Annotated in this window: 216 protein-coding genes, 3 tRNA genes and 6 pseudogenes (2 of these 225 cut by a window edge); 106 read left to right on the top strand and 119 right to left on the bottom strand. The window is 62.6% G+C overall.

Annotated features, from left to right (window positions below):
* Window positions 1–588, bottom strand: partial view of an SOS response-associated peptidase gene (locus SJ05684_RS03600; RefSeq protein WP_034854271.1) — the 5' portion only. 183 nt of this gene lie to the left of the window's left edge; only the first 588 of its 771 coding nucleotides appear in the window; it begins with the start codon at window positions 586–588; its stop codon lies off the left edge, out of view.
* A 58-nt stretch (window positions 589–646) separates the two neighbouring features.
* Between SJ05684_RS03600 and SJ05684_RS03595 the strand changes: the two genes are divergently transcribed.
* The 8 genes from SJ05684_RS03595 to SJ05684_RS03560 all read left to right on the top strand — a co-directional run bounded on the left by SJ05684_RS03595 (window position 647) and on the right by SJ05684_RS03560 (window position 5,845).
* Window positions 647–1,075 (top strand): NUDIX hydrolase, encoded by a 429-nt coding sequence (locus tag SJ05684_RS03595; RefSeq protein ID WP_050979976.1) that lies wholly within the window; start codon window positions 647–649, stop codon window positions 1,073–1,075.
* A gap of 119 nt (window positions 1,076–1,194) precedes the next feature.
* Entirely contained in the window at window positions 1,195–1,623 is a 429-nt protein-coding gene (locus SJ05684_RS03590) for a TIGR02301 family protein (RefSeq protein ID WP_034854273.1), read from the top strand.
* 159 nt (window positions 1,624–1,782) lie between these two features.
* Window positions 1,783–2,052, top strand: coding sequence for a hypothetical protein (locus SJ05684_RS03585; protein ID WP_085939040.1), 270 nt, complete (start codon window positions 1,783–1,785; stop codon window positions 2,050–2,052).
* A gap of 14 nt (window positions 2,053–2,066) precedes the next feature.
* Window positions 2,067–2,813, top strand: coding sequence for a hypothetical protein (locus tag SJ05684_RS03580; protein ID WP_034854274.1), 747 nt, complete (start codon window positions 2,067–2,069; stop codon window positions 2,811–2,813).
* 66 nt (window positions 2,814–2,879) lie between these two features.
* Window positions 2,880–3,728 carry a CAF17-like 4Fe-4S cluster assembly/insertion protein YgfZ gene (gene ygfZ / locus SJ05684_RS03575; RefSeq protein ID WP_034854275.1) on the top strand — a complete coding sequence of 283 codons (849 nt, stop codon included), beginning with the start codon at window positions 2,880–2,882 and terminating at the stop codon, window positions 3,726–3,728.
* Window positions 3,725–4,339, top strand: a complete 615-nt coding sequence (locus tag SJ05684_RS03570; protein WP_034854276.1) for an HD domain-containing protein — start codon at window positions 3,725–3,727, stop codon at window positions 4,337–4,339. Before ygfZ ends, SJ05684_RS03570 begins: the two co-directional genes overlap by 4 nt.
* Window positions 4,336–4,875 carry a tyrosine phosphatase family protein gene (locus SJ05684_RS03565; protein WP_034854277.1) on the top strand — a complete coding sequence of 180 codons (540 nt, stop codon included), beginning with the start codon at window positions 4,336–4,338 and terminating at the stop codon, window positions 4,873–4,875. The genes SJ05684_RS03570 and SJ05684_RS03565 overlap by 4 nt, the downstream gene beginning before the upstream one ends.
* Entirely contained in the window at window positions 4,823–5,845 is a 1,023-nt protein-coding gene (locus SJ05684_RS03560) for an NUDIX hydrolase (RefSeq protein WP_034854278.1), read from the top strand. Before SJ05684_RS03565 ends, SJ05684_RS03560 begins: the two co-directional genes overlap by 53 nt.
* Before the next feature lie 3 nt (window positions 5,846–5,848).
* On the opposite strand, the gene SJ05684_RS03555 is transcribed toward SJ05684_RS03560, so the two are convergent.
* From SJ05684_RS03555 to SJ05684_RS03525, 7 genes are all read right to left on the bottom strand, one after another.
* A complete protein-coding gene (locus tag SJ05684_RS03555; protein ID WP_034854279.1) occupies window positions 5,849–6,367 on the bottom strand; it encodes a superoxide dismutase family protein in 519 nt (172 codons plus the stop codon).
* 97 nt (window positions 6,368–6,464) lie between these two features.
* Window positions 6,465–7,367 (bottom strand): carboxylating nicotinate-nucleotide diphosphorylase, encoded by a 903-nt coding sequence (gene nadC / locus SJ05684_RS03550; RefSeq protein ID WP_034854280.1) that lies wholly within the window; start codon window positions 7,365–7,367, stop codon window positions 6,465–6,467.
* Window positions 7,368–7,507: 140 nt separating this feature from the next.
* Window positions 7,508–9,106, bottom strand: a complete 1,599-nt coding sequence (locus SJ05684_RS03545; protein ID WP_034854281.1) for an L-aspartate oxidase — start codon at window positions 9,104–9,106, stop codon at window positions 7,508–7,510.
* Window positions 9,107–9,158: 52 nt separating this feature from the next.
* Window positions 9,159–10,238 (bottom strand): quinolinate synthase NadA, encoded by a 1,080-nt coding sequence (gene nadA, locus SJ05684_RS03540; protein ID WP_034854282.1) that lies wholly within the window; start codon window positions 10,236–10,238, stop codon window positions 9,159–9,161.
* 173 nt (window positions 10,239–10,411) lie between these two features.
* The gene (locus SJ05684_RS03535; protein WP_034854283.1) at window positions 10,412–11,650 is read right to left on the bottom strand and encodes an MFS transporter; all 1,239 of its coding nucleotides are present in this window, start codon (window positions 11,648–11,650) and stop codon (window positions 10,412–10,414) included.
* Between the two features lie 113 nt (window positions 11,651–11,763).
* A complete protein-coding gene (locus SJ05684_RS03530; protein WP_034854284.1) occupies window positions 11,764–12,615 on the bottom strand; it encodes an MOSC domain-containing protein in 852 nt (283 codons plus the stop codon).
* Window positions 12,616–12,741: 126 nt separating this feature from the next.
* Window positions 12,742–13,818 (bottom strand): ABC transporter ATP-binding protein, encoded by a 1,077-nt coding sequence (locus SJ05684_RS03525; RefSeq protein ID WP_034854285.1) that lies wholly within the window; start codon window positions 13,816–13,818, stop codon window positions 12,742–12,744.
* Window positions 13,819–14,151: 333 nt separating this feature from the next.
* Here SJ05684_RS03525 and SJ05684_RS03520 point away from each other — a divergent pair, with 333 nt between their 5' ends.
* The 5 genes from SJ05684_RS03520 to rbsK all read left to right on the top strand — a co-directional run bounded on the left by SJ05684_RS03520 (window position 14,152) and on the right by rbsK (window position 19,892).
* Window positions 14,152–15,792 carry an extracellular solute-binding protein gene (locus SJ05684_RS03520; RefSeq protein ID WP_034854286.1) on the top strand — a complete coding sequence of 547 codons (1,641 nt, stop codon included), beginning with the start codon at window positions 14,152–14,154 and terminating at the stop codon, window positions 15,790–15,792.
* A 66-nt stretch (window positions 15,793–15,858) separates the two neighbouring features.
* The gene (locus tag SJ05684_RS03515) at window positions 15,859–16,977 is read left to right on the top strand and encodes a carbohydrate ABC transporter permease (protein WP_034854287.1); all 1,119 of its coding nucleotides are present in this window, start codon (window positions 15,859–15,861) and stop codon (window positions 16,975–16,977) included.
* Entirely contained in the window at window positions 16,977–17,888 is a 912-nt protein-coding gene (locus tag SJ05684_RS03510) for a carbohydrate ABC transporter permease (protein ID WP_034854288.1), read from the top strand. The genes SJ05684_RS03515 and SJ05684_RS03510 overlap by 1 nt, the downstream gene beginning before the upstream one ends.
* Before the next feature lie 15 nt (window positions 17,889–17,903).
* Complete coding sequence (locus tag SJ05684_RS03505; RefSeq protein WP_034854289.1) at window positions 17,904–18,914, top strand: LacI family DNA-binding transcriptional regulator; 1,011 nt, start codon at window positions 17,904–17,906, stop codon at window positions 18,912–18,914.
* Window positions 18,915–18,953: 39 nt separating this feature from the next.
* Window positions 18,954–19,892, top strand: coding sequence for a ribokinase (gene rbsK, locus SJ05684_RS03500; protein WP_034854290.1), 939 nt, complete (start codon window positions 18,954–18,956; stop codon window positions 19,890–19,892).
* Between the two features lie 79 nt (window positions 19,893–19,971).
* Here rbsK and SJ05684_RS03495 read toward each other — a convergent pair whose 3' ends face one another.
* The gene (locus SJ05684_RS03495; RefSeq protein WP_034854291.1) at window positions 19,972–20,628 is read right to left on the bottom strand and encodes an HD domain-containing protein; all 657 of its coding nucleotides are present in this window, start codon (window positions 20,626–20,628) and stop codon (window positions 19,972–19,974) included.
* Window positions 20,625–23,423 (bottom strand): DUF2339 domain-containing protein, encoded by a 2,799-nt coding sequence (locus SJ05684_RS03490; RefSeq protein WP_034854292.1) that lies wholly within the window; start codon window positions 23,421–23,423, stop codon window positions 20,625–20,627. Before SJ05684_RS03490 ends, SJ05684_RS03495 begins: the two co-directional genes overlap by 4 nt.
* A gap of 281 nt (window positions 23,424–23,704) precedes the next feature.
* Here SJ05684_RS03490 and SJ05684_RS03485 point away from each other — a divergent pair, with 281 nt between their 5' ends.
* Window positions 23,705–25,618, top strand: coding sequence for a PhoX family protein (locus SJ05684_RS03485; protein ID WP_034854293.1), 1,914 nt, complete (start codon window positions 23,705–23,707; stop codon window positions 25,616–25,618).
* Here the strand turns inward: SJ05684_RS03485 and recO are convergent.
* Window positions 25,615–26,382, bottom strand: a complete 768-nt coding sequence (recO, locus tag SJ05684_RS03480; protein WP_034854351.1) for a DNA repair protein RecO — start codon at window positions 26,380–26,382, stop codon at window positions 25,615–25,617. The genes SJ05684_RS03485 and recO overlap by 4 nt on opposite strands.
* 215 nt (window positions 26,383–26,597) lie before the next feature.
* Here recO and SJ05684_RS03475 point away from each other — a divergent pair, with 215 nt between their 5' ends.
* Window positions 26,598–27,335 carry a L,D-transpeptidase gene (locus tag SJ05684_RS03475; RefSeq protein ID WP_034854294.1) on the top strand — a complete coding sequence of 246 codons (738 nt, stop codon included), beginning with the start codon at window positions 26,598–26,600 and terminating at the stop codon, window positions 27,333–27,335.
* 5 nt (window positions 27,336–27,340) lie between these two features.
* Here the strand turns inward: SJ05684_RS03475 and SJ05684_RS03470 are convergent.
* Both SJ05684_RS03470 and SJ05684_RS03465 read right to left on the bottom strand, forming a co-directional pair.
* A pseudogene (locus tag SJ05684_RS03470) lies at window positions 27,341–27,703 on the bottom strand (VOC family protein).
* A 12-nt stretch (window positions 27,704–27,715) separates the two neighbouring features.
* A complete protein-coding gene (locus SJ05684_RS03465) occupies window positions 27,716–28,198 on the bottom strand; it encodes an SRPBCC domain-containing protein (RefSeq protein ID WP_034854295.1) in 483 nt (160 codons plus the stop codon).
* Window positions 28,199–28,249: 51 nt separating this feature from the next.
* Here SJ05684_RS03465 and SJ05684_RS03460 point away from each other — a divergent pair, with 51 nt between their 5' ends.
* From SJ05684_RS03460 to rkpK, 3 genes are all read left to right on the top strand, one after another.
* Window positions 28,250–28,582 carry an ArsR/SmtB family transcription factor gene (locus tag SJ05684_RS03460; protein WP_034854296.1) on the top strand — a complete coding sequence of 111 codons (333 nt, stop codon included), beginning with the start codon at window positions 28,250–28,252 and terminating at the stop codon, window positions 28,580–28,582.
* 64 nt (window positions 28,583–28,646) lie between these two features.
* Complete coding sequence (locus SJ05684_RS03455) at window positions 28,647–29,669, top strand: NAD-dependent epimerase (RefSeq protein WP_034854297.1); 1,023 nt, start codon at window positions 28,647–28,649, stop codon at window positions 29,667–29,669.
* Between the two features lie 144 nt (window positions 29,670–29,813).
* Entirely contained in the window at window positions 29,814–31,127 is a 1,314-nt protein-coding gene (gene rkpK, locus SJ05684_RS03450; RefSeq protein ID WP_034854298.1) for a UDP-glucose 6-dehydrogenase, read from the top strand.
* 152 nt (window positions 31,128–31,279) lie between these two features.
* Here rkpK and SJ05684_RS03445 read toward each other — a convergent pair whose 3' ends face one another.
* From SJ05684_RS03445 to rpoZ, 12 genes are all read right to left on the bottom strand, one after another.
* Window positions 31,280–31,591 carry a hypothetical protein gene (locus SJ05684_RS03445; RefSeq protein WP_034854299.1) on the bottom strand — a complete coding sequence of 104 codons (312 nt, stop codon included), beginning with the start codon at window positions 31,589–31,591 and terminating at the stop codon, window positions 31,280–31,282.
* 213 nt (window positions 31,592–31,804) lie between these two features.
* The gene (locus SJ05684_RS03440; protein ID WP_034854300.1) at window positions 31,805–34,111 is read right to left on the bottom strand and encodes a Tex family protein; all 2,307 of its coding nucleotides are present in this window, start codon (window positions 34,109–34,111) and stop codon (window positions 31,805–31,807) included.
* A gap of 190 nt (window positions 34,112–34,301) precedes the next feature.
* Window positions 34,302–35,558, bottom strand: a complete 1,257-nt coding sequence (locus SJ05684_RS03435; RefSeq protein ID WP_034854301.1) for a cyclopropane fatty acid synthase — start codon at window positions 35,556–35,558, stop codon at window positions 34,302–34,304.
* Window positions 35,559–36,045: 487 nt separating this feature from the next.
* Window positions 36,046–36,252, bottom strand: a complete 207-nt coding sequence (locus tag SJ05684_RS03430; protein ID WP_157211972.1) for a hypothetical protein — start codon at window positions 36,250–36,252, stop codon at window positions 36,046–36,048.
* A gap of 46 nt (window positions 36,253–36,298) precedes the next feature.
* Window positions 36,299–37,228: a GTPase Era gene (era, locus tag SJ05684_RS03425; RefSeq protein WP_034854303.1), complete on the bottom strand. Its 930-nt coding sequence runs from the start codon at window positions 37,226–37,228 to the stop codon at window positions 36,299–36,301.
* A gap of 8 nt (window positions 37,229–37,236) precedes the next feature.
* Window positions 37,237–37,953: a ribonuclease III gene (gene rnc / locus SJ05684_RS03420; RefSeq protein ID WP_085939051.1), complete on the bottom strand. Its 717-nt coding sequence runs from the start codon at window positions 37,951–37,953 to the stop codon at window positions 37,237–37,239.
* The gene (gene lepB, locus SJ05684_RS03415; RefSeq protein ID WP_034854305.1) at window positions 37,953–38,696 is read right to left on the bottom strand and encodes a signal peptidase I; all 744 of its coding nucleotides are present in this window, start codon (window positions 38,694–38,696) and stop codon (window positions 37,953–37,955) included. The genes rnc and lepB overlap by 1 nt, the downstream gene beginning before the upstream one ends.
* Window positions 38,697–38,902: 206 nt before the next feature.
* Window positions 38,903–39,322 (bottom strand): holo-ACP synthase, encoded by a 420-nt coding sequence (gene acpS / locus SJ05684_RS03410; protein WP_034854306.1) that lies wholly within the window; start codon window positions 39,320–39,322, stop codon window positions 38,903–38,905.
* Window positions 39,319–39,792 carry a DUF2062 domain-containing protein gene (locus tag SJ05684_RS03405; RefSeq protein WP_244426624.1) on the bottom strand — a complete coding sequence of 158 codons (474 nt, stop codon included), beginning with the start codon at window positions 39,790–39,792 and terminating at the stop codon, window positions 39,319–39,321. Before SJ05684_RS03405 ends, acpS begins: the two co-directional genes overlap by 4 nt.
* A gap of 286 nt (window positions 39,793–40,078) precedes the next feature.
* On the bottom strand, window positions 40,079–40,231 hold the full coding sequence (locus SJ05684_RS03400; RefSeq protein ID WP_083846113.1) for a DUF3563 family protein: 153 nt from the start codon (window positions 40,229–40,231) through the stop codon (window positions 40,079–40,081).
* Window positions 40,232–40,506: 275 nt separating this feature from the next.
* On the bottom strand, window positions 40,507–42,732 hold the full coding sequence (locus SJ05684_RS03390) for a RelA/SpoT family protein (RefSeq protein WP_034854308.1): 2,226 nt from the start codon (window positions 42,730–42,732) through the stop codon (window positions 40,507–40,509).
* 105 nt (window positions 42,733–42,837) lie between these two features.
* The gene (gene rpoZ / locus SJ05684_RS03385) at window positions 42,838–43,242 is read right to left on the bottom strand and encodes a DNA-directed RNA polymerase subunit omega (protein ID WP_034854309.1); all 405 of its coding nucleotides are present in this window, start codon (window positions 43,240–43,242) and stop codon (window positions 42,838–42,840) included.
* A 475-nt stretch (window positions 43,243–43,717) separates the two neighbouring features.
* Here rpoZ and SJ05684_RS03380 point away from each other — a divergent pair, with 475 nt between their 5' ends.
* A complete protein-coding gene (locus SJ05684_RS03380; protein WP_034854310.1) occupies window positions 43,718–44,296 on the top strand; it encodes a LabA-like NYN domain-containing protein in 579 nt (192 codons plus the stop codon).
* 279 nt (window positions 44,297–44,575) lie between these two features.
* On the opposite strand, the gene smpB is transcribed toward SJ05684_RS03380, so the two are convergent.
* Both smpB and dapA read right to left on the bottom strand, forming a co-directional pair.
* Window positions 44,576–45,055 (bottom strand): SsrA-binding protein SmpB, encoded by a 480-nt coding sequence (gene smpB, locus SJ05684_RS03370; RefSeq protein ID WP_034854311.1) that lies wholly within the window; start codon window positions 45,053–45,055, stop codon window positions 44,576–44,578.
* Complete coding sequence (gene dapA / locus SJ05684_RS03365) at window positions 45,055–45,939, bottom strand: 4-hydroxy-tetrahydrodipicolinate synthase (RefSeq protein ID WP_034854312.1); 885 nt, start codon at window positions 45,937–45,939, stop codon at window positions 45,055–45,057. Before dapA ends, smpB begins: the two co-directional genes overlap by 1 nt.
* Window positions 45,940–46,228: 289 nt before the next feature.
* Between dapA and SJ05684_RS03360 the strand changes: the two genes are divergently transcribed.
* The 4 genes from SJ05684_RS03360 to SJ05684_RS03345 all read left to right on the top strand — a co-directional run bounded on the left by SJ05684_RS03360 (window position 46,229) and on the right by SJ05684_RS03345 (window position 51,497).
* The gene (locus tag SJ05684_RS03360; RefSeq protein WP_034854313.1) at window positions 46,229–48,289 is read left to right on the top strand and encodes a lytic transglycosylase domain-containing protein; all 2,061 of its coding nucleotides are present in this window, start codon (window positions 46,229–46,231) and stop codon (window positions 48,287–48,289) included.
* Between the two features lie 84 nt (window positions 48,290–48,373).
* Entirely contained in the window at window positions 48,374–49,243 is an 870-nt protein-coding gene (locus tag SJ05684_RS03355; RefSeq protein ID WP_034854314.1) for an alpha/beta fold hydrolase, read from the top strand.
* 170 nt (window positions 49,244–49,413) lie between these two features.
* Window positions 49,414–50,397 carry a porin gene (locus tag SJ05684_RS03350; protein WP_095694199.1) on the top strand — a complete coding sequence of 328 codons (984 nt, stop codon included), beginning with the start codon at window positions 49,414–49,416 and terminating at the stop codon, window positions 50,395–50,397.
* Between the two features lie 164 nt (window positions 50,398–50,561).
* The gene (locus SJ05684_RS03345; RefSeq protein ID WP_034854316.1) at window positions 50,562–51,497 is read left to right on the top strand and encodes a tyrosine-type recombinase/integrase; all 936 of its coding nucleotides are present in this window, start codon (window positions 50,562–50,564) and stop codon (window positions 51,495–51,497) included.
* A gap of 344 nt (window positions 51,498–51,841) precedes the next feature.
* Here SJ05684_RS03345 and SJ05684_RS03340 read toward each other — a convergent pair whose 3' ends face one another.
* Window positions 51,842–52,870, bottom strand: a complete 1,029-nt coding sequence (locus SJ05684_RS03340; RefSeq protein WP_034854317.1) for a porin — start codon at window positions 52,868–52,870, stop codon at window positions 51,842–51,844.
* A gap of 911 nt (window positions 52,871–53,781) precedes the next feature.
* On the opposite strand from SJ05684_RS03340, the gene SJ05684_RS03335 reads away from it, so the two are divergent.
* The 4 genes from SJ05684_RS03335 to SJ05684_RS03320 all read left to right on the top strand — a co-directional run bounded on the left by SJ05684_RS03335 (window position 53,782) and on the right by SJ05684_RS03320 (window position 61,038).
* Complete coding sequence (locus tag SJ05684_RS03335; protein WP_034854318.1) at window positions 53,782–54,993, top strand: SAM-dependent methyltransferase; 1,212 nt, start codon at window positions 53,782–53,784, stop codon at window positions 54,991–54,993.
* A gap of 203 nt (window positions 54,994–55,196) precedes the next feature.
* Window positions 55,197–56,519 carry a DUF2254 domain-containing protein gene (locus tag SJ05684_RS03330; RefSeq protein WP_034854319.1) on the top strand — a complete coding sequence of 441 codons (1,323 nt, stop codon included), beginning with the start codon at window positions 55,197–55,199 and terminating at the stop codon, window positions 56,517–56,519.
* 601 nt (window positions 56,520–57,120) lie between these two features.
* Complete coding sequence (locus tag SJ05684_RS03325; RefSeq protein WP_095694198.1) at window positions 57,121–60,693, top strand: chemotaxis protein CheB; 3,573 nt, start codon at window positions 57,121–57,123, stop codon at window positions 60,691–60,693.
* A gap of 3 nt (window positions 60,694–60,696) precedes the next feature.
* Window positions 60,697–61,038: a response regulator gene (locus SJ05684_RS03320; RefSeq protein ID WP_050979978.1), complete on the top strand. Its 342-nt coding sequence runs from the start codon at window positions 60,697–60,699 to the stop codon at window positions 61,036–61,038.
* Window positions 61,039–61,138: 100 nt separating this feature from the next.
* Here the strand turns inward: SJ05684_RS03320 and SJ05684_RS03315 are convergent, their stop codons facing one another.
* The 3 genes from SJ05684_RS03315 to SJ05684_RS30190 all read right to left on the bottom strand — a co-directional run bounded on the left by SJ05684_RS03315 (window position 61,139) and on the right by SJ05684_RS30190 (window position 62,504).
* The gene (locus tag SJ05684_RS03315; RefSeq protein ID WP_034854320.1) at window positions 61,139–61,885 is read right to left on the bottom strand and encodes a flavodoxin family protein; all 747 of its coding nucleotides are present in this window, start codon (window positions 61,883–61,885) and stop codon (window positions 61,139–61,141) included.
* A 137-nt stretch (window positions 61,886–62,022) separates the two neighbouring features.
* Window positions 62,023–62,319 carry a hypothetical protein gene (locus tag SJ05684_RS30195; protein WP_202947459.1) on the bottom strand — a complete coding sequence of 99 codons (297 nt, stop codon included), beginning with the start codon at window positions 62,317–62,319 and terminating at the stop codon, window positions 62,023–62,025.
* Window positions 62,316–62,504 (bottom strand): hypothetical protein, encoded by a 189-nt coding sequence (locus tag SJ05684_RS30190; RefSeq protein WP_202947460.1) that lies wholly within the window; start codon window positions 62,502–62,504, stop codon window positions 62,316–62,318. Before SJ05684_RS30190 ends, SJ05684_RS30195 begins: the two co-directional genes overlap by 4 nt.
* A gap of 170 nt (window positions 62,505–62,674) precedes the next feature.
* Here SJ05684_RS30190 and SJ05684_RS03305 point away from each other — a divergent pair, with 170 nt between their 5' ends.
* On the top strand, window positions 62,675–63,331 hold the full coding sequence (locus tag SJ05684_RS03305) for a TetR/AcrR family transcriptional regulator (protein ID WP_050979979.1): 657 nt from the start codon (window positions 62,675–62,677) through the stop codon (window positions 63,329–63,331).
* Between the two features lie 391 nt (window positions 63,332–63,722).
* Here SJ05684_RS03305 and SJ05684_RS03300 read toward each other — a convergent pair.
* Window positions 63,723–63,812: transfer RNA gene (locus SJ05684_RS03300), tRNA-Ser, on the bottom strand.
* A gap of 244 nt (window positions 63,813–64,056) precedes the next feature.
* On the opposite strand from SJ05684_RS03300, the gene SJ05684_RS03295 reads away from it, so the two are divergent.
* From SJ05684_RS03295 to SJ05684_RS03285, 3 genes are all read left to right on the top strand, one after another.
* A complete protein-coding gene (locus SJ05684_RS03295; protein ID WP_034854321.1) occupies window positions 64,057–64,410 on the top strand; it encodes a hypothetical protein in 354 nt (117 codons plus the stop codon).
* 254 nt (window positions 64,411–64,664) lie between these two features.
* Window positions 64,665–65,102, top strand: a complete 438-nt coding sequence (locus tag SJ05684_RS03290; RefSeq protein ID WP_050979980.1) for a hypothetical protein — start codon at window positions 64,665–64,667, stop codon at window positions 65,100–65,102.
* Between the two features lie 90 nt (window positions 65,103–65,192).
* Complete coding sequence (locus SJ05684_RS03285; protein WP_034854322.1) at window positions 65,193–66,308, top strand: pyridoxal phosphate-dependent aminotransferase; 1,116 nt, start codon at window positions 65,193–65,195, stop codon at window positions 66,306–66,308.
* Between the two features lie 25 nt (window positions 66,309–66,333).
* Here the strand turns inward: SJ05684_RS03285 and SJ05684_RS03280 are convergent, their stop codons facing one another.
* On the bottom strand, window positions 66,334–66,600 hold the full coding sequence (locus tag SJ05684_RS03280) for an SEL1-like repeat protein (RefSeq protein WP_034854355.1): 267 nt from the start codon (window positions 66,598–66,600) through the stop codon (window positions 66,334–66,336).
* 503 nt (window positions 66,601–67,103) lie between these two features.
* Here SJ05684_RS03280 and SJ05684_RS03275 point away from each other — a divergent pair.
* On the top strand, window positions 67,104–67,445 hold the full coding sequence (locus SJ05684_RS03275) for a DUF2147 domain-containing protein (protein WP_034854323.1): 342 nt from the start codon (window positions 67,104–67,106) through the stop codon (window positions 67,443–67,445).
* Window positions 67,446–67,606: 161 nt separating this feature from the next.
* Here the strand turns inward: SJ05684_RS03275 and SJ05684_RS03270 are convergent, their stop codons facing one another.
* The gene (locus SJ05684_RS03270) at window positions 67,607–68,308 is read right to left on the bottom strand and encodes a glutathione S-transferase family protein (protein WP_034854324.1); all 702 of its coding nucleotides are present in this window, start codon (window positions 68,306–68,308) and stop codon (window positions 67,607–67,609) included.
* A 181-nt stretch (window positions 68,309–68,489) separates the two neighbouring features.
* Between SJ05684_RS03270 and SJ05684_RS03265 the strand changes: the two genes are divergently transcribed.
* The 4 genes from SJ05684_RS03265 (at window position 68,490) to SJ05684_RS03250 (ending at window position 71,076) form a co-directional block, all read left to right on the top strand.
* Window positions 68,490–68,663 (top strand): hypothetical protein, encoded by a 174-nt coding sequence (locus tag SJ05684_RS03265; protein WP_034854325.1) that lies wholly within the window; start codon window positions 68,490–68,492, stop codon window positions 68,661–68,663.
* Between the two features lie 64 nt (window positions 68,664–68,727).
* Window positions 68,728–68,901: a hypothetical protein gene (locus SJ05684_RS03260; protein ID WP_034854326.1), complete on the top strand. Its 174-nt coding sequence runs from the start codon at window positions 68,728–68,730 to the stop codon at window positions 68,899–68,901.
* A 92-nt stretch (window positions 68,902–68,993) separates the two neighbouring features.
* Window positions 68,994–69,314, top strand: coding sequence for a YnfA family protein (locus SJ05684_RS03255; protein ID WP_034854327.1), 321 nt, complete (start codon window positions 68,994–68,996; stop codon window positions 69,312–69,314).
* 259 nt (window positions 69,315–69,573) lie between these two features.
* On the top strand, window positions 69,574–71,076 hold the full coding sequence (locus SJ05684_RS03250) for an AMP nucleosidase (RefSeq protein ID WP_095694197.1): 1,503 nt from the start codon (window positions 69,574–69,576) through the stop codon (window positions 71,074–71,076).
* Window positions 71,077–71,131: 55 nt separating this feature from the next.
* Here SJ05684_RS03250 and SJ05684_RS03245 read toward each other — a convergent pair whose 3' ends face one another.
* Window positions 71,132–72,085, bottom strand: coding sequence for a lysylphosphatidylglycerol synthase domain-containing protein (locus tag SJ05684_RS03245; RefSeq protein WP_034854329.1), 954 nt, complete (start codon window positions 72,083–72,085; stop codon window positions 71,132–71,134).
* A 99-nt stretch (window positions 72,086–72,184) separates the two neighbouring features.
* Here SJ05684_RS03245 and SJ05684_RS03240 point away from each other — a divergent pair, with 99 nt between their 5' ends.
* On the top strand, window positions 72,185–73,204 hold the full coding sequence (locus tag SJ05684_RS03240; protein ID WP_244426625.1) for a glycosyltransferase family 2 protein: 1,020 nt from the start codon (window positions 72,185–72,187) through the stop codon (window positions 73,202–73,204).
* Window positions 73,197–74,684 carry an ArnT family glycosyltransferase gene (locus tag SJ05684_RS03235; RefSeq protein WP_034854330.1) on the top strand — a complete coding sequence of 496 codons (1,488 nt, stop codon included), beginning with the start codon at window positions 73,197–73,199 and terminating at the stop codon, window positions 74,682–74,684. The genes SJ05684_RS03240 and SJ05684_RS03235 overlap by 8 nt, the downstream gene beginning before the upstream one ends.
* Here the strand turns inward: SJ05684_RS03235 and SJ05684_RS03230 are convergent.
* Together SJ05684_RS03230 and SJ05684_RS03225 are read right to left on the bottom strand one after the other, a co-directional pair.
* Window positions 74,663–75,607 carry a diacylglycerol/lipid kinase family protein gene (locus SJ05684_RS03230; protein WP_050979981.1) on the bottom strand — a complete coding sequence of 315 codons (945 nt, stop codon included), beginning with the start codon at window positions 75,605–75,607 and terminating at the stop codon, window positions 74,663–74,665. The two genes, SJ05684_RS03235 and SJ05684_RS03230, sit on opposite strands and share 22 nt — an antisense overlap.
* 168 nt (window positions 75,608–75,775) lie before the next feature.
* Window positions 75,776–76,126 carry a winged helix-turn-helix transcriptional regulator gene (locus SJ05684_RS03225; protein ID WP_050979982.1) on the bottom strand — a complete coding sequence of 117 codons (351 nt, stop codon included), beginning with the start codon at window positions 76,124–76,126 and terminating at the stop codon, window positions 75,776–75,778.
* Between the two features lie 101 nt (window positions 76,127–76,227).
* Here SJ05684_RS03225 and SJ05684_RS03220 point away from each other — a divergent pair, with 101 nt between their 5' ends.
* The gene (locus tag SJ05684_RS03220) at window positions 76,228–77,241 is read left to right on the top strand and encodes a zinc-binding alcohol dehydrogenase family protein (RefSeq protein ID WP_034854331.1); all 1,014 of its coding nucleotides are present in this window, start codon (window positions 76,228–76,230) and stop codon (window positions 77,239–77,241) included.
* A 159-nt stretch (window positions 77,242–77,400) separates the two neighbouring features.
* On the opposite strand, the gene SJ05684_RS03215 is transcribed toward SJ05684_RS03220, so the two are convergent.
* Window positions 77,401–77,871 carry an Lrp/AsnC family transcriptional regulator gene (locus SJ05684_RS03215; protein ID WP_034854332.1) on the bottom strand — a complete coding sequence of 157 codons (471 nt, stop codon included), beginning with the start codon at window positions 77,869–77,871 and terminating at the stop codon, window positions 77,401–77,403.
* Between the two features lie 136 nt (window positions 77,872–78,007).
* Here SJ05684_RS03215 and SJ05684_RS03210 point away from each other — a divergent pair, with 136 nt between their 5' ends.
* The gene (locus SJ05684_RS03210) at window positions 78,008–78,916 is read left to right on the top strand and encodes a DMT family transporter (protein WP_034854333.1); all 909 of its coding nucleotides are present in this window, start codon (window positions 78,008–78,010) and stop codon (window positions 78,914–78,916) included.
* 58 nt (window positions 78,917–78,974) lie between these two features.
* On the opposite strand, the gene SJ05684_RS03205 is transcribed toward SJ05684_RS03210, so the two are convergent.
* The 3 genes from SJ05684_RS03205 to SJ05684_RS03195 all read right to left on the bottom strand — a co-directional run bounded on the left by SJ05684_RS03205 (window position 78,975) and on the right by SJ05684_RS03195 (window position 83,246).
* Window positions 78,975–79,862, bottom strand: coding sequence for an ABC transporter permease (locus SJ05684_RS03205; protein WP_095694196.1), 888 nt, complete (start codon window positions 79,860–79,862; stop codon window positions 78,975–78,977).
* A gap of 149 nt (window positions 79,863–80,011) precedes the next feature.
* Complete coding sequence (locus SJ05684_RS03200; protein ID WP_034852519.1) at window positions 80,012–81,010, bottom strand: ABC transporter substrate-binding protein; 999 nt, start codon at window positions 81,008–81,010, stop codon at window positions 80,012–80,014.
* A gap of 571 nt (window positions 81,011–81,581) precedes the next feature.
* Window positions 81,582–83,246, bottom strand: a complete 1,665-nt coding sequence (locus SJ05684_RS03195) for an electron transfer flavoprotein-ubiquinone oxidoreductase (RefSeq protein ID WP_034852518.1) — start codon at window positions 83,244–83,246, stop codon at window positions 81,582–81,584.
* A gap of 246 nt (window positions 83,247–83,492) precedes the next feature.
* Here SJ05684_RS03195 and SJ05684_RS03190 point away from each other — a divergent pair, with 246 nt between their 5' ends.
* The 4 genes from SJ05684_RS03190 to SJ05684_RS03175 all read left to right on the top strand — a co-directional run bounded on the left by SJ05684_RS03190 (window position 83,493) and on the right by SJ05684_RS03175 (window position 87,634).
* Window positions 83,493–84,782 carry an Hsp70 family protein gene (locus SJ05684_RS03190; protein ID WP_034852517.1) on the top strand — a complete coding sequence of 430 codons (1,290 nt, stop codon included), beginning with the start codon at window positions 83,493–83,495 and terminating at the stop codon, window positions 84,780–84,782.
* A 49-nt stretch (window positions 84,783–84,831) separates the two neighbouring features.
* Window positions 84,832–85,713, top strand: coding sequence for a uracil-DNA glycosylase (locus tag SJ05684_RS03185; protein WP_034852516.1), 882 nt, complete (start codon window positions 84,832–84,834; stop codon window positions 85,711–85,713).
* A 142-nt stretch (window positions 85,714–85,855) separates the two neighbouring features.
* Window positions 85,856–86,032 carry a hypothetical protein gene (locus SJ05684_RS03180; RefSeq protein WP_085939004.1) on the top strand — a complete coding sequence of 59 codons (177 nt, stop codon included), beginning with the start codon at window positions 85,856–85,858 and terminating at the stop codon, window positions 86,030–86,032.
* A gap of 312 nt (window positions 86,033–86,344) precedes the next feature.
* Window positions 86,345–87,634: an MFS transporter gene (locus tag SJ05684_RS03175; RefSeq protein WP_034852515.1), complete on the top strand. Its 1,290-nt coding sequence runs from the start codon at window positions 86,345–86,347 to the stop codon at window positions 87,632–87,634.
* Window positions 87,635–87,637: 3 nt separating this feature from the next.
* Here SJ05684_RS03175 and SJ05684_RS03170 read toward each other — a convergent pair whose 3' ends face one another.
* Window positions 87,638–88,576, bottom strand: a complete 939-nt coding sequence (locus SJ05684_RS03170; RefSeq protein WP_034852514.1) for a DMT family transporter — start codon at window positions 88,574–88,576, stop codon at window positions 87,638–87,640.
* Window positions 88,577–88,974: 398 nt separating this feature from the next.
* Here SJ05684_RS03170 and pepN point away from each other — a divergent pair, with 398 nt between their 5' ends.
* Window positions 88,975–91,629 (top strand): aminopeptidase N, encoded by a 2,655-nt coding sequence (gene pepN / locus SJ05684_RS03165; protein ID WP_034852512.1) that lies wholly within the window; start codon window positions 88,975–88,977, stop codon window positions 91,627–91,629.
* A 281-nt stretch (window positions 91,630–91,910) separates the two neighbouring features.
* Window positions 91,911–94,229, top strand: a complete 2,319-nt coding sequence (locus SJ05684_RS03160) for a PAS domain-containing sensor histidine kinase (protein ID WP_034852510.1) — start codon at window positions 91,911–91,913, stop codon at window positions 94,227–94,229.
* Between the two features lie 16 nt (window positions 94,230–94,245).
* On the opposite strand, the gene SJ05684_RS03155 is transcribed toward SJ05684_RS03160, so the two are convergent.
* The 12 genes from SJ05684_RS03155 to SJ05684_RS03100 form a co-directional block, all read right to left on the bottom strand.
* Window positions 94,246–97,197 (bottom strand): bifunctional [glutamine synthetase] adenylyltransferase/[glutamine synthetase]-adenylyl-L-tyrosine phosphorylase, encoded by a 2,952-nt coding sequence (locus SJ05684_RS03155; protein WP_034852508.1) that lies wholly within the window; start codon window positions 97,195–97,197, stop codon window positions 94,246–94,248.
* Window positions 97,198–97,225: 28 nt separating this feature from the next.
* Window positions 97,226–98,620 (bottom strand): sensor histidine kinase, encoded by a 1,395-nt coding sequence (locus tag SJ05684_RS03150; RefSeq protein WP_034852506.1) that lies wholly within the window; start codon window positions 98,618–98,620, stop codon window positions 97,226–97,228.
* A complete protein-coding gene (locus SJ05684_RS03145; protein ID WP_034852504.1) occupies window positions 98,617–99,318 on the bottom strand; it encodes a response regulator transcription factor in 702 nt (233 codons plus the stop codon). Before SJ05684_RS03145 ends, SJ05684_RS03150 begins: the two co-directional genes overlap by 4 nt.
* A 310-nt stretch (window positions 99,319–99,628) precedes the next feature.
* Window positions 99,629–101,188: a Do family serine endopeptidase gene (locus SJ05684_RS03140; protein WP_034852502.1), complete on the bottom strand. Its 1,560-nt coding sequence runs from the start codon at window positions 101,186–101,188 to the stop codon at window positions 99,629–99,631.
* Window positions 101,189–101,475: 287 nt separating this feature from the next.
* Window positions 101,476–101,931 (bottom strand): cytochrome c-type biogenesis protein, encoded by a 456-nt coding sequence (locus SJ05684_RS03135; RefSeq protein WP_034852500.1) that lies wholly within the window; start codon window positions 101,929–101,931, stop codon window positions 101,476–101,478.
* Window positions 101,928–103,916 (bottom strand): heme lyase CcmF/NrfE family subunit, encoded by a 1,989-nt coding sequence (locus tag SJ05684_RS03130; protein WP_034852498.1) that lies wholly within the window; start codon window positions 103,914–103,916, stop codon window positions 101,928–101,930. The genes SJ05684_RS03135 and SJ05684_RS03130 overlap by 4 nt, the downstream gene beginning before the upstream one ends.
* Window positions 103,913–104,365 (bottom strand): cytochrome c maturation protein CcmE, encoded by a 453-nt coding sequence (gene ccmE, locus SJ05684_RS03125; RefSeq protein ID WP_034852496.1) that lies wholly within the window; start codon window positions 104,363–104,365, stop codon window positions 103,913–103,915. The genes SJ05684_RS03130 and ccmE overlap by 4 nt, the downstream gene beginning before the upstream one ends.
* Window positions 104,362–105,507: a c-type cytochrome biogenesis protein CcmI gene (gene ccmI / locus SJ05684_RS03120; protein ID WP_034852493.1), complete on the bottom strand. Its 1,146-nt coding sequence runs from the start codon at window positions 105,505–105,507 to the stop codon at window positions 104,362–104,364. Before ccmI ends, ccmE begins: the two co-directional genes overlap by 4 nt.
* Window positions 105,508–105,655: 148 nt before the next feature.
* On the bottom strand, window positions 105,656–106,120 hold the full coding sequence (locus tag SJ05684_RS03115) for an RT0821/Lpp0805 family surface protein (RefSeq protein ID WP_095694195.1): 465 nt from the start codon (window positions 106,118–106,120) through the stop codon (window positions 105,656–105,658).
* Window positions 106,121–106,335: 215 nt separating this feature from the next.
* Window positions 106,336–107,721: a sensor histidine kinase gene (locus SJ05684_RS03110; protein WP_034852403.1), complete on the bottom strand. Its 1,386-nt coding sequence runs from the start codon at window positions 107,719–107,721 to the stop codon at window positions 106,336–106,338.
* Window positions 107,711–108,382, bottom strand: coding sequence for a two-component system response regulator FeuP (gene feuP, locus SJ05684_RS03105; protein ID WP_034852401.1), 672 nt, complete (start codon window positions 108,380–108,382; stop codon window positions 107,711–107,713). Before feuP ends, SJ05684_RS03110 begins: the two co-directional genes overlap by 11 nt.
* 43 nt (window positions 108,383–108,425) lie before the next feature.
* Window positions 108,426–108,677 carry a hypothetical protein gene (locus SJ05684_RS03100; protein ID WP_083846072.1) on the bottom strand — a complete coding sequence of 84 codons (252 nt, stop codon included), beginning with the start codon at window positions 108,675–108,677 and terminating at the stop codon, window positions 108,426–108,428.
* Between the two features lie 843 nt (window positions 108,678–109,520).
* Here SJ05684_RS03100 and SJ05684_RS03095 point away from each other — a divergent pair.
* A complete protein-coding gene (locus SJ05684_RS03095) occupies window positions 109,521–109,856 on the top strand; it encodes an MmcQ/YjbR family DNA-binding protein (RefSeq protein WP_034852399.1) in 336 nt (111 codons plus the stop codon).
* A gap of 105 nt (window positions 109,857–109,961) precedes the next feature.
* On the opposite strand, the gene SJ05684_RS03090 is transcribed toward SJ05684_RS03095, so the two are convergent.
* A complete protein-coding gene (locus SJ05684_RS03090) occupies window positions 109,962–110,429 on the bottom strand; it encodes a YcgN family cysteine cluster protein (protein WP_034852396.1) in 468 nt (155 codons plus the stop codon).
* Window positions 110,430–110,570: 141 nt separating this feature from the next.
* Here SJ05684_RS03090 and SJ05684_RS03085 point away from each other — a divergent pair, with 141 nt between their 5' ends.
* The 3 genes from SJ05684_RS03085 to SJ05684_RS03075 all read left to right on the top strand — a co-directional run bounded on the left by SJ05684_RS03085 (window position 110,571) and on the right by SJ05684_RS03075 (window position 114,036).
* Window positions 110,571–112,787, top strand: a complete 2,217-nt coding sequence (locus SJ05684_RS03085; RefSeq protein WP_050979933.1) for a transglycosylase domain-containing protein — start codon at window positions 110,571–110,573, stop codon at window positions 112,785–112,787.
* Between the two features lie 120 nt (window positions 112,788–112,907).
* Window positions 112,908–113,495, top strand: coding sequence for a DUF1214 domain-containing protein (locus SJ05684_RS03080; RefSeq protein WP_034852394.1), 588 nt, complete (start codon window positions 112,908–112,910; stop codon window positions 113,493–113,495).
* Window positions 113,488–114,036, top strand: a complete 549-nt coding sequence (locus SJ05684_RS03075; RefSeq protein WP_034852392.1) for a DUF1254 domain-containing protein — start codon at window positions 113,488–113,490, stop codon at window positions 114,034–114,036. Before SJ05684_RS03080 ends, SJ05684_RS03075 begins: the two co-directional genes overlap by 8 nt.
* A gap of 184 nt (window positions 114,037–114,220) precedes the next feature.
* Here the strand turns inward: SJ05684_RS03075 and SJ05684_RS03070 are convergent, their stop codons facing one another.
* The 3 genes from SJ05684_RS03070 to SJ05684_RS03060 all read right to left on the bottom strand — a co-directional run bounded on the left by SJ05684_RS03070 (window position 114,221) and on the right by SJ05684_RS03060 (window position 115,738).
* On the bottom strand, window positions 114,221–114,391 hold the full coding sequence (locus SJ05684_RS03070) for a hypothetical protein (protein WP_172901109.1): 171 nt from the start codon (window positions 114,389–114,391) through the stop codon (window positions 114,221–114,223).
* A 301-nt stretch (window positions 114,392–114,692) separates the two neighbouring features.
* Window positions 114,693–114,977 carry a hypothetical protein gene (locus SJ05684_RS03065; RefSeq protein WP_034852391.1) on the bottom strand — a complete coding sequence of 95 codons (285 nt, stop codon included), beginning with the start codon at window positions 114,975–114,977 and terminating at the stop codon, window positions 114,693–114,695.
* A gap of 128 nt (window positions 114,978–115,105) precedes the next feature.
* Window positions 115,106–115,738 (bottom strand): SH3 domain-containing protein, encoded by a 633-nt coding sequence (locus SJ05684_RS03060; protein WP_085938995.1) that lies wholly within the window; start codon window positions 115,736–115,738, stop codon window positions 115,106–115,108.
* Window positions 115,739–115,987: 249 nt separating this feature from the next.
* On the opposite strand from SJ05684_RS03060, the gene SJ05684_RS03055 reads away from it, so the two are divergent.
* Complete coding sequence (locus SJ05684_RS03055; protein WP_034852389.1) at window positions 115,988–117,070, top strand: DUF2336 domain-containing protein; 1,083 nt, start codon at window positions 115,988–115,990, stop codon at window positions 117,068–117,070.
* A gap of 153 nt (window positions 117,071–117,223) precedes the next feature.
* On the opposite strand, the gene SJ05684_RS03050 is transcribed toward SJ05684_RS03055, so the two are convergent.
* The 3 genes from SJ05684_RS03050 to SJ05684_RS03040 all read right to left on the bottom strand — a co-directional run bounded on the left by SJ05684_RS03050 (window position 117,224) and on the right by SJ05684_RS03040 (window position 120,195).
* Window positions 117,224–117,574 (bottom strand): DUF1491 family protein, encoded by a 351-nt coding sequence (locus SJ05684_RS03050; RefSeq protein WP_034852387.1) that lies wholly within the window; start codon window positions 117,572–117,574, stop codon window positions 117,224–117,226.
* 115 nt (window positions 117,575–117,689) lie between these two features.
* Window positions 117,690–118,652 carry a peptidoglycan-binding domain-containing protein gene (locus SJ05684_RS03045; RefSeq protein ID WP_034852386.1) on the bottom strand — a complete coding sequence of 321 codons (963 nt, stop codon included), beginning with the start codon at window positions 118,650–118,652 and terminating at the stop codon, window positions 117,690–117,692.
* Entirely contained in the window at window positions 118,624–120,195 is a 1,572-nt protein-coding gene (locus SJ05684_RS03040; protein WP_034852473.1) for a sensor histidine kinase, read from the bottom strand. Before SJ05684_RS03040 ends, SJ05684_RS03045 begins: the two co-directional genes overlap by 29 nt.
* 587 nt (window positions 120,196–120,782) lie before the next feature.
* Here SJ05684_RS03040 and SJ05684_RS03035 point away from each other — a divergent pair.
* Complete coding sequence (locus tag SJ05684_RS03035; RefSeq protein WP_034852384.1) at window positions 120,783–121,220, top strand: DUF5330 domain-containing protein; 438 nt, start codon at window positions 120,783–120,785, stop codon at window positions 121,218–121,220.
* Between the two features lie 201 nt (window positions 121,221–121,421).
* Complete coding sequence (locus SJ05684_RS03030; RefSeq protein ID WP_034852472.1) at window positions 121,422–121,844, top strand: SufE family protein; 423 nt, start codon at window positions 121,422–121,424, stop codon at window positions 121,842–121,844.
* A 317-nt stretch (window positions 121,845–122,161) separates the two neighbouring features.
* Here SJ05684_RS03030 and mucR read toward each other — a convergent pair whose 3' ends face one another.
* From mucR to SJ05684_RS02985, 8 genes are all read right to left on the bottom strand, one after another.
* Window positions 122,162–122,593, bottom strand: a complete 432-nt coding sequence (mucR, locus tag SJ05684_RS03025) for an exopolysaccharide biosynthesis transcriptional regulator MucR (protein ID WP_034852382.1) — start codon at window positions 122,591–122,593, stop codon at window positions 122,162–122,164.
* 403 nt (window positions 122,594–122,996) lie between these two features.
* On the bottom strand, window positions 122,997–123,356 hold the full coding sequence (gene mnhG / locus SJ05684_RS03015; RefSeq protein ID WP_034852380.1) for a monovalent cation/H(+) antiporter subunit G: 360 nt from the start codon (window positions 123,354–123,356) through the stop codon (window positions 122,997–122,999).
* Window positions 123,356–123,742 carry a cation:proton antiporter gene (locus SJ05684_RS03010; RefSeq protein WP_034852379.1) on the bottom strand — a complete coding sequence of 129 codons (387 nt, stop codon included), beginning with the start codon at window positions 123,740–123,742 and terminating at the stop codon, window positions 123,356–123,358. The genes mnhG and SJ05684_RS03010 overlap by 1 nt, the downstream gene beginning before the upstream one ends.
* Window positions 123,739–124,215: a Na+/H+ antiporter subunit E gene (locus SJ05684_RS03005; protein WP_034852377.1), complete on the bottom strand. Its 477-nt coding sequence runs from the start codon at window positions 124,213–124,215 to the stop codon at window positions 123,739–123,741. Before SJ05684_RS03005 ends, SJ05684_RS03010 begins: the two co-directional genes overlap by 4 nt.
* Window positions 124,212–125,771 (bottom strand): Na+/H+ antiporter subunit D, encoded by a 1,560-nt coding sequence (locus tag SJ05684_RS03000; RefSeq protein ID WP_034852376.1) that lies wholly within the window; start codon window positions 125,769–125,771, stop codon window positions 124,212–124,214. Before SJ05684_RS03000 ends, SJ05684_RS03005 begins: the two co-directional genes overlap by 4 nt.
* A gap of 7 nt (window positions 125,772–125,778) precedes the next feature.
* A complete protein-coding gene (locus SJ05684_RS02995) occupies window positions 125,779–126,156 on the bottom strand; it encodes a Na+/H+ antiporter subunit C (protein ID WP_034852373.1) in 378 nt (125 codons plus the stop codon).
* A complete protein-coding gene (locus SJ05684_RS02990; protein WP_034852371.1) occupies window positions 126,156–126,575 on the bottom strand; it encodes a Na+/H+ antiporter subunit B in 420 nt (139 codons plus the stop codon). The genes SJ05684_RS02995 and SJ05684_RS02990 overlap by 1 nt, the downstream gene beginning before the upstream one ends.
* A complete protein-coding gene (locus SJ05684_RS02985; RefSeq protein ID WP_034852368.1) occupies window positions 126,572–128,947 on the bottom strand; it encodes a putative monovalent cation/H+ antiporter subunit A in 2,376 nt (791 codons plus the stop codon). The genes SJ05684_RS02990 and SJ05684_RS02985 overlap by 4 nt, the downstream gene beginning before the upstream one ends.
* Before the next feature lie 257 nt (window positions 128,948–129,204).
* Here SJ05684_RS02985 and msrB point away from each other — a divergent pair.
* Window positions 129,205–129,613: pseudogene (gene msrB / locus SJ05684_RS02980) on the top strand (peptide-methionine (R)-S-oxide reductase MsrB).
* Between the two features lie 221 nt (window positions 129,614–129,834).
* Entirely contained in the window at window positions 129,835–130,329 is a 495-nt protein-coding gene (locus SJ05684_RS02975) for a hypothetical protein (RefSeq protein ID WP_034852367.1), read from the top strand.
* A 29-nt stretch (window positions 130,330–130,358) separates the two neighbouring features.
* Here SJ05684_RS02975 and trhA read toward each other — a convergent pair whose 3' ends face one another.
* The 3 genes from trhA to SJ05684_RS02960 all read right to left on the bottom strand — a co-directional run bounded on the left by trhA (window position 130,359) and on the right by SJ05684_RS02960 (window position 132,386).
* The gene (gene trhA / locus SJ05684_RS02970) at window positions 130,359–131,021 is read right to left on the bottom strand and encodes a PAQR family membrane homeostasis protein TrhA (protein WP_034852365.1); all 663 of its coding nucleotides are present in this window, start codon (window positions 131,019–131,021) and stop codon (window positions 130,359–130,361) included.
* Window positions 131,022–131,555: 534 nt separating this feature from the next.
* Window positions 131,556–131,900, bottom strand: coding sequence for a TraR/DksA family transcriptional regulator (locus SJ05684_RS02965; RefSeq protein ID WP_034852362.1), 345 nt, complete (start codon window positions 131,898–131,900; stop codon window positions 131,556–131,558).
* A gap of 63 nt (window positions 131,901–131,963) precedes the next feature.
* On the bottom strand, window positions 131,964–132,386 hold the full coding sequence (locus SJ05684_RS02960; RefSeq protein WP_034852360.1) for a universal stress protein: 423 nt from the start codon (window positions 132,384–132,386) through the stop codon (window positions 131,964–131,966).
* Window positions 132,387–132,735: 349 nt separating this feature from the next.
* Here SJ05684_RS02960 and SJ05684_RS02955 point away from each other — a divergent pair, with 349 nt between their 5' ends.
* The 4 genes from SJ05684_RS02955 to SJ05684_RS02940 all read left to right on the top strand — a co-directional run bounded on the left by SJ05684_RS02955 (window position 132,736) and on the right by SJ05684_RS02940 (window position 137,503).
* A complete protein-coding gene (locus SJ05684_RS02955; protein ID WP_034852470.1) occupies window positions 132,736–133,626 on the top strand; it encodes a VOC family protein in 891 nt (296 codons plus the stop codon).
* A 175-nt stretch (window positions 133,627–133,801) separates the two neighbouring features.
* The gene (locus SJ05684_RS02950) at window positions 133,802–134,641 is read left to right on the top strand and encodes an SDR family oxidoreductase (protein ID WP_034852358.1); all 840 of its coding nucleotides are present in this window, start codon (window positions 133,802–133,804) and stop codon (window positions 134,639–134,641) included.
* Window positions 134,642–134,755: 114 nt separating this feature from the next.
* On the top strand, window positions 134,756–136,864 hold the full coding sequence (locus SJ05684_RS02945) for a S9 family peptidase (RefSeq protein ID WP_034852356.1): 2,109 nt from the start codon (window positions 134,756–134,758) through the stop codon (window positions 136,862–136,864).
* A gap of 111 nt (window positions 136,865–136,975) precedes the next feature.
* Window positions 136,976–137,503 (top strand): DUF1697 domain-containing protein, encoded by a 528-nt coding sequence (locus tag SJ05684_RS02940; protein ID WP_034852355.1) that lies wholly within the window; start codon window positions 136,976–136,978, stop codon window positions 137,501–137,503.
* Between the two features lie 7 nt (window positions 137,504–137,510).
* Here the strand turns inward: SJ05684_RS02940 and SJ05684_RS02935 are convergent, their stop codons facing one another.
* A complete protein-coding gene (locus SJ05684_RS02935; protein WP_034852353.1) occupies window positions 137,511–137,759 on the bottom strand; it encodes a hypothetical protein in 249 nt (82 codons plus the stop codon).
* 187 nt (window positions 137,760–137,946) lie between these two features.
* On the opposite strand from SJ05684_RS02935, the gene SJ05684_RS02930 reads away from it, so the two are divergent.
* Entirely contained in the window at window positions 137,947–138,909 is a 963-nt protein-coding gene (locus SJ05684_RS02930) for a homocysteine S-methyltransferase family protein (RefSeq protein ID WP_034852352.1), read from the top strand.
* A 132-nt stretch (window positions 138,910–139,041) separates the two neighbouring features.
* On the top strand, window positions 139,042–140,544 hold the full coding sequence (locus SJ05684_RS02925; RefSeq protein ID WP_085939002.1) for a protein adenylyltransferase SelO: 1,503 nt from the start codon (window positions 139,042–139,044) through the stop codon (window positions 140,542–140,544).
* Here SJ05684_RS02925 and SJ05684_RS31005 read toward each other — a convergent pair.
* A complete protein-coding gene (locus tag SJ05684_RS31005; protein ID WP_034852350.1) occupies window positions 140,487–140,786 on the bottom strand; it encodes a serine hydrolase family protein in 300 nt (99 codons plus the stop codon). The genes SJ05684_RS02925 and SJ05684_RS31005 overlap by 58 nt on opposite strands.
* 104 nt (window positions 140,787–140,890) lie before the next feature.
* Between SJ05684_RS31005 and SJ05684_RS02915 the strand changes: the two genes are divergently transcribed.
* The 3 genes from SJ05684_RS02915 (at window position 140,891) to SJ05684_RS02905 (ending at window position 142,830) form a co-directional block, all read left to right on the top strand.
* Complete coding sequence (locus SJ05684_RS02915; protein WP_034852349.1) at window positions 140,891–141,304, top strand: MerR family transcriptional regulator; 414 nt, start codon at window positions 140,891–140,893, stop codon at window positions 141,302–141,304.
* Between the two features lie 439 nt (window positions 141,305–141,743).
* Entirely contained in the window at window positions 141,744–142,247 is a 504-nt protein-coding gene (locus SJ05684_RS02910) for a GNAT family N-acetyltransferase (protein WP_034852347.1), read from the top strand.
* Window positions 142,248–142,260: 13 nt separating this feature from the next.
* Entirely contained in the window at window positions 142,261–142,830 is a 570-nt protein-coding gene (locus SJ05684_RS02905; protein ID WP_034852346.1) for a DJ-1/PfpI family protein, read from the top strand.
* Window positions 142,831–142,885: 55 nt separating this feature from the next.
* Here the strand turns inward: SJ05684_RS02905 and SJ05684_RS02900 are convergent, their stop codons facing one another.
* The 3 genes from SJ05684_RS02900 to SJ05684_RS02890 form a co-directional block, all read right to left on the bottom strand.
* The gene (locus SJ05684_RS02900; protein WP_034852345.1) at window positions 142,886–143,800 is read right to left on the bottom strand and encodes a c-type cytochrome; all 915 of its coding nucleotides are present in this window, start codon (window positions 143,798–143,800) and stop codon (window positions 142,886–142,888) included.
* Between the two features lie 132 nt (window positions 143,801–143,932).
* Window positions 143,933–144,379, bottom strand: coding sequence for a c-type cytochrome (locus tag SJ05684_RS02895; RefSeq protein WP_034852343.1), 447 nt, complete (start codon window positions 144,377–144,379; stop codon window positions 143,933–143,935).
* Window positions 144,380–144,568: 189 nt separating this feature from the next.
* Window positions 144,569–145,204 carry a LysE family translocator gene (locus SJ05684_RS02890; protein WP_034852341.1) on the bottom strand — a complete coding sequence of 212 codons (636 nt, stop codon included), beginning with the start codon at window positions 145,202–145,204 and terminating at the stop codon, window positions 144,569–144,571.
* Window positions 145,205–145,334: 130 nt separating this feature from the next.
* Between SJ05684_RS02890 and SJ05684_RS02885 the strand changes: the two genes are divergently transcribed.
* Window positions 145,335–146,033: a helix-turn-helix transcriptional regulator gene (locus SJ05684_RS02885; protein ID WP_034852340.1), complete on the top strand. Its 699-nt coding sequence runs from the start codon at window positions 145,335–145,337 to the stop codon at window positions 146,031–146,033.
* A 137-nt stretch (window positions 146,034–146,170) separates the two neighbouring features.
* Here the strand turns inward: SJ05684_RS02885 and SJ05684_RS02880 are convergent, their stop codons facing one another.
* Window positions 146,171–146,773 (bottom strand): superoxide dismutase, encoded by a 603-nt coding sequence (locus SJ05684_RS02880; RefSeq protein ID WP_034852338.1) that lies wholly within the window; start codon window positions 146,771–146,773, stop codon window positions 146,171–146,173.
* A 234-nt stretch (window positions 146,774–147,007) separates the two neighbouring features.
* On the opposite strand from SJ05684_RS02880, the gene SJ05684_RS02875 reads away from it, so the two are divergent.
* Complete coding sequence (locus SJ05684_RS02875) at window positions 147,008–147,418, top strand: VOC family protein (RefSeq protein WP_034852337.1); 411 nt, start codon at window positions 147,008–147,010, stop codon at window positions 147,416–147,418.
* Window positions 147,419–147,538: 120 nt separating this feature from the next.
* On the opposite strand, the gene SJ05684_RS02870 is transcribed toward SJ05684_RS02875, so the two are convergent.
* Window positions 147,539–148,420, bottom strand: a complete 882-nt coding sequence (locus SJ05684_RS02870; RefSeq protein WP_034852335.1) for a branched-chain amino acid aminotransferase — start codon at window positions 148,418–148,420, stop codon at window positions 147,539–147,541.
* A gap of 157 nt (window positions 148,421–148,577) precedes the next feature.
* Between SJ05684_RS02870 and SJ05684_RS02865 the strand changes: the two are divergent.
* The 5 genes and pseudogenes from SJ05684_RS02865 to SJ05684_RS02845 all read left to right on the top strand — a co-directional run bounded on the left by SJ05684_RS02865 (window position 148,578) and on the right by SJ05684_RS02845 (window position 152,884).
* Window positions 148,578–149,616, top strand: a pseudogene (locus tag SJ05684_RS02865) (zinc-dependent alcohol dehydrogenase family protein).
* Between the two features lie 204 nt (window positions 149,617–149,820).
* Window positions 149,821–150,372 carry a phosphatase gene (locus tag SJ05684_RS02860; RefSeq protein ID WP_034852333.1) on the top strand — a complete coding sequence of 184 codons (552 nt, stop codon included), beginning with the start codon at window positions 149,821–149,823 and terminating at the stop codon, window positions 150,370–150,372.
* A 160-nt stretch (window positions 150,373–150,532) separates the two neighbouring features.
* Entirely contained in the window at window positions 150,533–151,195 is a 663-nt protein-coding gene (locus tag SJ05684_RS02855) for a haloacid dehalogenase type II (protein WP_034852331.1), read from the top strand.
* A 10-nt stretch (window positions 151,196–151,205) separates the two neighbouring features.
* Complete coding sequence (gene tam / locus SJ05684_RS02850) at window positions 151,206–151,979, top strand: trans-aconitate 2-methyltransferase (protein WP_034852329.1); 774 nt, start codon at window positions 151,206–151,208, stop codon at window positions 151,977–151,979.
* A gap of 77 nt (window positions 151,980–152,056) precedes the next feature.
* A complete protein-coding gene (locus tag SJ05684_RS02845) occupies window positions 152,057–152,884 on the top strand; it encodes an aldo/keto reductase (protein ID WP_034852327.1) in 828 nt (275 codons plus the stop codon).
* A gap of 126 nt (window positions 152,885–153,010) precedes the next feature.
* On the opposite strand, the gene SJ05684_RS02840 is transcribed toward SJ05684_RS02845, so the two are convergent.
* Window positions 153,011–153,400, bottom strand: coding sequence for a DUF2780 domain-containing protein (locus SJ05684_RS02840; RefSeq protein ID WP_034852468.1), 390 nt, complete (start codon window positions 153,398–153,400; stop codon window positions 153,011–153,013).
* Window positions 153,401–153,443: 43 nt separating this feature from the next.
* On the opposite strand from SJ05684_RS02840, the gene SJ05684_RS29455 reads away from it, so the two are divergent.
* Both SJ05684_RS29455 and SJ05684_RS02835 read left to right on the top strand, forming a co-directional pair.
* Window positions 153,444–153,647, top strand: a complete 204-nt coding sequence (locus SJ05684_RS29455; RefSeq protein ID WP_157211950.1) for a hypothetical protein — start codon at window positions 153,444–153,446, stop codon at window positions 153,645–153,647.
* 7 nt (window positions 153,648–153,654) lie between these two features.
* Window positions 153,655–155,208 carry a helicase HerA-like C-terminal domain-containing protein gene (locus SJ05684_RS02835; RefSeq protein ID WP_034852325.1) on the top strand — a complete coding sequence of 518 codons (1,554 nt, stop codon included), beginning with the start codon at window positions 153,655–153,657 and terminating at the stop codon, window positions 155,206–155,208.
* Between the two features lie 113 nt (window positions 155,209–155,321).
* Here the strand turns inward: SJ05684_RS02835 and SJ05684_RS02830 are convergent, their stop codons facing one another.
* A complete protein-coding gene (locus SJ05684_RS02830) occupies window positions 155,322–155,744 on the bottom strand; it encodes an organic hydroperoxide resistance protein (protein WP_034852323.1) in 423 nt (140 codons plus the stop codon).
* 115 nt (window positions 155,745–155,859) lie between these two features.
* Between SJ05684_RS02830 and SJ05684_RS02825 the strand changes: the two genes are divergently transcribed.
* Window positions 155,860–156,336: a MarR family winged helix-turn-helix transcriptional regulator gene (locus SJ05684_RS02825; protein ID WP_034852322.1), complete on the top strand. Its 477-nt coding sequence runs from the start codon at window positions 155,860–155,862 to the stop codon at window positions 156,334–156,336.
* A 19-nt stretch (window positions 156,337–156,355) separates the two neighbouring features.
* On the opposite strand, the gene SJ05684_RS02820 is transcribed toward SJ05684_RS02825, so the two are convergent.
* Window positions 156,356–157,126, bottom strand: coding sequence for a L,D-transpeptidase family protein (locus SJ05684_RS02820; protein WP_034852320.1), 771 nt, complete (start codon window positions 157,124–157,126; stop codon window positions 156,356–156,358).
* 336 nt (window positions 157,127–157,462) lie between these two features.
* Complete coding sequence (locus tag SJ05684_RS02815; protein WP_034852466.1) at window positions 157,463–159,790, bottom strand: sensor domain-containing protein; 2,328 nt, start codon at window positions 159,788–159,790, stop codon at window positions 157,463–157,465.
* Window positions 159,791–160,077: 287 nt separating this feature from the next.
* Between SJ05684_RS02815 and SJ05684_RS02810 the strand changes: the two genes are divergently transcribed.
* Window positions 160,078–160,737, top strand: a complete 660-nt coding sequence (locus tag SJ05684_RS02810) for a glutathione S-transferase family protein (RefSeq protein WP_034852318.1) — start codon at window positions 160,078–160,080, stop codon at window positions 160,735–160,737.
* Here SJ05684_RS02810 and SJ05684_RS02805 read toward each other — a convergent pair.
* The 3 genes from SJ05684_RS02805 to SJ05684_RS02790 form a co-directional block, all read right to left on the bottom strand.
* Window positions 160,697–161,632: a LysR substrate-binding domain-containing protein gene (locus SJ05684_RS02805; protein WP_034852316.1), complete on the bottom strand. Its 936-nt coding sequence runs from the start codon at window positions 161,630–161,632 to the stop codon at window positions 160,697–160,699. The two genes, SJ05684_RS02810 and SJ05684_RS02805, sit on opposite strands and share 41 nt — an antisense overlap.
* 426 nt (window positions 161,633–162,058) lie before the next feature.
* The gene (locus SJ05684_RS02795) at window positions 162,059–162,679 is read right to left on the bottom strand and encodes a glutathione S-transferase family protein (RefSeq protein ID WP_034852465.1); all 621 of its coding nucleotides are present in this window, start codon (window positions 162,677–162,679) and stop codon (window positions 162,059–162,061) included.
* 95 nt (window positions 162,680–162,774) lie between these two features.
* Window positions 162,775–163,146, bottom strand: a complete 372-nt coding sequence (locus SJ05684_RS02790; protein WP_034852463.1) for an NUDIX hydrolase — start codon at window positions 163,144–163,146, stop codon at window positions 162,775–162,777.
* Between the two features lie 88 nt (window positions 163,147–163,234).
* Here SJ05684_RS02790 and SJ05684_RS02785 point away from each other — a divergent pair, with 88 nt between their 5' ends.
* Window positions 163,235–163,984, top strand: a complete 750-nt coding sequence (locus SJ05684_RS02785) for a DeoR/GlpR family DNA-binding transcription regulator (RefSeq protein ID WP_034852311.1) — start codon at window positions 163,235–163,237, stop codon at window positions 163,982–163,984.
* 23 nt (window positions 163,985–164,007) lie between these two features.
* On the opposite strand, the gene SJ05684_RS02780 is transcribed toward SJ05684_RS02785, so the two are convergent.
* Window positions 164,008–165,015, bottom strand: a complete 1,008-nt coding sequence (locus SJ05684_RS02780; protein ID WP_034852309.1) for an asparaginase — start codon at window positions 165,013–165,015, stop codon at window positions 164,008–164,010.
* Window positions 165,016–165,082: 67 nt separating this feature from the next.
* On the opposite strand from SJ05684_RS02780, the gene SJ05684_RS02775 reads away from it, so the two are divergent.
* Window positions 165,083–165,820, top strand: coding sequence for a DUF3750 domain-containing protein (locus SJ05684_RS02775; protein WP_034852462.1), 738 nt, complete (start codon window positions 165,083–165,085; stop codon window positions 165,818–165,820).
* A 302-nt stretch (window positions 165,821–166,122) separates the two neighbouring features.
* Here SJ05684_RS02775 and SJ05684_RS02770 read toward each other — a convergent pair whose 3' ends face one another.
* Complete coding sequence (locus tag SJ05684_RS02770) at window positions 166,123–167,139, bottom strand: NAD(P)H-quinone oxidoreductase (protein ID WP_172901108.1); 1,017 nt, start codon at window positions 167,137–167,139, stop codon at window positions 166,123–166,125.
* Window positions 167,140–167,345: 206 nt separating this feature from the next.
* Complete coding sequence (locus SJ05684_RS02765; RefSeq protein ID WP_034852307.1) at window positions 167,346–167,897, bottom strand: HdeD family acid-resistance protein; 552 nt, start codon at window positions 167,895–167,897, stop codon at window positions 167,346–167,348.
* Window positions 167,898–168,044: 147 nt separating this feature from the next.
* Here SJ05684_RS02765 and betI point away from each other — a divergent pair, with 147 nt between their 5' ends.
* The 3 genes from betI to betA all read left to right on the top strand — a co-directional run bounded on the left by betI (window position 168,045) and on the right by betA (window position 172,039).
* Window positions 168,045–168,650 carry a transcriptional regulator BetI gene (betI, locus tag SJ05684_RS02760; RefSeq protein WP_034852305.1) on the top strand — a complete coding sequence of 202 codons (606 nt, stop codon included), beginning with the start codon at window positions 168,045–168,047 and terminating at the stop codon, window positions 168,648–168,650.
* A 131-nt stretch (window positions 168,651–168,781) separates the two neighbouring features.
* On the top strand, window positions 168,782–170,245 hold the full coding sequence (gene betB / locus SJ05684_RS02755; protein ID WP_034852303.1) for a betaine-aldehyde dehydrogenase: 1,464 nt from the start codon (window positions 168,782–168,784) through the stop codon (window positions 170,243–170,245).
* A gap of 144 nt (window positions 170,246–170,389) precedes the next feature.
* A complete protein-coding gene (betA, locus tag SJ05684_RS02750; RefSeq protein ID WP_034852302.1) occupies window positions 170,390–172,039 on the top strand; it encodes a choline dehydrogenase in 1,650 nt (549 codons plus the stop codon).
* A 2-nt stretch (window positions 172,040–172,041) separates the two neighbouring features.
* On the opposite strand, the gene SJ05684_RS02745 is transcribed toward betA, so the two are convergent.
* On the bottom strand, window positions 172,042–172,527 hold the full coding sequence (locus tag SJ05684_RS02745; protein WP_034852300.1) for a DUF6644 family protein: 486 nt from the start codon (window positions 172,525–172,527) through the stop codon (window positions 172,042–172,044).
* Window positions 172,527–172,904, bottom strand: a complete 378-nt coding sequence (locus SJ05684_RS02740; RefSeq protein ID WP_050979932.1) for a DUF6152 family protein — start codon at window positions 172,902–172,904, stop codon at window positions 172,527–172,529. The genes SJ05684_RS02745 and SJ05684_RS02740 overlap by 1 nt, the downstream gene beginning before the upstream one ends.
* A 206-nt stretch (window positions 172,905–173,110) precedes the next feature.
* Here SJ05684_RS02740 and SJ05684_RS02735 point away from each other — a divergent pair, with 206 nt between their 5' ends.
* The 7 genes from SJ05684_RS02735 to SJ05684_RS02700 all read left to right on the top strand — a co-directional run bounded on the left by SJ05684_RS02735 (window position 173,111) and on the right by SJ05684_RS02700 (window position 179,990).
* On the top strand, window positions 173,111–174,463 hold the full coding sequence (locus tag SJ05684_RS02735; protein ID WP_034852296.1) for a chloride channel protein: 1,353 nt from the start codon (window positions 173,111–173,113) through the stop codon (window positions 174,461–174,463).
* 154 nt (window positions 174,464–174,617) lie between these two features.
* Entirely contained in the window at window positions 174,618–175,373 is a 756-nt protein-coding gene (locus SJ05684_RS02730; protein WP_034852294.1) for a phosphoadenylyl-sulfate reductase, read from the top strand.
* Between the two features lie 48 nt (window positions 175,374–175,421).
* The gene (cysD, locus tag SJ05684_RS02725) at window positions 175,422–176,375 is read left to right on the top strand and encodes a sulfate adenylyltransferase subunit CysD (RefSeq protein WP_034852292.1); all 954 of its coding nucleotides are present in this window, start codon (window positions 175,422–175,424) and stop codon (window positions 176,373–176,375) included.
* Complete coding sequence (gene cysN, locus SJ05684_RS02720) at window positions 176,375–177,871, top strand: sulfate adenylyltransferase subunit CysN (protein ID WP_034852290.1); 1,497 nt, start codon at window positions 176,375–176,377, stop codon at window positions 177,869–177,871. The genes cysD and cysN overlap by 1 nt, the downstream gene beginning before the upstream one ends.
* A 450-nt stretch (window positions 177,872–178,321) precedes the next feature.
* Window positions 178,322–178,531, top strand: coding sequence for a cold-shock protein (locus SJ05684_RS02715; RefSeq protein ID WP_034852459.1), 210 nt, complete (start codon window positions 178,322–178,324; stop codon window positions 178,529–178,531).
* A gap of 516 nt (window positions 178,532–179,047) precedes the next feature.
* Window positions 179,048–179,284 (top strand): 30S ribosomal protein S21, encoded by a 237-nt coding sequence (gene rpsU, locus SJ05684_RS02705; RefSeq protein WP_034852456.1) that lies wholly within the window; start codon window positions 179,048–179,050, stop codon window positions 179,282–179,284.
* 490 nt (window positions 179,285–179,774) lie between these two features.
* Window positions 179,775–179,990, top strand: coding sequence for a hypothetical protein (locus SJ05684_RS02700; protein WP_034852288.1), 216 nt, complete (start codon window positions 179,775–179,777; stop codon window positions 179,988–179,990).
* Between the two features lie 74 nt (window positions 179,991–180,064).
* On the opposite strand, the gene SJ05684_RS02695 is transcribed toward SJ05684_RS02700, so the two are convergent.
* Window positions 180,065–180,141 (bottom strand) — tRNA-Pro (locus tag SJ05684_RS02695).
* 278 nt (window positions 180,142–180,419) lie between these two features.
* Here SJ05684_RS02695 and SJ05684_RS02690 point away from each other — a divergent pair.
* The gene (locus SJ05684_RS02690; protein ID WP_034852287.1) at window positions 180,420–180,833 is read left to right on the top strand and encodes a hypothetical protein; all 414 of its coding nucleotides are present in this window, start codon (window positions 180,420–180,422) and stop codon (window positions 180,831–180,833) included.
* A gap of 113 nt (window positions 180,834–180,946) precedes the next feature.
* On the opposite strand, the pseudogene SJ05684_RS30905 reads toward SJ05684_RS02690, so the two are convergent.
* Together SJ05684_RS30905 and SJ05684_RS02685 are read right to left on the bottom strand one after the other, a co-directional pair.
* Window positions 180,947–181,061, bottom strand: a pseudogene (locus SJ05684_RS30905) (DUF1508 domain-containing protein); the annotation flags it as partial.
* A 116-nt stretch (window positions 181,062–181,177) separates the two neighbouring features.
* A tRNA-Gln gene (locus tag SJ05684_RS02685) sits at window positions 181,178–181,252 on the bottom strand.
* Window positions 181,253–181,648: 396 nt separating this feature from the next.
* Here SJ05684_RS02685 and SJ05684_RS02680 point away from each other — a divergent pair.
* A complete protein-coding gene (locus tag SJ05684_RS02680; protein ID WP_034852285.1) occupies window positions 181,649–182,557 on the top strand; it encodes an MBL fold metallo-hydrolase in 909 nt (302 codons plus the stop codon).
* A gap of 75 nt (window positions 182,558–182,632) precedes the next feature.
* On the opposite strand, the gene SJ05684_RS02675 is transcribed toward SJ05684_RS02680, so the two are convergent.
* Window positions 182,633–183,544, bottom strand: coding sequence for a DUF1499 domain-containing protein (locus tag SJ05684_RS02675; RefSeq protein ID WP_034852282.1), 912 nt, complete (start codon window positions 183,542–183,544; stop codon window positions 182,633–182,635).
* Window positions 183,545–183,792: 248 nt separating this feature from the next.
* On the opposite strand from SJ05684_RS02675, the gene SJ05684_RS02670 reads away from it, so the two are divergent.
* On the top strand, window positions 183,793–184,182 hold the full coding sequence (locus SJ05684_RS02670; protein ID WP_034852280.1) for a hypothetical protein: 390 nt from the start codon (window positions 183,793–183,795) through the stop codon (window positions 184,180–184,182).
* 187 nt (window positions 184,183–184,369) lie between these two features.
* Window positions 184,370–184,645, top strand: a complete 276-nt coding sequence (locus SJ05684_RS02665) for a hypothetical protein (protein WP_050979930.1) — start codon at window positions 184,370–184,372, stop codon at window positions 184,643–184,645.
* Between the two features lie 11 nt (window positions 184,646–184,656).
* On the opposite strand, the gene ppdK is transcribed toward SJ05684_RS02665, so the two are convergent.
* The 4 genes from ppdK to SJ05684_RS02640 all read right to left on the bottom strand — a co-directional run bounded on the left by ppdK (window position 184,657) and on the right by SJ05684_RS02640 (window position 192,803).
* On the bottom strand, window positions 184,657–187,347 hold the full coding sequence (ppdK, locus tag SJ05684_RS02660; protein WP_034852279.1) for a pyruvate, phosphate dikinase: 2,691 nt from the start codon (window positions 187,345–187,347) through the stop codon (window positions 184,657–184,659).
* Between the two features lie 139 nt (window positions 187,348–187,486).
* Window positions 187,487–190,948: a chromosome segregation SMC family protein gene (locus tag SJ05684_RS02655; RefSeq protein ID WP_034852278.1), complete on the bottom strand. Its 3,462-nt coding sequence runs from the start codon at window positions 190,946–190,948 to the stop codon at window positions 187,487–187,489.
* A 325-nt stretch (window positions 190,949–191,273) separates the two neighbouring features.
* Complete coding sequence (locus SJ05684_RS02645) at window positions 191,274–192,077, bottom strand: DsbA family protein (RefSeq protein ID WP_034852275.1); 804 nt, start codon at window positions 192,075–192,077, stop codon at window positions 191,274–191,276.
* Between the two features lie 219 nt (window positions 192,078–192,296).
* Entirely contained in the window at window positions 192,297–192,803 is a 507-nt protein-coding gene (locus tag SJ05684_RS02640; RefSeq protein ID WP_034852453.1) for a DUF721 domain-containing protein, read from the bottom strand.
* 90 nt (window positions 192,804–192,893) lie between these two features.
* Here SJ05684_RS02640 and mutY point away from each other — a divergent pair, with 90 nt between their 5' ends.
* The 3 genes from mutY to SJ05684_RS02625 all read left to right on the top strand — a co-directional run bounded on the left by mutY (window position 192,894) and on the right by SJ05684_RS02625 (window position 195,880).
* Window positions 192,894–193,982 carry an A/G-specific adenine glycosylase gene (mutY, locus tag SJ05684_RS02635; RefSeq protein WP_034852274.1) on the top strand — a complete coding sequence of 363 codons (1,089 nt, stop codon included), beginning with the start codon at window positions 192,894–192,896 and terminating at the stop codon, window positions 193,980–193,982.
* Between the two features lie 78 nt (window positions 193,983–194,060).
* The gene (locus SJ05684_RS02630; protein ID WP_034852273.1) at window positions 194,061–194,747 is read left to right on the top strand and encodes an HAD family hydrolase; all 687 of its coding nucleotides are present in this window, start codon (window positions 194,061–194,063) and stop codon (window positions 194,745–194,747) included.
* 95 nt (window positions 194,748–194,842) lie between these two features.
* On the top strand, window positions 194,843–195,880 hold the full coding sequence (locus tag SJ05684_RS02625) for a calcium-binding protein (protein WP_034852271.1): 1,038 nt from the start codon (window positions 194,843–194,845) through the stop codon (window positions 195,878–195,880).
* Between the two features lie 135 nt (window positions 195,881–196,015).
* Here the strand turns inward: SJ05684_RS02625 and SJ05684_RS02620 are convergent, their stop codons facing one another.
* The 3 genes from SJ05684_RS02620 to SJ05684_RS02610 all read right to left on the bottom strand — a co-directional run bounded on the left by SJ05684_RS02620 (window position 196,016) and on the right by SJ05684_RS02610 (window position 197,990).
* A complete protein-coding gene (locus tag SJ05684_RS02620) occupies window positions 196,016–197,146 on the bottom strand; it encodes a site-specific DNA-methyltransferase (protein ID WP_034852270.1) in 1,131 nt (376 codons plus the stop codon).
* A 155-nt stretch (window positions 197,147–197,301) separates the two neighbouring features.
* Complete coding sequence (locus tag SJ05684_RS02615; protein ID WP_034852269.1) at window positions 197,302–197,667, bottom strand: antibiotic biosynthesis monooxygenase family protein; 366 nt, start codon at window positions 197,665–197,667, stop codon at window positions 197,302–197,304.
* Entirely contained in the window at window positions 197,664–197,990 is a 327-nt protein-coding gene (locus tag SJ05684_RS02610; protein WP_034852268.1) for an NIPSNAP family protein, read from the bottom strand. The genes SJ05684_RS02615 and SJ05684_RS02610 overlap by 4 nt, the downstream gene beginning before the upstream one ends.
* A gap of 124 nt (window positions 197,991–198,114) precedes the next feature.
* Between SJ05684_RS02610 and SJ05684_RS02605 the strand changes: the two genes are divergently transcribed.
* Window positions 198,115–198,795 carry an ArsR/SmtB family transcription factor gene (locus SJ05684_RS02605; protein ID WP_034852267.1) on the top strand — a complete coding sequence of 227 codons (681 nt, stop codon included), beginning with the start codon at window positions 198,115–198,117 and terminating at the stop codon, window positions 198,793–198,795.
* A gap of 118 nt (window positions 198,796–198,913) precedes the next feature.
* Here SJ05684_RS02605 and SJ05684_RS02600 read toward each other — a convergent pair whose 3' ends face one another.
* The gene (locus tag SJ05684_RS02600; RefSeq protein ID WP_034852266.1) at window positions 198,914–199,582 is read right to left on the bottom strand and encodes a GntR family transcriptional regulator; all 669 of its coding nucleotides are present in this window, start codon (window positions 199,580–199,582) and stop codon (window positions 198,914–198,916) included.
* A gap of 394 nt (window positions 199,583–199,976) precedes the next feature.
* Complete coding sequence (locus SJ05684_RS02595) at window positions 199,977–200,528, bottom strand: TetR/AcrR family transcriptional regulator (protein WP_034852451.1); 552 nt, start codon at window positions 200,526–200,528, stop codon at window positions 199,977–199,979.
* Window positions 200,529–200,638: 110 nt separating this feature from the next.
* Between SJ05684_RS02595 and SJ05684_RS02590 the strand changes: the two genes are divergently transcribed.
* From SJ05684_RS02590 to SJ05684_RS02570, 5 genes and pseudogenes are all read left to right on the top strand, one after another.
* Entirely contained in the window at window positions 200,639–201,427 is a 789-nt protein-coding gene (locus tag SJ05684_RS02590) for an SDR family NAD(P)-dependent oxidoreductase (protein ID WP_085938993.1), read from the top strand.
* Window positions 201,428–201,472: 45 nt separating this feature from the next.
* Complete coding sequence (locus SJ05684_RS02585; RefSeq protein ID WP_034852264.1) at window positions 201,473–202,474, top strand: NADP-dependent oxidoreductase; 1,002 nt, start codon at window positions 201,473–201,475, stop codon at window positions 202,472–202,474.
* 13 nt (window positions 202,475–202,487) lie between these two features.
* Window positions 202,488–203,353 (top strand): annotated as a pseudogene (locus SJ05684_RS02580) (alpha/beta fold hydrolase).
* Window positions 203,354–203,613: 260 nt separating this feature from the next.
* Window positions 203,614–204,309, top strand: coding sequence for an HAD family hydrolase (locus SJ05684_RS02575; protein WP_034852263.1), 696 nt, complete (start codon window positions 203,614–203,616; stop codon window positions 204,307–204,309).
* Between the two features lie 192 nt (window positions 204,310–204,501).
* Window positions 204,502–205,608 carry a branched-chain amino acid ABC transporter substrate-binding protein gene (locus tag SJ05684_RS02570; protein ID WP_034852262.1) on the top strand — a complete coding sequence of 369 codons (1,107 nt, stop codon included), beginning with the start codon at window positions 204,502–204,504 and terminating at the stop codon, window positions 205,606–205,608.
* A 236-nt stretch (window positions 205,609–205,844) separates the two neighbouring features.
* Here SJ05684_RS02570 and SJ05684_RS02565 read toward each other — a convergent pair whose 3' ends face one another.
* A complete protein-coding gene (locus tag SJ05684_RS02565) occupies window positions 205,845–206,390 on the bottom strand; it encodes a hypothetical protein (RefSeq protein WP_034852449.1) in 546 nt (181 codons plus the stop codon).
* Between the two features lie 463 nt (window positions 206,391–206,853).
* Between SJ05684_RS02565 and thrC the strand changes: the two genes are divergently transcribed.
* The 4 genes from thrC to SJ05684_RS02545 all read left to right on the top strand — a co-directional run bounded on the left by thrC (window position 206,854) and on the right by SJ05684_RS02545 (window position 213,269).
* Window positions 206,854–208,260: a threonine synthase gene (gene thrC, locus SJ05684_RS02560; RefSeq protein WP_034852447.1), complete on the top strand. Its 1,407-nt coding sequence runs from the start codon at window positions 206,854–206,856 to the stop codon at window positions 208,258–208,260.
* A gap of 14 nt (window positions 208,261–208,274) precedes the next feature.
* On the top strand, window positions 208,275–209,576 hold the full coding sequence (locus tag SJ05684_RS02555) for a M16 family metallopeptidase (protein WP_085938992.1): 1,302 nt from the start codon (window positions 208,275–208,277) through the stop codon (window positions 209,574–209,576).
* Between the two features lie 169 nt (window positions 209,577–209,745).
* Window positions 209,746–210,357: a GNAT family N-acetyltransferase gene (locus SJ05684_RS02550; protein WP_034852261.1), complete on the top strand. Its 612-nt coding sequence runs from the start codon at window positions 209,746–209,748 to the stop codon at window positions 210,355–210,357.
* Entirely contained in the window at window positions 210,357–213,269 is a 2,913-nt protein-coding gene (locus tag SJ05684_RS02545; RefSeq protein WP_034852259.1) for a sensor domain-containing phosphodiesterase, read from the top strand. Before SJ05684_RS02550 ends, SJ05684_RS02545 begins: the two co-directional genes overlap by 1 nt.
* A gap of 214 nt (window positions 213,270–213,483) precedes the next feature.
* On the opposite strand, the gene SJ05684_RS02540 is transcribed toward SJ05684_RS02545, so the two are convergent.
* Window positions 213,484–214,089 carry a YqgE/AlgH family protein gene (locus tag SJ05684_RS02540; RefSeq protein ID WP_034852257.1) on the bottom strand — a complete coding sequence of 202 codons (606 nt, stop codon included), beginning with the start codon at window positions 214,087–214,089 and terminating at the stop codon, window positions 213,484–213,486.
* Window positions 214,090–214,334: 245 nt separating this feature from the next.
* On the opposite strand from SJ05684_RS02540, the gene SJ05684_RS02535 reads away from it, so the two are divergent.
* Both SJ05684_RS02535 and SJ05684_RS02530 read left to right on the top strand, forming a co-directional pair.
* Entirely contained in the window at window positions 214,335–215,183 is an 849-nt protein-coding gene (locus SJ05684_RS02535; protein ID WP_034852443.1) for a protein-disulfide reductase DsbD domain-containing protein, read from the top strand.
* A 159-nt stretch (window positions 215,184–215,342) separates the two neighbouring features.
* Window positions 215,343–215,828: a peroxiredoxin gene (locus tag SJ05684_RS02530; protein WP_034852255.1), complete on the top strand. Its 486-nt coding sequence runs from the start codon at window positions 215,343–215,345 to the stop codon at window positions 215,826–215,828.
* Window positions 215,829–216,004: 176 nt separating this feature from the next.
* Here SJ05684_RS02530 and rnhA read toward each other — a convergent pair whose 3' ends face one another.
* The 13 genes and pseudogenes from rnhA to coxB all read right to left on the bottom strand — a co-directional run.
* Window positions 216,005–216,466, bottom strand: coding sequence for a ribonuclease HI (rnhA, locus tag SJ05684_RS02525; protein ID WP_034852253.1), 462 nt, complete (start codon window positions 216,464–216,466; stop codon window positions 216,005–216,007).
* The gene (locus SJ05684_RS02520; RefSeq protein ID WP_034852251.1) at window positions 216,463–217,443 is read right to left on the bottom strand and encodes a homoserine kinase; all 981 of its coding nucleotides are present in this window, start codon (window positions 217,441–217,443) and stop codon (window positions 216,463–216,465) included. The genes rnhA and SJ05684_RS02520 overlap by 4 nt, the downstream gene beginning before the upstream one ends.
* Window positions 217,444–217,492: 49 nt before the next feature.
* Window positions 217,493–218,503 carry a 4-hydroxy-3-methylbut-2-enyl diphosphate reductase gene (ispH, locus tag SJ05684_RS02515; protein ID WP_034852249.1) on the bottom strand — a complete coding sequence of 337 codons (1,011 nt, stop codon included), beginning with the start codon at window positions 218,501–218,503 and terminating at the stop codon, window positions 217,493–217,495.
* Window positions 218,504–218,506: 3 nt separating this feature from the next.
* Window positions 218,507–218,872, bottom strand: coding sequence for a DUF1304 domain-containing protein (locus SJ05684_RS02510; RefSeq protein ID WP_034852247.1), 366 nt, complete (start codon window positions 218,870–218,872; stop codon window positions 218,507–218,509).
* A gap of 12 nt (window positions 218,873–218,884) precedes the next feature.
* Window positions 218,885–219,670 (bottom strand): SURF1 family protein, encoded by a 786-nt coding sequence (locus SJ05684_RS02505; protein WP_034852245.1) that lies wholly within the window; start codon window positions 219,668–219,670, stop codon window positions 218,885–218,887.
* Entirely contained in the window at window positions 219,639–220,022 is a 384-nt protein-coding gene (locus tag SJ05684_RS02500) for a DUF983 domain-containing protein (protein WP_034852442.1), read from the bottom strand. Before SJ05684_RS02500 ends, SJ05684_RS02505 begins: the two co-directional genes overlap by 32 nt.
* A pseudogene (locus SJ05684_RS31000) lies at window positions 220,019–220,143 on the bottom strand (L,D-transpeptidase family protein); the annotation flags it as partial. The gene SJ05684_RS02500 and the pseudogene SJ05684_RS31000, both read right to left, overlap by 4 nt.
* A 224-nt stretch (window positions 220,144–220,367) precedes the next feature.
* Window positions 220,368–221,243 carry a cytochrome c oxidase subunit 3 gene (locus SJ05684_RS02490; RefSeq protein WP_034852242.1) on the bottom strand — a complete coding sequence of 292 codons (876 nt, stop codon included), beginning with the start codon at window positions 221,241–221,243 and terminating at the stop codon, window positions 220,368–220,370.
* Between the two features lie 62 nt (window positions 221,244–221,305).
* Complete coding sequence (locus SJ05684_RS02485; RefSeq protein WP_034852240.1) at window positions 221,306–221,911, bottom strand: cytochrome c oxidase assembly protein; 606 nt, start codon at window positions 221,909–221,911, stop codon at window positions 221,306–221,308.
* A gap of 10 nt (window positions 221,912–221,921) precedes the next feature.
* Window positions 221,922–222,062 carry a cytochrome c oxidase system small membrane protein gene (locus SJ05684_RS02480; protein ID WP_034852238.1) on the bottom strand — a complete coding sequence of 47 codons (141 nt, stop codon included), beginning with the start codon at window positions 222,060–222,062 and terminating at the stop codon, window positions 221,922–221,924.
* Complete coding sequence (locus tag SJ05684_RS02475) at window positions 222,062–223,018, bottom strand: heme o synthase (protein WP_034852441.1); 957 nt, start codon at window positions 223,016–223,018, stop codon at window positions 222,062–222,064. The genes SJ05684_RS02480 and SJ05684_RS02475 overlap by 1 nt, the downstream gene beginning before the upstream one ends.
* Before the next feature lie 98 nt (window positions 223,019–223,116).
* Window positions 223,117–224,805 carry a cytochrome c oxidase subunit I gene (gene ctaD, locus SJ05684_RS02470; protein WP_034852236.1) on the bottom strand — a complete coding sequence of 563 codons (1,689 nt, stop codon included), beginning with the start codon at window positions 224,803–224,805 and terminating at the stop codon, window positions 223,117–223,119.
* Window positions 224,806–224,825: 20 nt separating this feature from the next.
* Window positions 224,826–225,051: the final stretch of a cytochrome c oxidase subunit II gene (gene coxB, locus SJ05684_RS02465; protein WP_034852234.1), read on the bottom strand. It continues 659 nt past the right edge of the window; 226 of the gene's 885 nt are visible here — the last part of the coding sequence; its start codon lies beyond the right edge, outside the window — the gene reads right to left on this strand; the stop codon is at window positions 224,826–224,828.

Here is a 225,051-nt window from a genome sequence, read left to right as displayed (position 1 = left end):
ATCGCGTGGTTCCTGCGTCCGGCAATCCAGCCAACGGGTGAAAGCCTCGGGCTGAATGACAACCGGCATGCGGTCGTGGACGTGGCCAACCGCCTCGTTGGCTCTGGTCGTCAGGATGGCTGCGGTATCCACCTCCGATCCGTCGGCGGATGACCAGGTTTCCATAAGGCCGGCAAATGCGACGATGCCGCCTCTTTTCGGCCGCACCCAATAGGCCTGCGAGACGCCGCGGATACCCTTCGGCGGACGGTGCCACTCGTAGAAGCCGGATGCGGGCACCAGGACGCGGCGGTGCCGCATCGCAGCGCGGAAGGCGGCCTTGTCCGCCGCCGTTTCCGCGCGGGCATTGGTCAGCAATGGAAAGGAGCGTGGGTCCTTCACCCAGCCCGGCGTGAACCCCCAGCGTGCGAGGAGTGCCTTGCGCTCCGGCAGATTGCTGCCGGGCGCCGGCCGCTCCGAGGCGACAACGACAAGGATTGGCTGCGTCGGAGCGATATTGAAGCGTGCCGGAAAGTCCTCGACCTTCAGCAGTCCAAACAGTTCCAGCAATTCTTCCGGCGTGGCCGTCAACGCAAAACGTCCGCACATGACAGGGGTGTGGCATTTCGCTTAAGGTGGGTCAACAATCCCACGCACTTCGACCCGGATAATGCAGCGCCAACCCGAACTCGCTTCCTCCGCAATTCTCGAACGGGACGGGCGCTATCTCCTCGTCCGGCGGGCCAATCCGCCCGCGGCCCGGATGTATGCCTTTCCGGGTGGCCGCGCCGAGCCTGGCGAAACGCCGGCGGAAACCGCCCTTCGCGAACTGGCGGAGGAGACCGGCATAAGGGGTTGCAATCCCGTGCTGTTCGAGGTTTACGACATTCCTCCGAGACGGCCCGAGAACCGGCACTTCCAGCTTTTCGTCTTCAAGGTTGAGGCGGACTCCGCCTCCGTAGCGGTCGCCAGCGACGACGCCATGGGCGTCGGCTGGTTCACTCCGGAAGAAATCTTCGCCTTGCCCGTTCCGGAAAGCGTTCGCGACTGCGTGGAGAAGCTGATCTGCATCCGGCCGCCAGTCGGCCCGGGATAGGATGCGGACATCCCCGGTCGTCCGTCCGGATCCCGCTCTACGCCGACTCTCTCAAAAAATGCTCGCGGTCTCCTGCCGCACAGGCTTGAAACCGAAGCCGATTCGGCTTTGATGGAGCGATGAACGTTCAATCGCTTTCAATCCGGCTGTTCCTTACCGGTGCGACGCTTGCCTTGGCGGCAGCCTCTGCCGCACAGGACGCGCCGCCCCCCGAGAAAGCCCCGCCCGCTATCGAGGCGAAACCGCCGCCCTATGAGCAGCGCCTGATCCGGCTCGCTGAAATACTGGGTTCGGTCCACTACCTGCGCGACCTCTGCCTGGCCAAGCCCGAAGACACCTGGCGGCAATCGATGCAGGCATTGATCGACCGGGAGACCGTCGGCGAGCCGAAACGACGCGAGCACATGACCGCCGCCTTCAACCGCGGCTACCGGACATTTGCCTCCGTCTATACCGTCTGCACGGAATCGGCGACGCTCGCCGAGGCGCGGTACCGTGCCGAAGGCGCAACACTTGCTTCCGAAATCGTCGCGCGCTTCGGTAATTAACAGGATATTAACCTCTTTTTCCGCGAGCCCGTGTCGTTTCGGGAAAAGGCTGCTAAGTTGTTAAGACAGTGGTAAGGAGTGACCGGCCTGTCTGCCCCGTTCAGTTGCGGTTCAGCAGAGAGGCGCTAGCTTAAGCCAAGTGTACGTGATGGAACCCGCATGGAACGAATGATGGAACCAAGCCTGACCGACATTGACGACATGATCGTCCACGAAAAAATGCAGGCGGCCCTGGAACACCAGAATGAAGCCTGGGCGGACGGTATGGCGGACGGAATCGAGCCGGAAATCATCGCCGACGCGGCCATTGCGCTGGCAATGCGGGAAACCATCCGGCTCCATGGTGAAGAGGGTGCCGAAGCCATGCTGAATTCCCTTCGCGAGCGAATGCTCGCCGGAGAGTTTTCGCCACAGCGGACCATACAATAATCCCAGGACTGCCCATGAGCCGGACTTCAGCCTGCCGGGCGGCCCCGGTGCGTCTCGTCACGCTGCTGCTGGCGAGCGTCGTCCTGTCATCGACGGCGGCTGCCCCGGCATTCGCGCTCAGCGAGTTGCAGCCTGCCCCCGCTCCCGCTGCCAACGAGCAGAACGAAGCACCGGCGGAAGCACCTGAAGAGGCGCCGGCTGAAGCCGCTCCGCTCGAGATTCCAACGCCTGACCCGTTGGTGAACGAGCCGGCGGAAGAGACCGTCGAAGAGGCTGTGCCGGAGGTGGTCGAGCCCGTCGAAGTGCTGACTGACGTCTCGAAGCTTCCGGCACCCGTCGCCCGCATGCGCGAACTGATCGTCGAAGCCGCTGCCTCCGGAGACATTGAGAGGCTGCGCCCCCTGCTCGGCAAGGGTCCGACCCAGACGCAAGTGTCCGGCACCGCTGGCGAGGAGGATCCGATCGCGGTGCTGAAGGGCCTGTCCGGCGACCAGGAAGGCGTCGAAATTCTTGCGATCCTCCTCGACGTCCTTTCGACCGGTTTCGTCCTCGCAGACAAGGGCACGCCGGAGGAGGCCTATATCTGGCCCTACTTTGCCGAAAAGCCTCTGTCGTCCCTGACGCCGCCGGAGAAGGTCGATCTCTTCCGCCTCGTCACAGCCGGTGACTTCGCCGGCATGGAGGAACTCGGGAATTACAATTTCTATCGTGTGGGCATTGCGCCCGACGGCCGTTGGAAATTCCTCGTCGCCGGCGATTGACCGGCGCGCTTGCTCTTGCCGGCCGGAAATCCTACCTGTTCGACAAAGAGAACAGGAATCGAAGCCATGCCCAAGCTTTGCCTTGACGACCGTGCAATGATCAGCGTTTCCGGCAAGGACGCCGAAGCGCTTCTGCAAGGCCTGATCACCACCGACGTCGCCGCGCTGGTCGCGGGCGAAGCCAAGCCTGGCGCCCTCCTGACGCCGCAGGGGAAGATCTTTTTCGAGTTCCTGATCTCCCGCGACGGTGAGAGATTCCGGCTGGAAACGACGAGCGACCAGGCCGAAGCGCTGCTAAAGCGCCTGACCATGTACAAGCTCAGATCGGCAGTGGAGCTTTCGCTCGCCTTGCCCGCGCCGGTAACGGTCGCCTTCGGCGAAGAGCAACCGAGCGGCAGCTATCGCGACCATCGCTTCGAGAAGGCCGGTAAGCCGGTCTTCCGGCTCTATGCCGAGACGGCGGAGGCCGACGCAACCGTCGCCGATCTCGACGGTTTGAGAATCGCGGCCGGCATCGCCGTCGCCGGTCGGGACTATGCCCTGCAGGACGCCTTCCCGCACGATGTGCTGATGGATCTGAATGGCGGCCTGTCCTTCCGCAAGGGCTGCTATGTCGGCCAGGAGGTCGTTTCGCGCATGCAGCACCGCGGATCGGCCCGGCGTCGCGTGGTGATCGTCGCCGGCGAAATGGCGCTGCCGCCGACAGGCACGAGCATTTCCGCCGACGGACGACCGATCGGCGCGCTCGGCACGGTGCGCGACAAGGCGGGGCTCGCGATCGTGCGCATCGACAAGGCGGGGGACGCGATGACCAAGGGGGAAACGCTCCTTGCCGGCGACGTGCCCGTCATGCTGACGCTGCCCGGCTGGACCGGACTTGCCTTTCCGACCGATGCCGGTGAGGCGAGCGCATGACAAATGGGCGTGCCTGGCAGCGGATGCTTTCCGGTCGGCGGCTCGATCTTCTCGACCCCTCGCCGCTCGATGTCGAGCTGGCCGACATCGCCCACGGCCTCGCCCGGGTTGCACGCTGGAACGGCCAGACGACCGGCGATCATGCTTTTTCCGTCGCCCAGCACAGCCTTCTCGTCGAAGAGATTTTCCGGCGCACCAATCGCTGCAATGCCGACGAGTGCCTGATGGCGCTGCTCCACGATGCGCCGGAATATGTGATCGGCGACATGATCTCACCTTTCAAGGCCGTGGTCGGTGGCGGCTACAAAATGGTGGAAAACCGCCTGGAGAGCGCCGTTCACCTGCGTTTCGGGCTGCCGGCGCATACGCCCAGGGAACTGAAGGACCGGATCAAGAAGGCCGATCGCGTCGCCGCCTATTTCGAAGCGACGGAACTTGCCGGATTCTCGCCCGAAGAGGCCCGGAAGTTCTTCGGTCAGCCCCGCGGCGTCACTCGCGATACCCTGCTGATCGACCCGCTGCCGGCGACAGAGGCGCAACGCCTCTTCTCCGCCCGCTTCGAGGCACTCGAGGCTGAGCGCGCCAAGATGGGTCAGGAAGGCGTGATATGACAGGCGTCGTCGTCTCGCCGCTCGCGCGCATAGCGGAAATGGCCGTCCGTCACGGCTGCCGCGAAATGGTGAGCCTGCTTGCGAAGGGTCAGGATTTCCATCGCCCTGCCGTAATCGACGGCACGAAGCATCTGACGATCGGCGTCAACGACATCAGCTTCGCCGGGCCGGGTAACCTCGTGGCGCCGCAGGAGACCCATGTCGAGCAGATCGTCGAGTTTGCACGGCAATGGGATCGTGCGCGGCCGCTCCTCGTCCATTGCTGGATGGGCGTTTCGCGCTCGCCCGCTGCAGCGCTGATTGCGGCACTTGCCGTCGAGCCCGACCAGGACGACGAGGCGCTGGCAATGCGGCTGCGCGTGGCCTCGCCCTTCGCGACGCCGAACACCCGGCTGGTGGAGATCGGTGATCATGCGCTGTCGCGCAGGGGACGGCTGATCGCTGCAGTACGGGCCATCGGCCGCGGCGCGGATGCCGACGGAAATGCGCCCTTCCTCCTGCCGCTCCGCCCGGAGACGAACACGAATGGAGAGTGAGGCACAGCCGGCTACGGTCGAAATCGGCCTCAACGCAGTCATTGTCGCCGTCGTCAATCGCAGTCCACGCATTCTCGCCGTCGCCGAAGCCGATGGCGACGCGCGCGACGGCCTGCCCTTCGGCCCCTTCGATCCGGCACGCCACCGCACGTTCGAGGCGAGCCTTCGCGCCCGCGTTGAAAAGCGGACCGCGCTGAAGCTCGGCTATATAGAGCAACTCTATACCTTCGGCGATCGCGGTAGACAGCGTCTCCCGGGAGAAGAAGGCAAGCACATGGTCTCCGTCGGCTATCTTGCGCTGACGCGCACCGACGCCGAGAACAACGAGCGACTGGCGGCGGCGGGTGCCCATTGGCGGGACTGGTACGGCTATCTGCCGTGGGAAGACTGGCGGCAGGGGCGCCCGGCAATTCTCGACCAGGTGATCCTGCCCGCGCTCGCCCAATGGAAGCTAGGGCCAGCCGGCGAGGAGAAGTCCGCATCCAGCGCTCAGCGTCGGGCGCGCGTGCGCCTCGCTTTCGGTCTCGATGACTTTCCCTGGGACGAGGAGCGTGTGCTGGAGCGCTACGAGCTGCTCTACGAGGCGGGACTGGTACGCGAGGCCGTGATCGACGGCCATTGCCGCGGCCCCGGCGGCCCGGCGGTCGGGATCGCCATGCGGCACGACCACCGCCGCATCGTCGCCACCGCCGTCGCCCGGCTGCGCGGCAAGATCAAGTACAGGCCCGTAGTCTTCGAACTCATGCCGCCGGAATTCACGCTGACCCACCTGCAGGCGACCGTAGAAGCTATCTCCGGTCAACACCTGCACAAGCAGAACTTTCGTCGGCTGGTCGAGGGCGCCGAGCTCGTCGAAGCCACGGGGGGAACACTCGCGTCGACAGGCGGACGGCCGGCCGCGCTTTTCCGATTCCGGCGGCAGATCCTGGACGAACGCCCCGCACCGGGCCTCAAGGTCGGAGGGCGATAAGCGTCACCTGATGACCGCGCAGGCAAGGCGTGCGCCGCCACCGCCGTCCGGCTGACTGCGATTGTCGTCGGAATTTTGATGGACCACCAAAGCGCGGCCGCGGATCGCCGTCCCCGCTTCATCGAGCGATACGAAGCTGTTGAACACATGGGCACGCAGGACACCGTCAGCGCCAACATATTGGTTCGGCAGATCGCCGGCATGCGGGCCGTTTACCGCGAGGAACCCGTGTTCGGCGTTCTCGTCTTCACCGGCAAAGTGATTTCCCGCAGACTCAAAGCCCTCTGCTGGGTCGCAACTGCCCGTTTCGTGCACATGGAAGGCAACCCACGTCTCCGCGGGCAGTCCGCTGACCTCCACCTCCACGAGCACGCCTTCTGCCCCGGCCGTGAGGATAGCCCGCCCCGTCTCCCTGCCATCCTTGCCGATAAAGTCGGCGGTTGCGGTCAGCGACGTTTGCTGCGCGGCGGCTGCACCTGCCAGCCCAGCGGCGAAGAGAAACACGGCTATCGACCTGACCATTGCCAATCCTTCCTTGTTCGCGGTTCAAGACGGCAACGCATGGCTGCCGACCTCGTTCCCCTACCCGGAAGGATTTCGCGGAGGCATGCCTCTGGCCCTAGATCGAAATATCGAGGCCGATATCAAGCGTCGGCGCCGCCATCGTGATCTTCGAGGTTGAGATATAGTCGACGCCCGTTTCGGCGATGGCGCGGATCGTCTCGATCGTCACGTTGCCGGAGGCCTCGAGCCGGGTGCGGCGCGGATCGCCGACGTAATCGTCAGCGCCGAGCCTCCAATGGGCGGCATTGACCGCCACCGCTTCGCTGAGCAGCTCCGGACTCATATTGTCGAGCAGGATCACGTCCGGCGCGGCTCCCAGCGCCTCGCGCATCTGTGCGAGCCCATCGACTTCGATCTCGACCTTGACGAGATGACCACAATAGGCGCGCGCGGCGCGAATGGCGCCGGCGACACCTCCGGAAACGGCGATGTGATTGTCCTTGATCAGCACTGCATCATCGAGCCCATAGCGATGGTTCGAGCCGCCGCCGAGCCGCACGGCATATTTCTCGAGCGCCCTCAGGCCCGGGATTGTCTTGCGCGTGCAGCAGACCTTCGCCGCCGTATGGGCGATCTCGTCGGCGAACTTCGCCGTGTAGGTGGCGATGCCCGACAGATGCATGAGGAAATTGAGCGCCACACGCTCCGCCGACAGCAGGCCGCGGGCGCGGCCGGATATCCGGGCAATTGGCGTTCCCGGTGCGACGCGGTCGCCGTCCTCAACCAGAGCGTCAAAGCGGATCGACGGATCGATGAGGCGGAAGGCGGAGCGCGCCAGTTCCAGTCCGGCAATGACGCCCGCTTCGCGCACGCGCATTTCGGCCGTGGCCGACATATCCGGTCCGATAGTCGCGAGCGTGGTGATGTCACCGGCGCGGCCGAGGTCTTCCAAAAGGGCGCTTCTCACCTGCTCCTCGACCATGAGAGCGGGGAGTTCCGGAAGAAGGGCAACGGTCATGATGGAGTTCCCGGTTTTGCAAATCTAAAGCATGTCGCCCAAAAGTGTGCAGCGGTTTTGGGGCAACGACATGCACAAACAATCTAAAGCGCGACGCACGAGTTACGTTTGGTCGCGACGCGCTTTACGTCAGCGCTGGGTCATGCCGGCTCGGTTTCGGCGAACTCGGCCGCCAGCCGCTCCGCCTTCGCCAACGTCAGATAGGTGCGGCGGCGCCATTCTGGCCGTTCCTCGGGGCAGTCGGCGCGGAAATGGCCGCCCCGGCTCTCTGACCGCTGCAGGGCGGCAGCGGCGATGAGCTTGGCCGTGGTAATGATATTGGCGAAGCGCAGCCGCGTATTGGCGCGCTCCAGTTCGGCGATCTCGCGGATGGCACGCACAAGGCTCTCGCGCGTACGCACGACGCCGACGCACTCGCTCATCAGCCCGCGCAGGCGCTTGAATGGCGGGCTGTCCTCGACCGTCACCGGGTCATCATTCTCGCCGGCATTGTCGCCCCATTCGGTGAGCTTCGGCGCCGGCAGGGTGCCCTTGATGTTGTCGGCAATGCGCGCGGCAAAGACGACCGCTTCGAGCAGCGAATTGGAGGCAAGCCGATTGGCGCCGTGGACGCCGGTCGAGGTCACTTCACCCGCAGCCCAGAGGCCGTCGATCGAGGTCCTCCCCTCTCCGTCCGTGAGCACGCCGCCCATGTGGTAGTGCACCGCCGGCGCGACGGGAATCGGCTGTTCTACCGGGTCGATGCCGGCGACCATGCAGGAGGCATAGACGGTCGGAAACATCTCGGGGAAATGCTTGCCGACGGCCTTGGTGCAATCGAGGAAGGCGCCGCGCCCCGCCTGTACTTCGGCAAAGACGCCGCGCGAAACCACATCGCGGGGGGCAAGCTCACCGTCCGGATGGATGTCGAGCATGAAGCGATGACCCTTGGCGTTGATAAGGACCGCCCCGTCTCCGCGCAGCGCCTCGGTGGCGAGCGGCGCCGGATCCTTGCCGATATTGATCGCGGTCGGGTGGAACTGCACAAATTCGGGATCGGCGATGATGGCGCCGGCCCGCGCCGCCATGCCGACGCCCTGGCCGCAGGCCTCCCAGGGATTGGTGGTGACGGCGTAGAGGTGGCCGACACCGCCGGAGCAAAGCACGACGGCGCGCGCCGGAAACGACACGCGGGTCTTCGATTTACCGGCGTCCGGCCTGGCCACAACGCCGGAAATGAAGCGGCCCTCGCGCACCAGTTCCTCGACCACATAGCCCTCCAGCACGCGGATGGACGGGGTCCTGCGCACCGCCGCGATCAGCGCCTCCATGATCGCCTGGCCGGCCATGTCGCCCTTGACGCGGACGATGCGCCGCTCGGAATGCGCAGCCTCACGCGAAAGCAGGAGCTTGCCCTCGAGATCCCGGTCGAAGGGCACGCCATATTCGAGCAGATCGTGGATGCGCGCCGGCCCTTCGGCAACCATCATCCGCGTCATCTTCTCGTCGACGATGCCGGCTCCAGCGGCAACCGTGTCGGCCACGTGCTTCTCGAACGTGTCGCCCGCGCTCATCGCCGCGGCGATCCCCCCTTGGGCCCAGGCGGAGGAGGCACCGTGGCCGATCGGCGCGGCGGCCAGGATGGTGACGGGCCGCGGCGCGAGCTTCAGCGCGCAGAAGAGGCCGGCAAGGCCGCCGCCGACGATCACGATGTCATCGATCCCGTTGAAGGATTGCGGACGAAAATGGTCAGTCAGCATGGCTCGGTCACTCCTTCGACGGCCTGCATGGGCTGGCTCTGCAGCCGGCGTGTCACTGCTTGAGGTTCACCATACGCTCGACGGCCAGGCGCGCGCGGTCGGCGATCGCCGGATCAACCAGAACCTCTTCCGTCATGTTGAGCAGGCTGTCGAGGATCTTCGGCAGCGTGATGCGCTTCATGTGCGGACAGAGATTGCAGGGCTTGACGAAGTCTACGCCTTGCACCTCCGCCTGGATGTTCGACGCCATGGAGCATTCGGTGACGAGCAGCACGCGGTCGGGCCGCTTGTCCTTGACATAGTTGATCATCCCCGAGGTCGAGCCGGAAAAATCGCAGACGGCGATCACGTCCGGGTGGCATTCCGGATGGCCGATGATCTCAATGCCGGGATTGGCCTCCTTGTAGGCAAGAAGTTCGGCCGCGGTGAAGCGCTCATGAACCTCGCAATGCCCCTTCCAGGTGAGGATCTTCTTGTTGGTCTGACGGGCGACGTTCATCGCCAGATATTCGTCCGGGATGCAGAGCACCGTATCGGAGTCGAGGCTCTCGATCACCGAAAGCACGTTGGACGACGTGCAGCAGATATCGGTTTCTGCCTTCACCTCGGCGGAGGTGTTGACATAGGTGACGACCGGCACGCCGGGATAGCGCTCCTTCAAGAGCCGCACCTCGGCGCCGGTGATCGATTCGGAGAGCGAGCAGCCGGCCTTGGCGTCGGGGATCAGCACCGTCTTGTCCGGATTGAGCAGCTTCGAGGTCTCGGCCATGAAGTGCACGCCGCATTGGATGATGATCTCGGCATCCACCTTGGTGGCGTCGCGCGCGAGCTGCAGCGAATCGCCGACGATATCGGCAACGCAATGGAAGATGTCCGGCGTCTGGTAGTTGTGCGCCAGGATCACGGCGTTGCGTTCCTTCTTCAACCGGTTGATAGCGTGAACGTAGGGCGCATAGGCGGCCCATTCGATCGCCGGAATGAAATCCCTGACCTTTTCATGGAGATGCTCGGTCTCGCGGGCGACCGCCGGGGTGTAGGCGAGATCCGGTTTTTCGATGACGCCGAAGCGCGCCGCAGCGCTCACGAATGCTGGCGCAGACGTTACACCCGTGCGAAGGTCAAGTGTGCTCATCGAGCTCTCCTCTCTCGCCGTTCTCGGCCCGACCAATTATGCTCATATTGAGCATAATTGGTTCAAAACAAAAGCGGCTAAAGCCGCGGGACTCATTTAGAAAGTTTTGTGACAGATTTCAAGCGTCGCAAATGGACGATGCGTCCGGCGCCGCCGGACGCATCGTCTTGCTGTCAGGCCATTGCGGGGCGGGCAACGCCCCGCTCCTCTATCGGCCAATGGACGATAGCCGCGAAGATGCCGAGCGCGACGCCCAGCCACCAGACGGGATCGTAGGACCCGAAGCGGTCGTAGAGATATCCGCCCATCCAGACACCGAGGAAGGAACCGACCTGGTGAGAGAGGAAGACGATGCCACCGAGCAGGCCTAGATGGCGGGTCCCGAACATGATCGCCACCAGTGCGTTGGTCGGCGGCACGGTCGACAGCCAGAGAAGGCCCATGGCGATCGCGAAGACGATGACCGAGGTCGGCGTCTGCGGAATCAGGAGGAAGGCCGTAACCGCGACCGAGCGGCCGAGATAGATCCATGCCAGGAAATAGGGCTTCGAATAGCGCTGGCTGATAACGCCGGCGGACAGCGAACCGATGATGTTGAAGAAACCGATCAGGGCGAGCGCGATCACCGCATAGCGGGCATCGATGCCGATGTCGCCGAGATAGGCCGGGAAGTGTGCCGTGATGAAGGCCACCTGATAGCCGCAGACGAAAAAGCCGGAGACGAGAAGCAGATAGCTCCTGTGGCCGAGCGCTTCCTTCAAGGCCTCGCCGATGGTTTGCGTGGACAGCACTTCCGAGTGCCGGCCGGAACTGGCATTGCCGCGTAGCGGGATGGCAAAGAGCGGCACGAGCAGCATCAACAGACCGAGGTAGACGAGGCTGTCGGACCAGCCATAGGCCGATATCAGCGCCTGGCTTAGCGGCGCGAACAAGAACATGCCCGCTGAGCCCGCCGCCGTGCCGATGCCGAAGACGAACGCACGACGATCGGGCGCGACGTTGCGCGCGAAGGCCGAAAGCACGATGCCGAAGGAGCCTGACGCGACGCCGAGACCCACCAGCACGCCGCCGCCGACATGCAGCCAGATCGGCGCATTCGCAAAGGCCATGATGACGAGTCCGCTTGCGTAGAGCAGGCCCGAAAGCGCCAGCGTGCGCCAGGTGCCGAACCTGTCGGCGACCGCCCCGAAGAATGGCTGGCCAAGACCCCAACAGAGGTTCTGGATGGCCATGGCAAGGCCGAAGGTCGTCCGGTCCCATCCGGTGTCGGCGAGCATGGGCAGTTGGAAGAATCCCATGGCCGAGCGCGGACCGAAGGTCAGCATCGCAATCAGGGAACCGGCGGCGATGATCAGCCAAGGCAGACTGCCATGGTCGGCCGTGCGCACGGCGGCTGGAGTGGCTGCAGGCATGGGAGGCTCCGATTTGTTGAGGGGCCATCCTATGGCGGCGCTTCAATTGCGCAAAGCCAATTAAATTGACGATTGCATCACAGGAATTGATGCCAAGCCATACAACCCACGTTTCAGGCGCTACCGCGCAACTTCATCGGCCAACGCTCCTTCCGGCGGCGAATCACTGTCGCCTCGTCGCCCAGTTTTACCATCCCCTCGCCGCGCGGTACGGCATTCCAGCCGAAGAGGACGCCGGGAACACGGCGGTCGGCGGACATGCGCTTTTCCGAAAGGCCTTGGATCGGATTGCCGCCGATGCGCTCTCCGGTCGTTTGGTCCTGCGTGGTCATGATGCAGCGGGAACAGGGCTTGACGAGATCGAAAACGATGCCGCCGATCTCCAGTCTTTCCCAGAGATCCTCCGCCCAGGGCTCGTCGCAGTCGATCAGGATATTGGTACGGAAGCGCTCCATTCCGACCGGCTCCTGCCCCTTTTCGACGAGGGTACGATTGAGGTCGGCAAGCGAACCGGTGGTCGTGATGAGGATGGGAAAGCCGTCGGCAAAACCGACCGGTGCCGCCGATCCCGCCCATTCGGCGCCGACGAAGCGCTCAGCCTCTTCGTCCATATGGACGAGCTTGACGGGCCGTCCGAACCAAGCGGAGAGCGTTTCATTGGCCGCCTCATCGGCCACCGCGGCGTTCACGTCGCTCGACCAGACGCGGACATCAAGCCGCCGGTCCGGAGCGAAGCGGACGGAGAATTCGCTGCCGTTCATCTTCAGATGCACGCCGCCGTCGACAGGCACCGCTCCAACCTGCGCCAGCGCCTGCAATTCGCGCTGGGTGATGAAGCGGCCATCGGGCCCGACCAGCATGAAACGCCGGTCGCCCACGAGCCCGTCGAGATTGACCGTCACGAACGTTTGCGCAATGGCGCGCCCGCTTTTCAACGGGTGAATGTTGAGACCGGTCACCTTCATCGCGCTCGTCCGGGTTCAGAAACAGAGTCAAGTCATTCTTAGTCCGATTCACCGAGGCGCCGCAACCCGTTGAAATCGCTGTTCTTCAATGGTCTCCTAGCCGCCGGTGGTGCCCGCGACCTCGCGTCAGACCGCCATATTCGGCCGCAAGCTCTTTCCGGACACCGCATCGAAGACATGCAGTTTTCCGGCGCCGGCGGCGACGGCGATCTGCTGGCCCGGCTTGAAATCGTATCGATCGGAGAACAGAGAGACGATCTCGCCATTGCCGTAGCGCAGAAACACCATCGTCTCAGATCCCGTTGGCTCGGTCACGTTCACGGTCGCCTGAAGGCCATCATCGGCAAGCGACAGGTGCTCCGGCCGGACGCCGAGCAAGACCGCCTGCCCATCCCTCGCCTCCGGCTCGAAGCCAAGCGGGATCCCATCACCGGCCTCCGACACGAACAGGTTGCCATCCGCCGCGTATGTTCCCTTCATGAGGTTCATCGAAGGCGAACCGATGAAAGTCGCCACGAAGGTGTTGACCGGCCTGTCGTAAAGCTCGAGCGGCGTGCCGATCTGTTCGACCTTGCCGCTTTGCATGACCACGATCTTGTCGGCCATGGTCATCGCCTCGACCTGGTCATGGGTCACGTAAATCGTCGTCGTCTTCAGCCGCTGGTGTAGTTCCTTGATTTCCTTGCGCATCTGCACACGCAGCTTCGCATCGAGGTTCGACAGGGGCTCGTCGAACAGGAACACTTGAGGGTCGCGCACGATCGCCCGCCCCATGGCCACGCGCTGGCGCTGGCCGCCGGACAGTTGGCGCGGATAACGGTCGAGGTAAGGAACGAGGTCCAGCGTCTCTGCTGCGGTCTGCAGGCGCTGCTTGATGAAGTCGGCAGGCCGCTTCTGCAGGCGCAATGCGAATACCATGTTCTCCGCAACGGTCTTGTGCGGATAGAGAGCATAGCTCTGGAAGACCATGGCGATATCACGGTCCTTGGGCGGCAGATTGTTGACGACCTTTCCGCCGATCGCAATTGTCCCGCTCGTGATGCTTTCAAGCCCGGCGACCATGCGCAGGAGGGTCGACTTGCCGCAGCCGGAAGGGCCGACCAGCACGACAAACTCCCCGTCGGCTATATCAATGTCTACGCCGTGAAGCACATTCAGGGCGCCGTAAGCCTTCAGCACCCTGGAAATTCTGACTCCAGCCATCTCGCTCCCACTCGTTCTCCCCGGCCGGACCTCGCCACGGCCGCTCCCAGTGCCGCTGCGGATTTTTCACGGCGCCGGCCCGGCCGAAACCTGCCATCGCCTTTCTCCGAAATCCTATGCAGCCTCCTCCATGAAACGTTTCATTGTCCATGTTGACATTTTCTCTTTGCAGCCTGATCCTCAACAGCGAAACCGAGAGGAGCGGTTTCAAGCGCAGATATGAAACGTTTCATTTCTTGCTTACCAAATAGTTCCGCCCGTGGCCAGCGCTAATGGTCAGCCTGACAAAGATCGCGCCGGGCGGCAACGAGATGAAGGGTGGAGGAGCCTCTTATGAAAGTCGAAATTTATGAAGCCTTGATGCGCCGGCAGGCAAGCCGCCGCGACATCCTGCGGGGCACGGCAAGCGCTGCGGCGCTGCTCGGGATATCGAGCGCCGTCGGCGGCATTCCCACGATGGCCTTGGCCCAGGACGATCTGCGGGCGCAGATCCTGAAAATTCCCGGCGTTGGAAAGGGCGCGCCGACGGATGCCGATTGGCAGAAGGTCGGCGAGCTTTGTCTCGGGCCGACCAAGGCGAATGTGGCCGCGGGCGAGTTTGCTGGCGTCGAACTCACCTTTATGGGCCTCAACAACCAGAACCTTCATAACTTCCTGTTCCGTGGCTTCCTGAAACCCTGGGAAGCCTATACCGGTGCCAAGATCAACTGGATCGACCTTGCCCAAGCCGACTATAACGCGCGCCTGCAACAGTCGATCGCGACCGGCACCGTCGACTTCGACATCATCGAAATGGGCGCTCCGTTCGAGGGCGACACCGCCGGACGCGGGCTCTTGGACGAAATGCCTGACTGGGTCGCAGCGCAGATCGACGCCGACGACCTCGTGGACTATCTGAAACCTCCCGTCGGAACCTGGGAAGGTAAGACCTATCGCGTTACGATCGACGGAGACTGCCATACCTTTGCATACAGAAAAGACTATTTTGGCGAAGGCTCGATCAGCGGCCGCGCCGAACCGCCGAAGACCTGGCAGGAAGTCAACGAAGTCTCCAAGGCTCTTATCGGCAAGACGGATCCCCTGACCGGCCTGTCGGCCTATGGTTACCTCGACCCGCTGAAGGGCTGGGGCGGCTTCGGCTTCTACTTCCTCGAGAACCGCGCGACCGCCTATGCGAAGTATCCCGGCGATCCTGCCTGGCTGTTCGATCCGGACACCATGAAGCCGCTCGTCAACAACCCGGCCTGGGTCCAGGCCATCCAGGATGTGATGGATCTGATCGCCGCCAATGCCTATCCGTCCGACCAGATCAATGCGGACCCGGGTACGACGGCATTCTCGCAGTTCCTCGCAGGCACCGGCTCAATGCTGATGTGGTGGGGCGACGTAGGCTCAAGCGCCCGCACTTCCGATACCTCGGTCGTCGGCGATGTCGTCGGCTTCGGCATCAACCGCGGTTCCAGCCGCGTGTACAACCGCAAGAGCGGCCAGTGGGAAGAGACCTATAACGAAGCGCCGAACATGGCCTATCTGGGCTGGGGGATCTACGTCACCAAGCGCGTGTCCGGTGACGAGAAGAAGCGCAAGGCTGCCTGGTCGGCAGCGGCACATCTGGGTGGGAAGGATCTTTCGCTGTGGACATCGGCCTATCCGTCCGGCTTCCAGCCTTATCGACAGTCCCACTTCAACTATGACGAGTGGCAGGCAGCAGGCTATGATCGTGCCTATATCGAGGATTACCTCGGATCGAATGCCGACAGCTACAACCACACCAACGCCGCCATCGAGCCCCGCATCCCCGGCATCTTCCAATACTACTCCGTCGCGGAAGACGAATTGGCAAAGGGCTTTGCCGGGCAATACAAATCGGCCCAGGAGACCGCGGACGCGATTGCCGCCGCCTGGGAAAAGATAACCGACCAGATTGGCCGCGAAAGCCAGTTGAAGCTCTATCGGGCGAGCCTGGGACTTTAACGGAACAGCGCCACCGGCGGAGCGGAAAACCGACTCCGCCGGTGGCAATTATGTCCGGGGGATATCATGACGACGCTCGATCGCGACTTGCTGCACACAGTCGAAGCCGATTCGGTTTCTGCAGGCCGCCACTTCTGGGGCCGCGCAGCGCTCTGGCTGAGCGCCATCTGGCTTGTCACGTCCTTTGTGCTGCAAGCGGCCCACGAATCGGGATGGATCGCCTTTGGTTTCGAGAACTGGCGCCCGGTTCTCTATGCCTACATTCTCTGGGCGATCGTCCTGTGCGTGACGCGTGTCGTCCTTTATGGCGAGGCCGGGAAAAAGGCGCTGTTCGTCCTGCCGGCCGCACTCTTCGTCGTCTCGATGGTGGTCTTCCCGCTGTTGTTCGCCCTGTGGGTCGGCTTTTCCGATTGGAACCTGGCATCGCTGACCGGACGGCAGTTCAACGGGCTCGACAATCTGCGCCGCATGCTCAGCGATCCCTTCTATGCCAATGCTCTGCTCAACATGGTGCTCTACTGCCTGGCAATCGCGGTCGAGTACGCGATCGCTTTCGGGCTGGCATTGCTCCTGAGCCAGGACATCGCCGCCCGAAAGTTCTGGCGCGTCACATTCCTCGTGCCGCTGATGCTTTCGCCCGTCGCAGTCAGCTGGATGGTCGGCAAATCGATGCTGGAAATCCGCTTCGGCCCGATCGCCAGGCTTGCCCGCTGGCTTGGCTGGGAGAATCCGTCCTTCTTCGGTGATCCCCTGACCGCCAGGCTTTCCATCATGATCATGGACGCCTGGACCTTCATTCCATTCATGATGATCATGCTGCTGGCCGGTCTGCAGGCCCTGCCGCGGGAGGTGCTGGAGGCGGCCGAGGTCGACGGCGCCACCAAGTGGCAGCGCTTCTGGAAGGTCATCTTCCCGCTGATGTTGCCGGTATCGGTGACGGCGGTCATGATCCGCATCATCTTCAAGCTGAAGCTCGCCGACATCATCATAACCGTCACCGCCGGCGGCCCCGGTGGAGCCACCGACTCGGTCACAAGCTTCATCTATCGCGAATACCGCGACCGTTCGAACGTCGGATATGGCACGCTGCTTGCGATCGTCTACCTGGTGATAATCGTATTCGGCATGACCATGCTGTTGAAGGTATCGGACAGGATCGTTCGGCGCATGACAGGAAGACTATGATGGTTTCGATCGACTTCGAGAAATATGCCCGTGGCCAGCGCCTTCGCTGGTGGGCAATGCGCTTCGTCGTCTACGGGCTCCTCGCCGCCTGGGCCGTAATTTGCATTTTCCCGCTCTTCTGGACGGTCTCAACCTCCTTCAAGACGGCTGCGGACGTGATGAAGGGCAATCTGATCCCATGGCTCGACTTCACGCCCAACTGGCTCGGCTGGCGCTCGCTCGGGCTTTCGCCCGACACCATCTTCAATGTATCGACCGTTCGCGATGAATTCATGCGCAGGCTGTGGAACAGCATGGTCATGTCGATCACCGCCTCGGCATTGGCGGTCGTCCTGGGTTCGCTCGCCGCCTACGGCCTCAGTCGCTTTTCCTACAAGTTCGGCTATATGCGCAATTCCGACATCTCGTTCTTCTTCCTGTCCCAGCTCATCATGCCTCCCGTCGTGCTCGCGCTGCCTTTTCTCGTCCTCTACAAGGAGCTTGCGCTGCTGGATTCATATGTCGGCATGATCGCGGTCTATACGCTCATGGTCCTGCCGATCGTGATCTGGATCATGCGCGACCAGTTCGCGACCGTGCCGGTGGAGCTCGAGGAAGCGGCGCTCGTCGATGGCCTGTCGATATGGGGAGCGTTCCTGCGCATCATCGTGCCTCTGGTGCTTCCGGGCATGGTGGCCGCATTCATCCTTTCGCTGATCCTGTGCTGGAACGAGTATTTCTTCGCGGCGTTGCTGACCTCCACCAACACGAACACCCTGCCGGTGATGATCGCCAGCCAGACGGGCAGCCAGGGCATCAACTGGTGGTCCATGGCAGCACTTTCGACCGCCGGAATCCTTCCACTGGTCTTCGTGGGCATCCTGCTCGAGAAACATATCATTGCAGGCATGACCGCCGGAGCGGTGAAGTAGATCCGGGTATCGATCATGCGCAGGATGCCCACGGTCAAGGACGTCGCCGAGCAGGCAGGAGTCTCGGTCGGGACCGTCTCGCGCGTCCTCGCCGGGGAAGCAGCGGTAAAGCCCGCCCTGCGCGAGAAGGTGACCGGTGCGATCGCAGCACTCGGCTACCGGCCGAACGTCACTGCGAGGGCACTGCGCACAAGCAGGACCGATGTGATCGGCCTGATCGTTCCGGATATCACGAATCCCTTTTTCGCCCAGATGGCCGCGAGCATCGAAAGCGCCGCCATGGAACGCAAGCATACGGTAATGCTGGCAAGTTCGCACAACGATCCCGAGGCTGAACGCCACCACATATCGGCATTTCTGGATCGCTCCGTGTGCGGCATCATCGTGGCTGCTTCCAGCCAGGGCGCACATCGATCCGCGGACCTGCCGGTTCCGATCATCTCGCTGGACCGGCGTTTCGCCGGCTTTCCCCTGGTGTCGACCAACCACGCGCAGGCGGCGTCCTTGATGGCGGATCACCTTTACGGGCTCGGGCATCGCCGCATTGCCTATATTGCAGGGCCGCCGGACACGGAGGCCGGACGGCTGAGACAGGAGGGTTTCGTCGATCGGCTCCGCCAGCTCGGCGAAGCCGGCGAGGCTGTCGAACTGACGATCTCCCGGGGGAAGTTCGACTACGAATCCGGCGAGATGATCGCCCGCGAACTGCTGTCTCTGGCGCCCGGCAAACGTGTGACGGCCATTGCCGCGGCAAGCGATCAGCAGGCAATCGGTGCACTCCGAGCGGCAAGCGATCTGAAGATCGATGTTCCGCGCGAGCTGTCGCTTGCCGGCTTCGACGACATCTCGCTCGCCAAGCTCGTCGTGCCCCGGCTGACCACGGTGCGTCAGCCGGTGGAAAAGCTGGCAATGCGCGCCGTGGCGCTTCTTTTCGGCGGGTCCTTCGTGGCCAAGGACGAGATGATCGACGGGTCACTGATCGTACGTGGCTCCACGGGCCCGCGCGGTGCGATTGAAACCGGATAGGAACACGGCCGGTGACCGGCCGCCAACGGGGAGAACCAAATGAGCGGACGCAGCGGAATTGTCATTCTCGGGATCTTTGCCGCCGATACGGCCTATACCGCCAAGCGGCTGCCCCACATCGCCGAGACGCTGCTCGGCTCGGATTTCAAGCTCGGCCCGGGCGGCAAGGGATCCAACCAGGCGATTGCCGCTGCCAAGGCCGGCGGCAAGGTGACTTTCATTTCCCGCATCGGCAACGACCCTTTCGGCGAGATGGCGCTTTCGGCCTATGCGGCGGCTGGCGTCAAGGCCAATGTGATGAAGATGGAAGGCGTCTCGACCGGTGCCGCATTCATCTTCGTCAACGAGGACAATGGCGACAACGCGATCATCGTCGCTCCGGGCGCGGCCGGGCTGATCGGCGTCGAGGACGTCGATGCCAACAAGGCGGAGATCGAGAACGCCGCCATCTTCATGACCCAACTGGAACAACCGCTGGAGGCGGCAGTCCATGCGCTCTCCATTGCGAAACGCGCCGGCGTGACGACGATTTTCAATCCGGCCCCCGCCCAAACGATTCCCGACGAGATCTACACGCTGTGCGACTATGTCGTGCCCAATGAGGTGGAGGTCGCCCATATCGTCGGCCATGCCGTCGAAACCGACGAACAGGCACGCGCTGCGGCCGAGCTTCTGCTGCGCAAAGGAGCGGGCTGCGCCATCATCACGCTCGGTGCCCGTGGCGCACTCTATCACAGCGCCCAACAGAGCGCCTTCGTTCCGGCCTTTTCAGCGGGCACGGTCGTCGATACCACCGGCGCCGGCGACGCTTTTCTCGGAGGCTTCGCCGCGGCGCTGTCGGAAGGGCGCACTCCTGTCGAGGCGGTCCGATTTGGCTGCGCCACGGCCGCGATTGCAGTAACCCGCCCCGGTACGGCACCCGCAATGCCCCTGCGCGCCGAAATCGACGAGCTTCTGAATTCGGGCCGCACGCTTTAGAGCACGATGATTTCAGGTCGGATCGAACAAGAAGTTAGCGCGGGATGCGGGCGGAAGACCGCGCACTTCCCATCCCGCGCTAAATTTCGTCGAGCACCATCGTGAGCACGTCGCGCAGCCGCTGCTGGCGCTCCAGTGCCAGGCGTCGGCCGGCGGCCGTCTGGAAGCCGTCGGCGAGGCGAAACAGTTTTGTTTCGAAATGATCGATGGCGAAGGCCTTGTCATCGAGCGGCCGGTCCTCGGCCAGGGGATCGAGCGGATCGTAAAGACCGCTGCCCATACGTCCAGCGATGTAGAAGCAGCGCGCAGCGCCGACCATCCCGATGGCGTCGAGCCGGTCGGCGTCCTGGAGTATCTTCGCCTCGAGCGTTTCCGGGGGAATGTTGGCGGAAAAGCTGTGCGTCAGTATGGCGTGCGCGACGGACGAGATTTCCGCCCGATGCCAGCCGAGGCTGTCAAGGATCTGCCATGCCTTGTCCGCGGCAAGGCGTGAGGCCTCGGCGCGCTGCGGCGAATTCTTCTCGACGGCCACGCAATCATGCAGCAGCACGGCGGCTGCGAGCTGGCGCGCGTCGCCGCCCTCCTCCGCCCGGATGCGCGCGGCGTTCTTCCAGACCCGGATCAGATGTGCGGCATCGTGCGAGCCGTCCTCACCGGAAAAGGCATGCGGCAGAAGCTCATCGGCAAGCTCGTGAAAGGGCGCAAAGGCGGCAGCAAGCGTAGCAGGACGGGTCATGCGCGGTGCGCCCCCTCGCCGGGCGTGCTCACCGCAGCCTCGGAGGCATCATCCAGGCCGCGACTCGATAGTATCCGCTGATAGAAAAGTCCTATGCCGATCAGCACGCCGCCAAGGCCGATGAAGGAGAGTGCCCTGAGGACGCCCTCGAGGTTCGACATATCGATCAGGAAGACCTTCAGCACCGCAATGAAGACGAGCACGGCCGAGGCGATGCGGATGCTCTTTGCGTTGAAGCGCGAGCCGGCCACAAGCAGGAGAACCCCGAGCGCCAACCAGACGACCGAGTAGGTGTAGGTCTCGCCCTGAAGGAAGCCCTTCCAGTCGGCAACGCTCTGGCCCTGCCAGAAACGGCGCACGCTCAGGCTCGCCCAGGCGAAAGCAAGCACCGCGCCACTGATGGCGAGCGCCATCACATAGGGCAAGGGGCGCCTCTCACGCGCATACCAGGCAAGCACGGCATAGCCGAATGCCGGCAGCAGATAGCCGATTAACAAGAGATCGAAGAAGGGAATTCGCCCGAGCAGTTCACCGCTGAAATAGGGGTTCAGGCCCACGAGATGCGCGGCGAGGACCGACAGCATCGAGACAGTTCCAAGCGCCATGCCGCCGTAGCGGAAGACCATGCTCGGCGACCTGCCATCGAGGATCATCAGGATGCCGGAGGCGCCGATGGCGAGCAGCGTATAGATCGACTGCTCGCCCAGCGTCGGAGCGGAACTGTCGAGCACGCCGCCATTCATCGCATGGCGCACCAGGATCGCAAGCGTCAGGAGCACGAAGAGGGACGCCAGCGCCTGCAGGAGGTTCACCACGCGCCTGTCCCGCGCGTTCCGCAGGACATAGGCGCAGGCGACGAGCAGCAGGGCCGGCATGCCGTAACCCGGCAAAAGCGCGTTGAAGACGGGCGTGGTGCCAAGGCTGCCCGGGCCGACGATCGTCGGCTCCCAGGCAATCCGCGCAAGCACGACGACGGCGGAAGCCGCGGTCACCCAGGGCAGGATCGGCCAGGCGCGAAGGCGGGTCGCGAAGCTGTATCCCGCCCCGAGAAGCGCGATGGCAAGCGTCGTGACGAGACCGTCCGTCCAGGCATGGAGACCGATGACGAAAAGGCCGAAGGATCCGAGGACCAGGAGGGCGGCGGCGGTATCGACGCCGTCGCTCGCTTCGACGCGGCGACGATAGAGCCATTCGGCGAGTGCCAGGAGAGAAAGGCCGCCGGGGAAAGCGGCAAGCCCATGCGCCAAGTCGAAGGCAAATGTGCCCGTCATCAGGAAGGACATGCCGACAAGAGCATTCGGCACGCCTGCGGCAAGGCCGGCCCAGAGGATGGCGAACTGCCGCTCCACCAGGAGCCGCCCGGCAAGAACCGCGGCTGCAAGCAACGGGAACAACGCCGCCAGGATCATCGCCGTCAGCATCGCTACGCGGCCCGGGATGACGATCTCCGGTGAGGACGCCGGCGGGTCGAGATAGGCGAGAACGCCGCTGAACGCGGTCAGACTCCAGGTGCCGGCGACCGCGGCGAAGGCGGCAAGCAGCGCCGCGTAAACCGCCGTCCCCCGCAAGGCCCCGACTGCGGCAAGAACCGCCGTCACGATCACGAACTCGGCAACCGGGAAACGCGCGGCTTCGACCGCCGGGCTGACGAAGAGGAGCGCCAGAACCGCGGCGACGACGGCTGCCGAGACAGTGATCGCCGCACGGGGCGGCGCAAACAGCCGCTCCCAGGGGCCCGCGACGCCGACCGCCGGGTCCGTCGTATCGAAAGGCTCGCGGGGCAGGTTGCCGGGCCAGACGAGCCCGATGCCGGCGATCATCACCAGAAGGGCGAATGCGACCGGCGGAGCATCGAAGGGCGCTTCGAGCGTGGTATAGGCAAGCCCCCAAAGGCCAAGACCCGCATTGGCGAGCGTCGGCACGACCGTCCATTGCCTAAAGCGCGAGGCAAGGAGCGTCGCGAGCCACGCGATCGAGAGGAAGCCGAACAGGACCCAGGGCCGAGGCTCGCCGCTCGAGACGAACAGTGGCGTCAGGAGCGATGCGAGTAGCCCAAGCCCGGCAAGTGCCTGTCCATGCAGCAGCGACAGGCCGACCGTTGCAAGCGAGATCAACGCCAACAGCACGAAGGCCGTGGCCGTGCCGATGTATGCGTAGATGCCATGGGCCGCATAGGCGACGCCGAACAGCGTTACGGCACCGGCAGCCGTCAGTACGCCGGGGATCATGGCGTTGCGGAAGCGGTCGGCGATCGCCGGCACCGCCCGTCGCCGGATGACCTCGCCCGTGAAACCAAGCAGGAGGCCGAAGGCGGCGGCAAGCGTCAGGCGAACGGCCGGGCTCAGCAGTCCCGCCTCGATCGAATATTGCACGAGGAAGTAGCCGCCAAGCGCAAGTGCGAGCCCGCCGACCCAGACCGGCCATCGCCCGCCGATCCGGCTTTCGAAGCTCTCACGCGACGCTGCCGCAATCGGCGCGGCCGCAGCTGCAGTCGCATCACTGGTGGTACCGCCCGAGCTCCCGTCGTCCGCCGCGGCGTCGCTGAATATGCGCGCGCCCTCTCGCGCCTGCGACCACGGTCCGGCGGCGAGCGCTTCCTCCGGCTCGGAACCGGCAGGAGCGTCCGACGGATCCTCGGCGACGGACGGCAGACCCGGTGTTTCCTTTTTGGCGAGCCGGGCGATCTCCGCTTTCAGGCTCACGATTTCGGCGTCGAGCCGCTCCGCGGTTCTGCGACCTCCGAGGAAGGCGGCTAGTGCCAGGACAAAGGCTACAACGGAAAGGATTTCGAGCATGGGTTCCCCGACACCACCATGGTTCATGAACGATTGGCACAGGTCGGCGCCATATGCCAGAGGAGTTCATCACGCTTGAACAGTAATCTCTTCCGCAACTTTCGGTTGGCGGGCTGCGCCGCATGGATGACGCCGCAACGCTCGTCGTTTTTGATGATCATGGCCGTCTGAACCCGTGACGTTGCTCCGTCATGTGGTCGCTTCCGTCATATGAATGTAATTTAACGGCGATACGCCCCGTCCTTGGACCTGTTCCGAAAAGCAACGAATGGAGAAAAGCCATGACCGACATCGACAAGAGCAAGCTGTCCTGGGACGAATGGGACGAACTGCAGAATCCGCCTCCGGCTGAAACCGATTTCGACCGAATCGTCGAAGCGGCCGTTTCGCGCCGCGGCTTTCTTGGCGGTGTTCTCGCCTTCGGATCCGCCGCTGCCGCCATGGGCACGCTCGGCAATCTGCTGAACTCCACTTCCGCGCGGGCTCAGGAAGCAGCTTCCCGCTTCCCGTTCAAGCCGGTTCCGATCGCCACCGATAGTACGATTCACGTTCCGGAAGGCTATTCTTGGAGGCCGCTTGCGAAATGGGGCCAGCCGCTGTTTTCGAATGTTCCGGATATCGATCCGGCCAACGGCGTCAGTGTCGAGAACTCCGATAAGGTCTTCGGCGAAAACACCGATGGCATGGAGCTGTTCGCTATCGGTGGCAAGCAGGTCATTGCCGTCAACCACGAATACGTCAACAACAAAGCCAATCTTCCGAAAAATGATAAGGGCATGCCCAAGAGCGCCGACGACGTGAAGATTCTGCAGAACATGCAGGGAGTCACCGTCATGGAAGTCGTCGAAGGTGAGAACGGCTGGGAAATCGTGCTCGACAGCCCGTTCAACCGCCGGATTACCCATCTGACTCCGATGAAGATTTCTGGTCCGGCCGCCGGCTCCGACCTTCTCAAGACCGAAGCTGATCCGAACGGCACCGACTGTCTCGGGACCTTCAACAATTGCGGCGCGGGCAGGACCCCCTGGGGCACCTATCTCACCTGCGAGGAAAATTTCAACGGCTATTTCGGTTCCACCGACCCGACCTTCGCCATGCCCGACGACTACAAGCGCTACGGCATCTCAGCGGAAACCCGCTATGGCTATGAGGCCTTCGATCCCCGTTTCGACGTCTCCAAGAATCCGAACGAACCGCGCCGCGCCGGCTACATCGTCGAAATCGATCCATCGGACGCTTCGTCGACCCCGATCAAGCGCACCGCTCTCGGCCGTATCAAGCATGAAAACGCCGCTGTCGTCATCGCACGCGACGGTCGCGTGGTCGTCTACATGGGCGACGACGAACGTGGCGAATTCCTTTACAAATATGTCTCGAACGGCATCTACGTTCCGGGCGGCGACACCTCCAAGCTGCTCGACGAAGGCACGCTCTATGTCGCCAAGTTCTCCGACGACGGCAATGGCGAATGGCTGGCCCTCACCCTGGAAACTACGGGCATGAAGATGGACGAGATATACGTGTTCACCCGACAGGCCGCCTCAAAGGTCGGCGCCACCACCATGGATCGACCGGAATGGGTCGCCGTCAACCCGGTCGCGATCGAAGCCTATTGCGCGCTCACCAACAACAGCCGCCGCGGCGAAGTGAAAGATGGCAAGCTGCGCACCAATGCCGGCGGCGACGAAATGACGGTCGGTGGCCCGAATCCGCGCGAAAAGAACGAATATGGCCAGATCGTCCGCTGGTATCCGGACAACGAGGACCATGCCGGCGGCAATTTCAAATGGGACCTGTTCGTCATGGCCGGCAATCCGGACGTCCACAAGGGCGGCGCCTATGCCGGTTCGTCCAACATCAACTCCGGCAACATGTTCAACTCGCCGGACGGCATGATGTTCGACACCACCGGCCTCCTTTGGATCCAGACCGACGGTGAAGACTCCAACGAGGGCGAGTTCCTTGGCCAGGGCAACAACCAGATGCTAGCGGGCGATCCTGCCACCGGCCGCATCGAGCGCTTCCTCACCGGGCCGAAGGGTGCCGAAGTCACCGGCGTGACCTGGTCCGCCGACAAACGCACGATGTTCGTCGGCATCCAGCACCCGGACGCACCTTTCCCGGACGGCGAAGGCAAGCTGCCGCGCTCGACCGTGATCGCCATCAAACGCGACGACAACGCCCTGATCGGCTAACCGACCGGTGGAACAATCTGAGGCGCCGACTTCGGCGCCTCTCTGAACGCCTTCAGCGTCGCTTGGACGAAGCCGTCGCGCGCGGAAGATGCATCGATGCCGCGCGGTTCATAGACATGGCGGTTCAGGAAATGGGCGGTGAGACGGAACGCCGCCGCCAGGCCGTCATGATCGGCCGCGTTCCGGCTACCGGACAAAAAGGCCGGAAGGGCGAGCATGCGCTCGGCATAGGGGGCACCCGCGTCACTGCTGACCGCGCGACCCGATTTCGGCGACACATAGACGAGTTCGTCGCGCCTGCCCGTTGCCGCACATTCCGAAAGATCGAGCCCGAAGCCGAGATCGTTCAGGACCGCCAGTTCGAAGCGCACGAAGAGTTCGCCGGCGTCCGCCGGGTCCTGCAAGTGGTCGACGATGACGGCAAGCGCCTCGTAGAGATGCGGATGCGGATCGCGCTCGGGCAGGAGTCTTAGGAGGGCACCCAACGCCTGGATACCGTAGACCGAGATCGCCGCCTCCATCAGCCTTGCGGCGCGCAATTGCATGGGCTCGACACGGAATTCGCCGAGATGTTCGTCGAGACGCGCGCGCCAAGTGACCTCGACCGAATTGCCCGGCTGCAGTACCGGCTGCATTGAGCGCGATCGGCCCCCACGCACGAGGCCCAGATGCCGGCCGTGCCCGGACGTCATGACCTCCGCGATGACAGAGCTTTCGCCGTGCCTGCGGATGCCCAGAATGATGGCCTGATCGCTCCATTGCATCGAAATGGCATACACCCGCGGCGCAAAGCCGATCAAGCGGAGATGGATCGCGGAGCCACCCCCACATCGGCCAAAGCCGCAATTCCCCTTTCGGCCGTCCCCTCCTCAGACTACATTCAAAGATGGGTCGATTCGCAGCCGTGTTCTGCCCAGGACACAGACTGGGACGGCCGACCTCGCCGATCCCCATTGCCATTGTCAGGATCGTTTCGATTATGTGTGTGTTTCGCCCCGTACAGATTTTCATTCTTGTCATCGCCGCGGTTGCCCTTGCAGGATGCGCGAGCGGCAGCAAACCGCAAGCCACCCGGCCGGCCGGGCCGGACCCTTACTACACGGCGATGTACGGGCCGTTGCCGGAGGAGCGGTTCCCGCTGCCGGCAACGGACATCAGCACGGTGGACCCGAATTTTCTACGCCAGCAGGTGCCCTATTCCACCTACGAGCCGCCAGGCACGATCGTCATCGACACGCCCAGCCGGTACCTCTACCTGGTGCAGGACGGCGGGATGGCCCTGCGCTACGGGATCGGCGTCGGCAGGGAAGGCCTGGAATTCGCCGGCGAGGCCCGCATCGGCCGGAAGGCGGAATGGCCGCGCTGGGTCCCGACATCGGACATGGTGGCGCGCGAACCGGAACGCTACGGACCGCTCGCGGGCGGCGTGGAACCAGGTCTTACCAATCCGCTTGGCCCACGCGCCCTCTACCTTTACCAGAACGGCAAGGACACGCTGTTCCGTATTCATGGCACCCCGGAAGCCTGGTCGATCGGTAGAGCCGTTTCGAGCGGCTGCATTCGGATGCTCAATCAGGATGTCATCGATCTCTATAATCGCGTGCCGGAGGGAACTCGAGTCGTCGTGATCCAGGCAGAACCGCCGATGAGTGCGGCGCTGCCGCCGGTCGAAGCCCCGATGGGCACGACCGCCGACAACCCGCTTCTTTCCTTCTGAGCGCGCTACCAAGCGTCCGGTGCACGGACCAGGTGCACGATATTGGCCGGGTTCATGATCCAGCCGCCCCGGAACCCCTCGCCCAGCTCTTCCACTGCATCGCAGCGCACTGCCCCGTTTGCGGCGAGGTGGTCAAGTGCCATCTCATGATCGTCGGTGAAGAGCTCGAGCTAGACTTCCGCCTGGCTTAGATGAGGCATTTCATCGATCCACAGGCGGTTCGGGCCAAGAACGAAACCCTTGACAGGCTCTTTCTCGTCATATGGCGGCAAGCCGACGATATCGCGGTAGAAAGCGACCACAGCCTCGTATTGGTGGCTCGGGACCTTCATGGCTATGTTGATGCCGCCTCTAATCTGCGCAACCATGACACAACCTCCTCAGACCTGCGGCTCGAGCGCCGGCTTGCCGGAGAGCTCGCTGACATAATAGCCCTGGCGCAAATTGATGCCGTATTCGAGCCAAGCCTTCATGCAGGCCAGCATCTGCGACCAACCCTCGCAGTTGAGATAGGAGCTCTTCTGCCCCTGCTCGTTCTCCCGCCAGCCGCTTTCGGCAATGGTGACCATGGTGGCGCCATCCTCGAGCGGCTGAAAGCGCATCTCAACGTGCGTCCGGTAAGGCGTTTCCCCCTTCTCTACCATGGCATCCCAGCGGAAGACGATCCGTTCGTTGGGTTCGACGATTTCCACTTCCACCGGCGCCTCGCCCCACCAGGTTACCGTAGTGCCGGCGACCAGCGGACCGCTTACGCCGCCGAGGGTTACGAAATATTGGCTGAGCTTGTCCGGATTGACGACGGCGTCGAACACCTCCTCGACTGGCCGGGCGATCCGTCCGTTGACGCGAAATTCGAAAGGCATGGCGTCCTCCTCGCTATTGTGCCCGCGCATCATATGTTATAAAAATATAACATGTCAATTGATTCGAAAGACGATGCGGTATTCAAGGCGCTGGCTAACGGGCTCAGGCGCGAGATTCTGGACGCGCTGAAGGAAGCTCCGCGAACGACCGGAATGCTCTGTAACCAGTTTTCGAGCCTCGACCGCTGCACCGTGATGCAGCATCTGAAGGTCCTGGAGGATGCCGGACTCGTTCTCGTCAAACGCGAGGGCCGCGACCGGTGGAACCACCTGAACGCTCTGCCGATCCGGGCCATTCACGACCGCTGGATAAGCCAATATGCCGGTCACGCGATGTCCGTGCTGACTGCTCTCCAGCGGAACCTCGACAAGCCGCCGGAGTGATCCCTTTCAATCGCCCGCCTTTGTGCGTATGAACGGGTGAGTCATTGCAATCTGGGATATCGTCGTGCGTTACCTCATCACCGGCACCGCAGGTTTCATCGGCTTTCATGTCGCCAAACGGCTCATCGACGACGGGCATTTCGTGGTCGGCTTCGACGGCATGACGCCCTATTACGACGTAACGCTGAAAGAGCGCCGGCATGCGATCCTCGAGCGCTCCAACGGCTTCAAGGCGGTGACGGCCATGCTCGAAGACCGGGCCGCCCTCGACCGGGCGGCGGAGCTCGCCGAGCCGGAAGTCATCATCCACCTCGCAGCGCAAGCCGGCGTTCGCTACAGCCTCGAAAATCCGAAGGCCTATGTAGATTCAAATCTCGTCGGATCCTGGAACATCCTGGAACTCGCGAAGGCGATCGACCCGAAACACCTGATGCTCGCCTCGACCTCTTCGATTTACGGCGCCAACGAAAAAATTCCCTTTGCCGAAACGGACCGCGCCGACGAGCCTATGACGCTCTACGCGGCGACAAAGAAGTCGATGGAGCTGATGGCCCACAGCTACGCGCATCTCTACAAGGTGCCGACCACTGCCTTCCGCTTCTTCACCGTCTATGGCCCCTGGGGGCGGCCGGACATGGCGCTCTTCAAATTCGTCGACGCCATTCATAACAACCGCCCGATCGACATCTACGGCGAAGGCCGCATGAGCCGCGATTTCACCTATATCGACGATCTCGTCGAGGGCATTCTCCGGCTTTCGCATGTCGCGCCCTCGGAAGACAACCGCGTCGCAGCGGATACGGCTGACGACACCCTCTCGCGCCACGCACCATTTCGCGTCGTCAATCTCGGCGGCGGCCAGCCGGTCGACCTGATGACCTTCGTGGAAACTGTCGAGAAGGCCGTCGGCCGTCCGGCGATCCGCAACATGCTGCCGATGCAGCAGGGCGACGTGCCGCGCACCTATGCCTCGCCGGAGCTGCTCGAGGCACTGACGGGCTTCAAACCTTCCGTGTCGGTCGAGGAGGGCGTTGCCCGATTCGTGAACTGGTATACGCAACATTATTGCGCGAGCGCCGGCAATTGATCGTTTCGAGGCAATTGCGGCGAAAGCAAATATGCCCCTGTCATTTGTAGGTCGAAAATCGGTCCTATTTGGCTATCAATGGACGGGTAGGCTCCGAGCCCGCCTCCCACGAGCCTCGAAGACTCAACAACAAAGGAAGATCGGATGAAGATAACGATGATTGGCGCCGGCTATGTCGGCCTGGTTTCCGGCGTGTGCTTTGCGGATTTCGGCCATGACGTCGTCTGCCTCGACAAGGACGAGGGCAAGATCGCGGCCCTCGAGAAGGGGCAGATTCCGATCTTCGAGCCGGGCCTCGACCAGCTCGTCGCCCACAATGTCGCCTCGGGACGCCTGACCTTCACCACCGATCTCACATCCGCGGTCGCCGGCAGCGACGTCATCTTCATTGCCGTCGGTACGCCGTCGCGCCGCGGCGACGGCCATGCCGATCTATCCTATGTCTATGCTGCGGCGCGCGAGATCGCCGCCAATCTCTCAGGCTTCACCGTCGTCGTCACCAAGTCGACAGTGCCGGTCGGCACCGGCGACGAGGTCGAGCGCATCATCCGCGAGACCAATCCGGAGGCCGACTTCGCCGTCGTCTCCAATCCCGAATTCCTGCGCGAAGGCGCGGCGATCGAGGATTTCAAGCGGCCCGACCGGATCGTCATCGGCCTCGACGGCAATGCCGATCGCGCCCGCGAGGTGATGACCGAGGTCTATCGCCCGCTCTACCTCAACCAGGCGCCGCTGGTCTTCACGACCCGCCGCACGTCGGAACTGATCAAATATGCCGGTAACGCCTTCCTGGCGCTGAAGATCACCTTCATCAACGAAATGGCCGACCTGTGCGAAAAGGTCGGCGCCAATGTCCAGGACGTCGCCCGCGGCATCGGCCTCGACGGGCGTATCGGCTCCAAATTCCTGCATGCCGGCCCCGGCTATGGCGGCTCCTGCTTCCCGAAGGACACGCTGGCGCTCGTCAAGACGGCGCAGGACCACGACAGCCCGGTGCGGCTGGTCGAGACCACGGTCGCCGTCAATGACAACCGCAAGCGCGCCATGGGCCGCAAGGTGATCGCGGAGGCCGGCGGCGACGTGCGCGGCCGCAAGATCGCAGTGCTCGGCCTCACCTTCAAGCCGAACACCGACGACATGCGCGACAGCCCGGCGATCGCCATCGTCCAGACGCTGCAGGATGCCGGCGCCGAGGTCACCGGCTACGATCCGGAGGGCATGGAGAACGCCCGCAAGGTCATCGACGGCATGACCTATGCGAAGGATCCCTACGAGGCCGCGGCGCGCGCCGATGCACTGGTGATCGTCACCGAATGGAACGAGTTCCGGGCGCTGGATTTCGGCCGTCTGAAGGCCACCATGAAGACGCCCCTGCTCGTCGACCTGCGTAACATCTATCGCAAGGACGAGGTCACGAGGCATGGCTTCAGCTATGCCAGCGTCGGCAGACCGGATTGATTGGCTGGAACGCGCATCGACCTTCGGAGAGCTCGATGCGCAGATCCAAAGAGTTACAGCGATCTTTGCGCGTCTGATAAGACGTGCGCGCTGTGGACTGTAAACAAATGAAGCGGCGACATCGCCTGATCGGTCACAAAGAATCTCGGAAGCTAAGCTTTCGGGCCCACGGGAACCTTGGCGTCCCAGCTTTGCCCTGCGAAGATAACGCAGCTGCGACCGGAAACATCCGTCACGATCAGGGTCCAGCTGCCGCTGTCGGCGGCATAGAGTTCCATCACCGCTCGGGGATTGATCAGTCCGACTGCCGCCTGCTTTTCGGCATATTGCCGAGCCAGGAACTCGATCACTTGCGACCGTTGGGCACAATTCACGACACCCTGCGCGTCGGCCGGAAGCGGATAGCTTATTGCCGCCGCCAGCAGGGCAGCGTGCGGCAGGCTGCGGGTCACATTGTGTATCATGAGGCACTCCTTTCGCCGGGAGCTCCGGCGGAAAAGATTTCCACTGACCTGTTCCGCAGTAGACCGGCATTCCTAAAGGTCGACACCTGCATGGGACGACGTGCGTCGCCACCGGAGGGATGACGGAAGGCTGATTCAAAGCTGAAAAAAGGGAACCCAGCCTACCGTGTCGTTCTACTAACGATCCGCGGCAAAAGCCGTTCCTTACGGCGCTTATTTTTTGCGCATCGCTTCCGAAAGCGCTGCACCGAACGCACCCTGTGCCGGCGCCTGGCCCTTCTGCGGTCGCCCGCCCGCATTGCGATCGCCGCCACTCGGGCTCGCTCCCCTCGCCTCTCGGCCGGTGTGATTGCCACCATCCTTGCGCATGCTGAGGCCGATACGCTTGCGGGCGACATCGACCTCCGTGACGCGCACCCGTACCACGTCACCGGCCTTGACGACCTCATGCGGATCCTTGACGAAACGATCGGCGAGCTGCGACACATGCACGAGACCATCCTGGTGCACACCGACATCGACAAAGGCGCCAAAGGCGGCGACGTTCGTCACAGTGCCTTCGAGCTGCATGCCGACCTTCAGGTCCTTGATATCGTCGACACCCTCCGCAAAGGTCGCCGTCTTGAAGCTCGGACGCGGATCCCGGCCGGGCTTCTCCAGCTCGGCGAGAATGTCCTTGACCGTCGGCAGACCGAAGCGCTGGTCAACGAATATCCGCGGGTCGAGTTTTCTCAAGGCAGCGCCATCGCCCATCAGCGAGCGAACGTCGCGGCCGCAGGCGGCGACGATCTTCTTGGCCACGCCATAGGCTTCCGGGTGCACGGCGGAGGCATCGAGCGGCTCGGACCCGTTCGGAATCCTCAAGAAACCGGCGCATTGCTCGAAAGTGCGCGCACCGAGACGCGGCACCTTCAGGAGCTCCTGCCGGTTGGCAAAAGGGCCTGTCGCATTGCGATGCGCGACGATCGCTTCCGCCGACGACTTGCCGAGACCTGAGACCCGCGCCAAAAGCGGCGCCGAAGCGGTGTTGAGATCGACGCCGACGGCATTCACGGCATCTTCAACGACCGCATCCAGCGATCGGTTGAGTTTCGACTGGTCGACGTCGTGCTGATACTGGCCGACGCCGATCGATTTCGGCTCGATCTTGACGAGTTCGGCAAGCGGATCCTGCAGCCGCCGCGCGATCGACACGGCACCGCGCAACGAGACATCTAGCTCCGGGAATTCCGCGGCCGCCGCTTCCGAAGCCGAATAGACCGAGGCGCCTGCCTCCGAGACGATGACTTTCGTCGGTTTCGGCGCGGGCATTTGCGCCAGCATGTCGGCAACGAGCTTCTCCGTTTCGCGGCTGCCGGTGCCGTTACCAATAGCGATCAGTTCGACCTTGTGCTTGCGCAACAATGACGCGAGCTCGGCCTGCGTGCCGCGAACGTCGTTTTTCGGCGGGAAGGGATAGACCGTGGTCGTCTCCAGGAGTTTTCCCGTGCCATCGATGACGGCAACCTTCACGCCGGTGCGGATGCCCGGGTCGAGCCCCATGGTCGCGCGCGAGCCGGCCGGGGCGGCGAGCAGCAGGTCCTTGAGATTGCGTGCAAAGACGCGGATCGCCTCCTCCTCGGCTCGCTCGCGCAACTCGCGCATCAGGTCGAGCGAGAGCGACAGCGAAAGCTTGACGCGCCAGGTCCAGCCTATGACCTCGATCAGCCATTTGTCACCCGGCAGGGACCCGCGCACATCATAGGCGGCCGCGATCATGCGTTCGACCGGCTTCTGCGGCGAAACCTCGTCCTGATCGACAACGATATCGACGGAAAGGACCTCCTCGTTCCAGCCGCGCAGCATCGCCAGCGCCCGGTGCCCGGGCGCGGTGGCCCAGCGCTCCATATGGTCGAAATAGTCCGAGAATTTCGCGCCCGCTTCCTGCTTGCCGTCGACCACCCTGGCGCGCAGATAGGCCGCTTCCCGCATGTGGTTGCGCAGGCGCCCGAGAAGGTCGGCATTTTCGGTCATGCCCTCGGCGATGATATCGCGGGCGCCATCGAGCGCCGCCTTCACGTCCGGTACATCCGCGCTCAGGAAGGCGACCGCACGCTCGGACGGCGCGATGGTGCGATCGGCAAGGATCGCCTCCGCGAGCGGACCCAGGCCGCGCTCCCGCGCGATTTCCGCCTTGGTCCGCCGCTTCGGCTTGTAGGGCAGATAGATGTCCTCCAACTCCGCCTTGGTGCCAGCAGCGGCTATCTTGCCTTCGAGATCATCGGTGAGCTTGCCCTGGGCGCGGATGGAATCGAGGATCGATACGCGCCGCGCCGCGAGTTCGCGCAGATAGGTGAGACGCTCGGAGAGGATACGAAGTTGCGTGTCGTCGAGACCGCCGGTGACCTCCTTGCGGTAGCGGGCGATGAACGGCACGGTGGCTCCGCCGTCGAGCAATTCGACTGCGGCACCGACCTGGGCGGGGGTCGCCTTGATCTCGCTTGCAATGATGGCGGTGATGGGCTTTGCGGTCGTGACCATTCTGCATTCCGTCTTCTGTTTCCAGCGGGACAATACCGGCGCGGTTGGGCAAGGCCAAGGGACGGGCGAAGGCTGCTGATTGGAACTCCACAGGAGATCGGGGATGGCCGCCCCTCATCCCGCTGCCGCGACCTTCTCCCCGCGCGCGGGGAGAAGGTGCCGGCAGGCGGATGAGGGGCGTTTCACAACATTAAACCGCAACAAGTTCAAGCCGAGAGCGGGTCTTTTCGAATTCCAGGAGCTCCCGCTCCTTCGCTTCGATGTAGTCGCGCGAGACCGGAACCGTCTCTAGCGAGGGCGAAAGCTGGAGCTGGAAGATGAAATGCTTGTCGTAGAGGAACGCAGTCTCCGACGCCGCAAGATAAAATTCCCACATTCTGAAGAAGCGCTCGTCGTAAAGCCTCAGCACCTCCTCCCGCCGTGCCACGAAGCGCTCCCGCCACGCCCTGAGCGTCCAAGCGTAATGCATCGGCAGTATCTCGATGTCCTTGACGAGCAATCGGGTGCTCTCGACCGGAGGCAGAACCTCGGAGAGCGCGGGGATGTAACCGCCGGGGAAGATGTATTTCTCGATCCAGGGATTGGTCGCCCAGGGCTTGTAAACCTGACCGATCGAGTGAAGCAGCATCACGCCGTCGGGCTTCAGGAGCTCCTTCATTTTGCGGAAGAAAACGCCGTAGTTGCCGATGCCCACATGCTCAAACATGCCGACGGAGACGATGCGATCGAACTGCCGCCCCTGCATGGTACGGTAGTCCTGCAATTCGAAGCGAACGCGGTCCGAAAGTCCGCGCCTCTCCGCGCGCTCGCGCGAGACTTTGAGTTGCTCCTCGCTGAGCGTGATGCCCGTAACCTCGACCCCGGAAGATTCTGCGAGATACATGGCCATGCCGCCCCAGCCGGAGCCGACTTCCAGCACCTTCTGGCCGGGCTCGAGCAAAAGCTTGGCGGCGATGTGCCGCTTTTTGGCGCGCTGCGCCTCGTCGAGCGAGATCCCCGGCGGATGAAAATAGGCGCAGGAATATTGCCAGTCCTCATCCAGGAAGAGATTGAAGAGCTTGCCGTCGAGATCGTAGTGGTGCGCGACATTGCGGCGGTTGCGGTTGACCGGAAGCCGGCTTTTCACCTGCTGGCGCAGCACGTGCCACAGCGCCGCCGCGGTGTTCACGATGTTTGCGGCGTTCTCCGGACGATTGCTCTTGACGATGGAAAGGACGTCGAAAATATCGCCCTCCTCAATGGCGACGCGGCCGTCCATGTACATTTCGCCGAACTTCAGCCCGGGATCGCGCACGATGGCCTTTTCCGCTTCGGCGTCGACGAGCCTTATGGTCGCCGGCTTCCCCGTGCCGTCGCCGAACACGACCTGTTCACCCGACGCGAAGATGACCGTCAGATTGCCCTTCCGCACCAGACTGCGAAGCAGATTCAAAAATGCAGCATTCATATCCTACCTCAACGCCAGACCACGACGGACATTTCGGTTCTTCGGCATGGGGCGTAGGGCGGCTCGGTCGTCTTCCGGAAATTACATGCTGCGCTTGCGTAACTGTCGCGCCCAGAAGGCGGCGGAAACCGCTCGGGGCCACGCCTTACGGCTTCCGGCAGGCTGAACCGGCATTGCGCGCAGGAGCAGCGACCGGAATGTCGTCAGGCAAGCCCGTTGGGCTCCTATCCATCAGAACTTCCATTAACTTAGCGAGGTTCGGCGGTTTATCAATGGGGCTTTTCGTGGCCCCTCAAGGACTTGCCGTCTCAGTATATTCGAAAGAACTGTCGCTATACGTTTGAGGTAGCGCCCGGCGTGCGCCGTCTACGGCCTTCGTCTTGTCTGACGCGCAAAGATCGCTGCAGCGGACTAGACCGCGGCGGACTACGCTTTACGGAAACATGGAGCCGGCTCCGAATATACCTCGGCCGGGCAGCCGATCCAATCATGCGCGCGTCGGAAAATCGATCGCGGTTCCAGCCGCCTCGTTCACGATCGGATTGACGTCGCGTAGCCGTAATAGCGTTGCTCGATCTCGCCGGAGCGCGCTCTCGCGGATGCCCAGCTTCCCGATGGCATCGACAAGAACATTGCACGACAACCCGCATCGAACCGCCGCGCCATACTTTTCTGGACACACCATCGCATCCATGCGCGCAGCCTTCGATAGCGGCGCCGACATGTGGCGGCACCATAGGCTATTTCGGGTATTCGAGGCCCATTTCGCGGAAGCGTTCCGGATCGTCGCCCCAGTTCCCGCGCACCTTCACGAACAGGAACAAGTGGACCGGCTGCTCCAGTATTTCCGAGATTTCCTTGCGGGCCGCCGTCGAGATCGCCTTGATCGCCTCCCCGCCCTTGCCGAGCGCGATCTTCTTCTGGCTGTCGCGCTCGACATAGATCACCTGCTCGATCCGCACGGAGCCATCCTTGCGCTCCTCCCACTTCTCGGTCTCGACATGCGAGGCATAGGGGAGTTCCTGATGCAGGCGCAGGAACAGCTTTTCCCGGGTGATTTCGGCCGCGAGCTGGCGCATCGGCAGGTCCGAAATCTGATCCTCGGGATAGTACCAGGGGCCCTCCGGCAGCGCAGCCGCAAGGTAATCCATGAGGTCCTCGCAGCCAGAACCGTTCAGAGCCGAGATCATGAAAGTGCGCTCGAAGCTGACGGCCTCGTTCGCCGCGGCCGCAAGCTTCAACAGTTCCTCAGGGCGGACCCGATCGACTTTGTTGAGCACCAGAACCTTCGGCTGCGGCACCTCCTTCAGGCCCTCCAGGATCGCTTCCGCGTCACCCTTGAGCCCGCGCTCGCTGTCGACCAGCAGCACGATCACGTCGGCATCCTTGGCGCCGCCCCAGGCGGTGGTGACCATGGCGCGGTCAAGTCGCCGCCGTGGCTTGAAGATGCCGGGCGTGTCCAGGAAGACGATCTGGGTATTGTCGTGAATGGCGATGCCGCGAATGATTGCCCGCGTCGTCTGCACCTTGTGACTGACAATCGTCACCTTCGCCCCGACGAGGCGGTTGACCAATGTCGATTTGCCGGCATTCGTCGCGCCGATCAGCGCCACGAAGCCCGAGCGGGTCGGCCGAGCGCCGGCGCCCTTTTCCTGTTCCTTATCCGTCATGATATCCGTCAATCTCCGGCAGACCGATTCTGCCAAATACCCTCGCGCTCCAGCAGCCTCATGGCGGCGATCTGCTCCGCACCGCGCTTCGAGCGGTCGATGCCCGTCTCGGGCGCAAGCCCGGCCACTTCGACCGTCACCGTGAAGCGGGGATCATGGTCGGGACCGGAACGATCATCCGTCCTGTATTTCGGCGCGACGCCAAACCTGGCATGCGCCCATTCCTGCAATTCGGTTTTCGCATCGCGCCGGGCACCGTCGGCGCTTTCGGCGCGATGGGTCCAGTGCTTGAGGACGAAGCGCCGCGCGGCCTCCAGGCCGCCATCGAGGTAGATGGCGGCGATCAGCGACTCTACCACATCGGCCCTCACATTCATCATGTGCTTGCCTGTTATTCTCTTCACGTCCGATCCGGTGCGGATGAATTCGTGCAGCGAAAGCTCGTCGGCAACCCGCGCGCAGCTCTCGGCGCTGACGAGCTGGTTCAGCCGCACCGAAAGCTCGCCCTCATTGGCATCGCGAAAGGTCTGGAACAGCAGTTCCGCGACGCAGAGCCCGAGTACCCGGTCGCCGAGGAATTCCAGGCGCTGATAGTTGCTTCCCCGCGCTGTTCGGGCACTGGAATGCGTCAAGGCGCGATCAAGCCGATCCTTCTCCGCGAACTGATAACCGATCGCGGTTTCGAGCCTCGCCCGATCCTCCGCGCCCAGCGAGCGTCCCTTCATCATTCGACGCCCTTGAACAGGCGATCGTAGCGCAGGTTCGCCGGCCACTTCCAAAGTTCACGGAACGAAGTGTCGTTGCCGAGAGAGAAGAAGATCAGGCTAGCGCGTCCCACCAGGTTCTCCGCCGGCACGAAGCCGACGTCGAACCGGCTGTCGGCGGAGTTGTCCCGGTTGTCGCCCATCATGAAATAATGGCTCTCGGGGACGATGAATTCGCGGGTATTGTCGCCGCGCGAATCCGGGAACTGGTCGAGCGTTTCATAGGAGACGCCGTTGTCCAGGGTCTCCCGGTAGACCGGGATGTCGCCGCCCGTGTCATACTGGTCGTCCGCCCGGAAGGTGCCCTCCGGCACGCGATCGACCGGCTTGTCGTTGACGTAGAGAACGCTGTTGCGCACCTGGATGCGATCGCCCGGGAGTCCGACGAGACGCTTGATGTAATCGATGTCCGGGTTCGGCGGGAAACGGAAGACGACGATATCGCCGCGCTCCGGCTCGCTCGCGAAGATCCGTCCGCTGAAGAGGTTCGGCGAGAAGGGCAGTGAGTATTTCGAATAGCCGTAGGCGAACTTGTTGACGAAGATATAGTCGCCGACGAGCAGCGTCGGCATCATCGAACCCGACGGTATCGTGAAGGGTTGAAAGAAAACCGTCCGGATGACCAAAGCCAGGAGCAGCGCCTGGATGATGACCTTCAGATTTTCCCAAAGGCCGCTCTGCTTCGTTTCTGTCTTCTCTCGCACTCTGCGTTCTTCCTTGTCATCCTGCCCGGGGGGTGTCTTGCGATTCAACATTCAACTGCCCCCGCACTCCCGTGCCTGCGCGACGCCGCGCAAGTCGATCCTATATGTTGCGGGAACACCGCGCTTCAAGCGACCATTGCAGTGCCGTGCGTTTTTTCGGAGGCACAAGGCTGTGGCACAGTGGGTCCGGTTTTCCCAGCAGTGCTCTAAACCGTTCCATCCGCCGGAGCAACCGGAAGCGCCTCGATAATCACGAAGGCCTGCGCCAGCGGAAAATCGTCGGTGATCGTCAGATGGATCGCCGCACGGTGCCCGACCGGCAGCATCACCTGGAGGCGCTCCGCCGCGCCGCCGGTCAGTTGCATCGTCGGCTTGCCGCCCGGCATGTTGACAACGCCCATGTCCTTCCAGAACACGCCCTGCGCCAGGCCGGTGCCGAGCGCCTTCGAGCAGGCCTCCTTGGCAGCGAAGCGCTTGGCATAGGATGCCGCGCGGCTCTTTCGGCCCTCGGATTTGGCGATTTCGATGTCGGTGAAACAGCGCTGGACGAAACGCTCGCCGAAACGCTCGAGCGAATTCTCTATGCGGCGGATGTCGATGAGATCGCTGCCGATGCCGATGATCATGATGAATGTCCGACCTTCTGCACAGGCTGGTGCCGCCGTTGCTTCTGAAAGTGCCAGGCGGCCCGGAAGGCAAGCGGATAAAAGACCAGGGCGCCGGCCAGGGCGAGCGGGATCGAACCGACGAGCAGCGGCTTCAGAACCGGGCCCCAGAGTTCGGCAAGGTTCATATGCTCGATCATCCGGCCGATTTCCGCCGAGGTGACGGTCTCACCACCCTGCGAACCCAGGAGCGCGGTGCCTATCTCGTAGGACGCGGTCAGGATCACCGGTATCGTGATCGGATTGGCCAGCACCGTGGTGATGGCGGCAGCGAGCACGTTGCCCGAGAAGACCGATGCAAGGATGACGGCCAAGACGATATGCAAACCGAAGAACGGCGTGAAGGACGACGCTGCGCCCGCCGCCACGCCGACGGCGATCGAGTGCGGCGACGACTTCAGGCGCAGGATACGCAAGGCGAAATAACGCAAGCCGCGACCTCGACCCTTGCGCGGCCAGACCATGGCACGGAGTCGTTCGGCTGGGGTGACCGGTTTTCTGCGCCTGAATAACATCTATGCCGTCATGATCCCGTACTGAGACCGCCGCAAATCGGCGCAAGACGGCCCGCCCGCCTTTGTGGGCGCAAGATAGGCGCGAGCACCGCGGCACGCAAGGGAGGTCGCGACCGGTGGGGCGGCACGGGAGCCATGCAAGCAGCGCATGGATCAAGTGATCCGTTTCTTGATCGTCCGACCTGCGCGCAGCGGTTGCCGATCAGTAGTAGCTCCGGAACAGGCCGCGATCGATCTGGCGCTGGCGGTATTCGAGGTCGATACGATCGACCGAACCGTTGAGATAGGCGATCTCGCGTTCCTCGACTGTGGGGATATGCAGAGCGCGGGTGATTTTCTTCAACTGCTTGAACATGGCAAACCTCTTCGTTTACCTCCCAAGCCGAAAGATAGTTTAGCCACTCCTGCTACACCAGCGCTCGGATGAGGCGGCAGCCATGCAGTGAGCGCATGGGACTCCGGTTCCCCGCCCATCTTGCTACTGCATGTTTCCTTGAACCGACCCCGCTTCAAGGACAAAGACATGCAGCATTGCAAAGTGCTACGGCGCCCTTTGCGCGTATGATAAGACGCGCGGCGCTGTAGGCATTGCATCCACGCCGGCAGCCTTCGATGCCCGCGGCCCTCGGATCAGGCGAACAGCCGCTTCACCAAGGAAATGCTTGGCAGTTCCTTGAGCTGCGTCATCAGATGGTTGAGCTGGCGTAGATCCCAGACTTCGAGATCGAACTGCAATTCGCTGAAATCGGCCGCCACGCGCCCCATGGATAGCGAGCGGATGTTGACGTCGGTGGTGGCGATGGCCTGGGCGATTTCCGCCAGCGTGCCGGGCTCGTTCAGCGCGCTGACGGCAATCCTTGCCATGAAGCGGCTGTTGTTCGCCTCGTCCAGATCCCATCGCACGTCGATCCAGCGTTCCGGCTCCTCGTCGAACTTCTGCAGGATCGGCGACTGGATCGGAAAGATGGTGATACCCTTCTCCTCGTCCATGATGCCGACGATCCGATCTCCGGGAACAGCCCCGGCGGGGCTGAAATGCACCTCGGCATTTCCGGACAGACCGCGGATCGGCAGTGCATCCGGCCCCTCGGCCTGCTGCGCGGCGGTCGCCTCTTTCGGGCGGCCGGGCAGCTTGAAGACCATGCCGGCAGCGCTACGCATATTGAACCAGCCGTCGTCGGCACTGGGCTTGACGGTCACGCGCTCGTCCTGGTGGTCGGGGAAGACGGCGCGCAGCACGTCGAGCGAGGAAAGCTCGCCGCGGCCGACGGCGGCAATCGCGTCTTCGATCTCCTTCTGCCCGAGACGGTGCAGCACCGGCTTCAGCCCCTCGCGCGAGAAGGTCTTGCCGGCCCGCTCGAAGGTGCGCTCGAGAATGCGGTAGCCGAGGCCGGCATATTGTTTGCGCACCGCCGCACGGGTCGCGCGGCGGATGGCCGCGCGCGCCTTGCCGGTGACGACGATTTCCTCCCAGGCCGGCGGCGGCACCTGAATGCCGGAGCGGATGATCTCCACCTCGTCGCCGTTGTTGAGCCGCGTTACCAACGGCATGATGCGGCCGTTGATCTTGGCGCCGACGCAGGTGTCGCCGATATTGGTGTGTACTGCATACGCGAAGTCGATCGGGGTCGCGCCGCGGGGCAGCGCAATCAATTGCCCCTTGGGGGTGAAGCAAAACACCTGGTCCTGGAACAGTTCGAGCTTCGTGTGCTCGAGGAACTCTTCAGGGTTGTCGCCTTCGGCAAGCGACTCGATCGTGCGGCGGAGCCAGGCATAGGCGTTCGAGGTCGGAGACCGCGGCGAATCCCCCGAGACGGTGTCGCGATCCTTGTAGATCGCATGCGCCGCAATACCGTATTCGGCGATCTCATGCATGCGCTTGGTGCGGATCTGCAGTTCGATGCGCTGGCGGGACGGCCCGATGATCGTCGTGTGGATCGATTGGTAATCGTTCTGCTTCGGGGTGGAGATGTAGTCCTTGAAGCGGCCCGGCACCACGCGCCAGCGGGTATGCACGATACCGAGCGCCCGATAGCATGACTGGATGTCGTCGACGATGATGCGGAAACCCCAGACGTCGGACAATTGTTCGAAGGAGAGCGATTTGGACTGCATCTTGCGGAAGACCGAATAGGGCTTCTTCTGTCGACCCTTGACATAGGCACTCTCAAGTCCCTCGGCCTCGAGCAGCTCGCTCAGTTCCTGTTCGATCTTCTTGATCAGCCCCTCATTGCGCTGGGAGAGCTCCTCCAGTCGCCTCGTGACCGTCTCGTATGCCTCCGGATTGATGTGTCGGAAGGCGAGGTTCTCGAGTTCCTCGCGCATGTCCTGCATGCCCATGCGCCCGGCGAGCGGCGCATAGATGTCCATCGTCTCCTCGGAGATCCGGGCGCGCTTTTCCGCCGACATGTGATCGAGCGTGCGCATGTTGTGCAGCCGGTCGGCGAGCTTGACGAGGAGAACGCGGACATCGTCCGAAATCGCCAGCAGGAGCTTACGCAGATTTTCCGCCTGCTTCGCTTTCTTGGTGACCAGATCGAGCTTCTTGATCTTCGTCAGCCCCTCGACCAGCGCACCGATGTCCTCGCCGAAGAGTTCATCGATCTCCTGTCGCGTCGCCGTCGTGTCCTCGATCGTGTCGTGCAGCAGCGCCACGGCGATCGTGGACTCGTCGAGGTGCATTTCCGTCAGGATCGCAGCCACTTCCAGGGGGTGGGAAATATAGGGATCGCCGCTTGCCCGCTTCTGCTGTCCATGCTTCTGCATGGCGTAGACATAGGCCTTGTTCAGCAAGGCTTCATTGACGTCGGGCTTGTAGCTCTGCACGCGCTCAACGAGCTCGTATTGGCGCATCATCCGCTGGCGGCTCCATTGCAATCACAAGAAACAAAAAAGTGCGCCAATCATACGAGTGGCGCACTGCTTCGAAAACACGTTGGAACAGCTGTTGCCGAACGGATCTCAGTAGTCGTCGCTCTTTTCCGGCGGAACCAGACCCTCGATGCCGGCCAGCAGTTCCTCTTCGGACATGCGGTCGAAGGTCAGCGCTTCCGGCTGGTCTTCCTCCTCTGCAGCTTCCGCGAAGGCGGGCGTCTCCGACTGGGCGAGCGCAGCCGCATCGGGCTCGGGCTCGTCCACTTCGACATGCTTCTGCAGCGAGTGGATCAGGTCTTCCTTCAGATCGCCGGGCGACAGCGTCTCGTCGGCGATCTCGCGCAATGCGACGACCGGATTCTTGTCATTGTCGCGATCGATCGTGATCTGGGCGCCCTGCGAAATGAGACGAGCGCGGTGGCTGGCAAGCAGGACGAGTTCGAAACGATTTTCGACCTTGTCGATGCAATCTTCGACGGTGACGCGGGCCATGGCCTTGTCCTTTGCGACTGTAAAGCGCGGCGGCAGCGCCGCTTGCGCAGATTGACGACGCGAAACCGGAAATTACCGTGACGTGACGGCTCCCTTGGCTCCGATTTCTGGAATTAGCGCCCGGATACAATCAAAACCGCACAAGTTCAAGTTTTTCCTGCATCCAGCGCTCACATCCTTTTCCGCCGCATGGTAGAATGTGCCGCCCAAAGCACGCGGGTGCAGCGACGGATGTGAATTGTATTTCATCGCAAGCGAGGTAAAAACACTGCCGACAATCGTAAATTGAACGTGTGGATGAACTGCAGCGACTGCTAAAATTTGCAATAGGCAGCCTACGCCGCTTGGATTAATGCAATGGCCTAACTTACATTATTTGCCCTACCAGCAATTATTAATGTAGTGCACCTATTTATGCGCAGCCTTCCGCGGGGGCGGTAGGGTACAATGCGCCGGCGTGGAAGAGGAAATCACGATGTTCGATCCCCGGGAGAAAATCGCTCTGTTTATCGATGGCGCCAATCTCTATGCCGCCTCGAAGAGCTTAGGTTTCGACATCGATTACCGCAAGCTGCTCAAGGCATTCCAGAAACGCGGCTATCTGCTCAGGGCCTATTATTACACGGCGCTCATCGAGGACCAGGAATATTCGTCCATCCGACCGCTGATCGACTGGCTGGACTACAATGGCTACAAGGTCGTCACCAAGCCGGCCAAGGAATTCACCGACTCGCTCGGGCGGCGCAAGATCAAGGGCAATATGGATATCGAGCTTGCGATCGACGCCATGGAACAGGCCGAGACCGTGGATCACCTGGTGATCTTCTCCGGCGACGGGGACTTCACCACCCTCGTCGAGGCGCTGCAGCGAAAGGGGCGCAAGGTCTCCGTCGTCTCGACCATGTCGACGCAGCCGCCGATGATCGCCGACGACCTGCGCCGCCAGGCCGACCATTTCATCGATCTCGCGACGCTCAGAGGCGAGGTCGGCCGCGAGCCCTCGGAACGCACGCCGCGGCCGGCCGAGCCGGTCGCCGATGACGTGGAGCTCTAAGACTGGGTTTGTGGATCAACAAGCGGCTAGCGCATCGGCCCGAAAATCGTACCCGATTTTCGGAAAGCTCGATGCGCAGATTCAAAGAGTTACAGCGACCTTTGCGCGTCTGAAAAGACGCGCGGCGCTGTAAAGGTGTGCATTTGTCCCTCACCCTAGCCCTCGCCCCGCAGGCGGGGAGAGGGGACTTTAGCCTGGCGCTTGCCGCGAGTCCCTTCGCCCCGCTTGCGGGGAGAAGGTGCCGGCAGGCGGATGAGGGGCGAGCCTCCAGCTAAAAACTCAACCGCGCTCCTTGAGCAGCCGGTTCTTCTGCCGGTTCCAGTCCCGCTCCTTGGCCGTCTCGCGCTTGTCGTGCAGCTTCTTGCCCTTGGCGAGCGCCAGTTCGAGTTTCGCCCGGCCGCGCTCGTTGAAATAGATCCGGAGCGGCACCAGGGACATGCCCTCGCGGTTAACGGCGCCCTGCAGGCGGTTGACCTGCCGCTTCGACAAAAGCAATTTCCGCCGGCGGCGCGTCTCGTGATTGAAGCGGTTGGCCTGCAGATACTCCGGCAGGTAGGAATTGATCAGCCAGATTTCGCCGCCTTCGTCGGTGGCGTAGGATTCCGAAATATTGGCCTTGCCCTCGCGCAACGACTTGACCTCCGTTCCGGTCAGGACGAGACCGGCCTCGTAGGTGTCGACGATCTCATAGTTGAAGCGGGCCTTGCGGTTCTCCGCCACCACTCGTCCGACCGTGCGCTCGCTGCCCTTTTGTGCCATCAGTTCATCAATCCCGCGTGCCTGAGTGCCGCGTCTATCGCCGCCTCGGTCGCCGGCTCCAGCGTCGACAGCAGCGGCGAACGCACCGTGCGGCTCATCCGGCCGAGGCGATTGAGCGCATATTTCGCGCCGCAGAGACCCGGCTCCATGAAGATCGCCTTGTGAAGCGGCATCAATTTGTCCTGATATTCCAGCGCCTTGGCATAATCGCCGGCAAGCGTCGCCTCCTGGAATTCGGCGCAGAGCCGCGGCGCGACATTGGCCGTGACGGAGATGCAGCCGACGCCGCCATGTGCGTTGAAGCCGAGCGCGGTCGCGTCCTCGCCGGAAAGTTGGACGAAACCCTTGCCACAGGCCATGCGCTGTTCGGAAACGCGCTCGATCTTGCCGGTCGCATCCTTGACGCCGACGATCGTCGGATACGCCTTAGCGAGCGCGGCCATGGTCTCAACGCTCATATCGACAACGGAGCGGCCGGGAATATTGTAGATCACGATCGGCAGCTTCACGCTTTCGGCAATCGCCGCATAGTGGGCGAAGAGGCCCTTCTGCGTCGGCTTGTTGTAATAGGGTGTCACGACGAGGATGGCATCGGCGCCGGCCTGCTCGGCATGTTGCGCAAGCTCGATCGCCTCGATCGTGTTGTTGGAACCAGCGCCGGCGATGACCGGCACGCGCCGGGCGGCCGCCTCGACGCAGAGTTCCACGACCTGCTTGTGCTCGTCATGCGAAAGCGTCGGGGATTCGCCGGTCGTGCCCACCGGCACAAGTCCGTGGCTGCCTTCTTTCACCTGCCATTCCACATGCGCGACGAAACTATCCGCGTCCACGGCACCGGTGGACGTGAATGGGGTTACGAGTGCGGGAATGGAACCCTTGAACATGCACAACTCCTGACGGCTGGAAGGGCAAGACACGCTCACGCTTTGGCCGCATTCGACGGTTAAAAACTGCCGCACCATAATCATGTGACATGGCCGCGGCAAGCGGCGTGACGGCGCATTTACCCTCAGTTTCCGCGGCAATTCGATTGTTGCGGGCTGTCGGCTTGGTCGATGTCGATTTACGGACATGTCGAGCGGCGTGGACGACGGGCTTGCCCGGATTAACCTTTCATCAAGGCAATCCGACGCCAAATGAGATTGAGGCAATGGGGAGCTCGGGGGGCTCTTGATGCGCGGACCACTCTTTCTGTCTCTCGCCGCCGTGCTCGGTGCTGCGATGATGGCTTCCTCTGCCGCGAGCGAGGGCCGGATACCTGTTCCGACGGGCAAGCCCGACATTTCGGCCAAGGCCGGACGCGTCGCTTTCGGAGAAGTCACCGCCGCGATCCCGGTCGCGACCGCGTCCCGCAGCGCCGAGTTGAAGGCCGGTCTCGATGCCCTCTCCGACAGGCAACCGGAGAAGGCGATCGCCGTTCGCAATGGGATGCGCGTCGGCACGCTCGACCGGCATATCCTCACCTGGGCGATCGCCGTGTCCGGCCAGAGGGGCGTCCCTTCGGTGGAAATCGCCGAGGCGCAACGGGAACTCGAGGGATGGCCGGGCCTGAAATCGCTACGCGCCCATTCCGAGCGGGCGCTTTACCGGGAGAACCCGCCGGCTGCGGACGTCATCGCCGCCTTTGGCGCAACCCGACCGGAAACCGCGGAAGGCGCAATCATCCTCGCGCGCGCGCTCACAGCCGAAGGCCGGACTGCCGAGGCGGCAGGGCACCTAAGGACCCTTTGGGTCAAGGATGCGCTGGACAAGGACATCGAAGACAAGGTGCTCGCGGAGTTCTCTGCGCTGTTGAATCCGGCCGACCACAAGCGGCGCATGGAGATGCTTCTCTACCGAAGCCGCGTCGAGCAGGCAGAGCGCTTCGCCACACTCGGCAAGGCGCAATCGCTCTACCGCGCCTGGGCCGCCGTCATCCGTGGCAGCAGCAAGGCTGCCGATTTGATCGCGGCCGTCGATTCGTCCTGGCATGACGATCCCGCGTATCTCTTCCTGCGCATTGAATATCTGCGCAAAGAGGAGAAATACCAGGAAGCGGCAAAACTTCTCGACCGAATGCCGCGCGACAAGCACGCCCTTGTCGATCCCGGCGAGTGGTGGACGGAGCAACGCATCGTGAGCCGCGGGCTGCTCGACCAGGGCGACTTCCGCGGAGCCTATCGCATCGCGGCCCACCATGCGGCAAGCGACCCGACCGACATCGTCGATGCCGAATTTCATGCCGGCTGGTATGCGCTGCGCGCGCTCGAAGAGCCGGCGACGGCGGCGCGCCATTTCCGCAAGATCCTCGAAGCCTCCAGCCGGCCGATCTCGGCCGCGCGCGCCTGGTACTGGCTCGGGCGCGCCGCGGAGGCGGGCGACCCCGGAAAATCCGACGAATATTTCGCCAATGCGGCGCGCTATCCGGCAACCTTCTACGGGCAACTGTCTGCGGCGCGGCTCGGTCGGCCGACGCTCAATGTCAGCTACCCAACGCCGACGGATGAGGACCGGACCCGGTTCCAAGACCGCGAGGCCGTTCGCGCTATCGACCGGCTGGAGGAGGCAGGGCATGGCTGGCGCGCAGACAGCCTCTTCCGGGCGCTCGCCGAGGACCTCACCGGCCCCGCCGAACTCGCGATCCTTGCGGCGCGGGCGGAAAAGACGCGCGGCCATCAACTTTCCCTGCAGATCGGCAAGATCGCCTTCGGCCGCGGCGTCGACGTGGCCGCCCTCGCCTTTCCGCTCGGCGTCATTCCGCCGGGCGCCAATATCGACAGCGCCGGCAAGGCGCTCGCCTATGCGATCGCCCGCCAGGAAAGCGCCTTCAATCCGGCGGCGGTCTCCGCTGCAAACGCCCGCGGGCTCCTGCAGCTTCTGCCGGCGACCGCCAAGGGAGTGGCCAGCCGCTACGGTCTTGCCTATTCCAAGGACCGGCTGACGACGGACGCCGGCTATAATGCAACACTCGGAGCCCATTATCTCGGCGAGCAGATCGACAGTTTCGGCGGCTCCTATGTCCTGACCTTCATCGCCTATAATGCCGGTCCGCGCCGCGTGCCGCAGTGGATCGCGCGCTACGGCGATCCGCGCGGCAAGCCGATCGATGACGTCGTCGACTGGATCGAGCGCATCCCGTTCGAGGAGACGCGCAACTACGTGCAGCGGGTGATGGAGAATTACCAGGTCTACAAGGCCCGCCTCGGAGAAAAGCCCGACATCGTCTCGGACTTGCGGATGGGACGGGAGTCTTGAGTTCGCAACAACGCACGTCCCCGTCAGCCGGCAGGCCAGAGGGGTGCGGCACCATCGCTAAATCACACCTCCATAAGGAAGCGGATGTTTCAGGAGCATTATTTCCGCGCCAATGACGGGCTGAAGCTCTACGCCCGGTCCTATGGCTTTGAGTTTGGTCGAGACCGCACGCGCAGCCCTATCGTCTGCCTGCCGGGACTGACCCGCAACAGCCGCGATTTTCACGGCCTGGCTGCTTTCCTCGCCTCGCCCGAGGGCGGCGCACACGCGATCGTCTCGCTTGACTACCGGGGCCGCGGTCAATCGGCGCGCGATGAGGATAAGAGCCGCTACGCGATTCCCGTGGAGGCCGAGGACATCCTCACGGCATGCGCCCACTTCGGCATTGACCGGGCAACTTTCATCGGCACCTCGCGCGGGGGCCTGATCCTCCATCACCTCGCCGCGACCGCCCCTGCCCTGATCGCCCGCGCTATCCTCAACGATATCGGTCCGGTTATCGAACTGCGTGGATTGCTCACGATCCGCGACTATCTAAACGCGGTGGAAGGGCCGCCGAGTTGGGCGGCGGCGCCCGACTATCTCCGGGCGGTGCACGGTCGGGAATTCCCGATCCTCACCCAGGAGGATTGGCGCGACGTGGCCGAAGCGATCTACCGGGACCAGAATGGCGTGCCGGTGCCCGACTACGATCCGGCGATCGCCGCTCAGCTGCTGGGTCTGACCGGCGAAAGCGTGCTTCCGCCCCTATGGCCGCAGTTCGACGCTTTCGCCAATATTCCGATGATGATCGTTCGCGGCGAATATTCGCGACTGCTGAGTGAAGCGACGGTGCGAGAAATGGTGCAGCGCCATTCCGGACTCGTCACAGTGACCGCGATCGGCCAGGGCCACGCGCCGCTTCTGCATCTGGACGGGCTGAGGCGGGCGATCGGCGATTTCGTTCGGGCGTAACCAAGTCCTCCTCTCAAAGCGCCCGGCGTAACCCCTGCCTGCCCGGCAATCCCTCATTGCAACAGAGCGCGCTTCGAAGGGCGCGCCGCCTGCGATCTCAGCCGGTGTGGACCGACGTGTAGCCGATCGCAACATCCGGTCGGATGTTCAATTCTGACTGGAGGTCAGAAATGAACATCAAGAGCCTTCTTCTCGGCTCCGCTGCTGCGCTCGCAGCAGTCTCCGGCGCTCAGGCTGCCGACGCGATCGTCGCTGCCGAGCCGGAGCCCATGGAATACGTTCGCGTTTGCGACGCTTTCGGCACGGGCTACTTCTACATCCCGGGCACGGAAACCTGCCTCAAGATCAGCGGTTACGTCCGCGTACAGGGCGACTTCGGCCGTGACGAATCCGCGCCCTCCGACTGGGATGTCTTCTCGCGCGGTTTCTTCACGTTCGACGCCAAGAGCGACACTGAATTCGGTACGCTGACCGGCCTCGTTTCTATCCAGGCTGACGCCGACAACGACGTCGAGGATCATGGCTTCGATGTCGACGAAGCCTACATCCAGCTCGGCGGCCTGAAGGCCGGCTTCTTCTACAGCTGGTGGGATAAGGGCCTGAACGGCGAAACCGACTCGCTCTCCAGCAACTCGGAATTCAACTCGATCGCCTATCTCTATGACGGCGGCACGTTCCAGGCCGGTATTGCCATCGACGAGCTCGAAGCCATCACCACTCGCAACAACGGTATTGGCATCGAAGGCATCGTTTCGGCTTCGCTCGGCGGCGTAAGCTTCGACCTGCTTGGCGGCTTCGACACGGAACTCGAAGAAGGCGCCATCCGCGCCCTGCTTTCGGCCGACCTCGGCCCGGGCGTCTTCCAGCTCGCAGGTGTCTGGGCTTCCGACCCGAACGCTTACTTTGCTCAGTCCGAGTGGGCGGTTGCTGCCTCCTACGCGTTCAGCGTCACGGAAAAGTTCAAGATCACCCCCGGCGCCCAGTACTGGAGCGATCTTGCATTCGTCGATGGGGTTGATCAGTGGCGCGTTGGCGTAACGGCTGACTACCAGATCACCGAAGGTCTCTCTTCGCGTCTGTCGGTTCAGTACACCGATGCGGACAATGCCGATGACTCCGTTGGCGGCTTCCTCCGCCTGCAGCGCGACTTCTAATCTGAATGAGCGAAAGGCCCGCAACTCTAAGGGTTGCGGGCTGTTGCTGTACCGCAACATATGCGTGCCGCCTTGGTTATTTAGACTGCTGAAATATAAGCGTTGGCTTGAATGCCAGCGGTTCCTTGGTCCATTCGTGGTGGGGTGGAAGGGAAGCAGCAAACGTGACGACAGGCGCCGAAAAATTGGCGAGCGACTTCGGGATTTCGGGCGCCAGTCCGGAATACGAGGTTAATTACTGCTTTGGCCAGAGGGGTCCGATGGGCCTGGTCAAGGAGACTTCGCTTGCCGAACTGTTTCATCGCTACGCCGACATCCTGTGGGATGAAGGGAACCACAAATATAATGTGAAGGCCTTCATCGGCGAACTCGACGAGATTCTGCTCGGCGCTCGGTTCTCCACCTTCTCGCAGGACCTGCTCGACGAGCTGATCGGAGCACTACGCAAACGCGGCAACAGCAACGCGACCATCAATAGGAAGATGGCGGCGCTGAGCAAGTTGCTGCGGAAAGCGTACAAAATGGGCGACGTCCACAGTCTGCCGGAATTCAGGCGTCAGAAGGAGAGAGCCGGGCGCCTGCGCTTCCTGGAAGCCGATGAAGAGGAAGCCCTGTTCCGAGAAATCGAAATCCGTTCCGAACTCTATCTGAAATTCTCTATATTCCTGGTCGATACCGGCGCTCGGCTTGGCGAGGGGATCGGCCTCAAATGGAATGACATTCACGAGGGTCGGGCAACGTTCTGGATCACGAAATCCGGACGCAGCCGCACTGTGCCGCTGACCGCGAGGGCAAAAAAGGTTCTGAAAGATCTGGCAGACAGATCCCCAGGACCATTCAGCGACGTCGATCCGCAAAAATTTCGGGCGGTCTGGAACGCGGCCAAGCAGGACGCGGGGCTGGGCGACGAAGCAGATATCGTTCCCCACATTCTCAGGCATACATGCGCCTCTCGCCTTGTGCGCGGCGGTATCGATCTCCGGCGGGTTCAGATGTGGCTCGGGCATCAGACGCTGACGATGACCATGCGCTATGCCCATTTGGCGACGCACGATCTGGATATGTGTGTGCCCGTTCTCGAGCGGCACCTGGCTAGTTAATGCATGCCGCCCAAGAAGTGTGCAGTGTTTCGGGACGCGCCTTAGACCCGCGGGGTCAATGATGCGCCTTCTGTGCCTGTCACAGGAATGAGCCAGCCCTCTGGCTCGCGGTCTACATACAAAGAAGTATCGATGGCTGATTGCGCCCTTGCTGCTCACCGTTCGCGTCGAACAGTGCCCGTCCCGTCACCTGCATACGCGTCCTTGTGGGGGTGGACCGGCGAGACGCAAGCTCCCTGCCTCCTCTTGCCAACGTCATCCATCCATTGCCGCCCCGAAGATGAAAAAAGCCCGGCTCTTCGAGCCGGGCTTCTCGTGACTGACTGAGGTCAGGTCAGGTCAAATTAGAAGTCACGCTGCAGGCGAATAAAGCCGCTAACTTCGTCTTCCCGGCCGTCGAAGTCTTCGTAGTCGACCGAAACGCGGGTGGCGAGACCTTCCGTGATCTGGTAGTCGAGCGTCACGCCAGCGACCCAGCCGTCGCCGCCACCAAAGGCGCCGATGGGGGAATCGGACAGGTTAACGTTATCGAAGTACTGGACGCCGGGGGTGATCGCGAACTTTTCGGTCACGTTGTAGCGATACGAAGCAGCAACCGTCCACTCGGACAGAGCCCAGTAAGCGTTCGGGTCGGAAGCCCAGATACCAGCGAGCTGGAAGACGCCCGGGCCAACGTCGGCCGAAAGCAGGGCGCGGATTGCACCTTCTTCGACTTCCGTATCGAAGCCGCCGAGCAGGTCGAAGGCTACACCGCCGAGCGCAGCGGAGACGATGCCTTCAACGCCAACGCCGTTCGGGCTCGAGGTGATGCCCTGGAGTTCATCGACAGCGATACCAGCCTGGAACGTGCCGCCGTCATAGAGATAGGCGATCGAGTTGAATTCCGAGTTGCTGGAGAGGTCGTCGGTTTCGCCGTTCAGGCCCTTATCCCACCAGCTGTAGAAGAAGCCGGCCTTCAGGCCGCCGAGCTGGATGTAGGCTTCGTCGACGTCGATGCGGCTGTCGCCTGCGTCGGTGTCGTTGTCAGCGTTGAATTCGATCGCGGCGAAGCCGGTGAGCGTGCCGAACTCGGTATCGCTCTTGGCATCGAATGAGATGTAGGCGCGGGAGAAGACATCCCAGTCGGACGCATGGACAGAACCGCCCCACGCACCTTCGTCACGGCCGAAGTCGCCCTGAACGCGGATGAAGCCGCCGATCTTGAGGCAGGTTTCCGTGCCCGGGATGTAGAAGTAGCCCGTACCGAAAGCGTCGCAAACGCGAACGTATTCCATGGGCTCCGGCTCGGCAGCGACGATCGCGTCGGCAGCCTGAGCGCCGGAGACTGCTGCGAGCGCAGCAGCGGAGCCGAGAAGAAGGCTCTTGATGTTCATTTCTGACCTCCAGTCAAAAGTTTCACACGGGTCTGGGTATCTTTGCTGAAGGACAGCGTTCCCTGCCCCATCCCCAATTCGTTCAAGAAGTCGGACGATCAACCGCCCTTGCTTCCGGAGTTGAAAATACAAAACCGGGTGGGGCGCGCAACGACCAACTTGCGAGATCAACTCCTTTGCGCCGCCCTTCCCCGATCCCTGTTGCTCAAACGACACAAAATCGCCCCAGACGGCCGGAGAGGATTAACAAACCCTTAAGAAAATCCTTTTCTCACGAGGGGTTAGCGACGGTGCAAAGTGTGCCCGCTGTTCCGGAATGAGGCAGAAACCGGCCGAAAACGGGGGCGAAACCCGGCATCGGCACCATTCGGGCGACGACTTTGCGCCTGCATCGGCATGCGTGCCGAGCCGCAAGGTCACTCGGAATCGGGGTGGGTTCGGGTGATTCCCAATGGAATCAGTGCGCAAGGAAGAGCGAATCGAGGGAGACGATGCGAATCATGATGGACAGGACGGCCAGGCGATCGTTGCTGTCGGATGAAGGATACTGCTCGGGACTGACGACTCCCCGGGCGGAAGCCAACATCCTTTTGGGAACTCTCGCGCTGATGTTTTGGTTCTACCATTGGACGTACTCCGTGAGGCAGATTACATGGAAACAAGGTTAGAGCTGGCGAAAACAGGGCGCAGTGCATGTGCGGAATCTAGATCGCCACCGATCCTACATGCGCTCAGCCTTCAGGGTATTACAGGCTGCTGAAAAAGGGAGGTTCAAGCAGGCCCGCCTGGCGGTCAGGCACAGCATTTAGCGCTCCCGAAGGACTGCAGGCCAACATGAAGCGCTGCATTAACCGCCTGATCAGCCTGAAGACCGCCGTTTATCCCGCCAGGAAAACGCAGGAGGGGATTAAGTGAAGGCGTTGACGACGACCGAGGGACAGAGCGACTTGCCGCGCTACTTTGCGTCTGTCTTCGCCAGAGCCTGCGGGATGAAGGCGGGGAGGATTACCTTCGTGCTGCCCGACGGCCGCCGATTCCGCGCGGACGGCGCGCGGCCGGGGCCGGTAGCCGAGCTGCACGTGCACGACCCCGACCTCTTCGCGCGGTTGATCCGCGAGGGGGACCTGGGATTTTCAGAAGCGTATCTGGCCGGCGGCTGGTCGACGCCGGACCTGCAGGATTTCATGGATTTCGTCCACGTTGCCGGCGACGACATCTACGACGGCTTCCCGGGCATGGGCCTGCTCCGGCTCGTCGAATGGGCGCGGCACGCGTTCCGCGGCAACACGCGGTCTCAGGCGCGGCGCAACATCGCCGCGCACTACGACCTCGGCAACGACTTCTATCGGCTCTGGCTCGACGAGACGATGACCTATTCATCGGCGAAGTTCGCGACCGGGCAGGAGAGCCTCGAGGCGGCGCAGACCGCCAAGTACGCGAGCCTGATCGACGAGATGGGCGCCGAGCCGGGCGAGCACGTACTGGAGATCGGCTGCGGCTGGGGCGGCTTTGCCGAATATGCTGCGGCCGAGCGAGGGCTGCACGTCACCGGGCTCACCATCAGCCAAGCACAGCACGACTACGCCCGGGAGCGGATCCGGCGCGCGGGCCTCGACGACCGGGTCGAGATCAGGCTCCAGGACTACCGCGACGCGCGCGGCCGCTATGACGGCATCGCCTCGATCGAGATGTTCGAGGCGGTGGGCGAGCGCTACTGGCCAGTCTACTTCGAGACCGTCCGCGAACGCCTGAACCCAGGCCGACACGCTACACTGCAAATCATCACCGTCCAGGACCGCCGCTGGGATACATACCGCCGCGGCGTTGACTTCATCCAGAAATACATTTTTCCCGGAGGCATGCTGCCCTCGCGCAGCGCGCTCCTCGCTGAACTTGAGCGTGCTGGCCTTCGGTCCGTCCATTCAGTTGAGTTCGGCGAGAGCTACAGCCAGACGCTCCGCCGCTGGCACCAGTCGTTCAACGAAAACTGGAGCGCGATCGCGGACCAGGGCTTCGACGATCGGTTCCGGAGGATGTGGAATTTCTATCTCACCTCGTGCGCCGCAGCCTTCGCGAGCGGGATTTGCGACGTGACGCAGATCACAGTGGAGCGGCCGGCTTGAGATGCCAACTGCAGGCGCCCGCGCTATCCGGTTGGTTGCCCTCGCCTGCATGATCGCGCCGAACATGCCGGCAAGGGCCCGCGCAGGGCGCCGCCGTCTCGTCGCTCCTCTGCTGACCACAAAGGATCATGGACGTTTACCAGATGGTGTTCACCTGCCAAAGTTGAACACGGTGGATTGTATTTCACCCCGCGAGGCCGACGATGATGAACCGTCTCTACAATCTTTGGGCGACGCTGCGGACCGGCCTCTGGTTTGTACCCACGCTCATGGCTCTCGGCGCGGTCGGGCTGGCTATGATGGCCCTCAACCTCGATGCCGGCCTGCCGGAGGAGAATGCCCGGCAGTTTTGGTGGCTCCACAGCGGCGGGCCGGAGGACGCCCGCAATTTGCTATCGACCGTCTTCTCCTCAATGATCACGATGGCGACGCTCGTCATATCGATCACCATGGTGGTGTTGACGCTGGCCGCCAGTCAACTCGGACCACGGCTGGTCCGCAGCTTCATGGGCGATCTCCGCACACAACTCGTATTCGGCATCTTCCTGATGACCATCATTTATTGCCTGCTAGTGCTGCGCACCCTCAACAGCGAGCTCGACATTTCCGCGGTGCCGCATATTGCGGTCACGCTCGGGACCGCGCTCGCCCTCATCAACCTGTTCGCGCTGCTGTTTTTTATCCACAATTTGGCTCGATCGATCGTTTCCGATACAGTGGTCCGGCGTGTCGACAGGGATCTCCGCAATACGATCTCACGGCTACTGCCGGCGGAGGACGACGGCCAACCGCCCGTCGAACAGCCGAGGGCCGATGACGTGCTGCCGGCCGACTTCGATGACAGTGCGGCCTCTTTGTGGCTGTCCGGCGAAGGCTATGTGCAGGCGGTCGAGTATGAGCGGCTCGTGGAAATCGCCTGCCGGCACAGGGCGGTGGTCCGCTTAGACTTCCGTGCCGGTCATTTCGTCATTCGCGGATCGCACAAGGCCGATATCTATCCAGGGCGCCTGCTCGGGCCGGATTTGGCGACCGAGATCGAAGGCGCCATCCTGGTCGGCGAAGACCGCACGGCGGTCCAGGATCTGGAGTTCTCGATCCGCCACTTGGTCGAAATCGCCGTGCGCGCGCTTTCGTCGGGAATCAACGATCCCTTCACTGCCATTGCCGTTATCGATCGCCTGGGCGCTGCGCTCGGCGACCTGATGCGGCGGGAACTCCAGCCTGAGGTGTTTTGCGATGAGGCCGGCGTGGTGCGCGTGGTCGGCCGAGCGTCGAGCTTCCGTGGTCTTGTGGACGTCGCTTTCCACCAGATCCGGCAAGCCGGAGCCACCCACCCAGCGGTCATGATACATATGCTCAGCATCATCGCGCGGCTTGCGGTCAACGTCCGCGTGGCCAGCCAACGCGACGCCTTGCTCGACCACGCCGCGATCATCGCCGAAGCCGGCCGCCGCGGGGCGTCGGAAGCCTCCGACATCGCCGACATCGAGCACTGCTATCAGGCAGCTCAAGTGGCGTTAGAATAAAATGCCATACCGCGGCAGTTTGCCGGTCCGCGCCGGGCGATCTCTGCCGGGGCTGAAGTTCGGCCATCAGCGGCCGCAGCGTTGCCGAAGCCGTCGATGTAGCCCCAATCTTCGAGGGCCGGTCGAACGTGGGGATATCGTCTGACAGAAAGCCAGCGCGACGACGGGTGCACACTTGGGACCAGCAGCACAGGGTCGGCTGGGGACACTCAAAGGTAAGGCGATATCCGCCGCGGACCCGCGTGCTGACAATTCCTCCGGTGTGGTGCCTTGGTGGCCTTTTTGCGCCACGAAAGTCATCAACAGAACCACGCCCGTCGCGGTGCGTTCCCCGGGCTCCATCACTGTGATTCGGAGCGAAGAGACCCGGGCCCCGCCCGCGGACGATCCTTCCCAACTCCCAAACCTGCGCTAAAAGTACGCCTTCTTTCTAATCTGTGCTAACTCGCCGTGCAGCAATGGTGCTAGCATCTGAAGGGGCTGCGGGTTCTAGACCTGCGGGAAGGGCGTTGCCGGAAAATCCTCGCGGGAAGGTGAGGCTTGACCTGCCAGATAATTGACCAACGGGAACTGAGGTTGACCAACGGGAACTGAGGAAGGCGTGACGCGGAAACCGAGCAAGAGAGCCGACCATTCCGAGCCCCGTTCCAAGGGTAGCCGCAAGACGGCCGAAGCTTACGGCAGGTCGTTGAAACCCATTAGTCCCGTCGTCGGCATCGGTGCCTCGGCAGGCGGTATCGAGGCGCTGATTCGCTTGTTCGAAGCGATGCCGTCCGACAGCGGCATGGCCTTCCTGGTCGTGATGCATCTCGACCCCGCTCGCAAAAGTGGGCTGACGCACGTGTTGGGTCAGCACAGCTCCATGAAGGTGGCTGAGGCCGCCGACGGCATGGCCATCGACCCGGACCATATCTATGTCATCCCGCCGGATGCCTCGCTGACCGTCGATGACGGAAGGCTGCGGCTGACCGAGCCGGCCGAGCGGCGCGGCGCCCGCTACCCGATCGATCGCCTCTTCGAGTCGCTGGCGACGCATCGGCGCGGGTCCGCAATCTGCATCGTCCTGTCGGGCTCCGGCAGCGACGGCACGGAAGGGCTGAAGGAGGTCAAGACGCAAGGCGGCTGCATTCTGGTGCAGGATCCATCGACTGCACGCTTCGATGCCATGCCGCGAAGCGCGATCGCGGCTCATCTGGCCGACCATGTGCTGGCGCCAGAGCACATGCCGGATGTGCTCGTTCGCTACATACGCCACGCCTATATCGCGACATCCGAACTCGTCGAGGACACACCGTCCGGCGACGCCTCGATAGACCCGGTCCTCGCCGTTCTGAGAAATCGCGCGGGCCACGACTTCCGCCTCTACAAGCGCAGCACGCTCACGCGACGGATTCAGCGGCGGATGGGTCTCTGCAATCTGCACACGATCGAGGAATACGTCGAGTTCCTGCGCTCTCAGCCGGGGGAGCTTCAGACACTCGCCAAGGATCTCATGATCAACGTCACCGGATTCTTCCGCGACCCCGAGGCCTGGACGACGCTCGACGAGACAGTACTTGCGCAGTTGGTCGACGAGCGCGAGAGCGGTGCGGCCGTGCGCCTCTGGGTGCCCGCCTGCGCCACCGGCGAGGAAGCCTACACCCTCGCTATGCTGTTGGTCGATCGCGCCGAGGCGGCGAACAAGCAGTTTGACATAAAGCTGTTCGCCACCGACAGCCAGGACGACAACCTGAATGCGGCCCGGGCCGGCGCCTATTCGGAAGGCGCCGTGGCAACGATCCCGCCGCACCTACTGAAGCGCTACTTCGACAGGCTCGACGGCACCTATCACGTCAAGAAGGAGCTTCGCGATGTGGTGGTGTTCGCATCCCTTAACCTGCTGCGCGATCCGCCGTTCTCGCAAATCGACCTCATCAGTTGCCGAAACCTCCTGATCTATCTGAATCCGGTGGCGCAGAAGCGTGCGGTCTCGCTGATGCATTTTGCGCTGCGGCAGGGTGGTCACCTGCTGCTCGGCAACGCCGAAAGTGTGTCCGGGCGGGAAGACCTGTTCGAGACGGTCTCGAAGAAGTGGCGCATTTTCCGTCGGCTCGGACCGACGCGCCACGACATCATCGACTTTCCCCTCCTGCCCGGCCGGAGCCGGCCGAACAAAGTCGAGGAGTCGGCCGTGCCCGACAATAATCAACCGCCCCAGCGCCTTGTCGATGTGGCGCAACGCGCGCTCCTCGAGCGTTTTGCCCCAGCCTCGGTGCTCATCGAGGGCGATGGGCGGGTGCTGTGGTTTCATGGATCGACAGGCGACTACCTGGAGCCGCCGCCGGGCGAACCAAGTCGCAATCTTCTGGCGATGGCTCGGCCCGGCCTGCGCGCCAAGTTGCGCCAAGCCGTGCGGAGGGCAGCCCGGGAAAAGCGGTTGGTCGACTTCCACGTCCGGCTCCGACGGAACGACAGGGATCAGGCCGTCGCGGTGACGGTGGCGCCGCTGGCCGAGCCAACCGACAACCTGCTTCTGGTCAGCTTCCGCAACGCGGAAGCACAGATCCTTCCCACGGCGTCTGATGACGGCGAAAGCGACATGATGCAGCGTGCATTCGAAGACGAACTCAATACCGCTCGCGCGGAGCTTCGAGACACGATCGAGCAATTCGAGAGGGCCAACGAGGAGTTGAAGGCCGCGAACGAGGAAGTGACCTCGATGAACGAGGAGCTTCAGTCGACGAACGAGGAACTGGAGACTTCGAAAGAAGAGCTGCAGTCATTCAACGAAGAGCTGCAGACGGTCAACAGCCAGCTTCAGCACAAGAACCAGGAACTGGCGGACACCACCGACACGCTGAACAACCTGCTGGCCAGCAGTGAGGTCGCGACCGTGTTCCTGGACACGGACTTCTGCATCAGGTGGTTCTCGCCAAGCAGCAAGGAGCTTCTGGAGCTGGTCGACACGGACGTTGGCCGGCCCGTCACCCATTTTGCCTGGAAGGTGGCAGACGATGCCCTGCTGCGCGATGCCGAGACCGTGCTTCAGAAGCTGAACGGAATCGACGCGGAAGTCCGCAGCAGTGCCGACCGCTGGTATCTGCGGCGCGTGCTCCCCTACCGGACCCAAGACGATCACATTGCCGGCGTCGTGATTGCCTTCATCGACATCACGGAGCGCAAACTGGCGCTCGATGCAATCGACGAGGCGCGTCTCTACGCCGAGGCCATCATCGAAACGGTCCGGCACCCGGTCATGGTGCTCGACGGCGAACTGCGGGTCCAGTCGGTCAATCCGGCGTTCTCTGAAGCGTTCGCCTGCCCCGCAAAGGAATCGCAAGGCTATCTCCTGCAGGAGCTGGACCACGGCGCCTGGGACATCCCCAAGCTGCGCCGGTTGCTTCGCGACGTCCTCAGCGAGGCACGCCCGTTTGAAGGTTTCGCGATCGAGCATGATTTCCCGGGGCGAGGGCGGCGACACATGCTCCTCAACGCGCGCAAACTGGCGCAGGGAGTCGATCGTGCGGAATTGATTCTGCTCGCAATCGAGGACGTGACCGAGCGCGTCGAGACGGAATTGGTTCGCCAGACCCTCATGAACGAGCTTAGCCACCGCGTGAAGAACATGCTCGCGATGGTGCAATCGATCGGTTCACAGACCCTGCGCCAAAGCGGCTCCCTCGAGGAATTCAAGGTGGCGTTCGAAGGACGCCTGCACTCGCTTGCTCGGGTTCATGATCTCCTGGTCGCTGAGAATTGGCACCGCGCCGATCTGGACCAGCTCGTCCGCCGCACGTTGGAGCCCTATGGCATGGACGACAGAATCCGGATCGCCGGCCCCAGTCTGAACATGACGCCTGAGGCCGGCGTTGCGATGGCCATGGTCCTGAACGAACTCACGACCAACGCGGTGAAGTACGGCGCTCTCTCGAATGAAGGCGGCCATCTCGAGGTGACCTGGCAGCTGGACAGCAGAGACGGCGGCCAGTGGGTTCACCTGAAGTGGACCGAGGCCGGCGGCCCGCCGGTCACGCCTCCCTCCCGTCGCGGGTTTGGGTCGAGCCTGATCGAGCGCAGCATCACCCATCAACTTGGCGGTACCGCAACACAGAGCTTCAGCGCAGAGGGTCTGCACTGCGACATAGCTTTTCCATGGCGAGAGATCACCGGCTCCCCCAGATTGAAAAGGACCTGATCCATGTCGCCGTCTTTGGAGAAGCTACCGGGCCTGCGTATTCTTGTCGCCGAAGACTTGGCGCTCATTCTCCTGGAGATGGAGGACATGCTCAGCGAGATCGGATGCGAGATCGTCGGTCCGGTAGCCACTGTCGAAACGGCTTTTGCAGCGATCCGCCAGAACGACCTGGACAGCGCGCTTCTGGATATGAGTCTGCATGGTGAGCGCATCACCCCGATTGCCGAAGAGTTTCTCGCGAGAGGAGTGCGCAGGCGCCGCGGCGACGGCAAGCTGTTTCGACAGCCCATGCCAGACGAGGCCGAGTCTCTCGCCGACATGGTAGAAACGACCGGTTCGGCGTAGCCCCATGCGTATGGCACACATTCTTTGCCAGTGGCGTCATCTTGGAGTCGAGGGCCGTCCGGCATATTAAAGGCCCATTGCAACGATCCTATTCGCGACCTCAGCTCCTGTGCTCGGGGTTTTCAAAATCGAAACGGCATCCTGCCGACCACGCCTTGCGGTCGTTGCCATGGTTGGGAAGACCGCCGGCATCCTTCAGCATCCGCGCCATGTGCATCAAGTTCCAGGTCATGATCGTGGTGTTGCGCTGCGTGAACTCGTTGTCGAGTCCTGCACCGTCGTCGCCATAGCTCGGGCCGGGCCCTGCCTCGCCGATCCAGCCGCAATCAGCCTGCGGCGGGATCGCGTAGCCCAGATGCGACAGCGAATAGAGCACGTTCATCGCCACGTGCTTGATCCCGTCTTCATTGCCGGTGACCACTACGCCGCCGGTCTTGCCGTAGAAGATGGATTGCCCCTTGTCGTTCAGAAGCCCGGACATGGCGTAGAGACGTTCTATCAGCAGCCGGCAGACTGAGGATTGCTCGCCCAGCCAGATCGGCGTGCCGATGACGAGTATTTCCGCCGCCTCCACCTTGCGCCACAGATCGGGCCAGTCGTCATGGTCCCAGCCATGCTCGCGCATGTCGGGTTGCACGCCGAAGGCGATGGAGTGCGCGGTCATGCGGATCTCTTCCACTTCGACGCCGCTCTTGCGCATGATTTCGGCCGATGTGCCCAGCAACAGCGATGTGTGTGACGCCTGGCCCGGATGCTTCAACGTGCAATTGAAGAACACAGCGCGCAGATCGGAGAAGACGGTTTGGTTCTCCTCGCACAGGGTGGCTTGTTTTTCGCTCAGGTCCATGGGGCCTCTTTTCGTCAAATCGCAGGACCTTTGCGGGCTGGGTCACTGCCCGAGAAGTTCGCGCTGCTTGGCCAAGTCGAAATGATAGGCCTGACCTCAATCAGTTGAGGTCCGCGTCCGTCGTGAACAGATAGTCCTCACCTTCTGCCGAGGAGTGGCAGCTGATGCAGCCCTGAGCCATCCCCGCTATGGGCGCCCTCTGGGGTCTGGTCGAGGGAGCCGTCCGGGAGGTATTTGGCCCAGAACCAGTTGCCGGACTCGGGCGCATAGTCTTCTGCTCGGCGGAACATGATCGTCACCGCGGCGAGATGGTCGCCGGGACTACCGAGCACCTGATCTACAGTGACGCCTTCCGGGCCATAGTTGCGCTTGATCACCAGCATGCCTGTGTGACCGTCAACCGTCGCGTCCGTATAGAACGTCTCCAGCATCATGCCGTGTGGATCCCCGTCCCCGGATAAGGGAAGGCTTGAACAGCGTCGTCCCCTGCCAAGTTTCGTTCCTGCATGCTCTGCCAGAGCTCGCTGGCGTAGTCCTGATCTTCCTGACCGCCGAAATCCTGTGCGATCGCGGCGGTTACCACGAGGCTCAGCGCACTCCCGATCATCATCAGCCTCATGTGGGGTCCTCCTCTTGTTCGGCCGTGACTGAGGCCATAAGGCCCAACGCGCAAAAGGCAGTTTTGTTGCAGTCGCTGCAAAATGTCGGAGCGGCCGCGCGTCCAGGTATGGAACCTCGGCGCGCGTAAGGCATTTTACAGCACATGCTGCAAAACGGCGGAGGAGCACTTTGGCGCGCCCCAGAACATTTGATGAGTCTGCTGCCCTGGACCAGGTCGTTCGACTGTTCTGGATGCGCGGATATGAGGCGACCTCAGTACGAGACCTCGAAGGCGCAACCGGCATCGGCATGACGAGCCTTTACAACGCGTTCGGAGGCAAGCGCCAAATCTTCCGTTCTGCCTTGGACCGTTACTCCGAGCAGCGAACCCGTCGCTGCCTCGACGAGATCGAGCACTTGGCCTCGCCGGCGGACCGCATCAGAACTTTTGTCGCGCGCGTCATCGAAGCGGCGCTGGATGATCCGGATCGTATGGGTTGCCTCGTGATCAACACGGCGGTCGAACTCGGCCCGCATGACGAGGAAATCTCGGAGATCGTCGCCGATCACCTCGCCGAGGTCGAAGCTTTCTTCCGGCGCAACTTCGCAGCTGCTCAGAAGGCGGGAGACGCGGACCCGAACATCTCGCCCGAGGATGCGGGGCGCTCCTTCAGCGCTCTAATGTTCGGACTGCGTGTGCTGGCGCGTACGCGCCCTGAGCGCAAGATGATGGAGGGAGCGGCACGGCCGCTTTTGGCGCTCCTGCGAGAGGGCGACCGCGTCTCTGCCGATCATGCAACCATCCAAAATGCAGCACCGGAGAATACTCATGCTGGACGATGCTAAATTGATGCCCGGAAACCCGATGCCGACGATGGCCCTGCCGCTGGTGATCGGCGGCGAGGCGAAACTCGGCGGCGGCAGGTCCTCGGCGCTGTTGGATGGCTGATTGCGCTCCGGCCCGCCCATCGCCAGGAAGACCAGAGCGGACAGCCCCCATCAGCACCGCCGCGACGCCAAGGACGGCGGCGAAGGACAGGGGAAACGTCAGTGCACATAAAAGGTGACCCGGGCCACGACGTCGTTATAGGGCACACCTACGATGCCGCACCAGCATAATATCCGCTTGGAGAGAACGCTTTCGGGCCCTTGGCAGGTGAACAGCCCTCCCGAATAACCCTCGAAAATGGAAAATTCGGCCGCAGCCGGATCGGGAGACGCCTTTCGCGAGGGCAAGTGGCGGAGAAGAAGGGATTCGAACCCTCGATACCGTTTCCGGTATACTCCCTTAGCAGGGGAGCGCCTTCGACCACTCGGCCACCTCTCCGTTAGCGCCTGACTAGTGTCAGTAGCCCGGCAATGCAAGATTTTTTTGTCGAATTCCGGGAATTCCTCCCATTTTCGTCCGGCCCGGGAGGGGCGCGCCATCGAAACAGGCGCTTCGTCCTCGCAGGCCATCGGTTCGTCCGCGGCAAGGCTGAAGCAAGGACGATTGCGGAACTTAACCGCCGTTACTTCCCCGATCGCCGCTCCTGGCAGAGGCGAAGGCGCTGTATGTCCCGAGGCACACGATGTCGATGATCATGCATCTCGCGCAAAGCGGATCCGGCCGGTCGTCCGGAACCTATCCCCATTATGCCGTGGAACGGCCCTGCCGCATTCTCGTCATCGGCAGCCAGTTGAAGGCGAAAACCAGGTATCAGGCGCTTCTGCGCCATATATCCATCGGCGGCGCCATGCTCGATTTCAACGCCGCGATCTTGCTGCCGAAGCACTTTTTCCTGGAGATCGACGGCTTCAGCGAGGAAATCGGCTGCGCGGAAGTGTACCGAAACGGAGCCGAACTTGGCGTTCGCTTCAACATGCTGCTTGCACAGGAGTTCCTGAGACAGCTGATCCGCATGCAGTATGCAAGCGGCCTGTAGGTCGCGCTGCGCGGAAGGGCAGCCGGCGTCGGCAGGAAAGCGGCGCTCATTAGATTTCTATTGAATATCTTCAAGTGATTGCAAGATTGCTGGCGGAGACTGACGGTCGGCCTTCGCGGTACGTTTGCGAAAGGCGCCGGCAAATGACTTGTCGGATTTTCAACTCCATGAGCCCGATCGGAGAGACAGGGAGCGCGTCGGCAGAAGCCGCGACGCCCTTGCCATGTCGGCGCTCCATTTGCCGGAGCAGATGCATGCTGCAGTCGACGATGTATTCGCTTGTCCCTTCGCCGCTCTATGACGAGCGCCACGAGCGCTTTGCCATCGCCCATGCCGGAACGCTGATGGCGGTACAGCCGGGGCTTGGCGGAGTGTCCATACGCGCCTGCAGGATGATCGAAATCTCGCGTGGCGGCGCGCGCTTTTCCGTCGGAACCACGATCGGCTTGCCGCTGCACTATTATCTCCACGTCGTCGGAACGAATCGGCGCATCGGCTGTGCCGAGATCCACCGGGCGGGCGATAAGATAGCTGTGCAGTTCATCAAGGTGATCGATGAGACCTTCCTGCACGAGATCGTCCGCCTCGACTACTTTACCGGGGAAAGCCGGAGCGTCAGAACGGCGACGGGCACCTATCGCCCGATGGCCCCGGCGCGCCCCTTCTTCTTCGGCGCGGACAAAAGCAACTGAGCTTTCGGAGCCACCTTTCTTTCGAGGGGCGATTCCGGTTCCCGTTCTTATGGGATAAGTTCCGGGCGCATTTCGAACGGGGTTGTCCATATGTCCGCCTTCTCGCGTTTCACGCCGCTCATCCAGTCCTTGCCCGCCACCATTCCCTTCGTCGGCCCGGAGGCCATCGAACGGCAGCGCGGCCGCCGCGTCGCCGCCCGAATCGGCGCCAATGAGAGCGGGTTCGGCCCGGCACCGTCGGTGCTGCTTGCGATGCAGGCGGCGGCCGGTGAAACGTGGAAATATGCGGATCCTGAAAATTACGACCTGAAACAGGCGCTTGCCGCCCATCTCGGTGTGCCGGCGGCCAATGTCGCCATCGGCGAAGGCATCGACAGCCTGCTCGGGCAGATCGTCCGTCTCGTCATCGAGCCCGGTGCGCCGGTCGTCACCTCGCTCGGAGGTTACCCGACCTTCAACTATCACGTTGCGGGCCATGGCGGCCGGCTGGTGACGGTACCCTATGCGGCCGACCGGGAAGACCTGGAGGGGCTGCTTGCGGCCGTGAAGCGGGAGAACGCGCCGCTCGTCTATTTCGCCAATCCCGACAACCCGATGGGCAGTTGGTGGTCGGCCGATCGCGTCGTCGATTTTGCTGCCGACTTACCGGAAACGACGCTACTCATCCTCGACGAGGCCTATAGCGAAACGGCCCCGCCGGAGTCGGTCCCACCGGTCGAAAGCCTGATCGATCGACCCAATGTGATTCGCACCCGCACCTTCTCCAAGGCCTATGGGCTTGCCGGTGCGCGCGTCGGCTACGCGCTGGCGACAGCCGGCACCGCCCAGGCCTTCGACAAGATCCGCAACCATTTCGGCATGAACCGAGTGGGCGTTGCGGCGGCAATCGCAGCACTGGCAGATCAGGCCTATCTCACTGATGTCACTCGGAGGATCACGAACTCACGCGACCGGATCGCGGCAATTGCCCGGGACAACGGCCTGGCTCCGCTTGCCTCCGCGACGAATTTCGTTGCCGTCGATTGCGGCCGCGACGCGGGCTATGCCAGAGCGATCGTCGAAAGGCTGATGAGCGACCACGGCGTCTTCATCCGCATGCCGGGTGTGGCGCCGCTCAATCGCTGCATTCGGATCAGCGCCGGGCCGGATGCGGAGATGGACCTGCTTGCGGCCTCGCTTCCCGCCATCCTCGAGAGCCTAAACTGAACGGTGATGCCACCTGAGTTGCACGTCAGTGCATCGTCATCCATTCGCGCGCCGCGCGGAGCGCGGCGGCAAGCTCGGTCTTGCTCATGGTGGCCGCAAGGTCGGCGCGAAGGCCCGCGGCGCGGTCCGAACCCTTGATGGCGGCGATATTCAACCACTTATGGGCAGCGACCAGATCGACAGGCCTGCCGCGGCCGGTTGCATAGGCAAGGCCCATTTCACAGAGGGCGTCGGCCCGATTGTCGCCGCCCATCGCGGCATCCGAAACGATCTGCATGTCAAAGCGTGCCATTGTCTTGTCCCTGTCTTCGTTGGCCATTGGTGCGCCGCCATCGTGTGGCGCACCTGGCTTATCGTCTTTGTTGATCCCTGTTTTCGCATGCCCTTGGCGGGCTTCCCGGAGGCGCACCGTCTTTTCGCAGCGTCGCTTCCGCTTTTTTCGGCCGGGTATTCCCCCGCTCGTCTTATGGCTCCGAATATGACCGAGCCCCTTCAACAGGCGCTTAAAACGCATGCTTAATTTGCCGCAAACAAAGTTCAAATACTTGGTAAATTTGGATTTTCGTTAAGCATCACAACGCCCGGAACTGAGGCAATTCGCCCAAAATTTTACGAAATCTTCAATCTCGGATTTCAACCAAACGCTAACCACGAAACAGGAGCCCGTCCGCTTACGTCGCGCGCCGCTTCGCCAATGAACCCGCGTCCCGGGTATATTTACCTTTACGTGCCCGTAAGCTATTGTCGCGATGATCAGGCGGCGTGGAGGCTGCCCGTCTTTGTGGAGGAACTTGAATGATTCGCACTTTGCTCGTCAGCGCGGCACTCGCCCTTGCCGCGGCAGGCTCTGTCCTGGCCGCCGAGCCGATCGTCGGCAACTGGAAGACCGCCAGCGGCGCCACGGCGGAAATCGCCCCCTGCGGCGGCTCCTTCTGCGTCACGCTGAAGACGGGAAAGCATGCGGGAAAGCGCATCGGCAACCTTGCCGGGGCAGGCGGCAACTATAGCGGCGAAATTACGGATCCGGAAAACGACAAGACCTATGGCGGCTCGGGCTCGGTCGACGGCAATTCGCTGAAGATGAAGGGCTGCGTGCTGAAGGTGCTTTGCAAGTCTCAGACCTGGACTCGTCTGTAGATCGCTCAATCGGGATGAATATAGACCCTTCCCGCAGGGGGGGTTTCCGGACCGCGCCGTCTTCGCCCATGTCGTTCCTTTGCAACTAGCCTTAAGATATTGAAATTGCTGATCGCCGCGGGCGCCTAGCCCCTCCCCCTTGTGGGGAGGGGTGTGCCTGTTTAGCGGGCGCGCTGGCCGAACAGGATCTTCTGGGCTTCCTTGTCCTCCGCAAGGCTCTTCTGGCGGGCTCGCTCTTCCTTGCCGACCTCGATCGCCGTTTTGACCGCCGGGCGAGCGAGCATCGTCTCGAACCAGGGCTTCAGATTCGGGAAATCATTGAGATCCTGCCCCTGGTTCTCGTGCGGGATCACCCAGCCGATCGCAGCCATGTCGGCGATGGAATAATCGCCGGCGAGGAAGCGCCGGTCGGCGAGGCGCTTGTCCATCACACCATAGAGGCGGTTCACTTCATTCGTGTAGCGCTCGATGCCATAGGCTATCCGTTCCGGTGCATATTGCCGGAAATGATGGGCCTGCCCCGCCATGGGGCCGAGACCGCCGACCTGCCAGAAGAGCCATTGCTCGACCTCGACGCGGGCACGCTCGTCGCTCGGATAGAACTTGCCGTATTTGCGGCCGAGATATTGCAGGATCGCACCCGACTCGAACACCGAGATCGGCTCGCCGCCGGGGCCCTCGGGATCGACGATCGCCGGCATGCGGTTATTGGGCGAGATCTTCAGGAAATCCGGCGCGAACTGGTCGCCCCGGCCGATATTGACGTATTTGACCACGTAGGGGACGCCGAGTTCCTCCAGCATGATGGTGATCTTCCAGCCGTTCGGTGTCGGCCAGTAATAAAGCTCGATCGGAGCCGTCATCGGCGATCTCTCCTCAGGTTCATGGAAAGTCACACGTAGGAACGCGCGCCGCGCGAGGCAAGGGGTCCCCCTTCAACCAAGATGAACGGCAGATGAATGTGTACCTCAGCAAGAATTCAGTTTGGTTGTGCGAAAAGACGCTCAATCGTTTTGACAGCGCCTCCAGCCCACGGACAGAAACATGGATATCCTCGCCCGCCGCCTCACCATAATAAGCCTGCTGATGGTCGTCTTCGCAATGTCGCTCGCTGCGGCCGTCGGTGCCGACACCGAGCGTCGCCGCCAGAACACCTATCTCGGCTCGCTGACCGATTGCACCGCGCATACTGCGCAATACTGCCAGGCCAAACTTTAAGGCGGGACAGGATGTGAGCGGCCTTCCCCCGCTTGCACCGCCCCAACGCACCAGGATCAGGGAAATGTCCGCTTTCGTCTCCTCCGCCATCCTTGCACTCCGGCTCCTGTTCGTCACGGGGCTGCTGATGGCGCCGATCGGAGCGGTCGCCTACAACAAGGCCAGCACCTCCGGCATCGGCAAGAACGGCGCCGGCTTCGTCCTCTTCATGACGCTCCAGCGCCAGGCTATGAGCTGATCATCGAGTCGTCGTCTCACACATTCCCACCTGCTCCCTCTTGCGCTTCATGCCGCTCTCCGCTCCTTGTCACCTTGTAAAAGGAGCAAGCCATGCCCGCATTCGCCATCTACCTCCTTGCAGCACTTACCGAAATCGCCGGCTGCTTCGCCTTCTGGGCATGGCTCCAGCTCGGTAAGTCCGCCTGGTGGCTCATACCCGGCATGGGCTCGTTGGCGCTCTTTGCCTGGCTCCTGACCATGATCGATACGGCAGCTGCCGGGCGCGCCTATGCCGCCTATGGTGGCGTATACATCGCCACCTCGCTCTTCTGGCTTTGGGTCGCCGAGGGCATCAGGCCCGACCGGTGGGACTTGACCGGCATGGCGGTGGCACTTGCCGGCAGCGCGATCATTCTCGCGGGCCCCCGCTAGCGCGGCATGAGGAAAGTGTGCGCGGCATTCCGCCCGCATCGCGCGCAAACTTCTTATATTCGACCACGTTTATGATTTGGGTCGATCCGACCTAAAATCATCGTGATCTAGCGCAACCCGAAAATCGGACCCGCTTCTCGGAAAGCTCGATGCGAAAATAGCGTTACAACGGCTTTTGCGAGTCTTGAAAGACGCGCGGCGGCGAATAAACCGCCCATCTTGTCGTTTGCTTGTCAGAAGCCCCAGCCTATAATGCAACATGGACAAACGAATCTCTTCAAATTCCGCCCTCTCCATTGCCACTCCTGAAGCCTTCGAGCCGCGAACCTTCGACAATCCGGCCGATGCCGTCGATTGCCTGGAGGCACTCTATGAGCGCAATACCCGCTTCCTTCGCGAGGCTTTCGAGGGGCTAGGAAAGAACGGCAGGCCGCTTACGCGTTTCCGCGCCTGCTATCCGCAGGTCAGCATCGAGACCAGCAGCTTCGGCCATGTCGATTCGAGGCTATCCTTCGGCTATGTCAGCGCGCCCGGCGTCTATACGACGACGATCACGCGCCCTCGGCTCTTCCGTCACTATCTCAAGGAACAGCTCGGGCACCTGATCCGCAACCACGGGCTCAGCGTCATCGTGTCCGAATCGGCGACTCCCATTCCGCTGCACTTCGCCTTCGGCGAGAACGCGCATGTCGAGGCTTCGGCTGCCGAGGGCATCGACATTCCACTGCGCGACCTCTTCGATGCGCCGGATATCACCATCACCGACGACGAGATCGCCAACGGCTCCTATGAGCCGGGGCCCGGCGAGCCCTCCCCGCTCGCCCCCTTCACGGCCCAGCGCATCGACTATTCGCTTGCGCGCCTCACCCATTACACGGCGACCAGCGCCACGCATTTCCAGAACTTCGTCCTCTTCACGAACTATCAGTTCTATATCGACGAGTTCTGCGCCTGGGCACGCCAGCAGATGGCCGAAGGCGGCAATGGCTATACGGCCTTCATCGAGCCCGGCAACATCATCACGCCGGCAGGTGCCGACAGACCCGAGGCCGATTATTCGCTTGCCCGCCTGCCGCAAATGCCGGCCTATCACATAAAGAAGAAGGGCCATGGCGGCATCACCATGGTCAATATCGGCGTCGGCCCCTCCAACGCCAAAACCATCACCGACCACATCGCGGTGCTGAGGCCGCATGTCTGGCTGATGCTCGGCCATTGCGCCGGCCTACGCAACAGCCAACGGCTTGGAGACTACGTGCTCGCCCATGCCTATATGCGCGAAGATCACGTGCTGGACGACGACCTGCCCGTCTGGATTCCGCTGCCGGCACTGGCGGAGGTACAGGTCGCGCTGCAGGACGCGGTGGCAGAGGTGACGGGCTACAAGGGCTACGATCTCAAGCAGATCATGCGCACTGGCACCGTCGCCACGATTGACAACCGCAATTGGGAACTGCGCGACCAGCGTGGTCCGGTCAAGCGCTTATCCCAGGCGCGCGCCATCGCGCTCGACATGGAATCGGCGACGATCGCCGCCAATGGCTTCCGCTTCCGCGTGCCCTACGGCACTCTGCTCTGCGTGTCCGATAAACCGCTGCATGGCGAATTGAAACTGCCGGGCATGGCAACCGCCTTCTACCGGACCCAGGTGAGCCAGCATCTGAAGATCGGCATTTTGGCTCTGCAGAAACTCGCGGCGATGCCGCCGGAGAAGCTACACTCACGCAAACTCAGAAGCTTTTACGAAACGTCGTTCCAGTAGAAGTTTTGTTTTATGGATGCCGTCTGGCGCAAAACCGCTTCTTGGGCGATATGCATCAGGCCTTCGGCTTCAGCGCCAGCGATAACAGGGTGCCGGCCACTGCCGAGACGACGACAATCAGGTGCGTGTTGACGCTCGCGCGGGCGAGCATGCCGAGCGTGGCGGGATCGCCGGCTGCGCCGAAGGAGATCGCACCGGCAACGATCGCTGCCGCATAGGTGCCGACGCCTGCCGGCCCATGCACAGGGAGAGCCGACGACAGTTCGCCTCCGAGCGCCCCTCCGAAGGAGGCGGCAAAGGGCACCACGCCCATGATGGCGAGCACCCAGGCGAGAATCACCACCTTGACGGCCCAATTCAGCATCGTCATCGCCCAGGCCCGCAGGAATGCCGGAACATGTTCCGGCAGACCGGCCTCGACCTCCGCGAAATAGGGCGCAATCCTACCGGGCATCAAGCGGCGCGCGACGGCAAGAACCCTGGCCCTCAGCAGAAAAAATCCGAGTGGTGAGAAGAAGGCCAGCAGCCAGAGGACCCACCAGCCCGCCTGCTGACTAGCCCCGAGCAGGCCGATCGCCGCCACGATGACGAGCGCGTGCAGATCGAGCAGCCGCATGACGAGCAGCGCCGAGGTGCCACGCAACAGCGGAACGCCGAATTCGGTGCGCATCAGCAACGGAAAGCTCGTTTCCCCGGCTCTGAAGGGCAGCATGATGTTGAGGAGATTATGGGTCTGCGTAACGCGCAGAAGCGTCAGGAACCGACCGCGAGTCTGTTCGGGGAAGTAATCGTAGATGCGGTAGCAGCGTACGAAGTAGGTGGCGATGAGGAGCGCCAGCGCCGAGAGTATGGGCGTTGCCCCGACCTCGGCCCATTGCCGCATCAAGCTGAGCCATCCCCAGACCCACTCGACGAAGACGGCATAGGCCGAGACAGCGGCCATGGAAATCAGTCCCATGCGGTTGCGCATAAGCCACGACTGCCGACGGAACTGTCGGACCGAATTCATGAGATGCCGATTTCCTCTACCCGTGCAATGCGAATCCTTGTTGGTTACTAACGTCAACTGTGCAAGAAAGCCAGTAACGGAACACCGGAGAAGCCGCTCTTGAACAAGTTGGAAGAACCCGCGCATGCAATGGCTGCCGTTCTGGAGGCCGCTGAGCTTTCTATCGTCGTGCCGGTGTTCAACGAGGAGGAAAGCGTTCAGCCGCTCGTCAGCCGTATCCGCGGGGCAATGGCCGGATTCGAAAAGGCATGGGAACTGATCCTGGTGGACGACGGCAGTACCGACCGGACCCTGCCGAATGCGCGCAACGAGCTCTTGCAACCGGGCCTGCGGTTGAAAATAATCGAGTTGCAAAAGAACTTTGGCCAGACGGCCGCGATGCAGGCGGGGATCGATGCCGCGGGCGGCCGATTGATCGCGACGCTCGACGGCGACCTGCAAAATGAACCCAAGGACATTCCCGCGATGGTCGCGGCGATCGAGGAGCGGGAACTCGATCTGCTGGTCGGCTGGCGGAAGCATCGCCGGGACGGACTCCTGCTTCGAAAGATTCCCTCCTGGTGCGCCAATTTCTTGATCGGCAAGATCACCGGCGTAAAGCTCCACGACTATGGCTGCAGCCTGAAAATTTACCGCAGCGCGGTGATCAAGCAGGTGAAGCTCATGGGCGAAATGCATCGCTTCATCCCCGCCTGGGTGGCCGGTGTCGTACCCAGCAGCCGGATCGGCGAGATGCCCGTGACGCATCACGCCCGCCACTTCGGCGCCTCCAAATACGGGATCTCGCGGACGTTCCGCGTGATCCTCGACCTGCTCGCAGTTCTGTTCTTCATGCGCTACAAGGCGCGCCCCGGCCACTTCTTCGGCTCAATCGGCCTTGCTGCCGGCAGCCTGAGCGCGCTTATCCTCGCATACCTCGCCTTCGACAAGTTCATTCTCGGCAACGATATCGGCAACCGCCCGATGCTGATGGTTGGCGTCATGCTGTTCCTCTCCTCGGTCCAACTCATCACGACCGGTATTCTCGCGGAGATGATGGCGCGCGCCTATTTCCGGGATGATGGAACGACAGGTTACATCGTGCGGCAGGTCTTCGAGCAGGAACCGCCGCATGCTTGACGTCGTCGAACGGCGGCCGAATTCGGTTTTCCTCGCATTGGCAGGCTATTTTCTGCTGTGCATCGCCTTGCGGCTGACGATCTCGAATTCGCTCGAGATCGACGAATCGGAGCAGGCGTTCCTGTCGCAGTTTCTGCAGCTTGGATACGGGCCGCAGGCGCCGTTCTACAATTGGCTGCAATATGGACTCTCTCAAGCGATCGGCCCGTCGCTCGCTACTATGACGCTGCTCAAGAACGGACTGTTGTTTCTCTCATGCCTTTTCTACGGGCTTGCCGCCCGTCTCGTTCTTCGGGACCCGCGCCTGGCGGCAATGGCAATGCTTGGCGTCTTGAGCCTGCCACCGGTCTTTCTGCTTGCGCAACGGGATCTGTCGCACACGGTGGCCGCGCTTTTTGCCGTTTCGCTCTTCCTCTATGGCTTCCTTCGAACGCTCACGCGCCCGAGCCTTGCCGCCTATCTCCTGACCGGCCTCGCCGTAGGCATCGGCGCGATCTCGAAATATAATTTCGTCCTGGTTCCTGTCGCGGCGATCCTCGCCATCCTGCCGGAACGCGACCTGCGCGCCCGCATCTTCGACTGGCGGATCCTGGCGGCGATCGCCGTGGCCGCTCTGATCGCGCTCCCTCATGGGATTTGGGTTCTGCAAAATCTCGACGCGGCCTCGGCCGGGACCTTAAACGAAATGAAAGAACGCGAGGCTGAAGGACGTCTTCTTCAGGCGTTCCACGGCGTCTCGGGGCTCGTTTTCGCAGTGATCGACGGCAGTTTCGTCACCCTCATCCTGTTTGGCCTTGTCATTCGCGGCAAAGTTCTCTTGGTGTGGCAGGCTGAAAGCCTGTGGACACGCATCGTCGGCCGGACCATTGCGCTTTCTCTCCTGGCGGTGCTCCTGATCGTGCTCGGCGTCGCGGCGACCCACATCCGCGAGAAATGGCTGGTTCTCTATCTGCTCCTGCTTCCGCTCTATCTCTGCCTCAAGATCGAGGCGGCGAAGATCGATCCGATGCCGGGTTTCAGGTTGTTTGCGCCGCTGATTGCGACAATCGTGCTTGGAGCACTCATCATCGTCTCCGCCCGCGCCGTCGTGCGACCCTGGTTCGGCAATTACTCGCGATTGAACATACCCTACGCCCGTTTTGCAGAGGCGCTCGAAAAGTCGGAGGGGCAACAACCCGCTTTCGTGCTCACCAACGACAAGCAGGTCGCGGGGAACGTCCGCACGCAGTTCGCCGACGCGACGGTGGCCATGCCCTCGCGCATGGACTGGATCGCAGTCGAAGCCGCGAAGCGGCCGCTTCTGGTGGTCTGGCATGACAAGGCGGATGCGGAGCCGCAAGTGCCCGGTACGCTCAAACCGGCGCTAAAGCAAATGGGCGTGGCCATGTCCGGCGTGACGCCGCAAGAACTCTCCCTGCCCTATCTGTACGGCTCCAAGGCCGACCGGTACGGATTTCGCTATATCTGGGTCGACGAATAGCCGGGAACGGGCAAGTCGCCACTACCCGTGCCAACGAGCAGCTTCAGTTCGCCCGGATGGATGCGAAGGGAGACATCGCGCTGTGCGATCGGGAGCAGTTCGCCGTCGATGACGCAATTGATCTTGCGATCCACCTTGGGAAAGTGCAGATCGACCGCGAGCGCGCTCATTTCTGTGATCAGCGGGCTCGCCCGGAAGCGCCCGCGCAGGATATCGAAGGCCAATTTGATGACGCCGGCGGAGGTCAAGGGGGGTGCTGTGTAGAAGCCGAGGTGGCCGGCCGTCACGTTGTCCGCATACATCAGCGTCGCGTGGCCGAAATGGTTGTTCGAAACCGAGATATGCGAGACGTGCCGGACTTCGCGATGGCCGTCGGCGTCGAACTCGATCTCGAAATCCGGCGGATTGAGAACGACGCCTACGGCGGCGCGCGTGCTGGCGCCGATTTTCCCGATCCGAGAGGCAAAGTGATAGGCGTTGCGGTAGCGCACCAGGCGCGCGTGAAGCCCCATCGTGAATTGATTCACGAAGGCCCGGCCGTCGGCACTGCCGATGTCACCATCGATGATCGTTCCTTTTGCCAGCACCTCCGGTACTTTCCAGATATCGAGCGGCAGTTTCAGCGAGCGGGCGAAGAGGTTCATGGTGCCTGCAGGGATAATGCCGAGCGGCATGCCGCTTCTCCAGGCGACGCCGGCCGCGGCGGAGATCGTGCCGTCGCCGCCGCCCGCAATGATCGCATCGAGATCGCCGCGCCGGCAAGCCGTCTCTAGTGCCGGGATTATCCCCTCTGCCGGTACGATAGCTATCTCTATGCTGTGCCCCGCGGCATGGAAGGCTTCCTCGACCGCCCTGCCATAGGTCTCCATATCGGTCGTGCGGAATGTTCCCCCATCGCGATTGAAGACGGCTCTAATCTTCATGAATGGCCACTGTCTCCGTTAGCCGAGGCATCTGCTTGCATCCTCTTAAATCGAGGTCGATTTAAGGAGACATGCAGTCAACATCTCAGATAAGCGCTGCGGCAGCCGCTTCCAGAGGTGAGGCGCGATCGAACTCGGCCTGCGATGCCTTTCCGAGTGGCGTCGGCATTACGCGATCGCCTCACAGAGGACGTTTTCATCGCCCCAGTTTTTCAGGGCCATGATTACAGATCTCAGGCTTTCACCCTTGGGCGTCAGGGCATAGTCGACGCGCGGCGGCACGACCGGAAAGACCGTGCGCGACAGAAGGCCGGCCTCCTCCAGCTCACGCAACTGCTTCGTCAGCATGCGCTGCGTGATGCTCGGCAACCGCCGGCGCAACGCGTTGAAACGCAGAGTTCCGTCGACCATCAAATGATAGAGGATCACGCCCTTCCATTTGCCGTCGATGAAACTCAGCGCCGCCTCTACCGGGCAGCCGGGGAATTTGTTCGTCAGCTTCTGACGCGGGCGAGACATGACAGTATCCTTTTCGACATTATGGGCTGAATTTGTGCATTCTTGCGACTGGCGACCGTAATCGTCATCTAGCTCCTGTTCAATTTGTAAAGGAGCATTTCATGCGCGCTGTCGCTTACAGGACATCCCAACCGATCACAGCCGAAACCTCATTGATCGATATCGAACTGCCGGCCCCAACGGCCGAGGGCCACGATCTGCTCGTCGAGGTCAGGGCCGTCTCGGTCAATCCCGTCGACGTGAAAGTCCGGGCAGGCGTGGAACCGGAGCCCGATCAGCCGAAAGTTCTCGGTTGGGACGCCGCCGGCGTGGTCAAGGCTGTCGGACGCGAGGTCACGCTCTTCCGGCCGGGTGACGAGGTGTTCTATGCCGGCGCCATCGATCGCCCCGGCACCAATGCTGAGTTCCACCTCGTCGACGAGCGAATCGTCGGACACAAGCCGAAATCACTTGACTACGCCGCTGCCGCGGCCCTGCCGCTGACCGCGATCACCGCCTGGGAAGCCCTGTTCGACCGGCTCAGAGTCAATGACCCCGTACCGGGCGCAGCAAATGCGGTGCTGATCGTCGGCGGGGCCGGTGGCGTCGGCTCTATCGCCATCCAGCTTTTGCGGGCGCTGACCGATCTCACCGTGATCGCAACCGCGTCCCGGCCTGAAACCCGTGAATGGGCACTGACACTCGGAGCGCATCACGTGCTGGATCATGGACGCCCGCTTGCTGCGGAGGTCGATCAACTCGCCCTCGGCGCCCCGGCCTTCGTATTCTCGACGACCCATACGGACAGGCACATCGATGAAATCGTGAAGCTCATTGCGCCGCAGGGACGTTTTGCTCTCATCGACGACCCGGCCGTTCTCGACGTGATGCCGTTCAAGCGCAAATCGGTCTCGACCCATTGGGAGATGATGTTTGCCCGTTCGCTGTTCAAAACGCCCGACACAATCGAGCAGCACAAGCTCCTGCACCGGGTGGCCGAACTCGTCGACGCCGGGAAGATCCGTACGACCCTGACGGAAACCCTCGGCCCGATTGATGCGGCGACCCTCAAGAAGGCACATCGGATGATCGAAACCGACCGCACGCGCGGCAAGCTGGTGCTGGCCGGTTTCTGACGCGCGGAAGAAGGAAAGACCTGCCGGCAGCGGATTTAGCCGCCGGCAGGTCGGGCCGTTACAGCGCCGCGCGTCTTTTCAGACGCGCAAAGGTCGCTGTAATTCTTTGAATCTGCGCGTCACCCTTCTGAAAATCGGCTCCGATTTCAGGCCGATCCGTTAGCGGGATGGAAGCTTCAATGGGCCGGCGGTCTTGATCGTGCGTATGGCGAAATTAGAACGGATATCGGTCACACCGGGCAGGGCCAGCAGGGTTTCGGTCAGCAGTTTCTCATAGGCCGCGAGATCCTCGACGACGACCTCGGCGAGGAAATCGGCATTCCCGGAAATCAGGAAGCAAGAAACAACCTCAGGAACGGCGAGCAGCGCCTCCTGCTGCAGGCGCGCATTTTCCTGGCTGTGCTGCCCGACCTTGATTTCGACGAAGACCGTCAGGCCCAGCCCGACCTGCTGGCGATCTATGTCGGCGCGATAACCGCGCAGCACACCGGATTTCTCAAGATTGCGGATGCGCCTCAAACAGGGCGACGGGGAAAGATTGACGCGTTCGGCGATCTCGACATTGGTCGCGCGCGCATCCTCCTGCAGGATCCTTAGGATGGCAATATCGAATCTGTCGAGATTTGGCATATTCAGCCTGATAATCCGGAGCAGTTGGCAGATAATTGCCAATAATAAGTCCAGAGAGGCACAAATAGCAAGGACATGCCCTCGCCGTCGGCGCTAACCTCCACGCCTGAAGCATCGACGCTGGAGGAACTGGATCATGGTTGCGCTGACACTCGAACGGCATTCGCAGGCGCCCGCCGCCGGCTATGCCGGCGCCTTTGTTACGGTATTGATCTGGGCGGGCTGGATCCTCGCCACACGACACACGGCAGCGACTACGCTCGGCACGATCGATCTCGGGCTCATTCGCTACGGCATACCGTCGCTGGTACTTGCTCCCGTCTGGTTGCGACTCGGCCTTTTACCGAGAGGCTTGCCTCTTGGATTGCTCGCCTTGATGGTCGCCGGATCGGGCGCAGTTTTCTTTCAGGTTGCGGCTTTCGCCATTCATGCGACGCCGGCATCGTCGGTCGGCGTGCTCCTCGGCGGCTCGATGCCACTCGCGACGGCGATCATCGGGGCGACCTTCTTCGGGGAACGGCCGGACCGGATGCGGCTCATCGGCTTCGCGGCGATCATGGTCGGTGTCGCAATCCTGCTCGTTCGCGGTCTCGACACTGCCGATGCGTTCGCATGGGCGGGCTACCTGCTGCTACCCGGCGCCGGCGTTCTTTGGGCCGTCTATACACACGCATTCCGACGTTCTGGCCTAAGTGCCATCGAAGGCAGCGCGCTCATCGCCGCCTGGTCGTTCATCACCCATCTCCTCCTGGCGCTTTTCTTCGGAAGCACGCTCTCGGCCGTTCCCGCGCATGAGATCGGACTGCAGGTGATGAGCCAGGGCATTCTCTCCGGCCTCGTCGCGACGCTTGCCTATGGCCTCGCCGTCAGGTGCCTCGGCGGAACACAGGCTGCCGCCTTCACCGCCCTCACACCGGTGCTCGCAATGGTCGGCGGCGGAGTTCTTCTCGGCGAGGCAATCGGCCCCTTCGAAATCGCCGCCGCTATCGCAACAGCAACCGGCGTTGCCCTTTCGACCGGCATCCTCTCGCCTCGCCAGGGATAAACTGGAAAACAACAGCGGTCCGAGAGCGGAGTCTCGGACCGCCTGCCGTCCGCGCGGTTCAGCCGTGGACGATTTCGAGATGCCGCTGCAGACGGCGCCCATAGGCCTGGCTGACGCGGTCGAAGATGATGGCAATACCGACGATGGCCATGCCATTGAAAATGCCGAGCGTGAAGTACTGGTTGGCAATGGCCTTCAAGACCGGCTGGCCCAGGCCCTGAACGCCGATCATCGAGGCGATGACCACCATGGCAAGCGCCATCATGATCGTCTGGTTGATGCCGGCCATGATCGTCGGCAGCGCCAGCGGCATCTGGACGTTCTTCAACTTCTGCCAGTTGGAAGAGCCGAAGGCGTCCGCCGCCTCGAGCACATCCTTGTCGACCAGGCGAATGCCGAGATTGGTGAGGCGGATCATCGGCGGGATGGCGTAGATGACGACGGCGATCAGGCCCGGTACCTTGCCGATTCCGAGCAGCATCACCACCGGAATTAGGTAGACGAAGCTCGGCATCGTCTGCATCACGTCGAGCACCGGATTGACCACGCTCTGGAACCGGTCGGAACGCGACATGATGATCCCGATCGGGATGCCGATGGCGATCGACAGCACGGTACAGACGAAGATCATCGAGATCGTCTTCATCGTATCGTCCCACATGTCGAAATAGCCGATGGCCAGCATAGTGCCGATGCAGCCGGCGACGATCTTCCAATTGCGGCTCGCAAACCAGGCGATGACCGCGATCAGGATCAAAATGACCGGCCAGGGCGTACGCGTCAAAAAACGCTCGGACTGGATCAGGAAGAACTGCAGTGGTTCGAAAAAGCTCTCGATAGCGTCGCCGTAGGCGCGCGTGAAAGTCCGGAACCCGTCGTCGATCAGCTTTTTGAGTTGCCGAAGCCGATCGTCATCCATGTGTGGAAATTTGGTCAACCATTCCATCGCTCGATTCCCCTTCGCATATCGTCACAGCGGCACGCTCGTTCTTGTTATCTGCCGCTGCATCTCAGTCGGGCTGCCTCGCTAGCCGGGAGCCCATCAAAAGCGAGCGGCGCGCAAGCCGGCGCGCCGCTCCATATCAGAGCCGTGGATCAGAGGGCGGCCTTGACCTTCTCGGCGACTTCCGGGGAGACCCACTTGGTCCAGATCTCCTCATTCTCCTCAAGGAAGTGCTTGGCACCCTCCTCGCCGCTCGCCTGGTTGTCCGTCATCCAGGCCATCAGCTTGTTGACGACGTCGTTCTGCCAGGCGCGAGTGTTGAGGTAATCCATGACCGGTCCGGCGCGATCGGCGAACTCCTTCGTCACCAGCGTCTGAACCTTGTCCTTCGGCCAATCGTTCTTCTTCGGGTCCGGGCAATCCGCAACCGTGTTGCAGCGCTTCCACTCGGCGGGATCGGCGGGCACGCCGTGGTCGAGCTTAACCATTTCGTACTTGCCAAGCAGCGCCGTCGGAGCCCAGTAATAGCCCACCCAGCCTTCGTTACGCTCATAAGCCTTTGCGATCGAGCCGTCGAGGCCGGCGGCGGAACCGGTATCGACAAGCGTAAAGCCTGCCTTCTCGGCGTCATAGGCCTTGTAGAGCTGCGTGGTCACCACGGTACCGCCCCAGCCCTGCGGACCGTTGTAGATGGCGCCCTTGCTCGGATCTTCCGGATCCGGGAAGAGTTCCTTGTGCTTCAGCACGTCGTCGATCGTCTTGATGTCCGGATGCTCGTCGGCGATGTATTTCGGCATCCACCAGCCCTGGACGCCGCCGTCGGAAAGCGCAAGCGCCGCGCCGACGATCTTGCCTTCCTCGAGACCGCGATTGACAACATCCGGCAGAAGATCGACCCAGCCTTCCGGCGCGATGTCCGGCTCGCCCTTCTCGATCATCGAGGTGATGGTCGGCACGGTATCGCCAACGACCAGTTCGGCGTTGCAACCATAGCCTTCCGTCAAGATGAACTTGTCGATATTCGCAAGAACCTCGGCACTCTGCCAGTTCATGTTGGCGATCGTCACATCGCCGCATTCCGCTGCCGAGGCAGCGCTGCCCAGCCCGAGCAGGCCAGCGGCAAGAAATGTCGTCGCAAGAAGTTTCTTCATCTTAGGTTCCCTCTGTTGTGACGGTGTGTTTTGCAACGGGCTGCTCGCCCCACCGCCGCGGCGGACATCGGAACAACGCTTGCTCCAGTCCAAGGATCTTGACGCAGCCAGTTGCAAGCCATCAATCCATCCTCACGATCAACGGCCATCGCCATTGATAGCGAGTCTTTCCGGCAAACACTTGCCCATTTGCGTCAGCGAGCGCCCTGACGGTCATCTTAGTCATGCATCTAAATAAATGAAGGCCTTGGCGGAAAATCTTCACTTAAATTCTGCCCGACTGTAGCAGCGCAGCCGTTTTCGCGCCTGATGGCGACCAGCGCCGCGCGTCCACGGGCCGTCTCCTCGAACGAGATGTCGGGAGTGACCGGGCCTTCGCCCTGCGTTCTTTCCCGGGGGTCCGTGCGCCCCCGCCTTCCGAACATCACATGTTCGGATAGACCGGGCCTCCGCCCTGCATCCTTCCGCGGGGGTCCGTGCGCCCCCGCCTTCCGAACATTACATGTTCGGATAGACCGGGCCTTCGCCCTGCATCCTTCCGCGGGGTCCGTGCGCCCCCGCCTTCCGAACATTACATGTTCGGATAGACCGGGCCTTCGCCCCCTTGGGGCGGCACCCAGTTGATGTTCTGGTTGGGGTCCTTGATGTCACAGGTCTTGCAGTGGACGCAGTTCTGGGCGTTGATGACGAAGGTCTGATGGCCGTCCTTCTCCACCCATTCATAGACGCCCGCGGGACAGTAGCGGGTCGAGGGGCCGGCAAAGACATCGTATTCGGAGCGCTTCTGCAGGTCGGGGTCCTTCACCTGCAGGTGGATCGGCTGGTCCTCCTCATGATTGGTGTTCGACAGGAACACCGAGGAGAGCCGGTCGAAGGTCAGGACCCCGTCCGGCTTCGGATAGTCGATCTTCTGGTGCTTTGCGGCCGGTTCCAGCGAGGCCGCATCGGTCTTGCCGTGCTTCAGCGTGCCGAAGAGGGACACGCCGAAGAGCTGGTTCGTCCACATGTCGAGGCCGCCGAGCGTCACGCCGAGTGCCGTGCCGAAACGCGACCACAGCGGCTTGACGTTCCTGACCCTTTTCAGGTCCTGGCCGATGGCACTGTCGCGCCAGCCCTTCTCGATCTCGATCGGCTCGTCATTCGCGCGGCCGGCAGCGATCGCCTCCGCCAGCTTCTCGGCCGCCAGCATACCCGATAGAACCGCATTGTGGCTGCCCTTGATGCGCGGCACGTTGACGAAGCCGGCCGAGCAGCCGATCAGCGCGCCGCCGGGGAAGGAGAGCTTCGGCACCGATTGGTAGCCGCCCTCGGTGATGGCACGGGCGCCATAGGAGAGGCGCTTGCCCCCTTCGAAGGTGCCGCGGATCGCCGGATGCGTCTTGAAGCGCTGGAACTCCTCGAAGGGATAGAGATAGGGGTTCTTGTAATTGAGATGAACCACGAAGCCGACGGCGACGAGATTGTCTTCGAGGTGATAGAGGAACGAACCGCCGCCGGTCTTCATGTCCAGAGGCCAGCCGAAGGAGTGCTGCACCAGGCCGGGTTTATGGTTCTCCGGTTTCACCTCCCAAAGCTCCTTGAGCCCGATGCCGAATTTCGGCACGTCGCGGCCCTCGTTGAGCCTGAACTGGGCGATCAGCTCTTTGGCGAGCGAGCCGCGCACGCCCTCGCCGATCAGCGTGTATTTGCCGAGGAGCGCCATGCCCCGGGCATAGTTCGGACCCGGCTCGCCGGAACGTTCGATGCCCATGTCGCCGGTGGCGACGCCGATCACGGCACCCTCGTCATTGTAGAGCACTTCGGTCGCGGCAAAGCCCGGATAGATCTCGACGCCGAGTTCCTCCGCCTTGGCGGCGAGCCAGCGACAGACGAGTCCAAGCGATACGATGTAGTTGCCGTGATTGTTCATCAGCGGCGGCATCAGGAAATTCGGCAGGCGGATCGAACCGGCGGGCCCCAGGAAGAGGAAATGGTCGTCGGTCACTTCCGTCTTGAAGGGGTGGTCGGGGTCCTCGCGCCAATCCGGCAGCAGCCGGTCAATGCCGATCGGATCGACGACGGCGCCGGAAAGGATGTGAGCGCCCACTTCCGCGCCCTTCTCGAGCACGACGACCGAAAGCTCCGGATTGACCTGTTTCAGCCGGATCGCGGCCGAAAGGCCCGCCGGACCCGCCCCGACGATCACCACGTCGAATTCCATGCTCTCACGCTCGGGGAGTTCTTGTACCTCGGTCATCCTGCTCTCCAGTCCTGCCGGTCTTCCGCCGGCTACTTTCCCAGCCACGAAGTTCCGTCATGGCAAATGTGGCAAGCCTTGTCGAGCCGAGATGCGACAGAGTTTCCCTGCATTTGCGCATGACCTGATGAGTTTAGCACAGTCGGCATATCTTACTTATACGTAAACATAAACTGAACGCGCTTGCTTTTGGCCGGCACCCGTGCGAGGAGGCCGCCCCCCTTTTTCCCACGCACGGAGATGATTATGGCATCCGCACTCGGCCTCGATTTCGGGACCACTAATTCCGTGCTGGCCGTGGCTGAAGGCGCCTCCACCCGGTCGATCGTGATGGAGAGCCCCGCCGGCAAAGCCGATTCGACCCGGACGGCGCTTTCCTTTCTGAAGGATTCGGGACCCCTCCCCTTGAGGATAGAAGCGGGACAGGCGGCAATCCGTGAGTTCATCGACAATCCCGGCGAGTGCCGTTTCCTGCAATCGATCAAGACCTTTGCCGCAAGCGCGCTGTTTCAAGGCACGCTCATCTTTGCGAAACGATATGATTTTGAAGATCTGATGCACGGCTTCCTTGCCCGTCTGCGGGAATATGCCGGTGGCGAATGGAACGACAGCCTTCAACGGATCGTCGTTGGCCGGCCCGTGCAGTTTGCCGGGGCCAATCCCGACGAGAAGCTGGCAGTCGAACGGTACAATCGCGCACTTCTGCGCTTCGGCTTTCCGGAGGTGCATCATGTCTATGAGCCGGTCGCGGCCGCCTTCTACTTCGCACGAAAGCTCAAGAGCGACGCAACCGTGCTTGTCGCCGATTTCGGCGGCGGCACCACCGATTACTCGATCATCCGCTTCGAACGCGAAGGCGGGCAACTGACCGCAAGGCCGATCGGGCATTCCGGGATCGGTATCGCCGGCGATCACTTCGACTTCCGCATCATCGACAATATCGTCGCGCCGCTCATTGGAAAGGGGAGTCTCTTTAAGAGCTTCGACAAGCTACTTGAAGTGCCGTCGAGCTACTACGCTAATTTCGGCCGCTGGAATCAGTTATCTATCTTCAAGACGCTGAGGGACTTCACCGAATTGAAGAAGCTTGTCCGCTCAAGCCTCGAGCCGGACAAGCTGGAGGCCTTCGTGGATCTCGTCGAGCACGATGAAGGCTATCCGCTCTACCAGGCGGTCTCGGCCACGAAAGTGCGCTTGTCGGTGGACGAGGAGACGGAGTTCTACTTTCCTCCGCTTGGGGAGCAATCACGCCGAACGGTGCGACGCGAGGATTTTGAAGGCTGGATCGCGCCCGACCTCGCCCGCATTGAAGAAGCCCTCGATACGGTGCTGGCGAAGACCGCAACGCCTTTCGGGGAGATAGACAGGGTATTCCTGACCGGCGGCACCTCCTTCGTACCGGCCGTCCGCCGGCTGTTCGAAAACCGCTTCGGCAAGGAAAGGATCGAAAGCGGCGGCGAACTCCTGTCGATCGCCCATGGCCTGGCGCTTATCGGCGAACGGGACGACGTCACGACCTGGACGACGGCCCATTGACGGCCCCTCAGCGGGTGGACCAGATCCGCCGATCTGCTAAAGTCGCGCCATGATCTCGGCCAACCACCTCTCTCCTTCCGAACTCGCCGCTCTCCTTGCCTTCCATGCTGAGGCGGGCGTCGAATGGCTGCTGGAGGAAGAACCGGTCGATCGCCTGGCGGAGTTCGAGGCCATGAAGGCGAGGCGCGCCGAAGGGCGCACCGCACCGCAGGCCAGGCAGCCGGCGGCTGCCGGCGCACAGATCGGAAGGGCGCAATCGCAAGTCCCGGCAGGCAGGGCCCGGGACGCCGCGCCGGTGCCGGTCGCACCGCCGAGTGTTGCCATACCCGACGAACAGGCGATCAGCGAGGCACGATTCGCCGCTGAGAGCGCACGCTCGCTGGCCGAGCTGCGTAGCGCGATGGAGGCCTTTGCCGGCTGCAACCTGAAAAACAGTGCCCGCAATCTCGTTTTCGCGGAAGGCAACGCGGCTTCGGGCATCATGATCATCGGGCCAATGCCCTATGGCGATGACGACCGAGATGCCCGTCCGTTCGCCGGCAGGCACGGCGACATGCTGGAACGCATGCTGGCCGGCATCGGGCTTTCCAGGGACGACGTGCTTCTCAGCAATGCAGTGCCGTGGCGGCCGCCAGGAAACCGCGTGCCAAGCGGCCGCGAAGCGGACATCTGCCGTCCCTTCATCGAGCGACAGATCGCCCTTGCCGAACCCAGGCATGTGCTGCTCCTCGGCAATTTCACGGCTCGGTTCTTTTACGGCGGCAGCGAGACGATCCATCAGATGCGCGGGCAATGGCGCGAGCTCGCCGCTGGCGGGCACGTCGCGGCGGCAATGGCGACTTTGCATCCGCTGGACCTGATTACGGCGCCGATCAACAAGCGCTTCGCCTGGCGGGATCTGCTGGCCTTCAAGGCCAAGCTCGGGGGCTGACGGCTCGACGCGAGATTCATGAATGAAGTGTGAAAAAAGCCATGCGATTTGCGCATGCCTGTGCGGCGCTTTGATGCATTGCAAAATTGATGCTGCATCGCAATATAGGTACACCGGGAGGAATGGAATAAGGAATTGAACCATGACTGCCCGCTTTCGCCCGATCCACAGCAGCTTTGAGACGCTCCGCCATGTGAGCCTTGCCCGGCGAACGCCCTTCAACCGCTTCGGCACGGCAGCCAACGAGCAAATGACGGCTGTCGGGTATGCCCGGACCACGCGTCCGACTCAGATTTACGCTGATTTCATCCAACGCTGATCCCTTGCAACGGCATACGCTCCTTCGGACGCATACAGTTCGCCGCAGCCTCGCGCATGAGGCTGCGCATCGAGCTTTCTGAAGATCGGGTCCGATTTTCGGGCCGATGCGCTGACACGGGCAGCGGCACAAGCGCTCACGGGTTGCGTCTTCTCGCCACGGGCTGTCGCAATCGACAGCGCCCGGAAACTAGAATAAGGCCACTCTCGTTTTTTCATACGCAGCGCTGCGCGTGTTTTCCGATGCGCGAAGATCGCTGGCCCTTGTTCTTCCGCGGGGCTGAGCAGGGGCGCAAGTTTCCGGGAGCGCCGAATGTTGGCGAATTTCGCATCCATCTTCAGTCTGATGCTGTCCACGCTTCTGATGATGGTGGCCTTCGGCCTGCAGAGCTACGTCATTCCGGTTCGCTCGGTCGCAGAGGACTGGTCGACGCTCACCGTATCGATCTTCGCGACCGGCTATACGCTGGGCTTCACCCTCTCCTGCGTCGTCACACCAAAATTCGTCCTGCGCGTCGGGCATATCCGCGTCTTCACAGCGCTGATGACGCTGCTGTCGATTGCGATCCTGATGTGCGGCCTCATCGTCGATTGGCGCGCCTGGATCGGTTTCCGCGCTGTATCCGGCTTTGCCATTGCCGGGAGCTATCTCGTCGTCGAAAGCTGGCTGAACGAGCGGGTGACGAACGAAAACCGCGGCCTCCTCTTTTCGCTCTATCTGATCACCACCATGATTGGAACGATTGCCGGCCAGTATCTGGTGCCGCTCGGCGATCCCACCAATACCTCCCTGTTCATCCTGTGCGGCGTACTGTTCTCGCTTGCGCTCCTGCCGACGGCGCTCTCATCATCGCCGATGCCGGCCGCGCCGACACAGGCGAATTTCGATCTCCGGGCTCTTTTCCACCGCTCACCGGTCGCGGTCGTCGGCGGCTTTCTCGCTGGCGCCCTCTCGGGCGCCTGGCTTAATCTCGGCGGCGTCTTTACCCAGAAGATCGGCCTTTCGACCTCGGAGGGCGCGACTCTGCTAGCGGCCGTGCTCGCCGGCAGCGCTCTTTCCCAGATCCCGATCGGTAGGGCCTCGGACCGAATGGACCGGCGCATCGTCATGGTCGCCTGCGGCGTCTTCGGCGTCCTTTCCTGCCTCGCCATGGCGTTGGCGATCGGCGGCGGCGCTTGGATCCTCTACGCCCTCGCCGGCTGCGTCGGCATGGTGCTTTTCCCGATCTATGCGCTGAACGTCGCCCACGCCAACGACCTCGCGCAGCCCGACGAATTTGTAAAGATCTCGTCAGGGCTGATGATCACTTACGGCCTCGGCACCATCTCCGGCCCATTGGTCGTTGGCCCGGTAATGGACGCGTTCGGTCCCGCCGCCCTGTTCGTCGTGCTCGCGGTCTATTTTGCGCTTTATGCCGGTTATGCAGCCTGGCGCATCGGGCAACGCGAGCAGCACGACGGCCTCGTCGCCAAGACCGATTTCCAGGCGACGACAGTCCTGCCGACCCCCGGCCCCGACGTGACAAATCCGCTCGCCCAGCAGGAGGCCGGTCCGATCATTGAGGATGATACGGTTCCCGAATGGGAGACGCAGGCGCAATAGCCGTCAGCCCTGCGGCGTCACGTGTTTACGGGCGCCCTTCCGCTCCAGTCCCAGCCGGCGTTCGCGGAAAATGATGAAGATGCCGGCACCGACGACGATCGCCGTACCGGCGAGCATGGTCGCCGTCGGCACATCGCCGAACAGGAAATAGCCGATGACGATGCCGAGCACGATGGAGGTATATTCGAATGGGGCGATCGTCGACATGTCGGCGTGACGATAGCTCTCCGTCAGCAGGATCTGCGCGACACCCCCGCAAAAGCCGGCAATCATCAGCAGCAGGAAAGACGTCCACGACATCGCGGCCCAGCCGAAGGGCAGCGTCGCCAGCGAGAAGATAGAGGCGGAAAGAGAGAAGTAGAGAACGATCGTATGCGTGCGCTCTTTCTGCACCAGCCTGCGCACGAGGACCATAGCCATGGCCCCGAAGATTGCCGACAGCAGGACTGCCGCGGCACCGAGCGCCTCGGATTCTCCGAAACCACCCTGCTCGAACAGGGTCAGCCGCGGCCAGGTGATGATCAACACCCCGACGAGCCCGATCATGACGGCTGTCCAGCGGTAAAGCCGCACGACCTCGCCGAGAAAGAACGCTGCAAAGGCCACCGCGAGAAGCGGCATGGCGTAGCCGATCGCAATCGCCTCCGGCAGCGGCAGATGCACGAGCCCGTAGAAGCCGAAGCTCATCGCCAGAATGCCGACGAAGCCGCGCGCAAGGTGGCCGGTGACATCGGTCGTCTTGAATGCATCGCGCAGCTGACCGCGCAAAGCGAGGAAGCCAAGGATCGGTACCATGGCAAAGGCAGAGCGGTAGAAGGTGATCTGGCCCGTCGCGATGTCGCTGCCGGCGGCCTTAATGCAGGTGGACATGCCGAGGAAAACGACGACGGACAGGATCTTGAGCAGAATTCCCCGCATTGGGCTATGAACGTCGGCATCCATGAAAACGTGCTTTTTCAGTCTGCCAACGGCCAGCCGGTTGCTGGAAGAGCGAGACTAGGGGAGGACGCGGCGGGCCCGCCGCGGAAAGATGCGTCACTCTAGCTCCGCCCGAAGAGGATGTTCGATCAAATATCTTGATGAAGCTAATTTTTTCGTGATGACTACCGAGTGTAGAAGGGCTTCAATCGGAGCGGACGAAAAAATCCTGTGGAATTTAGGTCTTGTTAGTGGCGCTTCGATAAACCTCCAGTGGACAGGGAGCGGGAGGGACATCGACGACGCGTTTGTGCCGAAAGTGCGGCCGACGGCATTCGCAAGCGCAGATTCTCGCTCCTTGGCCTTTTCACCATTACAGGCGCCCTCTACAACAGAGGCGGGGGGCGAAAGCGGGACTGACCATGCGGACAAATACCGGCCAGATCGTTCATCTGGAAGATTACCGACCGACCGATTTCGTTCTTGAGAGGGTGGACCTGACGTTCGAGCTCGACCCGAAGGAGACGAAGGTCGAGGCACGTCTGATCTTCCATCGACGGGAAGGCGCCAGCCCCTCCGCACCCCTGGTGCTCGACGGCGACGAACTGACCATGACCGGTCTGCTCCTCGACCAGGAGGAAATACCCGGGGCGCTTTACGAGGTGCGGGGCGATACGCTGACGATACGCGGATTGCCGGAGACAGTCCCCTTCGAGATCACCGTGACGACAGTGCTGTCACCGGAAACCAACACCAAGCTGATGGGGCTCTATCGCACGAGCAATGTCTATTGCACGCAGTGCGAGGCAGAGGGCTTCCGCCGCATCACCTATTTCCCCGACCGCCCCGACGTGCTCGCCGTCTACACGGTCAACATCATCGCCGACAAGGCGACGGCGCCACTCCTGCTTTCGAACGGCAATTATCTCGGCGGCGCCGACATGGGCGACGGCCGCCATTTTGCTTCCTGGTTCGATCCGCATCCCAAGCCCAGCTATCTCTTTGCGCTGGTCGCAGGCGACCTGGGCGTCGTCGAAGACAAATTCATGACCGCTTCGGGCCGCGAAGTGGCGCTGAAGATCTATGTCGAACACGGCAAGGAGCCGCGCGCGGCCTATGCCATGGACGCGCTGAAACGCGCGATGAAGTGGGACGAGGAGGTCTTCGACCGCGAATACGATCTCGATATCTTCATGATCGTTGCCGTCTCCGATTTCAACATGGGGGCCATGGAGAACAAGGGGCTCAACGTCTTCAACGACAAATACGTGCTCGCCGACCCGGATACGGCGACCGATGCGGATTACGCCAATATCGAGGCGATCATCGCGCATGAGTATTTCCACAACTGGACGGGAAACCGCATCACCTGCCGCGACTGGTTCCAGCTCTGCCTGAAAGAAGGCCTGACCGTCTATCGCGACCACGAGTTCTCCGCCGACATGCGCTCGCGCGTCGTCAAGCGCATCGCGGAGGTACGGCACCTGAAATCGGAGCAGTTTCCGGAGGATGCCGGGCCGCTCGCCCATCCGGTCCGGCCGGCGCAATATCGCGAGATCAACAACTTCTACACGACTACGGTGTACGAAAAGGGCTCCGAGGTGACGCGTATGATCGCCACGATCCTCGGACGCGATCTCTTCAAGAAGGGCATGGATCTCTATTTCGATCGCCATGACGGCGAGGCTGTGACGATCGAGGATTTCATCGCCTGCTTCGAGGATGCGAGCGGACGAGACCTCAGGCAGTTTTCGCTTTGGTACGAGCAGGCCGGAACGCCCCTGATCAGCGCTTCCGGATCCTACGACGCGGCCACGCAGACCTTCGCGCTTGCGCTGGAACAGACGGTGCCGCCGACGCCCGGCCAATCCGCCAAGAGGCCGATGCACATTCCGCTCCGTGTGGGCCTGCTTCTGCAGGACGGCAGCGAGGCCATCGCGACAGGCGCATCGGGTGCGGACGTCACCGGCGACGTGATCCACCTGACCGAACGCAGGCAGACGGTCGTCTTCTCCGGCATTCCGTCGCGCCCCGTCCCCTCCGTCAACCGCGGCTTTTCCGCGCCTATCAATCTCCATATCGAACAGAGCGCCGAGGACCGGGCTCTGATCGCGCGCCACGAGGTCGATCTCTTTGCCCGCTGGCAGGCGCTGAACGCGATGGCGTTGGACAATCTGGTCGAAGCGGCTGACGAAGCTCGCGGGGCACGACCGATCACCTGCGACGAGTCGTTCGTCGAGGGCCTTTTGGCGGCCGCCGGCGACGATCGGCTGGAACCGGCCTTCCGCTCGCAGGTCCTCTCCCTTCCAAGCGAGGCCGACGTCGCCCGCGAGATCGGCCACGACAACGATCCCGATGCCATTCATGCGGGCCGGCAGGCAATCCAGTTCGCCATTGCCGCATCCGGCCGGAGCACTTTCGAGCGCCTGATCGACGACATGGCACTGCCCGGCCCATTCCGTTCGGATGCCGAGAGCGCCGGCCGGCGTTCGCTCCGCAATGCGGCCCTTTCCTACCTCGTCTATGGCGACGGGCGTCCGGAAAGGGCGGCGGGCGCGTTCCACTCCGCCAACAACATGACCGATCTCAGCCTAGCGCTGACACTGCTTGCCCAACGCTTCCCGGACGCCGAAGAGACGGCGGAAGCGCTTGCCGCCTTCAAGAAACGCTTTGCCGACAATGCACTGGTCATCGACAAGTGGTTCGCCATCCAGGCGACGATACCCGGTCCGGCCACTCTGGAGCGCGTCAAGGCGCTGATGTCTGACCCGCTTTTCAACGCCAGCAACCCCAACCGCGTGCGCTCACTCGTCGGCACCTACGCCTTCTCCAATCCCACGGGCTTTAACCGCACCGATGGCGAAGGCTATCGCTTCCTCGCGCGGCAGATCCTAGAGATCGACCCCCGCAATCCGCAGCTTGCGGCGCGCATCCTGACCTCGATGCGCTCGTGGCGGTCGTTGGAGCAGGCAAGAGCCGGGCACGCACGCGACGCTCTCAGGGAAATCGCCGCGGCGTCCAGCCTCTCCGCCGATGTCAGCGACATTGTCGAACGCATGCTGCAGGACGAAGGCTAAATCGGCCTTGATATACGTAAGTACCACGGACACCTTGCGCGTCCGGTCGCGCTATGACTTTCCAACGATGAAAAGTGGTTAACAAATCTTTACCACTGCCCCTAGACAAGATGAATCGCCCTGTGATTCATTGAGTCAGATTCGGACGAGCGGTGCGCCGAATCACTGAGACAGCCTGCATCCGGCCCTTGCGGCCGAACGGGACGTTTCGGAGTGAGAGAACCAAGAGCCCCTTCGCATTCGACATGCTGGGGCCCACTCGATGACGGCGGTAGGGACAGATGGCGGACGCGCGACGGGGAAGCGCAGCCGACGGGCGGTTGCGACTCAAATTTCCGGCCTTTGCTGGTCTGGAGCGAGAGTTCATCGAGCAGGCGAAGCTCTTTGCGGAACCGGCATCGCGCAAACTCGCGAAGGCCGAGCCCTTCCTCAAGCGCTCCATTCCGGTCCTCATTATCGCCTTTCTCCTGATCGTCGCGCTCTCGCGCATGTCGGGCATCATGGACGAGCATGCCCGCATGGAGACGAGCTCCCGCCAGACCGTCAGCCTTGCGGCGGCGGCGGCCGCCGCCGCCTTCCAGGCCGACGGACCGGTGCTTTTTGCCGAGGGGCGGCGCTGGGAGGCCGAGCAGCGGCTTGCGCAATACCTGCCCGCCGAAGCGCTTGACGCCGGGATGTTTCTCCTGCTGGTACGCCGGGACGGCCGCATCTTCGCCGGCACCAATGGCGGTGCGGACTTTGTCGGACATGCGCTTGCCGCAATCGCGCCCGAAGCCGCCATGCTGCAATATTACGGCGAAGGCTCCAGCGTGATGAAGGCGCCGATTGATGGCGCCCGGCATCTCATAGCCGTGATGCAGGTGCCGGCGTCCGCGGGGGTCGTCGTGGCGGCCACACCGATTTCCCGGTTCGAAACCGCCTGGCGCGATGACATTTCGCTCAACGTGACACTGTTTGCCGGGATTTCGGCAATCCTGCTCGTCGTGCTTTACGCCTATTACATTCAGGCAAAGCGTGCGCGCGATGCCGATGCGATTTTCGCCGAATCGAACCTGCGCGTCGAAACCGCGCTGTCACGCGGCCGCTGCGGTCTTTGGGATTTCGACCTGGCCAACCGGCGTCTATTCTGGTCCCGCTCGATGTACGAGATGCTCGGCATGCCGGGTGACAGCAGCGTCCTGTCCTTTGGCGACGCCGCGCGGCTCATGCACCCGGAGGACCGCGGCATCTATCGGGTGGCGCGGGCGATCGCCAAGGGCAATGAGCGCCAGATCGATCAGGTTTTCCGGATGCGCCACGCGGGCGGCCACTATGTGTGGCTCCGCGCCCGCGCGCAGGTCATCCGCACCGTTTCGGGCCGGGCGCACCTTATCGGCATCGCCATGGACGTGACCGAGCAGCATCGGCTCGCACAGCGCTATGCGGAGGCGGACCAGCGCCTCGCCGACGCCATCGAGTGCACCTCGGAAGCCTTCGTCCTCTGGGACAAGCACGATCGTCTGGTCATGTGCAACACCCATTTTCAGCAGGCCTATCAGCTTCCGGACCACGTGCTTGTACCGGGTACCGAACGGGCCGTCGTGCATGCTGCCGCGGCAAAGCCCGTCGTCGAGCGGCGCGTGGCCGATCCGGACCGCAGCAATCACTCGCAGACCAGCGAGGTCCAACTCGCCGACGAGCGCTGGCTGCAGATCAACGAACGCCGCACCCGGGACGGCGGTCTCGTATCGGTCGGCACCGATATCACGCTCCTGAAGCGCCATCAGGTGCGCCTGCGCGAATCGGAGCGGCGGCTGATGGCGACAATCGGCGACCTCTCCGCGTCGCGCATCACGCTGGAGCGCCAAAAAGCCGAGCTTTCGGTCGCCAATTCCAACTACCAGGCGGAGAAGGAGCGTGCGGAGGCCGCAAACCGCGCCAAGTCCGAGTTCCTCGCCAACATGTCGCACGAGCTGCGCACGCCGCTGAACGCCATTCTCGGTTTCTCGGAAATCCTGCAGAACCAGATGTTCGGCCCGCTCGGCTCTGAGAAATACCACGAGTATTCGCGTGACATCTTCGAAAGCGGTAAGCATCTGCTCAACGTCATCAACGACATTCTCGACATGTCGAAGATCGAGGCCGGCCACATGCGCATCTCGCGCGAGAGGATCGACCTTGCGCCGCTGATCGACGAAACGCTGCGCTTCACCACAATTCCCGCCGAGCATAAGAATATCCGCATCGTCCAGCAGGTCTCCACCGGTCTGACGATGTTTGCCGACCGCCGGGCGATGAAGCAGGTGCTGCTCAATCTCCTCTCCAATGCGGTGAAGTTCACCAATGAAGGCGGACGCATATCCTTGAGGGCACGCAAGGTCCGCGGCGCGGTGACGCTGACCATTGCCGATTCCGGCATCGGCATCCCCAAGGATGCTCTGCAAAAGATCGGCCAGCCCTTCGAGCAGGTTCAGAGCCAATATGCCAAGAGCAAGGGCGGTTCCGGTCTCGGCCTTGCGATCTCCCGCTCGCTGACGCACCTGCACGGGGGAACGATGAAGATCCATTCGGCCGAGAGCGTCGGCACGATCATCTCCGTCAGGATTCCCGACCGCGCCTGACGCGGCTTCCCGACTTTCAGCCGGAGATAATCGACTCGAAAATCCGGCGCGTCGCCTTGGAAAGTCGGCGGATATCGGCCTCGAGATGCTTCAGGTCGGGATAGTCGCCGGCCCGGCAGACGAGGTCGACGAGACCGGACGGCGCCTCCCGTGGATCGAAATCGCCATCGATGCACAGGCGGACGATCTGCGATATCTCGGTGAACAGCGAAAGCGCCTCGACCGACGTATCGAGATCGTTTGCATCCATCAAATCGGCACCGAGCGTTTTCAGCGCCTCCATGGTGTGGCTTCCTGCGGGCAGCGGCTTCACGTTCTTGGCCGGTGCGATCAGCGCCAGATATTGCGCTATGAACTCGATGTCGACCAGACCGCCTGGGATGAGCTTAAAGTCCCAGATGCCGTTCGGCGGCTTTTCCTTTTCTATAAGCTCGCGCATCTCCCCCACATCCTTGCGGATCTTGTCGATGTCGCGCTTCTCAGAGAGCACTTCGGCGAAAATCGCCTCCGCCTCGCCGATCAGGCTGGCATCGCCGCAGATACAGCGCGCGCGCGTCAGGGCCAGATGCTCCCAGGTCCAGGCCTCGTTCCGCTGGTATTTGGCAAAGGCGGTAATGCGCGTTGCGACCGGGCCCTTGTTGCCCGACGGCCTCAGCCGCATGTCCACTTCGTAGAGAATGCCCTCCGCTGTCGGAGCGGAAAGGGCGGCGATCAGCCGCTGCGTCACGCGGGTGAAGTAACGGACCGGATCGAGCGGCTTGGCGCCATCGGATTCGGACGCCTCGTCACCGTAGTCGTAGAGCAGAATGAGGTCGACGTCGGAACCAGCCGTCAGCTCATGGCTCCCGAGCTTGCCCATGCCGACGATGGCCACGCGCCCCCCGGGAAAGCGGCCATGTGCGACGCGGATCTCTTCGAGCACCGCATCGAGCGCGGCGGCGATGATCAGGTCTGCGAGATCGGTGAAGGCCCTTCCCGCCTGCAGTCCGGTAATCGCCCCGGTGAGCAGCCTTATCCCGATCAGGAAGCGCTGTTCGGCGGCGATGATGCGCAAGCGGTCGAGCACGTCCTCGTAGTGACGGCCGCCGGCAACGAAATTGGCGATCCGCGGTGCGAGATGGTCGCGCGTCGGCAGTTCGGCGAGAAGCCCCGGATCCAGCATGCCGTCGAAGACGTGCGGCTTCGCGGCGATGATATCGGCAAGACGCGGGGCCGAAGACATGATGTTGACGATCAGCGACAGAAGCCCGGGATTGCTCCCGAGCAATGAAAAGAGCTGAATGCCCGCCGGCAGTCCGGAGATGAACTGATCGAAGCGCAGGAGCGCATCATCGGCGCGCCGGCTCTCACCGAAGACGCGCAGAAGCTCCGGCGTCAACTCCGTCAGCCGCTCGCGCGCCTCCACGGACTGCGTCGCCCGGTACCGACCATAATGCCAGGTGCGGATGATGCGGGCTATGTCCGATGGCCGCTCGAAACCGAGCTTCTTCAGCGTCCGCAGCGTGTCCGGATCGTCCTGCTGGCCGGTGAAGACGAGATTGCCTGTCTCGCTCGAAAGCCTCGCCTCCTGCTCGAAGAGCTGCGCGTAGCGCCGCTCGACTGTCCGCAAGGTGCCGGAGAACCGCGCTGCGAAGGCGGCGGTGTCGCCAAAACCGAGCATGCAGGCGATCCGCTTCAACTCCGACTCCGTCTCGGGGAGAAGATGCGTCTGCTCGTCGTGCACCATCTGGATACGGTGCTCGACATCGCGCAGGAACCAGTAGGCGTCGATCAGTTCGTTCGCCGTTCCAGGATCTATCCAGCCGGTGTCTGCGAGGGCGCGCAGCATCGCTTCGGTCGCCCGCAACCGGAGAGCCGGCATACGTCCACCGGCGATCAGTTGCTGCGTCTGCACGAAGAATTCGATCTCGCGGATGCCGCCACGGCCGAGCTTGACATTGTGTCCCTTGACCGCGATTTCGCCGTGACCCTTATGCGCATGAATCTGCCGCTTGATCGAGTGGATATCGGCGATCGCCGCATAATCGAGGTATTTGCGGAAGACGAAGGGGGTCAATTCCTTGAGGAAACGCTCGCCCGCCGCCAGGTCACCGGCGACCGGCCGCGCCTTGATGAAGGCGGCGCGCTCCCAGTTCTGGCCCCGACTTTCATAATAGAGCATCGCCGCCTCGACGGGGATTGCGAGCGGGGTGGACCCCGGGTCCGGCCGCAGGCGCAGGTCCGTGCGGAAGACATAACCGTCGCCGGTTCTCTCCTGCAGAATGCGGACCAGCCGCCTCAAGAGCCGCGCGAAGGTCTCCGGCGCCTCGTCTGGCCGCAGCAGCATGGCTGACTGCGGATCGTAGAAGACCACAAGATCGATGTCGGAGGAATAATTGAGCTCCGCGGCACCGAGCTTGCCCATGCCGAGGACGACGACGCCGGAACCGGCGCTCGGTGCGGCTGGGTCCTTCAGCGAAAACTTGCCGCTCTCCGCTGCGCTCAACAGCAGGTGACCGACCGCAGCAGACACCGCCGCGCCCGCGAAATCGCTCAGCCAGCGAGTCGTCTCCCGGCCGTCAAAAAGCCGGGAGAGATCGGCGAGCGCGAGCGCGAAAGCAATCTCGCGTTTGGCCCGCCGCAGCCGCGACATGACTTCCGCGTCCTGCAGTGCAACGCCCGTCCCCTTCCATGCCGCCCGCGTGGTGTCTATCCGGCGCTCGAGGAATAGAAGCAAGGGTTCGGCAAGCAGCGCCTCGAGAATGGCCGGATGGCTGCCGAGCGTGTCGCGCAAGAATGGGGAAAGTGCGAAGGCGGCGACGAGGAAGTCCTTGAGCGGTGCATCGGAGGCAAGCACCGCAGCAATTGCCTCCCGCCCTTTCGCCGCGTCCTTCAGGGCCGCAAGCGCAGCCTTCGCGTCGGCCTGACTTGCCGGCCGGATGGACACCGCGTCGATATCGGACAATCGCCTTTCGTTCGCTGCCTGCATCGAGATCCCTCCCCGCGTCTCAGTCGGTCTATCGGGCCAAGGCGGTCGGGAAAACCATGCGTACCGTCAATCCCGTGCCGTCCGGTTCGGTGGCCGTGAGTTCCAGTGAGCCATGGTGCATTTCCATGACCGCTTCGACAAGGGAAAGGCCGAGCCCGGTCCCGGGTTTCGATCGGCTTTCGTCGAGCCGAACGAAGCGCTTCACGACTTCGCTGCGCATGCCCTCCGGCACGCCGGGGCCATGGTCGGCGATGGTGAGCAGGACGTTGCCGTCGCTCTTTTTCATTTCCACCCGGATCAGCGGATTTGTCGCACCGTCCGCATATTTGATGGCATTGTCGATCAGATTGCCGAGCGCCTGACCGATGAGCTCGCGATTGCCAGAAACCGTCACCTTCGGCTCGATGTCCTCCTCCAGCCGCAGCGCACTTTCCTCCGCAAGCGGTTCGTAGAGCTCGACGCAATCGGCGACGATGCGGGTGAGATCGACTTCGCTCATCTCCGCTACGGCTGAACCCGCCTCCACGCGCGAAATCATCAAGAGCGCATTGAAGGTGCGGATCAGCTGGTCTGATTCGACGATGATCTCCTCAAGCGCGGTGCTCTGGTTCTCCCGATTGGCAAGCGCCGCTTCGGCCTTGTTGCGCAAGCGTGTCAGCGGCGTCTTGAGATCATGCGCGATGTTATCGGAAACCTGTCTGAGGCCCTCATCCAGCTTCTCGATGCGGCCGAGCATCGTGTTCAGCGATTCCGAAAGCCGGTCGAACTCGTCGCCGGATCCGCTCATCGGCAGGCGCTGCGACAGGTCGCCCGCCATGATCTTGGTGCTTGCTTCGGACATCCGGTCGATACGCCTCAGGGCGTTGCGCCCGATGCCGAACCAGATCACCAGCGCACCGAGCCCCATGATGCCGAGTGCCACCACCAGGGCCTGACGGACGAGAGCGCTAAACTTCTCAGGCTCCTGCAGGTCGCGGCCGACAAGAATCCTGAGGCCGTTGTCGAGCACGATCACCTGGGCAAGCGCCACATGGCTGTCGGCGCGACTCTCGTCGGTGAAGCGGCGGTAGCGGAAAGGCTCGGATGTCCAGCCTGCGTCGTCGAGGAGGCCCGGTTCGAGGCTCGCCACATTTCCGGCGAGAATTTCCCCCGCCGGGCCGGCGATGACATAGAGATTGGCGCCGGGCTGGCGCGCGCGGCGTTCGAGCGTGCGAAGCAGGCCGCTGATGCCGGCACGATCGTAAACGCCCTCGATCTGGATTGCCTCGGCGGCGATTGCTTCGCGTGTCTGCTGTTCCAGCAGACGTTCGGACATGCCGGTGACGTAGAAGACGAGAATGGCGGCACAAAGGGAGAAGAGTACGAGATAGAGTGCGGAGAGTCTGACCGCGGTCGTCCTGAACAGAACGCTGAACCTGCTCATGTTTCAGACGTCCGGTCATCCTTGATCATATAACCGGCGCCACGAACGGTTCTGAGCAATGGCGGATCGAAGTCCTTCTCGATCTTCGAGCGCAGGCGCGAGACGTGAACATCGATGACGTTTGTCTGCGGGTCGAAGTGATAGTCCCACACATTCTCGAGCAGCATGGTGCGCGTGACCACCTGGCCCGCATTCTTCATGAGGTATTCGAGCAGGCGGAACTCGCGCGGCTGCAGCGGAATTTCCTTGCCTTGCCGCCGGACCGAGTGGGAGAGCCGATCGAGTTCGAGGTCTCCGACGCGGTAGATCATGTCCTGCTCCGGCGCACCCTTTCGCCGGCCGAGCACCTCGACGCGCGCCAGGAGCTCGCTGAAGGCATAGGGTTTCGGCAGATAATCATCGCCACCGGCGCGAAGGCCCGTGACGCGGTCGTCCACCTGACCGAGAGCGGAGAGGATGAGCACCGGCGTGTGGATGTCCCTGCGCCTGAGTTCGGTAATCAGCGACAGCCCGTCGCGACGCGGCAGCATGCGGTCGACCACAAGCACGTCGTAAGCGTTTTCGCTCGCCATGAACAGGCCGCTCTCGCCGTCGCTTGCATGGTCGGAAACAATACCCGCCTCACGAAAAGCCTTGGCGAGATAGGCCGCGGCCTCGAGGTCGTCTTCAACAATGAGAATCTTCATACGCGTGACCATAGTCCCGGACCTCTGTTCGTCTCAACCGGTTTCGGTTCGCAAAGCGGCCCGAGCTACTCATGGTGTTCCCGCCTGCATGTCTCCTTGAACCGACCTCGATTTAAAAAACAAAGACATGCAGCAATTCAAAGTGATACACCGACCTTTACGCTCCTGGTAACTGGCGGCGGCGCCATAGGAATCATGTAGCAGGTGGGTCGGAACGGAAACCGCCGCAATGATCGCGGCGGGTTCGGCTGTGTGTTAGGACGCGGTCGGGAATGGCTCTTCGGCACCTTCCCGACCGCTCTCCAGTCCGTCTCGCCGTTGGTCAGCCCTGCTCGATCGGGAGCGCCACGAAGCGGCTGCCCTCGGCAGCTTCGATCTGAAAGAGCGCCTTGCTGCGGCCATCCTTCCGGGCGGTCTCGATAACCTTGAGGATCTCGTCCGCCGACTTCACGTCCTGATTGTTGACAGAGACAATCTTCTCGCCTTCCTTCAGGCCGCGATCTCCGGCATCGGACTCCGGATCGACGGAGGTGATGGTGACGCCCTGACCGTCGTCCGACGGAATGACCGCCAGGCCAAGATCGGACAGCGTTTCCTCACCTGTCTGACCCCGGTTGGACTGCTCGTCGTCACTGTCAGGAGTCCTATCCGCGGTGTCGTCCGGCAGCGTTCCAATCTCGAGCTTTACGCTCTCGGACTTGCCATCGCGCCACAGGGTGACCTCGGCGCTCGAACCCGGATTGATCGCCGCGACACGCCGTGCGAGGTCGCGCGGATCCTTGACCGGTTCGCCGTTGAGCGCAGTCACGACGTCGCCCTGCTTGATACCGGCCTTTTCGCCCGGCGAACCCGGCTGCGGCTCGACGACGAGAGCGCCCTGCGCCTCGGCCAGGCCGAGGGAATCGGCGATATCCTTGGTGACAGGCTGGATCTGAACGCCAAGCCAGCCGCGCGAAACGGTGCCGTCCTTGATCAGATCCTCGACGACGTTCCTGGCTACCGATGCGGGAATGGCGAAGGCAATGCCGACATTGCCGCCGGACGGAGAAAATATCGCCGTGTTGATGCCAACGACTTCGCCGGCGAGATCGAAGGTGGGGCCGCCGGAGTTGCCACGATTCACTGCCGCGTCGACCTGCAGGTAATCGTCGTAGGGGCCGGAGCCGATGTCGCGACCGCGGGCTGAGACGATACCCGCCGTCACCGTGCCGCCGAGGCCGAACGGGTTGCCGACCGCAACCACCCAGTCGCCTACGCGCACCTTGGTGTCATCGGCAAAGCTGACATAGGCGAACTTGCGCTTGGCATCCACCTTCAGCACGGCAAGATCCGTGCGCTGGTCCTTGCCAACGAGCTTGGCATCAAGCTCCGTTCCGTCGTTCAGGATGACGCTGAAGGAGGAGCCATCGGAAACGACGTGATTGTTGGTGACGACATAACCGTCTTGGCTGATGAAGAAGCCGGAGCCCTGCGCCCGCGGGCGGAGCCGGCCTTCACGGGGGCCATGGCGCTCACGCCAACGATCGGCCCGATCCCCCTCGCGCTGACCCGGCCCGCCGAACTCACGGAAGAACCGCTTCAGCGGGTGGTCGTCAGGCAAATCTTCCAGGCCCCGGCCGAAATCGAAGCTGAAATTGCCGGTCTGTTCATTTGAGACCTGCACACGCGATTGCACGCGAACGGAGACGACCGCCGGGGAAACGGCCTCAACGACATCGGCGAAGCTGGCAACGTTCGGCGCCTGCACCTTCACTGCCTGCGCGAAGGAGTGCGAGATCTGCGCCGGAATGCCTGTGGTCAGCATCACGGCCGCAGCGCCGGCGACCGTAGACGTCTTCAGAATGGTCTTGAGAGAGGGACGCAGAGATTTCTTCGTGGACATTCGATTTGCCTTTTCTCTTCCATGGAGCCCCGCCGGACGGCGATGGCTCGAAACCTTGGTGTCAGATCCGGCAGGCCGTAACCTGCTCGTCTGATTGGCTGCGACTGGAGGAACAGCCGATAAAGCAAGATTTAAGGGAAGGCACCTTACTGAGTTCTGTCCGTCAGATGAACTTTTCGTAATGTTCGTTGGAGCCAGCAAAATTTGAACACATATGGCGTTCTCGCCCCCCAACGCCTTGACCAAACTGCCCTTTCGGATACCCCGTTAACGCAGCCGATGTGGCTTCAGGAGCGCAGGAGCTTATCCAGCCTCGCCTGTTCCTCATCAGAAAGGGGCGTTCCCGTGGGCCGCCGACCACGCCGGCGGGCAGCGAGAAGAATTGTGCCCGCACCGACGAGCAGCAGGACAACCGGCATGCCCCAGAGAAGCAGAGTCTTGGGTTCGAAGCGCGGCTTCAGGAGCACGAAGTCGCCGTATCGCGACACGACGTAGGCAATCACCGCCTCGTCGCTGTCGCCGTTCTTCAGGCGCTCGCGCACCAGCAGCCTGAGATCCTTGGCAAGCTCGGCATCGGAGTCGTCGATCGACTGGTTCTGGCACACCATGCAACGCAGTTCGGCGGAGATCGCCCGCGCCCGCGCCTCTAGCGCCGGATCGGCAAGCACCTCGTCCGGATTGACCGCGAGAGCCGGTCCGATGAGGGCGAGGCAGAGACAGAGCGCGAAGAGGATGCGGATCATTCGGCGGCTCCCGCGGCAAGCTGGGGTGTCTTCCTGGCGCGCGAGGGGGCGCCGACGCGCAAGCGGCGATCGCTCAAGGAAACGAAACCGGCAACGATCATGATCATGGCGCCGCCCCAGATGCACAGGATCAGCGGTTTCCACCAGATGCGTACGACGACGCCGCCGCCGGCCATTTCGTCGCCAAGCGAAACATACAGCTGGCTCAGACCGAAGGTCCTGATCCCGGCTTCCGTGGTCGGCATCCTGCGCGCCGAGTAGAGGCGCTTGGACGACCAGATCTCCGTCACCTGGACACCGCCGCGGCTGACGGTGAAGTGTCCCGTTTCTTCCGTATAGTTCGGTCCGCGCCCCTCTTGCATGCCGTCGAAGCGCAGTGTGTAACCGCCGGCGTCCGCCAGCATGCCCGGCTTCATTTCGACCACCGTCTCCGTCTCGTATGCGGTAACGGCGACGATGCCGATCAGCGTGACGCCGAGTCCGATATGGGCGAGCGTCGTGCCGAAGGCCGAGCGCGGCAGGCCAAGGAGGCGCCTCAGGGCGACGCTTCCGGCGACCTTGCCGAGACCGGAACGGAGCATGAGGTCGGTGATGGCGCCGAGAATGAGATAGACGCCGAGGCCGATCCCCAGGGGCGCAAGAAGCGGACCGCCATTCTTCGCATAGTAAAGCATCGCAGCGGCGAGAAGGCCAATGGCCGCAGCGACGAAGAGCCGTTGAGCGGCACCGGCGAGATCCCCCCGCTTCCATGCAAGCAGCGGCCCGAAGGGAACGGCGAAGAGCAGCGGCAGCATCAGGAGACCGAACGTCATGTTGAAGAAGGGCGCACCGACCGAAATCTTGTCACCGGTCAAGGCTTCGAGCACCAGGGGATAGAGTGTGCCGGTCAACACCGTCGCCGTCGCCGTCGTCAGAATGAGGTTGTTGAGGACGAGCGCGCCCTCGCGCGAAATCGGCGCGAACAGCCCACCCGCCTTCAGATGCGTGGCGCGCAAGGCGAAAAGAGCGAAAGCACCGCCGATGAAGAAGATGAGAATTGCCAGGATGAAGACGCCGCGTGTCGGGTCGGTGGCGAAGGCATGGACCGATGTCAGCACACCCGAGCGCACGAGAAAAGTGCCCAGCAGCGAAAGCGAGAAGGTGAGAATCGCCAGCAGCACGGTCCAGATCTTCAGCGCTTCGCGCTTTTCCATCACCAGTGCCGAATGAAGCAGCGCGGTTCCCGCAAGCCAAGGCATGAAGGAAGCATTCTCGACCGGATCCCAGAACCACCAGCCGCCCCAACCGAGTTCGTAATAGGCCCAATAGGAGCCCATGGCGATGCCGGCGGTCAAAGCCGTCCAGGCGGCGAGCGTCCAGGGCCTGACCCAGCGCGCCCATGCCGCATCGATCCGGCCTTCGATCAGGGCCGCGATCGCAAAGGAAAAGCAGACGGAGAAGCCGACATAGCCGAGATAGAGCAGCGGCGGGTGAATGGCGAGGCCGATGTCCTGAAGGACGGGGTTCAGGTCCCTGCCCTCGCCCGGTGCGGGGACGAGCCGGGCGAAGGGATTGGACGTCAGCAGGATGAAAAGCGTGAACGCCGTGGTGATCCACGCCTGCACCGCAAGCACGTTCGCCTTCAATGTCTCGGGCAGATTGCGGCCGAAGAGTGCGACCAGCATGGAAAAGAACACGAGGATCAACAGCCACAGGAGCATCGAGCCCTCGTGGTTTCCCCAGACGCCGGAAATCTTATAGATCAGGGGTTTCAGGGAATGCGAGTTTTCCCAAACGTTCCTGACGGAGAAGTCGGACACGACATAGGCGAAGGTCAGCACCGCGAAGGCGAAGGCAACGAGCAGGAAAGAGGCGACCGCGGCGCTTCCCCCCAATTCCATCATGGACCGATCACCGCGGCTTGCGCCCAGGATCGGCAGCACCGCCTGGACGATCGCCGTCGCAAGGGCCAACACGAGCGCGTAGTGCCCGAGCTCGATGATCATTTGATCGTTTCCTTCCCGCCGAGCGTGACACCCTGCGCCTGCAACCGGTCCGCCACATCCTTCGGCATATAGGTCTCATCGTGCTTCGCCAGCACCGTGTCGGCAACAAAGACGGAGCCGCCGGCGGCGAATGCCCCCTCCGCCACCACGCCCTGTCCCTCGCGAAAGAGATCGGGCAGGATGCCCGTATAGGTCACCGGCACGGATGCGAGCGTATCGGTGACGCTGAAGGTCACGGTCTTGCCCTCGCCGCGCTTGACGGAGCCCGCCTCGACCAGTCCACCGAGCCGGATGCGCGTTCCGGGCGCAACATCGGCGTTCTCCAGATCGCCAGGAACATAGAAATAGGCAACCGCCTGGCTGAAGGCAAACATGACGAGCAGCACCGCCGCCGTCAGGAATCCAACGCCGCCGCCAATGATTGCCAACCGCTTTTGCTTGCGCGTCATTCTAGCTCTCCGCCGGCATCTAGGCCGAGTTCGCGCGCCAAAGCCAGCAATTGCTTGCCCTCATCGCCCGCCGCCGGAAATGCCTTCAATCCTTCCCGTAACGCATCCTCGGCCTCGTCTCTTTGATCGAGCACAACATAGGACCGGACGAGGCGGACCCATCCCGCGAGGTTGGCGGGATTTTCCTTCAGCCGTGCCGCCAGGCCGTTGACCATGCTGCGGATCATCGCCTGCCGGTCGCCGGCGTTCATCTCTTCGGCGGCCGCAATGTCCTCTGATCCCGGGTCCCTGGGCGCCGCGCCGTCATCGCCCGGCATGGCGTTCGAGAGCTCCGCGATGTGCTGGTTGACCAGCGGCAGCCAGGGCGCACCGGCGGGCGACGTGCCAGCGAGCTTTCGGAACGCCGCGAGTGCGGCAGCGTTCTTTCCTTCCTGCTTCAAACCCAGTGCCAGATAGAATTCCGAACGCGGATCATCGGGATCGAGCGCCAACGCCCTTTTCAAGGCATCCTGAGCTTCGGCGGTGACGAGCCCGCCGGACTGGACGATCAGGGCTTCGGCATAACCGCCGAGCCGTGCCGGCGTCGCGCCCGCCAGGCGGATCGCCCGGTCATAGGCGGCAACCGCGTCGTCCACGCGGCCGTTGCGCATGTAGATCGGCGCGAGCACGTCCCAGCCTGCGCCATCGTCCGGATTGAGGGCGAGATGGTTCTCGGCTTTGGCGATCAGAATATTGATGTCCTCGCCGGGATGGGCAAGCCGCTCCGCCAGCGGCTGCGCCGGCACGCCGGGGCTGCCGGTAGTCAGGTAAAGTCCGAGCCCGACCACAGGCAGACAGAGGAGGATGAAGAGTTGCGCCATTCTGTTCGAAAAAAGCCGTTCCGGCACGCCTCGCCGGGCCGGGTCGTCGGCTGCGCTCGCCGCAAGCAGACGGCGCGCGATTTCGGCCCTCGCAAGTTCCGCATCCTCCTCGCTGATCAGTTCCGCCTCGCGATCCCGCGCCAGTTCGTCGAGCTGGTCGCGGTAGACTTCGATGTCATGGCTATGGGCAGACGGGAGCGGCGCAGCCGCACGCATCAGCGGCAACAGAAGCACGATAGCGACAGCCGCCGTCAGAACGGCGACAAGAATCCAGAACAACATGATGGGGAAATACTATGAGGGCCCCGTCATTCCAACTCGAAATCCGGAAATGACGGAGATTTGAGGCGTTTCGCCGCAAGGGCATATCCGGAGGCGCGCCGCCGCGAGACCGAAAGGTCGCAAAGTGTGCAGAGCCAGCGCGACAGCTTCAGGTCAATGGCGTCCAGCTTCCGTCGCTGTTGCGGCATGCCGCACCGCGCGCCGTCGTCGACTGACCCGTGATGGTGACCGTATGGCTGTACTGGCGGCAGTTCTGGGAGCCCACCTGGTAGGGAGCGGCGGCAACCACGGAGCCGCTGACGCCCTGCCCTTCCCAGAGGACCGGCTGGCCGCCGGGCGCTGCTTCAAGCGCGCGATATTCCGCCTCGAGCGCCCTTTGCCGATCCGACTTGCTGAGGTCGACGCCGGAAAGGCGTGCGATGACCCCGCCCTGCAGCGCCTCGATATAGGTCGATGACGACGCGCCACCGGTCGTGGTCGAGCCGAGAGCGGCAGCGGCGGTCCCGCGCGACCCGCTCGAGGTAGCGCAGCCGGCAAGCGCCACAGCCGATGCGACGATCGCAATCCTGCCGCCTGAAGCAAGGGCCTGCCCAAATTCTGCGCCAATCCTCATGATTTGCCACAACTCGTTCTGGAATTTACCGGTCGCCGCCCGAGGAAGGAGCGGCACGAATATGTTTTTCTTTTTGCACCCTCCGACGCCCGAGGCAACCGCGCCCGGTGCCGGCTTCGGTATTTTCGGTCGCCGGTGTGACTGCCGGATCACGATGCCGCTCTTGCATGATGGCCGAGAACCGCACCCGCTTCGCCGTCGGGAGCCCTTTTTGCTTAGACCGCAGCCGGCAAAAGAAGCCTGGCGCGCAAGCCCCCGTCGTCGCGACGGCAAAGCTCCAGGCTGCCCTGATATTCACCCACGATCTCGCTCACGATCGAAAGCCCGAGCCCGGTTCCGGGTTTGCTTTCGTCGAGCCTCTTGCCGCGCTTCATGGCCAGAGCGATCTGGTCCGAATCGAGTCCGGGACCGTCGTCGTCGATTTGCAGCACGATCCATTCGCGACCCGGTTCCTTGCTGCGTTCTTCCTCAGGGGCCGGCTTGACGCTCAACCAGACACGGTCGCGCGCGTATCGTGCCGCGTTTTCCAGCAGATTGCCGACCGTCTCTTCGACATCCTGCTGCTCCATGGCCAGCACCAGTCCCGGCGGGTGGACCGACAGGCTGAATTGCTTCTCCGGATTGAGACGCCGCATCACGCGGACAATCCTTTCGAGCGCCGGCTGAGCGTCGGTCCGCGCCAGAACAGAGCCGCGCTGCGCCGCAATGCGGGCGCGGCTCAAATAGGATTGCACCTGCGTCTGCATCGCATCCGCCTGCATCCTGATCAACTCGCCATGGGGGACCTCCAGCACCCGTGCCTCGTTGAGCAGGACGGCGATCGGCGTCTTCAGCGAATGGGCAAGATTGCCGACCTGCATGCGCGCGCGCTCGACGATGCGGCGGTTGCTGTCGATCAGCGCGTTCACCTCGTTGGCAAGTGGCTGGATCTCGCGTGGGAAGGCGCCGTCCAGCCGTTCGCTCTCGCCGGTGCGTATCTTCTCGAGCGAGCGGCGCACCTGGTCGAGCGGCTTCAGCCCGAAAAGGATCGTCAGGGCATTCATGCCGAGACCGCCGAGGCCGAAGATGGAGAGCGCGATCGTCAGGTTGCGGGTAAAGCGGTCTATATCCGCCTCGAGCACATTGCGGTTGCCGGCGACGCGGAAGCGCGCCGCATGACCTTCAATGTCTAGAACCACCTCGGTCTCCGCTACTTCGACCTGGTTTCCGAAAGGGTCCTCGGTGGTATAGAAGCGCTCGTAGCGGATGTCGAAGGGCACCTCTTCGACGCTGACGATGGGCAATTTCGCCGTGCCCAGCGAGGTCGACAGCAGGGGTGGCGTATCGAACTCGCCGATCGGTTCGACGATCCAGTACCAGCCGGTCTGCGGCTGGGAAAAGCGGAGGTCGCCGAGCTGCGGACTGCCGGACAGGGAGCCGTTCTCCCCGACCGAGATCGAGTTGATCACGTTATAAAGTTGCGCCCGCAAAAGGTCCTGAAAGCCGCGCTCCGATCCCTGCCGGTAAAGCGCGGAGATAACGACCCCGATCACCACCAGGGCAACGACCGCCCAAACGGTCGATACCGCCAGGACGCGGGCCGTGAGCGATCTAATTGCCATTGCCAGGGGCTTGCATACGATAACCGAGCCCGCGCACCGTCTCGATCAGATCATTGCCGATCTTCTTGCGAAGCCGGCCTATGAAAACCTCGATCGTGTTGGAGTCGCGGTCGAAATCCTGATCGTACATGTGCTCGACCAGTTCCGTGCGAGAGACCACCTGTCCCATGTGATGCATGAGATAGGACAGCAGGCGGAACTCGTGCGAGGTCAGCTTCAGCGCTACGCCGTCTACCGTCGCCTTCGATCCCTTGGTGTCCAGGCGCACTGGCCCGCAAATGATCTCGGAGCTCGCATGCCCCGCGGCCCGGCGGATCAGCGCCCGGATACGGGCAAGCACTTCCTCGACGTGAAAGGGTTTGGCAACGTAGTCGTCGGCGCCGGCGTCGATGCCTGCCACCTTGTCGCTCCAGCGGTCGCGCGCCGTCAAAATCAGCACGGGCATGAGCTTGCCGTCACCGCGCCACTTTTCGAGCACGGTGATCCCGTCCATTTCCGGAAGTCCGATATCGAGGATCACCGCATCATAGGGTTCGGCGTCGCCGAGGTAGTGCCCCTCCTCGCCATCGAAGGCCTGGTCGACGACGTAACCGGATTCCTTCAACGCCTCTGCCAATTGCCTGTTCAGGTTGACGTCGTCCTCGACTATCAGGATGCGCATCTCTCGTCTCAAACCCCTCGCTCATGGTGCGGAGCGCCGAGGCCTACATGGGGACCCTTACGGTCACCTTCTTCGGCCGCCCGCCATTGCCAGGGATTAGCACGGTCACGACGCACTTGCCATCGGATGTGGGTTGGGCGGAAAGCAATTCGCCGCCCGTCTCAGCCACCACTTGCGAGGCTGCGCCGCTGCAATCGCCAGCCGCGCTGACGACAACCGCAGGCACGGTCACAGCAGGCGGCGGGAAACCTGCGAGGCCTGCGGCAAGCGCGGCTATGATTACTGGTGAAGACATGAATGCACTTTCGACTTGGGAAGCAACATGGTGGTTTTTTTAACCGATAGAGGCTGAATGGCAAATGAATGTCCGTCTCGGCGTTTCTAATCGACGCGGCGCCCGCCGCTGCATGCACGATCCCCGGTTGCGGTGACGGTCGGCGCGGAGACCGACCGCAATCGCGAAACAGCGGCGCATGTCTGCCCTTCGTTAAGATCATCAGCTCACATTGGATCGGCGCAGCGGTTACGCTACGGAGTCCACGCCTCACAGCTCCCGAAAGGCGATTCTTTCGAATCGTCAGGCAGTCAATCCTCAAAGACCGCATCACTTCGGAAGTAAGCGGCGACGGATTCCGCTTCCCGGCACAACGCTCTGAACATCATCGATCTTATCGGACGAGCGGTCGGCCAAGGCCGCGCGATCGCCACTCCGCCTTGTAAAAAACGTGCTCGCTATCAGGCGCGCAAGCACCTGTGGATCGCTCTGCAATTAATCGATTTAAATCTTTTTAAATCGTTTAAACGACTTAAGTCCCTGATTTACAAAGTTTTTGCGATATGAAATGGTCCGTTCATTCCACTCATGTCATTCAGGAGGACCGGATGCAGTCAGTTGCGAACAAGCCGCCCGTATCCACGCAATCCAGAATTCCGCAAATATTGCTCGACCGATTCGAGAATGAATGGCGCGCGATGCGCACGGCGAACGAAGCGGCAGAAAAGCCCGTCCCGCCACGCGAATGACTCCGGCATCCGGATCCGACGCCGGAAGATTGTTACCCATCCATTTAAGCATCCGCCCGCCGTTTGGCGGGCGGATGCTTTTTGTCAATCGACGATTTCGTGCTACTCTTCGCGCATGCTGACAGAGGAGTTGGAAAAGCTGGCGCTGAGCCTGCCCGGAACCCAGGAAAATGCCCATTTCGGAACGCGGGATTTCCGTGTGGGTAAGCGGATATTCATGAGCCTGCCGGAGGCAGGACGCGTGGTGTTCAAATTCACCCGGGACCAGCAGCGCATGCTCCTCGAAATGGAACCGGGCGTTTGCGCCGCCGTTCCGGGCGGGTGGGGTGATCGCGGCTGGACCTCGCTCTATTTTGTCGGTGCCGACGAGGAACTCATTCGCCAGTCCATGGAAACCGCGTGGCGCAATGTCGCCCCGAAAAACCTCGTTCGCAAGAACGGCCGCCACTGACTGCCAGCGCATCTGCGCGAAAATCGGACCCCCTTTTTGGAAAGCGCGAGGCGCCGAAACTACAGTGTCCTTAGCGCGTCCTGAAGGACGCAGCGCTGTAGCCGGCTATTCGGCCGGCTCGAGCCCCACTTCCAGCGGCCATGTAACCAGGTAATCCTCATAGTCGTCTATATCGACTCCGTCCTCGGCAATGGTGCGTCCGCGCACGGAAATGCCGGCGGCGTGCACGGTTTCCGGATCGCCGGAAACGAGCGGATGCCACCAATAGAGCTCCCGCCCCTCGGCAATCAGCCGGTAGCCGCACGTCGGCGGCAGCCAACTGATTTCGCGCACGCGCTCCGCGGTCAGCTGAATGCAATCGGGAACGGTCGCCTGCCGGTTGTCGTAGTCCTTGCACCGGCAGCTCTCGCCGTCGAGAAGCGTGCAGCGGATCGACGTCCAGGCGATCTCGCCGGTATCCCAATCCTCCAGCTTGTTGAGACAACAGAGTCCGCAGCCGTCGCAAAGGCTTTCCCACTCCGCCTGTGACATCTCTTCGAGGCTCTTCGTCTTCCAGAAAGGCATTTCGCCCATGGGTCACACTTCCATCATTCCACGCCGACATGGACAATTTGCAGAAAATTGCCGGTTTTTTAAGGCCGGCAGCGCGATATGCAAGTAGATTGGAATTTGGCGCCATGCAAATATCGTCGTGGGGCAGGATAGCGTCGGGACATGAAGACCGTGCAGGAACCGAGGAAAGAGGACAACCGGCCAAAGGCGCGACACATCTTCCTCCGAATCGATTCCTGGATCGACTCGACGGTGTGGAACGCCGGGTTCCGCCTTGCCGAGTGGTGGGAAGACATCACGATCTTTTCCCGCCGTTTCCGCGTACGCGGCTGGAAACGCGCGTTTTTCGAAGTTCTTGGCGAGGGTATGACGTGGGGGACCGCGGGGGCGGTGCTGATGCTCGCGCTCGCCCTTCCTGCCTTCGAGGAAACCAAGGGAAATTGGCGCGCCCAAGGCGATTTCGCCGTCACCTTCCTTGACCGCTACGGCAACGAGATTGGCCATCGCGGCATCATCCATGAGGATTCCGTCCCGGTCGACGAACTCCCGGACCATCTCATCAAAGCGGTGCTGGCGACCGAGGACCGCCGGTTCTTCGAGCACTGGGGCATCGATTTTCTCGGCCTCGCGCGCGCCATGACGGAAAATGCTCGCGCCGGCAGCGTCGTCCAAGGCGGCTCTACCTTGACCCAGCAGCTTGCCAAGAACCTGTTCCTGACGAATGAGCGGACGATCGAACGGAAGATCAAGGAAGCTTTCCTTGCCGTCTGGCTGGAATGCAATCTCTCGAAGAAGGAAATACTGCGCCTCTATCTGGACCGCGCCTATATGGGCGGCGGCACCTTCGGCGCGGCGGCGGCGGCGCAATTCTATTTCGGCAAGACGATCACGGACATCAATCTCGCCGAGTCCGCCATGATCGCGGGCCTCTTCAAGGCGCCCGCGCGCTACGCGCCGCACGTCAACCTGCCGGCTGCGCGCGCACGCGCCAACGAGGTCCTGACCAACATGGTCCAGGGCGGTCTGACGACTGAGGGGCAAGTGCTCGCCGCGCGTCTGAACCCGGCCACGGTCATCGATCGCGCCCAGGTCAAGGCACCGGACTTCTTCCTCGACTGGGCCTTCGACGAAGTGCGGCGCATTGCGGCTCCCTTCGCGCAGCATTCCCTGATCGTGAGGACAACGATCGACATGGGCCTGCAGGCAGCCGCTGAGGAAGCGGTCGAAGCCGGCCTCAGACAATATGGCGAAACCTATAAGGTGAAGCAGGGCGCCCTGGTGATGATCGAAGACGGCGGCCCCGTGCGCGCCATGGTCGGCGGCCGCGACTATGGCGAAAGCCAGTTCAACCGCGCCACCCGCGCCCTTCGGCAGCCGGGCTCGTCGTTCAAGGTCTTCACCTATGCGGCCGCTATGGAAAAAGACATGACGCCGGAGACGGTGGTCGTCGACGCGCCGATCACCTGGCGCGGCTGGTCGCCGCAGAATTATGGCCGCAGTTATGCCGGCCGCGTAACACTGATGACGGCGCTGGCGAAATCCATCAATACGGTTCCGGTCCGCCTCGCCAGGGATAAGCTCGGCACCGAAATCATTGCCCAAACCGCCAAGAGGATGGGCGTTGAGACGCCGATCCGCACCGACAAGACCATGCCGCTCGGCACCTCGGAAGTAACAGTGCTCGACCAGGCGACGGCCTATGCCGTCTTCCCGGCAGGAGGTTTCCAGTCGCGGCGCCACGGTATCAGCCAGATCCTGAATTATGACGGCGACATCCTCTATGATTTCGCGCGCGACGCGCCGCCGCCCGAGCGCGTCTTGAGCGAAGAAGCGGTGTCCTCTATGAACCGCATTCTGACGCAAATCCCGGTCATGGGGACGGCCCGCAGGGCTGCCCTTGAGAACGGCATCGTGACCGGCGGCAAGACCGGCACGACCCAGGCCTATCGCGACGCCTGGTTCGTTGGCTTCACCGGCGACTACACGACGGCAGTCTGGTTCGGCAATGACGATTACACCTCCACCGAAAACATGACCGGCGGTTCCCTGCCGGCGATGACCTTCAAGCGGCTGATGGATTATGCCGAACAGGGCATCGAACACCGCGCCATTCCCGGCATTGAAGCGCCGGCCGCCGTGGCGTCGAAGAAGCCGGCCAAAGCCAACGATGCCAGTCAGAACGAAAACACTCTGCCGCCGCTCATCCGACCGAGATCGCTTTCATCCGACGCGACTCGGCTGCTGAAGACCATCGGCGAGGCGCTCGAAAATGCGCCCCCACTCAAGCCGCAGGAAAAGAACGGCGGCACGGTCGCAGCGCTCGAAGCCCCGGCCGAAACCACAAAGCGGCACCTGACGATCAATGCGACGGAGAATTGACTTGCGGAAAATCGACCTGGCGACGACAGATGGGTTCCCTAGACGCGGATCGAATCGACAGATCACAAAGACAAAAGCTTCACCCGCGGGATAACCGATACGTTTTCATAGAGCCGCCTCTTGTTCCGAGTTCCCTTCCTCGTCGCCGTTGCACTCGCCGTTGCCTTTGGCGGCGGTATTGCTTCGTCCGTATGGGCGCTGAAAGCGACAGCCGGCTTCGGCTCCATCGCCATAGGACCATGGGTGGCATTTCCGGCGGCGCAGACTGCCTCTGCCGACCCCTATGCAAAGGCGCACCGAGCCCGCACCGGCGAGCTGCTTTTCGGCAGCGCCGAGGGACTAATATTCTCGGCGGCGACGGACGACAGCGGTGAGCGCCTCTCGGCGGCCTGTTCATACGAGATCTCGGGCATCACGCCGCCGGCTCGTTTCTGGACCCTTCATGCGACGACCGCCGATGGGGTCACGCTGCGGCCGGGCCCGGACCTCCCCTCCGCCATCAATTCCTGGACGGTGCTGCGCGCCACGGACAGCCGGTTCGTCGTCCACGCCTCCCCCATCGCCAAGCCGGACAATTGGCTGGCGCTTCGGCATGCGGGCAGCTTCAGGCTCGTATTGACGCTGCTCGACACCCCGACAGCCGGCTCATCAGGGCTGATCGACCTCGCAATGCCCAAAATCGTCAAGACCGGGTGCGGCAATGCGTAGCGTCCTCTTTGCCATTCTCGTCGGCCTAGTCGGTGCAGCGCTCCTGCACATCGTGATCGTCCTTGCACTGCCGCAATTCACCGGCCGGGACGCCTACACGCGCGTGCTTGACCTTCTGGAAATGGACAGTTTCTTTCCTCTGACGGCCGAGCCCGGCCCGACGGGCTTGGGCAACAGCAATCCGTTTCTTCGAACAGCCGTCTGCAGTTTCTCAGTTGCTGATGTACCGACCCGCTTGATTGCCCGCGGTCCCGTCCCCTTCTGGTCGCTCTCCGTCTTCGACAGCGGCTCGAACGAAGTCTTCAGCATGAATGACCAGACGGCAGTCAACGGAAATCTCGACCTGATCGTGGCGACTCCCATCCAGCTGGTGGAACTGCGAAAGTCGCCGCCGGAGGAACTGGCCCAATCGATCATGATCGAGATGAAGGACGAGGAAGGCTACGCGGTTCTCCGCGCGCTCGCCCCTTTCGACAGCTTCGAGGAACAGGTCCGCGACTTTCTGGCCGACTCGAGCTGCCAGCTCTTTCGGCGGACATGACGAATTCTTCTGCCTGTCTCCTCAAATCGACCTCGATTTGAGGATGAAGCCATGCAGCAATTGAAAATAGCTACAGGAGCTTTATGCGTCCGGAACACGCGATGGCGCTGGAGGGATTTCAGGGGGACAGCGAGCAACCGGCCCGCTGCTTAAGCGGCGCGAAGGATCGGCCGCAGCTCGGTTCTTACTGCTTCTTCGCCTGCTTGCCTGTCGGAGCGTTTGGCTGAGGTCCACGGCCGTCGAGGCGCTCATAGCGGATGCCGGTGAAGAACAACACCTTGGCGCTGCCCGGCACCACCGGGCGCCGTCGTGGTCGTTTGACCTTGCAGTCCTGCATTCTGATTACGTCTGCCATGCTCGTCTCCATACTTCCACGAGACGGATGAACTACCGTACAGATTTCACCCTGCCCGCTACGGGCTGGCGCGATGCCGGTATCCACCGGACAGGCGCGCCGTTCTCACTTCTCCTTCTTCCGGTTCATCCGGACGTGGTCCGCGTCGGTGCATCAGATGCGAGGCCGATCATAGCCGGCGCATTCCAATTGAGCCATAGCCCTATTTGACTATGTGTTAACCTGGGCTGCGGCGCCTTTAACCTTACGCCGCCAACCTTGCGCCATTCTCAATTTTCATGGAAAGCGTGCGCAGCGTCTCTCACCGCCTTGCAAGCACGCCGAACAGAAAGGCCACCCCTGCGACTGTCAGGAGCGTGGAGATCGGATCCTCGCGGACGCGCTCGCGCACCCGCTCCGTCATCAATTCCGCTTCCCCCTGCACAACTGCCTTCGCTCCGCTTCCAATGGCCGAAACGGTCTCCGTCAGCCGAGCGATCTCAGCCCTGAGATCCGCGACCTGCGCTTCGAGCTCCGTCTGCGCCTCAGCTGTCCGGTTTTCCGCGCCCAACTCTGGATTCACTGCTGCCAGCTTTTCGTCCGCCATCGTTTCCGCTCCTTCCCTTTTGCGCGATGTCAACGCGTCGCAGGCGGATTGGTTCCCGCGAGGCCACAAAGCCGTGGGGGGCCTCCCGCACAGGGAGCGGGCAAGTCCACCCGCTCCCAACAGGCCGTTCAGTCGATTTCACACGCGAAGTCGTCGAACCCGCATTCCCGAACGGTTCCCATCTCTCGTTCGCGTCGAATTTCGTATCGCGACGGTTCACGGTCGCGACGGCGGCTTTCGTAGAAATCCTCGCCGGCCCTGCTCTCCCATTCGTCGTCGCTGCGGTGGCGATCCCGGTCCCATTCTCGACGTTCACGCGCCTCTCGACGTTCCCAGTCACGCCGGTCGCCACCCTCAGCCCAATCGCGGCGCCAGCGATCACGGTCACGATAAAAGTCGCGGCCGCGGTAGTTGCGGTCCCAATAGCGGTCGAACTCGAAGACGATGGTGGGGATTCCGAGCGGACGATAATATTCCGGCTCCACATAGACCCGGTTGCTGCGGTAGACCGCCTGCACATAGCGGCCCGCGACCCAACCTCGACCGCCGTAAAAGGAAACATCGCACCAGGGCCGGTCCGCCAGACATCCATGGATTTCCACCGAGTCACCGGCCGGTATCACTGTCACGGCCGGATAGCGGGTGCTCGGTCCCGAGCGCATATTGACATTGGCCGTTGCGACCCCAGCGGCCGCCTCGGCAATTGCCGGCGTGAAGAGCAACGCGCCGAGCGCCGCTGCCCGCAAGAAAATATGATTCACAGATATTTCTCCCTTAGGAAGGCGATGGGCCTTCTCCTTCGGCAGGCACGAAGGCCTTTCACCGTCCGGGAAATGAAATAGATCCGCTTGTGGAGTTTTTGAGGCGGAGGCGGCACTTGCCGCATCGCACTCCGCCACCGGAATGCCGCAAGCCTGAATAAAGCTCCAACGTCCATAGTTAATGCTACGCTAACGTTTTCAATTTACTTTAAGAGACGTGTGCCGTTCCGAACCATCGGCAATGGCGTCATGCTTTGCGTGCAAGGATTTGTCGTGACGGATCGGTTTCGTGAGTTGGAAAGGCCGCAAAAGGGCCGATTGAAGGACGTCGTGCTGATGGCGACCGTCACCAGCTTCGAAAGCCTTCGCGCCCCGCGCAAGTCCGAGATGAGGCAATTCGCCGAACTGTTCGAGCCGCTTTTCCTCGGCTCCAGCGAGGAGGCGCGCCGGCAGGCGGCAGCGGCTCTTTCGCAATGCGAGCATGTTCCGGAAGCCGTTGCCCTTCTCATCGGCAGCATGCCGATCCCGGTTGCCGCAAGCTTCCTCACCCGCTCGAAAGCAATTTCGGATCGGACGCTCATTTCCATCATCCGAAAGCAGGGCCCGGCCCATGCAGGCGCAATTGCGCGCCGGGACGATCTCTCCGCTTCTGTCGTCGACGCACTGGTCGAGCACCATAAGAGCGCAGCAGCCTCCGGGCAGTCGCGCGAGGTGACCCGCCCAGCCCCGGCAGCCGCGCCCTCGTCTTCGGCCACGGCAGCCGACCGGAACTCTGCCGAGCGTGTGGCACGCGAGGAAAAACTGCGGGACGAAATCAAGGCGCTGGTTCGCGCCGGATCGAAGGTCGCCGCTCCTTCCGAACTTCCGGCGATCGACGAGGTTCACCAGGCTCTGCTCGTTCGATTTGCGCGAAACGGCGAGGCGGTGCTCTTCGCACATGCCCTCGCCGACGCACTGGGGGCAAGCGACGCTCTGGCCGAGCGAATCCTGTTGGATGTGTCCGGCCAGCAACTCGCCACGACGCTTGCCGCGCTTGACTTTCCGGCGGCCGACTTGGCGTCACTGCTGGCTGCCCTCCACCCGCATCTGGGGGAGAGACTCGGCGGCGGCACGCGCGCGGATGCGCTGATCAGGACCCTGGACCGGGGAGCCGGTATCGAGCGCGTCAGATCCTGGTTGCGTGCCGACGAGCACGGCCCGCAGAACCTGGGGCGACATGAACCCCATCTTGCCGAAAATCGCAGGCCTGACCCGCGTCGACAAGACGCCCGCCCGTCGGCCGCGGACCGCGATGGCGTGGTACAACCCAAGCGGACGTTCGGTCAGCGCTGAGGGAAAACCGGGGGCCGCCACAGCAGCTGAAATGGCTACCGAACTTTGTGCCTATCCGCCGCGCGGTCCTATCAGACGCGCGCAGGTCGCTGCAGCACTCTGAATTGCAATATGTCTGCTTAAATGGGGTCGATTTGGGCGGGCAGGCCGAAATCAGCGATCGGCATCGGCGACGATGTCGAGCAGATCACCGCAGTCCTCGACCTCGATCTCGACGATCCAGCAATCCGGATCGAAGCGAATCTCCGACGACAAAGTGCTGTCGATCGCCTCTGCCGCGACATCTCTTAACCGAACCTCGAACCGGCGCGCCGTATCGCCCTCCTCCTCGAAAAAGTTCTGCGGCGCCGGCGCATAGAGCGTCTCCGTACCCACGCGGGTGCGTTGACGGACAAAAACTGCGCCCGCCTCTTCCGCCCCCTTGCGCAGCACCGCAGCGTAGCCACCGAGCGAAAAGACGCGGCGCAAGAGCGAAGAGACGAAAATATGGGACTTCAGGCGCATGCGAGGCTGATACACGCAGCAACTGCGATATGCAAACGAGAGGACCGGAGCCTGTCGGCTACCCCTTATGCAGCCGTTCTTCCCAGAGCCGCTCCACGGGTTTGGGTGATATGCTTTAAAGTGCGCCGATTTCCTTCAGCTTCTTCAGGACCTTGGCGTTTGGCTCGCCCGTCTGCGGCAGACGGTAGTGCTTCTCGAAATGGCGGATCGCCGCCCGCGTCTGGTCGCCGGCGACGCCATCGATGACGACGTCCGCATAGGCGAGATTGCTTAAGCCCCGCTGGATGTTCATGACCAGTTCGCTCGATGCGGGGACCTCGGCGCGCGTCAGGAGCGTCTGGTCCTTCTCCGCCTTGCGGATCGCCGCCGCGACGGGATCGGCGTCGGCCGGCACCGTCTTCGGATCGGCATAGGGGCGGCTGTCTGGAATGGCGACGGCCGCAGCAGCGTGGGCTTTGCCGGACGCGAGGAGGGCCGCGAGAAGATCGGCGGTTACCACGCCGGTCCCCCTGCGGCCGGCCTGTTTCTCGAAACGCAGGATCGCCGCCTCGGTCTTCGGGCCACTGCGCCCATCCGGCGCGCCGTCATAGAGCCCGAGCCGCGCCAGTTCTTTCTGGACGTCGGCGACCAGCGCCGAATTGACGGTGCCATTCATATCGCCGGCCGCCGATGGCGTGCCGCGGGGAGCGGGGAGCGCATCCCCGATCTTTTGCGACTTTGCCTCGTCTTCGCGCTCGATGACGAAAGTCGTCACGCGGCGCGGCTCGACAGCCTCTCCATTCGCAGCAGCAAGACGTTCGGCGACCTCCGCACTGACCAACGGGACACGCGTGTGCAACAGCGGCGACGGATGTGTGCCATGCTGATACCACATGGCGTTTGCCGCCACGAAACTGAAGGCCACCACGAAAGCCGCCGAGCCTCCGGCACCGACCGGATGGCGCGCGATGACCCGCCCGGCGAGCATGATGCCCCGGCCCAGACCGCGGCCGGCAAGAGCCAGCCCCGTGAGCGCGAAACCATGCTGCGACCGTGCCGCCCTCTTCCGCTCAGGCTGTTTTCGCGTGCGCGGAGCCATGTCCCCCTTCCTTGCTCATTCTGTCGTTCCTCGACGCTGCGTGTCCCAGATCGCTCTTGCCTTCGCCACGCCCCCTCAGTCTGGGCGGGAACTCCACCGTCACGTGGGACCCCGCCTGCTCGCGCTCGGCGATGCCTGAGCCATCGACGGGAATGGAGGCAATAACGACCGTTCCCCTGCGCTCGGTGCTGCGTATCGAGAAACTGCCGCCATGCAACTCGACCAGTCCCTTGACCAGGGAAAGGCCCAGCCCGGTCCCTTCATAGCGGCGCGTATAGTCATTCTGAATCTGGACGAAAGGTTGGCCGAGAAGTTGAAGCTTGTCTTCGGCGATCCCGATGCCGGTGTCGCTGACGGTCAGCTTGAGCGCTGCACCTTCCTTTTCCGCTTCGATCGTCACCAGGCCGCCGTGTTCGGTGAACTTGATGGCGTTGCCTATAAGATTGATCAGGATCTGTTGGAAGGCGCGCTGATCGGCATTGATCTCACCCACTGCGGGCGTCACCCGGCTCGTCAGTCTCACGCCCTTTTCCTGTGCCTGGTGCGATAGCATCGCCTCACATGCGGCGATCGCATCTGCCACCTCGAAGGGCTCCGGCAGCAGCTCGTAGCGACCGGCCTCGATCTTGCTCACATCCAGCATCGTATTGACCACGGAGAGCAGATGCGTACCGGAACGATGGATCAGCGACACATATTCACGCTGCCGATCGTTCTCCAGCTTGCCGAAATACTCTCCGGCAAGGACATCGGAGAAGCCGAGAATTGCATTGAGCGGCGTGCGCAATTCGTGGCTCACGGCCGCGAGGAAGCGCGTCTTTGCATCATTCGCCGATTCCGCATGCGCCGCCTTCTCGGTGGCCTCCGCCCGCAGGCGGGCTTCCTCGGAAACGTCGCGCGATTGGGCGACGATCGCCACCAGACGCCCCTCGGCATCGCGCAGTGGCGCCATCTCGCAGCGCATATGCACGAACTGCGCGCCTTCGGCCGTTACCGAGGGCCGTTCAAGCCGGATATCGACCGCAGAGCGCCCGCCGTCCTGACGTAGGGCATCGATCGCCCTGAGAAACGTGATGCGGTCGGACACGTGAATCTGCTCGAGGAATCCGCGGCCCCGAGGATCTCGAAGCAATCTCAGGTGTTCGGCCGCGTCGCGACCGTGAACCGATAGGACATTGCCGCGCGGGTCGTGCACGGTAACGAGACCGGCAAAGAGATCGTATGCGGCCGACAGATCGGGCAACGCGGCGGCGAGGGACGCCTCGGCCTCGACGGGCGTGGATGAGTTGCGTCCACCGACCAAGGCCGCGGCTGCAGCCAGAAGCGAGGCCGACGCCCAGAGCGCGGTTCCCGCCGGTAGCGCGGCGGAAATTGGCAAGGCGGTCATCAGGGCGAGTGGCACGATCGGCAGAGCGGTCAAGGAGACCGCGGCGACGGTGCGCAGCCGTCGGAGGTCACGACGAGCGACGGCGGAGCCGTTCGAACGGCGCAGCATCCAAGGTGCGGCCGCCTCATCCACGCGGGATGCCCACCTGCCAGCCATGTCACGCAATACGCTCACGCCATACCCTGCCGTCATTGTTGTTTTTGCGCGGTGATTCCGGGGACCCGCCGTGTTTTGCCGGGCCGGTATCCGGCGCGCCTCTTTATGCTTCGAATCTCGCATTCCCGACTTAATGAAAGAATAAGCGGGTATCCCGAAAGGCCCGTGGAGACGGCCGAAAATTCCCGATTTGAAGCAATTCCTCCGAGCTTTGTCGGTTGTGGTTAACGGGGTGTAAGCGACGGATTTTCGTGGATTTTCCGGTCCATGTTAACCAATTGGGCGAGACATGACGATGCCGATGCCCGCAGCGCCGACGGTTGCCTCACTCGTTACGCCACGAAGCTTAAGGGCAATCGTTAAATTGCGAGCCTTTTTGGATTGTACCGCACGCCAAAATTGCACGATTCATTAAAATTCGAAGCAAATCCGATCGGTTTTTGAAAAGCGGCCTTGTGATTCCCATTTTACGGTCGTTTGCGTGACATGAGCGGAAATGCCGTTGGCTTCGACATGGCGCAAGGACGGCTTGATCGGTGACGCCCAAAGCGGCAATTTCCGACAAGCGAACAGAGGATGTTCGGACCATGTGGTTTCTCGTAAAGGCGACGTTCTGGTTTTCGCTGGTGCTGGTACTGCTGCCCTTTCTCGATCCCTCGAGCAGCGCAAAGCTCGATCAGGGCCCGACGATCGAGATCGGAGACACCTTCTCCGCAGCCAATGAGGCGATCCAGTATGTTAGCGCGATTTGCGCCGAGAAGCCCGATGTTTGCGCGAAGGGTACGGAAACCTTCGTCGCGCTCGGTCACCGCGCCCGCGAAGGCGCGCGGATCGCCTATGAATTCCTGGACAGCCAGTTTGCCGGGACGCATGCGGCGGCACCCGACGCCATGGTCATGACCGGCACGGTAGGCCCGGTCGAAGACGACGCAACCGCGAAGACAGGGCATGACGCAATGCCCGGCTTCAAGCGCACACCGGTCCCGGAACCGCGTCTCGAACCCAAGGCAGCGGGCGCCAGGTAACGCCCCGCTACGGTAGGCGATGTCGCGCCCGTCGGCGCGATGGACCCGCGCTGGCAGTCGACGTGGATAACCGAATAATCATTGGCTGTTCTCTTTGCGGCCAGCATCCCCTATATGAGTGATGGATCCCCGGCGAACAGCCGAAGGATCGAAAGGAATCGCATCCTTCGGCGCCAGCAGAACGCCAATATCGGACGGCCCATGACTTCCCTTGACCAGATCATCGATGATTTTGCCTTCCTGGACGATTGGGAGGACCGCTACCGCTATGTGATCGAGTTGGGCAAGGGACTGCCGGCTATGCCGGAGGTCTTGAGAACGAACGAGAACAAGGTGCAGGGCTGCGCAAGCCAGGTTTGGCTGGTGACCGAGACGGCGGGTGATCCCGAAGACCCGGTCCTTACTTTTCACGGAGAATCGGACGCCCACATCGTCCGCGGGCTCGTGGCGATCGCCCTCGCCATCTTTTCCGGCAAGCACGCCTCCGAAATCGCAAAAATCGATGCTCTCGAGACCTTCGGCAAGATCGGTCTCATCGAACATCTATCGGCCCAGCGCGCCAATGGTTTGCGCTCTATGGTCCGGCGGATCAAGAGTGAGGCCGAGACGCGCCTGCCGGCATAATGCCGTTCCACCTAGTGCATCGGCCCGAAAATCGTACCCGATTTTTGGAAAGCTCGATGCGCAGATTCAAAGAGTTACAGCGACCTCTGCGTGTCTGAAAAGACGCGCGGCGCTGTAATGCATGTCTCCCTTAAGCCGACCTCGATTTTAAGGACAGGGACATGCAGTAATTCAAAGTGCCACAGCGAGCTTTGTGCGTCTGATAAGACACGCAGCGCTGTAAACAAAAAGCCGGACTGAAGCAGCCCGGCCCTGAACTTGCAAAAACAAGCTTCACGGGATCGCCGGCAGCGATTGCCGCCGATGCGATAACGCACTTACTTGCCGCGACGCTTGCGACGCTGGCCGAGGCCCATCTCCTTGGCCAGACGCGAGCGGGCTTCCGCGTAAGCGGGCGCGACCATCGGGTAGTCCGCGGGCAGATCCCACTTTTCGCGATATTCTTCCGGCGACAGATTGTGGTGGGTCATCAGGTGGCGCTTCAGCGATTTGAAGGTGCCGCCGCATTCGAGGCAGGTGATCTGATCGTCCTGCACCGACTTGCGGACCGAGACCGCCGGCTTCGGCTTCTCAACGGGAGCAACCACCGGCGCAGGTGCGGTGGTATTGTTGAGCGCCGAATGAACGTCGGCGATAAGCGTCGAAAGCTCGGCAACCGGAACCACGTGGTTGCTGACATAGGCGGCTACAATTTCCGCCGTCAGCTCTACCAAGAGTTCGTTGCTCGCACCGAGCGTGGTTTCTGTCATCTTCTTCTCCTATCGGAACTCAGCAACATATCCCGAAACGACGTTTCAGGAGGAAACATGCTAGAAAATGCCGCCGAACTCACTTGCCTCTTGGAACTGACTGGACGGACATTACGGGGGAGCGGGGCTCCACCGCAACATCGGGGCCCGAGTCGCGATGGGAAACTGTCACCAAGGTGACGAGCTGGGCGGCGCCTCAAAGCAACAGGGAAGAATCACAACCCAAGCTGGAATTTCAGTTCAAAGTAATTGTCACGACGACACTTTTCATTTAGTGGATTAACACTGATCTAGGAAATGTCAAAACATAATTTTCATCCACGGCCAGCAAATCTATTCAAAACCACTAATTTGGCCGTAGCGCACGCAATTGCTTGGAAATAAAGAGTCAGAAACGGCGGCCTCACTGGCCCCGCGCCTCTTCCTTTTCCGGCATCTGATCTATCACCGACAGTCTCGACATCCTGTAACCTGCCTGATGCGCGGCCTTCGCCAGTAGATGGGCCGAGATCGGCGCCGTCAGCACGAAGAAGACGAAGGCTGCAAGCGCACGCGCCAAGATCGCGGGGTCGAGCGAATGCACGCCGGCGGCGAAAAGCAGCAGGCCGGAACCGACGGTTCCCGCCTTCGACGCCGAATGCATGCGGGTGTACAGATCGGGAAACCGGATTATGCCGAGGGCGGCCAGCAGGGAAAACCCGGCCCCCACGACCATGATGAGTGCGACAAGAAGTGAGACTATGGCGTCGATCTGTCCGCCCATCAGCGCCCTCCCTTGCGTTTGCGGCGGTTCGGCCGTCCTGTTTTTATCTGCTTCGGAGCTGGTTTTGCGCCCCCTGTCGTCGCCGCCACCCTGGGGGCGCGCTCCGGCGCGAGTCCGCGCGTCAGGACGAAACGTGCCAGCGCGATGGTCGCCAGGAAGCCGACAAGTCCAAGGGCGATCGCGATATCTATATAGAGGCTGAAACCAGTCTTGATGGCGATCACCGCGATGAAGCCGATGGCAATCGCCACCAGCATGTCGAGACCAAGTACCCGGTCCGGCAGCGTCGGTCCGCGGACGATGCGCACGAGCGTCACGAGCAGGGCAACAGACAGGAGGGCCAAGGAAAGGCTGGTGGCGGCTTTCAAGATCCAATCGGAGATCATCGTTCGAAAGCCTCCCGAATGCGCCGTTCGAAGCCGCGCGAAATATCCTGTCGCAACGCACCCGGATCGGCGCAATCCAATGCATGGACATAAAGCGTCTTGCGGTCCTCGGAGACATCCACGGACAGCGTGCCGGGCGTAAGTGTGATGAGATTGGCGAGCAGGGAAATCTCGAAATCGCTCCTCAACGTGAGCGGATAGGCGAAAATGCCGGGCTTAAGTGCCATCTTCTTGCGCGTCACCAGGATTGCGACCTTGGTCGCGGACACGGCGAGTTCCTTGAAGAACAGGGCAAGGAGTAGCGCCAGCCGCAAGGGCCTGATCGGATAGGTGACGGGCTGCAGCTCACGGCGAATCAGCCAGAGCGACAATGCCCCCACCGCAAAGCCGAGCAGGAGATTGGCAAGCGTGAAACTGGCGCTGATGGCGCCCCAGATGACCGTCAGGATCAGGTTGATCGCCAGGAACTTCATTGCGGCCACCCTCCCGGAAAGACCGATTCCCCGTAGGCGGACGGATCGGCAAGCCCCGCCGCCGCATCCTGAATCGTCGCAAGCAGCGGCTCAGGATAAAGACCGAGCACCAAAGTCAGCAGAGTGAGGGCAGCAAGCGGTGCCAGCGTCGTTGCGGGCAGCGGCGGCGTCTCGCCGATCGCTACGGCTCCGTCGCGCCAATAGGCCAGCAGGAAGAGACGACCGGTGGCGATTGTGGTGAGGAAGCCGGCAAGGAGCAGGACTGCCGCGAGCCACCAGGCGCCGATATCGAGCGCCGCCTTCACCAGCATGACCTTCGGCCAGAAGCCGGAGAAGGGCGGCAGCCCGGAGACGGCGAAGCACAGCATCAGGCTGAGTGCAGCAAACCCGACATGGCGGCGATAAAGACCGGCGAGCGTGACGATCGAGGCACTAGCACCGAGACGCATGGCGATGCCGGATGCAAAGTAGAGCGCGGTCATGACGAGCATCGAATGCAGGGCGTAGAAGATGGCGCCGCCGATGCCGCCTGGGCCGCCGACGGCAATGCCGGCGAGGATCGAACCGATGCCCGAGATGATGAGAAAGCCGAGCAGGCGGCGGAAATCAGACTGGGCGAGCGCCCCGAGAACGCCGACGATCATCGTCAATGAGCCGGCTATGGCAAGTACGAAGCTCAGTTCCTCCCGTTCGACCGGGAACAGCATGACCATGACGCGGATCAGCGCGTAGATGCCGACCTTTGTAAGCAGGCCTGCGAAGAGCGCCGATACGACGACGCGCGGCGTGTGATAGGAGGCGGGAAGCCAGAAATTGACGGGGAATGCCGCCGCCTTCATGCCGAAAGCCAGCGTATAGAGCCCCGCCAGCGTCATCAACGGAGCGTTGCTGCGCAGCCCCTCCGCCTTGCGCGCAATATCGGCCATGTTGAGAGTGCCGAACACTGCATAGAGATAGCCGGTTGCAACCAGGAACAGCGTCGTCGCGACGAGATTGAGGAAGCCGTATTTCACCGTTCCGTCGATCTGCTCATGTTCTGAACCGAGGACGAGAAGGCCGAAGGAGGAAATCAGCAGAACTTCGAACCAGACATAGAGGTTGAAGATGTCCCCAGTCAAAAAGGCTCCCGAGACGCCCGCCATCAGCACCAGCAGCAACGGGTAGAAGCCGTAGCGCCGGCCGCTGTCGTTGATATCGGCGATAGAGAAGATGCCGGCGGCTAGTGCGACCAGAGCGGCGACGAACGCAAAAAGCGCGCCCGTCAGGTCGGCCGTGAAAGCAATGCCGAAGGGCGGCAGCCAGCGCCCCATAACCATGGTCATGGGGCCGTTCCGGATGATCTCGAGGAGGAGCAGCGCGTCGATGCCCACCAGCCCTGCCAGCCCGACGATGGTGATCGTCGGATGAAGGCGGATACTGCGACGCATCATCACAAGGAGCGCGCCAAAGGTCAGGCACCAGGCGACGGGCAGGACCACCAGCCACTCGGCTGCAGTCGGTGGCGCAAGGACCAGCGCGGCGGAAAGGTCTACGGGGGGAGAGGTCGAAGCAGCCATGTCGCAGTCAATACCCCAGCGGCGGCGCCGGCTCGTTCACCGGCTCGGCAACGCGCATCTCATCCGTATTGTCGGTCTTGAGATCGTCGTAGGCACGCCAGGAAAGAACGAGCAGGAAGGCGAAGAAGGAAAAGGAAATGACGATGGCCGTCAGGATCAGCGCCTGCGGCAAGGCATTCGCGGCGGGTCCGGCCAGCACTTCGGCATCACCGGCAATGACGGGTGGCACCTCGCGCGTCAGACGGCCGCCGGTGAAAATCAGCAGATTGACGGCGTTTCCGAGAACCGCGACGCCAAGAAGCACGCGGATGATGAACTTCGAAAGCATCAGGTAGACGGCAACGGTGAAAAAGATGCCGACCAGCAGGGCAAACCAGGCCTCCATCACTCCCCTCCCCGTTCTTCGAGCGACAACGCGACCGAGCTGATGGCGCCGACGACCACCAGATAGACGCCGGTGTCGAACAGAATGACCGTGGAAAGCGGGACCTCCACGCCGAGTAAGGACGGGTAAACCCACAGTCCGGTCATGAAAGGGACGCCCGCGGCCACGGACACGATACCGGCAATCGTCGCGACAAAAAGACCGGCGCCAGCGATCGCCATCGGATGAAAGTAGATGGCGCGCCGCACCGTCTGGACGCCGTGGGCGATACCGTAGATCGCGAGCGCAGAAACGGCGATGAGCCCGCCGATGAAGCCGCCGCCCGGTTCATTATGGCCGCGCAGCAAGACAAAGACGGAAAAAAGCATCATGAGGCTCGCCAGGAACGGCGCCATCGTGCGGAAGATCACCGACCTCATACCCGTTCCTCCGCATCCTCTTCTTCGACGAGGACCGCGGCGACGACGGGCCGTTTGAGCGCACCGGCTCTCAGCCGCACGAGCCCAAGAATGGACAGGCCGGCAATCATCACGACTGTGATTTCGCCGAGCGTATCGGTGCCGCGGAAATCGACGATGATGACATTGACGACATTCGCCCCATGCGCGATCGCCTTCGAATATTCGTTGAAGAAGGCTGTCAGGCTCGCATCGAAGGGAACGCCCGTAACGCGTAGCAGGAGAAGGGCGAAGCCAGTGCCGCAGGCAAGCGCGAGCGCAAAGTCAGGCACTTTCTCGCGCCATGGCCTATGGTCCGACGGTGACAGCTGAAGCCGGGTCATGACCAGGGCGAGAACGACGACAGAAAGGGTCTCGATCATAAACTGGGTGAAGGAGAGATCCGGCGCGCCATAGAGCAGGAAGATCATGGCGACGGCGAAACCCTGTATGCCGAGCGAAACGATAGCGGTCAGCCGGTCCGGCGCAATCATGATCGCGACGAGCCCGGCAACGGCGATCGTCATGATCGCAAGCTCGTGCAGGGGAACATCTGCGGCGAAGAAAGGCGCACGCGGAAATTCGCCGTAGAGGAAGGGAATGGCCAGAAGCACGAAGGCGACCAGCAGGAAGGTCAGGGTCATGTAGACGTCGAGCCGACCGCCCTGCACCCGCCGGGTAACGATCACGGCGGAGCGCACCAGACCGCGCATGAACTGGTCGAAGCCCCGGTCCGGGCCCCAGCCGATATCGGCGAGAACCGTTGCCATTGCCCCCCGCAGCCGAACGAGGTTGAGGTAAAAGGCGATACCCGCGGCGACCGTAATGCCGGAAAGAAGGAGCGGCACGCCGATATGCGGCACGAGCGAGATCTCCACGGGCGTCGGCTTTCCGGCAATCGCCGAGGCCATCGGCGAAGAAACCATTCGATGTGCAAGGCCGGACATCAGCGCAATCGACAGCCCACTCAGAGCGAGGACGCCCGGCCCAAGCCAGAGAAGTACGGGCGCTTCGTGGGCATGCTTCGGGGTGCTGACCTTTGGGCCCAGGAACGGCATCAGCGCGATCGCGAAGGCAACCGCGAACATGAGCGCGTTGCCGAGGATGGTAAGCGCCGCAAAGGCGACGGAGCGAAGCTCGAAGGCGGACAGCGCCGCATAGATCTCCTCCTTCGCGAGAAAGCCGAAGAAGGGCGGCAGCCCTCCCATGGAGATCGCTGCAGCGAGCGCGATCGCGAAGGTCAGCGGCATTGCCGACCGAAGGCCGCCGAGCCGCGTGAGATGGCGCGTTCCGGTCTCATGGTCGATAATGCCGGCCACCATGAACAGGGCGCCCTTGAACAGGGCGTGCGCCACCAGATAGAGAGTCGCCGCCTCGATCGCGTGCGGCAAACCGAGACCCGTCAGCATGACCAGGAGGCCCAGAGACGACATGGTCGTATAGGCGAGCATCAGCTTCAGATCCGTCTGGCGCACGGCGAGCAAAGCGCCCGCGACCAGCGTGGTGGCGCCGAAAAGCGGCAAGATCACCTGCCATTCCGGCGTTCCGCCGAGAACCGGATTGAGCCGCATCAACAGATAAACGCCAGCCTTCACCATCGTCGCCGAATGCAGATAGGCCGAAACGGGCGTCGGCGCCTCCATGGCGTTCGGCAGCCAGAAGTGAAACGGAAACTGTGCCGATTTGGTGAAGGCGCCGCCAAGCACGAGAAGAAGCGCCGCCAGATAGAATGGGCTTTGCTTGAGCTCGGCGCCGAAGGAGAGGAGCAGCGACATCTGGGTAACGCCGCTGACGTTCCACAGTATGAGCAGCCCTGCAAGCAGCAGCAGCCCGCCGCCCCCGGTCACGACCAGAGCCTGAAGCGCGGCGCGGCGCGCCGCCTCGCGGCCATGATCGAAGCCGATCAACAAGAAGGACGTGATCGACGTCAGCTCCCAGAACACGAACAGCATCAGGAAACTGTCCGATGCGACGAGACCCTGCATCGATCCCATGAACATCAGGATGAAGGAAAAGAAGCGGCCCTGGTGGGGATGGCCCTTCAGATAGCCGCCGGAATAGAGCACGATCAACGCCCCAATCCCCGAAATCAGCAGCAGGAAAGTCAGCGACAGTCCGTCCACCAGCCACGAGAAACTGACATTGAAAGACGGTATCCAGGCATAGCCGCCGGTGACGACTTCGCCATTTGCGACTTCCGGGACGAAGGTCAGGAAATGCGCAAAAACCGCTGCCGGGGCGAGCGCCAGGACCCACGCGGCGTTGTGGCCGAGCAGACGCGCCAACACCGGCGCGATGATCGCCGCGATGAAGGGAAGACCGAGGGCCAGAAATGTCAGGGCCGCGATGTCCATCGCCTTGCCATCCTCCGTCGCTGCTTCGTTCTCCGGTCAGTTTGGCTACCGGACATAGAAGATGAGTCGGCTCGCCTCAAGAGAAATCGGCCGCAAAGGAAGCGAAGGGAGGGTAATGTTGTGTAAAGCTGCAACAGGATCGCCTTTCGTTCCCCATATTCCGGCGAAGGGCAGCGGCGATATTCAACCACGACCCAGTTTTTGTGGCGGCCACTCGGCATCCTATAGTATCGCGGCAATCCACGGAGGTTTTGACGATGGCCGATGCCGAAACGCGGAAAGTGCAGAAAGCGGACGAGGAGTGGCGGGCACTCTTGACGCCCGAGCAGTACCGCATCACGCGCGAGCAGGGCACTGAACGCCCTTTCACCGGGCCATTCCTCAACAACAAGCAACAGGGAACCTACAGGTGCGTCTGTTGCGGACGGGCGCTCTTCCGCTCCGACACGAAGTTCGATTCCGGCTGTGGCTGGCCAAGCTATTTCGCTCCGGTCGACGAAAATGCGATTGCCGAACATGTCGACCGGTCCGCATTTCATGGTGAGAACGGAAATCCGCTGCGCCGATTGCGACGCCCATCTCGGCCATGTCTTCCCTGACGGTCCGCCGCCGACCGGCTTGCGCTACTGTCTCAACGGCACGGCAATGACCTTCGAAGAGGACTGAGACACGTCGCGAAAACAGGTGGAACCGTGATGCTTCTGCTGTTCCGCCCGGAACAGCAGAAGGCGTCCGCTCCGACTATCGGTCGCGATGTGCAGAGAGAGACCCCGGATCGACGAAGCATGCAAGTACTGCAGCTCAAAATCGTGAGGGCGTCTTTACGCACCAGAAGAAAGGCGCGACGCTATAAAGGACGGCAGATCGAACTCAGAAGGATATTCCCCATGCGCCTCGGCGTATTCGCGATCGCTCTCCTGCCGGGGCTTGCCCTGCCCGCGGCCGCGGCAGACGATTGGCACCCCTACGCCAATCCCCGCTTCGGCTATACGGTCGAGATTCCGCCCGGATTCGAGATGCAGCAGCAAGCCGACACAGGCGACGGCGCGAGCTTTCACGCCGACGACAACGGTGCAACCTTGATCGTGTTCGGCACCCACCCCCCGGGCGGAGACTTTGAAATCGACGTCGCCGAACGGATCGGATACGAGAAAGACGATCGCTGGAGAATACTCTTTTCACGCATCACGCCTGCCTGGGCGAGTTACTCCAGTGCGCGCAACCGCGAAGTCTTCTATGCACGGGCCATCGCGCTCTGCGACGGCAGCGCCGCGTATTTTCGGCTCCAATACCGCAAGTCGAGGCTGACGAGTTTCGACGGCGTCATCTCGCGCATGGCAGCGGCGCTGAGGCCCTCCGAGCTCTGCCAGCCGCCCGATTGACGCTTGATTCGGGGAAACGCCGCTGCGGCTCAGGACGACGCGGCACCGCTGATGCAGGTGACGACGGCCGAATAGTGTACGGCCGATCCCGCAACGACAAAGCCGTGCCAGATGGCATTCTGGTACCGCAGCCGCTCCCAAACATGGAAAACGATGCCGACTGAATAGATGACGCCGCCGACGACAATGAGAACGAGCGTCGTCGTGCTCAAGGCCGTGAACAGCGAGCGGGCGGCAAGAACACCGCCCCACCCCATGGCCAGGTAGAGCAGGATCGCCAATCGATCGAAGCGCCCCGGAAGCAGACACTTCATGGCGACACCCGCAAAGGCGACCGTCCAGATACCAACCAGCATCGAAAAGAGGAAAGGATCGTCCCATCCGCGTTGAAGAAACGGCGTATAGGTCGCAGCTATCAGCACGAATATCGCAGAATGGTCCACGCGGCGTAGATACAATTTCGTACGGCTGATCGGATAGAGATTGTAGAGGAACGAGACGGACAGGGTGAGAACCAGTCCGATGCCGTAGATGCAGGCTGCGGCGAGTTGGCCCGATGTGCTCCAGACGGTTGCGTAGAAAATCAACGCGGTGACGCCGATAAGTGCGGCGGAAAGGCCGATACCGTGGACGATGCCGTCGGCAATGAGTTCAGCCCGGTCGTAGTCCCATTTGACGCCACTGAAATCCACGGGGCTCCTCCACCTCGCGTTTCACAGCCGAAATCGGCACCTACAGCGCCGCGCGTCTTATCAGACGCGTCAAGGTCGCGGCGGCACTTTGAGTTGCTGCATGTCTGGCCTTGGATCGACTCCGGTTCAAGGAGACGTGCAGCAAGCCGCTGCTCATGAACGCACGCATCTGCGCACATATCCCGAGCGACCATTCGCGGCCCAGAGAACGGAGAGCGCCGAACCGACAGCGCCCGTTCTGCTACTATCCTGCCATAAAGCCCTTACCTGGCAAAGCTTCCGTTCAAGCCGGGGCGAATCAATTTTTAAGACGTATGACAACATTCGCTCAATGCGAGCAATCATGTCGCGCTGGGCCGGCGGCTCGCCGGTCCCTCGGCCTGATATGGCGGGGATCAAGTCCGAACCTGGAGCGGGTTGCATCGCCCACTCGAAAGCGCGTCGCCACCAAACCTACTCGCGCGACGGCTTTAGGTCCTTGTTCTGACGCATGTCGCTGCCGCAAAACCGCTGAACACTTGTCGGCAACCTGCATTAGCGTGTTCGGGAGGAAACCTCCGCGGCGCAGGTCTGGCAGAGAGGCGCATGCGGTACCGCGTTCAGCCTTTCCTGTGAAATCGGGTCGCCGCAGCGCACGCAGATGCCGAACGTCCCGGCCGCAATGCGGTCGAGCGCCGCATCGATCGCACGGATCTCTCCCTGGCCGGCGAGACCAAGCCCCTCCAGCACCTCATCGTTTTCGCGCTCCGTGACGCGATCCGGCACGTCGGCATTCATCGGCTGCTCGAGATCTTCCTCGATCTTCACCAGCCGACCATAGAGTTCGCGTTTGCGGCTTAGAAGCTGTTCGCGAAAATCGTCAAGCAAGTACTTGTCCATCTACAAACTCCCTAGGCTGCGGCGTATCGGTACCCACGCCGCGTTTCTTGTTATTGTTATCTGTTATCGATCGACGAGAACGGCACATGGGCAATGGCTGACCACACGGCTTGCAGTCGAGCCGATGAAATAGTCGATCAGGCCAGGACGATGTGACGCAATGATCACGAGGTCCGCGTTCTCGTCCCTTGCGAGGGCGTTGATGGTGCCGGCTGCCCCGCCAGTGCGAATTTCGACGCGCCCCCTTATGCGATGCCTGGCCTTCAGCGCCTCGAGCGTCTTGACTGCGTGCTTGCGTGATTCCTCGATCATCTCCAACGGAAAGTCGACGATCATGTAGCCTTGAGCATAGGCATTCAGGTCCTCGACCACGTTGAGCAGGATGATTTCCCCGCCCTCGTCGACCAGCTTCTCTGCTATGCCGAGAACGGACTCGCCGTGCTCCAGTTGATCCATAGCGATCGGGACGATGATCTTCTTGTACATACAGGCACGCTCCTTCCGTTGGGCTCCCGGTCGCTGACTCACCAATCCGAGCCGATGGCTCGGGACTGGATTGGACGCAAACGGGCCTTCCCCCCGTCGTCGTCATCCGAGCCGAGACTGAGCGGCAGTGGTGATTTCGGCATTGATTAAGATCAATCAGCCACCCCCTCACGCCCGCGTCGCCCTCATGAGGAGTTAGGGCGAAAGCCACGACTGTCAACGTTCATCGAACACAACATCAAGGAACATAATGGCTTTTTCGAACGGGATCACGTGATCATATTGGGCTAAACTTCAAGGCTGGGCTTCGGCGACAAATGACAGACAGCCACGGCCCGAAAGGATGATGATGAAAGACCCGACCACCCCGAACCCAGCGGCCGACTTTCCTGCCGATCACGCCGTGTCGATGCCGGCCCATATCGAGCGAGCGCATCTCGTCGTGGAGGACCTGCCGATGGTCCTGGCCTGGTATCAGCAGATCATGGGCCTTGCGCCGCTAGAGACGAGCGTGAGCGGAGCAGTGCTCGGCGTCGCCGGGCGGCCCCTGCTTACCCTCACCAGCGCACGAAATGCCGCAAGGGCGCCGCGCACCGCGCCCGGTCTCTTTCATATCGCCTACCTGGTCCCGGATCGCCGTGAACTTGGCTGCTGGCTGGCGCATGCCGTAGACAATGGCATTCGCCTGCAGGGCGCGTCCGACCACCTCGTCAGCGAAGCGATCTATCTCGCCGACCCGGAAGGAAACGGCATCGAAGTCTACCGCGATCGCGCGCGCGAGGAGTGGACCTATCATCCGGACGGCACAGTTGAGATGAAGACGCTGCCGCTCGACCTCCAGGCGCTCTACGAACAGGCACGGCAAGACGAGTGGAGCGGACTCGCCGAAGGCAGCACGATCGGCCATATCCATCTTCAGGTTTCTGATCTGCCGCAGGCGGACGTGTTCTTCCGCGACATGCTGGGACTCGAACTCATGGCCAGCCGTCCCGGGGCGAGTTTCTTCGCCACGGGCAAGTACCACCACCACATCGCCGCCAATATCTGGAACTCGCGCGGGGCGGAGAAGCGTCAGGACCGGATGACGGGCCTCTCAGCTTACGCGATCCGGTTCAGGGAAGCGGAGCGGCTCGCCGCCGCGATCGGCAAGCTCGAGGAACTGGACATAGCGGTGCGCGAGGAGGGCGGCGTTTTCAGTCTGACGGACCCCTGGGGTATCGGCCTCCAGCTTTCGGCATAGGCTCGGCACCTCCACTGGCGTGCTACGCACACCGCGCCTGTTGCTTCCGGAGCCGATCGAGTGCCTCGCGGCGACCTCGGCCCTTCCGAACGCGCTTTCCTGCCGGAGACCTCCCCAATTTCATCCAGTTTCAGGCATAGAAACGATGGATAATCATAAGCTGGGAGGCAAGGAAATGGCAGGCAAGGTTTTGGTTCTCGGGGCCAGCGGCACCGTGGGCATCGAGGTGCTGCGCGCACTTGTCAAAAAAGGCGAACGCGTCAAGGCGGGAAGTCGCAGGGGGACACCCGTGGCCGACGCGGAAGTCGTTATGTTCGATTATCGCGACTGTTCGACCTACGGCCATGCGCTCGACGGGGTCGACCGCATCTGCGTCATTGCTCCGGAAGGGCATCTCGATCCCGTGGCGCTGCTAAAGCCGATCATCCAGGCCGCCGCCGCGCGCGGCATCAAGACCGTGCTGATGTCCGTGATCGGCGTCGGGGGCGACGACGATCCTCCCCACCGCGAGGTGGAACTCTTCCTAGAAAAGACCGGTGCGCAATTCGTCATCATCCGCGCCAACTGGTTTGCCGACAACTTCCACGGCCAGTGGCTCGAAAGCGTCCGGCACGGCACGATTGCCGTGCCCGCGGCCGACGGGAGGACCAGCTTCATCGATGCGCGCGACGTCGCCGAGGGCGCAGCCTCGGCGCTGACCGGCGACGCCTTCAATGGCCAGGTCTTCGATCTGACCGGCCCGGAGGCGCTGAGCTATGGCGAGGCGGCAGCGATCCTCTCGCAGGCTGCCGGACGGCCGATCGTCTATACACCGGTCGATGACGAGACCTTCATCGGCCTTCTCGCCGACGCCGGTATTCCCGGCGACTACGCGCGATATCTCGCACGCCGGTTCCAGTCGGTGCGGGAAGGCCGCGCGGCGATCGTGACCGACGATGTCGAGAGGTTGACCGGCAGAAAGCCTCGCACGTTCGAGACCTATGCCAGAGACCATGCAACTGCGCTGGCGGCATGAATGTGGCAGGGCGGGAAGCGCGGCGCCGCCAGCGCTCCCGTGCTTTCCGCTTGATCGCCGCTTATGCGCTCTCTATCTCATGGTCTCCCGCAGAACAGCACCCGGAGACCCGCCTTGCCCGTTTTCAAGAACCTGCCCGCCGCACCCGTCGCTCCGAAAATGCCGCTGACGGACACGCGACACGGCATCGTCCGGACCGACGACTACGCTTGGCTCAGGGCCGAGAACTGGCAGGCCATGTTCAAGGATCCGTCGATTCTTAATCCGGAGATCCGCAGGCATCTCGAAGCGGAAAACGAGTATATGAACGCCGCGATGGCGGACACGAAGGATCTGCAAAAGACGCTGTTTGCCGAAATGCGCGGCCGCATCAAGGAAGACGATTCCTCCGTCCCAATGAAGGACGGCGGCTTCGCTTACGGCACCTTTTACGTGAAAGGCGGCGAACATCCGCGGTATTTCCGGATTCCGCGCGAGGGAGCGGTCGACGACGAGACAATCCGGCAGGTGCTGCTCGATGGCGACAAGGAGGCCCAGGGAAAGGCCTATTTTCGCATTGCTGGCCTCAATCATTCGAATGACCATGCCCGCGGCATCTGGGGCTATGACGACAAGGGATCGGAATATTTCACGCTGAAGGTGCGCGACCTCGCGACGGGTGCCGATCTTGCCGACATCGTCGAGAATACCGGCGGCGGCGGTGCCTGGGCGCCCGACGGCAAGAGCTTCTTCTATACCGTGCTCGACGAGAACCATCGGCCGTCGAAGATCTATCATCACGTCGTCGGCACGCCGCAGTCGGACGACCGGCTGGTCTATGAGGAAGAGAATCCGGGCTTCTTCATGTCGGTCGGCGGCTCACTGCTCGACGATTTCATCTTTATCGACATCCACGACCACCAGACCAGCGAGTACCGGATCATCCCGACCACGGACCTCGACGCCGAGCCGAAGCTCGTGGCGGAACGCGTCACCGGTCTCGAATATTCCATGACCGAAGGGGGCGACGTTTTCTATATCCTGACCAATGCTGAGGGCGCCAAGGATTTCAAGATCATGGAAGCGCCTGTCGAAGCGCCGCAGAAGGAAAACTGGCGCGAGGTGGTTGCGCACCGGCCGGGCACTCTGATCCTCAGCCATATGGCCTATGCACGCCATCTCGTCTGGTTGCAGCGGCGCGAGGGCCTGCCGGAAATCGTCATCCGCGACCGCAAGTCTGGCGAGGAACACGCGATCGCCTTCGCCGAGGAAGCCTACTCGTTGGGGCTCTCGGGTGCCGCCGAATACGACACCGACGTCATCCGCTTCTCCTACTCCTCGATGACGACGCCCTCGCAACTTTTCGACTATAACATGGCGACGCGCGAGCGGACGCTGCTCAAGACCCAGGAAGTACCCTCGGGGCACAATCCGGACGACTACGTCACCCGCCGCGTCTTCGCACCCGCTCCGGACGGCGCCGCTGTTCCGGTTACCCTCCTCTATCGCAAGGACACGCCGCTCGACGGCTCGGCGCCGTGCCTGCTCTACGGCTACGGGGCGTACGGCATCACGATTCCGGCGGGCTTCAACACCAATTGCCTGTCGCTCGTCGACCGCGGCTTCGTCTATGCGATCGCCCATATCCGCGGCGGCAAGGACAAGGGCTTCCAATGGTACGAAGACGGAAAGATGGCGAAGAAGATCAATACCTTCAAAGACTTTATCGCCGCGGCTGACTATCTGAATCAGGAGAAGTTCACTTCCTACTCGAACATCATCGCCGAAGGCGGCTCGGCCGGCGGGATGCTGATGGGCGCGATTGCCAATATGGCGCCGGAAAAGTTCCGCGGCATCATCGCCGCCGTACCCTTCGTCGACGTGCTTAACACCATGCTCGACGACACCTTGCCGCTGACGCCTCCGGAATGGCCCGAATGGGGAAATCCGATCGAAAGCGCGGAGTTCTACAACATCATCGCCGGCTACTCGCCCTATGACAATGTGGAGGCGAAACCCTATCCGGCGATCCTGGCGCTTGGCGGCCTGACCGATCCGCGCGTCACCTATTGGGAGCCGGCGAAATGGGTAGCGAAGCTGCGCGAGCAAACGACGGGCAACGAACCGATCCTTCTGAAGACCAACATGGATGCCGGCCATGGCGGCGCATCCGGGCGCTTCCAGCGCCTTGAGGAGATCGCCTTCGAATATGCCTTTGCCATCAAGGTCGCTGGCAAGGCGTAGGCGCGGGATGCTGTCCCTTTTGCGTTGCCGCTCTCTGTCTGTTCGTTTTGCCGCGTTTGTGCGACGTCAGGTAATTCCACCTGACTGCAAAGCGCTTTAGGAGGTAATGCGGTGCCGGTCTACGTCGCTTTGTTGAGGGCAGTCAATGTCGGCGGCACCAGCACGATAACGATGGCGGAGCTGAGGGCCATCTGCGATAGCCTCGGCTTCACCGCCGTCAAGACCTACATTCAAAGCGGCAATGTCCTCTTCCGCACCAAGCTCTCCGAAACTGAGGTGCGGCAGAGGCTTGAAGACGCGCTTGCTACCAGGATGGGCAAGACGCCGGGTGTGATCCTTCGCAGCCGGCGCGCGCTTGAAGAGGTCGTGGCGATGGCACCGTTTCCCGACGCCAAGCCGAACTTCGTGCTCGTCACCTTCCTGCCGGAACCACCTGCTGCGGATGCGCTCGACGAACTGGTGGCGCCGGACGGAGAGGAGGTAAGGATCGGGGTCCGGGAGATATTCATCCACTATCCGAACGGGTCCGGCCGCTCGAAGCTCAAGCTTCCGGCATTGAAGGCCGGCACGGCGCGCAACCTCAATACGGTGCGAAAGCTTGCGGAACTGGCCGCCGCCCTGGAGGATGAGAACTCCTGACCGGTCGTCACCGGTCTTTCGGCTGGACCAGCAGCCGCACGAAGCCGCGAAAGACGAGGAGCTGATCTGGATGGCTCTCTTCGGGCCCCTCAGCGCCTTCGACAGCACGTGCCGTCTTCGAAAACGGTCGAGACCATATCGCGAGCTGATCGGCATCGGCGCGGATGGTAGACCGGCATTGGGCTTTCTCGCCCTTTCGCACGGCCGCTCCTGTGCCGCAGTACAGTTTTCTGTTCGCAGAAACGGCGGCAGCCATCTCCCCTCGCCAAACCCCTGCAGCACGTTCCTGATGTTACAGCGATGTGCGGCAATTCCGGCAATACTATGCCGCAAGACCGCCAGTTTAGCTGTCGACAGAGACGCCAGCTTTGGAGCGGGATGAGGGAGCATCTAGCGACCCTCCCCTGCGTGGTCTGCAGCAACAAGAGGAGGAAACGTTGGAAATGGAAACCGCCAAATACCGACACGACCTGCCGTTCTCTCGCGGAGGCGCATTCTTGAGCGACGGCGGCCTGGAAACGACTCTGATCTTTCACGACGGCATAGAGCTGCCGCACTTCGCGTCCTTCGTCCTGCTGTCGTCCTCGGAAGGGCGCCGGCAACTCCTTCGCTACTACACGCGCTATCTCGATATTGCCCGAAGCCACGGGACGGGCTTCATTCTCGATACGGCCACCTGGCGCGCCAATGCCGACTGGGGCGCAAAACTCGGCTATGTTGCCGAGGCGCTCGACCAGGTCAACCGTGACGCGGTGCACCTGCTGAGGGAACTGCGTGCGGAATACGAGCGCCCGCAGGCGCCGATCGTGCTCAGCGGCGCAATCGGCCCGCGCGGCGACGGCTACAAGGCCGGCCAGATGTCGGCTGATGAAGCGGAAGACTATCACACGGCGCAAGTGGCGGCTTTTGCCGGCAGCGAAGCCGACATGGTGGCCGCCTACACCCTGACCAATATCGACGAGGCGATCGGAATTGCCCGCGCCGCACGCAAACACCAGATGCCCTGCGCCATCTCGTTCACGGTGGAGACTGACGGCAGGCTCGTCACCGGCCGCTCGCTGCAGCAAGCGGTCGAAACCGTGGACGCGGCAACCGAGGGCTATCCGCACCATTACATGATCAACTGCGCACATCCGAGCCATTTCGAGGGCAGTCTCGACCAGAACCGCGCCTGGGTCCGGCGGATCGGCGGCATCCGAGCCAATGCCTCGGCGAAGAGCCACGCCGAACTCGACGACAGCGAGACCTTGGATGCCGGCGATGTGCGCGACCTCGCTCAGCGCTACCGTGCGCTGACCGGGCGCATGCCGCATCTGCGCATTCTCGGCGGCTGCTGCGGTACCGATCATCGCCACATCGCGGCGATCTGCGAAGCCTGTCTGCCACCGGCGGCGCTCAGCGCCTGATCGGATTGCCCGCCCGGGATGTGCCCGCACGGCGCTGTAGGCGCCGCGCCGCCCCTCGCGAAAAGCGGATGGCTCGTGTAGACTCGTCGGGAAAGGGCGGCCGGCCTGTCGCGTCGTGGCCGCTGGAGCATGATGGATTACACTCCCCCGACGGCCTCTGAGACCGGCCCGTTCCGTTTCGACAACAGCTACGCGCGGCTGCCTGCACAGTTCTATGCGCGCGTCGAGCCGACGCCGGTGGCCGAACCCTGGCTGATCAAGCTCAATCGGCCGCTTGCCCAAGAGCTTCGGCTCGACGTCGAAACGCTGGAGCGCGACGGCGCAGCGATCTTCTCCGGCAACCGCGTCCCCCCGGGCGCGGAGCCGCTTGCCATGGCCTATGCGGGCCACCAGTTCGGCACATTCGTCCCTCAGCTCGGCGACGGCCGCGCCATACTGATTGGTGAGGTGATCGACCGCAACGGGAAGCGCCGCGACATCCAGCTCAAGGGATCGGGCCAGACGCCCTTTTCCCGCCGCGGCGACGGGCGTGCGGCGCTCGGGCCGGTCTTGCGCGAATATATCGTCAGCGAAGCGATGCATGCGCTCGGCGTCCCGACCACGCGCGCGCTTGCCGCAACCGTCACCGGCCAGCCCGTCTATCGCGAGGAGATACTGCCCGGCGCAGTCTTCACTCGCGTCGCGGCAAGCCACATTCGCGTCGGCACCTTCCAGTTCTTCGCCGCGCGCGGGGACATGGAAGCCGTCAGGGCGCTCGCCGATTACGTGATCGATCGCCACTATCCGGAGATCAAGGGCGACGAACGGCCCTATCTCGCGCTCTTCAGGACGGTCACGGCGCGCCAGGCCGCCTTGATCGCGCGCTGGCTCCATGTCGGCTTCATCCACGGCGTGATGAACACCGACAATATGACGGTCTCCGGCGAAACGATCGACTTTGGCCCCTGCGCCTTCATGGATGCCTACGATCCCAAGAAGGTGTTCAGTTCGATCGACCAGTTCGGCCGCTACGCCTACGCGAATCAACCGGCCATCGGGCAGTGGAACCTCGCACGCCTCGCCGAGACGCTCGTGACATTGTTCGACCCCGTCGCCGACACGGCGGTCGATCTCGCCAATGAGGTCCTCACCGGATACGGGTCCGTCTTCCAGGAGCACTGGCTCGAGGGCATGCGGAGAAAGGTCGGGCTTGCGACGGCGCAGGACGGAGATCTCGACCTGATACAGTCGCTCCTGACCCTGATGCACAAGGGCAATGCGGATTTCACCCTCACCTTCCGCCGCCTTGCGGCCTGTGCCGAGGACGAAGCTTCGGACGCGCGGCTTGCCGGCCTGTTCCAAAACCCGGAGGCGCTTTCGCTCTGGCTCGCGGACTGGCGGGGCCGGCTCGCGCGCGAACCGCAGCAGGCGGGCGAGCGTGCCGCCGCCATGCGGGCCGTCAATCCGTCGTTCATTCCGCGCAATCATCGGGTGGAGCAGGCGATCGATGCGGCAATCCAGGATGCGGATTTCTCGCTCTTTGAGGCCCTCCTCGACGTGACCTCCAAGCCCTATGAAGACCAGCCGCATCATGCCGCCTATGCGGAACCCCCGACGCCCGGTGAAGAAGTGCTGCAGACCTTCTGCGGAACTTGACCCAGGTCGCAGCGAAACGGCGCCTTACCATAGCCTTTGTGCGGCGAAACATCTCGACAGCATCCAGCCATAGCGGCGTTCGCGGCCATCCAGCCGATAAGCTGCTGGCGTAAAGTTTCCGACAGCACCGAACCGAAGGCCTGCTTGCCAAGCGTTTCCTTCATGGCGGCAGGCGTCGTCGTATCGCGCGGATAGCCGTACTCGGCTTCGTTGAGCTCGGGTTCCATGCGGTCGAGACGCATAGCGTGCCACGAGAGATTGCATGGGTGGAAAAACGGCCCAACCTTGATGGGCGCGCACAGGGCCCCACATAAAGCTCCAGAAGCTATAGATATGGAGCGCGCATATGTATTCGATCGGCGACCTCTCCCGGCGGACGGGCGTAAAGATTCCGACGATCCGGTATTACGAACAAAGGGGACTGATTGCGGCACCGGAGCGGTCCGAAGGCAACCAGCGGCGCTACGAGAGGCGCCAACTCGAGCGCCTCGCCTTCATCCGCCATGCGCGCGAGCTCGGGCTTTCGATCGAAGACATCCGCGACCTGCTGACCCTGAGCGAGCATCCGGAGCGCCCTTGCGGCGAGGCGGATCGCATTGCGAGCGAACACCTCGCCTCCGTGCGGGAGAGGATCGCGTGGCTGAAGAAGCTGGAACAGGAATTGGAGCGCATCGTCGCCTGCCATGGCAACCATACCATCGGCGACTGCTACGTGATCCGCGCGCTTGCCGACCACTCGCTGTGCGAAAGCGAGCACTGATACCAACCTCTACCGATCGACGGATTGCGTCGGAGCAAGGAGAAGCCGCAACCGGGCCACGTGGTTCGGTGAGGGCTTTCGACACAGCCCGCAGACCGTAAGCGGCCGGCCCTTCGGGCGGACCCTCTGTCGGCCGCTTCGCAATCCTCGACCGATGCATGAGCATCGCTCTACGGTGTGCTCCACACCGGACACCCGCAGTCGGCCCCACGCAATCGGCCGATACCGGCGCAGTTGGTATGAGTTCCGCCAAGAATCTCCGTTGACAAAAGCCCGGAAATGGAGAATCTACGGGCATGATCAAGAACGCACCCATTTGCCGCGCGTATTTTTGGCTGTTCCGATAGGAGCGGCCTGCTGATCATATTCAACAAGGCCGCCATCAGGCGGCTTTTGTTTTTCACGGCACCTGATGGCGGCAGAACCATAGGAGCCGAGAATGCTGCAGACCGCCATACCTAGCCTTCATCCCGTGCCATCGGCCAGAGCGCCCATGGTGACGATCCGCTGCGCCAAGCCGCGCGATGTCGCCGAACTGCGCGAAATGATCGCCGAGCTTTCCGCCCATCACGGCGACGCCGCTCCGATCACAAATGAACAGCTCGAGCGCGACCTTTTCGGCCGCATGCCCTGGATTACCGCTCTCGTCGCCGAAGCCGGCGGTTCGTTGATCGGCTACGCCATCCTGGTCCCCCTGTACAGGGCGGCCGAGGGCGCACGCGGCATGGAGCTGCATCACCTCTTCGTCCGGCCAGGTCATCGTGGCACCGGGATCGGGCGCCACCTCGTCGCCAAGGCGCGGGAACAGGCAAAGATGGCGGGCTGCAACTATCTCTCCGTCAGCGCCGCGACCGGCAATTTCCAGGCGCATCGCTTCTACGAATCCGAGCGCTTCGTGCCTCGCCCTGTGACCGGCATGCGCCATATTCAGAGCATAGGCTGAAGAGGAGGGCTCGATGCGCGTTGCCATCGTGCTGACGGAAGGCTTTGCCGACTGGGAATGCGCGCTGTTGATGGCAACGGCGCGCGCCGAGCTTGGGGTGGATCTCCTCGTTGCCTCCCCCGGCGGCACGGTGGTGAGCTCGATGGGCGGCCTGCACATCACGCCGCACCTGCCGGCGAAGACGCTCGCACCGGCGGAATTCGACGGGCTCGTGCTCTGCGGCGGCACCATCTGGGAAACCGCCGCGGCACCGGACCTGTCACACACGATCCGCGCCTTCCATACGGCAGACCGCGTGGTCGCGGCAATCTGCGGCGCCACGCTGGCGCTTGCCGCAAGCGGCATCCTCAATGGGGCCGATCACACCGGCAACTCGGCCGAAAGCCTTGCGGCGGTTCCCGGCTATCAAGGCCAGAGCCACTATCGCGACCAGCCGCAGGCGGTGCGCAGCGGTCGCCTGGTGACTGCCGCAGGCACCGCTCCGGTGAGCTTTGCGGCTGAAGTCTTCCGCGCGCTCGGCCTCGGATCCGAGGCGCTCGACGCCTATCTCGCGCTCTATGCCGAGGAGCACCGGCTCGCCTGAATGATCGTGGTTTTTGCATGTCCTTGTCCCCGCTGCACGCCTTGGGCGACATGCATCATAGCGGCGGCAGCGCCTTCAGATAGGCGGCTATCGCCTCGCGGTCGGCTGCGGGAAGCTTCGCCATGTTCTTCTGCACCTCGACCATCGAGCCGCCGACAGTGTCAAAATCGGGCGTGAAGCCGGTCTCCAGATAGGAGGCGATGTCGGATTCGCTCCAACCGCCGATGCTCTTCGAGCCCGGCGTGATATTGGGAATACGACCCTCCCCTTCCGGATTCGGCGCACCGGCAAGCCACCTGCCCGGTTCGAAGCCGCCGAGCGCGTCGCGGGGGGTGTGGCACTCTCCGCAATGGCCGGGACCTTCCACGAGATATTGTCCACGGGCGAGCTTTGGATCGGCCGTATCGAGGGCGACCCTGGGATCATCGGTCAAGTACAGGAGCTTCCAACCGCCGAGCGCCAGACGGATGTTGTAGGGAAAGGGCAGTTCATGCGGCGGTGCAATATCACTACTTTTCGGCAGCGTTTGCAGGAAGCCCCAAAGGTCGTTGATATCCTCGGCGGTCATGCGCGCGTAGGAGCCATAAGGAAAGGACGGATAAAGATGCTCGCCGTCTTTGCCGACGCCGCGCGTCATCGCATTGCCGAACTCGGCAAGCGTCCAGCCGCCGATTCCAGCCGTTTCGTCCGGCGAGATATTCGGCGCATGGAAAGTGCCGAACGGACTTTTCAGCGGCCGGCCGCCCCCCAGCACGAGCCGCCGGTCATCCTCGGCGCCGGGAGCCGCGTGGCAGCCGGTGCAGCCGCCGGCCCAGAACACCTGTTCGCCATTGGCAATGTCCGGTTGACCCAGCCCCTGCCACTGCGTCTCATCCCATGGACTCGGCTTCGTCAGCCACCAGAGCACGCTGGCGCTGGCGAGAATCAGCAGGACCAGACTGGACAGAAGCCTATTTGTGCGCCGCCTCATGATCTCCCCTACTGCTGCGTGCAAAGTGCTACGGCGACTTTCGCGCCTGATCAGACGGCGCTGCGGGCCTCTAACGCAGAAAGGAATGCGCCGGTCGGTCCGACGCATTCCGGGCAAACAAAAGAACCTTCGTCAGTCTTTCTTCAGGCGGTAGATCTCGTGACAGCTGCCGCAGTCCTTCCCGAGGACACCCAGCGCGGCGCCGACGCCGGCAGAGTCAGAGGGCAATTCGGCGAGAAACATCTCCGCATCGCTGCCGAGCTTGGCGGCCTTCGCCTTGAAGTCCTCCATATTCTCCCAGATTTTCGGGCTTGCTTCAGTCTCCATGCCGGTTTCCGAGCCCTCGGGGAAATGATTGGGAAAAACCTTTACGGTCTCGCTGATCGTCGTCAGCGATGCCTTGATGACTTCCGCGTCATACGGCTTTTCGCCCTTGGCTATCCCGCTGAGCGCACCGGCAGCCTGCCCGACCTTCTTCATCAGCTGCTGCCGCACCTCCTGCGGCTCGTCCGCAGCGGTCACGGCGGTCACACACAGCCCCGCAAGGGCGGCCGCAAGCGCAAAAGCTCTCATCTTCATCATCATCTCCGGTCATGCGAATCCGCTTGTGCGGCTTCGTGTTGAAAGCGCGGGCATGATGGCATCTTGGCCTATCGACGGAAGTAACATTTTTTTGAAGTGCTTGTCGCTGCAAGGCAACTCGCCGGCAATACCTTCATCTCCGGGTCGAGGCGAATAACATGAACAGTATAGTCATGTTATAGCCGCTCACACATCGCTCCACCCCTGCCAAATGGTCACACCCGCGATCAATACAAGGACAAGACCCGCGGCCTTGCCGGCTGCGACCGTCACGGCGGGACTGCCGACCAGCAGATCGCGACCGCGGCCGGCTGCAAGCGCCAGACCGCCATAGACCGCCAGCTGCGTCGAGGCGATCATCATTGCCATGACGGCAGCCTGCGACCAGACGGGGCCGAATTGCGGTCTCAGGAATTGCGGATAGACCGCCAGCATGAAGAGGTAGGCCTTGGGATTCATGAGGCTCGTCAGCGCCCCCTGACGGAAACTCGTCCAGCGCGATCGCGTCATCCCGCCGTCGATGCCGGCGATGGTGACGGAACTGCGCAGGAGCGAGAAGCCGATCCACGCGATATAGGCCGCGCCGGCAAGGAGGAGCATATTGAAGAGCTCGGGGATCAGATGCAGCACCACGCTGACGCCGAGTGCGGCATAAAGGGTGTGCAGGACGCCGCCCGCCATGATGCCGGCGGTCGCGGCGAGCCCGGAGGCGCGTCCGCCGGTGATCGCGTTGGCCAGCACGAAGACCATGTCCATGCCGGGGACGATGATGATGCCGAACAGGAGAGTGAAGAACAGCCAGAGGTTTTCCGCGTATGTCATGTCAGTTGCTCGTGGATAATTCGAGGGGCAAAGGACCGGATTGCAGATTTTTCAATCCGTTGCCGCATGCTATATCGACCTCCAACTGACAGGTCATGTCAGGAGCCTTCGCGACGATGGAGGGAAACCGATGCCCAAGGCATCACGCCTTTTCGAGATCATCCAGATCCTGCGGCTTGCTCGAAAGCCGGTGACGGCGGCCGAAATGGCCGAACGGCTGGAGGTGACATCACGATCGATCTATCGCGACATCGTTGCATTGCAATCCATGCGGGTGCCGATCGAGGGCGGACGCGGCATCGGCTATATATTGAGGCCCGGCTTCGACCTGCCGCCGCTCATGTTTTCCATCGATGAAACGGAGGCGATCGTGCTTGCCCTCGCTCTGCTCGAGCGCACCGGCGACGGGGAGCTTAAAGTTGCCGCCCGGCGTGTAGGCGAGAAGATCACCGGAGCCGTGCCGGGGCCGCTGCGCCAAGTGTTTCAGTCGCAGGCGCTTCACGCCTGGGGATCGATCGCGGCAGCCCCGCCGGCGGTCGACCTCGCCCTCATTCGCCGCGCGATCCGTGACGAGCAGAAACTCGCGATGGACTATCGCGACGAGCTCGGTCGGGTGACGGAACGCACGGTCAGGCCGCTGGCCCTGATTTATTATTCGGAGCAGGCGATGATGGTCGCCTGGTGCGAATTGCGCCAGGCGATCCGCAATTTCCGCGCTGACAGGGTGGAGCAGTGCGAGCCGGTCGAAGCCTTCTTCCGCGGCGAGGGCGACAGGATGCGGCAAGCATGGATGGCGGGATGGAAAACGCCGGCGGGTGCGGGTGTTTGACGTACGCGATGCCGTGAGAAATGCAACGCCTGTATTTGTCGGCAGCACCGCTTCCGCAGCGCCTTTTCACTCCGCTTCTTCCCAACAAAAAGACCCGGCGCGAGCGCCAGGCCGAATTTCCGTCGCGACAGGGTCGCTTACTTCGTCGCCGCCTCGTACATTTCGAGCACGTAGTCCCAGTTGATCAGGCTATCGACGAAGGCCTCGAGATATTTCGGGCGGGCGTTGCGGTAGTCGATGTAGTAGGAGTGCTCCCAGACATCGACGCCGAGGATCGGCGATGCGCCATGAACCAGCGGATTTTCGCCGTTCGGGGTCTTCGAAATTTCGAGCTTGCCATTCTTGACCGCGAGCCAGGCCCAGCCGGAGCCGAACTGGGCGGTGCCGGCCTGAATGAAATCGGCGCGGAACTTGTCGTAGCCGCCGAGATCGGACTTGATCGCTGCGTCTAGCTTGCCTGGCAGGCTGGTGCCGCCGCCGCCCTTCTTCATCCACTTCCAGAAGTGGATATGGTTGTAATGCTGGCCGGCATTGTTGAACAGCGGCTGGTTCGTGCCGTAGGACTTCTTGACGATTTCCTCCACCGACAGATCGGAAAGACCGGCTTCTTCGGCAAGCTTATTGCCGTTGGTCACATAGGCGAGGTGATGCTTGTCGTGATGGTATTCGAGCGTTTCGCGCGACATGTATGGCGCCAGCGCATCATAGTCATAGGGAAGGTTCGGCAATTCGAAAGCCATTGTGGCATCTCCTCTTGGCATGGGATTTCGTGAGGGAAATCTGTGACCGGGAACATAGGCACCGCCTTCGCGCGAGGCAACCAATGCGGTGCCAAAATTTCCCTAAGTCACGAAAAATACTTCCTTTGCGGACGCAACGATCGGTCCTTGGAGAAGGCGATACGCAACTTTCCTGGTGCAGCTTCGTTACATAATTGCGTCGCCTCCGCCGCACAGGAGCTGCAGGAGACCAGGATGGAGTTTCACCAGGGACGTCTCATCGACCACGTGCACCTTCGCGTGCAGGATCTCGCCGTCAGCAAGCGCTTCTACGTTGCGGTCCTCGGCGCGCTCGGCCATCAGCCGACCTATGAGACCGAGGCATTTTTCGCCTTCGACGAATTGTTCGTAGATAAGGCGGATGACTATCAGAGCCGCGTGCATCTCGCCTTCCAGGCGGCCGACCGCGACTCAGTGAAGCGCTTCCACCATGCCGGCCTCGCAAACGGCGGTTTGGATAATGGCGGACCCGGCGAGCGTCCCTACCACCCGGGCTACTACGCCGCCTTTCTGCTCGATCCGGACGGCAACAATATCGAAGCGGTCCATCACGGGCCGACGACACGATCCTCCGCCGACGTGCTCGTCAGGCCGATCGAGGATTGAGCATGTTTTGAAAGCACCTAACCCTAACCCTCTCCCCGCACGCGGGGAGAGGGGACAGAGAGAATGCGCCATGCGCCTCTGCCGAGGACGGGCAGGCGGATGAGGGACACCTCGCCGCCGTTAAACGTTCCTGCTCGAATGTGCCCAATCCATATAGAGGTCGCGCGCCGCGGCGGTGATCGGGCCAGTCTGCAGGTCGCGCTCCTCGAGCCGGGTCACCGGCACGACCTTCGAATAGTTGCCGGTGGTGAAGATCTCATCGGCCGCCTCGAAATCGGCCATGTTCAGCGTCGTTTCGACCACCTCGAAACCGGCTTCGCGCAGAAGACTCATGACACGAGAGCGGGTAATGCCGGCGAGGAAGGTCCGGTTGGCGGCCGGCGTGAAAACGACGCCGTCCTTCACCATGAAGACGTTGGAAGAGCCGGTCTCGGCAATGTTGCCGAGCATATCGCGCACCAGCGCGTTGTCGAAGCCGCGCGAGCGCGCCTCCCCGAGGATGCGGGCATTGTTGGGATACAGGCAGCCGGCCTTGGCATCGGTGGGCATGCATTCGAGGGTCGGCCGGCGGAAGGGCGAAAGCGTCAGCGCCGAACCCGCATGGGCATTGCCCATGGGAGCCTCGAACAGGCAGAGGGCGAAACGGGTCGATTCCGGATCGACCGCCACCACGCTCCAGGAGCCGTGCTCGCCCCAATACATCGGCTTTACATAGATCGCCGTCTTGCCGTCGAATTTCTTCACGCCCTCCCAGGTGAGCGCCTCGATCTCTTCGGCGGCCATGACCGGCTTCAGTCCGAGCGCTTCCGCCGAGCGGTTGACGCGCCGGCAATGCAGGTCGAGATCCGGCGCGATGCCGTCGAACCAGCGCGCGCCGTCGAACACCGTCGAGCCGAGCCACATCGCATGGGATGTCGGTCCGATCAGCGGCGGGTTGCCGGGAAGCCATTCGCCGTCGACATAGGTCCAGGTGGTGGAGCGGGGGGATGTATCGACGGCCATCGGCGTCTCCTTCTCGTCTCGTCGGGCATCATCCCGATGTAACGGGAAAAAGCAGCACTAGGGTAAATGAGTACATCAAAAATTGTCATGAGCTCCATTCTGGAGCAGCGTGTTAGGCACGCCAAAAACCACAGGGGCTGAATGGGAGTTCGCGCCAATGAGAGCAATGTATTACGACGCCTTCGAAAAGACGCCGGAGATCAGGGTGCTGCCCGATCCGTCACCGACGGAGAACGGCGTCGTCATCAAGGTCGAGGCCACCGGGCTCTGCCGGAGCGATTGGCATGGCTGGATGGGGCACGACCCGGACATTCGCCTGCCGCATGTTCCGGGCCACGAATTGGCGGGGACGATCGCCGCCGCTGGCCGCGCGGTCATGCGCTACAAGGTCGGCGACCGCGTGACCGTGCCTTTCGTTTCCGGCTGCGGCCGTTGCGGCGAATGCCGCTCCGGCAACCAACAGGTCTGTGAAGCACAGTTCCAGCCGGGCTTCACCCATTGGGGCTCGTTCGCCGAGTATGTGGCGATCGATTTCGCCGACCAAAACCTCGTCCATTTGCCGGAGAGCATGGATTTTGCGACCGCCGCCAGCCTCGGCTGCCGCTTCGCCACCTCCTTCCGGGCCGTCGCCGACCAGGCGCGCGTCAAGGGTGGCGAATGGGTGGCGGTGCACGGCTGCGGCGGCGTCGGCCTCTCGGCGATCATGATCGCCGCCGCGCTCGGCGCCCATCCCATCGCCATCGACATTTCCGCCGAGAAGCTGGCCTTTGCCCAGCAAGTCGGTGCCGTTGCGGCGATCAATGCTCGCGAGACCGATGACGTAGCCGCCGCCGTCAAGGAGATCACCCAACGGCGCGCATGTGTCGATCGATGCGCTCGGCTCCCCCGTCACCTGCTTCAATTCAATCAAGAATCTGCGCCGCCGCGGCCGCCACGTCCAGGTGGGCCTGATGCTGGCCGAACACGCCACGCCTCAAATTCCGATGGCCCAGGTGATCGGCCACGAACTCGAAATCTATGGCTGCCACGGCATGCAGGCCTGGCGCTACGATGCCATGCTGGCGATGATTACGGCCGGCAAGCTCGATCCCACGCATCTGATCGGCCGCGAGATTTCGCTGGAAGAGGCGGTGCCGGCACTGGTGGCGATGGACCGGGCGACTGACCTCGGCATCAGTGTGATTACGCGGCTTTAGCGCATTATAACGGGGCGAGCCGCGCCGTCCACAGCGCCGTTCCAAGACCCCCTCCCCAACCCTCCCCACGGGTGGGAGGGGTCGGGGGTCTTGCACTTGAGGAAGTGCCCTGCCCGATCGCACCGCCCAAGCTCAAGGGGATTCCGATGCCGTCATTGCACTGCTATCCTCCCGATGAGCAAGACGAATCAGCGAGGTCCCGTCATGGCGCTTGCGGCCCAGGCCTGCGAAGGCGAGCTTTACCGGCCCCTTCTCGACGGCAATCCGATGCATCCGAATGGCTGGCCGGTGCGCGTGATCGTCGCTTCGCAGACGGAGGCGCGGCACAATCGGGCGCTTTGGGCGCCGACGCATCTGATCTCGATCCGGGCGCCGGCAACCCGGCTTCTGTCGATGATAGAACTGCCGCCGGAGCGGCATCTGGAACTCTATTTCGGCGATGCCATTGATGCGCAAGCGCCGGATGCGGCACCCGCCGAGGCGATCGAGGCGACCTTCGCCTTCATCGACGGGCTGCCGGAGGACGCGCATCTTCTGATCCACTGCCTCAGAGGTATCGGCCGCTCGACGGCGCTGACGCTCGGCATCCTGGCGCGCTACATGGCGCCCGAGGAAGCAGCAGCGGCTTTGCACGCGCTTCGCCCCGAGGCCAAGCCGAACCGCCTTGTGGTCGGCCTCTGCGACGCGGCGCTCGGGCTCAAGGGCAAGCTTGCCAAACAGGCGCTTCGCTTTCCGGCAAAGGTCTGGAAAGGCTGACACATCGCCGCCGCGATTGTCGCCGTTGTGCAGCGCACAAAAATTTGACATGATCTCTCCAAAACAAATGGAGAAGCGGCGCGTTGTTCGTCGCAATATCCGCTCGTCCGGAAGGTCGCTCCTGGAGCTTCAGCCGAGCGGGGAAAGACGGGAGAATTCGATGTCTTACGCGGCCTATGTCTTTGACGCCTACGGCACGCTTTTCGACGTGCACGCGGCGGTGCGCCGGCACGCCGACGCGATCGGTCCGGACGGGCAGGCCTTTTCCGAGCTCTGGCGCGCCAAGCAGCTCGAATATTCCTGGGTGCGCGCGCTGATGGGCGCCTATGTCGATTTCTGGCAATTGACGGAGCAATCGCTGGATTTCGCGTTTCAGCGCTTTCCTTCCGCCGATCCCAAGCTCAAGAAAAAATTGCTCGACGCCTATTGGACGCTCGACTGCTATCCGGAGGTGCCGGCGGTGCTACGGGGATTGAAGGAGCGCGGCGCCCGCATCGCCATCCTCTCGAACGGCTCGCCGGCGATGCTTGCCTCCGCCGTGAAGAACGCGGCGCTCGACATCGTCATCGACGACGTGTTCTCGGTCGATAGCGTCGTTACGTTCAAGACAGCCCCCGCCGTCTACGATCTCGTAACGACGCGGTACCGGCTCTATCCGCGTGCCGTTTCGTTCCAGTCGTCGAACCGCTGGGACATTGCGGGTGCGACCAAATTCGGCTTCCGCACGGTCTGGATCAATCGCGCAGACATGCCGGACGAATACAGGGACTTTGGGCCGTCGCTCATCCTCCCTTCGCTCGAAAGCCTGCAATTCGGCATATGAGGAGCATCAGATGGCGTGGTCGGCAGCGCAATACGTGAAGTTCGAGGAGGAAAGGACGCGGCCGGCGCGAGACCTCTTGGCCCAGGTTCCGAACCTGCCGGCCGGCACCGCTTTCGACCTCGGCTGCGGGCCGGGCAACTCGACGGAACTGATCCGCGCCCGTTTTCCGGACAACGACCTCGTCGGCATCGACAATGACGACAACATGCTGACCGCCGCCCGTCAGCGCCTACCGGATCTACGCTTCGAGAAGGTCGATCTCGCCGGCTGGGCGCCGCCGGCGACCCCTGCACTCTTGTTCGCCAATGCGGTATTCCAGTGGCTGCCGAAACACATCGACCTCCTCGAGCGGCTGCTCGCGGCGCTCGCGCCCGGCGGCACGCTCGCGGTGCAGATGCCGGACAATCTCGACGAGCCATCACACGCCCTGATGCAGGAGACGGCCGAAGAGCGCGCTTTCGAACAGGCGTTCCACGACCGCATAGTGCCGCGCATCCCACTCCCCGCGCCGAAGACCTATGTCGAGAAGCTTGCCGCCAAGGCGGCGCGGATCGAGGTCTGGCACACGGTCTATTATCACCAGCTCGCCAATGCGAATGCTATCGTAGAGTGGGTGAAGGGGACGGGATTGCGCCCCTATCTCGATGCCCTGCCGGCCGAGCGGAGAACGGAATACCTCGCCGCCTATGCCGAGAAGATCCGGAAGGCCTATCCGCCGATGGCCGATGGACGCGTGCTGTTGCGCTTCCCCCGCCTCTTCATCGTAACAACGAAGGGCGGCTGAATTCCGGAACCGGCTTGAACCTTCGTCGCGGGGCGACGAGTATAGGGGCGTCCTTTTCGTCGCTCGAGGAGCCCTCCATGCATGCAGTCAATTCCAACGGCGCCAATATTCCCGCCCTCGGCTTCGGCACCTTCCGCATGTCCGGAGACGAGGTGCTGCGCATTCTGCCGCAAGCCCTGAAGATCGGCTTTCGCCATGTGGACACGGCGCAGATCTACGGCAACGAGGCGGAAGTCGGGGAAGCCATGCGCATGTCCGGCATTCCGCGCCCGGATGTCTTCCTGACGACAAAGGTCTGGGTCGACAATTATCGGCAGGACGCCTTTGTCGCCTCGGTCGAGGAAAGCCTCAGGAAGCTCGGGACCGACTATGTCGACCTCCTGCTCCTGCACTGGCCGGGGAGCGATGTGCCGATGGCGGAGCGGATCGGCGCGCTTAACGCGGTGCTGAAAGCCGGCAAGGTGCGCCATATCGGCGTCAGCAACTTCAACATGGCGCAGATGGAGGAAGCGGTGCGGCTCAGCGAGGCGCCGATCGCAACCAACCAGGTCGAGTATCACCCCTATCTCGACCAGACGAAGCTTCTGCACGCTGCCCGCCGGCACGGCATGTCGCTCACCGCCTATTACGCCATGGCCAATGGCCGCACACCGTCCGACCCGCTGCTGGCCGAGATCGGCGCGCGCCATGGCAGGACCGCCGCGCAGGTGGCGCTTCGATGGCTGGTGCAGCAGCAGGACGTCGTCGCCCTCTCGAAAACGGCGACGGAGGCGCGGCTCAAGGAGAATTTCGCAATCTTCGATTTCGCGCTGACCAGGGAAGACATGGCAGCGATCCGCGGCCTTGCAAAGCCGGACGGCCGGATCGTCAGCCCGGCGGGATTGGCTCCCGAATGGGACGCGTAAGCGCGAGCGCTATCCCTCCTGGCCTGCCGGCCATCTGCCCAGCTGCAGCGCCGCACGTCTGATCAGACGCGCAAAGGTCGCTGTAGCAGGGGAAATAGCCGGCAGACCAGAGAATTTGCTATACCCTCAAACGAATTGGCTGAGGCCCGGCACCGAGGCGACGACCTCGTCGACGACTTCGTCGCCAGCCCTTTCCTTGGCGTAGGCGATGGTCTCCCTCGCAAGCGCCGTGATCTCGCCCATGCCAAGGCCCTGGCTCATCAGCTGCTGGCCGAGCGCCATGACGCCGCCGCCGCCCATGGCCGACATCAGCCCGCCGAGCAGCCCCCCATTGCCGCCCTCTCCGCTATATTGTGCGACCAGTTCCGGCGCTCCGGGAATTGCCTCGATCATTCGGGCGACCGGCCCGTCCGCCGCTTCGCGCTGCAGGAAGCCGAGAATCATCCCAACCGCCTTTTCGGCCGTCGCGGGCTCGATGCCGACATTCTCCGCCACCCGCGTGACCAGTTCACTCATGGAAATCTCCTCGCTCTGTTTTTTGACGTGAACGTCAAGGTAAATGATCGACTTCGAAATGACAATAGCACCCGAATGGCCGGCATCACCCGACAATGGCATCGGAGCCCTGTCCGCAAGTCTTCCGGTCCGCGCAACTCTTGTTGCCGGGCAGAGGCTCACCTCCTATAACAAAACCAACGACATTTCGATGGCGATCGGGCGGCAAATGTCCGCTTCCATTGGCAAAATTGATAAATGGAGATGAGACTCCCATGCTGCAGGAAGGCAAGCTGTATATCGGCACCAGCCGCAAGCCGGACGATTCGATCAACAAGGGCGAGTATCTCGAACTCAAATTCGGCAATCGCCACGGTCTGATCACCGGGGCGACCGGCACCGGCAAGACCGTGACGCTGCAGATCCTGGCCGAGAGCTTCTCGAATGCCGGCGTTCCCGTCTTTTGTGCCGACGTCAAGGGCGATCTCTCAGGGATCGGCGCGATCGGCGAGCCGAAGGACTTTCTTTTGAAGCGCGCCGAACAGATCGGCCTCGATCCCTACGACTTCCAGGAGTTCCCAGTGATCTTCTGGGATCTCTATGGCGAGAAGGGCCACCGGGTCCGTACGACGATGTCGGAGATGGGGCCGCTCTTGCTCTCGCGCCTGATGAACGCCACCGACGCCCAGGAAGGGGTATTGAACATCGCCTTCAAGATCGCCGATGAAGGTGGTCTTCCGCTGCTCGACCTCAAGGACTTGCAGACGCTTCTCAAATATATGGGCGAGAATGCAAGCGAGCTTTCGAACCAGTTCGGCTTCATCTCCAAGTCCTCCGTGGGCTCGATCCAGCGCGAGCTGTTGATCCTGGAGCAGCAGGGTGCCGATCACTTCTTCGGCGAGCCCGCATTGAAGATCACCGACATCATGCGCACGACCAATGACGGACGCGGCGCGATCTCGGTGCTTGCCGCCGACACGCTGATGATGAATCCGAGGCTCTACGCGACGTTCCTGCTCTGGCTCCTGTCCGAGCTCTTCGAGGAACTGCCGGAGGTGGGCGATCCGGAGAAACCGCGGCTGGTCTTCTTCTTCGACGAGGCGCATCTGCTCTTCAACGACGCGCCGAAGGTGCTCGTCGAACGCGTCGAACAGGTGGTTCGCCTGATCCGCTCCAAGGGCGTCGGCGTCTATTTCGTCACGCAGAACCCGCTCGACGTGCCGGAAACCGTGCTCGCCCAGCTCGGCAATCGCGTGCAGCATGCACTGCGCGCCTACACCCCTCGCGAGCAGAAGGCGGTGAAGACGGCGGCCGAGACGTTCCGCCCCAACCCGGACTTCGACTGCGCCGCGGTGATCACCACGCTCGGTACCGGCGAAGCGCTGGTCTCCACGCTCGAAGGCAAGGGTTCGCCATCGGTGGTCGAGCGGACGCTGATCCGCCCGCCGTCCTCGCGCCTCGGGCCGCTGACGGAGACCGAGCGGCAGAATACGATGAATGTCAGCCCGGTGCGCGGGCTCTATGACGAGGATTTCGACCGGAAATCGGCCTATGAGATTCTTGCCGAACGGACGGCCCAGGCAGCCGAGGCATCGCGGCGGGCGGGAGAACAGGCCGACGAAGAGCAGTCCGGCCGCAGCCGCTGGACCCTGCCCGGTTTCGGCGACGACGAGAACGAGGAGTCATCGGGACGCCGCACCCGGCCACGTTCCTCCGGCTACCAGCGGGAAACGATCATGGAAGCCGCGCTGAAATCAGTCGCCCGCACGGTCGCGACCCAGGTCGGCCGGGCGATCGTCCGCGGCATTCTGGGCAGCCTGAAGCGATAGGGCTGTTGCTGCGCACCGGGTTTCTCAAGAGGGCCGATACGGCTGATATCCAAGTGCAAAAAAAGAAGCCCGCAGTCACATTGCGGGCTTCAGTGTTCAAGGCCTTACAGCTATCAGGCCACCGACAGCTTCACGTCGATATTGCCTCGCGTTGCGTGGCTGTAGGGGCAAACGATATGCGCCTTCTGGACCAGATCCTCGAGAACGGCCTTGTCGACGTCCGGCGAAGAAACTTCGAGCGCGGCATCGATGAAGAAGCCCGTACCGTCTTCGCGCGGGCCAATGCCGACGGTACCCGTCACCTTCGTGTCTTCCGAAAGCTTTACCTTCTCCTTGCCGGCAACGAATTTCAGTGCGCCCAGGAAGCAGGCGGAATAGCCGGCAGCGAACAGCTGCTCCGGATTGGTGCCGTGTGCCCCATCGCCGCCGAGTTCCTTCGGTACGGTGAGGGTGACATCAAGAACGCCGTCGGCGCTCTTGGCGTGGCCGGCACGGCCGCCGGTAGCGGATGCGGTGGTGCGGTAAAGGATGGGCATTGCATTCTCCTTCCTGGTTAGGTGGCTGAATGGCAGATTAATATCGCAAAATTAAATCGCGCGCAAATTAATTTTGCAAATTGCGTTGCCCCGTCGAATTTGAGACAATGACAAAATGAAGACCGAAACGGCCAAATCCGATGCTTTGCCCGACGAGGCGCTGGCGCTTGGCCAGCAGCTCTGCTTTGCCGTCTATTCGGCCGCCCATGCCTTCAATCGCGCCTACAAGCCTTTGCTCGACCGCTTTGGTCTTACCTATCCCCAATATCTCGTGCTGCTGGCCCTCTGGCAACAGGACGACATGACGGTGAAGCGGATCGGCGAGGAGTTGGGTCTCGATTCGGGCACGCTTTCGCCCCTCCTCAAGCGGCTGGAGGCGGCCGGCTACGTCCGCCGCCTGCGCGACCCTGCCGACGAGCGCCAAGTCATTGTCGGCCTTACGGAAAAGGGCCGAGCCTTGAAGACCGAGGCCTTCAGTATCCTCGCAGAGATCGGCAAAGCAACCGGCTGTAGCCTGGAGGAAGTGGGCGAACTGCGCGGAGCGCTGCACCGATTGACACAGCGGCTCGCTGACAGCCGCAGCGGAGACTGACGATTTCCGCGCGTGGTTATCAGACGACGAGGATCGGCGCCCTGCCGCGCACCCGATCATAAAGATCGATGACGTCCTGATTGAGCATGCGTACGCAACCGGAGGAAACGGCCTTGCCGATCGATTGCCATTCCGGCGTGCCGTGTACCCGATACAGCGTGTCCTGGCCGTTCTGGAAGATGTAAAGGGCGCGTGATCCGAGCGGGTTGTCGAGCCCCCCCGGCATGCCGCCATTATCGGCCGAATATTTTGCGAGAACCGGCTGACGGGCGATCATCGATCCAGGCGGCGTCCATTTCGGCCATCTCTGCTTCCACTGTATCACGCCGCGTCCCGACCAGGCGAAACCCTCGCGCCCGAGACCAACCCCATAGCGCGTCGCGCGGCCGCCCGGCTGGACGTGGTAGAGATAACGGTCGGCCGTGTCGACGACGATCGTCCCGGGAGCCTCGCCGAAAGGATCATTGACCTCCTGACGATAGAAACGCGGGTCGATCTGGCGATAGGGTACGGCCGGAATCAGAAATCCGCCATCCTCCCTCGCCGCGTAGACCTCCGCATAGTAGCCATCCTGCGGCGGCAGGCCGGTGGGCACCGGCCCCTCGAGCACAGCGCCGCCGGGTTCGACCCAGTGCTGCTCAAGCGCAGGATTGCGGAAAACGGGCATCGTTTCCTGGCGAAAACGGTCGGTATTCATGGAGGACGTGCAGCCTGCGAGCCCGGCGGAGGCGATTGCGAGCCCGGAGGTGCGCAGGAAGTGGCGGCGAGAAAACAAAGGCAGCGATGACATCGAACTCTATCGGTTTGGGTGCAGCAAAAAAAGAAGGTGCGGAACAATGTGATGATTCGCGTCGTCCCGTTCCTTGCTACCAGATCACGATGGCCTTGCCTCGAAACAATTCCAAACCGCGATCCAATCGACAGGCGGAACGCGGAGCGCTTGAACCCCAATCTCGCTCCACACTTGCATTTACGGCTGCAACTGGGCCTGTGTCAGTAAAAATCGCGATCACGATCACGACACCGTCCTGCAGCGCCGCGCTTCTTTCAGGCTCGAAAAGGTCGCCGTAGCCCTTTGAATTCCTTGTCCTCAAAGCGGAGACACGCGAGTAGAAGCCGATGAACGTCAGACACCGTCGGCGTCGCAGCCCTGCAAGAGCGCCTGGAAGTCCCGGGAGGACAGAGGCGGGCTCAAGAAATAACCCTGTATCTCGTCGCAGCCGCTTTTCTGCAGGAATTCGACCTGAGCCTCGGTTTCGACGCCTTCGGCGATCACGCGCAGCCCAAGCTTCTGCGCGAGCGAGATGATCCCGGCCGTGATCGCCTCGTCATCGGGATCCGAAGGAATGTCCTCGACGAAGGAACGATCGATCTTCAGTCGGCTCACGGGAAAGCGCTTGAGTGCACTGAGGCTCGAATATCCCGTACCGAAATCGTCAATGGCGAGATGGACACCAATAGCCTCGAGCTCATGCATCGTCGCGATCGCTCCAGCTAGGTCCTGCATGATCAGACTCTCGGTCAACTCGAGCTCCAGATAGCGCGCATGGAGGCCGGTTTCCGCCAGCACGGCCGCCACGCGCGCGGCCCAGTTGCGTTCGCGAAATTGCCGCGCGGAGACATTGACGCTGACGATCAGCGGCGGCAAGCCCGCCTCCTGCCAAGCCTTCGCCTGCCGGCAAGCGGCTCTGAGAACCCAGTCGCCGATGGGGACGATGAGCCCGGTCTCCTCGGCGAGTGGAATGAACGTCGCCGGCGAGATCAAGCCGCGCTGCGGATGCTGCCAGCGCAGAAGCGCCTCGGCGGCGAAGATGCGACCGCTGGCGAGGCTCATCTGCGGCTGGAAATGCAGGATGAATTCGTCGCGCGCGATCGCCTCGCGCAGCGCTTCCTGCAATTGTAGCTTTTCATGGGCCTTTGCCGCCATTTCCGCAGTGAAGACCTGGAGATTGTTGCGGCCGAACTCCTTTGCCCGGTACATGGCGAGATCGGCATTGGCGAGCAATTCGCTGGCCGTCCGGCCATGACTCGGATAGCAGGCGACACCCATGCTGCAAGTGACCTGTAGACTGCGGCCCTGAAGCTGGACCGGCAGAGCGATCGCGGTACGAATATCCTCGAGCCGCGACAGGACGAGATCGCGGTCGGTTGGAACGCCGTTCAGGAGAATGATGAATTCGTCGCCGCCGACGCGGACCACCACATCGGTCTTGCGCACGGCGGCACGCATCCGTCCGGCGACGGCCTTCAGGAGGACGTCGCCCGCAGCGTGGCCGAGATTGTCATTGATCAGCTTGAAATTATCCAGGTCGAGAAAAGCCAGGGCAGCCCATTGTTCGCGTCCGCGAATGGACTCGAGCATGCCGGAAACCTCCGCCTCGAAAAGGGCGCGGTTGGGCAGCCCCGTCACGGCGTCGTGGTGGGCCATGAAGCTGATCCTGTCCTCGGCCCGCTTGCGCTCAATGGCAATGCCGGCGAGATGGGCAGCCATTGCGATCAGTTCCTGCTGCTGATCGTTTGGAGCGCCTGCCTCTCCCGAATAGAGCGCGAATGTGCCGAGCACCTTGCGTCCGCGCGAGAAGATCGGCGTCGACCAACAGGCGCGAAAGCCAAAGGGCTCCACGACATGGGCACAGCCCTCCCACAGCGGATCGGCGAGGATATCGCTGACAATCACCTGCTGACCGCGCCAGGCAGCCGTCCCACAGGGGCCGGAATTCGGACCGATCTCGAGGCCGTGAACGACTGCACAATACGTCTCGTCAAGACTGGGTGCGGCCCCTTGCAGAAGATACCGGCCATCCTCCGAAAGTAGCAGGATCGAGCCCTTGATACCCGACATGAGCCGCTCGATCAGCCGGACGAGTTCGTGGAAGAACGTCTCGAGCGGCTCGCCCCGCGCAACCATTTCCAGCAAGCGCGCCTGCCCTTCGAGCAGACGTTCGGCCGCCTTCCGCTCGGAGATGTCGCGCGAGATGCCGACTACGCCGACGATCTTGCCGCGCTTGTTGCGCAAAGGCACCTTTGAGGTCATCAGCCAGCGATCGTAGCCTTTCGTGACGATCGCCCGTTCCTCGATGCCGAAGATCGGTTCACCGGTCTCGATCACCCGTCGCTCCGTCTCGGAGACGGTCTCGGCAAATTCGGGCGGGTGCAGGTCGAAGTCCGTCTTGCCGACCAATTCCTGCAGATCGTTGAAACCATTATCCGCGACGGTCGCCTCGTTGGCGATAAGAAATCGCCCCTCGGCATCCTTGGCATAGATGTAGTCGGGGACATGATTGATCATCGTCTCGAGCCAGTAATGGCGATCGGCGAGGTCGGGTTCGGAGGGGAACAGACGTGCGACTTCCTTCGCCAACCGGTTGCCGGCATCAATCAGGCGACGCGTCTCGGAGTTGCGGTCGGCATCAAGCTCGACATACCGGCTGTTACGGGACATTTTTTTCGCCAAGCCAAGCCTCCGATGGAGCATATCTGGTTTTCGAGCTTGGTCTAACGGAGAGAGGTTAGACTTCTCTAAATTTCACCAGCAAAAATCGTCCAGTAGTTGCGAGCGAATGCACGAAGAACACAACCGGCCCTTTGTCCGGCAGCGTATCCCACTCACATCAAAAGATTTCATGAGCCTATCAATGGCGGCGGCTTTCGAGAGCAGCGGCGACGGCCTATGACAGGTGGTCGCTGTTGGATGATGGGCGCGTTTGAAGAGGCCCGCCGCTCTTTAGAGGAGGATCGTTGATGCTGACGATTTATGGCGTCTATCGATCGCGCGCGTCGCGTAACTACTGGATGGCACGCGAACTCGGCATCCCCTTCACATCCGTGCCAGTGATCCAGGCACGCCGTCTCGCCGATCCGCTAGCTGCCGATGCGCCGCTCAACACCCGCTCACCCAGCTTCCTCGCCGTCAATCCCATGGGGCTCATCCCGGCGATCGACGACGGCGGGCTGATCCTGACGGAGTCGCTTGCCAACAACCTTTATCTCGCCCGCAAATATGGCGGCCCGCTGGCACCGGCCGACATCGTCGAGGAAGGCCTGATCGGCAATTGGACCATGTGGGCGGCAACCGAAGTCGAACCGCACGCGGTCCAGATCGTGCTCGCCTATGATGGCGGCATCGAAGAAACGCCGGAGGGGCGCGAGTGCATCGCCAATTGCGCGCAGTCGCTCGAGAAAGCCTTTGCCGTTCTCGAGGCGCATCTTGAGGATCGCGATTACGTGATCGGCGATCGCTTCACCGTTGCCGATCTCAACCTCGCCGAGGTCTTCCGCTATGCCATGAGCCAGACAGCGCTCTTCGACAAGCACCCACGCGTCAAGGTCTGGCTCGCGCGCTGTCAATCGCGTCCTGCCTTCAAGGCGATGATGGAGGAGCGGCTGAAGGAGCCGGAATAGCCGCAAGCTGCCGCATTCCCTCCTCCACCTCCTCGCGCACCCATTGCTTGAAGGCGAGCGCCGCCTTGCTTTCACGCCGAGAGGTGGCGGTCACGAAATAATGTCCAAAGCCGGTCTTGGCGCGCATGCCGAAGGGCGCGACCAGACTGCCCTTCATCACCGCGTAGCCGGCCAGTGTTTGCCAGGCGAGCATGACCCCCTGCCCGGCGATAGCGGCATCGAGCGCAAGCGAGGCGTCGTTGAAGCTGTGGCGCACGCTCATCTCGGCGCCAGCGAGCCCGACGGATTTCAGCCACACATCCCAGGAAAACATCGCATGTTCGTCGACGACCACGGGCAGCTTCAGGATGTCCGCCGGCTCGCGTAGTTCCGCGGCAAGTGCCGGCGAGCAAACCGGAAAGACCTCCTGCTCCAGGAGCAGTTCCGAACGCACTCCCGGCCAACGCCCCGCGCCAACGCGAATGCCGAGATCGACGTCCGAGGCATCAAGGCTGACAAGCCTCGTGGTCGCATCGATCCTCAGCCGGACGTCCGGATGGCGCTCGGCAAAGCCGTTCAACCGATAGACAAGCCAGCGGGCGGCAAAGATCGGCGCGACAGAAACCGTCAGCACCGACTCGTCGCGGCGGCGTGCCTCGCCGACCGCTTGCGCAAGCTCCGCAAAGGCCCGTGAAAGGCGCGCCAGAATTGGCCGGCCGGCCTCCGTGACGGCGAGCCCGCGCGGCGAGCGTTCGAAGAGCACGCGCCCAAGCTGCGCTTCCGTCTTCACAAGCTGCTGACTGACCGCGCCGGGCGTAACGCCGAGTTCGTCCGCGGCTGCCGCAAGCGAGCCCAGTCGGCCGACAGCCTCGACCGCGCGCAATCCGTTCAGATGAACCGTGTTGATCTCTCTCATATAGTTTTCCTAAACCAAACAACCAGCAAACTCAATTGCAATCCCCTCCAGCCGGGTGGATTATCTCCCTCGATACCCTGTGGTCATCGCGACAGTCGCAGGCTTTCACCATACAAACGAGAAGCCAGGCAGCATCGAAAGAGTGGCCGTCATGTTTAAGTTTTTCTCCATACAAAAGCCCGCAAGCGACCCGTCCGGCGGCGCTTGCCAAGAGGCGGCGGATTGGTTGCTCGATCCGCTGCAGTATCCGGACCTAGCGAGGATGAAGGAACGTGAACTCGCCGACCTGCCATTTCCCGGCTGGCCATGGCCGCGCGCCGCGGCCGACAGCGCTTGCAACTGTCGCTAATCGCGGCCATGGTTCCCGCCTACGGCGCCCTTGTGCGCCCGAAAGGGACGCTCAGCGCTGTAGCGCGGCCGATAGCGTCAGCTTTCTAAGGCGGTCAGCACCTTGGCGACCGCCGGACGCTCGGCCATTTGGTTACGGTGGTCGAGTACTCTTGGAAATTGCGACGGATCGACACCATCCCCCTCCAGCCACCCAGCAATGGTGAAGAGATAGGGATCGGCGATCGTGTAGGTCTCGCCCATGACAAACGGGCCGGTGAACATCAGGCTCTCGATCAAGGAGAAGCAATCCGCCATGTTCTGCGGCACCTTCGCCTTCATCGCCTCCTGCGCGGCCGAATCGTCCGCCCAGCGGGCGCCCCGGCGGGCATGGGCGTGCGCCACGTGCACCGTCGAGCAGAGATAACTCAGGAAGGATTGCAGCCGCGCGAATTCGAACGGATCGTCGAGCGGCGCGAGACCGGCTTCGGGGAAGCTCTGCGCTATGTAGGTGAGGATCGCCGGCGTTTCTGTCAGCGTCCCGCGATCGGTTACCAGCGCCGGGACGCGACCTTTGGGATTGACGGCGAGATATTCGGGCTTGGTCTGCTCGGCCTTGGAAAAGTCGATCCGCTGAGCTTCATAGGCTGCACCCGTTTCCTCAAGCGCGATATGCGATGCGAGTGAACAAGTACCGGGCGCGTAATAGAGTTTCAGCATCATCGTGCCTCCCGCTGATCTGACAGCAGAAGAGAAGAAATCGCAGCGGTTGACAAGGCGAAAAAGGTCCGGCGGCAATCCGCCGGGCCTTGCGATCATGCAGGCGGGAACTGGTCGCAGCCGGGCACGTCCCCAAGACGGTAATATACCGGAATGCCGCGCTCACGGGCAAGGCGCACGTCATTGTCCGCCCCCTTGGATTCGCCCGGCAGCCGCAGCACCGCGTCGCAAAGTCCAAGCAGCCTGCCGGCGACCGGATGAAAAATCTTCTCATAGAGATCGTCGCCAACATGGCTTCCGCCCGCCGCATGCCACACGGGCAGGGCCACCCACTCACCGATCATGGGCACGTGGCCGGCCTTGAAAAGCGCATAGGACGGCTCCTCCAGACGCTTGAGGTTTGCAGCCATCTTCGACGGGTCGTCTCCGGTACCCGAGCGGTAAGGACCAGCAATGAGAATGAGCATGTGCATCTCCTGTTTTCACGAAGTCTCCTGATATCCCTTGGATATCGTGAAAATCCATGCGATATCGTGAAGAGTCAAGGAGGATTCCATGCTGACGACGCGGAGACGGGTGATGATTTCGGAAAGGCTCGCGCGCGACGGACAGATCGTCGCCAAGGCGCTCGCCGACGAACTCGGCCTTTCGGAAGACACGATCCGCCGCGACTTAAGGGAAATGGCGACCGAAGGCCTGTTGAAACGCGTTCACGGGGGTGCCCTGCCGCTCACACCACCACTTCCCGATTTCGCCGCCCGCCAGGCGATCGCGAGCGGCGTCAAACGCATGCTCGGCCGCCGGGCCGCAGGCCTTGTTCAATCAGGTCAAACCATCTTTCTCGATGGCGGCACGACCAATGCGGAAATCGCTCGCGCCCTGCCCCGTGACCTGCGCGCGACCATCGTCACGCACAGTCCGACGATCGCCGCTGAACTCGAACAACACAACGCCGAGGTGATCCTGATCGGCGGCAGGCTCTACAAGCATTCAATGGTGGCAGTCGGCGCAGCGGCGGTTGCGGCCATCGAACAGATCCGCGTGGATGTCTTCTTTCTGGGCGTCACCGCCATTCATCCGGCGTACGGTCTTTCGACGGGAGACTATGAGGAGGCGACGATCAAGCGGGCGATCGCCCGACAATCGGCGGAAACCTACGTGCTCGCCACTGCAGAGAAATTCGGCGCAGCCTCACCCCATCGTATCATGAGCGTGAATGATCTAGCGGCGCTCGTCGTGCCCGCAGACATTGAAAACGAGGTCCTGTCGCCCTGTCGCGACGCGACGACGCTTTTCTTTGCGTAGCGGCAAAAGGGCTTGCTTGGGGCTCACGCGGTAAAAGGCGCCGACACCCGCACGTCGCCGACATGCATGCCGTTCCAGTTGCGCAGCGGGCGGTTGGCCTGCGCCATCAATGCCGCATGGATCTCCGGCTCGTCCGCGAAGAAGCGCGCGAGCGTTGCCGCCACCATTGCCTCGGCGGCGCGGGTCGCTCCGTCCTCGCATTTGAGCGCGATGCCTATGCCCTTTTCCGGGACCGCGGCGCAGAAGACGCCCTCGGCACCGGTCTTGGCGAATATCCGGCCTGGCGCCGTTTTCATCAGCCGCGTGCAGGCGCGCTTGGTGCCGGCCACGTAGAACGGTTCAGCCATGCAGGCGTCGATCAGGCGCTTCGAAGCGCTGGCCCTCAGTGGCTCGAGGCCGATTCCCGTCGCCATTTTGGCGAAGCCGCGGGCCAGCCCCTTGAGCGGCACCGCATAGGTCGGGATCGAGCAACCGTCTATTCCGCAATTGTCGCGGCCCAAAATGGCGCCGGTCAGATGCGATATCACGCTGCGGATCTCCCGCTGTATCGGATGATCATAGCCGACATAGCCGGCAGGGTCGTTACCGGAATGGCAGCAGGCACAGATGAAGCCCGCATGCTTGCCCGAGCAATTGTTGTAGAGCGCGTTTGGCTTTTCCAGCGTGCGCGCCTGTTCGATCAGTGTCGCCTGGTTGTTCGACCAATGCGCGCCGCATTCGAGCGCACCGACGTCGCGGCCGGCCGCCGCCAACATCTCGGACGCGAGCGCCACGTGCTCCGGCTCGCCCGAATGGGAGGCACAGGCAAGCGCCAGTGCCTCGGCACCGAAGCCGTAGGCGTCGGCGGCACCGCTTTCCACGAGCGGCAGGGCCTGCATCGCCTTGCAGGCCGAACGCGGAAACACGGGCGCTTCCATCTCCCCGACGGCGAAGAGGGTCCTGCCGTCGCCATCGACGGCAACGACGGCACCACGGTGGCGGCTTTCGAGCAAATCTCCACGCGTAACTTCAACCAAAACGGGATTCGACATGTTCTGCCCTCAAATTTCCATGATCGGCTATGCTTCTATCAGCTATTCCATAGCAACAAAGACATCCATGAAAATACTTCGCCGCCTCCTGTTCGCCTTTGCCACCATCTACCTGCTTCCGACGCTTTCGGCCGCGGGCCTTTGGTATTTCAAGGAGCGGCCACAGAGCTGGCGCGATGCGGACTGGTCCTCTGCCGGCGTGCTGCCGCAAGCGACAGAGAGCCCGGACGCGGCGATATACGTTCTTTCGGCGACGACCGGCGGCATGAAGGGTGCGGTCGCAAGCCATGCCTGGATCGTGACCAAGAGCGAGGGCGCGTCCTCCTATGACCGCTACGAAAAGGTCGGCTGGGGCAAGCCGATCCGCAAGAATGCCTATCAGGCCGATGGCCGCTGGTATTCGAACGAGCCGCGCATCGTCGTAGCCATCACGGGCGAGGACGCCCAGCGCCTGATGCCGAAGGTCGAGCAGGCGATTGCGGCCTATCCCTATTCCGCGCCCGGCGCCTACCGCCTGTGGCCGGGACCGAACTCCAACACCTTCGTCGCGCATGTTCTGCGCTCGGTGCCAGAACTCGGGGCAGTGCTTCCGCCCGACGCCGTCGGGCGCGATTACCTGCCGGAAGGCGAATTCTTCCAGATCGATGCCGATGGCCGCGATCTGCATGCGACGCTCTATGGCCTTGCCGGCATCTCAGCCGGCTGGCGCAGCGGCCTGGAACTGCATTTCATGGGGCTGGTGGCCGGCATTGATATTGCACGGCCGGGGATCAAGATACCGGCGGTGGGTCGCCTGGGCATGTGAGTAACGGCGTCATGAAAAGGAAAAGGGCCGCGCTAGGCGACCCTTCCATGAGTTTTGGCCTCATGATGGCGGGCCGAACGGCCCCAAGGAAGGCGGCGGTCAGAGCGAGGGCTGCCTCGACTCCTTCACCTCTCCCCTGCCTGTCACGAAGACCGAAATCTCACTAGACATTGGATCACCTTCCTTTCTATTTGTTGCCGATGGATTCAAGGTATGCGGATTGTGCCGCGATACAAGGGATACTATCGTATAATATCCTGAAGCCTCAAACCGGCGGCGCGCAAGTCTTCCGCATTTCGCCTTCAGGCTATCCGCATCACGATCTTGCCGATATGCCCGCCCTCCTCCATCAGGCGATGGGCGTCGGCGATTTCCTCGAAGGGCATGAGGGCGTGGATGACGGGCGCCACCTCGCCCGCCTCCAGAAGCGGCCAGACCCTTTCGGCGAGCCGATCGCGGATCGCCTGTTTTTCCGCTGCGCTACGGGGCCTCAGGGCCGAGCCCATCACATGCAGCCGCTTCGTCAGGATCGCGGCTATATTGGCGTCTTCGACCCGCGCGCCGCCGAGTAAACCGATGATCGACAGACGGCCGTCTTTGGCAAGGGTCGCGAGATTGCGGCCGAAATAACGCCCGCCGACCATGTCGAGGATGACGTCAACGCCGCGCCTGCCGGTTTCATCCAGCACGACATCCTTGAAGTCCTCCTCACGGTAATTGATCGCCCGCTTCGCCCCGAGCGTTTCGCAGGCCGTGCATTTCGCGGCGCTGCCGGCTGTGGCGAACACCTCGGCGCCGAAGGCTCTGGCAAGCTGGATCGCGGTGGTGCCGATGCCGCTCGACCCGCCGTGGACGAGGATCGACTCGCCCCGTTTCAGGCCGGCCATGTCGAAGACGTTGGCCCAGACGGTGAAGAAGGTCTCCGGCAGGGCCGCCGCCTTCACCGCGTCGTAGCCCTTCGGCAAGGGCAGCGCCTGCGTCGCCGGCACGACACAATACTCGGCATAGCCGCCGCCATTGGCGAGTGCGCAGACCCTGTCGCCGACCGAGAAACCCGTGGCGCCGTCTCCGAGCGCAACGACCTCGCCGGCCACTTCAAGGCCGAGGATGGGGCTTGCGCCGGGTGGTGGCGGATAATCGCCCTTGCGCTGCAGAACGTCCGGCCGGTTGACGCCGAACGCCTCGACGCGGATGAGAATGTCGCCGGGATCGACCTGCGGCAGCCGACCGCGCGCCAGCACCATATTCTCAGCGCCGCCGGGACTCCGGAGGTCCACATAGGTCATTTCGGTCGGGAGCATTTCGGTCGGCAGGCTCATGACGGCATCCTCGCAACAACAGTCAGCCTATTACCTATAGCCCGCTCGTCACTCCGGAAAGGGCGTCTTTCGTGCGTCTCTCATTGGTCGTCGAAAGGCAATAGCAGAAGTAGCGCGTCTGGTCGCCGTCGAGGATCGCCTGCTTGAAGCGTCAGACGGTGGGCAGGCCCGCCAACCGCCGTCAATCATTGCGCCCCCATCTGAGACTAGCTTTTCACGAGGACACCGAAAGCGATCAGCGCCAGTCCCTGCATGACGAGATCGACCGACAGCAGCAGCCCCAGAATCCAGAGGCTGTCGACCGGCCAGCCGGCGGCGATGACCAGACCGGCCACGAGGGTGAACAGGCCGCCGATAAGGATCCAGCCCCAGCCTGCAAGGGGGCTCAGCCGGAAGCCGACCCAGACGCGGAACGCGCCGGCGGCGATCAACGCTATCGCCAGCAGGAGAGTGAGCACCGAGGAAGCGAGCAGCGGGTTGACGAATGTGAAGAGTCCAGCCGCCGCGTAGAAGGCGCCGCTCAGCATCCAGTAGATAAAGCCTCCCCAGTCCTTGACGCGAAAGGCCTGGCCGAGATTGAGCAGGCCGCCGATGAGCATGATGACGCCGACGTAATAGACGGAGGCAACCGTCGCCATCAGCAGATTACCGAAGGCAATACCGCCGGCCATGATCAGAAGCACACCGAGCGCGACGAACCATGCCCATTTTCCTGCAACGGCGTCTCCGTTGCCAGCTTCGAACCTGTTGGTCGCCATCTTCAACCTCCAGTCCCGCAGTTGCGCGCGCGCTATCCCATGATTGAGCCGGATTTCCCGGCAAAAAGAAAGCGGAAAGGCGCAAAGATTTTTGTTGATTGATGAGTCAATCAAAAATAGACTGATGATCGTCAAAGGAGGCCTGGGATGCCGAAGGTGGGGATGGAGCCGGTGCGCCGAAAGGCGCTGGTCGATGCGGCGCTTCGCGTGATCGGCGGTCAGGGCACGCTGGCCGTGACCATGTCCGAGATCGCCCGGACGGCGGGCGTCTCGCCGGCGCTCGCGCATCACTATTTCGGCAGCAAGGAGCAATTGCTGATCGCAACGATCCGCAGCCTGCTTGGTCAGTTGCGCCAGGACGCCGTCGCGGCACTCAAGGCGGCGCGAACGCCGCGAGAAAAGGTGAGCGCGCTCATCCGCGTCAGCTTCCGGGCCGATCAGTTCGCGCCGGAAACGGTGGCCGCCTGGCTCGCCTTCTATTCAGAGGCGCAGCGCTCCGAAGACGTTCGCCGACTGCTCGTCGTCTACGCGCGGCGGCTGCGCTCCAATCTCCTGGCAAGCCTGAGGGCGCTTTGCCCGGCAAACGACGCGGAGCGCATTGCCGAAGGGACGGCTGCCATGATCGACGGGCTTTACATCCGGCAAAGCCTGAAGTCGGCGCCGATCAGCATAGAGGCTTCGATCGCGCTGACGGAGGATTACGTGAACGCGCATTTACGGGCGAGCGACCGCGAAGATTGCCCCTCACCCTAGCCCTCTCTCCGCGCGCGGGGAGAGGGTGGCGGTAGCCGGATGAGGGGCCATCGCCTCGGCCTTGTGAGGCGCAAAAACAGAGAAGCTGAAACACAAATTCGAATCCAAACGCTATCCGCGGGGAGAATGATATGAGAGCCCAACCCAAAGCCTCGCACTTCATCGACGGGGAATATGTCGAGGACGCCGCCGGCACGGTGATCGAGAGCATCTATCCGGCGACCGGCGAAGTGATCGCGCGGCTGCATGCCGCGACGCCGGCGATCGTCGAAAGGGCAATCGCCGCCGCCAGGCGGGCGCAGCCGGAATGGGCGGCGATGAGCCCGACGGCGCGCGGCCGCATTCTCAAGCGTGCCGCCGACATCATGCGCGAGCGCAACCGCGAGCTTTCCGAGCTCGAGACGCTCGACACCGGCAAGCCTATCCAGGAGACGATCGTCGCCGACCCCACGTCCGGCGCAGACAGCCTCGAATTTTTCGGCGGCGTCGCGGCAGCGGCGCTCAACGGCGACTATATCCCGCTCGGTGGCGATTTTGCCTATACCAAGCGCGTGCCGCTCGGCGTTTGTGTCGGCATCGGCGCCTGGAACTATCCGCAGCAGATCGCCTGCTGGAAGGGCGCGCCTGCGCTTGTCGCCGGCAATGCCATGGTCTTCAAGCCGTCGGAAAACACACCGCTCGGTGCGCTGAAGATCGCCGAAATCTTGATCGAAGCGGGCCTGCCCAAGGGGCTCTTCAACGTCATCCAGGGCGACCGATCGACCGGGCCATTGCTCGTCAATCATAAGGACGTCGCCAAGGTGTCGCTGACGGGTTCGGTGCCGACCGGCCGCAAGGTCTACGAGGCGGCCGCGGCCGGACTTCGCCACGTGACGATGGAGCTTGGCGGCAAGTCGCCGCTGATCGTCTTCGACGATGCGGACCTCGAAAGCGCCATCGGCGGCGCCATGCTCGGCAACTTCTATTCGACCGGCCAGGTCTGCTCGAACGGCACCCGCGTGTTCGTTCAGAAGAAGATCAAGGAAGCCTTCCTGGCGCGGCTGAAGGAGCGCACCGAGGCGATCGTCATCGGCGACCCGATGGACGAAGCGACGCAGCTCGGGCCGATGGTCTCCAAGGCGCAACGCGACAAGGTGCTTTCCTATACCGAGAAGGGCAAGGCGGAGGGCGCGCGGCTCGTCACCGGCGGCGGCATTCCGAACCATGTGAGCGGCGAAGGCACCTATATCCAGCCGACAGTCTTTGCAGACGTCACCGACGAGATGACGATCGCGCGCGAGGAAATCTTCGGTCCGGTCATGTGCGTGCTCGATTTCGACGACGAGGCGGAGGTCGTCGCCCGGGCGAACGCGACCGAATTCGGCCTTTCCGCCGGCGTCTTCACCGCCGACCTCACGCGCGCCCACCGCGTCGTTGATCGGCTCGAGGCCGGCACGCTCTGGATCAACACCTATAATCTCTGCCCGGTCGAGATCCCCTTCGGCGGATCGAAGCAATCCGGCTTCGGACGGGAGAATTCGGTCGCGGCGCTCAACCACTATACCGAGCTCAAGACCGTCTATGTCGGCATGGGTCCGGTCGAGGCGCCGTATTGATGCGTTGACTTGCCCTCCCCCTCCAGTCCTCTCCCTGCTCGCGGGGAGAGGACTGGAGGGGGCGGCATACCCCTTCTCCCGGCAAGCGGGGAGAAGGTGGTGGCAGCCGGATGAGGGGCATCCAAATACAAGAGAGAAATTCGCATGCAGGCAGATTTCATCATCGTCGGTTCCGGTTCGGCAGGCTCGGCGCTCGCCTATCGTCTGTCGGAAGACGGCAAGCATTCAGTCATCGTGCTGGAGTTCGGCGGCACGGATATCGGTCCCTTCATCCAGATGCCGGCAGCACTTGCCTGGCCGATGAGCATGAACCGCTATAATTGGGGCTATCTTTCGGAGCCGGAGCCGCAGCTCAACAACCGGCGCATCACCGCGCCCCGCGGCAAGGTGATCGGCGGCTCCTCCTCGATCAACGGCATGGTCTATGTGCGCGGACACGCGGAGGACTTCAACCGCTGGGAAGAACTCGGCGCCAAGGGCTGGGCCTATGCGGATGTGCTGCCCTATTTCAAGCGGATGGAGAACTCGCATGGCGGCGAGGAGGGCTGGCGCGGGACCGACGGTCCGCTGCATATCCAGCGCGGCCCGGTCAAGAACCCGCTCTTCCACGCCTTCATCGAAGCGGGAAAGCAGGCCGGGTTCGAACCGACGCAGGATTACAATGGCTCGAAGCAGGAAGGCTTCGGTCTGATGGAGCAGACGACGTGGAAAGGCCGGCGCTGGTCGGCGGCTTCCGCCTATCTGAAGCCGGCGCTGAAGCGCCCGAATGTCGAGCTCGTCCGCTGCTTCGCCCGCAGGGTCGTCATCGAGAATGGCCGCGCCACCGGCGTCGAGATCGAGCGCGGGGGTCGCATCGAAGTGGTCAGGGCCAATCGCGAGGTGATCGTTTCCGCCTCCTCTTTCAATTCACCGAAGCTCTTGATGCTCTCCGGCATCGGCCCGGCCGAACATCTGAAGGAGATGGGCATCGAGGTGAAGCTCGATCGCCCGGGCGTGGGACAGAACCTGCAGGACCACATGGAATTTTATTTCCAGCAGATCAGCACCAAGCCGGTCTCGCTCTATTCCTGGCTCCCTTGGTTCTGGCAGGGGGTCGCCGGTGCGCAATGGATGTTCTTCAAGTCCGGTCTCGGCATTTCCAACCAGTTCGAAGCCTGCGCCTTCCTGCGCTCGGCGCCCGGCGTCAGGCAGCCCGACATCCAGTACCACTTCCTGCCGGTGGCGATCAGCTATGACGGCAAGGCGGCGGCGAACACGCACGGCTTCCAGGTGCACGTCGGCTACAACCTGTCGAAGTCGCGCGGCAGTGTAACGCTGCGCTCCTCCGAGGCCAAAGCGGACCCGGTGATCCGCTTCAACTATATGAGCCACCCCGAGGACTGGGAGAAATTCCGCCACTGCGTGCGGCTCACGCGCGAGATCTTCAGTCAGAAGGCCTTCGACCTCTATCGCGGACCGGAAATCCAACCGGGCGAAAATGTGCAAACGGACGAGGAGATCGACGCCTTCCTGCGCGAGCACCTGGAAAGCGCCTATCATCCGTGCGGCACCTGCAAGATGGGTTCGAAGGACGATCCGATGGCCGTCGTCGATCCGGAAACGCGGGTGATCGGCGTCGACGGATTGCGCGTCGCCGATTCCTCGGTCTTCCCGCACATCACCTATGGCAATCTCAACGGCCCCTCCATCATGACCGGCGAGAAGGCCGCCGACCATATCCTCGGCAAGCAGCCGCTAGCCCGCTCCAACCAGGAGCCTTGGATCAATCCGCGCTGGGCGCTCAGCGACCGGTAATTCTATTCCAGGACAAAACCGATCCAACGGCCGGCAAGGAGCGCTCCGGTCCAGACCAGCAGCGAAAGCAAGCCCGAAAGGCGGACCCGCAAGGAAAGCGGACCGCCCTTCACGGCGGTGCGCCACTCTGGCGTCAGGTGCAACAGAGTTGCGTTGGCCACCCCGAGGGCGAGCAGCGTCATCTTGGCCAGAAACGCGGCATTGCCGGCATATTCGAGTGGGCGGACGCTGAAGAGGCAGAAGCCGGTGATGATCGTCAGAACAATGCCGGTTACCGCCGCGCGCGAGAGAAACGGCCCGATCACCTCCACCGGAACTGTCTTGAAGAGACCGATCAGCCTCAGGTCCAGCGGCAGGATCGAGCCGATGATGATTCCGATCGACAGGATATGGGCGGCGTTCACGAAGATATAGAGCGTTGCAGAGCGCCGGATCGCCACGGCGAACGGCAACCCTTCGATCCACTCGAATACCGCCACCGCATCCATCAGTTCGTCTGTATCCGATCCGGATAGATGTCGTAGACCTTTCCGGCCACGGTGATCCGCACCGCCTTCATCCGTTTTTCGTTCGGGTCGAGCGAGCGATTGCCGAGCACCACGATCGGATCGCCGACCTTGGCGACACCTTCGACGAAGCCGGAGCGTTGGGTGAGCCGCGGATTGCCGAGTTCGACTCGCCATACGCCATCATTTTGCGTCTCCACCTGCAGCGTCGGATGAGGCGGCGCCATGGAAATTTCCCGGATCATGCCGGAAAGTTCGACTTGGTCGGCCTCTGCCCAGGACCAACCATGATGCGCATAGGCTCCCGAAACGAAGAGCAGGCCAAGCAGGCCGGCCATGGGAATGCGTGAGGACAACATTGTCTTTCCTTCCTTTCCAGATTGATTTCCTGAACTTGGAGCGCGGCGGAGGGAAGAACAGCACGCTCACCGTTTGTTGAACGGCGATCCGTTCCGAGCAGACAGAGGTGTGGGCGATGCGCCACGCCTCCCAGCCAATCGCCCTCACCGGCCGAATTCGGCTTCTCGGATTTGTGCCTGGCGAAGATCGCCGTTAAGAAGGCGACATGCCTTCTGCCTACATGAAATCCAAGCTGCTCCGCCGTTCCAAGGTCTTTTGGGGTTCCTATGACGTCTGGCGGCCGAGGCTCGTCTTCTGGGCGGGGGCCATCGCAATCGGGATCATCAGCGTCGCCTTCGCCGAATTCGCCGATTGGGCGCAGCACGCGTTTCACGGGCTGACGGAGAGCGGCAGATGGGGCTTCCTGCTGCCGCTTCTGATGACGCCGGCAGTCTTCGTGCTCTCGGCCTGGCTCGCCATCCGTTTTTTTCCGAATGCGCAAGGCAGCGGCATCCCGCAGGCGATCGCAGCGCGCAAGCTGCAGGGGGCGCAGGACCGTGCGAGGCTCCTGTCGCTGCGGCTTGCCTTCGGGAAAATCCTGCTTACGGTGCTCGGTCTTTTCGGTGGGGCCTCGATCGGGCGCGAAGGACCGACCGTCCAGGTCGGCGCGTCGATCATGCTGCAGGCCGCCCGCTGGGGCGGCATGGCGCAGGCGCGCGGACTGATCCTTGCCGGTTCCGCCGCAGGCATCGCGGCCGCGTTCAACACGCCGCTTGCCGGCATCGTCTTCGCGATCGAGGAAATGAGCCGGACCTACGAGTCCCGCGCCAACGGGCTCGTGCTGACGGCCGTCATCCTGTCGGGCCTCGCAGCGCTGGGCCTCTCGGGAAACTATACCTATTTCGGCACCGCCTCTGTGACGGCAAGCGGCGCCCGGGACTTTTTGCTCATCGTCGCCTGCGGCGTTGGCGGCGGCTTGCTCGGCGCCGGCTTCAGCGTGGCAAGCCTCCGGCTGACGCGGCGCATCCGCCGCTGGACCCAGCCGGAGCCGCTGAAACGCATGCTGATGCTCGCCGGCGGCTGCGGCCTTGTCACCGCCGTGATCGGCGTCGTTTCGGGCGGCGCGACCTTCGGGACGGGCTACGAGCAGGCCCATGCCGCCGTTGGCGGCGAGCCCCTGCCTTTCTTCTTCTTCCTCGGCAAATTGCTCGCAGGTTTCGCGGCGATGATCTCCGGAATTCCCGGCGGCATTTTCGCACCTTCCCTCGCCATCGGCGCCGGCCTCGGCAGCAGCTTGAGTTCGCTCCTCGGTACCAGCATCGCGCTCGGAGCCGTGCTCGGAATGGCCGGCTACTTCGCCGGAACCGTTCAGGCTCCCATGACGGCCTTCGTCATCATCATGGAAATGACGGGCAATCATCAGGGCGTCATCCCGCTGATGGCCGCTTCGATGCTCGGCTATGTCACCGCGCGGCTGATTTCGCCCGAGCCTCTCTATCACGGCCTTTCCAGAACCTTCGTCGCCCAGAGCATTCTCTTGCGCCGGAGTAGCGCCGGGAGCGAGTCCGCCGCGCAATAAGCCCAGCGCGCTTGCCGGCCGCCGGTGGCCTTTTTCAAGGCTCCTGGGGATCAGAGAGATATTTGCTCCGATAGCGGGGCATTAGAAACCGCTATTTCTGTCCTTTGTCACGAACGGCTGCGATATTCCGTGCACATTGCAACAGGATCGAGCCATGACCACGCAATCCCTCGAAGCCAAAGCGCAAGCGTTGAATGAAGAGCTGGAAGCCCTGGATCTTGCCGGGCGGCTTGCGCATATCGCCGGCCTCGACGGCCGTGCCGTCTTCACGACCTCGCTCGGCATCGAGGACCAGGTCATTACCGCCGCCATCGGCACCAATCGCCTCGACATCGATGTCGTCACCCTCGCGACCGGCCGCCTCTTCAACGAGACGGTCGCGCTCATCGACGAAACCGAGGAAACCTACGGCATCGCGATCAGGCGCTTCCATCCGGAAAAGGCCGACATTGAGGCCTATGTGGCGCAATACGGCATGAACGGCTTCTACGAGAGCGTCGAAGCCCGGCATGCCTGTTGCGGCGTGCGCAAGTTGAAGCCGCTTGCGCGCGCGCTCGAAGAGGCAAGCTACTGGATCACGGGGCTCCGCCGCGGCCAATCGGGCAACCGCGCCACCACGCCCTTTGCCGAGGCTGACCTCGAGCGCGGCCTGATCAAGATCAACCCGCTCGCCGACTGGGACATCGAGGCGATCCACGCCCATGTCGCGGCCGAGGCCATTCCGGTCAACCCGCTGCACAACCGCGGCTATCCGTCGATCGGCTGCGAGCCCTGCACGCGCGCCATCAAACCCGGAGAGCCTGAGCGCGCCGGCCGCTGGTGGTGGGAAAACGACGAGAAGCGCGAATGCGGGCTGCACGTCGCGGACGCGGCTTCATCCATAATCCCGAATGCAAGCGGTGCCGCCTGAGCGACAGGCACCGCACCAAGAAGACAAATATCCTCCCCGGAGTTCGAAATGCCCCATACCCATCCGGAAACGGAATTGCACAACCCTCAGAGCACCAAGCCGCCGCTCGACCCACATCTGAAGGCGCTGGAAAACGAAGCGATCCACATCTTCCGTGAGGTCGCCGCCGAATTCGAGCGCCCGGTGATGCTCTATTCGATCGGCAAGGATTCTTCCGTGCTCCTGCACCTGGCGCGCAAGGCCTTCTATCCCGGCCGCGTGCCCTTCCCGCTGCTGCATGTCGACACCGGCTGGAAGTTCCGCGAGATGATCGCGTTCCGCGACGCGATGGTGGAGAAGTACGACCTCGACCTCGTCGTCCACACGAATCCGCGCGGAGCGGCGGAGAACATCACGCCGTTCACGCATGGTTCGGCGCTCTATACCGACATCATGAAGACCGAGGCCCTACGCCAGGCACTCGATGCCGGCCAGTATGACGCCGCCTTTGGTGGCGCGCGCCGCGACGAGGAAGCAAGCCGCGCCAAGGAGCGCATCTATTCCTTCCGCACACCGGACCACCGCTGGGATCCTCGCAACCAGCGCCCGGAACTCTGGAACCTCTATAACGGCATGATCCGCCGGGGCGAGAGCGTGCGCGCCTTTCCGCTCTCCAACTGGACCGAGGTCGACATCTGGCGCTACATCCAGGCGGAAGAAATCCCGATCGTGCCGCTTTATTTCGCCGAGAAGCGGCCGATCGTCGAGCGTGACGGCATGATGATCCTCGCCGAGGATCCGCGCCTCGAACTGCTTCCGGGCGAGGCCAAGCGCGAAGAGGTCATCCGCTTCCGCACGCTCGGCTGCTTCCCGCTCACGGGCGCGATCCGCTCCAGCGCGACGACGCTCGACGACATCATTTCCGAACTTGAAACCGCGACCGTCTCCGAACGCCAGGGCCGCGCGATCGACCGCGACCAGGCCGGCTCGATGGAAAAGAAGAAACGCGAAGGATATTTCTGATGACCGCACCGGCAGTAGCAAACGCAGCCCTGGACGAAACCGCCGTTGCCCTCCCCTCGCAGGAGCCGGCGCGAGTCGCGCGCGATTCCCGGCCGCTGCGCCTCATTACTTGCGGTAGCGTGGACGACGGCAAGTCGACGCTGATCGGCCGCCTGCTTTGGGACACCAAGGCGGTCAAGGAAGACCAGGCGGCAAGCCTTCAGCGCGATTCCAGCGGCAAGCAGAACGATCTCGGCCTGCCCGATTTCGCGCTCCTGCTCGATGGGCTGCAGGCCGAGCGCGAACAGGGCATCACCATCGACGTCGCCTATCGCTATTTCTCGACCGACAAGCGCTCCTTCATCGTGGCCGATACGCCCGGCCACGAGCAATATACCCGCAACATGGCGACCGGCGCCTCGACGGCCGACCTCGCCGTGCTGCTCGTCGATGCACGCGTCGGCCTGCTCGAGCAAACCCGCCGGCACGCGACGATCGCGACGCTGATGGGCATCCGCCAGTTCGTGCTCGCCGTCAACAAGGTCGACCTGACGAACTACGACCGGTCCCGTTTCGAGCAGATCTCGCACGAGTTCAAGGAGTTGGCGCTGTCGCTCGGCGTGCGCCAGGTGACGGCGATCCCCGTTTCGGCGCTGAAGGGCGAGAACGTCGTCTATGACGGCCGCACCTCGATGCCCTGGTATGACGGCCCGACGCTGATCCAGGTGCTGGAACTGGCGACGACCCGCTCGGCCCAGACCGTCGGCTTCCGCCTGCCGGTGCAGCGCGTGTCACGCCCGGGCGAAAGCTTTCGCGGCTATCAGGGCACGGTGGCCGGCGGCTCGGTGAAGCCCGGCGATTCGGTCGTCATCCTGCCGTCCGGCATGGTCGCCAACGTCACCAAGATCGTAACCTTCGATCTCGTGCGCAACGCAGCCGTCGCCGGTGACGCGATTACGCTCGTGCTCGACCGGCAGGTCGACGTCTCGCGCGGCGACATGATCGTCGCGATTGACAGTCAGCCGATGACCGGGCTTGCCTTCGACGCCCAGCTCGTGGCGCTGCAGCCCGAGGGTATCCAGCCGGGCAAGCGCTATTGGCTGAAATCCGGCAGCCGCCGCCAGCGGGTGCAGGTGCAGCCGGTGAGCCAGCTCGAGCTCAAGTCCGGCAAGTGGAACCACGCCGATGAGTTGCCGATGAACGCGATCGGCAAGGTGCACCTGACGTTCGACGAACAGGCGATCTTCGACACCTACGAGCAGAACCGCACGACCGGTGCCTTCATCCTGATCGACCCGGACACCAACAATACGGTGGCCGGCGGCATGATCACCGCAAGGCGCGCGACGATCGGCGGCATCCATGCCGAGGAACACCGTGTCATTATGTCTCTGCCGGCCGACCTCGCCGACCAGCTGATGGCTACGGAAATCTTCGCCAACCGCCGCGAGGACGTCGATATCCGCCGCGTCAACGCCGCCAAGGCGATCGAGGTGATCGACGCCATCGATGATTAACAAACAGATCACCAGCGACAGGGGGCCTTCGTGGCCCCTTTTTGGTGCCTGCCCTTCGCGCTAACAACGTCCCGGCCCTTCCGCATCAGTTGCAAAGGAGGAGCGACATGCTCGGCGGCGACGGGCAGGAGATCCTGAGCCCGCCTCTCATGGCCGCATCATCGCGATCGAAGCGTGGCGAGCGCCGAGGCAGGAAACCCGGCATGACCGGAAAACGAAGAAATTTCCCTCGCGACTGTACGCAGCGGCGACGGCAACAATGCCATTAACAAGGGCGGGAAAAATAATTCTTGTAAATAACAGGGGTCCGTCCTATATAAGCTCCATCGATATTGGACGACGATATTTGTTTCCGCGCTTGGCGCATCGTCACGAAAATCCTCACAAGATCGGTCTACTACATCGCCTCTGGGCGACGTTTATTTTCCCCTGCGATTGAAAGGGATCATCGTGAATTCTGGAACAGTAAAGTGGTTCAACGCCACGAAGGGATTTGGCTTCATTGAGCCGGAGGACGGCGCGGCTGACGTGTTCGTGCACATCTCCGCCGTCGAGCGCGCCGGCATGTCTACCCTCAAGGAAGGTCAGAAGGTCAGCTTCGAGCTTACCCAGGACCGCCGCACGGGCAAGACGTCTGCAGAAAATCTCCGAGCCCTCTGATCGAGCGGCGTATTTTGTCGTCTCCCGACTTTTGACCACGGATGTACTGGCACCGGTCAGGTGAGGCGATAGGAAGGTCGGGTTCTCCCGGCCTTTTTTATTTCAAGCGGACCAGGACGACTTTGGACCTTTGGCGGTCCCAAAGCTTGGCTCGACCTTTGCGCGAACTGGAGAGCCTATGAGCACACATCGATACAAGGTCGGCGACTGGATCGTCCTCAACGAGGCACCGGTCCGGTTTGTGAGCCATAAAGGACCGTGCCGCATTGTCGCCGTGCTGCCGGCATCATATAATGGACCCCAGTACCGTGTTCGCTTCGAGAGCGAGAACTTCGAGCGGTGCATTGCCGAGTCCGACATAGACTTCGAGAGGTCTTCTCGCAGCGCTCCAAAGGGAGGCGGGGGCGATAGGCCCGGCAGGAGCGCGTGGCTGACGCCGCTCGCCACAACCATCAAACGGTAGATTTCAGCGATCTGAAGCCAGGCACCCGCCGGTGCCAAACCATGGAGGTATTTTTGCAAGTTACGGTTCGAGACAACAACGTCGAGCAGGCCCTTCGCGTATTGAAGAAGAAGATGCAGCGCGAGGGGATCTTTCGCGAAATGCGGGCCCGGAGGAGCTATGAGAAGCCTTCCGAGAAACGGACACGTGAGAAGGCCGAGGCCGTGCGCCGGCAGCGGAAACTTGCTCGGAAAAGGCTGCAGCGCGAAGGCCTGCTGCCGAGCCCCAGGAAGGCGGCGCGCCCTAGATAGGGCCTAATTTCGCGTTCCGGAGGCAGCGTGAACCTCATCATACCATTGATCCTCATCATACCATTGATCTAAGGGATCCGATGCGGCGCGTGCCTCCGCCGCCGCGTCAATTCGCATGCTGCCTCAGCTTGGCATTGCAGCAAGGCCACCAATCCAGAGCATAGCCGCCACAAATGGCCGAGGTTTTTCCTGCGAAGGATGATGCCGAGGACGGGGAAGGTCCGTGAAATCCCATTCGGAAACGAAGGGATACCAGACCAGGTCGATTGACTTTGTTATTCGATGGCCGCTCGTGATATCCTTGCTCGCGGCCCTTAATCCACATTGCCCGGAAACTGATGGTGATCGCCGGAATCGAGCACGCGCGGGTTGCCGACATCATCCACCAGTGCCGCATGCGACGCGCGACGTCCAAAGTCGTCATCGTACCTGGAACTTTGACTCGGTTCCAAATTAGCACAACAGAGGATTGTCGGTCGGAAGAGCCAACATGGACGCCTTGTCTAGCCACATAGTGGCGGAACTACAGGAAGACGAAATCGATCTGCTTCGGACCGTCTTCGGCAGACTATGCACCGAATACAAGATTGCCACGCAAGGTGAGCAGACAGAACATCTCGCCCGCTTCCTGGTGAAGGAACTTCGGCGCGGCGTCCGCGACGAGGATTCGCTGCTGGATGCAGCACGCCTGTTCCACGGCGGATAGCGGCGGAAGTCCTCACCCGCGCGTCCCGCGAGCCCACAACCCCAAAGAAATCCGAAAGACAAGCGGGAGTAGGCTGGTCGGAGTGGCAAGATTCGAACTTGCGACCCCCACGTCCCGAACGTGGTGCGCTACCAGACTGCGCTACACTCCGTGACCAGCGGCGCCTCTATAGAACAGCCTTCTCGATTGCACAAGCGGCGGACTCAAAAAAGAAAGCCGCTTCGCCAAAAAAATCGGACCGGTGGAAAACCCGACGCACGACCAAAATAGGGCGTTTCTGCAACGTTTTGGATTTTCCTTTATCCGCCGAGTTCCGGCCGATTTTCTTTCGCCGGCTTTGGCGCTAGAGCCTCGGCGAAAGGCGGGGAAACCCGGGGGATTCGGACCTTCCGCGCCGCGAGCTTCAGAACAGGTCAAAGGGACAGAAACATGAATTTCCGCTTGGTGACGACGGCCGGCCTCGCGCTGGTCATTGCCGGCTGCACGACGACGACAGGCGTGGCAAGAAATGCAGTCGAGAAACGCTGGCTCGGCCAATCGGCCGGCCCCTTCTTCGCCGAGTTCGGCCCTCCGATGTCCGATGTCGAGTCCGGCAGCGATACCGTCTATAGCTGGAAGGGCGGCTACAAAACGCGCAAGGTCCCGGCTCAGTACGAAAAGACCGCCGACGGCAAGCGCGGCAAGCGCATCTCCGCTGCGCGCAATCAATATTTGAGCTGCTCCGTCCAGCTCACCGTCTCATCCGATTACGTCATCCGCTCGATCCGCATCATCGGCGACCGCAAGCGCGAAGGCGGCCCGAGCTGGTGCGAGGAGTTCCTGGGGGGCGCGAAGGCGGAGTAACGGCGCGACCAGCGATCGAGGTGCAATTGCCCGCCGGTCAACATCGGCGGGCAATCCTATGAATTCTGGCTACTCGACTATCGCCTCAACTGGGCTTTCGAGGCGATAGCCTACCGGGCACTAGCCCTGTTTGAACAGCCTTCCGAAGCAACCGTCACTTCACTGTTGTATCTGAAGCGAACACGAAATCACCGATCTGGTCTTTGAGATATCGAATTTCTGGGCCATTTGCCTCTCCAGCCCGAAACGCGAAATGGACCAGCTGCAAATGATGGCAGGACGCGCAAATATGCCCCGGAACATCGTTCCGGCCAGCTTCAAATTGTTGATCTCCGGTATAGTTATGGCTGGGGCGCCTGGATTCGAACCAGGGAATGGCGGTACCAAAAACCGCTGCCTTACCGCTTGGCTACGCCCCAACTTAGGCTGGCGCGATATTGCCGCGCCAAATCGAGCGCCTGATTAGCAAAGCTCGTGCGCGCTCACAATGCTTAACTTTGTTTTGGCCGTAGTTTTTCTTGGCGGGCTGCGTATTCCCTATGCCCGCCCGAGAGCAAGAGCAGATTGCAACGAAACGGAGGGGAGCCCGTTTTCTGCAGCCGCCGTTTCGCCTATTGTCGCACGCAACGGTGATCGCGATGAGCCGGATTGCCCCTCATCCGCCTGTCCATCACTTCTCTCTCTCTCTCTCCGCAGGCGGGGAGAAGGGTTGCCGTGCCCGCTCAAGTCCCCTCACCCCGCGAGCCGTGAGAGAGCTAGGGCGTAGGGCGAGGGGGAACCTTTCATCGCGCCAACAGGAATGGGAGGCAAGACGCATGCAGGGCCCGGACTTCGACCTCGATTTCAAGCCTGCCCATGGCGAGGCGGTGCCGGTGGCCGACGACGTGCAGCGGATCACCGTGAACAATCCCGGCCCCTTCACCTTCCACGGCACCAATACCTATATAGTTGGCCGCGGCTCGGTCGCGGTGATCGATCCTGGGCCGGAGAACGAGGCGCATTTCCAGGCGCTGATGGCGGCGCTCAAAGGCCGAGAAGTGACGCATATCGCCGTCAGCCACACCCATCGCGACCATTCCCCCCTCGCCCGTCGGCTCAAGGAGGCGACCGGCGCCACTATCGTCGGCGAAGGGCCCCATCGGGCGGCGCGGCCCCTGCACGAAGGTGAGACCAATCCTTTTGCCGAAAGCTCCGACATGGACTTCGCGCCCGACATCGCGCTTGCCGATGGCGCGGGTGTCGAGGGTGACGGCTGGAGCCTGACCGCGGTTGCTACGCCGGGACACACCGCCAACCACATGGCTTTCGCGCTCGAGGGCACGGGCATCCTTTTCTCCGCAGATCACGTCATGGCGTGGGCGACGAGTATCGTCGCGCCGCCGGACGGTGCGATGGCCGACTATATGGTCTCGCTCAACAAGCTGCTTGACCGCCAGGACGGGCTCTACCTGCCCGGCCATGGCGGCCCCGTCACCGAACCCGCCTCCTTCGTCCGGGCGTTGAAGGCGCACAGGAAGATGCGCGAGCGCGCCGTCCTCGAACGGCTGCGCGCCGGCGACCGGACGATCCCGGACATGGTGAAGGTGATCTACGCTTCGACCGATCCCCGCCTGCACGGCGCGGCGGCACTTTCGGTGCTCGCCCATATCGAGGACCTGATAGAGCACGGCCGCATCGAAACCGAAGGCCCGCCCTCGCTGTATGGGGAATATCGGCTGACGTGAGGCCCTCTGCTTGTGCTGGCCTATTCCTTTGCCGAGGCAGGGCAACAAGCGGCTAAATAGGGTGCCACCAGGCTGTTAATCCCCCGCAATCCCCAGGAGTTCGGCATCGAGCGCGCGCAGGAACTCCTCGGCGAAGGCGGCACCCATGCCGAGGTCGTGCGGACCATAGCGCGAGGCGACGCGCAGGTCGACGAATGTGGTCTCCGCCTCCTCGCGCAGGCGGACCAGCACGTCGAAGCGGAAGCCGACGGCCAAAGTGCGCCACTCTCCCTGCAGCACCACATCGCCGGGGCGCCGCCCCGGTACGCCGCCATCCACGCCTAGTGGGGCCGGCCGCACGGCCGGAACCGGAATGACTTGCGGATCCGTGCTTGTGTCCACGCCGGCGTCCGGGCGGACGGCCAGATCCTCGAGGTCCGCCCGCGCGTTTTCGACCCCTAGCTCGGCGGTGGGGCTTATGCGCGTTTCGTCGATCACCTTGCGTACGCCCTGGAACACCCGGTCGAGAGCACCCTCGTATCGCCGGCCGGTGAGCCCGGGATAGGCGACGATCTGCGCCTCCCGGTCTTCGGGCGTCACGATTGGATTGCGCTTCAGCCAATTCTCCTCGGCCTGGGGTGCCTCGATCCATGGCGGCGGCATCACCGTATCGGTGCTGATATCATAGATCGCGGGGCGCATCAGGTACTGCGCAGCGCCATACCCAAAGAATGCAAGCGGAAGCGCCGCATAAATGAGCGCTGAAACGGACGCCTTGCCGCCCACTGCCGCCACCTGCCACAGGCGCGCGAGCCCGACCGCCGCGAGCAGCACGCTGACGGCGGCCCAGGCGGCGGCGGCGAATGCCAGGGCGAGAAAATGCGGCGTCGTCAGCGGGCCGAAGCGATGCGCGGCAAGCGAAAGTATGAAGACGAGAAAACCTATGCGGGCAAGCCGGCGCCCCCAATGGGCGGCATAGGAATAGGGACGCTCGTAGCGAACAACCATGAAACGGAATCATTCCCAGCAACGGAACAGACCCGTCTTCTTAACCGATGGGCGTTGCACTGGAAACCGGTTTGGCGCGCGCTTGACGGAGTGTGAGCGCTGTAGTTGTGCCACTGCCGCAAATTCGCCATTCTCGTTAACCAGTTATTTACGAGACTCTGTACCGGCGGCATTCTTCGCCGGGAAGCGAGACCTGGAGGCGACGGCCAGCGCCTGCCGAACGGCGCGGCAATGCACGGAGAGACATCATGGCCGCATCGGAGACAAGCATGGAGATCACCCGCCCCGTCGCCGCGCCCCAGACCGCTGAAGCGGCTATTCCCATGGCGCTGCTCGAGCTCGAGCTTTCGCTTGATCGCTTCTCCGGCGACAAGAACGATTTCGATGGTTTCGTCCGCACGGTCGCCAAGGACGTTGGCGGCGAGTTCCTCTTTGCGCTTCCCGCCTCGGGCCTCGTCGATGATTGCCTGAGCATCGCCGTCCTGCGTCTCGGCGCCGACGGAGACAAACCCCCGGCGATCCTTTTCGTCTGTCTCGACGCGGACGGAAGCACGGTTCGCGCGGAGCAGCCGGGGGAACGGACCGCCGGTCTCAAGAACTTCGCCGAAGCCTTTGTCGGCGTGCTCGAGCGGATTTGATTCGCGCAGATTGACCGCTCACGCGCCGCGGGCGCATGATGGCGCAGAGATTGAACGCGCCCCGGCGGACTCCGTGGCCCGCGCGAAGACGGCGCTCCTGTTCGACAGCGGGCAGTGGGTCGGCGTTCCCTGTCTGGTAGGGTAGACGCGAGATTGGCCGGCCGCACTGTCGGCGGAGACGACGACTATGATGACAAGGGCGCTTAGGCTTGCCGCCGCGGGCCTCCTGCTTGCCGCCTGCCAGACAGTCACTCCCGAAGAGCGGCGGGCGCGTGACGAACGCACCTGCGATTCCTACGGCTTCCGCCGCGGCACGGATGCCTTTGCCGCCTGCCTGCAGCGCATCGAGCTCGACCGCCGCGCCGAAGCGCGCGCCTTCCGTTATAGAAGCGATGCAATGCTCTGGGGCTGGGACCGCCCGGTCGTCGTCGAGCGGCGGGTGATCGTCAGGCAGAACCCGTAATCCGACAGCCGTCAACTCGCGGCCATCGCCTCCACCTGACCATTGCCGTTGATTGCCGCCTGTGCCGCGGCCAGCCGCGCGATCGGCACGCGGAAGGGGGAGCAGGAGACGTAGTCAAGGCCGGTCTCTTCGCAGAAGCGGATCGAGGCGGGATCGCCGCCGTGCTCGCCGCAGATGCCGAGCTTCAGACCGTTCTTGGTCCGGCGGCCGCGCTCCGCGGCGATCTTTATCAACTCGCCGACGCCCTCGAAGTCGAGCGATACGAACGGATCCTGCTCGATAATGCCTTTCTGCTGGTAGGTGGCGAGGAACATGGCCGCATCGTCGCGCGAGATACCAAAAGTGGTCTGCGTCAAGTCGTTGGTGCCGAAGGAAAAGAAGTCCGCCGACTCGGCGATCGTAGCGGCGCTGAGTGCCGCTCGCGGCAACTCGATCATCGTGCCGACCAGATAGTCTATCTTCATGCCCGCCTCGCCGATCACCTCCTTGGCGATGGCGTCGATCCGATCCTTGACGTAATCGAGCTCGGTGCGCAGCCCGACAAGCGGCACCATGATCTCGGGGACGACCGGCGCGCCCGTCTGCCGGCCGGCCTCGACCGCGGCTTCAAAGATGGCGCGGGCCTGCATTTCGGCGATCTCCGGATGGGAGATCGCAAGGCGGCAACCGCGGTGACCGAGCATTGGGTTGAATTCATGCAGCGCTTCGACGCGCTGGCGCAAATGCGCGGGATCGAGCGACAGAACGTTTGCGACCTCGTCGATTTCCGCGTCCGTCTTCGGCAGGAACTCGTGCAGCGGCGGGTCGAGCAGGCGGATCGTCACCGGCAGTCCGTGCATGATCGAGAAGAGTTCGGCGAAGTCGGAGCGCTGCATCGGCAGCAGTTTTGCGAGCGCCGCGCGCCGGCCGTCCTCGTCCTCGGCGAGGATCATCTCGCGCATCACATTGATGCGGTCGTCCTCGAAGAACATGTGTTCGGTGCGGCAGAGGCCGATGCCTTCGGCGCCGAAGGAGCGGGCGGCGCGTGCGTCGGCCGGCGTCTCCGCATTGGTGCGCACCGTCATCCGGCGGCTTTGGTCGGCCCATTCCATGATCTTGCCGAAATCGCCCGACAATTCCGGCTGGAGCATCGGGATTTCGCCCTTCAGCACCTGACCGGACGATCCGTCGACGGTGATGACATCGCCCTTCTTCAGCATCACGCTCGCCGCGATCAGCGTCTCGCTGCGGTAGTCGACACGGATGCTGCCGGCGCCGGAGACGCAAGGGGTGCCCATGCCGCGCGCGACGACCGCCGCGTGGCTCGTCATGCCGCCGCGCGTCGTCAGGATGCCTTCAGCCGCGTGCATGCCGTGGATGTCCTCCGGACTCGTCTCGACGCGCACCAGGATGACCTTGCGGCCTTCCTTGACCGCCTGGACCGCCTCCTCCGAGTTGAAGACGATCTCGCCGGTCGCCGCACCTGGCGAGGCCGGCAGGCCGGATCCGATAACGTCGCGGCGCGCATGCGGATCGATGGTCGGGTGCAGAAGCTGGTCGAGCGAGGCGGGATCGATGCGCGTCACCGCCACCTCCTTCGAAATCAACCCCTCTTCCGCCATGTCGACGGCGATCTTCAGCGCCGCCTTGGCCGTCCGCTTGCCGGAGCGAGTCTGCAGCATCCAGAGCTTGCTACGCTCGATGGTGAACTCCAGATCCTGCATGTCGCGGTAATGCCGCTCGAGCGCGGTGCAGATCTGCTCGAACTCGGCGAAGGCCTCGGGCATCAGCTTCTCAAGCGACGGCCGGTCGGAGCCGGAAGCGATGCGCGCCGGCTCGGTGATGTTTTGCGGCGTGCGAATGCCCGCAACGACGTCCTCGCCCTGGGCATTGACGAGGAATTCGCCGTAGAGCTCCTTCTCGCCGGTCGAGGGATTTCGCGTGAAGGCGACGCCGGTCGCCGACGAATTGCCGAGATTGCCGAAGACCATCGCCTGAATATTCACCGCTGTGCCCCAACTCGAAGGGATGCCGTGGAGATGGCGGTAGGTGATCGCGCGCGGGTTCATCCAGCTCGAGAAGACCGCGCCGATCGCGCCCCAGAGCTGAACCTCCGGGTCCTGCGGAAAGGGCGCGCCGAGCACCTCCTCGACCGCTTCCTTGTAGCGGGCAATCACGTGCTGCCATTCGACGGCGGAGAGCTCCGTATCCTGCTCGTGCCCGAGACGCGCCTTCTCTTCTTCCAGGATTTCCTCGAAGACGTCGTGGTCGACGCCCAGGACGACATCGCCATACATCTGGATGAAGCGGCGGTAACTGTCCCAGGCGAAGCGCGCATCGCCGGCATCGTGGCCAAGCGCATGCACCGACTGATCGTTGAGCCCGAGATTGAGGACCGTGTCCATCATGCCGGGCATGGAGGCGCGCGCCCCCGAACGGACGGAAAGAAGCAAGGGGCGGGTCGTATCGCCGAACAGGCGGCCGGTGACTTCCTCCATCCGGGAGATGCCCTCGCGCACCTGGTCGCGCAAGCCCTCGGGCATGGTTCGGCCGTTTGCCAGATAGCTGTTGCAGGCATCGGTGATGATGGTGAGCCCCGGCGGGACGGGAAGGCCGAGATTGCACATCTCCGCCAGGTTGGCGCCCTTACCGCCAAGCCTGTCGCGGTCTCCGGCATGGCCTTCGGCCTTTCCGCCACCGAAGGTGTAAACCCACTTCGTCATGCCTGTTCTCCACCCAGAAGCAGCTCTGATGACGATTTACAGTATATGTTTCGGGCTGAAAATGCACTCGGCCAAGTTTTTTGCTGCGGTGCATCAAAATTGCGGTGGGACCTGCCCCCGAAACTGGAAGGAGGACCTGTCAGACTGCTTCGCGCATGCGTTCGGCCGTCGGGAGGTCGACCGAGACGAGCTGGGACACACCCTGCTCCGCCATGGTGACGCCGAACAGGCGGTTCATGCGCGCCATGGTAATGGGATTGTGGGTGATGATAACGAAGCGCGTCTCGGTCGAGGCGGCCATCTCGTCCATCAGGTTGCAATAGCGCTCGACATTGTGGTCGTCGAGCGGCGCATCCACCTCGTCCAGCACGCAGATCGGCGCCGGATTGGTAAGGAAGACGGCGAAAATCAGCGCCATCGCGGTCAGGGCCTGTTCACCGCCGGAAAGCAGCGTCATCGTCTGCGGCTTCTTGCCCGGCGGGCGGGCGAGGATCTCAAGGCCCGCCTCCAGCGGATCGTCGCTCTCGATCAGTTGCAGCTCGGCCGTACCGCCGCCGAAGAGATGGGTGAAGAGCCGCTGGAACTGCGCATTGACCACGTCGAAAGCGGCGATCAGCCGTTCGCGGCCCTCGCGATTGAGGTTCTGGATGGCGCTTCGGAGCTTCCGGATCGCCTCGATGACGTCGTCCCGCTCCTTGAGCAGCGCCGCCAGCCGCTCGGCGAGCTCCTTCTGTTCCTCGTCGGCCCGCAGGTTGACGGCGCCGAGCCGCTCGCGCTCGATCTTCAGCCGCTCGAGTTCCCGCTCGACCGCGCGCATGTCCGGCAGCATCTCGTCTGCCGCAAGGCCCGTCAGGCGCAGGACCTCGTGCGGAGCGCAGGATAGCGCCTCCAGGATGCGGGCCTCGATCTCGACGCGCCGTTCGCGTGCCGAGACGAGCCGCTCTTCGGCCCGGCCGCGCTTCTCGCGCGCTTCGGCCAGCTCCGAGAGCGCGGTCGCGGCGATGCGGTCGGCCTCGCGCTGGCGGCTCTCCGCCTCGGCGAGAATATCGGCCGCCTGGCGCCGCGCCGTCTCGGCCTTCTGCAATTCGTTCATCAGAGCGCGGCGCTTGTCTTCGAACTCGTCGGGGGCGTCGACGAGCTCCTCAACCTCTTCGCGCGCCTCCGCTTCGCGTTCGCGCAGCGTAGCAATGTGCTCGTCGGCGCTCGCGGCCCTCGCCCGCCAAGTCTCGCGCTCTCCAGCGATCGCGGCAAGCCGCCGCGTCCGTGCCTCGTTTTCGCGGGCGAGTCCGTCATGGGCCGCCCGCGCCTCCGCAACGGCGGCGCGATCTGCGGCGACCTCGGCCATCCGGGTGCGCAATCGGAGGTCGAGCTCGGAAAGGTCGGGCGCCTCGGCAAGGGTTTCCTTCGCCGCTTCGACCTGCTCGGCTACTTCCTCGATCTGCACCTCCAGCTGCAGCTTGGTTTCGGCGAGTACCGCGCGACGGCGGGCGAGATCGCCGGAGGCGCGCTCGGCGGCGGCGAGTGCATCGCGCGCCTCGCCCAATTGCCGGGCCATCATGCGCTGCGCATCGCGCGAAAGCCGCAGCCGCTCGTCCTCGGCGCGGATGCGCTGTCCGGCGGCGGCAAGCTCCGTCTCCGCTTGCCGCAGCGCCTCGGCAGCATCTTCCGCTTCGCCCTCGAGCTCCGCCAGGCGATTCTTCTGCGCAAGCCGCAACGCCGCGGCACTTGGCGCCTCGGAGCCGGTGACGTGGCCATCCCAACGCCAAACCGCACCTTGTTTCGTCACCAGCCGCTGGCCGGCCCTGAGGAGCGGCAGCAAGCGTTCCGCCTCGACCTCGTCCTCAACGATACCGATCTGGCGTAGCCTCCGGTCGAGCGTCTCCGGCGCGTGAACGTAATTCATCAATGCCGGAACGCCATCCGGCAGAGCGGGATCAGAGGCATGATCGCCGGGCATGCGCCAATGGGAGGGCGCAGTGTGAACCAAGGGTGAATCGAGGTCGTCGCCGAGCGCTGCGCCAAGCGCCGTCTCAAAGCCCCTGTCGACCTTCATCTCCTCGACCACGGCCGGATAGGTGCTGGCGCCCGCGGCCTCCAGCATCCGCAGGATCGTGCGCGCCTCGGTCTCGATGCCGTTCAGCCGTGCACGCGCCTGGTCGACCGGCAGGCGGGCAGCGGCTTCGCTACCGCGCGCCTCGGCAAGCCCCTCTTCGACGGCTATGGCCGTCGCTTCGGCCTCTTCCAGGGCCGCCTCCGCGACCTCGACCTGTCCCCGTTTCTCGTGCGGGTCCGGAAGTGCGGCCATCTGGCGGTCGATTTCATCGAGGTCTCGGGCCTGATCGGAGAGCTGGCGGCCAAGGCGTGTCTGCCGCTCCGACAGATCCCGCAGCGTCCGCTCGATGTGGTTTCGCGCGGCCTGCGCCTCGGCGCGCTCGGCCGTCAGCCGAGCGAGATCGGCTTCGCTTTCGACAAGCGTCTCGTTTGCCGCCTCGAGCCTCTCGCGGGCCTCAACGGCGCGGTCATCCGCCTCCGCCAGGACATCCCTCAGTTCTGCCTCCTCCTCGTCGAGGCGGGTCAGGATGCCGGCGTTGTCGGCGATGAGACGCTCCTCGCGGGCGATGTCTTCCGCAAGCTGCGCCAACCGCCGCTGCAATTCGTCGCGACGGCGCAGGATGCGGCCCGCATCTTCCTCGAGTTGAGCGCGGGCAATCTGCAGGCGCTGAAGTGCCGCCGCGAGCTTCGCCTCGTTCTCGCGCAGTTCCGGCAGCTTGAGGCTTGCGATCGCCTGGTCTTTGGCGGCCGTCATCTGCGCCTGCGCCTTCTCGGCGACGAGCGCGGTGGCCTGGTTCAGCTGGCTCGTAGCCTCGGCCTCGGCTTCCTTCGCCTGCACCCAGCGGATATGGAAAAGGATCGCCTCATGGCGGCGGATTTCCGCCGACAGCATCTTGAAGCGGTTGGCCTGGCGCGACTGACGCTTCAGGCTCTCGATCTGGCTTTCAAGCTGCGAGGTGACGTCGTCGAGCCGTTCCAGGTTGGTTTCCGCCGCCTTCAGTCTGAGTTCCGCCTCGTGGCGGCGCGAATGCAGGCCGGAAATCCCAGCCGCCTCTTCAAGCAATTGCCGACGCGCCTGCGGCTTGGCGGCGATCAGTTCGCCGATCCGGCCCTGCCCGACCATCGATGGCGAGCGGGCCCCGGTCGAGGCGTCGGCGAAGAGCAATTGCACGTCCTTGGCGCGCGCCTCCTTGCCATTGATGCGGTAGACCGAGCCCTGCTCGCGCTCGATACGGCGCGTCACCTGGATTTCGTCGCTGTCGTTGAAGGCCGCCGGGGCGGTGCGGTCGCCATTGTCGAGGTAAAGGCCCACCTCCGCCGTGTTGCGCGCCGGGCGGCTGCCCGACCCGGAAAAGATCACGTCGTCCATGCCGGAGGCGCGCATGTTCTTGTAGGAGTTCTCCCCCATGACCCAGCGCAGCGCCTCGACGAGATTCGACTTGCCGCAGCCATTCGGACCGACGACGCCGGTCAAGCCCCGCTCGATGATGAATTCCGTCGGTTCGACGAAGGATTTAAAGCCGAGCAGGCGAAGCTTGGTGAACTTCATGGGCGGGACGCCGGGGCGATTGGCGCATACCCCCCTCCGTCCAGCTCATCGCCCGCGGCGGAGTACCCCCCTCTGCCCTGCCGGGCATCTCCCTTGCAAGGGGGGAGAGTGGCAAGCGGCAAGGCCCCGCACCACCAGGTATTCGCCTCGATCCGCAGATGCTGCGGCGCCGGCGTCTGCGGCCTGAGCATTGCGGGGGGCCTTGCTCCCAGCGGCTCTCCCCCTTGTGGGGAGATGCCCGGCAGGGCGGAGGAGGTTGATCCCGCCAACTACAAAAGCGGGCGCACGGCTGCGGCCGTCGCCCGTTGTCAGGAAAAGCGAAGGATCAGAGCTTACTGTCGATGAGGGCCGACATAACGTCAACCGACATGTCCCCCGAATAGTGCTCTCCATTGACGAAGAAGGTCGGCGTCGACTGTACGCCGAATTCCTTGGCACCGCGCTGCATCACTGCGTTCACATCATCCAGAAGCTTCTGGTTCGTCAAGCAGGCCTCGAAGCTCTCCTGTGTAAAACCGGCGAGTTTCGACATTTGAAGCAGTGCATCGCGCCCGTTCTCCGCAGCCGCCCACTGCCGTTGCTGTTTGAACAGCATGGTGATCATCGGGAAATACTGTCCTTCGGGCGCGCAGCGCGCCAGCATGAAGGCGGCTGCCGCGCGCGGGTCGAACGGGAACTCGCGGACGATGAATCGCACCTTGCCGGTGTCGATATATTTCGACTTGATGGTCTCGAAGGTGTTGTTGTGGAACGCGGCGCAGTGCGGGCACGTCATCGACATGTATTCGACGATCGTCACCGGCGCGTCGGCGTCGCCCAGAGCCATTTCCGGCAGTGGGCCCGGCTCCATCAGCTTCTGCACGTCGACACTGCCTTCCGGCTTCGGCAGTTCGACCTTGGCCGCGGGCGTGGACGCCTGCGCCACTTCGGTGCCCGCGGGCTTCGCCTCGCTCGAGGCGGCAGGCGTCTCAGGCGTTGATGCCGTGGTTGCACTTGTCGTCGTTTCAGCCGGCGCGGTGGAAGCTGCCTCCTTCTTCTCGTCGCTGCAGGCGGCGATGACCAGGGCGATCGCCGCAATGGCGACGCCACTCAGCAGGCGTTTCGACAGGCTCGTTTCGGAAGCGGACATGGAGAGGACCCGTTTTCTTTGAGGGAAATTTGAATGCGATTTCGATAACTTGCCCGATCAATGGCGGCAAGGGGTGGTGTCTCAACTGAGTTCAAAGAATTGTGACCCCTACCCTATGACTCCCTAAGTCGACTTCGATTTGAGGACACAGACGTGTAGCAAGTCGAAGTACTCCAGCGACGGTTGCGCGCTTCATCAGGCGTCGCTGTCGATGATCGGTCATTTCCGCCGTGACGACAGCACGGCGGTACCGAGCCGCGTCAGCGCCGCCTTCAGCGTCTCGCTCTCGATGCCATCGATCATGGATTCGAGCCGGCGGGCGGGCTCACCCGTAAGCGGCCGCGGCGGCCCGCGGCGCTTTGGTGGCGCGGCAACCGGCTTCTGCACGATCCGCAATTGGCCGATCGCGTGAAAACCGAAGAAACCGTTGATCCGCTGGATCAGCTCGCCTTGCGCGTGGGTGAGAAAGAGCGCCCGCGCGCCTTCGCAGGCGACGGTGAGCACGCCCGGCTGGTAGCCGCCATCGGCGCCGAATTCCGAGGCCCGTCGCGGCCAGGCGATCTTTTCCGGCCGAGTGCAGTCGGCAAAGTCCGCGCCGGCGATTTCGTCCCAGGAGCCGAGCAGCATGGTGTTGATGCCGGCACGCTTGGCGAGCACCGGATCGATCAGCCCGTTGGCAACTTCGCTGATCTGGACCACACCCTTGCGGGGCTTTTCTTGACGCACGGACGCGACTTTCTGTTTGCAATTCGGACCGAGCCTTGAAGCCCGGGCAAGCATCGGCCAAGTATAGGCCGGAAAAGGACTCCCCGGCAAATGACGTGCGAAACCCTGACGGCGGAAGACGCCGCCGCTCTTCTCCTCACCTGGTATGATCGCCACCACCGCGACCTGCCCTGGCGGGTCTCGCCGCCCATGGCGCGGCAAGGCGTCGTCGCGGATCCCTATCACGTCTGGCTGTCCGAGGTGATGCTGCAGCAGACCACCGTTCAGGCCGTCAAGGCCTATTTCGACAAGTTTCTGAGGCTCTGGCCGACTGTCGAGGATCTCGCGGCCGCCGACAGCGAGGATGTGATGAAGGCCTGGGCGGGGCTCGGCTACTATGCCCGCGCGCGCAACCTCAGGAAATGCGCGGAGGCGGTGGCGCGCGAGCATGGCGGCCGCTTCCCGGATACGGAGGAAGGCCTGAAGGCGCTTCCCGGTGTCGGTGCCTATACGGCCGCGGCAATCGCGGCGATCGCCTTCAATCGCAGGAGTGCCGTGCTCGACGGCAATGTCGAACGCGTAATTTCACGGCTTTACGCGGTCGAAACGCCGCTTCCCGCGGCCAAGGCCGGAATGCGGCAACTCGTATCCCGACTGACACCTGCCGACCGGCCGGGCGACTTCGCGCAGGCAATGATGGATCTCGGCGCCACGATCTGCACGCCGAAGCGACCGGCCTGCACACTTTGTCCCTTCCACATGAAGTGCATGGCGCTACACTCGGCGGATCCGGAGACATTTCCGATCAAGGCGGCGAAGAAGGAGAAGCCGGTGCGCCTCGGTGCCGCGTTCGTGGCCATCGACAACGCAGATGCCGTCTATCTGCGCAAGCGGCCGGACACCGGTCTGCTCGGTGGCATGACGGAGGTTCCCGGCACGGACTGGAGCGCACGCCGCGATGGCGAAACCTCCGTCGACGCACGGCCCTTCGCTGCGCCCTGGGAGCCCTGCGGCACGATTGCCCACGTCTTCACGCATTTCGAGTTGCGCCTTTCCGTCTACCGCGCCAATGTCGCCGAGGCACTGCCCGCTGCCGGCGGCTGGTGGGAGCCAATCGCGACACTAAACATGCAGGCGCTGCCGACCGTCATGAAAAAAGCAATCGCGCAGGCTATACCACACGCTTTCAAGCCCGGCTGACCAAAGATCCCCAGCTGATCATGTATCGCAAAGGGGCCTCGCCCGTCCTTCAACCTTCATACCCGTCAGGAATTTCCCATGAGCAGCGTCGAAATCCGCCACATCGTCTTCGACATCGGGAAAGTGCTGATCCACTACGATCCGCAGATTCCCTATCTTCGCCTCATCCCCGACGAGGCGGAGCGCAACTGGTTTTTCGCCAATGTCTGCACCCACGACTGGAATGTCGAGCAAGACCGCGGGCGCTCCTGGGAAGAGGCCGAGACACTGCTGATGCAGACTCATCCCGAACGGGAAGAGCATATCCGCGCCTTTCGGCGGCATTGGCACGAGATGGTGCCGCATGCCTATACCGGGACGGTCGCGCTTCTGGAAAGCCTGGTTGCCGAAGGACGTGACGTGACGATGCTCACCAATTTCGCCTCGGATACATTTCGCGAAGCCCAGAAGCGCTTTCCGTTCCTGACACTGCCGCGCGGCGTCACGGTTTCCGGCGATGTCGGCCTGATCAAGCCGGATATCGAGATCTACAGGACCCATGCGCGTACCTTCGGCCTCGATCCGGCCGCGACGATCTTCATCGACGACAGCATGCCCAATGTCGAGGGCGCCCGCGCCGCCGGCTGGCAAGCGGTTCATTTTGCCGGTGCGCAGAAGCTCAGAGCCGACCTCGCGGCTTACGGCCTGCTGCCGGTGGGCGACATTCCCGGTGTGGCAGCGGCAACGGCTTCACCGCAGGGTTCCGCCGCCGATCAGCCCCGGTGAATTCATAAAAGCGCCGCAATCGGTTCACCCGCCATTCAGCTCGATTGCCCGATGATCCGCGTTAGATTTCAAGAGCTTCACTGAAAGGTCGAGCAATGGCCACGCGCATATACGGTACGAACTACGCCGACATCCTGAAACAGAACGGCTATATCGCCGTCGAGATCTACGCCTATGACGGCGATGACGACATCTATCTGAACAGAACCGACAGCTACGGCGGCTACAACTATGTCGAAGCAGGCTACGGCCACGACCTCGTCGTCAACTATTTCGAAGGCGGCAACGACATCTATCTGGGAGCCGGCAACGACATCTATGTGGCCGACATCCGCGTACGCGAAACGAGCTCCTATGACGTCGTCTATGGCGGCAGCGGCAACGACCGTTTCGAGATCGACGGCTATGCCAGCGACTACTATGGCGAGAGCGGCAACGACAGCTTTTTCTCGGCCGGTTTCAACAACTACTTCAACGGCGGCACCGGCGTCGACTCCGTAAGCTATCAATTCCAGGACGATTGGAGTTCGGAGCGCGGCAAGGGCGTCACGATCGACCTCGGCTACAAATATGCGACCACCGGTTCGGGCCGGCGCGAAGACCTGATCAGCATCGAAAACGCGACAGGCACGAACTACGGGCATGACGATATCACGGGCAGTTCGGTCGCCAACATGCTGCGCGGGCTCGGCGGCAATGATATTCTCGAAGGCCTCGGCGGCAACGATTTGCTCGACGGCGGCGCCGGCGTGGATAAGCTCTACGGCGGCTCGGGCGCCGATATCCTGCGCGGCGGCACGGGCCTCGACTATCTGACGGGGGGAACCGGCGCGGACACGTTCGATTTCAATTCGATCCGTGAATCCGCCGTCGGCACCAGGCGCGACGTGATCACCGATTTCCGCCGGACGGAATTCGACGTCATCGATCTCTCGACGATCGACGCGGATACGACCTGGAGCGGCAATCAGAAATTCACCTATATCGGCAGCAGCGGATTTTCTGGCGACGCCGGGCAGCTGAGTTTTCGTTCCGGGATCCTATCGGGCGACGTCAATGGCGACGGCTATGCCGATTTTCAGATCAAGGTGAATGGTGTCACGAGCCTGCGTGCCGACGACTTCTTTCTTTGATTTATATGCAGGTCCCGCCTCGTACAAACGCCCGGAATCCTCGTCGGATTCCGGGCGTTTAAAGCTCTCCTTCCGGGACTGAAGGTACAAAAACCGGACGGAGCGCTTTTCGAAGACCTGAGCGGAACTGGTTGATCAGTTCAGTTTTGCCAGGTCGTTTCGAATGACGGATCTGAGTTCGTCGATGGGTTTCAGGGTGTCCCCCTCTTCGAAATGCCAGAACGTCCATCCGTTGCAGGCGTCGAGGCCTTGCAGCTTGGCGCCGAGGCGGTGGATCGATCCCGCCTCGCCGCCGCAGGCCAGCGTGCCGTCGGCGCGCACGGTTGCACTGTAGCGGCGCTTCGCATCCGTCAGAGCCGTGCCAGGCTTGATCAGCCCGCTTTCGATCAGCGTATTGAAGGCGACGCGCGGCTCCGCCTTTTTGCCGGTCATGACCGAAAGCGTCGCCTTGCCGAGCGGCTCCACGGCCGCAATGCGCTCGGCGGCGGCGTCGATATAGTCCTGCTCGCGTTCGATGCCGACATAGTGCCGGCCAAGGCGCTTGGCGACCGCCCCGGTGGTGCCGGAACCGAAGAACGGGTCGAGCACGACATCGCCCGGCTTGGTCGAGGCCATCAGGATGCGGGCGAGCAAGGCTTCCGGCTTCTGCGTCGGATGGACCTTCTTGCCGTCCTCGTCCTTCAGACGCTCGGAACCGGAGCAGATCGGAAACAGCCAGTCGGAGCGCATCTGAACGTCGTCGTTCGCCGCCTTCATCGATTCGTAATTGAAGGTATAGCCCTTGGCCTTGGCGTTCGGCGTCGCCCAGATCAGCGTCTCATGGGCGTTCTGGAAGCGACGGCCCTTGAAGTTTGGCATCGGATTGGTCTTGCGCCAGATGATGTCGTTCAGGATCCAGAAATGCAGGTCCTGCAGGATTGAGCCGACCCGGAAAATGTTGTGGTAGGAGCCGATCACCCAGAGCGTGCCGGTCGGCTTGAGGACACGTCGACAGGCAAGCAGCCAGGCGCGGGTGAAGGCGTCGTAGGCCTCAAAGGACGCGAACTGATCCCACTCGTCATCGACGGCATCCACCAGCGACTGGTCCGGCCGGTGCAGCGTGCCGCCGAGCTGAAGATTATAGGGCGGGTCGGCGAAGACGACGTCGACCGAATTGTCGGGAAGCGCGTTCAGCGCGGCCACGCAATCCCCTTTGATGATGCTGTCCATCCAGTTCAACGGACGGGCGGCGCGGGAGATTTCGGCAAGCGAAACAACAGAAGGCATGGGAGAAGGCATGGGGCAACTCGCAAATACGCTTACTCGGGACTGACTATAGCACTTATGGTTACCGAAGATGGTTACCAAAGGCTGAAGACCGGCCGCAAAAAGCGCCATCGATGCTTCTGTCTTGAATTCGCGGCGACGCCGACCCGCGCCATTTAGCGCTGGCCGGCCTCGCTCTTTTCATGCCAATGCCGGCTGTCCGGCGGCGCCTCATCGCGTTCCCTGAGGCTGTAGTCGCGGACAACGGAGGCGATCCGCAGGCGGTAATCGGCGAACACGCCTCGACGGCCCGCCGCCTGCGCAGCGCGGTGCTCGGCGCCGTTGCGCCAGGCCGTCACCGCCGCCTCGTCACGCCAGAAGGAAAGCGACAATAGCCTGTTCGGATCGGTAAGGCTCTGGAAGCGCTCGATCGAGATGAAGCCTTCGATGCCTTCCAGCAGCGGACGCAGGTCCGCGGCGAGGCCGAGATAGGCGTCACGCTTGCCATTTGCCGGCAGCACTTCGAAAATCACCGCGATCATCGGCGTACTCCTCCTTGCGGCAGGGAGACGTTCTTCAGGAAGATTCGATCCTCCTTGAGAATGAAGCGCTCGCGTCGGGCAAATTCATAATTCTCGCGCCCGAGCGGATCGGCGGCGAGCCGCGCCCGGTAGGCCTCATAGGCGGCAAGGTCTTCGATGTTGTAGACGCCATAGGCCGTCGTCGCCGAACCCTCATGCGGTCCGAAATAGCCGATGAGGTCTGCGCCGCAGCGCGGTATCGCTTCGCCCCAATTGCGGGCATAGGTGGCGAAATCCTCTTTGCGGAACGGATCGATTTCGTAGCGGATGAAACAGGTGATCATGGTTTTCTCCTCTTTTGTTTATGCATGTCGCCCAAAACCGCCGCACGGTTTTGGGCGACATGCGTTGGACCGCCTGCCACCATGCCCGCTTGCCCTGCTACAATGGTTCGACTACCATCGAACTATGAAGGAAGGTCCCGACATTGCTCTTGTCGGTTCGCTGATCGGCGATCCTGCACGTGCGAATATGCTGACCGCGCTGATGGGCGGACAGGCGCTGACGCCGACGGAGCTTGCCGCCCATGCCGGCGTGATGCTGCAGACCGCGAGTTCGCATCTTGCGAAGCTTGAGGCCGGCGGATTGGTGACGCAACGTAAGCAGGGGCGACACCGCTATTACGCGCTGGCCGAAGACGAGGTCGGGCTCATGCTCGAGAGCCTTATGGGTTTCGCCGCGAGCCGGGGTCTCACGCGTCATCGGCCGGGGCCGAAGGATCCGGCACTGCGCAAGGCGCGGGTCTGCTATAATCACCTGGCCGGCGACTATGGCGTGCGCATGCTGGATAGCCTCATCGCAGCCAAGCAGATCGAGATGACGGGAGAAGACGTGGCGCTGACCGATGCCGGCCGCGAGCGCATCGAAGCACTCGGCATCGATTATGCGGCGCTCAGGACGTCCCGCCGGCCGATCTGCCGAACCTGCCTCGACTGGAGCGAGCGACGGTCGCATCTCGCGGGCTCGCTCGGCGAGGCGCTACTCACGCACTTCATCGATAAGGGCTGGGCGAAGCGGGTGAAGGACAGCCGCGCCATCCGCTTTACCGACACCGGCGAGAAGGCCTTCCTGGAGCACTTTCCGCTATAGCGCATCCGCCCGAACATCGGACCCGATGTTTCGCAAAACTCAATGCACAGATCCCAAGTTTACAGCGACCTTGCGCGCCTGAAAAGACGCGGGCGCTGTAGGTTTACGCCGGTCGACTCTAGCCGACGATCGCAAGGGCGCCGGGGATTTCGCCGCCTGCGGTTTTCGCCGACGACCGGCCGATCCAGCCGACATGCCGCTCGAGAATGGCCGCGGCCTCCTCCCCCTTGCCCTGGCGGAGCGCCGCGAGGATCGCGCGGTGATCGTGATCGGTCCGCGCCTCCCAGCTCGACCGCCAGATGGAGAAGAGGAAGCGGGCGCTTGCCGCGTGAAGATCATCGATTGCGGCGAGCAGGCGGGGCATAGCGCAGGGTTCGAGGATCAGGCGATGAAAGGCACGGTTTGCCGCCTCCCAGCTGCGCACGTCACGGGAACTGTCGGCGGCGGCCGTCGCCACCTCGGCCCGATCGAGAATGGCGCGCGTTAGATGGGGGATGGCGTGGCGAAGCGCCAGCACCTCCAGGACCGCGCGCATCTCGGCAACCTCGCGCACCTCCTTGAGATCGAAGGACGCTACGCGGACGCCACGGCGCGGCTCACTGACAGCAAGCCCCTGCGCCTCAAGCCGGCGGAAAGCCTCGCGCACCGGCACATGGCTGGCGCCGAACTCCTCGGCGACATGATCCTGACGCAGCCGTTCGCCCGGCGCGAGCTGACCGGAGATGATTCTCTCGGCGAGCGCCCGGCTGATACGGCTTGCAAGCGTGTCGTCCCGTTCCTTCGTCATGCGTTACAGATAGAGGCGCAGCCGATGCCTGTCGAGCAAACTGCGGCGGTCTCGCGACGATTTCCAGAGGTTGGGCCGCGTAACGCGGGCACGCGCACTGTTCCGGCATGATAGCAAGTGCCAAGAGTTCTGCTTCTGGCCCTGATCGGAAGTTCGTTCGACGAGCGCGAATTCACACTTAGAGCCCGAAAACGACTTTCCAGCCATCGTTCACGAACGACCGCTGTGCGCCCTCAAGTCGGCCGTTGAGAGCGGCGTTGCCGCTGCCCAGATGCAGACATGTTCAAAGGCGAGCGCTGGGGCGAGGCTATGCGAAGGAGCGCTCTTTCGATGCGCAACCTTGAACGGCTTCCTTCAAGGGTCTAGCAGGCTGTCGCAGGCCACAAAATGGCCGTCACTTGGCCAATATGGTATCGATCCAGGAACGCGTCTGTTCCAGGACCTCATCCGAGAGCGCGGGATCATCGACCGCCCGTGCGAGAATCACTGCCCCCACCATCGCCGCCCAGCTTCCGATCGCCGCGCGGCGTCTGTCTGCCGGATCCAACTCCGGGAGCGCCGCGTCGATACGGTGGATCTGCGATCGGAGGCCTTCGGTCATGGCCGAGCGGGCAGCCGGGGTCTGATGGCGGATGGCTGCTGCAAGGCCCGCAATCGGGCAACCACCGGCGGCGTTGTCGCGATGACGAGGCGAAAGATAGGCATCCGCATAAGCGCGAATATCAAGCCCTCCGGCTGAGTTCGCGGCGAGGACATGGGCAAGCGTCTGCGCGATCAGGTCGTCCTTCGAGTTGAAGTGACCATAGAAGCCGCCATGGGTGAGCCCGGCGGCTTTCATCACTTCCGCCACGCTGACCGCGTCGAACCCCTTGTCCCGGAACAGCCGGCTGGCCGCGTCCAGAATCCGGCGACGGTTCTCCGCCATCTGCTCTCGACTGACCTTCATTTCAAAATTCTCCACCGTTCCCATTGACGTATTCATGATGATCATCATATTTAGCTTCAATCATGATGATCATCATGAATATAGGTTCAATCAGAAGAGAGAGCAATCCCATGACCGCCATTCCGTCAGTCCTCATCACCGGCGCCTCCACCGGCATCGGCGCCACCTATGCCGAGCGCTTCGCGCGCCGCGGTCACGATCTCGTGCTGGTCGCCCGTGACGAGGCTCTTATGGAGTCCTTGGCGGCCCGTTTGCGGCAGGAAAATGGCGTGACGATCGACATTATCCGAGCCGATCTTACGCAACCTGCCGAACTTGCAACGGTAGAGACGCGGCTGCGTGATGACGCTCGCATCGGGGTTCTCGTCAACAATGCAGGTACTGCCATCGGCGGAAGCTTTATCGAGCAGAGCACAGATGAGGTCGCGCGCCTGGTTGCGCTCAACACGACCGCACTGCTGCGGCTTGCCAGCGCCATCGCCCCGCGACTTGCAAAGGCCGGAGAAGGCGCGATCGTCAACATCGGCTCCGTGGTCGGCCTGGCGCCCGAGTTCGGCATGACGGTCTACGGCGCGACCAAGGCCTTCGTGCTGTTTCTGTCCCAGGGGCTCAGCCTCGAGCTTGAGCCGAAGGGCGTCTACGTCCAGGCCGTGCTTCCCGCCACGACGCGGACCGAAATCTGGGAACGCGCCGGCGCCGACATCAACACTCTGTCCAACGTGATGGAGGTGGGCGATCTCGTTGACGCAGCTCTGGTCGGCTTCGACCGCCGTGAACCGGTGACCATTCCGCCACTTCCCGACGCCGGGCAGTGGGACGCGCTGCAGGCCTCGCGGCAAGCCATGCTTCCCAACTTTGGCAACGCACATCCCGCCGAGCGGTACCGCACGGTCGCCTGAGCACCAACGAAACCACTTCGATAAGAGATTGGAGAACAGAACATCATGAAGGCCTTCATCCTCGATAAATACAAGAAGAAGGGCGCGCTGCGCTTCGGCGACATGCCGGAGCCGGCGTTGCAGGATGACGATATTCTCGTCGAGATCCACGCGGCCGGGCTCAATCCTCTGGATTTCAAGATCCGTGATGGCGAGCTCAAGCCCCTCCTGTCTTATCGCCCACCCTTCATCCTTGGACATGACGTGGCCGGAACCGTGGTTCGGGTCGGATCGAAAGTCCGGCAATTCAAGCCGGGCGACGAGGTCTATGCCCGGCCGCGCGATGGCCGGGTCGGGACGTTCGCGGAATTCATTGCCATGAACGAAGCCGACGCGGCGCTGAAACCAAAGAATCTCACCATGGAGGAAGCGGCTTCCGTGCCTTTGGCGGCGCTGACGGCCTGGCAGGTGCTGGTAGAGCGAGCCGGCCTGCGAAAAGGACAGAAAGTTCTCATTCACGCGGGCTCAGGCGGTGTGGGAACGTTCGCCATCCAACTGGCAAAACATCTTGGGGCGACCGTCGCCACGACGACAAGCACAGCAAATGTCGATCTGGTCAGAAACCTCGGTGCCGATGTCGTCATCGATTACAAAAAAGAGAACTTCGAGGATGTCCTCTCCGGCTACGACGTGGTGTTGAACAGCCTGGACGGCGACACGCTTCAAAAATCCCTGAAAGTGCTGAAGCCGGGTGGCAATTTGATCTCGATCTCCGGTCCGCCGGACCCCGCTTTCGCCAGGAAGCAAGGACTGAACTGGTTCATGCAGCAGGTCTTGCGCATTCCGAGCTTCAGCATCCGAAGAAAGGCCAAAGGAAGGGGCGTCGGCTATTCCTTCCTGTACATGCTCGCCAACGGCGAGCAGCTGCGCCAGATCGCATCGCTGATCGAAGCCGGGATCCTTCGCCCGGTCGTGGATCGGGTCTTCCCGTTCGAAGTGACCAATGAAGCTTTGGCTTACATCGAAACGGGACGGTCAAAAGGCAAGGTCGTCGTCAAAGTCCGATAGCAAGAAGAAGAACATGACCAAGTCTCATCCGCCACGGACCAGCAGCATAGCCACCTGGAAAGATGCGTCGACCAGGAGCGTCGATATTGCAGGCACGATATTCGTCTACCGGCAGCTCGGGTCCGCTTCCGGTGTCCCGGTGATCATGCTGAATCATTGGGGCGCCACCTTGGACAACTTCGATCCGTGCATCGTCGATGGCCTCGCCGCGACAGGCCGGTGACCGCCGTCAACTGCCGGGGCGTCGGCGAGTCGGGCGGAAAGGCGCCGCTCACGGTGGCGGAGATGGCGAAGGACGCGATGGCCTTCATCCACGCACTGGACTTCACGCAAGTCGATCTGCTCGGCTTCTCGCTTGGCGGCTTCGTCGCGCAGGACATCGTGCTGAAAGAACCCGGCCTAATCCGCAAGATCATCCTGACCGGCCCCGGCCCGGCACGGGGTGTAGGCATCGAAAAAGTAGGGTCAATGTCCTGGCCGCTCATCGTTAGGGGCATGCTGACGTTCCGGGATCCGAAATTCTACCTCTTCTTCACCTCGACTGCGAATGGCCGCCACGCCGCGAAAGCCTTCCTGGAACGGTTGAAGGAGCGCAAGGCGGATCGCGACAGGCCCGTTACGATGACGGCATTCCTTAGACAACTGAAGGCGATCAAGGCCTGGGGCTTGCAGGCACCGCAGGCCTTAAGCGCAATCCGGAACCCTGTTCTGGTGGCTAATGGCGACCAGGACAAGATGGTGCCCAGCAGCAACTCGATCGACCTGGCGCACCGCCTACCGCATGCCGAACTCGTCCTCTACAAGGATGCCGGACACGGAGGCATCTTCCAGTATCACGAGACCTTCGTGAAAAAGGCGCTTGAGTTCCTCGCGCGCTGACGAATGTCTGTCGTTCTGTCATCTGGACCACAAGCCGCCATTCAGGTTCCGGCCCCACTCACGACGCTCACGCGATGTCCCCAAGCGTCCGCTCCGTCCGCAAACCGGCCGCCGAGCGCGGCCCGCCGGACAGCGGCACTTTTCCTCGTCCCGCTTGAGGTTGAGCTTTGAACCGCCATCGTATAAACCTGCCGGGACCATTTTCCGCCCGCATTTCAGAGCCTCCCCTGCCCGCGGTGTTGCCCCCCAAAGGAACGATCATGACCGGTATCGACCTCATCATCTTCGACTGCGACGGCGTTCTCGTCGATTCGGAAATCATAGCCTCGGAAGTCCAGGCCGCGCTGGTGAGCGAGGCGGGCTTTCCGATCAGCGTCGAGGAGATGAACGAACGCTTCGCCGGCCTGACATGGCGCGACACTCTGCTGACGATCGAAAAGGAAGCCAATGTTCCGCTCTCGGCCTCGCTGATCGACAAGGTCGACACCATTCTCGACCAGCGCCTTGCCCGGGACGTCAGAATCGTCGACGGCGTGCAGCCGATGCTGATGCAGCTCACGCTGCCACATTGCATCTGCTCCAACTCCACATCGGCGCGTCTTGCCACGATGCTCGGCAAGGTCGGCATCCGCGATCATTTCGGTCCACATATCTATTCCGCGCGCGACCTCGGGCCGGACCGGGTGAAGCCGAAACCGGACATCTTTCTGCACGGTGCCGCCCAGTTCGGCCACGATCCCTCGCGGGTCCTCGTCATCGAAGATTCCGTCCATGGCGTCCACGGTGCGCGGGCAGCCGGGATGCGCGTGGTCGGCTTCACCGGCGGGAAGCATACCTATCCGTTGCACGCCGACAGGTTGACGGATGCCGGCGCGGAGACCGTCATCTCACGGATGGCGTCCCTCCCGGGCGTGATCGCTGCGCTTGCCGAATGGTCGGAATCGTTGACAGCCTGACTGCCTTGCCATCCTGACACGACTGGCTAGCTCCTGCCGCAGCGGCGCTGCAAATCCCCCTCGATAAGCTTGGCGCGTGCTCTGTATACGCGCAAGGAAGGTGCGTGCTTTCCGTCGAACGAGCCGGTTTCCCATGCGCACATGAGGACTATATCAATAGGCTCGAAGGAGAATCTCCAAGGAGGAAACGCTATGCGTCTTTCATTATTGTCCGGATTGACCTTTGCGGCCGGCGTCGCTTTTGCGCCGCTCGCCCATGCCGACGTCACGCTCGGTGTGATCACCCCGCTCACCGGAGCGGTCGCAGCCTTCGGCGAGCAGGTCAAGAACGGCGCCGAGGCCGCCGTGGCCGCGATCAATGACGACGGCGGCATCAATGGTGAGAAGATCGTCATCAGGATCGTCGACACCGGCGGCGAACCGAAGCAGGCCGTATCCGTATCCAACCAGCTCGCAGGCGAAGGCGTGCGCTATGTGGTCGGCCCGGTGCTTTCCGGCACGGCGATGCCGGCCTCCGACGTGCTCGCGGAAAACGGGATCCTGATGGTCACGCCGACGGCGACCACGCCGGATCTCACCGCCCGCGGGCTCTGGAACGTCTTTCGCACCTGCGGCCGCGACGACCAGCAGGCGGTCGTCGCCGCCGATTACGTCTTGCAGAACCTCAAGGACGAGCGCATCGCCGTGCTTCATGATAAGGGGGCCTATGGCAAGGGCCTCGCCGACGGCTTCAAGGCCGCCATCAATGCAGGCGGCATGGATGAAGTCGTCTATGAGGGCCTCACCCCAGGCGAGAAGGATTACAGCGCCATCGTCACGCGCCTCAAAGCCGAGAACGTCGACGTCGTTTATTTCGGCGGCTACCACGCCGAAGGCGGCCTGCTTGTCCGTCAGATGCACGACCAGGGTGTCGACGCACAGCTGATCGGCGGCGACGGTCTCTCCAACACCGAGTTCTGGGCAATCGGCGGCGAGGCGGCCGAAGGGACAGTCTACACCAATGCCAGCGACGCTACCCGCAACCCCGCCGCGACACCGGTGATCGAGGCTCTCAGGGCGAAGAACATTCCGGCCGAGGCCTTCACGCTCAATGCCTATGCCGCCGTCCAGGTGATCAAGGCCGGCATCGAGAAGGCAGGGTCCGCCGACGATCCGACCGCCGTTGCAGCGGCGATCAAGTCGGGTGACGAGATCGATACGGTGATCGGCGACCTGACCTACGACGAATCTGGCGACCTCACGTCGCCAAGCTTCTCCCTCTACAAGTGGGAAGCCGGCAAAAGCGTGCCCGTGGAGTGATCGGCCTCTCGAGGGCTCGGGATTGTTGCCGGCGGCACCGGTCCTGATCCGGTCTGCCGGGCCATCTTAGTGGGGCGAGGAAACTGAGCGCCAGGGCAGAAGTCCCCTCTCTCCGCCTGCGGAGAGAGGGCCATATCACGATGATTTTAGGTTAGGTCGCGTCGACCTAGAACCGCGCACACTTTTCCTCATCCCGCGCTAGTGGGCGGGGCAACTGCTCCACAAGCGCCGCCCGCCTACTGCGTCTGATACGGCCCCTCGTCGAAACCGATGAAGATCTTGGCATCCGCCCCGGCGCCGGCCGGCAGCGTGACGTCGGCCTTGGTGAAGACGAACTGCGCATTGGTGCTGCCCGGCGGAACCTCGACCGGATATTGCGTCAGCTCGGAATAGAGCGTCTTTTCGCCGTCCGTCGCGGCAACGCGGATCGGCATCGTCAGCTTGCCCGGCCCGCCGGCGGGACCGGCCACGACACGGCCCTGCGCGACCACCGTCACCTTGAGGCTGTCCTCGCTCTGTACGCACTGGCGCGTGGTATCGGCAAGCGACGCCTGGTAGACGACCTTGGTCGGATCGTCGTTGCCACCCTTGGCATAGGTGCGGTAGGAGGCGGTTCCGTCTCTGAGCGTTATAGGCGGGCAAGCCGCCTGGACGACGGCCGGTGTCGGCGCGCTCGCGCTGCCGCCCGCTTCGATGGCACCCCCCGTTTGCGTCTTGTTACAGCCGGCGACGGCCAGCAGGACGGACATTGCGAGAAGATGGCGAGACACATTGGCAGACACGTTGCACAACCTCTTCAGAACCAGTTCAAAATTCTCGAAATCGCTGCGACTTCGGCCTGAAGCAGCAGTCGTCGTCGCGGCCGTTCCGATGCTCGAACCGAAATCATACGGGCACTCCGCTCCGGTGCGATTACGATCGGCAGGGGCCTTTCACCGCCTCCGGGCATCGTCTATAGCAGCGCGAAATCGAAAAATCGACGGGGCGGCCCCTTTGAACCGAAAATTCCGAAAGAGGCGCGAAATTGCCACGGTAACAAGAATGGCCGCGCCATTTTCGGGGGACTGACGCAAAAAGGGCGCCGAGGCGGGGCGTTGCTCAAGACCTCCGCAACGCCTGCTTGCTACAGCCACTCAAGGTGCTATGCACCTCTTGAAGGGTGCGGCGCCGAAGAGGCGGATCGAGAAAAGTGCGCGGGCCGGTCGCCCGTTTGCACTCCAGCCATGGGATACGGGTGACGAAGGGATGAAGACGGTGAAGTACATATCGACGCGCGGAGAAGCGGCCCCGCTCGGATTCTGCGACGCGCTTCTGGCGGGACTTGCACGCGACGGCGGTCTCTATCTTCCGAAGGAATGGCCGACCTTCTCGAAGAAGGAAATCCGGCGGCTGCGCGGCAATACCTACCAGGACATCGCCTTCGCCGTGCTCGAACCCTTCACCAATGGCGAGATCCCGACCGCGAAGTTCCGCGAAATGATCGACGAGGCCTACGCCACCTTCCGCCATCCGGCCGTCGCACCCCTGGTCCAGACCGGGCCGAACTCCTTCGTGATGGAACTCTTCCACGGCTCGACACTCGCCTTCAAGGATGTCGCCATGCAGTTGCTGGCGCGGCTGATGGACCATGTGCTTGCCGAGCGAGGCGAACGCGCGACGATCGTCGGCGCGACGTCGGGCGATACCGGCGGGGCCGCGATCGACGCCTTTGCCGGCCGCGAGCGCACCGATATCTTCATCCTCTTCCCGCACGGCAAGGTGTCGCCGGTGCAGCAGAGGCAGATGACCACCGCAGCGGCCGGAAATGTGCATGCGATCGCCGTCAACGGCAATTTCGACGATTGCCAGAATCTCGTCAAAGCCATGTTCAACGACGAGGCCTTCCGCGACCGGGTGAAGCTCTCGGGTGTCAACTCGATCAACTGGGCGCGCATCATGGCGCAGATCGTCTACTATTTCACGGCCGCGCTCACGCTCGGAGGCCCGGACCGGAAGATCTCCTTCACGGTGCCGACCGGCAATTTCGGCGACATATTCGCGGGCTACGTCGCCAAGCGCATGGGGCTGCCGATCGACAAGCTGATCATCGCCACCAATGAAAACGACATTCTCGCCCGCACTTTGAAGACCGGCCGCTATGAAATGCGCGAAGTGAAGGCCACGACGTCGCCTTCGATGGATATCCAGATCTCCTCCAATTTCGAACGGCTGCTGTTTGAGGCCAATGATCGCGACCCGGCCGAGGTGCGCGCGGCGATGGAAGGGCTCAAGCAATCCGGCTCCTTCGCGATCGGCGAGGCCGCGCTGAAAAAAATCCGCAAGGAATTCCGCGCCGGCCGCGCCTCGGAAAAAAAGGTGTCGGAGACAATCCGAAAGACCTATGAGGAAACCGGTTATCTCCTTGATCCGCATACGGCAATCGGCGTTTTCGTGGCGGCCGGGCACGAGAAGCCTTCCGCACCGATGGTGACGCTTGCGACCGCCCACCCAGCCAAATTTCCCTACGCGGTAAAATCGGCCAGCGGTATTGACCCCGCGCTTCCGTCGTGGCTTGCTGATCTCATGACTAGGGCGGAGCGTTTCGATATCCTGGATCCGGAACTGAAGATCGTCGAAACCTTCATCGGCGAGCGCACCCGCGTTCGGGATTAGAACGAAAGAAACGGATGATGAAAGTTGAGTGCACCCGGCTGCCTTCCGGGCTGACCGTGGTTACCGAGCAAATGCCGCATCTCGAGAGCGTGGCGCTCGGGGTCTGGATCAAGTCCGGTTCGCGCAACGAGACCGTGGAGGAACACGGCATTGCGCATCTGCTGGAGCACATGGCTTTCAAGGGCACGAGGCGGCGCAGCGCCCGCCAGATCGCCGAAGAGATCGAGAATGTCGGCGGCGAGGTCAACGCCGCCACCTCTACCGAGACGACCTCCTATTATGCCCGCGTGCTCAAGGACCATGTGCCGCTGGCGATCGACATCCTGGCCGATATCCTGACGGATTCGACCTTCGAGGAGGACGAGCTCCGCCGCGAGAAGCACGTGATCCTGCAGGAGATCGGCGCTGCCGACGACACTCCGGACGACGTGGTCTTCGACCGCTTTGCCGAAGCGGCCTTTCGCGATCAGACGGTCGGCCGGCCGATCCTCGGGACGCCGGAAACGGTGATGTCGTTTACCCCCGACCAGATCCGCCATTATCTCGGCCGCAACTACACGACCGATCGGACCTTCATCGTCGCCGCCGGCGCCATCGACCACGACACGATCGTGCGTCAGGTGGAAGAGCGTTTCTCGACTTTGCCAGCCTCGCCGCTTGCGTCTCCGGTGCTCGATACGGCGCGTTATACCGGGGGCGACAATCGCGAGACCCGCGACCTCATGGATGCGCAGATCCTGCTCGGCTTCGAAGGCAGGGCCTATCACGCCCGCGATTTCTATTGCTCGCAAATCCTCGCCAACATCCTCGGCGGCGGCATGTCCTCGCGCCTCTTCCAGGAAGTGCGCGAGCATCGCGGCCTCTGTTATTCCGTCTATGCCTTCCATTGGGGCTTTTCCGACACCGGCATTTTCGGCATCCATGCCGCAACCGGTGGCGAAAACCTGCCTGAACTGACGCCGGTCATCGTCGAGGAGCTGCGGAAGTCTTCGACGAACATCGAGCAGCAGGAGATCGATCGCGCCCGCGCCCAGATCCGGGCACAATTGTTGATGGGTCAGGAAAGCCCCGCGGCGCGGGCCGGCCAGATCGCCCGGCAGATGATGCTCTACGGGCGCCCCATTCCGAATGACGAACTCATGGAGCGTCTGTCCGGCATCACAGTCGAGCGCCTGACGGATCTCGCCGGCCGGCTCTTCTTCGACACCGTGCCCACGCTTTCGGCGATCGGCCCCCTCGATCACCTCGCCCCGATGAACGATCTCCTCTCCTCGTTGAGCGCGAAGTCGCCCGCGGTAAAGGCCATGGCAGGCTGATTGTGCCGCTGCCGCTGCGGCAGTTGCCGCCGGCAGTCGTCGACCGTGATTTTCTTGCACAAGTTCTAAAATCGGATTCGATTTGGGTTTAAACTTGTGCAACGTTTCGCAATGAGACGGCATTTGCTGTTGTCATTGCCCGGCTCGTGGGCTTGGCGCGGAGGCATGTATGGCACGATCGGTTTTTCGGTTCCTGTCGCGGCAGCCCGAGACGGTCGAGATCGCCAACGAGCATTACCTGCTGCGCCTGCCCCGCTATTCCGATTATCGGCAATGGTACCGCTTGCGCAGCGAAAGCCGCACTTTCTTGGAGCCCTGGGAGCCGAGCTGGCGCGCCGACGATATGACGGAAAGCGCGTTCCGCAACCGCGTCAACCGCAATGAACAGGAATATGCGACCGGCCAGGCCGTGCCGTTGTTCTTTTTCCGTAAGCCCGATGAAACCCTGCTCGGCGGCCTCACCATCGGTCATATCCGCCGGGGGGCCGCGCAGAACTGCATGATCGGCTACTGGATGGGCCAGAAATTTGCCGGTCAGGGCCATATGTATGGCGCACTGAAGCTGACGATCCCCTACATCTTTTCGACGCTTGAGTTGCACCGTATCGAGGCAGCCTGTATTCCGGAAAACGCGCGGAGCATCCGGCTCCTTGAAAAGGCCGGCTTTGAGCGTGAAGGCTACTTGAGACAGTACTTGAAGATAAACGGGCAGTGGCGGGATCACCTGATGTTTTCGCGGCTTGCCACGGATGCCGTACCGAACAGGAAAATGCCCCTTTGATGCCCCTGACCCGCAAGCCGTCCGCATGGCCAGCCGCAAGGCTGGCGGCGTTTCTGGTCGCATTCGCCGCCTTTATCGTCAGCCTTGCCGGCGGCGTCGCGCATGCGCTCGAACCGGTCAAGATCTCACGCGAGGATACGGCGCTCGACCTTACCGCCACGACGGAGATCTATACCGGGCACGGAGAAGCGTTCCAGGTATCCACGGCCCCCGGCACGGACGGCATCGTGCGCCGCATCGAAGTACGCTCGAGCACGGAAAACCATCAGGGCGACTGGGCCGTCTTCGCGTTGGCCAACGTGTCGGAAGAGCAACTCGAACGCGTGATCGTCGCGCCGCACTTCCGGCTGGTAAACTCCAAGCTGTTCTGGCCCGACCTCGGTTCCCGGCGCATTCTCTCGATCACGCCGAGCGAGGGCTTCTCGCTCGACCGGCAACCGAGCGAAGAGGCCGACGTCTTCCGCATCACGCTCAATCCCGGTGCGGTCGTCACCTTCGTGGCCGAGCTGGCGACCCCCGATCTGCCGCAGATCTATCTCTGGCAACCCGAGGCCTACAAGGACACCGTGAACGCGTTCACGCTCTATCGCGGCATAGTGCTCGGCATTGCCGGCCTCTTGGCAGTGTTCCTGACGATTCTCTTCGTCGTAAAGGGCACCTCGATGCTGCCGGCAACGGCGGCGCTTGCCTGGGCAGTGCTCGCCTATATCTGCGTCGACTTCGGCTTCCTGTCGAAGCTGATCAGCATGACGGCGGATGACGAGCGCATATGGCGCGCCGGAACCGAGGTCTTCCTGGCGGCCGGGCTGGTGATCTTTCTTTTCACCTACCTCAACCTCAATCGCTGGCATCAGCATCTCGGCTATGCGACGCTCGCCTGGATACTCGGCCTGGCGCTGCTCTTCGGCGTCGCCATCTACGATCCGGCGATCGCCTCGGGAATCGCCCGCCTCTCCTTCGCGCTGACGGCAACGGTGGGAATTGTGCTGATTGCCTATCTCGGCTTCAACCGCTACGACCGCGCCATTCTTCTCGTTCCCGCCTGGCTCCTGATCCTCGTCTGGCTCTTCGGCGCGTGGCTTGCCGTGACTGGGCAACTCGCCAACGATATTGTCCAGCCGGCGCTTGGCGGCGGCCTCGTGCTGATCGTGCTCCTGATCGGCTTCACCGTCATGCAGCACGCCTTCTCCGGCGGCGCCTACCAGCAGGGGCTCTTCTCCGACCTCGAACGCCAGGCTCTGGCGCTGACCGGTTCGGGCGATACCGTCTGGGATTGGGACGTGGCGCGCGACCGCGTCGTCACCTTACCGGATATCTCCCACCAGCTTGGGCTTTCGCTTGGAACTATGAGTGGCCCAGTGCGAAGCTGGGTGCCGCGGCTGCACCCGGACGACCGCGACCGCTTCCGCGCGACACTCGATGTTCTGCTGGAGCACAGGCGTGGCCGGCTGAACCATGAGTTCCGCGTGCGCGCCGAGGACGGCCATTATCACTGGCTGTCGATCCGGGCGCGGCCGGTGCTCGGGGCCAATGGCGAGATCATCCGCTGCGTCGGCACCATTGTCGACATCACCGAACAGCGCAATTCGGTCGAACGGCTGCTGCACAACGCGCTCCTCGACAATCTGACCGGCCTGCCGAACAGGCAGGTGTTCATCGACCGACTGCAGGCGATCCTGCTGATGTCCGACGGGACGAATGCCATTCGGCCGACGGTGCTCGCCATCGACATCGACCGTTACAAGCAGGTCAACGAACTGCTCGGAATCGCCGCCGGCGACAATGTCCTGATCGCGCTGACGCGGCGGCTGCGGCGGCTGCTGCGCCCGCAGGATACGCTGGCGCGCCTCGGCGGCGACCAGTTCGGCCTGATCCTGATGTCCGAGCGCGATCCCGCGAAGATCGCCGACTTCGCCGACGCCGTCAGCAAGGCGATCATGGTTCCGCTCAACTACGGCAACCGCGAAATCAACCTCACCGCCTCGATCGGCCTCGTCTCCTGGCTCGATCAGGAGCAGAGTGCGACAGGCCTGCTCGACGATGCGGAACTCGCAATGTTCCGCGCCAAAAAGGAGGGTGGAAACCGCGTCGAACCCTTCCGGCCCTCCTTCCGCACCTCGGGCTCGGATCGCCTGCAGCTCGAAGCGGACCTGAAGCGGGCGATCGAACGCAAGGAGCTTTCGCTCGTCTACCAGCCGATCGTACGCCTGAGCGATGCTGAAATTGCCGGCTTCGAGGCGCTGATGCGGTGGGATCACCCGAAGCGCGGCAACATCTCGCCGACTGAATTCATCCCCATCGCCGAGAATTCCGACATCATCAACCAGCTCGGCATGTTCGCCTTCGACAGGGCGACGAGCGATCTCTCCGAATGGCAGATGCAGACCGGCGAATTGCCGATCTTCGTCTCGATCAATCTTTCGAGCGCGCAGCTCTTGAACAACGAGCTCTATGACGACGTGCGTGCGTTGCTCACCAAGAACCGCTGCGACCCGGCCCAGATCAAGATGGAGCTGACGGAGTCGCTGGTAATGGAAAACCCGGAGCAGGCGCGGCTCGTACTCGAGAAACTCAGGGAAGCGGGCTTGCGCCTGGCGCTCGACGATTTCGGCACGGGGCACTCCTCCCTTTCCTATCTCACCCGCTTTCCTTTCGAGACGATCAAGATCGACAAGGCGCTGGTGCGCGATCCGAGCGACAAGCGCGCCGTCGTGCTGCGCTCCGTCATCACCATGGCGCGGGAGCTCGACATGCAGGTGGTCGCCGAGGGGATCGAGTCCGAGGAAGACGCCATCCAGCTCGCGCAGATGGGCTGCGACTATGGGCAGAGCTTCCTCTTCGGTCCGCCGGTCGGATCGGAATCAATCCTGCGGCTGCTGAAAGAGCGGTTTCCCCTGATGAAGCGGGCGTGACGCCTTTGAACGGTCGGCCGATCTGACCGGCGCTGCTGCAATTTCAAGTGCTCGCGGTGCTATAGGAATGGCCGGGCGCACGGAAACGTCTCCCCTACCCGTACCAGCAGCGCAGCGGACGAACGCTGACGCATTGCTCGTAAAGAATCGTCCGGGCCGCAGACGCGGCGCTGACGGATTCCTACGACGGGGATTAGGAAAGCTGTCGCTCCCATCAGGCGTGGCCGGAGTCCGGCGAGAGCATTGCGGGAGAAATGCCCATCAGCGCGAGCGCCCTGTCGTATTTCTCTTCCAGGTCGCGGCTGAAGATCAGCTCTTCGCGCGCCGGGCAGGTGAGCCAGCCATTTTGGGTGATTTCGTTTTCGAGCTGTCCGGGACCCCAACCGGCATAGCCGAGCAGCATGGTTGCCCTGAGAGGCCCCTCCCCACGGGAAATCGCCTTGACGATGTCGAGGGTCGCAGTCAGGCAGATGTCGTCGCTGACGGGAATGCTGGAATCGCTCAGATAATCATCCGAGTGCAGCACGAAGCCGCGCCCCGTCTCCACGGGACCGCCGGCCTGGATCTGGAATTCGCGCGCCGCTGCGGGAAGCCGTATGGCTTCATCCGGATCGAGAAGCTGCAGGTGCAGCAGAACGTCCGGGAACGTCAGGCGTTGGGGGCGATTCAGGACGAAGCCCATCGCCCCGTCCTCGGAATGGGCGCAGACGAAGATGACCGTGCGGGCAAAATTGGAGTCGAACATACCCGGCATGGCGATCAGGAATTGACCGTCGAGGAATCCGCGTTCGCGCGTCTTATCCATAACCTTCGTCGCCATAATCAAGATAGCCTATCAATTCGCCACGAAATTGAAAGCGTCTCTACGTGGCGCCCGCCGAAATTTGCACGTACGGCGGTTAGATCCGCGCATTTTGGCCAGTTCACCCGAATTTACACCTTTCCCACCGGCATCGGCCGAAATGTGGTCGTTCAGGAAGACGGGCAGGCGTTCAAGCAATTATGATCGAACGAGAGCGCCGGCGCCGCTGGAGCGCAGAAGAGAAAGGCGCTACTGCTACGCTCATGAGCAAACGTCCGACACGCGCGAAAACACGCCGAGAGATTGCCGCGGCAGCCCTGATTCTTACGTCCGTGCTGGCGGGGCAGTCCCACGCGGCATCCAGCGAATGGATCAGCGCCGAGGGCGGGGCTATTCGCCTAGTCGCCTTGCAGCCGAAGCCGGACGGCTCCATTCCCGCCATTCTCGAAGTGAAGCTCGAGCCGGGTTGGAAGACCTATTGGCGCGAGCCCGGGGCAAGTGGGATCCCGCCGCAGATCACGCTTGACCCGGCAGGCGACGTCGAGCTTGAGGCCATTCGCTTTCCGGCGCCGAAGTCGTTCGGCACCGGAGCGGAGCGCTATGCCGGTTACGATGCGACCGTCGCCTTTCCGCTGGAGCTGAAACGCCTGGGCGACCGAAGGGACGTCAGGATCCGGGCATCCGTCTTCCTCGGCGTGTGCGAGGACATCTGCATCCCGGTCCAGGGAAACCTGGAACTCACGGTCAAGAGTGGGGAGTTCGACAACCCCCTCGATGGTGCCCGTATCGAAGAGGCGTTCACGACCCTGCCTGAGCCGCCCTCGAAGGGTTTCCGCGTGGACAAGGCGCTGTTCGACGCGAGCGCGGGAGTGATCCGCTTCGACCTCCACCTGCCGGACGAGGCCGAAAGCGGTGAGCTCGATCTCTTTCTCGCCGGCCCCTCCGGTTCCTTCTTCGGTCAGCCGACCGTCGCTGGCACTCCAGGCAGCAAGCACCGTGTGGAGGTACCGGTGAAGCGCTTCGGCAGTGACCGCGACACCGCCGGAAAGCCGATCGTGCTCACGGTCCGCGCCGGCGAGCGCAGCATGGAAACCACGCTTGCGCTAGACTGAGGCGGTCCTCACGGGCGCCGCTATAGAACGTCTCGGAGCGCACCAGGTCCTTGCTTTATGGGTTTCGCTAACCCAAAACCGCTGCACAGTTTCGGGCGACATGCATTATAGTCCCGCGAGCCCCACCCCAAGACGACACATCAAATCGAGGAGAGAACCGTGACCATCGCTGTCGGAGACAAGCTGCCCACCGCAACCTTCAAGGAAAAGACCGCCGAAGGCCCGGTCGAGGTGACCACTGACGAGCTCTTCAAGGGCAAGCGCGTCGTTCTCTTCGCCGTTCCGGGCGCCTTCACGCCGACCTGCTCGCTCAACCATCTTCCCGGCTACCTGGAAAACCGCGACGCGATCCTCGCCCGCGGCGTCGACGATATCGCCGTGGTGGCCGTCAACGACCTGCATGTGATGGGCGCCTGGGCAACGGCGACCGGCGGCATGGGCAAGATCCATTTCCTGTCCGACTGGGACGCCGCCTTTACCAAGGCGCTCGGCATGGACATCGACCTTTCCGCCGGCACGCTCGGCATCCGCTCCAAGCGCTATTCGATGCTGGTGGAGGACGGTGTGGTCAAAACGCTCAACGTCGAGGACGCCCCCAGCCAGGCAATTGTTTCCGGCGCCGCCACTATGCTGGAACAGCTTTGATCTGTAGCCACGCCTGAAACCGCGCCGCAAGCTGCGGCGGATTTGCCCCTCGCCCCGGCCCTCTTCCCACAGGCAAGGACGGAGAGCGTGCGGTTTGCCCCTTCTCCCCGCCTGCGGGGAGAAGGTCGGGAGAGGGGCAGAATTCGGGCGATGCTTTGTTCCGATAGGCGGAGAATCTACTGCACCGCGTCCGAGCGGCGCGCTTTCTTGAACGGCTCCATGCCCCTTCGCGCGAGTTCGTCGGCGCGTTCGTTCTCCGGGTGGCCGGCATGGCCCTTGACCCAGTGCCAGGTCACCTGATGGCGGCCCCTCGCCTCGTCAAGCGCCTGCCACAGTTCGCCGTTCTTCACGGGTTTCCTATCGCCGGTCTTCCAGCCGTTGCGCTTCCAGCCGTGAATCCATTTGGAGATGCCGTCCATCACATATTTGCTGTCGGTATGGACGTCGACCTCGCAGGGCTGCTTGAGGGCGTTCAGTGCCGAAATCGCCGCCATCAGTTCCATGCGGTTATTGGTCGTCTCGGCCTCCCCGCCGAACATCTCCTTTTCGACGTCGCCATACCGCAAGATCGCGCCCCAGCCCCCCGGGCCGGGATTTCCGGAACAGGCACCGTCGGTGAAGATGTCGACGTGCTTCATGCCGAGGCCCCTTCGCGCCTCAAGCCGTATTCGGCGCTGGAGGCGACGGCACGGTGGAAGCGGAGCTTCGTCAGATATTCAAGCGGATCCTTCTTGACCACCAGCGCGCCGGGTGGCGTCGTCAGCCAGTCATAGAGGCGCGTCAGGAAGAAACGCAGTGCGGCGCCGCGTGCTAGCAGCGGCAAGGCGACGACCTCCTCCGCCGTGAGCTTGCGCACGCTCTCGTAGCCGGCAAGCAGCGCCATTCCCTTAGTGATGTTGTAGGAACCGTCCTTCTCGAAACACCAGGAATTCAGGCATATCGCGATGTCGTAGGCGAGAAAGTCGTTGCAGGCGAAGTAGAAGTCGATGAGGCCCGAAAGACGATCGCCGAGAAAGAAGACATTGTCGGGGAAGAGGTCCGCGTGGATCACGCCCTCCGGCAGATGCTTCGGCCAGTGCTCTTCGAGATGGGCGAGATCCGCGGCGATCTCCTCTCGCAATCCGGCCTGCACTTCGTCGGCACGCGCCTCGGAATTCTGCCAGAGCGGCCGCCAACCGTCGACGGAGAGCGCGTTTGCGCGCTTCAGCGGGAATCCCTCACTCGCTTTATGCATCGCGGCGAGCGCACGCCCCACTTCTCTGCAATGCTGCGCCTCGGGCTTTCTGAGCCACATCCCTTCGAGGAAGGAGATCACGGCGGCCGGTCGGCCGGACAGCGTCCCCAAGAGTTCGCCATCGGCACGCGGCAGGGGCAGCGGGCAGGAAAGCCCCCGCTCCGCAAGATGGTGCATCAGCCCCAGGAAGAACGGCAGGTCGTCCGCATTCACCCGCTTTTCATAGAGCGTGAGAATATAGGAGCCCTTGGTCGTGTGGAGGAGAAAATTGGAATTCTCCACCCCCTCGGCAATGCCCTTGTAGGAGGTCAGCGACCCCACGTCGTAGGCCGCAAGGAAGCGGGTCAAATCGTCTTCCGTGATATCGGTGTAAACTGCCAAGGCTCGCTACTTTCCAGAGATGCACTTTAGAGGGTTCGGCCGATCCGGCTCACTCGCCGTTGACGAAGGCCATATCGGCGGCGGTCAATTCGACGTGGCGCAGTTCGCGATTGACGAGGAAGTTCTCGTGTTCCTCGACCGTGTCGGCGAGTTCGACCGTCGCCCCATAGCGCGCGCGGAACGCTTCGATGATCTCGTTGACGATCACCTCCGGCGCCGACGCACCGGCCGACAGGCCGACCGTCGAGATATCCCCGAGTCCGTCCCAGTCGATTTCCGCGGCGCGCTGGACGAGAACGGCCTCCTTGGCTCCGGCTCTCAGCGCCACTTCTACGAGGCGCTTGGAATTCGACGAATTCGGCGCACCGACGACCAGGAACAGGTCGCAGCCGGGCGCCGCCTGCTTGACGGCCTCCTGGCGGTTCGTCGTGGCATAGCAGATCGAATCGGCGGCCGGCGCCGTCAGATTCGGGAAGCGCTCATGCAACCGCTTGATCACCCCGGCCGTGTCATCGACCGAGAGCGTCGTCTGCGTGACGAAGCCGAGATTGTCCGGGTCCGACGGCTCGTAGGCGTCCGCATCCTCGACCGTCTCGACGAGGGAGACCGCGCCTTCCGGCAATTGTCCCATGGTGCCGATGACTTCCGGATGACCGGCATGGCCGATGAGCACGACGTGCCGCCCCTGACGATGGTGGCGCATCGCCTGCTTGTGCACCTTCGAAACCAGCGGGCAGGTGGCATCGAGGTAAAAGAGGTTGCGCGCGTGCGCATCGGCCGGCACCGATTTCGGTACGCCATGGGCCGAGAAGACGACGGGCTGCTTACGGTGTTCCGGCGGGATCTCGTCAAGCTCTTCGACGAAGATCGCGCCCTTGGCTTCGAGCCCCTCCACGACATAGCGATTGTGCACGATCTCATGACGGACATAGACCGGGGCACCGAATTCCTTGAGTGCCAGCACGACGATCTGGATCGCCCGGTCAACACCGGCACAGAAGCCGCGCGGTCCACAGAGACGAATGGTGATCGGGGATTTTGCTGCCGTGGATGAGGCCATGGATCAGGACGCCGATAGAAGGAACAGGAGCGCGAGTATCGCCGGACCGCCCTGCACGAGAAGGATGTGGGGCTTGACCGACCATGCGCCATATATAGCGGCAACGACCACGCACACAAGAAAGAAGACCTTCAGTTTGAAGGCTAAGACCGGGTCGGGCTCGACGAGCGACCAGACGAGGCCCGCAGCCAGAAACCCGTTATAGAGGCCCTGATTCGCCGCAAGTACCCGCGTCGCCTCTGCGCGTTCCGGCGTCATGCGGAAGACCGCCCTGCCCTGGGGTTTCGTCCAGAGAAACATTTCAAGCACAAGAAATCCGACATGCAGCAAGGCGGTTAGCGCGGTAAGAACTATCGATAGAATCCCCATTTTTCCCCCATTCTAATTCTCCGTACGGTCCCCTCGCTTCCGCCGGTAGACGAACACTACCGTGACGCAGACCAGCGCCGCGGCAAGGCCGTACCAGGTAAGCGCATATTGCAGATGGTTATTCGGCAGGTCGAATTGCGTCACGCCGCCAATCGGCAGGCCGCCCGGATTTTTCGAGGCGTCCGAGTCGACGAAGAATGGGAGGACGCGATCGGCGGCAATGCCCGAAGACGCCGCCATCGCGTCGAGGTCCTTCCAATAGAAGATGTTTTTCGCGACATCGTTGTCGGGAACGAGCGAAGACGGCTTCCCGGCAAGCTTTTGCCGGGCGAGGCCGGTAATCGTCACGCTTTGGGAAACCTGACCCTCGGGCCGCGTCGCAGCGTCCTTCTTCTCGAAAGGCACGAAACCGCGATTGACGAAGAGTGCACGCGCGTCGGGCAACATCAGCGGTGTGAAGACGTAATAGCCGGTACGCCCTTCATGAGTGGCGAAGAAGTGGCGCTCCCTGCCGTGGTCGAAGACCCCCGTTATACGCACGGCGCGGTAATCGATATCGGCGCCCTCCTCCGCCATGGACTCGATCTCGCCGAGCGATAAGGGCGGCGCAGTCCGCCGCTCGGCAATCGCGGCGATCAGCCCCTGCTTCCACTGCAGCCGCTGCATTTGCCAGCCACCGAGCCCGATCAACACGGCGAAGGCGAGACCAGTGAGAACAAGGCCGGCAACCAGCCCGAGGCGGCTGCCCGGCGCGGGCTTGCGCGCATCAGTCACGATCGATCTCGCCCGGACGTGCATTGTTGCGGTATTGCAGATTGATCATCAGGCCTTTGAGTATCCGCGTAAGCGCCAGGCTCAAGACCGTCGCGAGCGGAATCCACAGCAGGAAATGCAGCCACAATGGCGGATTGACGTTCACCTCCATCCAGAGCGCTGCCCCGACGACGAGGAAGCCGACGATCAGGATGACGAAGACGACCGGGCCGTCTCCCGAATCGGCAAAGCGGTAGTCGAGTTCGCAAGCAGTGCAGGACGGCCGGACCTTCAGGAAGCCGTCGAAGAGGCGCCCCTGGCCGCAGCGTGGGCAAAGCCCTTTGACACCGGTCGTGACCGGGTCCACCGGCGGGTACAGAGCCTTGTCGTCACTCATGGATTGATCTCAATAACGTATTGTCGGGAATCATATCCCAGATTTCGTCCATCTCTCCATTGGTAACGGCTATGCAGCCATCCGTCCAATCGAACATCTGCGTCAAAAAAGCCAGCCAGCCACCTCAGGACGCGACAGGCCTTGCAGGCGATGACCCTGTCCGCAGCAGCGAAGGGCGTAAGCGCCTGTAAGAAGGTCCGTACGGCCGCGAGAAGCCATAGGATAAACCGCATCGTCACCATCACCGGTCGAGGAAAAGGGGCGGCTGCGATGCCGCAGCCGCCCCAATCTGAGCGAGAGACATGGGCTTTCCGAAAATCGGACCCGATTTTCGGGACCGATGCGCTAATGAGCGATCGGCGCACCCCAACCACCCCAGATATAGATGGAGAAGAAGAGGAACAGCCAGACCACGTCAACGAAATGCCAGTACCAGGCGGCAGCCTCGAAACCGAAGTGGTGCTGCGGGGTGAAGCTGCCGGCAAGCGCGCGGAACAGGCAGACCAGCAGGAAGATCGTGCCGACCAGGACGTGGAAACCGTGGAAGCCGGTGGCCATGAAGAAGGTCGCGCCATAGATCGAGTCCTTGAAGGCGAACGGTGCGTGCGCGTATTCATAGCCCTGCACGAAGGAGAAGAATACGCCAAGCAGCACCGTCAGCGTCAGGCCGTAGATAAGGCCCTTGCGGTCATTGTGCAGCAGAGCGTGGTGGGCCCAGGTGACGGTCGTGCCGGACAGCAGCAGGATGATCGTGTTGTAGAGCGGCAGGTGCCAGGGATCGAGAACCTCGATGCCCTTCGGCGGCCAGACACCACCCGTGTACTCCGTGCGCGCAGCCTGAATGGCCTCGCCCGGATAAAGGCTCGCATCGAAGAAAGCCCAGAACCAGGCGGCGAAGAACATCACCTCCGAAGCGATGAACATGATCATGCCGTAACGCAGATGCAGCGACACGACGCGGGTGTGGTGTCCCTCACGCCCTTCCTTGATCGTGTCCCCCCACCAGCCGAACATAGTGTAGAGAACGATGACGAGACCGATCAGGAAGATCCAGGGGTTCGCAAGTTCCAGACCGAACATCTTGAAGGAGCCGCCGGAAAGGTAGCGCATGTAGCCGACGCCGCCGAAAGCCAGGATGAAGGCGCCAATGGAGGCAAGCAGCGGCCACGGGCTGGGATCGATGATGTGATAGTCGTGATTCTTCTGATGCGCACCGGCCATGTCAGTAATCCCCGATAGTCCTCTCTTGTGGCCCCTCCGGCATAGCCGAAATAGGCCTCATGTCAAAGTTTGTGCTGATTCTGCCCTTCCCTCGCCTTCACCGCCGCAACCGGCTTGGACGGCTCGCGTGCATAGAAGGTGTAGGATAGCGTCAAAGTTTTGATGTCCTTCGTCTCGACCGGCTTGACGATCTCCGGATCGACGAAGAAGACGACCGGCATCTCCATTTCCTCGCCGGGCTCGAGCGTCGTCTCGGTAAAGCAGAAGCATTCGAGCTTGTTGAAATAGGCTCCGGCTTCCATCGGCGTGACGTTGAACGTCGCCTGCCCGGTCGTCGGCTTCGACGACAGGTTCTTGGCGCGGTAGCTTATCTGGACCGTCTCACCGATCCGAAGATCGACGTAACGCTGGACCGGCTTGAATTCCCAGGGCAGGCCCGAAGCGACATTGGCGTCGAAAGTCACCCTTATCTTCTGGTCGAGAATGACGTCGGAGGCCTGCTCGACCCGCTGCGTGGTGCCGTTATAGCCGGTCACGCGGCAGAACATGTCGTAGAGCGGTACGGCAGCGTAGGCCATGCCGACCATGCCCACGACGAAGGCGAGGCAGGCGCCGACGATGGCGCCGTTTGCTCGTTTCTTCGGGCTTTTCTGCGGAGTATCGGTCATGCGCCGTTCCTCAATGCACCATGCCGCCGCCGAACTTGATCAGTGTCACGACGTAGAAAATCGCGACAAGGCCGGCCAGCACCAGGCCAAGGGCGATGTTTCGGCCGCGGCGGGACTTCTTCTGGGCGACGCTGAGTTCGACGGTTTCCATCAGATCATACCTCCGGCATTGAGCCACATCTCGACGATTACATGGTCGACCAGCAGGGCCGAGAAGATCGCGAAGAGATAGGCGATCGAGAAGGCGAAGAGTTTCTTGGCGGGTACCATGCGCTGGTCGTCGTTCGCCATGCGCAGGACGCCGAGCGAGTACCAGATGAAGCCGAGACCCATGGCCGTCGCGAATGCCCCATAGCCGAGGCTCGCGAAGCCGAGCATGGTGGGACAGATGCCGCTCACTGCGGTCAGCAGCGCATAGACGACGATCTGCTTCTTGGTCGTCGCCTCGCCGCAGACATTCGGCATCATCGGCACGGCGACGGCCTCGTAGTCGCCCATCTTGAAGAGAGCCAGGGCCCAGAAATGCGCCGGCGTCCAAAGGAAGATGATGAGGAAGAGCACGATGCTTTCGACCGAGACGCCGCCGGTCACGCAGGCCCAGCCGATCATTGGCGGGAAGGCTCCAGCAGCGCCACCGATGACGATGTTCTGCGGCGTCGTGCGCTTCAGCCACATGGTGTAGATGACCACGTAGAAGAAGATTGTGAAAGCGAGCAATCCGGCTGCGAGCCAGTTCACGGCGAGCCCGAGGATAGTCACGGAGAATGCCGAAAGCGTCAGTCCGAAGGCGAGCGCTTCCTGCGGCAGAACTTTGCCGGCGGGGATCGGGCGCTTGGCAGTGCGGCTCATGACGGCGTCGATATCGGCGTCATACCACATGTTCAGCGCACCGGAGGCACCGGCACCCACGGCGATGCAGAGGATCGCGATGAAGCCGATGACGGGATTGATCTGTCCGGGCGCAAGGACGAGGCCGACAAAGGCCGTGAAGATGACCAGCGACATGACGCGCGGCTTCAAAAGCTCGAAATAATCGCGCGCAGAGGCTTCGGACAGGCGCGGCGCGCCTTCCATGCCGACTGCTTCGTGATTGTTGATGAGCGCCATGTCTCGTCCCTGGTCCCGTCGCGGCCGCAAAGGCCATATCGTGCCGGCAAGCCGGCGGGGAGAAGCCGCCGAAACCGGCGGCTTCTGTTCGTTGTCCGTCACTTGATCCGCGGGAGCTGCTCCCACTGGTGGAACGGCGGCGGCGACGACAGCTGCCATTCCAGCGTGTTTGCACCCTCGCCCCACGGATTGTCGCCCGCAACGCGCTTTTTCGCGAATGCCTCGGCGACACCGAAGAGGAAGATCAGCACGCCGACGGCCGCGACATAGGAGCCGTAGGACGACACCAAGTTCCAGCCGGCAAAGGCGTCCGGATAGTCGACATAGCGGCGCGGCATGCCTGCGAGACCGAGGAAGTGCTGCGGGAAAAAGATCAGGTTCACGCCGACGAACATCACCCAGAAATGCAGCTTGCCGATGAACTCGGAATACATGTAGCCGCTCATCTTCGGGAACCAGTAGTACCAGGCCGCGAAGATCGCGAAGACGGCGCCGAGCGACAGCACGTAGTGGAAGTGGGCCACGACGTAGTAGGTATCGTGCAGCGCGCGGTCGAGACCGGCGTTGGCGAGCTGAACGCCCGTCACGCCGCCGACGGTGAAGAGGAAAATAAAGCCGATCGCCCAGACCATCGGCGTGGAGAAGCGAATCGAGCCACCCCACATCGTCGCGATCCAGGAGAAGATCTTCACGCCCGTCGGGACTGCGATGACCATCGTTGCGAAGACGAAGTAACGCTGCGTTTCGAGCGACATGCCGACCGTATACATGTGGTGCGCCCACACGATGAAGCCGACGGCGCCGATCGCGACCATGGCATAGGCCATGCCGAGGTAACCGAAGATCGGCTTGCGCGAGAAGGTCGAGATAATGTGGCTGATGATGCCGAAGCCCGGCAGGATCAGGATGTACACTTCCGGATGACCGAAGAACCAGAACAGGTGCTGGAACAGGATCGGGTCGCCACCGCCCTCAGGCGCGAAGAAGGTCGTGCCAAAGTTGCGGTCGGTGAGAAGCATGGTGATGCCGCCTGCCAGAACCGGCAGCGAGAGCAAGAGCAGGAAGGCCGTGATCAGCACCGACCAGGCAAAGAGCGGCATCTTGTGCAGCGTCATGCCCGGCGCGCGCATGTTGAGGATGGTCGTGATGAAATTGATCGCGCCCAGGATCGACGAAGCGCCGGCGACGTGCAGGCCGAGGATTGCAAGGTCCATGGCCGGCCCCGGCATGCCGGATGTCGAGAATGGAGGATAGATCGTCCAGCCGCCGCCCGCACCATAGGCACCTGCGGGACCTTCGACGAACATCGAAAGCAGGACCAGCAGGAAGGCCGGCACGATCAGCCAGAACGAGATGTTGTTCATGCGCGGGAAGGCCATGTCCGGCGCACCGATCATGATCGGCACCATCCAGTTGGCGAAGCCGCCGATAAGCGCCGGCATGACCATGAAGAAGATCATGATCAGGGCGTGCGCGGTCGTGAACACGTTGAACATGTGCTTGCCGCCATCGATGGCAGCATCGCCCTCGAAGCCGTAGACCATCTGTGCCAGACCATGGAAGATCTGGATGCCCGGCTCCTGCAGTTCGGCACGCATGAAGACCGACAGCGTACCGCCGATGATGCCGGCGATGATCGCGAAGATCAGGTAGAGAGTCCCGATGTCCTTGTGGTTGGTCGACAGGAACCAGCGCTGGAAGAACGTCAGCGGCTTGTGTTCGTGGTCGGCATGGGCATGATCGGAATGATCATGCCGTTGATCGTGGTGAACGGCTGTTCCAGCCATGGGTCGAGCTCCCCTTCCGATTACTGTGCGGCGTTTTTGGCGACGTCAACGGCCTTGGCCGCGCCGTCGATGGACGCCATGAGCGCCTTGTTCGCCTCGCCGAGATCGGTGGCGGCGGCAGCGAGCCAGGCGTCGTACTTGTCCTGCGATACAACGCGGACGGCGATCGGCATATAGGCGTGGTCCTTGCCGCAGAGCTCGGAACACTGGCCGTAATAGAGGCCTTCGCGGTCAGCTTTGAACCAG

Source organism: Sinorhizobium sojae CCBAU 05684, from assembly GCF_002288525.1.
GTDB lineage: Bacteria > Pseudomonadota > Alphaproteobacteria > Rhizobiales > Rhizobiaceae > Sinorhizobium > Sinorhizobium sojae.
This window is presented reverse-complemented; position numbering and strand designations above follow the sequence as displayed.

Coding starts and splice junctions, on each gene's coding strand:
- SJ05684_RS03590 (WP_034854273.1), top strand. CDS start 1,195: ATGAACGTTCAATCGCTTTCAATCCGGCTGTTCCTTACCGGTGCGACG.
- SJ05684_RS03585 (WP_085939040.1), top strand. CDS start 1,783: ATGGAACGAATGATGGAACCAAGCCTGACCGACATTGACGACATGATC.
- SJ05684_RS03580 (WP_034854274.1), top strand. CDS start 2,067: ATGAGCCGGACTTCAGCCTGCCGGGCGGCCCCGGTGCGTCTCGTCACG.
- ygfZ (WP_034854275.1), top strand. CDS start 2,880: ATGCCCAAGCTTTGCCTTGACGACCGTGCAATGATCAGCGTTTCCGGC.
- SJ05684_RS03570 (WP_034854276.1), top strand. CDS start 3,725: ATGACAAATGGGCGTGCCTGGCAGCGGATGCTTTCCGGTCGGCGGCTC.
- SJ05684_RS03565 (WP_034854277.1), top strand. CDS start 4,336: ATGACAGGCGTCGTCGTCTCGCCGCTCGCGCGCATAGCGGAAATGGCC.
- SJ05684_RS03560 (WP_034854278.1), top strand. CDS start 4,823: ATGCGCCCTTCCTCCTGCCGCTCCGCCCGGAGACGAACACGAATGGAG.
- SJ05684_RS03555 (WP_034854279.1), bottom strand. CDS start 6,367: ATGGTCAGGTCGATAGCCGTGTTTCTCTTCGCCGCTGGGCTGGCAGGT.
- nadC (WP_034854280.1), bottom strand. CDS start 7,367: ATGACCGTTGCCCTTCTTCCGGAACTCCCCGCTCTCATGGTCGAGGAG.
- SJ05684_RS03545 (WP_034854281.1), bottom strand. CDS start 9,106: ATGCTGACTGACCATTTTCGTCCGCAATCCTTCAACGGGATCGATGAC.
- nadA (WP_034854282.1), bottom strand. CDS start 10,238: ATGAGCACACTTGACCTTCGCACGGGTGTAACGTCTGCGCCAGCATTC.
- SJ05684_RS03535 (WP_034854283.1), bottom strand. CDS start 11,650: ATGCCTGCAGCCACTCCAGCCGCCGTGCGCACGGCCGACCATGGCAGT.
- SJ05684_RS03530 (WP_034854284.1), bottom strand. CDS start 12,615: ATGAAGGTGACCGGTCTCAACATTCACCCGTTGAAAAGCGGGCGCGCC.
- SJ05684_RS03525 (WP_034854285.1), bottom strand. CDS start 13,818: ATGGCTGGAGTCAGAATTTCCAGGGTGCTGAAGGCTTACGGCGCCCTG.
- SJ05684_RS03520 (WP_034854286.1), top strand. CDS start 14,152: ATGAAAGTCGAAATTTATGAAGCCTTGATGCGCCGGCAGGCAAGCCGC.
- SJ05684_RS03515 (WP_034854287.1), top strand. CDS start 15,859: ATGACGACGCTCGATCGCGACTTGCTGCACACAGTCGAAGCCGATTCG.
- SJ05684_RS03510 (WP_034854288.1), top strand. CDS start 16,977: ATGGTTTCGATCGACTTCGAGAAATATGCCCGTGGCCAGCGCCTTCGC.
- SJ05684_RS03505 (WP_034854289.1), top strand. CDS start 17,904: ATGCGCAGGATGCCCACGGTCAAGGACGTCGCCGAGCAGGCAGGAGTC.
- rbsK (WP_034854290.1), top strand. CDS start 18,954: ATGAGCGGACGCAGCGGAATTGTCATTCTCGGGATCTTTGCCGCCGAT.
- SJ05684_RS03495 (WP_034854291.1), bottom strand. CDS start 20,628: ATGACCCGTCCTGCTACGCTTGCTGCCGCCTTTGCGCCCTTTCACGAG.
- SJ05684_RS03490 (WP_034854292.1), bottom strand. CDS start 23,423: ATGCTCGAAATCCTTTCCGTTGTAGCCTTTGTCCTGGCACTAGCCGCC.
- SJ05684_RS03485 (WP_034854293.1), top strand. CDS start 23,705: ATGACCGACATCGACAAGAGCAAGCTGTCCTGGGACGAATGGGACGAA.
- recO (WP_034854351.1), bottom strand. CDS start 26,382: ATGCAATGGAGCGATCAGGCCATCATTCTGGGCATCCGCAGGCACGGC.
- SJ05684_RS03475 (WP_034854294.1), top strand. CDS start 26,598: ATGTGTGTGTTTCGCCCCGTACAGATTTTCATTCTTGTCATCGCCGCG.
- SJ05684_RS03465 (WP_034854295.1), bottom strand. CDS start 28,198: ATGCCTTTCGAATTTCGCGTCAACGGACGGATCGCCCGGCCAGTCGAG.
- SJ05684_RS03460 (WP_034854296.1), top strand. CDS start 28,250: ATGTCAATTGATTCGAAAGACGATGCGGTATTCAAGGCGCTGGCTAAC.
- rkpK (WP_034854298.1), top strand. CDS start 29,814: ATGAAGATAACGATGATTGGCGCCGGCTATGTCGGCCTGGTTTCCGGC.
- SJ05684_RS03445 (WP_034854299.1), bottom strand. CDS start 31,591: ATGATACACAATGTGACCCGCAGCCTGCCGCACGCTGCCCTGCTGGCG.
- SJ05684_RS03440 (WP_034854300.1), bottom strand. CDS start 34,111: ATGGTCACGACCGCAAAGCCCATCACCGCCATCATTGCAAGCGAGATC.
- SJ05684_RS03435 (WP_034854301.1), bottom strand. CDS start 35,558: ATGAATGCTGCATTTTTGAATCTGCTTCGCAGTCTGGTGCGGAAGGGC.
- SJ05684_RS03430 (WP_157211972.1), bottom strand. CDS start 36,252: ATGGATGCGATGGTGTGTCCAGAAAAGTATGGCGCGGCGGTTCGATGC.
- era (WP_034854303.1), bottom strand. CDS start 37,228: ATGACGGATAAGGAACAGGAAAAGGGCGCCGGCGCTCGGCCGACCCGC.
- rnc (WP_085939051.1), bottom strand. CDS start 37,953: ATGAAGGGACGCTCGCTGGGCGCGGAGGATCGGGCGAGGCTCGAAACC.
- acpS (WP_034854306.1), bottom strand. CDS start 39,322: ATGATCATCGGCATCGGCAGCGATCTCATCGACATCCGCCGCATAGAG.
- SJ05684_RS03400 (WP_083846113.1), bottom strand. CDS start 40,231: ATGTTCAAGCAGTTGAAGAAAATCACCCGCGCTCTGCATATCCCCACA.
- SJ05684_RS03390 (WP_034854308.1), bottom strand. CDS start 42,732: ATGATGCGCCAATACGAGCTCGTTGAGCGCGTGCAGAGCTACAAGCCC.
- rpoZ (WP_034854309.1), bottom strand. CDS start 43,242: ATGGCCCGCGTCACCGTCGAAGATTGCATCGACAAGGTCGAAAATCGT.
- SJ05684_RS03380 (WP_034854310.1), top strand. CDS start 43,718: ATGTTCGATCCCCGGGAGAAAATCGCTCTGTTTATCGATGGCGCCAAT.
- smpB (WP_034854311.1), bottom strand. CDS start 45,055: ATGGCACAAAAGGGCAGCGAGCGCACGGTCGGACGAGTGGTGGCGGAG.
- dapA (WP_034854312.1), bottom strand. CDS start 45,939: ATGTTCAAGGGTTCCATTCCCGCACTCGTAACCCCATTCACGTCCACC.
- SJ05684_RS03360 (WP_034854313.1), top strand. CDS start 46,229: ATGCGCGGACCACTCTTTCTGTCTCTCGCCGCCGTGCTCGGTGCTGCG.
- SJ05684_RS03355 (WP_034854314.1), top strand. CDS start 48,374: ATGTTTCAGGAGCATTATTTCCGCGCCAATGACGGGCTGAAGCTCTAC.
- SJ05684_RS03350 (WP_095694199.1), top strand. CDS start 49,414: ATGAACATCAAGAGCCTTCTTCTCGGCTCCGCTGCTGCGCTCGCAGCA.
- SJ05684_RS03340 (WP_034854317.1), bottom strand. CDS start 52,870: ATGAACATCAAGAGCCTTCTTCTCGGCTCCGCTGCTGCGCTCGCAGCA.
- SJ05684_RS03330 (WP_034854319.1), top strand. CDS start 55,197: ATGATGAACCGTCTCTACAATCTTTGGGCGACGCTGCGGACCGGCCTC.
- SJ05684_RS03320 (WP_050979978.1), top strand. CDS start 60,697: ATGTCGCCGTCTTTGGAGAAGCTACCGGGCCTGCGTATTCTTGTCGCC.
- SJ05684_RS03315 (WP_034854320.1), bottom strand. CDS start 61,885: ATGGACCTGAGCGAAAAACAAGCCACCCTGTGCGAGGAGAACCAAACC.
- SJ05684_RS30195 (WP_202947459.1), bottom strand. CDS start 62,319: ATGATGCTGGAGACGTTCTATACGGACGCGACGGTTGACGGTCACACA.
- SJ05684_RS30190 (WP_202947460.1), bottom strand. CDS start 62,504: ATGAGGCTGATGATGATCGGGAGTGCGCTGAGCCTCGTGGTAACCGCC.
- SJ05684_RS03295 (WP_034854321.1), top strand. CDS start 64,057: ATGTCGATGATCATGCATCTCGCGCAAAGCGGATCCGGCCGGTCGTCC.
- SJ05684_RS03290 (WP_050979980.1), top strand. CDS start 64,665: ATGCTGCAGTCGACGATGTATTCGCTTGTCCCTTCGCCGCTCTATGAC.
- SJ05684_RS03285 (WP_034854322.1), top strand. CDS start 65,193: ATGTCCGCCTTCTCGCGTTTCACGCCGCTCATCCAGTCCTTGCCCGCC.
- SJ05684_RS03280 (WP_034854355.1), bottom strand. CDS start 66,600: ATGGCACGCTTTGACATGCAGATCGTTTCGGATGCCGCGATGGGCGGC.
- SJ05684_RS03275 (WP_034854323.1), top strand. CDS start 67,104: ATGATTCGCACTTTGCTCGTCAGCGCGGCACTCGCCCTTGCCGCGGCA.
- SJ05684_RS03270 (WP_034854324.1), bottom strand. CDS start 68,308: ATGACGGCTCCGATCGAGCTTTATTACTGGCCGACACCGAACGGCTGG.
- SJ05684_RS03265 (WP_034854325.1), top strand. CDS start 68,490: ATGGATATCCTCGCCCGCCGCCTCACCATAATAAGCCTGCTGATGGTC.
- SJ05684_RS03260 (WP_034854326.1), top strand. CDS start 68,728: ATGTCCGCTTTCGTCTCCTCCGCCATCCTTGCACTCCGGCTCCTGTTC.
- SJ05684_RS03255 (WP_034854327.1), top strand. CDS start 68,994: ATGCCCGCATTCGCCATCTACCTCCTTGCAGCACTTACCGAAATCGCC.
- SJ05684_RS03250 (WP_095694197.1), top strand. CDS start 69,574: ATGGACAAACGAATCTCTTCAAATTCCGCCCTCTCCATTGCCACTCCT.
- SJ05684_RS03245 (WP_034854329.1), bottom strand. CDS start 72,085: ATGAATTCGGTCCGACAGTTCCGTCGGCAGTCGTGGCTTATGCGCAAC.
- SJ05684_RS03235 (WP_034854330.1), top strand. CDS start 73,197: ATGCTTGACGTCGTCGAACGGCGGCCGAATTCGGTTTTCCTCGCATTG.
- SJ05684_RS03230 (WP_050979981.1), bottom strand. CDS start 75,607: ATGAAGATTAGAGCCGTCTTCAATCGCGATGGGGGAACATTCCGCACG.
- SJ05684_RS03225 (WP_050979982.1), bottom strand. CDS start 76,126: ATGTCTCGCCCGCGTCAGAAGCTGACGAACAAATTCCCCGGCTGCCCG.
- SJ05684_RS03220 (WP_034854331.1), top strand. CDS start 76,228: ATGCGCGCTGTCGCTTACAGGACATCCCAACCGATCACAGCCGAAACC.
- SJ05684_RS03215 (WP_034854332.1), bottom strand. CDS start 77,871: ATGCCAAATCTCGACAGATTCGATATTGCCATCCTAAGGATCCTGCAG.
- SJ05684_RS03210 (WP_034854333.1), top strand. CDS start 78,008: ATGGTTGCGCTGACACTCGAACGGCATTCGCAGGCGCCCGCCGCCGGC.
- SJ05684_RS03205 (WP_095694196.1), bottom strand. CDS start 79,862: ATGGAATGGTTGACCAAATTTCCACACATGGATGACGATCGGCTTCGG.
- SJ05684_RS03200 (WP_034852519.1), bottom strand. CDS start 81,010: ATGAAGAAACTTCTTGCGACGACATTTCTTGCCGCTGGCCTGCTCGGG.
- SJ05684_RS03195 (WP_034852518.1), bottom strand. CDS start 83,246: ATGACCGAGGTACAAGAACTCCCCGAGCGTGAGAGCATGGAATTCGAC.
- SJ05684_RS03190 (WP_034852517.1), top strand. CDS start 83,493: ATGGCATCCGCACTCGGCCTCGATTTCGGGACCACTAATTCCGTGCTG.
- SJ05684_RS03185 (WP_034852516.1), top strand. CDS start 84,832: ATGATCTCGGCCAACCACCTCTCTCCTTCCGAACTCGCCGCTCTCCTT.
- SJ05684_RS03180 (WP_085939004.1), top strand. CDS start 85,856: ATGACTGCCCGCTTTCGCCCGATCCACAGCAGCTTTGAGACGCTCCGC.
- SJ05684_RS03175 (WP_034852515.1), top strand. CDS start 86,345: ATGTTGGCGAATTTCGCATCCATCTTCAGTCTGATGCTGTCCACGCTT.
- SJ05684_RS03170 (WP_034852514.1), bottom strand. CDS start 88,576: ATGGATGCCGACGTTCATAGCCCAATGCGGGGAATTCTGCTCAAGATC.
- pepN (WP_034852512.1), top strand. CDS start 88,975: ATGCGGACAAATACCGGCCAGATCGTTCATCTGGAAGATTACCGACCG.
- SJ05684_RS03160 (WP_034852510.1), top strand. CDS start 91,911: ATGGCGGACGCGCGACGGGGAAGCGCAGCCGACGGGCGGTTGCGACTC.
- SJ05684_RS03155 (WP_034852508.1), bottom strand. CDS start 97,197: ATGCAGGCAGCGAACGAAAGGCGATTGTCCGATATCGACGCGGTGTCC.
- SJ05684_RS03150 (WP_034852506.1), bottom strand. CDS start 98,620: ATGAGCAGGTTCAGCGTTCTGTTCAGGACGACCGCGGTCAGACTCTCC.
- SJ05684_RS03145 (WP_034852504.1), bottom strand. CDS start 99,318: ATGGTCACGCGTATGAAGATTCTCATTGTTGAAGACGACCTCGAGGCC.
- SJ05684_RS03140 (WP_034852502.1), bottom strand. CDS start 101,188: ATGTCCACGAAGAAATCTCTGCGTCCCTCTCTCAAGACCATTCTGAAG.
- SJ05684_RS03135 (WP_034852500.1), bottom strand. CDS start 101,931: ATGATCCGCATCCTCTTCGCGCTCTGTCTCTGCCTCGCCCTCATCGGA.
- SJ05684_RS03130 (WP_034852498.1), bottom strand. CDS start 103,916: ATGATCATCGAGCTCGGGCACTACGCGCTCGTGTTGGCCCTTGCGACG.
- ccmE (WP_034852496.1), bottom strand. CDS start 104,365: ATGACGCGCAAGCAAAAGCGGTTGGCAATCATTGGCGGCGGCGTTGGA.
- ccmI (WP_034852493.1), bottom strand. CDS start 105,507: ATGTTGTTCTGGATTCTTGTCGCCGTTCTGACGGCGGCTGTCGCTATC.
- SJ05684_RS03115 (WP_095694195.1), bottom strand. CDS start 106,120: ATGAGGATTGGCGCAGAATTTGGGCAGGCCCTTGCTTCAGGCGGCAGG.
- SJ05684_RS03110 (WP_034852403.1), bottom strand. CDS start 107,721: ATGGCAATTAGATCGCTCACGGCCCGCGTCCTGGCGGTATCGACCGTT.
- feuP (WP_034852401.1), bottom strand. CDS start 108,382: ATGCGCATCCTGATAGTCGAGGACGACGTCAACCTGAACAGGCAATTG.
- SJ05684_RS03100 (WP_083846072.1), bottom strand. CDS start 108,677: ATGTCTTCACCAGTAATCATAGCCGCGCTTGCCGCAGGCCTCGCAGGT.
- SJ05684_RS03095 (WP_034852399.1), top strand. CDS start 109,521: ATGCTGACAGAGGAGTTGGAAAAGCTGGCGCTGAGCCTGCCCGGAACC.
- SJ05684_RS03090 (WP_034852396.1), bottom strand. CDS start 110,429: ATGGGCGAAATGCCTTTCTGGAAGACGAAGAGCCTCGAAGAGATGTCA.
- SJ05684_RS03085 (WP_050979933.1), top strand. CDS start 110,571: ATGAAGACCGTGCAGGAACCGAGGAAAGAGGACAACCGGCCAAAGGCG.
- SJ05684_RS03075 (WP_034852392.1), top strand. CDS start 113,488: ATGCGTAGCGTCCTCTTTGCCATTCTCGTCGGCCTAGTCGGTGCAGCG.
- SJ05684_RS03070 (WP_172901109.1), bottom strand. CDS start 114,391: ATGGCAGACGTAATCAGAATGCAGGACTGCAAGGTCAAACGACCACGA.
- SJ05684_RS03065 (WP_034852391.1), bottom strand. CDS start 114,977: ATGGCGGACGAAAAGCTGGCAGCAGTGAATCCAGAGTTGGGCGCGGAA.
- SJ05684_RS03055 (WP_034852389.1), top strand. CDS start 115,988: ATGCTTTGCGTGCAAGGATTTGTCGTGACGGATCGGTTTCGTGAGTTG.
- SJ05684_RS03050 (WP_034852387.1), bottom strand. CDS start 117,574: ATGCGCCTGAAGTCCCATATTTTCGTCTCTTCGCTCTTGCGCCGCGTC.
- SJ05684_RS03045 (WP_034852386.1), bottom strand. CDS start 118,652: ATGGCTCCGCGCACGCGAAAACAGCCTGAGCGGAAGAGGGCGGCACGG.
- SJ05684_RS03040 (WP_034852473.1), bottom strand. CDS start 120,195: ATGGCTGGCAGGTGGGCATCCCGCGTGGATGAGGCGGCCGCACCTTGG.
- SJ05684_RS03035 (WP_034852384.1), top strand. CDS start 120,783: ATGTGGTTTCTCGTAAAGGCGACGTTCTGGTTTTCGCTGGTGCTGGTA.
- SJ05684_RS03030 (WP_034852472.1), top strand. CDS start 121,422: ATGACTTCCCTTGACCAGATCATCGATGATTTTGCCTTCCTGGACGAT.
- mucR (WP_034852382.1), bottom strand. CDS start 122,593: ATGACAGAAACCACGCTCGGTGCGAGCAACGAACTCTTGGTAGAGCTG.
- mnhG (WP_034852380.1), bottom strand. CDS start 123,356: ATGGGCGGACAGATCGACGCCATAGTCTCACTTCTTGTCGCACTCATC.
- SJ05684_RS03010 (WP_034852379.1), bottom strand. CDS start 123,742: ATGATCTCCGATTGGATCTTGAAAGCCGCCACCAGCCTTTCCTTGGCC.
- SJ05684_RS03005 (WP_034852377.1), bottom strand. CDS start 124,215: ATGAAGTTCCTGGCGATCAACCTGATCCTGACGGTCATCTGGGGCGCC.
- SJ05684_RS03000 (WP_034852376.1), bottom strand. CDS start 125,771: ATGGCTGCTTCGACCTCTCCCCCCGTAGACCTTTCCGCCGCGCTGGTC.
- SJ05684_RS02995 (WP_034852373.1), bottom strand. CDS start 126,156: ATGGAGGCCTGGTTTGCCCTGCTGGTCGGCATCTTTTTCACCGTTGCC.
- SJ05684_RS02990 (WP_034852371.1), bottom strand. CDS start 126,575: ATGAGGTCGGTGATCTTCCGCACGATGGCGCCGTTCCTGGCGAGCCTC.
- SJ05684_RS02985 (WP_034852368.1), bottom strand. CDS start 128,947: ATGGACATCGCGGCCCTGACATTTCTGGCCCTCGGTCTTCCCTTCATC.
- SJ05684_RS02975 (WP_034852367.1), top strand. CDS start 129,835: ATGCGCCTCGGCGTATTCGCGATCGCTCTCCTGCCGGGGCTTGCCCTG.
- SJ05684_RS02965 (WP_034852362.1), bottom strand. CDS start 131,900: ATGGACAAGTACTTGCTTGACGATTTTCGCGAACAGCTTCTAAGCCGC.
- SJ05684_RS02960 (WP_034852360.1), bottom strand. CDS start 132,386: ATGTACAAGAAGATCATCGTCCCGATCGCTATGGATCAACTGGAGCAC.
- SJ05684_RS02955 (WP_034852470.1), top strand. CDS start 132,736: ATGAAAGACCCGACCACCCCGAACCCAGCGGCCGACTTTCCTGCCGAT.
- SJ05684_RS02950 (WP_034852358.1), top strand. CDS start 133,802: ATGGCAGGCAAGGTTTTGGTTCTCGGGGCCAGCGGCACCGTGGGCATC.
- SJ05684_RS02935 (WP_034852353.1), bottom strand. CDS start 137,759: ATGGCTGCCGCCGTTTCTGCGAACAGAAAACTGTACTGCGGCACAGGA.
- SJ05684_RS02930 (WP_034852352.1), top strand. CDS start 137,947: ATGGAAACCGCCAAATACCGACACGACCTGCCGTTCTCTCGCGGAGGC.
- SJ05684_RS02925 (WP_085939002.1), top strand. CDS start 139,042: ATGGATTACACTCCCCCGACGGCCTCTGAGACCGGCCCGTTCCGTTTC.
- SJ05684_RS31005 (WP_034852350.1), bottom strand. CDS start 140,786: ATGCGTCTCGACCGCATGGAACCCGAGCTCAACGAAGCCGAGTACGGC.
- SJ05684_RS02915 (WP_034852349.1), top strand. CDS start 140,891: ATGTATTCGATCGGCGACCTCTCCCGGCGGACGGGCGTAAAGATTCCG.
- SJ05684_RS02910 (WP_034852347.1), top strand. CDS start 141,744: ATGCTGCAGACCGCCATACCTAGCCTTCATCCCGTGCCATCGGCCAGA.
- SJ05684_RS02905 (WP_034852346.1), top strand. CDS start 142,261: ATGCGCGTTGCCATCGTGCTGACGGAAGGCTTTGCCGACTGGGAATGC.
- SJ05684_RS02900 (WP_034852345.1), bottom strand. CDS start 143,800: ATGAGGCGGCGCACAAATAGGCTTCTGTCCAGTCTGGTCCTGCTGATT.
- SJ05684_RS02895 (WP_034852343.1), bottom strand. CDS start 144,379: ATGAAGATGAGAGCTTTTGCGCTTGCGGCCGCCCTTGCGGGGCTGTGT.
- SJ05684_RS02890 (WP_034852341.1), bottom strand. CDS start 145,204: ATGACATACGCGGAAAACCTCTGGCTGTTCTTCACTCTCCTGTTCGGC.
- SJ05684_RS02885 (WP_034852340.1), top strand. CDS start 145,335: ATGCCCAAGGCATCACGCCTTTTCGAGATCATCCAGATCCTGCGGCTT.
- SJ05684_RS02880 (WP_034852338.1), bottom strand. CDS start 146,773: ATGGCTTTCGAATTGCCGAACCTTCCCTATGACTATGATGCGCTGGCG.
- SJ05684_RS02875 (WP_034852337.1), top strand. CDS start 147,008: ATGGAGTTTCACCAGGGACGTCTCATCGACCACGTGCACCTTCGCGTG.
- SJ05684_RS02870 (WP_034852335.1), bottom strand. CDS start 148,420: ATGGCCGTCGATACATCCCCCCGCTCCACCACCTGGACCTATGTCGAC.
- SJ05684_RS02860 (WP_034852333.1), top strand. CDS start 149,821: ATGGCGCTTGCGGCCCAGGCCTGCGAAGGCGAGCTTTACCGGCCCCTT.
- SJ05684_RS02855 (WP_034852331.1), top strand. CDS start 150,533: ATGTCTTACGCGGCCTATGTCTTTGACGCCTACGGCACGCTTTTCGAC.
- tam (WP_034852329.1), top strand. CDS start 151,206: ATGGCGTGGTCGGCAGCGCAATACGTGAAGTTCGAGGAGGAAAGGACG.
- SJ05684_RS02845 (WP_034852327.1), top strand. CDS start 152,057: ATGCATGCAGTCAATTCCAACGGCGCCAATATTCCCGCCCTCGGCTTC.
- SJ05684_RS02840 (WP_034852468.1), bottom strand. CDS start 153,400: ATGAGTGAACTGGTCACGCGGGTGGCGGAGAATGTCGGCATCGAGCCC.
- SJ05684_RS29455 (WP_157211950.1), top strand. CDS start 153,444: ATGATCGACTTCGAAATGACAATAGCACCCGAATGGCCGGCATCACCC.
- SJ05684_RS02835 (WP_034852325.1), top strand. CDS start 153,655: ATGCTGCAGGAAGGCAAGCTGTATATCGGCACCAGCCGCAAGCCGGAC.
- SJ05684_RS02830 (WP_034852323.1), bottom strand. CDS start 155,744: ATGCCCATCCTTTACCGCACCACCGCATCCGCTACCGGCGGCCGTGCC.
- SJ05684_RS02825 (WP_034852322.1), top strand. CDS start 155,860: ATGAAGACCGAAACGGCCAAATCCGATGCTTTGCCCGACGAGGCGCTG.
- SJ05684_RS02820 (WP_034852320.1), bottom strand. CDS start 157,126: ATGTCATCGCTGCCTTTGTTTTCTCGCCGCCACTTCCTGCGCACCTCC.
- SJ05684_RS02810 (WP_034852318.1), top strand. CDS start 160,078: ATGCTGACGATTTATGGCGTCTATCGATCGCGCGCGTCGCGTAACTAC.
- SJ05684_RS02805 (WP_034852316.1), bottom strand. CDS start 161,632: ATGAGAGAGATCAACACGGTTCATCTGAACGGATTGCGCGCGGTCGAG.
- SJ05684_RS02795 (WP_034852465.1), bottom strand. CDS start 162,679: ATGCTGAAACTCTATTACGCGCCCGGTACTTGTTCACTCGCATCGCAT.
- SJ05684_RS02790 (WP_034852463.1), bottom strand. CDS start 163,146: ATGCTCATTCTCATTGCTGGTCCTTACCGCTCGGGTACCGGAGACGAC.
- SJ05684_RS02785 (WP_034852311.1), top strand. CDS start 163,235: ATGCTGACGACGCGGAGACGGGTGATGATTTCGGAAAGGCTCGCGCGC.
- SJ05684_RS02780 (WP_034852309.1), bottom strand. CDS start 165,015: ATGTCGAATCCCGTTTTGGTTGAAGTTACGCGTGGAGATTTGCTCGAA.
- SJ05684_RS02775 (WP_034852462.1), top strand. CDS start 165,083: ATGAAAATACTTCGCCGCCTCCTGTTCGCCTTTGCCACCATCTACCTG.
- SJ05684_RS02770 (WP_172901108.1), bottom strand. CDS start 167,139: ATGAGCCTGCCGACCGAAATGCTCCCGACCGAAATGACCTATGTGGAC.
- SJ05684_RS02765 (WP_034852307.1), bottom strand. CDS start 167,897: ATGGCGACCAACAGGTTCGAAGCTGGCAACGGAGACGCCGTTGCAGGA.
- betI (WP_034852305.1), top strand. CDS start 168,045: ATGCCGAAGGTGGGGATGGAGCCGGTGCGCCGAAAGGCGCTGGTCGAT.
- betB (WP_034852303.1), top strand. CDS start 168,782: ATGAGAGCCCAACCCAAAGCCTCGCACTTCATCGACGGGGAATATGTC.
- betA (WP_034852302.1), top strand. CDS start 170,390: ATGCAGGCAGATTTCATCATCGTCGGTTCCGGTTCGGCAGGCTCGGCG.
- SJ05684_RS02745 (WP_034852300.1), bottom strand. CDS start 172,527: ATGGATGCGGTGGCGGTATTCGAGTGGATCGAAGGGTTGCCGTTCGCC.
- SJ05684_RS02740 (WP_050979932.1), bottom strand. CDS start 172,904: ATGTTGTCCTCACGCATTCCCATGGCCGGCCTGCTTGGCCTGCTCTTC.
- SJ05684_RS02735 (WP_034852296.1), top strand. CDS start 173,111: ATGCCTTCTGCCTACATGAAATCCAAGCTGCTCCGCCGTTCCAAGGTC.
- SJ05684_RS02730 (WP_034852294.1), top strand. CDS start 174,618: ATGACCACGCAATCCCTCGAAGCCAAAGCGCAAGCGTTGAATGAAGAG.
- cysD (WP_034852292.1), top strand. CDS start 175,422: ATGCCCCATACCCATCCGGAAACGGAATTGCACAACCCTCAGAGCACC.
- cysN (WP_034852290.1), top strand. CDS start 176,375: ATGACCGCACCGGCAGTAGCAAACGCAGCCCTGGACGAAACCGCCGTT.
- SJ05684_RS02700 (WP_034852288.1), top strand. CDS start 179,775: ATGGACGCCTTGTCTAGCCACATAGTGGCGGAACTACAGGAAGACGAA.
- SJ05684_RS02690 (WP_034852287.1), top strand. CDS start 180,420: ATGAATTTCCGCTTGGTGACGACGGCCGGCCTCGCGCTGGTCATTGCC.
- SJ05684_RS02680 (WP_034852285.1), top strand. CDS start 181,649: ATGCAGGGCCCGGACTTCGACCTCGATTTCAAGCCTGCCCATGGCGAG.
- SJ05684_RS02675 (WP_034852282.1), bottom strand. CDS start 183,544: ATGGTTGTTCGCTACGAGCGTCCCTATTCCTATGCCGCCCATTGGGGG.
- SJ05684_RS02670 (WP_034852280.1), top strand. CDS start 183,793: ATGGCCGCATCGGAGACAAGCATGGAGATCACCCGCCCCGTCGCCGCG.
- SJ05684_RS02665 (WP_050979930.1), top strand. CDS start 184,370: ATGATGACAAGGGCGCTTAGGCTTGCCGCCGCGGGCCTCCTGCTTGCC.
- ppdK (WP_034852279.1), bottom strand. CDS start 187,347: ATGACGAAGTGGGTTTACACCTTCGGTGGCGGAAAGGCCGAAGGCCAT.
- SJ05684_RS02655 (WP_034852278.1), bottom strand. CDS start 190,948: ATGAAGTTCACCAAGCTTCGCCTGCTCGGCTTTAAATCCTTCGTCGAA.
- SJ05684_RS02645 (WP_034852275.1), bottom strand. CDS start 192,077: ATGTCCGCTTCCGAAACGAGCCTGTCGAAACGCCTGCTGAGTGGCGTC.
- mutY (WP_034852274.1), top strand. CDS start 192,894: ATGACGTGCGAAACCCTGACGGCGGAAGACGCCGCCGCTCTTCTCCTC.
- SJ05684_RS02630 (WP_034852273.1), top strand. CDS start 194,061: ATGAGCAGCGTCGAAATCCGCCACATCGTCTTCGACATCGGGAAAGTG.
- SJ05684_RS02625 (WP_034852271.1), top strand. CDS start 194,843: ATGGCCACGCGCATATACGGTACGAACTACGCCGACATCCTGAAACAG.
- SJ05684_RS02620 (WP_034852270.1), bottom strand. CDS start 197,146: ATGCCTTCTGTTGTTTCGCTTGCCGAAATCTCCCGCGCCGCCCGTCCG.
- SJ05684_RS02615 (WP_034852269.1), bottom strand. CDS start 197,667: ATGATCGCGGTGATTTTCGAAGTGCTGCCGGCAAATGGCAAGCGTGAC.
- SJ05684_RS02610 (WP_034852268.1), bottom strand. CDS start 197,990: ATGATCACCTGTTTCATCCGCTACGAAATCGATCCGTTCCGCAAAGAG.
- SJ05684_RS02605 (WP_034852267.1), top strand. CDS start 198,115: ATGAAGGAAGGTCCCGACATTGCTCTTGTCGGTTCGCTGATCGGCGAT.
- SJ05684_RS02600 (WP_034852266.1), bottom strand. CDS start 199,582: ATGACGAAGGAACGGGACGACACGCTTGCAAGCCGTATCAGCCGGGCG.
- SJ05684_RS02595 (WP_034852451.1), bottom strand. CDS start 200,528: ATGAAGGTCAGTCGAGAGCAGATGGCGGAGAACCGTCGCCGGATTCTG.
- SJ05684_RS02590 (WP_085938993.1), top strand. CDS start 200,639: ATGACCGCCATTCCGTCAGTCCTCATCACCGGCGCCTCCACCGGCATC.
- SJ05684_RS02585 (WP_034852264.1), top strand. CDS start 201,473: ATGAAGGCCTTCATCCTCGATAAATACAAGAAGAAGGGCGCGCTGCGC.
- SJ05684_RS02575 (WP_034852263.1), top strand. CDS start 203,614: ATGACCGGTATCGACCTCATCATCTTCGACTGCGACGGCGTTCTCGTC.
- SJ05684_RS02570 (WP_034852262.1), top strand. CDS start 204,502: ATGCGTCTTTCATTATTGTCCGGATTGACCTTTGCGGCCGGCGTCGCT.
- thrC (WP_034852447.1), top strand. CDS start 206,854: ATGAAGACGGTGAAGTACATATCGACGCGCGGAGAAGCGGCCCCGCTC.
- SJ05684_RS02555 (WP_085938992.1), top strand. CDS start 208,275: ATGATGAAAGTTGAGTGCACCCGGCTGCCTTCCGGGCTGACCGTGGTT.
- SJ05684_RS02550 (WP_034852261.1), top strand. CDS start 209,746: ATGGCACGATCGGTTTTTCGGTTCCTGTCGCGGCAGCCCGAGACGGTC.
- SJ05684_RS02545 (WP_034852259.1), top strand. CDS start 210,357: ATGCCCCTGACCCGCAAGCCGTCCGCATGGCCAGCCGCAAGGCTGGCG.
- SJ05684_RS02540 (WP_034852257.1), bottom strand. CDS start 214,089: ATGGCGACGAAGGTTATGGATAAGACGCGCGAACGCGGATTCCTCGAC.
- SJ05684_RS02535 (WP_034852443.1), top strand. CDS start 214,335: ATGAGCAAACGTCCGACACGCGCGAAAACACGCCGAGAGATTGCCGCG.
- rnhA (WP_034852253.1), bottom strand. CDS start 216,466: ATGAAGCACGTCGACATCTTCACCGACGGTGCCTGTTCCGGAAATCCC.
- ispH (WP_034852249.1), bottom strand. CDS start 218,503: ATGGCCTCATCCACGGCAGCAAAATCCCCGATCACCATTCGTCTCTGT.
- SJ05684_RS02510 (WP_034852247.1), bottom strand. CDS start 218,872: ATGGGGATTCTATCGATAGTTCTTACCGCGCTAACCGCCTTGCTGCAT.
- SJ05684_RS02505 (WP_034852245.1), bottom strand. CDS start 219,670: ATGCACGTCCGGGCGAGATCGATCGTGACTGATGCGCGCAAGCCCGCG.
- SJ05684_RS02500 (WP_034852442.1), bottom strand. CDS start 220,022: ATGAGTGACGACAAGGCTCTGTACCCGCCGGTGGACCCGGTCACGACC.
- SJ05684_RS02490 (WP_034852242.1), bottom strand. CDS start 221,243: ATGGCCGGTGCGCATCAGAAGAATCACGACTATCACATCATCGATCCC.
- SJ05684_RS02485 (WP_034852240.1), bottom strand. CDS start 221,911: ATGACCGATACTCCGCAGAAAAGCCCGAAGAAACGAGCAAACGGCGCC.
- SJ05684_RS02480 (WP_034852238.1), bottom strand. CDS start 222,062: ATGGAAACCGTCGAACTCAGCGTCGCCCAGAAGAAGTCCCGCCGCGGC.
- SJ05684_RS02475 (WP_034852441.1), bottom strand. CDS start 223,018: ATGGCGCTCATCAACAATCACGAAGCAGTCGGCATGGAAGGCGCGCCG.
- ctaD (WP_034852236.1), bottom strand. CDS start 224,805: ATGGCTGGAACAGCCGTTCACCACGATCAACGGCATGATCATTCCGAT.